Origin of the sequence: Brakhagea baltica (genome assembly GCF_052161605.1) — a bacterium.
GTDB lineage: Bacteria > Planctomycetota > Planctomycetia > Pirellulales > Pirellulaceae > JBKCUI01.
Window position 1 is genome coordinate 4,959,749 of the sequence record NZ_CP197409.1, and the last position, 230,686, is coordinate 5,190,434.

The 230,686-nt window shown below is 52.0% G+C and carries 179 protein-coding genes, 1 tRNA gene and 1 other RNA gene (2 of these 181 cut by a window edge); 106 read left to right on the top strand and 75 right to left on the bottom strand.

Features of this window, described 5'->3' with window-relative positions; all coding sequences use genetic code 11:
* Both SH449x_RS19075 and SH449x_RS19080 read right to left on the bottom strand, forming a co-directional pair.
* Positions 1–180, bottom strand: partial view of a DUF2237 family protein gene (locus tag SH449x_RS19075; RefSeq protein WP_482377667.1) — the 5' end (the start) only. Its footprint begins 189 nt before the window's first position; 180 of the gene's 369 nt are visible here — the first part of the coding sequence; its start codon is at positions 178–180; the stop codon falls past the left edge of the window.
* A 216-nt stretch (positions 181–396) separates the two neighbouring features.
* A complete protein-coding gene (locus SH449x_RS19080; RefSeq protein WP_482377668.1) occupies positions 397–1,053 on the bottom strand; it encodes a hypothetical protein in 657 nt (218 codons plus the stop codon).
* A gap of 217 nt (positions 1,054–1,270) precedes the next feature.
* Between SH449x_RS19080 and SH449x_RS19085 the strand changes: the two genes are divergently transcribed.
* The 8 genes from SH449x_RS19085 to SH449x_RS19120 all read left to right on the top strand — a co-directional run bounded on the left by SH449x_RS19085 (position 1,271) and on the right by SH449x_RS19120 (position 13,426).
* Positions 1,271–2,335 carry an AAA family ATPase gene (locus SH449x_RS19085; protein ID WP_482377669.1) on the top strand — a complete coding sequence of 355 codons (1,065 nt, stop codon included), beginning with the start codon at positions 1,271–1,273 and terminating at the stop codon, positions 2,333–2,335.
* A 23-nt stretch (positions 2,336–2,358) separates the two neighbouring features.
* A complete protein-coding gene (locus SH449x_RS19090; RefSeq protein ID WP_482377670.1) occupies positions 2,359–3,765 on the top strand; it encodes a DUF58 domain-containing protein in 1,407 nt (468 codons plus the stop codon).
* Positions 3,766–3,829: 64 nt separating this feature from the next.
* Positions 3,830–6,742 carry a VWA domain-containing protein gene (locus SH449x_RS19095; RefSeq protein WP_482377671.1) on the top strand — a complete coding sequence of 971 codons (2,913 nt, stop codon included), beginning with the start codon at positions 3,830–3,832 and terminating at the stop codon, positions 6,740–6,742.
* A 170-nt stretch (positions 6,743–6,912) separates the two neighbouring features.
* Complete coding sequence (locus SH449x_RS19100) at positions 6,913–7,737, top strand: efflux RND transporter periplasmic adaptor subunit (RefSeq protein WP_482377672.1); 825 nt, start codon at positions 6,913–6,915, stop codon at positions 7,735–7,737.
* A 105-nt stretch (positions 7,738–7,842) separates the two neighbouring features.
* On the top strand, positions 7,843–9,525 hold the full coding sequence (locus SH449x_RS19105) for an efflux RND transporter periplasmic adaptor subunit (RefSeq protein WP_482377673.1): 1,683 nt from the start codon (positions 7,843–7,845) through the stop codon (positions 9,523–9,525).
* A gap of 22 nt (positions 9,526–9,547) precedes the next feature.
* Entirely contained in the window at positions 9,548–11,698 is a 2,151-nt protein-coding gene (locus SH449x_RS19110) for an efflux RND transporter periplasmic adaptor subunit (protein WP_482377674.1), read from the top strand.
* A 115-nt stretch (positions 11,699–11,813) separates the two neighbouring features.
* Entirely contained in the window at positions 11,814–12,269 is a 456-nt protein-coding gene (locus SH449x_RS19115; protein WP_482377675.1) for a hypothetical protein, read from the top strand.
* Positions 12,270–12,658: 389 nt separating this feature from the next.
* Positions 12,659–13,426, top strand: a complete 768-nt coding sequence (locus SH449x_RS19120; protein ID WP_482377676.1) for a small multi-drug export protein — start codon at positions 12,659–12,661, stop codon at positions 13,424–13,426.
* Positions 13,427–13,487: 61 nt separating this feature from the next.
* On the opposite strand, the gene mgtE is transcribed toward SH449x_RS19120, so the two are convergent.
* The 4 genes from mgtE to SH449x_RS19140 all read right to left on the bottom strand — a co-directional run bounded on the left by mgtE (position 13,488) and on the right by SH449x_RS19140 (position 18,987).
* On the bottom strand, positions 13,488–14,837 hold the full coding sequence (gene mgtE / locus SH449x_RS19125; RefSeq protein ID WP_482377677.1) for a magnesium transporter: 1,350 nt from the start codon (positions 14,835–14,837) through the stop codon (positions 13,488–13,490).
* 121 nt (positions 14,838–14,958) lie between these two features.
* Positions 14,959–16,176: a M16 family metallopeptidase gene (locus SH449x_RS19130; RefSeq protein ID WP_482377678.1), complete on the bottom strand. Its 1,218-nt coding sequence runs from the start codon at positions 16,174–16,176 to the stop codon at positions 14,959–14,961.
* A complete protein-coding gene (locus SH449x_RS19135; RefSeq protein ID WP_482377679.1) occupies positions 16,163–17,407 on the bottom strand; it encodes a M16 family metallopeptidase in 1,245 nt (414 codons plus the stop codon). Before SH449x_RS19135 ends, SH449x_RS19130 begins: the two co-directional genes overlap by 14 nt.
* A gap of 431 nt (positions 17,408–17,838) precedes the next feature.
* Positions 17,839–18,987 (bottom strand): transposase, encoded by a 1,149-nt coding sequence (locus SH449x_RS19140; RefSeq protein ID WP_482377680.1) that lies wholly within the window; start codon positions 18,985–18,987, stop codon positions 17,839–17,841.
* A 209-nt stretch (positions 18,988–19,196) separates the two neighbouring features.
* On the opposite strand from SH449x_RS19140, the gene SH449x_RS19145 reads away from it, so the two are divergent.
* Positions 19,197–20,711, top strand: coding sequence for an outer membrane protein assembly factor BamB family protein (locus tag SH449x_RS19145; RefSeq protein ID WP_482377681.1), 1,515 nt, complete (start codon positions 19,197–19,199; stop codon positions 20,709–20,711).
* Positions 20,712–21,184: 473 nt separating this feature from the next.
* Entirely contained in the window at positions 21,185–21,547 is a 363-nt protein-coding gene (locus SH449x_RS19150; RefSeq protein WP_482377682.1) for a DUF2200 domain-containing protein, read from the top strand.
* Between the two features lie 43 nt (positions 21,548–21,590).
* Here the strand turns inward: SH449x_RS19150 and SH449x_RS19155 are convergent, their stop codons facing one another.
* From SH449x_RS19155 to SH449x_RS19185, 7 genes are all read right to left on the bottom strand, one after another.
* A complete protein-coding gene (locus tag SH449x_RS19155; protein ID WP_482377683.1) occupies positions 21,591–22,436 on the bottom strand; it encodes an amidohydrolase family protein in 846 nt (281 codons plus the stop codon).
* On the bottom strand, positions 22,436–22,879 hold the full coding sequence (locus SH449x_RS19160; RefSeq protein ID WP_482377684.1) for an RbsD/FucU family protein: 444 nt from the start codon (positions 22,877–22,879) through the stop codon (positions 22,436–22,438). Before SH449x_RS19160 ends, SH449x_RS19155 begins: the two co-directional genes overlap by 1 nt.
* A gap of 53 nt (positions 22,880–22,932) precedes the next feature.
* On the bottom strand, positions 22,933–23,694 hold the full coding sequence (locus SH449x_RS19165; RefSeq protein ID WP_482377685.1) for a rhomboid family intramembrane serine protease: 762 nt from the start codon (positions 23,692–23,694) through the stop codon (positions 22,933–22,935).
* An 11-nt stretch (positions 23,695–23,705) separates the two neighbouring features.
* Entirely contained in the window at positions 23,706–24,521 is an 816-nt protein-coding gene (locus SH449x_RS19170; RefSeq protein ID WP_482377686.1) for a sensor histidine kinase, read from the bottom strand.
* A 51-nt stretch (positions 24,522–24,572) separates the two neighbouring features.
* Positions 24,573–25,352, bottom strand: coding sequence for a PIG-L deacetylase family protein (locus SH449x_RS19175; protein ID WP_482377687.1), 780 nt, complete (start codon positions 25,350–25,352; stop codon positions 24,573–24,575).
* A gap of 103 nt (positions 25,353–25,455) precedes the next feature.
* A complete protein-coding gene (locus tag SH449x_RS19180) occupies positions 25,456–26,229 on the bottom strand; it encodes an NRDE family protein (RefSeq protein WP_482377688.1) in 774 nt (257 codons plus the stop codon).
* 323 nt (positions 26,230–26,552) lie between these two features.
* Positions 26,553–28,481 (bottom strand): hypothetical protein, encoded by a 1,929-nt coding sequence (locus SH449x_RS19185; protein ID WP_482377689.1) that lies wholly within the window; start codon positions 28,479–28,481, stop codon positions 26,553–26,555.
* A gap of 193 nt (positions 28,482–28,674) precedes the next feature.
* Here SH449x_RS19185 and SH449x_RS19190 point away from each other — a divergent pair, with 193 nt between their 5' ends.
* The 13 genes from SH449x_RS19190 to SH449x_RS19250 all read left to right on the top strand — a co-directional run bounded on the left by SH449x_RS19190 (position 28,675) and on the right by SH449x_RS19250 (position 43,210).
* Entirely contained in the window at positions 28,675–29,277 is a 603-nt protein-coding gene (locus tag SH449x_RS19190; protein ID WP_482377690.1) for a phosphoesterase, read from the top strand.
* A gap of 81 nt (positions 29,278–29,358) precedes the next feature.
* Positions 29,359–30,312 carry a DUF4159 domain-containing protein gene (locus SH449x_RS19195; protein ID WP_482377691.1) on the top strand — a complete coding sequence of 318 codons (954 nt, stop codon included), beginning with the start codon at positions 29,359–29,361 and terminating at the stop codon, positions 30,310–30,312.
* A 167-nt stretch (positions 30,313–30,479) separates the two neighbouring features.
* A complete protein-coding gene (locus tag SH449x_RS19200; protein WP_482377692.1) occupies positions 30,480–31,856 on the top strand; it encodes an SPFH domain-containing protein in 1,377 nt (458 codons plus the stop codon).
* 63 nt (positions 31,857–31,919) lie between these two features.
* Entirely contained in the window at positions 31,920–33,254 is a 1,335-nt protein-coding gene (locus tag SH449x_RS19205; protein WP_482377693.1) for a PQQ-binding-like beta-propeller repeat protein, read from the top strand.
* Between the two features lie 311 nt (positions 33,255–33,565).
* Positions 33,566–34,129 (top strand): lysophospholipid acyltransferase family protein, encoded by a 564-nt coding sequence (locus SH449x_RS19210; protein ID WP_482377694.1) that lies wholly within the window; start codon positions 33,566–33,568, stop codon positions 34,127–34,129.
* A gap of 135 nt (positions 34,130–34,264) precedes the next feature.
* Complete coding sequence (locus SH449x_RS19215; protein ID WP_482377695.1) at positions 34,265–35,290, top strand: 3-keto-disaccharide hydrolase; 1,026 nt, start codon at positions 34,265–34,267, stop codon at positions 35,288–35,290.
* 91 nt (positions 35,291–35,381) lie between these two features.
* Positions 35,382–37,631, top strand: coding sequence for a hypothetical protein (locus SH449x_RS19220; protein ID WP_482377696.1), 2,250 nt, complete (start codon positions 35,382–35,384; stop codon positions 37,629–37,631).
* A 21-nt stretch (positions 37,632–37,652) separates the two neighbouring features.
* Positions 37,653–38,591: an ABC transporter ATP-binding protein gene (locus SH449x_RS19225; RefSeq protein WP_482377697.1), complete on the top strand. Its 939-nt coding sequence runs from the start codon at positions 37,653–37,655 to the stop codon at positions 38,589–38,591.
* A 104-nt stretch (positions 38,592–38,695) separates the two neighbouring features.
* On the top strand, positions 38,696–39,739 hold the full coding sequence (locus SH449x_RS19230) for a methionyl-tRNA formyltransferase (RefSeq protein ID WP_482377698.1): 1,044 nt from the start codon (positions 38,696–38,698) through the stop codon (positions 39,737–39,739).
* Positions 39,736–40,521, top strand: coding sequence for a Nif3-like dinuclear metal center hexameric protein (locus SH449x_RS19235; protein WP_482377699.1), 786 nt, complete (start codon positions 39,736–39,738; stop codon positions 40,519–40,521). Before SH449x_RS19230 ends, SH449x_RS19235 begins: the two co-directional genes overlap by 4 nt.
* A 394-nt stretch (positions 40,522–40,915) precedes the next feature.
* Positions 40,916–41,494 carry an RNA polymerase sigma factor gene (locus SH449x_RS19240; RefSeq protein WP_482377700.1) on the top strand — a complete coding sequence of 193 codons (579 nt, stop codon included), beginning with the start codon at positions 40,916–40,918 and terminating at the stop codon, positions 41,492–41,494.
* A 63-nt stretch (positions 41,495–41,557) separates the two neighbouring features.
* Complete coding sequence (locus tag SH449x_RS19245; RefSeq protein WP_482377701.1) at positions 41,558–42,262, top strand: hypothetical protein; 705 nt, start codon at positions 41,558–41,560, stop codon at positions 42,260–42,262.
* A gap of 69 nt (positions 42,263–42,331) precedes the next feature.
* Positions 42,332–43,210 carry a PDZ domain-containing protein gene (locus SH449x_RS19250; protein ID WP_482377702.1) on the top strand — a complete coding sequence of 293 codons (879 nt, stop codon included), beginning with the start codon at positions 42,332–42,334 and terminating at the stop codon, positions 43,208–43,210.
* A gap of 10 nt (positions 43,211–43,220) precedes the next feature.
* On the opposite strand, the gene SH449x_RS19255 is transcribed toward SH449x_RS19250, so the two are convergent.
* Positions 43,221–44,732: a hypothetical protein gene (locus SH449x_RS19255; protein WP_482377703.1), complete on the bottom strand. Its 1,512-nt coding sequence runs from the start codon at positions 44,730–44,732 to the stop codon at positions 43,221–43,223.
* Positions 44,733–44,979: 247 nt separating this feature from the next.
* Between SH449x_RS19255 and SH449x_RS19260 the strand changes: the two genes are divergently transcribed.
* Positions 44,980–45,216 carry a DUF3311 domain-containing protein gene (locus SH449x_RS19260; protein WP_482377704.1) on the top strand — a complete coding sequence of 79 codons (237 nt, stop codon included), beginning with the start codon at positions 44,980–44,982 and terminating at the stop codon, positions 45,214–45,216.
* A 9-nt stretch (positions 45,217–45,225) separates the two neighbouring features.
* Positions 45,226–46,806, top strand: a complete 1,581-nt coding sequence (locus tag SH449x_RS19265; RefSeq protein ID WP_482377705.1) for a sodium:solute symporter family protein — start codon at positions 45,226–45,228, stop codon at positions 46,804–46,806.
* 48 nt (positions 46,807–46,854) lie between these two features.
* Here SH449x_RS19265 and SH449x_RS19270 read toward each other — a convergent pair whose 3' ends face one another.
* A complete protein-coding gene (locus SH449x_RS19270) occupies positions 46,855–47,436 on the bottom strand; it encodes a chalcone isomerase family protein (protein WP_482377706.1) in 582 nt (193 codons plus the stop codon).
* Between the two features lie 487 nt (positions 47,437–47,923).
* Here SH449x_RS19270 and SH449x_RS19275 point away from each other — a divergent pair, with 487 nt between their 5' ends.
* The 5 genes from SH449x_RS19275 (at position 47,924) to SH449x_RS19295 (ending at position 53,517) form a co-directional block, all read left to right on the top strand.
* Complete coding sequence (locus SH449x_RS19275) at positions 47,924–49,900, top strand: outer membrane protein assembly factor BamB family protein (protein WP_482377707.1); 1,977 nt, start codon at positions 47,924–47,926, stop codon at positions 49,898–49,900.
* A gap of 124 nt (positions 49,901–50,024) precedes the next feature.
* On the top strand, positions 50,025–51,179 hold the full coding sequence (locus SH449x_RS19280; RefSeq protein ID WP_482377708.1) for a hypothetical protein: 1,155 nt from the start codon (positions 50,025–50,027) through the stop codon (positions 51,177–51,179).
* A gap of 49 nt (positions 51,180–51,228) precedes the next feature.
* The gene (gene rdgB, locus SH449x_RS19285; protein ID WP_482377709.1) at positions 51,229–51,873 is read left to right on the top strand and encodes an RdgB/HAM1 family non-canonical purine NTP pyrophosphatase; all 645 of its coding nucleotides are present in this window, start codon (positions 51,229–51,231) and stop codon (positions 51,871–51,873) included.
* Positions 51,866–52,606 carry a sulfite exporter TauE/SafE family protein gene (locus SH449x_RS19290; protein ID WP_482377710.1) on the top strand — a complete coding sequence of 247 codons (741 nt, stop codon included), beginning with the start codon at positions 51,866–51,868 and terminating at the stop codon, positions 52,604–52,606. The genes rdgB and SH449x_RS19290 overlap by 8 nt, the downstream gene beginning before the upstream one ends.
* A 257-nt stretch (positions 52,607–52,863) precedes the next feature.
* Positions 52,864–53,517, top strand: coding sequence for a hypothetical protein (locus tag SH449x_RS19295; RefSeq protein WP_482377711.1), 654 nt, complete (start codon positions 52,864–52,866; stop codon positions 53,515–53,517).
* A gap of 162 nt (positions 53,518–53,679) precedes the next feature.
* Here the strand turns inward: SH449x_RS19295 and SH449x_RS19300 are convergent, their stop codons facing one another.
* The 4 genes from SH449x_RS19300 to SH449x_RS19315 all read right to left on the bottom strand — a co-directional run bounded on the left by SH449x_RS19300 (position 53,680) and on the right by SH449x_RS19315 (position 57,797).
* Entirely contained in the window at positions 53,680–54,663 is a 984-nt protein-coding gene (locus SH449x_RS19300; RefSeq protein ID WP_482377712.1) for a sugar phosphate isomerase/epimerase family protein, read from the bottom strand.
* 259 nt (positions 54,664–54,922) lie between these two features.
* Positions 54,923–55,633, bottom strand: coding sequence for a metallophosphoesterase (locus SH449x_RS19305; protein WP_482377713.1), 711 nt, complete (start codon positions 55,631–55,633; stop codon positions 54,923–54,925).
* A 30-nt stretch (positions 55,634–55,663) separates the two neighbouring features.
* Complete coding sequence (gene hemW / locus SH449x_RS19310; RefSeq protein ID WP_482377714.1) at positions 55,664–56,878, bottom strand: radical SAM family heme chaperone HemW; 1,215 nt, start codon at positions 56,876–56,878, stop codon at positions 55,664–55,666.
* A complete protein-coding gene (locus SH449x_RS19315) occupies positions 56,841–57,797 on the bottom strand; it encodes an endonuclease/exonuclease/phosphatase family protein (RefSeq protein WP_482377715.1) in 957 nt (318 codons plus the stop codon). Before SH449x_RS19315 ends, hemW begins: the two co-directional genes overlap by 38 nt.
* Positions 57,798–58,015: 218 nt before the next feature.
* On the opposite strand from SH449x_RS19315, the gene SH449x_RS19320 reads away from it, so the two are divergent.
* From SH449x_RS19320 to SH449x_RS19340, 5 genes are all read left to right on the top strand, one after another.
* A complete protein-coding gene (locus tag SH449x_RS19320) occupies positions 58,016–59,143 on the top strand; it encodes a dienelactone hydrolase family protein (protein WP_482377716.1) in 1,128 nt (375 codons plus the stop codon).
* A 155-nt stretch (positions 59,144–59,298) separates the two neighbouring features.
* Positions 59,299–60,435, top strand: coding sequence for a leucine-rich repeat domain-containing protein (locus SH449x_RS19325; RefSeq protein ID WP_482377717.1), 1,137 nt, complete (start codon positions 59,299–59,301; stop codon positions 60,433–60,435).
* A gap of 171 nt (positions 60,436–60,606) precedes the next feature.
* Positions 60,607–61,680, top strand: a complete 1,074-nt coding sequence (locus tag SH449x_RS19330; RefSeq protein WP_482377718.1) for a ThuA domain-containing protein — start codon at positions 60,607–60,609, stop codon at positions 61,678–61,680.
* A 60-nt stretch (positions 61,681–61,740) separates the two neighbouring features.
* Positions 61,741–64,143 (top strand): hypothetical protein, encoded by a 2,403-nt coding sequence (locus tag SH449x_RS19335; protein WP_482377719.1) that lies wholly within the window; start codon positions 61,741–61,743, stop codon positions 64,141–64,143.
* Positions 64,124–65,638: a PQQ-dependent sugar dehydrogenase family protein gene (locus SH449x_RS19340; RefSeq protein WP_482377720.1), complete on the top strand. Its 1,515-nt coding sequence runs from the start codon at positions 64,124–64,126 to the stop codon at positions 65,636–65,638. Before SH449x_RS19335 ends, SH449x_RS19340 begins: the two co-directional genes overlap by 20 nt.
* Before the next feature lie 225 nt (positions 65,639–65,863).
* Here SH449x_RS19340 and SH449x_RS19345 read toward each other — a convergent pair whose 3' ends face one another.
* From SH449x_RS19345 to SH449x_RS19355, 3 genes are all read right to left on the bottom strand, one after another.
* A complete protein-coding gene (locus tag SH449x_RS19345) occupies positions 65,864–66,037 on the bottom strand; it encodes a Uma2 family endonuclease (protein ID WP_482377721.1) in 174 nt (57 codons plus the stop codon).
* Positions 66,038–66,092: 55 nt separating this feature from the next.
* The gene (locus SH449x_RS19350; protein ID WP_482377722.1) at positions 66,093–69,731 is read right to left on the bottom strand and encodes a hypothetical protein; all 3,639 of its coding nucleotides are present in this window, start codon (positions 69,729–69,731) and stop codon (positions 66,093–66,095) included.
* Between the two features lie 335 nt (positions 69,732–70,066).
* Entirely contained in the window at positions 70,067–70,237 is a 171-nt protein-coding gene (locus tag SH449x_RS19355) for a hypothetical protein (RefSeq protein ID WP_482377723.1), read from the bottom strand.
* A gap of 183 nt (positions 70,238–70,420) precedes the next feature.
* Here SH449x_RS19355 and SH449x_RS19360 point away from each other — a divergent pair, with 183 nt between their 5' ends.
* From SH449x_RS19360 to SH449x_RS19370, 3 genes are all read left to right on the top strand, one after another.
* Complete coding sequence (locus SH449x_RS19360; protein ID WP_482377724.1) at positions 70,421–71,668, top strand: sialate O-acetylesterase; 1,248 nt, start codon at positions 70,421–70,423, stop codon at positions 71,666–71,668.
* Positions 71,669–71,694: 26 nt separating this feature from the next.
* Positions 71,695–74,106 carry a DUF6288 domain-containing protein gene (locus tag SH449x_RS19365; protein ID WP_482377725.1) on the top strand — a complete coding sequence of 804 codons (2,412 nt, stop codon included), beginning with the start codon at positions 71,695–71,697 and terminating at the stop codon, positions 74,104–74,106.
* A gap of 119 nt (positions 74,107–74,225) precedes the next feature.
* A complete protein-coding gene (locus SH449x_RS19370; protein ID WP_482377726.1) occupies positions 74,226–74,540 on the top strand; it encodes a hypothetical protein in 315 nt (104 codons plus the stop codon).
* A gap of 57 nt (positions 74,541–74,597) precedes the next feature.
* Here the strand turns inward: SH449x_RS19370 and SH449x_RS19375 are convergent, their stop codons facing one another.
* The gene (locus SH449x_RS19375) at positions 74,598–76,604 is read right to left on the bottom strand and encodes a hypothetical protein (RefSeq protein ID WP_482377727.1); all 2,007 of its coding nucleotides are present in this window, start codon (positions 76,602–76,604) and stop codon (positions 74,598–74,600) included.
* A gap of 102 nt (positions 76,605–76,706) precedes the next feature.
* On the opposite strand from SH449x_RS19375, the gene SH449x_RS19380 reads away from it, so the two are divergent.
* Entirely contained in the window at positions 76,707–77,711 is a 1,005-nt protein-coding gene (locus tag SH449x_RS19380) for a dihydrodipicolinate synthase family protein (protein WP_482377728.1), read from the top strand.
* A gap of 255 nt (positions 77,712–77,966) precedes the next feature.
* Here the strand turns inward: SH449x_RS19380 and SH449x_RS19385 are convergent, their stop codons facing one another.
* From SH449x_RS19385 to SH449x_RS19395, 3 genes are all read right to left on the bottom strand, one after another.
* The gene (locus SH449x_RS19385) at positions 77,967–79,025 is read right to left on the bottom strand and encodes a site-2 protease family protein (protein WP_482377729.1); all 1,059 of its coding nucleotides are present in this window, start codon (positions 79,023–79,025) and stop codon (positions 77,967–77,969) included.
* Positions 79,025–79,555, bottom strand: a complete 531-nt coding sequence (locus SH449x_RS19390; protein ID WP_482377730.1) for an adenine phosphoribosyltransferase — start codon at positions 79,553–79,555, stop codon at positions 79,025–79,027. The genes SH449x_RS19385 and SH449x_RS19390 overlap by 1 nt, the downstream gene beginning before the upstream one ends.
* 161 nt (positions 79,556–79,716) lie before the next feature.
* Entirely contained in the window at positions 79,717–80,868 is a 1,152-nt protein-coding gene (locus SH449x_RS19395) for an NAD(P)/FAD-dependent oxidoreductase (protein WP_482377731.1), read from the bottom strand.
* 193 nt (positions 80,869–81,061) lie between these two features.
* On the opposite strand from SH449x_RS19395, the gene SH449x_RS19400 reads away from it, so the two are divergent.
* Positions 81,062–81,607, top strand: a complete 546-nt coding sequence (locus SH449x_RS19400; RefSeq protein WP_482377732.1) for a thermonuclease family protein — start codon at positions 81,062–81,064, stop codon at positions 81,605–81,607.
* A gap of 39 nt (positions 81,608–81,646) precedes the next feature.
* Here the strand turns inward: SH449x_RS19400 and SH449x_RS19405 are convergent, their stop codons facing one another.
* Positions 81,647–82,831, bottom strand: a complete 1,185-nt coding sequence (locus SH449x_RS19405) for a GNAT family N-acetyltransferase (RefSeq protein WP_482377733.1) — start codon at positions 82,829–82,831, stop codon at positions 81,647–81,649.
* A 266-nt stretch (positions 82,832–83,097) separates the two neighbouring features.
* On the opposite strand from SH449x_RS19405, the gene SH449x_RS19410 reads away from it, so the two are divergent.
* The 5 genes from SH449x_RS19410 to SH449x_RS19430 all read left to right on the top strand — a co-directional run bounded on the left by SH449x_RS19410 (position 83,098) and on the right by SH449x_RS19430 (position 88,462).
* Positions 83,098–85,257 (top strand): alpha/beta fold hydrolase, encoded by a 2,160-nt coding sequence (locus SH449x_RS19410; protein WP_482377734.1) that lies wholly within the window; start codon positions 83,098–83,100, stop codon positions 85,255–85,257.
* A 63-nt stretch (positions 85,258–85,320) separates the two neighbouring features.
* Positions 85,321–86,133: an SDR family NAD(P)-dependent oxidoreductase gene (locus tag SH449x_RS19415; protein WP_482377735.1), complete on the top strand. Its 813-nt coding sequence runs from the start codon at positions 85,321–85,323 to the stop codon at positions 86,131–86,133.
* Between the two features lie 184 nt (positions 86,134–86,317).
* Entirely contained in the window at positions 86,318–87,316 is a 999-nt protein-coding gene (locus tag SH449x_RS19420; protein WP_482377736.1) for a DHH family phosphoesterase, read from the top strand.
* Positions 87,309–87,965 carry a hypothetical protein gene (locus SH449x_RS19425; RefSeq protein WP_482377737.1) on the top strand — a complete coding sequence of 219 codons (657 nt, stop codon included), beginning with the start codon at positions 87,309–87,311 and terminating at the stop codon, positions 87,963–87,965. Before SH449x_RS19420 ends, SH449x_RS19425 begins: the two co-directional genes overlap by 8 nt.
* Positions 87,962–88,462 (top strand): peptide chain release factor family protein, encoded by a 501-nt coding sequence (locus SH449x_RS19430; protein ID WP_482377738.1) that lies wholly within the window; start codon positions 87,962–87,964, stop codon positions 88,460–88,462. Before SH449x_RS19425 ends, SH449x_RS19430 begins: the two co-directional genes overlap by 4 nt.
* Positions 88,463–88,606: 144 nt before the next feature.
* Here the strand turns inward: SH449x_RS19430 and SH449x_RS19435 are convergent, their stop codons facing one another.
* On the bottom strand, positions 88,607–90,016 hold the full coding sequence (locus tag SH449x_RS19435) for a sigma-54-dependent transcriptional regulator (protein WP_482377739.1): 1,410 nt from the start codon (positions 90,014–90,016) through the stop codon (positions 88,607–88,609).
* Positions 90,013–91,230, bottom strand: coding sequence for a two-component system sensor histidine kinase NtrB (locus tag SH449x_RS19440; RefSeq protein WP_482377740.1), 1,218 nt, complete (start codon positions 91,228–91,230; stop codon positions 90,013–90,015). The genes SH449x_RS19435 and SH449x_RS19440 overlap by 4 nt, the downstream gene beginning before the upstream one ends.
* A gap of 396 nt (positions 91,231–91,626) precedes the next feature.
* On the opposite strand from SH449x_RS19440, the gene SH449x_RS19445 reads away from it, so the two are divergent.
* The 10 genes from SH449x_RS19445 to SH449x_RS19490 all read left to right on the top strand — a co-directional run bounded on the left by SH449x_RS19445 (position 91,627) and on the right by SH449x_RS19490 (position 100,631).
* The gene (locus SH449x_RS19445; protein WP_482377741.1) at positions 91,627–91,917 is read left to right on the top strand and encodes a hypothetical protein; all 291 of its coding nucleotides are present in this window, start codon (positions 91,627–91,629) and stop codon (positions 91,915–91,917) included.
* A 190-nt stretch (positions 91,918–92,107) separates the two neighbouring features.
* Positions 92,108–92,278, top strand: coding sequence for a hypothetical protein (locus tag SH449x_RS19450; RefSeq protein ID WP_482377742.1), 171 nt, complete (start codon positions 92,108–92,110; stop codon positions 92,276–92,278).
* 71 nt (positions 92,279–92,349) lie between these two features.
* Entirely contained in the window at positions 92,350–92,613 is a 264-nt protein-coding gene (locus tag SH449x_RS19455) for a Uma2 family endonuclease (protein ID WP_482377743.1), read from the top strand.
* Between the two features lie 5 nt (positions 92,614–92,618).
* Entirely contained in the window at positions 92,619–94,205 is a 1,587-nt protein-coding gene (locus SH449x_RS19460; protein WP_482377744.1) for a sulfatase family protein, read from the top strand.
* Between the two features lie 61 nt (positions 94,206–94,266).
* On the top strand, positions 94,267–95,670 hold the full coding sequence (locus tag SH449x_RS19465; protein WP_482377745.1) for a sulfatase family protein: 1,404 nt from the start codon (positions 94,267–94,269) through the stop codon (positions 95,668–95,670).
* An 870-nt stretch (positions 95,671–96,540) separates the two neighbouring features.
* On the top strand, positions 96,541–97,218 hold the full coding sequence (locus SH449x_RS19470; RefSeq protein WP_482377746.1) for a FadR/GntR family transcriptional regulator: 678 nt from the start codon (positions 96,541–96,543) through the stop codon (positions 97,216–97,218).
* Between the two features lie 52 nt (positions 97,219–97,270).
* Complete coding sequence (locus tag SH449x_RS19475; protein WP_482377747.1) at positions 97,271–98,200, top strand: DUF1588 domain-containing protein; 930 nt, start codon at positions 97,271–97,273, stop codon at positions 98,198–98,200.
* 152 nt (positions 98,201–98,352) lie between these two features.
* On the top strand, positions 98,353–98,763 hold the full coding sequence (locus tag SH449x_RS19480; protein WP_482377748.1) for a DUF1552 domain-containing protein: 411 nt from the start codon (positions 98,353–98,355) through the stop codon (positions 98,761–98,763).
* A 43-nt stretch (positions 98,764–98,806) separates the two neighbouring features.
* Positions 98,807–99,214: a DUF1585 domain-containing protein gene (locus SH449x_RS19485; protein ID WP_482377749.1), complete on the top strand. Its 408-nt coding sequence runs from the start codon at positions 98,807–98,809 to the stop codon at positions 99,212–99,214.
* Positions 99,215–99,248: 34 nt separating this feature from the next.
* Entirely contained in the window at positions 99,249–100,631 is a 1,383-nt protein-coding gene (locus tag SH449x_RS19490) for a DUF1552 domain-containing protein (RefSeq protein ID WP_482377750.1), read from the top strand.
* 247 nt (positions 100,632–100,878) lie between these two features.
* On the opposite strand, the gene SH449x_RS19495 is transcribed toward SH449x_RS19490, so the two are convergent.
* Complete coding sequence (locus SH449x_RS19495) at positions 100,879–102,063, bottom strand: XylR family transcriptional regulator (RefSeq protein ID WP_482377751.1); 1,185 nt, start codon at positions 102,061–102,063, stop codon at positions 100,879–100,881.
* A 262-nt stretch (positions 102,064–102,325) separates the two neighbouring features.
* Between SH449x_RS19495 and SH449x_RS19500 the strand changes: the two genes are divergently transcribed.
* The 17 genes from SH449x_RS19500 (at position 102,326) to SH449x_RS19580 (ending at position 126,700) form a co-directional block, all read left to right on the top strand.
* On the top strand, positions 102,326–103,198 hold the full coding sequence (locus SH449x_RS19500) for an NAD(P)-dependent oxidoreductase (RefSeq protein ID WP_482377752.1): 873 nt from the start codon (positions 102,326–102,328) through the stop codon (positions 103,196–103,198).
* Positions 103,186–104,469, top strand: a complete 1,284-nt coding sequence (locus SH449x_RS19505; protein WP_482377753.1) for an MFS transporter — start codon at positions 103,186–103,188, stop codon at positions 104,467–104,469. The genes SH449x_RS19500 and SH449x_RS19505 overlap by 13 nt, the downstream gene beginning before the upstream one ends.
* A gap of 33 nt (positions 104,470–104,502) precedes the next feature.
* Positions 104,503–105,603: a PVC-type heme-binding CxxCH protein gene (locus tag SH449x_RS19510; protein ID WP_482377754.1), complete on the top strand. Its 1,101-nt coding sequence runs from the start codon at positions 104,503–104,505 to the stop codon at positions 105,601–105,603.
* Positions 105,604–105,630: 27 nt separating this feature from the next.
* Positions 105,631–108,393, top strand: a complete 2,763-nt coding sequence (locus SH449x_RS19515; RefSeq protein ID WP_482377755.1) for a DUF6807 family protein — start codon at positions 105,631–105,633, stop codon at positions 108,391–108,393.
* 211 nt (positions 108,394–108,604) lie between these two features.
* A complete protein-coding gene (locus SH449x_RS19520; protein WP_482377756.1) occupies positions 108,605–109,186 on the top strand; it encodes a TetR/AcrR family transcriptional regulator in 582 nt (193 codons plus the stop codon).
* Between the two features lie 60 nt (positions 109,187–109,246).
* A complete protein-coding gene (locus SH449x_RS19525; RefSeq protein ID WP_482377757.1) occupies positions 109,247–110,326 on the top strand; it encodes a redoxin domain-containing protein in 1,080 nt (359 codons plus the stop codon).
* A 12-nt stretch (positions 110,327–110,338) separates the two neighbouring features.
* Positions 110,339–111,358 (top strand): redoxin domain-containing protein, encoded by a 1,020-nt coding sequence (locus SH449x_RS19530; RefSeq protein WP_482377758.1) that lies wholly within the window; start codon positions 110,339–110,341, stop codon positions 111,356–111,358.
* A gap of 257 nt (positions 111,359–111,615) precedes the next feature.
* The gene (locus tag SH449x_RS19535) at positions 111,616–112,956 is read left to right on the top strand and encodes a sulfatase family protein (protein WP_482377759.1); all 1,341 of its coding nucleotides are present in this window, start codon (positions 111,616–111,618) and stop codon (positions 112,954–112,956) included.
* Between the two features lie 74 nt (positions 112,957–113,030).
* A complete protein-coding gene (locus SH449x_RS19540) occupies positions 113,031–114,482 on the top strand; it encodes an arylsulfatase (protein ID WP_482377760.1) in 1,452 nt (483 codons plus the stop codon).
* Positions 114,483–114,550: 68 nt separating this feature from the next.
* Complete coding sequence (locus tag SH449x_RS19545) at positions 114,551–116,074, top strand: sulfatase family protein (protein WP_482377761.1); 1,524 nt, start codon at positions 114,551–114,553, stop codon at positions 116,072–116,074.
* Positions 116,075–116,080: 6 nt separating this feature from the next.
* Complete coding sequence (locus SH449x_RS19550) at positions 116,081–117,502, top strand: sulfatase (RefSeq protein WP_482377762.1); 1,422 nt, start codon at positions 116,081–116,083, stop codon at positions 117,500–117,502.
* 26 nt (positions 117,503–117,528) lie between these two features.
* A complete protein-coding gene (locus SH449x_RS19555; RefSeq protein ID WP_482377763.1) occupies positions 117,529–119,025 on the top strand; it encodes a sulfatase family protein in 1,497 nt (498 codons plus the stop codon).
* Positions 119,026–119,209: 184 nt separating this feature from the next.
* A complete protein-coding gene (locus tag SH449x_RS19560) occupies positions 119,210–120,709 on the top strand; it encodes a sulfatase (RefSeq protein WP_482377764.1) in 1,500 nt (499 codons plus the stop codon).
* 4 nt (positions 120,710–120,713) lie between these two features.
* Positions 120,714–122,357 (top strand): sulfatase family protein, encoded by a 1,644-nt coding sequence (locus SH449x_RS19565; RefSeq protein ID WP_482377765.1) that lies wholly within the window; start codon positions 120,714–120,716, stop codon positions 122,355–122,357.
* A 96-nt stretch (positions 122,358–122,453) separates the two neighbouring features.
* Positions 122,454–124,028 (top strand): sulfatase family protein, encoded by a 1,575-nt coding sequence (locus SH449x_RS19570; protein WP_482377766.1) that lies wholly within the window; start codon positions 122,454–122,456, stop codon positions 124,026–124,028.
* 142 nt (positions 124,029–124,170) lie between these two features.
* Complete coding sequence (locus tag SH449x_RS19575; RefSeq protein ID WP_482377767.1) at positions 124,171–125,430, top strand: M20 metallopeptidase family protein; 1,260 nt, start codon at positions 124,171–124,173, stop codon at positions 125,428–125,430.
* A gap of 76 nt (positions 125,431–125,506) precedes the next feature.
* Positions 125,507–126,700 carry a carboxylate-amine ligase gene (locus tag SH449x_RS19580; protein WP_482377768.1) on the top strand — a complete coding sequence of 398 codons (1,194 nt, stop codon included), beginning with the start codon at positions 125,507–125,509 and terminating at the stop codon, positions 126,698–126,700.
* A 121-nt stretch (positions 126,701–126,821) separates the two neighbouring features.
* On the opposite strand, the gene SH449x_RS19585 is transcribed toward SH449x_RS19580, so the two are convergent.
* A complete protein-coding gene (locus SH449x_RS19585; RefSeq protein ID WP_482377769.1) occupies positions 126,822–127,811 on the bottom strand; it encodes an Acg family FMN-binding oxidoreductase in 990 nt (329 codons plus the stop codon).
* A gap of 68 nt (positions 127,812–127,879) precedes the next feature.
* On the opposite strand from SH449x_RS19585, the gene SH449x_RS19590 reads away from it, so the two are divergent.
* The gene (locus tag SH449x_RS19590) at positions 127,880–128,197 is read left to right on the top strand and encodes a cupin domain-containing protein (protein ID WP_482377770.1); all 318 of its coding nucleotides are present in this window, start codon (positions 127,880–127,882) and stop codon (positions 128,195–128,197) included.
* A gap of 51 nt (positions 128,198–128,248) precedes the next feature.
* On the opposite strand, the gene SH449x_RS19595 is transcribed toward SH449x_RS19590, so the two are convergent.
* From SH449x_RS19595 to SH449x_RS19620, 6 genes are all read right to left on the bottom strand, one after another.
* Entirely contained in the window at positions 128,249–130,795 is a 2,547-nt protein-coding gene (locus tag SH449x_RS19595) for a hypothetical protein (protein ID WP_482377771.1), read from the bottom strand.
* A gap of 89 nt (positions 130,796–130,884) precedes the next feature.
* A complete protein-coding gene (locus tag SH449x_RS19600; RefSeq protein WP_482377772.1) occupies positions 130,885–131,967 on the bottom strand; it encodes a helix-turn-helix domain-containing protein in 1,083 nt (360 codons plus the stop codon).
* 40 nt (positions 131,968–132,007) lie between these two features.
* The gene (locus tag SH449x_RS19605) at positions 132,008–132,343 is read right to left on the bottom strand and encodes a type II toxin-antitoxin system RelE/ParE family toxin (RefSeq protein WP_482377773.1); all 336 of its coding nucleotides are present in this window, start codon (positions 132,341–132,343) and stop codon (positions 132,008–132,010) included.
* Positions 132,344–132,813: 470 nt separating this feature from the next.
* Positions 132,814–133,821 (bottom strand): hypothetical protein, encoded by a 1,008-nt coding sequence (locus SH449x_RS19610; protein WP_482377774.1) that lies wholly within the window; start codon positions 133,819–133,821, stop codon positions 132,814–132,816.
* Positions 133,821–135,569, bottom strand: coding sequence for an AAA family ATPase (locus tag SH449x_RS19615; protein ID WP_482377775.1), 1,749 nt, complete (start codon positions 135,567–135,569; stop codon positions 133,821–133,823). Before SH449x_RS19615 ends, SH449x_RS19610 begins: the two co-directional genes overlap by 1 nt.
* Positions 135,570–135,606: 37 nt before the next feature.
* The gene (locus tag SH449x_RS19620; RefSeq protein ID WP_482377776.1) at positions 135,607–136,932 is read right to left on the bottom strand and encodes an ATP-dependent nuclease; all 1,326 of its coding nucleotides are present in this window, start codon (positions 136,930–136,932) and stop codon (positions 135,607–135,609) included.
* Between the two features lie 177 nt (positions 136,933–137,109).
* Here SH449x_RS19620 and SH449x_RS19625 point away from each other — a divergent pair, with 177 nt between their 5' ends.
* Positions 137,110–138,744: a hypothetical protein gene (locus SH449x_RS19625; protein WP_482376664.1), complete on the top strand. Its 1,635-nt coding sequence runs from the start codon at positions 137,110–137,112 to the stop codon at positions 138,742–138,744.
* Here the strand turns inward: SH449x_RS19625 and SH449x_RS19630 are convergent.
* The 10 genes from SH449x_RS19630 to SH449x_RS19675 all read right to left on the bottom strand — a co-directional run bounded on the left by SH449x_RS19630 (position 138,727) and on the right by SH449x_RS19675 (position 153,020).
* Positions 138,727–139,440: an AAA family ATPase gene (locus tag SH449x_RS19630; RefSeq protein ID WP_482377777.1), complete on the bottom strand. Its 714-nt coding sequence runs from the start codon at positions 139,438–139,440 to the stop codon at positions 138,727–138,729. The two genes, SH449x_RS19625 and SH449x_RS19630, sit on opposite strands and share 18 nt — an antisense overlap.
* A 48-nt stretch (positions 139,441–139,488) precedes the next feature.
* Positions 139,489–140,373: a hypothetical protein gene (locus tag SH449x_RS19635; RefSeq protein ID WP_482377778.1), complete on the bottom strand. Its 885-nt coding sequence runs from the start codon at positions 140,371–140,373 to the stop codon at positions 139,489–139,491.
* Positions 140,370–141,428, bottom strand: coding sequence for a DUF3644 domain-containing protein (locus tag SH449x_RS19640; protein ID WP_482377779.1), 1,059 nt, complete (start codon positions 141,426–141,428; stop codon positions 140,370–140,372). Before SH449x_RS19640 ends, SH449x_RS19635 begins: the two co-directional genes overlap by 4 nt.
* Positions 141,429–141,431: 3 nt before the next feature.
* Entirely contained in the window at positions 141,432–142,619 is a 1,188-nt protein-coding gene (locus SH449x_RS19645) for a restriction endonuclease subunit S (protein ID WP_482377780.1), read from the bottom strand.
* On the bottom strand, positions 142,616–144,502 hold the full coding sequence (locus SH449x_RS19650) for a type I restriction-modification system subunit M (RefSeq protein WP_482377781.1): 1,887 nt from the start codon (positions 144,500–144,502) through the stop codon (positions 142,616–142,618). Before SH449x_RS19650 ends, SH449x_RS19645 begins: the two co-directional genes overlap by 4 nt.
* On the bottom strand, positions 144,499–145,722 hold the full coding sequence (locus tag SH449x_RS19655; protein WP_482377782.1) for a PDDEXK nuclease domain-containing protein: 1,224 nt from the start codon (positions 145,720–145,722) through the stop codon (positions 144,499–144,501). The genes SH449x_RS19650 and SH449x_RS19655 overlap by 4 nt, the downstream gene beginning before the upstream one ends.
* A complete protein-coding gene (locus tag SH449x_RS19660; protein ID WP_482377783.1) occupies positions 145,719–149,108 on the bottom strand; it encodes a DEAD/DEAH box helicase family protein in 3,390 nt (1,129 codons plus the stop codon). The genes SH449x_RS19655 and SH449x_RS19660 overlap by 4 nt, the downstream gene beginning before the upstream one ends.
* Positions 149,109–149,189: 81 nt before the next feature.
* Positions 149,190–150,791 (bottom strand): sigma-54 interaction domain-containing protein, encoded by a 1,602-nt coding sequence (locus SH449x_RS19665; protein ID WP_482377784.1) that lies wholly within the window; start codon positions 150,789–150,791, stop codon positions 149,190–149,192.
* Positions 150,792–150,936: 145 nt separating this feature from the next.
* Positions 150,937–151,295: a transfer-messenger RNA gene (ssrA, locus tag SH449x_RS19670) on the bottom strand.
* Between the two features lie 165 nt (positions 151,296–151,460).
* Entirely contained in the window at positions 151,461–153,020 is a 1,560-nt protein-coding gene (locus SH449x_RS19675; protein WP_482377785.1) for a BBP7 family outer membrane beta-barrel protein, read from the bottom strand.
* Between the two features lie 344 nt (positions 153,021–153,364).
* Here SH449x_RS19675 and SH449x_RS19680 point away from each other — a divergent pair, with 344 nt between their 5' ends.
* The 4 genes from SH449x_RS19680 (at position 153,365) to SH449x_RS19695 (ending at position 157,643) form a co-directional block, all read left to right on the top strand.
* The gene (locus tag SH449x_RS19680; RefSeq protein WP_482377786.1) at positions 153,365–153,961 is read left to right on the top strand and encodes a hypothetical protein; all 597 of its coding nucleotides are present in this window, start codon (positions 153,365–153,367) and stop codon (positions 153,959–153,961) included.
* A 129-nt stretch (positions 153,962–154,090) separates the two neighbouring features.
* On the top strand, positions 154,091–154,978 hold the full coding sequence (locus SH449x_RS19685) for a Spy/CpxP family protein refolding chaperone (protein ID WP_482377787.1): 888 nt from the start codon (positions 154,091–154,093) through the stop codon (positions 154,976–154,978).
* Between the two features lie 400 nt (positions 154,979–155,378).
* Entirely contained in the window at positions 155,379–156,218 is an 840-nt protein-coding gene (locus SH449x_RS19690; protein ID WP_482377788.1) for a serine/threonine-protein kinase, read from the top strand.
* Positions 156,219–156,404: 186 nt separating this feature from the next.
* Positions 156,405–157,643, top strand: coding sequence for a Glu/Leu/Phe/Val family dehydrogenase (locus SH449x_RS19695; RefSeq protein WP_482377789.1), 1,239 nt, complete (start codon positions 156,405–156,407; stop codon positions 157,641–157,643).
* 95 nt (positions 157,644–157,738) lie between these two features.
* On the opposite strand, the gene SH449x_RS19700 is transcribed toward SH449x_RS19695, so the two are convergent.
* Positions 157,739–158,680 carry a dihydrodipicolinate synthase family protein gene (locus SH449x_RS19700; protein ID WP_482377790.1) on the bottom strand — a complete coding sequence of 314 codons (942 nt, stop codon included), beginning with the start codon at positions 158,678–158,680 and terminating at the stop codon, positions 157,739–157,741.
* A gap of 431 nt (positions 158,681–159,111) precedes the next feature.
* On the opposite strand from SH449x_RS19700, the gene SH449x_RS19705 reads away from it, so the two are divergent.
* Positions 159,112–159,828 carry a GntR family transcriptional regulator gene (locus tag SH449x_RS19705; protein ID WP_482377791.1) on the top strand — a complete coding sequence of 239 codons (717 nt, stop codon included), beginning with the start codon at positions 159,112–159,114 and terminating at the stop codon, positions 159,826–159,828.
* Positions 159,829–159,906: 78 nt separating this feature from the next.
* The gene (locus SH449x_RS19710; RefSeq protein WP_482377792.1) at positions 159,907–161,481 is read left to right on the top strand and encodes a sulfatase family protein; all 1,575 of its coding nucleotides are present in this window, start codon (positions 159,907–159,909) and stop codon (positions 161,479–161,481) included.
* 20 nt (positions 161,482–161,501) lie between these two features.
* On the opposite strand, the gene SH449x_RS19715 is transcribed toward SH449x_RS19710, so the two are convergent.
* From SH449x_RS19715 to SH449x_RS19730, 4 genes are read right to left on the bottom strand one after another with little or no spacing between them, the layout of a single operon-like run.
* Positions 161,502–161,705 carry a hypothetical protein gene (locus tag SH449x_RS19715; protein WP_482377793.1) on the bottom strand — a complete coding sequence of 68 codons (204 nt, stop codon included), beginning with the start codon at positions 161,703–161,705 and terminating at the stop codon, positions 161,502–161,504.
* Between the two features lie 28 nt (positions 161,706–161,733).
* On the bottom strand, positions 161,734–162,591 hold the full coding sequence (locus tag SH449x_RS19720; protein WP_482377794.1) for a deoxyribonuclease IV: 858 nt from the start codon (positions 162,589–162,591) through the stop codon (positions 161,734–161,736).
* 34 nt (positions 162,592–162,625) lie between these two features.
* Positions 162,626–163,195 (bottom strand): tRNA 5-(aminomethyl)-2-thiouridylate-methyltransferase MnmM, encoded by a 570-nt coding sequence (mnmM, locus tag SH449x_RS19725; RefSeq protein ID WP_482377795.1) that lies wholly within the window; start codon positions 163,193–163,195, stop codon positions 162,626–162,628.
* A 20-nt stretch (positions 163,196–163,215) separates the two neighbouring features.
* Positions 163,216–164,199 (bottom strand): AAA family ATPase, encoded by a 984-nt coding sequence (locus SH449x_RS19730; RefSeq protein ID WP_482381841.1) that lies wholly within the window; start codon positions 164,197–164,199, stop codon positions 163,216–163,218.
* Between the two features lie 245 nt (positions 164,200–164,444).
* On the opposite strand from SH449x_RS19730, the gene SH449x_RS19735 reads away from it, so the two are divergent.
* Positions 164,445–164,981, top strand: a complete 537-nt coding sequence (locus SH449x_RS19735) for a DinB family protein (RefSeq protein ID WP_482377796.1) — start codon at positions 164,445–164,447, stop codon at positions 164,979–164,981.
* On the opposite strand, the gene SH449x_RS19740 is transcribed toward SH449x_RS19735, so the two are convergent.
* Together SH449x_RS19740 and lipA are read right to left on the bottom strand one after the other, a co-directional pair.
* Positions 164,964–165,653: a class I SAM-dependent methyltransferase gene (locus SH449x_RS19740; RefSeq protein WP_482377797.1), complete on the bottom strand. Its 690-nt coding sequence runs from the start codon at positions 165,651–165,653 to the stop codon at positions 164,964–164,966. The genes SH449x_RS19735 and SH449x_RS19740 overlap by 18 nt on opposite strands.
* 6 nt (positions 165,654–165,659) lie before the next feature.
* The gene (lipA, locus tag SH449x_RS19745) at positions 165,660–166,601 is read right to left on the bottom strand and encodes a lipoyl synthase (protein ID WP_482377798.1); all 942 of its coding nucleotides are present in this window, start codon (positions 166,599–166,601) and stop codon (positions 165,660–165,662) included.
* Between the two features lie 286 nt (positions 166,602–166,887).
* On the opposite strand from lipA, the gene SH449x_RS19750 reads away from it, so the two are divergent.
* The 3 genes from SH449x_RS19750 (at position 166,888) to SH449x_RS19760 (ending at position 169,273) form a co-directional block, all read left to right on the top strand.
* Positions 166,888–167,577: a type 2 periplasmic-binding domain-containing protein gene (locus SH449x_RS19750; protein WP_482377799.1), complete on the top strand. Its 690-nt coding sequence runs from the start codon at positions 166,888–166,890 to the stop codon at positions 167,575–167,577.
* A 62-nt stretch (positions 167,578–167,639) separates the two neighbouring features.
* Complete coding sequence (locus SH449x_RS19755) at positions 167,640–168,377, top strand: hypothetical protein (protein WP_482377800.1); 738 nt, start codon at positions 167,640–167,642, stop codon at positions 168,375–168,377.
* Between the two features lie 23 nt (positions 168,378–168,400).
* Positions 168,401–169,273, top strand: coding sequence for a hypothetical protein (locus SH449x_RS19760; protein ID WP_482377801.1), 873 nt, complete (start codon positions 168,401–168,403; stop codon positions 169,271–169,273).
* Between the two features lie 3 nt (positions 169,274–169,276).
* On the opposite strand, the gene SH449x_RS19765 is transcribed toward SH449x_RS19760, so the two are convergent.
* From SH449x_RS19765 to SH449x_RS19775, 3 genes are all read right to left on the bottom strand, one after another.
* Complete coding sequence (locus tag SH449x_RS19765; RefSeq protein WP_482377802.1) at positions 169,277–171,859, bottom strand: DEAD/DEAH box helicase; 2,583 nt, start codon at positions 171,857–171,859, stop codon at positions 169,277–169,279.
* Between the two features lie 549 nt (positions 171,860–172,408).
* Complete coding sequence (locus SH449x_RS19770) at positions 172,409–172,921, bottom strand: DUF1648 domain-containing protein (protein WP_482377803.1); 513 nt, start codon at positions 172,919–172,921, stop codon at positions 172,409–172,411.
* 2 nt (positions 172,922–172,923) lie between these two features.
* Complete coding sequence (locus SH449x_RS19775) at positions 172,924–173,508, bottom strand: RNA polymerase sigma factor (RefSeq protein WP_482377804.1); 585 nt, start codon at positions 173,506–173,508, stop codon at positions 172,924–172,926.
* Between the two features lie 89 nt (positions 173,509–173,597).
* Between SH449x_RS19775 and SH449x_RS19780 the strand changes: the two genes are divergently transcribed.
* Positions 173,598–178,070, top strand: coding sequence for a serine/threonine protein kinase (locus SH449x_RS19780; RefSeq protein WP_482377805.1), 4,473 nt, complete (start codon positions 173,598–173,600; stop codon positions 178,068–178,070).
* Between the two features lie 160 nt (positions 178,071–178,230).
* Positions 178,231–179,667, top strand: coding sequence for a transposase (locus SH449x_RS19785; protein WP_482377806.1), 1,437 nt, complete (start codon positions 178,231–178,233; stop codon positions 179,665–179,667).
* Positions 179,668–180,205: 538 nt separating this feature from the next.
* On the opposite strand, the gene zwf is transcribed toward SH449x_RS19785, so the two are convergent.
* Both zwf and SH449x_RS19795 read right to left on the bottom strand, forming a co-directional pair.
* The gene (gene zwf, locus SH449x_RS19790) at positions 180,206–181,654 is read right to left on the bottom strand and encodes a glucose-6-phosphate dehydrogenase (RefSeq protein ID WP_482377807.1); all 1,449 of its coding nucleotides are present in this window, start codon (positions 181,652–181,654) and stop codon (positions 180,206–180,208) included.
* A gap of 11 nt (positions 181,655–181,665) precedes the next feature.
* Entirely contained in the window at positions 181,666–184,143 is a 2,478-nt protein-coding gene (locus SH449x_RS19795) for a hypothetical protein (RefSeq protein WP_482377808.1), read from the bottom strand.
* A gap of 236 nt (positions 184,144–184,379) precedes the next feature.
* Here SH449x_RS19795 and topA point away from each other — a divergent pair, with 236 nt between their 5' ends.
* On the top strand, positions 184,380–187,121 hold the full coding sequence (topA, locus tag SH449x_RS19800; protein ID WP_482381842.1) for a type I DNA topoisomerase: 2,742 nt from the start codon (positions 184,380–184,382) through the stop codon (positions 187,119–187,121).
* 224 nt (positions 187,122–187,345) lie between these two features.
* Here topA and SH449x_RS19805 read toward each other — a convergent pair whose 3' ends face one another.
* From SH449x_RS19805 to SH449x_RS19825, 5 genes are all read right to left on the bottom strand, one after another.
* Entirely contained in the window at positions 187,346–187,675 is a 330-nt protein-coding gene (locus SH449x_RS19805) for a hypothetical protein (protein ID WP_482377809.1), read from the bottom strand.
* A 503-nt stretch (positions 187,676–188,178) separates the two neighbouring features.
* On the bottom strand, positions 188,179–190,422 hold the full coding sequence (locus SH449x_RS19810; RefSeq protein WP_482377810.1) for an esterase/lipase family protein: 2,244 nt from the start codon (positions 190,420–190,422) through the stop codon (positions 188,179–188,181).
* Between the two features lie 183 nt (positions 190,423–190,605).
* Complete coding sequence (locus SH449x_RS19815; RefSeq protein ID WP_482377811.1) at positions 190,606–191,064, bottom strand: ExbD/TolR family protein; 459 nt, start codon at positions 191,062–191,064, stop codon at positions 190,606–190,608.
* On the bottom strand, positions 191,061–191,483 hold the full coding sequence (locus SH449x_RS19820) for an ExbD/TolR family protein (protein ID WP_482377812.1): 423 nt from the start codon (positions 191,481–191,483) through the stop codon (positions 191,061–191,063). Before SH449x_RS19820 ends, SH449x_RS19815 begins: the two co-directional genes overlap by 4 nt.
* A 1-nt stretch (position 191,484) precedes the next feature.
* Positions 191,485–192,678: an LptF/LptG family permease gene (locus SH449x_RS19825; protein WP_482377813.1), complete on the bottom strand. Its 1,194-nt coding sequence runs from the start codon at positions 192,676–192,678 to the stop codon at positions 191,485–191,487.
* A gap of 777 nt (positions 192,679–193,455) precedes the next feature.
* Between SH449x_RS19825 and SH449x_RS19830 the strand changes: the two genes are divergently transcribed.
* From SH449x_RS19830 to SH449x_RS19870, 9 genes are all read left to right on the top strand, one after another.
* Positions 193,456–194,796, top strand: coding sequence for a hypothetical protein (locus tag SH449x_RS19830; RefSeq protein ID WP_482377814.1), 1,341 nt, complete (start codon positions 193,456–193,458; stop codon positions 194,794–194,796).
* 10 nt (positions 194,797–194,806) lie between these two features.
* Positions 194,807–195,481, top strand: a complete 675-nt coding sequence (locus tag SH449x_RS19835; RefSeq protein WP_482377815.1) for a FliH/SctL family protein — start codon at positions 194,807–194,809, stop codon at positions 195,479–195,481.
* Positions 195,481–196,893, top strand: a complete 1,413-nt coding sequence (locus tag SH449x_RS19840; protein ID WP_482377816.1) for a FliI/YscN family ATPase — start codon at positions 195,481–195,483, stop codon at positions 196,891–196,893. The genes SH449x_RS19835 and SH449x_RS19840 overlap by 1 nt, the downstream gene beginning before the upstream one ends.
* A 26-nt stretch (positions 196,894–196,919) precedes the next feature.
* Positions 196,920–197,399 carry a flagellar export protein FliJ gene (locus SH449x_RS19845; RefSeq protein ID WP_482377817.1) on the top strand — a complete coding sequence of 160 codons (480 nt, stop codon included), beginning with the start codon at positions 196,920–196,922 and terminating at the stop codon, positions 197,397–197,399.
* 31 nt (positions 197,400–197,430) lie between these two features.
* A complete protein-coding gene (locus SH449x_RS19850) occupies positions 197,431–198,084 on the top strand; it encodes a hypothetical protein (protein WP_482377818.1) in 654 nt (217 codons plus the stop codon).
* 62 nt (positions 198,085–198,146) lie between these two features.
* Positions 198,147–199,898 carry a flagellar hook-length control protein FliK gene (locus tag SH449x_RS19855; protein ID WP_482377819.1) on the top strand — a complete coding sequence of 584 codons (1,752 nt, stop codon included), beginning with the start codon at positions 198,147–198,149 and terminating at the stop codon, positions 199,896–199,898.
* Between the two features lie 59 nt (positions 199,899–199,957).
* A complete protein-coding gene (locus SH449x_RS19860) occupies positions 199,958–201,106 on the top strand; it encodes a DegT/DnrJ/EryC1/StrS family aminotransferase (RefSeq protein WP_482377820.1) in 1,149 nt (382 codons plus the stop codon).
* A gap of 12 nt (positions 201,107–201,118) precedes the next feature.
* Positions 201,119–201,862, top strand: a complete 744-nt coding sequence (surE, locus tag SH449x_RS19865) for a 5'/3'-nucleotidase SurE (RefSeq protein ID WP_482377821.1) — start codon at positions 201,119–201,121, stop codon at positions 201,860–201,862.
* A gap of 23 nt (positions 201,863–201,885) precedes the next feature.
* A complete protein-coding gene (locus SH449x_RS19870; protein ID WP_482377822.1) occupies positions 201,886–202,308 on the top strand; it encodes an acyl-CoA thioesterase in 423 nt (140 codons plus the stop codon).
* A gap of 37 nt (positions 202,309–202,345) precedes the next feature.
* Here SH449x_RS19870 and SH449x_RS19875 read toward each other — a convergent pair whose 3' ends face one another.
* Positions 202,346–203,758 (bottom strand): hypothetical protein, encoded by a 1,413-nt coding sequence (locus SH449x_RS19875; protein WP_482377823.1) that lies wholly within the window; start codon positions 203,756–203,758, stop codon positions 202,346–202,348.
* Between the two features lie 273 nt (positions 203,759–204,031).
* Here SH449x_RS19875 and SH449x_RS19880 point away from each other — a divergent pair, with 273 nt between their 5' ends.
* A complete protein-coding gene (locus tag SH449x_RS19880) occupies positions 204,032–204,463 on the top strand; it encodes a universal stress protein (protein WP_482377824.1) in 432 nt (143 codons plus the stop codon).
* A gap of 102 nt (positions 204,464–204,565) precedes the next feature.
* Here the strand turns inward: SH449x_RS19880 and SH449x_RS19885 are convergent, their stop codons facing one another.
* Entirely contained in the window at positions 204,566–205,138 is a 573-nt protein-coding gene (locus SH449x_RS19885) for a hypothetical protein (protein WP_482377825.1), read from the bottom strand.
* Between the two features lie 351 nt (positions 205,139–205,489).
* On the opposite strand from SH449x_RS19885, the gene SH449x_RS19890 reads away from it, so the two are divergent.
* Positions 205,490–206,626, top strand: a complete 1,137-nt coding sequence (locus tag SH449x_RS19890; protein ID WP_482377826.1) for a hypothetical protein — start codon at positions 205,490–205,492, stop codon at positions 206,624–206,626.
* A gap of 127 nt (positions 206,627–206,753) precedes the next feature.
* On the opposite strand, the gene SH449x_RS19895 is transcribed toward SH449x_RS19890, so the two are convergent.
* Entirely contained in the window at positions 206,754–207,341 is a 588-nt protein-coding gene (locus tag SH449x_RS19895) for a hypothetical protein (protein ID WP_482377827.1), read from the bottom strand.
* Positions 207,342–207,608: 267 nt separating this feature from the next.
* Here SH449x_RS19895 and SH449x_RS19900 point away from each other — a divergent pair, with 267 nt between their 5' ends.
* From SH449x_RS19900 to SH449x_RS19910, 3 genes are read left to right on the top strand one after another with little or no spacing between them, the layout of a single operon-like run.
* Positions 207,609–208,244: an RNA polymerase sigma factor gene (locus SH449x_RS19900; RefSeq protein WP_482377828.1), complete on the top strand. Its 636-nt coding sequence runs from the start codon at positions 207,609–207,611 to the stop codon at positions 208,242–208,244.
* 6 nt (positions 208,245–208,250) lie between these two features.
* The gene (locus SH449x_RS19905; protein ID WP_482377829.1) at positions 208,251–209,927 is read left to right on the top strand and encodes a serine/threonine-protein kinase; all 1,677 of its coding nucleotides are present in this window, start codon (positions 208,251–208,253) and stop codon (positions 209,925–209,927) included.
* 19 nt (positions 209,928–209,946) lie between these two features.
* Positions 209,947–211,428, top strand: a complete 1,482-nt coding sequence (locus SH449x_RS19910; protein WP_482377830.1) for a DUF1559 family PulG-like putative transporter — start codon at positions 209,947–209,949, stop codon at positions 211,426–211,428.
* 220 nt (positions 211,429–211,648) lie between these two features.
* On the opposite strand, the gene SH449x_RS19915 is transcribed toward SH449x_RS19910, so the two are convergent.
* Positions 211,649–213,247 (bottom strand): transposase, encoded by a 1,599-nt coding sequence (locus SH449x_RS19915; protein WP_482377831.1) that lies wholly within the window; start codon positions 213,245–213,247, stop codon positions 211,649–211,651.
* A gap of 245 nt (positions 213,248–213,492) precedes the next feature.
* Between SH449x_RS19915 and SH449x_RS19920 the strand changes: the two genes are divergently transcribed.
* A tRNA-Leu gene (locus SH449x_RS19920) sits at positions 213,493–213,574 on the top strand.
* A gap of 100 nt (positions 213,575–213,674) precedes the next feature.
* On the opposite strand, the gene SH449x_RS19925 is transcribed toward SH449x_RS19920, so the two are convergent.
* The 3 genes from SH449x_RS19925 to SH449x_RS19935 form a co-directional block, all read right to left on the bottom strand.
* Positions 213,675–216,503: a prenyltransferase/squalene oxidase repeat-containing protein gene (locus SH449x_RS19925; protein WP_482377832.1), complete on the bottom strand. Its 2,829-nt coding sequence runs from the start codon at positions 216,501–216,503 to the stop codon at positions 213,675–213,677.
* On the bottom strand, positions 216,500–216,919 hold the full coding sequence (locus SH449x_RS19930; protein WP_482377833.1) for an ExbD/TolR family protein: 420 nt from the start codon (positions 216,917–216,919) through the stop codon (positions 216,500–216,502). The genes SH449x_RS19925 and SH449x_RS19930 overlap by 4 nt, the downstream gene beginning before the upstream one ends.
* Before the next feature lie 110 nt (positions 216,920–217,029).
* Positions 217,030–218,487 carry a hypothetical protein gene (locus tag SH449x_RS19935; protein WP_482377834.1) on the bottom strand — a complete coding sequence of 486 codons (1,458 nt, stop codon included), beginning with the start codon at positions 218,485–218,487 and terminating at the stop codon, positions 217,030–217,032.
* A gap of 219 nt (positions 218,488–218,706) precedes the next feature.
* On the opposite strand from SH449x_RS19935, the gene SH449x_RS19940 reads away from it, so the two are divergent.
* On the top strand, positions 218,707–222,984 hold the full coding sequence (locus SH449x_RS19940; protein WP_482377835.1) for a DUF7133 domain-containing protein: 4,278 nt from the start codon (positions 218,707–218,709) through the stop codon (positions 222,982–222,984).
* A gap of 136 nt (positions 222,985–223,120) precedes the next feature.
* Here SH449x_RS19940 and SH449x_RS19945 read toward each other — a convergent pair whose 3' ends face one another.
* The 3 genes from SH449x_RS19945 to rpsT all read right to left on the bottom strand — a co-directional run bounded on the left by SH449x_RS19945 (position 223,121) and on the right by rpsT (position 226,911).
* Positions 223,121–224,506, bottom strand: a complete 1,386-nt coding sequence (locus tag SH449x_RS19945) for a hypothetical protein (protein WP_482377836.1) — start codon at positions 224,504–224,506, stop codon at positions 223,121–223,123.
* A gap of 406 nt (positions 224,507–224,912) precedes the next feature.
* On the bottom strand, positions 224,913–225,911 hold the full coding sequence (locus tag SH449x_RS19950) for an acyl-CoA desaturase (RefSeq protein ID WP_482377837.1): 999 nt from the start codon (positions 225,909–225,911) through the stop codon (positions 224,913–224,915).
* A gap of 727 nt (positions 225,912–226,638) precedes the next feature.
* Complete coding sequence (gene rpsT / locus SH449x_RS19955; protein WP_482377838.1) at positions 226,639–226,911, bottom strand: 30S ribosomal protein S20; 273 nt, start codon at positions 226,909–226,911, stop codon at positions 226,639–226,641.
* Positions 226,912–227,076: 165 nt separating this feature from the next.
* On the opposite strand from rpsT, the gene SH449x_RS19960 reads away from it, so the two are divergent.
* The 3 genes from SH449x_RS19960 to SH449x_RS19970 all read left to right on the top strand — a co-directional run bounded on the left by SH449x_RS19960 (position 227,077) and on the right by SH449x_RS19970 (position 229,950).
* Positions 227,077–227,274, top strand: coding sequence for a hypothetical protein (locus SH449x_RS19960; RefSeq protein ID WP_482377839.1), 198 nt, complete (start codon positions 227,077–227,079; stop codon positions 227,272–227,274).
* Positions 227,275–227,316: 42 nt separating this feature from the next.
* The gene (locus tag SH449x_RS19965; protein ID WP_482377840.1) at positions 227,317–228,570 is read left to right on the top strand and encodes a prolipoprotein diacylglyceryl transferase; all 1,254 of its coding nucleotides are present in this window, start codon (positions 227,317–227,319) and stop codon (positions 228,568–228,570) included.
* Positions 228,571–228,936: 366 nt separating this feature from the next.
* Positions 228,937–229,950, top strand: a complete 1,014-nt coding sequence (locus tag SH449x_RS19970) for a glutamine synthetase beta-grasp domain-containing protein (protein ID WP_482377841.1) — start codon at positions 228,937–228,939, stop codon at positions 229,948–229,950.
* A gap of 147 nt (positions 229,951–230,097) precedes the next feature.
* Here the strand turns inward: SH449x_RS19970 and SH449x_RS19975 are convergent, their stop codons facing one another.
* Positions 230,098–230,686 carry the 3' portion of an NUDIX hydrolase gene (locus tag SH449x_RS19975; protein ID WP_482377842.1) on the bottom strand. 5 nt of this gene lie beyond the right edge of the window, so the window shows 589 of its 594 coding nt (coding positions 6–594); the start codon falls outside the window, past its right edge — the gene reads right to left on this strand; the stop codon is at positions 230,098–230,100.

Here is a 230,686-nt window from a genome sequence, read left to right on the forward strand (position 1 = left end):
CAGGTCATTGCCTCGCGACTTGGAGAATTGCAAAAACTCGTCGGTCATGATACCGCAGACTAGATGCAGGCCTACGTCGTCGGCTCCCGATCGACAACAACCGTCTCGAAAAAAGCCTGTCATGGGATCTGTTGAGCAATCTTGAAGTGCTTGTCCCAGGACGTTTTTGTCGCTTGTCATACAACTCTTCTCCATAAGGGGCAACGTAGTTTCTCGGTGACTATGTGTTTCGCATTAGCGCGATTAAATTGGGAAACACAAAGGGCCGATGACTACCGCTATCGAAACCGCCATGTGTGTGTCGACGATTTCGAACCCTATCCTACCATTTTTCGAAACAAGGAAACTACAGGGGTGAAAATATCATGTTTCACCCCTGAGCTAGCTTATTTACAATTAAACAACTGGACGGAAAAGTCGAAACTCTTTACCAGTCGACTTAATGCCGGCCTTTAGCATTAAAAGCCCGATTTTCAACTTGTCTGGCTCTCGCATACGGAACTCTTCTACATGCGAGCTCACCGAGACCGGCTCGCCACGCACGAAAATCGAGCCGCCTATCATTCCTTTGCCCATCTCGGGACCGACCGTCCCTCCCACGACGATGTTTCCGTCTGTCATGCCCATCCCCAGCAGGCAACCTACATTTCCGCGAATCAAGATGTCGGCACCTTGCAACCCAAATCCGGCCCTGTTTCTCGCGTTTCCGTAAACGGTAATCAAACCGCCTCGTCCCATGGCACCCAAGTAATCACCGGCGTTTTGCTTAACCACAATGGAGCCGGAATGAAGCGAATGCCCTAAAAAATCTCCAGCACAACCATCTACTACAACGTCACCAACGCCGTAGGACATAAACGAAAAATCTCCGATCGAGCCAGCCAACGAAAGGGTCCCTGGAGAACGAACCCCAGCACCGACATAGTCTTCCCCGCTAAGACCTGCAATCTTGACTTCGAAGCCTTCCTCGCTTGGCTCTTCGAGGGAGTTCAGATAACTTACCAAGTTTCGCGATGCAGCTGTCTTAAGGTTGAATTCTATCGGGTGTGGCACAGCGCACTTCCTAAATCTTTGATCACCCCAGACCGTGTCAGGGGTGATCATGGAAAGTCATTGGAGAGGTTGAATTTCTCCATTTTAGCCCAGTTATTGAACCTGCCCAGTGAGAAGATCCCCCCAAATCGGTGGTAGATCGAGTAAGATGGGGCAATGTTACGCAAATTTTCTATGATCGCCCCCGATAATTCTTGTTCAAAAACCGAATTTGCCCATGACTGAGTTTTCTCCAGAATCGGAACCGGCTACTACCAATCAGAGTCCGGAATCCGAGCACCAAGCTCCGGTTGGCCAGCCTTCGCAATTCGCCCCTGCTGCCACTCCCCCGACACCGACTCGCGAGCTGTTTCAAAACGCAATCGCAGAGATCAACAAGATTTTCGTTGGCCAGGACGAGCTGATTTTGACATCGATGGTGGCGTTGTTTTCGGGAGGCCACGTTCTTATCGAGGGGGTGCCAGGACTGGGGAAGACGTTGTTCGTTCGAACACTCGGGCATGTCCTGGGATGTCAGTTTGGTCGGATCCAATTTACCGCCGACCTGATGCCGTCAGACATCACCGGGGCCCCCATTTTGGATTTGAAAACGCAAGACTTTCGTTTCCGGCCGGGCCCCGTGTTTACTCAGTTCCTTTTGGCGGACGAAATCAACCGATCACCAGCTAAGACGCATGCGGCATTGCTGGAGATTATGCAGGAGTATCGAGTGACCATCGATGGTGTTAGCCACGAGGTGCCTCGCCCGTTTTTGGTCATGGCGACACAAAATCCCGTGGAAAGTGAAGGCACGTACTCACTACCGGAGGCCCAGCTCGATCGATTTATGTTCAAAGCGATGGTCAACTATCCTGCGGAGTCGGATGAGGCTCGAGTTTTGGAGCTGCATTCGCGGCAAATCGATCTCGCCAAGGTGCTCCGCGATGAAGTCAAGCAGATTGCAGACGCAGACTTGATCCAGAGCACGATTCGGAACAACGCTTCGGTTTTGGTCGAGCCTAAGCTTTTGAACTACATCAACAAAATTGTCCGTGCCACTCGATCATGGCCAGCCTTTCACTTAGGAGCATCCCCTCGGGCAGGCATTGCACTCATGCAAGGTGCCAGAGCTCTGGCCGCGTTTCGAGGCCGAAACTTTGCAGTACCCGATGATGTCGCAGAGCTCGTTTTGCCCGCTCTTCGTCATCGCATCACGCTCACGGCGGAAAGTGAAGTCGAAGGATTGCTTGTCGACAATGAGCTACGCGCATTGCTCCGTAGTGTCGAGGTTCCACGCCTTTGATACGGACTTAACTCGACATGCTGATGGAAACCATCCTTGAAGCTTTACCATTTTGGGGCCCGTGGATCGCGGCGGGGCTCTGCGTCGCTGTTTTGTTTCTTTTGGCTGCAATTCGCCAGGTTTATCCGACGCAACAATGGTGGCTGCTTCTGGTACCGGCGATTGCCCTGCTGGTCATTGCCGTAAAGTTTACGTGGCTTATCTGGCCTGTTTTGGCGTTGGACGCTTTGGCATTGCTCGTCGTTACGTTTGATTTCTTTACAATCAGCAATGCAAACAGGATTCGAGTCGAAAGGCAAATGGTCCGAACGGCATCGCTAGGAGGTTCTCACCACGTGGAATTGATTCTGGAGAACAGAAATCGCATTGGTCAGAGACTGGCCGTCCGAGACGGAGTCCCTGCGAATCTAATGGCGACTCCTGACAAGCAATCGTGCTTTGTCGCTTCGCAACAAAGAATCGAATTGAGCTATCTGCTTAAACCAAACAAACGTGGCGCATTTGCTTTTGAATTCGTTTTTTTGCGATTGATTAGTTTGTTCGGATTCTGGTTTCGCGAAGTTAAAAAGCCGGCCCCCGCCATGCTGTCCGTCTATCCCGATATGAAACAACTATCGGAATATGCAGTGTTGGCCAGAACCAATAGGTTGAGTTTAATCGGGGTCCGGAAAACTCGCAGGCTGGGACAGGACAACAACTTTGAACGCCTGAGAGATTACACCCAAGACGATAATTACAAGCATATTGATTGGCGATCTACGGCGCGGCGAAACAAGCTGACGGTCAAGCAATTCCAAGCGGATCAAAGCCAGCGATTGATTTTTTTATTGGACTGTGGTCGGTTAATGACCAGTGAGTACCGTGGTTTGAGCCTACTTGATTACGCTCTCAACTCTATCTTGATGCTCAGTTATGTAGCGTTAGAACAAAAGGATTCTGTCGGGCTGTTGTGCTTCTCGGATCGCATCGAGTCTTACGTTCCGATTCACAGTGGACCTTCGCAGATGAATCGAATTCTACACGCGGGGTTCGATCGATTTCCATCGTTGCGTCAGACCAATTTTGACCAAGCATTCTTGCACCTGTCAAAAAACTGCCGAAAACGATCGCTGGTCGTTTTGGTGACCACGGTTATCGACGATGTTACGGCAGCTCAGATCACTGGATACCTTTCCAATCTTACGGGCAAGCATCTTCCATTGTTGTGTTTATTGAGAGACCGAGCAGTCTTTGACTACGCAGATAATCCGGATTTGGCGCCAGAGGTTTTGTATCGAAGTGCAGCAGCAGCTCAGATGTTGACCTGGAGAAATCAAGTTATCCAGAGAATGCACCAAGCAGGCGTTTTACAAGTCGATGCCTTTCCCGAGGAACTGACCACGCCACTTGTTAATGAATACCTAACCGTTAAGGCTAAGCACTTATTGTAGGTCGGTAAAAAAGGGTGCTTGATTAAACGACTTGGGAGCAACGCAAGGTCAAGGTGAACGAACTATGCTAGAAGCCTCATCCCATTTTCGATTTCTGTGGCTATTGGGTTTTGTATTGACCATTCCCATTATTACCTTCGTCGTTTTTCGCAAGAGGCTGTGGATTTCTGTTTGGTTAAGGATGCTGGTTTGTTCGTTGATTGTTCTGGCTTTAGTGGATTTGCTTTGGGTCCAGACGGTCAAGGATACCGACGTCATATTGCTGGTTGATCAGTCGGATAGTTTAGGCACGCTACCAAAACAGCAAGCGTGGGAATTCGCTCGGGTCGTCAGCAAGCAGCCTGCTTTAAAGAGTGGCAATCATCGCTTGGGCGCAGTACTGTTTGGCAAAGAGGCAGGGGTCGAGCAACCTCTCACGGAGAATTCGGAACTCAGTTCACAGCCAGAGATGAAGATCGATGGCGCGCGGTCGCAGATTGGTGACGCATTAAAGTTTGCGAGTGCTCTTTTCGATCGCCCCGCGCATAGAAGGATTATCTTGATAAGCGATGGAGCTTCGACGGACGATGGTTGGCTAGATGTGGTAAATAGTCTCTATCAGCGCGGTATCGAGATCGATGTGGTAGAGGTGGCGCCCAGCGAATCTCAGGACCTCGTCGTCGAGCGTATCGAAGCTCCCAATCGCTCAGCACCTAAGTCACCGATACCCTTGACGGTAAAGTTACAAACGTTGCGAGCCAATCCCAAGCTTTCGAACTCGGGCCGATTGCAGATTCGTCGTATCAGTGGGACTCAAATCACGCAGATTGCTGAGATTGCTTTGCCCGATTTTTCTGAGAGCGAAGTGTTGACGTTGCAAGACACCTCGGCACCGGCGGGTATGCATGTTTATGAGGCCCTGTTTACTCCTGATGATCCGGCGAGCGATCTGTTTTCGCAAAATAACAAAGCTTCCACGATGTGCGAGGTTGTAGACAAGAACAAGGTCTTAATCATCACGATGCAAGCGGAACTGGAGAGGCTGAAAAAGCGTCTAAGCCCGCTTACCGATATGGGCTTAAGTTTTGAGCTGCGAACGGAAACAGAGACCTTTCAATCGATCGCTGATTTAATTCAATTCGACGCCGTTTGGATAGCCAACACACCTCGTATTCAGCAATCTCAAGAGGATTTGCCTATCGTAAGATTTAGCGATGAGCAATTGACCCAATTAAACCAGTACGTCAACGCATTCGGAGGTGGGCTATTCATGACAGGTGGTCCAAATGCCTTCGGAGCCGGTGGCTGGATGAATTCCCCCATTGAGGAAGCGATGCCGGTCAAGTTCAAGGTAGATGATGATCGCGTCGTAGCTAGCAGCGCACTGGCCTTGGTCATCGACAAGTCGGGTTCGATGGCTGGCGACAAAATCCTCATGTGTCAGTCGGCGGCGATCTCGGCGGTATCGATGCTTAACGACAGTGATTACATCGGCATTTACCCGTTTGATTCTGGACTTAGCTATCCGATATCGCTGCGGAAGGTGGGAAGTGATCGCTCTTCCCTGAATCGCAAGATTAAGCGGATCGAGGCTAGCGGCGGAACCGACATGTCTGAAGCTTTGGATTTGGCTTACCGGGAGTTGTCTCGCAACAATGCTTCCGTTAAGCATGTGATATTGCTAACCGATGGTCAAACTTACGGTAAGGATTTTGCCAAGCAAGCGGCTGGCATGAAAGCCAAGGGGATTACCACAACTGCTGTTTCCGTAGGGGCGGATGCGGATCGTCAATTGCTCATGTCCATCGCTCAGCGCGGTGGCGGTCGGTTTTACCAAGTCGACCGCAGCAACATGATCCCCAAGATATTTATCAAGGAAGCGAGGTTGGTTTCGAAACCTCTCATCCAGGAGTTTGATGGCGGAGTCGCAACGTTTCGCAACAAGTCGCACGAGATTGTGCAAGGTCTCGGACAGAGGACAGACTCGATAACGGGGCTTGTTTTAACGACACTTCGGGACAGCGTGTTGGCGGAACAGTTGGTTCGTTCTAATCAACCAGAGAAACCTAACGATAGCGTGCTCGCGGTTTGGCAATACGGTTCGGGTAGAACGGCTGCATGGACGACAGATTTAGGAGAACGCTGGGCTTCTGCGTGGGCAGAATCGGGGGAGATGGATCGATTGTTACTGCAAACGGTGCGTTGGATCGGCCGAGCGAGTTCGACCAATAACCACTTTCTACAGGTGAATACAGCATCGAGTATCGCGAAGCTCAGATTTCAGTGGGACCCGGATCTAGTCGACGTTCCGTCGACACTCCCTGCCATAATTGTCGGAGCGGGAACGGCGGAATCCTATCGAATCACGCTGCAAAGAACCGGTCCACGAACGTTCGAAGCCACCCAAGATGGTCTTCCCGACGGTAACTACGTTATCGCAATCGAACTCAAGGATTCCACCGGAGTGTTCCGGCAGGGATTTACCGTTTCCGATTCGAGAGAGTTTCAGATTAGTCCGCAAGCACACCAGTCTCTATTAAGTGCAGCGAAGCTTGGGGAAGATTCTATTGTCGATTCTATGAGTAGATCTGAGGCAATGGATTATTTGAAGAACGCTGGACGCTGGGTTTCGATTTCCGGCCCATCTACTTCCTGGGAAGGCACACCTATTTCAGCAGTCACACGACCAACCTCGACGCCGGATCGCAATTCTTCCTCCACATGGCCAACAATGCTTTTGGTGGCAGCTGGCGTTTTCTTTGCGGAATTGGTTGTAAGAAAGTTCGGGTGGGATCGACTGTTGGACTTTGGACGAGCCAGATCAATAGCCGAACGTACGATGGGCAAACCCCACAAAGAACGGCGTTATGAAGGTACTCGCGGTTCCGTTGAGCGACCTGCCGATGCGTTGGTTTTAACAACTGATGAAGATCTTTCGTATACAGCACGTTTGTTGCGGACAAAGAAATCAAACGTCGAAAAGTCAAAGCAGCATTAATTGATAGACCGCAGAATCGTTAAGATCGTATCAGTCGCACTAGGCGTTATAGTCTTTTTTGCCATTCTACCAACTTAGATTTATCGTCTTCACAAGCTAAATCTATTATTGTCAGCCCGAAAACGAGTTAACTGCCGCAATTCGTTTTTTTTAAGTATGACAAAACAAAAATGAGATCTCCCCTTACTTATACCGCAGTTACGATGCTCGTCCTTGTGACGAACGCATTGGCTATTGCGCAGTCGAGTATTAAACGGAGCATGAGTTTTGATACACAAGGGGTTTTATCCCCGTATTTGGCCACGGATGTCGCTACAGCGGAAATCGGTGTTTTGCGAGAAGTCTTTGTGAGACCTGGTGATTCCGTGAAACAGGGAACTCCCCTAGGCCGCTTGGATTGGGATTTACAACTCGCGTCTCTGCAAGAGGTTGAGTTGGAAGCATCGGCGATGGGCGCGATTGAAGTCGCTCGTCACGAAGTTGATTTTCAACAAAAACGTCATGATTCGCTTCTGCCTAGAGTCGAAAAGGAGATGGCAAGTCCTCAAGAGCTAGAACGATATGCAATGGAGCTCCGCATTGCGAAAGCTCGCCTTCAATCGCAACTAGAGGCAAGAATTCAGACTCAAGCCAGACTATCCAAAGCTCGAATAGCATTCGACGAACGAACAATCAAATCTCCCCACGAGGGGATCGTTGTGGAGCAGGTAACAGAAGTTGGAGAGTACATCGCAGGCACCAATCCTGTGCTGTTTAAGATTGTAGATATCACAAAGCTTCGTGCGAGATTCTCCGTTCCCCAGGAGTTAGCTGATCGATTCCGCAACAAGGAAACGGCGGAAATTCGGCTGCCCAGCAACGCGGTGCTTGAAGGGGAGATTGAGTTTATTGCCCCATTTGAGAGTCCGGAGGGGGGGGAGATTGAGATAACGATTCTCGTCGATAACCCGGCTGGATTGGTTCGCTATTCCAAGTGTTCCCTCGTGCTCCCATAGGATGTGGCAAAGACAGTGAAAGCTAACTCCCAACCCCGACCGACAACGTCGCAGCAGAAAGTTCCGGGTGCTTCTGAAGCATCCAACGGGAAAGAACCATCGAATGTGGAGTTTGTTGTTGTTGACTCTCTGCAGCAGTTGATCAATTCCGGTTGGAGTTTAGATCAGGCGCTGGAATTAGTCTCGCTGCCCAGCTCGTCGCCAAATCAATCGAAAACCAAACCGTCCGCAGATGGTCGACCTGAGCGATCTCGACGCGACGATTACTTAGTCAACGATATCGGGATAGTTGAGAGTCTGGAGACATTGCTTCGTGACTCTGAAGAGTTGGAACGCAGTATAGACCTTAATAAGCAAAAAATATCCAGCTTGGCGGCCCAGTCAGGCGCTAAGGAAAACAGTTCAGGGCCAGCAAAACAGAACACAGCTAACGTTGATGAGTCGCGAGAACTAGTCAATTTTTTTTCTGCCTCCTTTCTGGCTCATTGGACCAACGAGCTGTCGAAATTCTTCGAGGCCGGAGTTACTATTGCAATCCTTAATAGCCGAGGAAGGGTTTGCCATGTGCAGTACTCTGGCTGGGATAGTGCACCGTTCCGTATCCATAGTGATCTACTAAACAATGCCGCTCGAGTGAACGCAGTTCGCAGTTCGATTTCCAAATCGACAGGACTGTTTTCCAAAGAGCCGACCAAAAAATCGAACCCGCCGGGAAGCTCGGGTGGTCGTGACCCTCGAAATTCTGTTTGCGTTCTTCTGAATCGACTCAGCAAGAATGTTGGTCACGAACTCGCTGTCTTCTCACAAAAACTCAGTAACTCGAATGGACGGGTCGTCGTTTTTGTTGATTCATCGACGCTTGAAGTAGAACACATTGAGACGACCATCCAGACCTTGGAATGGAAGAACCGCATCCATGAACTCGATGCGTGGTTTTTAATTCAACGGTTTCAATGGAGCGTTCGACTAAGTGGTGCGATCGATTGGGTTCTAGCTCACCCAAAATCCATTCTTGGGATCTGCGCATTACTACTAGGTTTGCTGTTTATACCAGTCCCCTATTTTCCATCCAGGACTTGTGTCATCGAGCCAGAATCACGACAGCACGTTGTCTGTCGTGTCGCTGGGCGAATTGCAAGTTGTGACGTTCGTCCGGGTGACGTTGTCGTCAAGGATCAGTTGCTTCTAAAGCTGGATGACGAGCAGGTTCAACACGATCTCGCTACCGCCGAAGCTGACTATCAGCAGGCTCGAAAAAAACTTGAGGCGGCGTTGGCAAATCGACAGCAAGGCGAAGCCAGCTTGGCCAAGATGGAGATTCTTAAGGCGGAATCTAGGTTAATGAGTCTGAGAAGTCAGCTCAGAGACTTGGAAGTACGCGCCAGTTCGGCGGGCGTGGTCATCCAGGGAGACTGGAAGAGTAGTATTGGTATGCCTGTCAGCTTGGGCCAGAATCTTTTTGAAATAGCTGAGTTGACCTCTATGGTCGCAGAGCTTCATCTTCATGCAGAAGACCTTGGGCAGATTCAGGTGGGTGACTTGGTTTCGATTCGGGCAGACTCGGCCGGCACGCAGCGATTTAATGGGAGCATTGGACGCATAGAGCCTCGTGCCTCAGTTTCGGACGAAGGTGTCTTTTTTGTAGCGGATGCTTCTATTCATGACCCAGAGCAACTGCTGCGGCCTGGAATGAAAGCAGCTGCAAGAGTCAACGCCGGATGGCGAAGAATCGGTTGGCTTCTATTCTCAAGACCATATCGTTGGCTTTCTAACCAATGGATTTGGTAGCCTACAAGCAGGAAGTTTTGGCATGGAGAATAAACTACTACGTTTAAAGCCTGAGATTCGCTTTCGTGCATCTTCGACACGGAATCGTTTCGTCGCTGAAGACCGGCCTAATCAAAAGTTCTGGCGATTGGGATCGCTGGAATACGAGGTCTGCGCCCTCCTAGAAACCCCCGTTTTGATGGAAGATGTGCAGAAACTTGCTCCGAGAACCAGCCTAACGCTTTCCCAGGCAGATCCAGATCGCGTTTCCAAGGCAATTGTCTGGCTTATGCAGTCTGGCATAATTGAGTCCGTCGAAAACACCCCCGGTAAAACGACTGCCGACATGCCGTCGGGGGCACCTCCGTTTAAAATGTTCGATCCTAGTTTCTTTCGCATCCATTTACTCAGCGGAGAAACACTAGAGAAAATCGCTAAGCCATTCCTTTGGCTGGTGTCTTATCCGATACTGATCGTAGCGGTATCCCTGTGGGTATGTGCATTGGTGGCGGGCTATCAGAACTGGGAAAAGCTGGCCGCACTCAGTGGTAACCTTTTTGTGCCTGGTAGCCAATGGTGGTTCCTTATTGCGTGGACGATTCTAAAATTCGTTCATGAATCGGGACATGCCTTAGCATGTTTGCGAGTCGGAACACGACCATCATCTGCGGGCATTGGTTTTATATTCTTTACTCCCTCGCCGTTCGTGAACGCTACGAGTTCATGGAATCTTGAGGATCGTTGGTCGCGAATCTTGATTAGCGCCGCTGGGATTCTATTCGAAGCGACGTTTGCATGTGCTGCTTTGCTGCTAGCTTGCTGGTCAAATTCACCAACGTTGCAGTATTTGTGCATCTCTATCGTGACACTCGGAACCATCTCCACTTTCGCGTTTAACGGAAATCCGTTGTTGCGGTTTGATGGTTACTATATTCTGATCGATCTGATTGGGCGTCCGAATCTTTGGCAGGACGCTAATCGACTGATGAAGCAATTCTTCAAAGGGCTTGTTACCAAATCATTGCCGATAAACCAGTGGACTCCTCTGGTGTTGGGGTACGGTATTACGAGTTTCGGTTATCGAATTCTTACCTTAACGACAATTGCATGGGGACTGTGGGTGGCATGGGATGGAGTCGGACTAATTGTTGCAAGCGCATTCGCTGTGCTTTGGTTCGTTGTTCCCAAGTTTACTAAACCAAAGCAGTCTCCTGCTGGGGGGACGGAAACAAAACCTTCCTTCTGGCAGGAAGTCTCTTTTCCCAAACTGCTGAAACTTTCGGCCTTTGCGGGAGCGGTTGCTGCGTTGGGGTTCTTGCCGTCGCCATTTCAGATCTACTGGCCTGGAACAGTTGACTTTGTCGATCCTGTCGAGTTGCGAACAGCCGTTTCTGGGAGAGTTGAAAGAGTCTTCTATCATGATGGCCAGGGAGTCAGGGAGGGGGACGAGTTGATGAGACTTTCTAACCCAGAACTAGAGTTCGAGTTTCAACAGATCGAGCTCGATTGGAAACTCACCCAGGAGAGATGCAATTTACTCAGGGCACAACGTCGCACTACGGAGCTGAAGTTCGCTGAGGAGGATCTCGAAGCGAGCCATGTCCGCTATCAAAGCTACAAGGACAAAATTTCCAAGCTATCCATCCGCGCCCCTCGGGACGGGGTGCTGATGTTGAGAGGCTCTACCAATCTGCCCGGCATGTTTATCGAGGAGGGGAGTGCTCTTGGTCTGGTTGTTGACCCATTTCGATTGGAGATTCGAGCCAGCGCACCTGCGGATCGTTGGGATACTCTCTCGCAATCGTCAGGAGGAAGAACCAAGATCCACCTATTCAATGGTGAAGTGTGGAAAGGAGAGCTGATCCAAGTCCTGCCGCGGACGACCGATTTCCTGGAATTTCCCGCGCTCGCGGGATTGTATGGCGGCGTTCTCACGGTAAAGACAAAGAAGTCAGAAAACGGATCGGAAGAGCATCGTACGCTTGAGCCCCGTTGCCAGATGAGAGTCACCTTAACTCCCAACTCCTTTGAACGCTCTATATGGGGCTCAAAGCACCGCCCCAACCTACCGTCGCCTGGAATCTTGTGCTCCGTTAAGCTGGTGAGCGAGAGCGAATCCGCTTGGGGTACAGCAATTCGTTGGTTTAAAGCCGCATTGCGCGTACGATTTACGGAGGAAAACGCGACCGTCTGAGATCTCAGATTTGTGGCGTTGCTGAATTGGGAGGGTTGAGCTTTGTTGCCGTCCTTGACCTGACTTGATATAGTAAGTGACCTTCCGTTAACTTCCTTCCTTTTAGGAGAATTGTATGAGAACACTATTTCTAGGTGTTGCTTCTTTCGCGCTGGCTTTTGCTGGCATCACTTTTGCCGCCGATGTGGTGGATCTCAAGGACGTCAAGTGCTTGGTAAACCCAAAGGCTGCTGCTAAGGCTGACAAGTCCAGTGAATGGAAAGATGGCAAAGTATTCTTTTGTTGCTCCAATTGCCTTGGCAAATTCGAGGGTGACAAAAAGGCTATGGCATCCAAGGCCAATCACCAATTGATCGCTTCGAAACAAGTCGAGCAAACCGCTTGCCCAATGTCCGGCGGCGCCATCAAGGATGACAAAAAGGTTGAGTTCAAGGGCGCTACCGTTAAGTTCTGCTGTGGCAATTGCCTTGCAGCGGCCGAAAAGATGAGCGATGAAGAAAAGCTCGAAGGCTTGTTCGGCGAAAAGGCTTATGAAAAGGCAAAGTACACGAAGGTTGAAAAGAAGGACTAGTTCACTGCGTACGATTTTCGTAGCAAGTAAGCATTGTTGTCCTACAAAACGCATGGGGCTCGAGGAACCGTATTTGGTGACTCGAGCCCCATTTTTTATGGACACTCCTAACTAATTTGCTGCTGCGAATCTCACAATTCCGATAAATAGGATAGATTAAGAAATCCTGCTCTAAATCGCGTTGGTTGCGAGGATTATTTGTGGCCATTTGCATCCAGAATGGTAGAGGATTCCTTGCTAAGATCTCGAACGGATCCTAGGCCAGTAACGTAAGACGCGAAGTCACGAAAAGCTTCCCTTAACGTTAGGAGTTGCGATTGGAAAACGTGAACAGGAAACCTTTCCAAGGACTCAATCCCCAAGCCATAATTGGCGTGGGTAGCAACTCCATGACTGAACCACAGAAAGAGACGGTCTACAATAACCATGGGGCTAGTCCCGAGAGCCAGGGGCAATGGACGAGCGAAGAGGATTTCAAACTTAAGTATCCTCTCGTTTGGTGGGGGACACTGGTCGGTCCATTGCTTTCCAGTTTCGCGATCTTGTTGCTCGTTGCGATCATCTACGGCTGGTCCAGTGCAGCGAATCTAGCCATAACCGCAGTCTTAACATTCTTTTTGCTGGGCAAATTTGTCATACTAGGTGGGCGAATCGAGACTGGCAGTGAGTGGGCCAAATTTTACTCCCCGGAGCAACTCGCCGGGATGGTTCTGTATCTAGATATCATGACGGTTTGCGTACTCGTTTTCCATCTCGGTTTCTTATTCAAACTGCCCATGCTGGGGAAGAAACTAGAAGTCCTGGTAGCTAATGGTCATGCTTTGTTGGAAGCGACTCCCTGGATGAAACGCGCCACATTTCTAGGTTTAATACTCTTTGTCATGACCCCATTGGCATCGACCGGCAGTGTTGGTGGCTCGATTCTCGGGCGTTTACTAGGGATGAGTCGACTTGGTACGTTCATCGGAGTCGTTCTAGGTAACATTTTGGGAATACTCGCCATGTATTTTGGTGGCGAACTGTTCATGAAGTTAGTCGGTAAAGACAATCCGATTGTGGCAATTATCGGAGTCGGCATCCTGATAGCAGCCCTTTATTATCTAAATCGTCGGTATCAGGCAATCGTTAAGCGGTCGAAACCGGCAGAAACACAGTAGGTCTCTCCCACCTTGCGGCAAGATGCGGTTTTTAGTCTATTTCCGGGTGTGTTGCGAATGGTCAACGTAGGATGAAGACAGCCACGTTCATGTAGATGACAATCCCCATAATATCCATGATGCCAGCAATGAATGGATTGGCCATCAAGGCAGGATCCAGCCCAAGTCGGCTGAACATGAGGGGGAGCATTGAGCCGGCCAGACAGCCTAGCAGTACCACCAACACAATTGTGAGTGGTATCACCAAGATCGCGGTCCACGTCGGCGCAAAAAAGAATCCAATGATGGCACCGATAATCGATAGAAACCCACCGAGGGTCAGCCCCATCGCCCCTTCTCGCAATAGAACTTTGGCCCAGTCGCGGTGCGTTAGTTCGCCGCTGGCTAATGCAGTGATCACCAAGGTGGCCGCTTGGTTACCGGAGTTTCCTCCCGTGCTAACGATTAATGGAATCAGCAACACGATCCACTGATACTTTTCCAAGCTATCTTCGTAATTTTTCAACGCGAACGCGGTAAACATCGCCGTCACGAACAGGATCGTAAGCCACATGCCCCGCTTCCAACTAAGCGATACCAAACCAATTCGCAAGTAATCTTCGCGCAACGGGGAGACACCGGCGAGCATCTGAGCATCTTCCTGGAGCTCTTCGCGGACGACATCGATAACGTCGTCGTGTGTGATAATCCCCACCAGCTTACGATTGGAATCCACGACCGGAATGGCGAGCAAGTCGAAGCGTTCGACTTTTTGTGCAACCGATTCTCGGTCCTCGTCCACCGTTGCGCTCAAGATGTCGGTCGCCATGAGCTCAGAAAGTCGCAGATTGGACTTCCCGAGCGCCGATATCAATTGGCGTCCGGAAACCACTCCCAGTAATCGATCATCGACATCCACTACATACAAGTAGTAAATTGTTTCTAAGTGTTCGGCTTGTCGGCTAAGTTCTTCAACCGCTTCTCGGACCGAAAGGTGTTGTCGCAGACAAGCCACCTCGGTGGTCATGATCGAGCCTGCTGTCCCCTCGGCGTAGGAATTGAGCCGCTGGACCTCTCGACGTTCATTGGTTGGCAAAAGCGCAAGCAACTCAGCAGCTCGGTCACTTTCAAGCTCTTGGAGCATATCGACTCGATCGTCTGCCGGAAACTCAGCGATAAGTCCCGCGATTTCCTGAGCGTTTTGCTCACTCAGGATTTCCATCTGACGATCGTGCTCGAAGTAAAGAAATATCTCGGCCGCCCGGCTGGGATCAACGTGACTCAGGACTCCCCATGCTTCATCGGAGGTAAGGCCCTCCATGAATTCTGCTGTTCTTGCCGGGTTCAGCGCTGTCCCGAATTGCTCTAGTTGCTCATGGTCTTTTTCAGCGAGCATTTCCCGAAGTTCTGGCAAAAACAAAGTATTGACCACGGTACTTGCTCAATTTCTCGAAGGGGGATCTAAGTTGCACAAAATTCAAATTGTTCAATCACAAAATTCTAGGGGAAATGGCCATTGCGCCAAACCTGAATCTGTAACAATTGGGACTGAGTTACTCGGGGTGAACCGTTACCGTGACTGTGGTCCGGTCTGCTAATTGTTCAAACGCTTCTTGAAGTTGCGTTTTCGTCACCCGCTTGTAGTGGGCCGCCACTTCTGCGACCGTTTCGTATTGCTCTCGTTTGAGCCAAGCGCCACCTACCGAAAACAATCGGTTGCTCGGTCGTTCGGAACTCAAGATCAGGCCTGAGCAAATTTTGTTCTTGGCAAGTTCGATTTCGCGATCCGTGATCGGTTGTTTTACGCCGCTTGCGAGGATGGACTGAATCGTTTCCCAGTTACTCTCGTGCTGCTCTGGAGCGCAGGTTGTGAAGATGGAAAACAATCCGCAATCGTCAAACTCCTGAGTGAAGACAACTGCCGATTCAGCGAGTCCATTATCGACGAGCTCCCAAAAAAGTCGGCTACCTGAGTCGTCTCCCAATATCGAGGCTAACACTCTCAAGACATGTCGCGACGAATCGCTGCTCGAGACGCCGGGCGCGTGTTGCAATGTGTATTGTTGCGTTGCAGGTGGGTGTATTAACTCGATCTCGGACTGCGATGCCTTTGGACGTTGCAGGGAGCGGGATGTATCCATCGAATGCCAATCTGCCGTCAGTCGTTTTGCTGATTCGACTAGCTTATCGAACTGCACGGCACCCGTTGCTACAAGTGTTAGATTGTTTGGGGCATAGCGAGCCTCGTGATAGGCTCGCATCGAAACAGGATCGAGAGCCAAAACGGTCTCCCGCGTACCTAGCACTCGCCGCGATAACGGATGTTCCCCAAAGAAAGCTTCCATGGCACGCTCGACTGCACCATAGGGGGGCTGGTCATCGTACATGGCGATCTCTTCGATGATGACTTGTTTCTCGGTTTCAAAGTCGTCGTCTCTGATGGCGGGACGCATGATGTCGCTTAAAAGTTCGAGCGCATGCTCCTGATTCTCGGGCAATACGCTCATGTAGTAAACGGTCTGCTCTTCGCTGGTGTAAGCGTTTGACTGTGAGCCGAGATCATCGAGTTCTTGATTGACATCTTCGGCTGTCCGCTTAGCTGTCCCCTTGAACACCATATGCTCCAAGAAATGGCTGACTCCTGCCATTGCCGGAGTCTCGTCCCGCGAGCCAGTCTTTACAAAATAGCCTATCGATTCACTAAAGGCAGCGGCGTTGATCTCCGCAATAATCTCCAAGCCATTGTCTAACTGAACGCTACGAAATTCCATTTGGCAGCTCCAAGGGTTCGGGACCAATTGTGACCATCGACCAGTTTGTAGGGGGATAGCGATCAAAGTGATCGAGCAAGCTCTCACAGGTCAGCTTTTCAACTTCTCGAAGCACCTCTGATCGCGTAGGTAGTCGTTTCAAGTAGACCCAGTCGTAAGCGATCTGAGAGCTTCTGGCGGAACTGCTCTCCTGGTCCATAACCAAGGAGGTACGAACGCGGGACTTAAGTCGAGACAGTTCGAGCGGGTCGATACCTTGGCGAAGCAAATTGATCGTCGAGATAGTGACATCGAGAGTTTCCTGCGCTCTTGCCGCAGTCGTCCCTGCATAGCACATGACGCTACCGCAGTCATGTAACGAATGGGAGGATGCCGAAACGGAATAGACTAAGCCTCGTTTCTCACGAACCTCTGAAAACAAACGCGAACTCATCCCATCGCTCAAAATTCCAACCAAGCCGCGGCTCTGATAGTACTCTGGGTGTTGATAAGAGACAGCATCGTAAGCTAGGGCGATGTGAGTTTGCTGACTGTCGTGCTCGACATGGACAACATTTGGCGTGGCTTTCACCCGTGGTTGATGAATGGCAGGATCCCCTGTCCAGTCACCTGCCATGCTCTCGACCAGTGCCTTAAGCTCATCCCACTTAAAATTGCCAGCTACGCTGAGCACCGCTCCTTTGGGGGAAAAGTGCTGGTTCCAATGCTCCCGGCAATCTTCAAGACTGATGGAGACCAACCCCTCTTCTGTACCGAGCGAGATTCTTCCATAGACCTCGCCGAATCGGGCCTTCTTAAGCTCCGTGAAGCATTTTTGCGAGGGATCGTCCTCTAGCGAAGCCAGCTCGAGCAAACTCGACTGCCGCGCCTCCTCCATTTCCGAATCAGGAAAATGCGGTTCCCTCAGAATCGAAAATGCAATTCGCAAGGTTGGCTCCAGGACACCTGCCATGCAAGCCATGCTAGTAGAAGAATGAAACGTGCTCACACTGCTCGAGCGATCAACTCCTAGGAAATCCAGTTCCTCAACGATAGCGTGGCTGTCTAGGTTTCCAGCACCTCGTTGCATCATTTCAAAAGCTAATCCTGCAAGCCCCTTGCGATCGGTGGGCTCATCTGCCGTTCCCACCGGAATAAGCAAGGTAAAGGCAACCGATTCCAACCAAGGCATAGGTTCCCCGAGTAGAACTAAGCCGTTGGGAAACTCATGTTGGAAAATGGATTGCTCCATACGCGATAAATCCTGTAAAACTAGCGGAATTGCAAGGGATTCGAGACCACGTCTTAGCGAGTCGTGGCAAAAGATAGGTTTCTTCGCCCTTCTGTGGCCAGCGGATCGCCCCCTTAATCGAAAAGTATGTGATGCCTAGTCCGAAAACGAAAGCCGAAATACCCAATAATTGGTGCCACCCAATTTTCGGTGCATTGTCTTTGCCTTGGGCAAGTCGTGCATTTTAGTATTTGATCTTTGACCATTCCCCATCAAACCGCTTTCAACCGCGGATTATGAGCGCAGTGTGCAAAGGGAAACCCGGAATAATAGAGAAATGGCGAGGGAAACCTAGGCTTAGGCCTCCGAGAAGTCACCGGAAACGCGTGAGAATCCAGACGGTTGGTTTCCGGGGAGTCTTTTTCGTGTGTTGAAGAGAGGCTGGAATTTACCTAGCTGAAACAAGCTGCGGCTCGCCGCTGGCCCCTGTGCCAACGCTTGCCTATCCGCTCCGCATCACCCGACATGGACTCCGTACCTCCGACGCAGCGGCTAAAGTACTTCTTGAAGTTCCACACCAAGTCCGAAAGCATCTCCGGCACCACGCCACATGCAATCAACGCGTCGCTCAGCGGCTTCGGCAACGCAACCGTACCCGCACTCGGCTTGTTCTCGGCTACCCAGCCAAGCAGTTTCTTGTAGCTGCTCCAGTCGATTCGAAGAAACCCCCTATCACTTGCTCGCAGGCCGTCACGATGCACTTGCGGGTCGCTTGACAACACTCCCGACCCTAAACATAGCGGAGCAAGCCAACTGTCTCGAGGCACCTGTTTGGTGGTCCCCTTCTTCTTGGCCTTGTGATCCTGGCGTTGCTCGGCCAGTGACTTGCCACGCTGAGCCACCGACTCTTCGTGCGTGATCGGTATTAAATCGAATGCCGCCGAAGGAATCTGCTTTCCCTTCTCCGCTTCGATGCGATCGTAAACCGACGTATGCACCGATTTCTCGAGACTCTCGGCCAAGGCAGCTCGAATCGGATTCAAGTCCACATACATGGCGCAAGCCAACAAACCCGCATCATCGACGATACGTTGCGCTTTGAAGCGTCCTTCCCAGAACCGGCCGGTGCAGTTATCCTGTCGGTTCGCAAAACGAGCAATCGGCTCGGCTAGAGCACGCATGAACCAAGAAATATCCGTCAACCTCGTCCGAATCTTGGCCAAGAGTTCCGGATCGGCAAGAACCCGTTGGACATCGGATTGCGATGGTTCGGCCAAGTGTTCTTCGAGTCTGCGTCCTGGGAAAACGCGAAGCCAGCGGATGGCGACTTCTTCGTCGGATAGGTTGGCTAGCACATCCGGTCGATTGCGTAAGATGACATGTAGGTGGTTAGAGAGAATCGCATAGGAGAGGATATCGATAGCGAAGACCGAGGCGAGTGCTTCGAATCTGCGACGAATCCATTCCCTGCGGTAGGAGTAATCGACCCCCGAATCGGCATCGAAACCGGCCAGAAAGGCACGGCGTACGCACCGCTGCACACAATGCACTACCGCGATCTCGTCATGCCTGAACTGTTCTGTGCGTAGTGGTCTACCCATGAATGGACTCCTCTAGTTAGTGGGACATTTTCCAAATGATACCGGGGGGTAAAAAACAGTCAAGTAAAAGATGGATGGCACCATATTATAGAAAAGGTTCGGATTGGTTGACCTGGCAACGCGGGAGAACTATAACGATTGTGTGTCTTCGTTTTGTTTTCGCAGGATTGATACTGCAGTGAAGATCCTGCCGCTTAAAGTGAAATCCTATGCTTTGCTCGCATATTGCCTGGTTCCGATTTGCTCTCGTTTCCGCAGTCTTGGGGGGATTGAACCCTTGGGCCTCCTCTCTTTGCGTCGGGAATGATGCTTCCCCGAACAACGCAGGCGTTAACGCGTCGAACAATTTCGTAAACACCTTAGAAACGGAGGTGCTGTCGGACTTCAGCGCTGAAGAAGGAAGCGAAAAGAACTTGCTCTGGAAAGCCAAATTGGGGCGAACGTCCTACGGAGGCCCAGTAATCGCCGGAGGCCGTATTTTCGTAGGCACCAATAACGCTTCTCCCCGAGATCCCGCAATCGAAGGGGATCGAGGCGTGGTCATGTGCTTTGACCAAAAATCTGGCGAGTTCCTGTGGCAATACACTCACGACAAGCTGCCTGGTGCTGAGATGGATTACCCTGAGCAAGGTGTTGTATCCAATTTGGCTGTCGAGGGTGATTATGCTTGGTATGTTAGCAATCGGTGCGAACTCGTTTGCCTCGATGTTCGGGGGGACTCAGAGAATCCAGGCCAAGGTAAGCTGGTTTGGTCCTTTGATATGATGAAGGAACTAAACGTGTTCCCATGCCAACTCGCCGTGAGCTCCCCCTTGATCGTAGGCGATCTGGTGTTTGCAGTTACAGGCAATGGTTGGAATATCGCTACCAATCCGTGGACATTTCCCGCTCCTGAAGCAGCTAGCTTTGTCGCCTTGAACAAGAAGACTGGCAAATTGGTTTGGCAAGATAACTCGCCGGGCAAAGAGGTTATGGAGGGACAATGGACCAGCCCCGTCTACGCCGATAACAATGGTAAGCCATTGGTTATTTTCCCGGGAGGTGATGGCTGGCTATATGCGTTCGACGCGATCAGTCCAGATAAACCTGTCTGGAAGTTTTTCTGCAATCCGCAAAGTTCTGTTTACGACCATTACAACAAACGCAAATCCGACCGATGTTATTTTATCGCTTCTCCCGTAGTTCACGATAACAAAGTTTTCATCGGGGTTGGAACCAATCCAGAGGACGGATCGGGCGTTGGGCATGTATGGTGCATCGATGTCACAAAACAAGGAGATGTGTCGCCTGTCAACGATAATTTTGATCCCGCAGCCCCAGAGAATAAGGACTCTGCGCTCGTCTGGCATTATGGTGGGAAGCTCCCAAAGAAGGGGCAACGAGAATACAAGGTCGGTCGAGTGCTTAGCAATATTACGGTCGCCGATGGGTTGGCATACGTCGCAGAACAGGAAGGTTACTTTCATTGCTTGGACGCAGAAACCGGCGAACCTCTTTGGATCCATGATATGCTGACGAGCACATGGGCCACCCCATACGTTGTGGCAGGCAAAGTGTTCGTTGGGACCGAAGATGGAGATCTCTTGGTCTTTGATCACGGTCGTGAAGCCTCCGAACCAGAGGATCTTTACATGGGCTCAGCTGTCAAGAAAGGAATCAACGTGACGGATGGTGTTATCTATGTTCTCACTGATTCGTTCCTGTATGCCTTTGGAAAGCAATAGGTTGTTGCGTCGGCCACGGTTTCGCTTCTGATTGAGCAGCTTAGCGATTGTGCATCGCTAGTTGCTTGTTTGGTCTGGCTGCAATTCTGGATAAAAGACTCCCTAATGTCCTCATCTCGCTTTCATTGAGGCAAGACGATATGGCTTGCCGGACCGGGTCGCTGGCCTTCCAAACAAGAATTGATCTGCCGTCAAATCATAGTTCGACAAGCAGTTGTCGGTTTCTCGATGGAGAGCAAAATAGGCGGCTCGCAAAGCTAGCGGTAGCTTTTCTGGTTCCATCAATGGCTCTAGGTTCACGGGTAGGGTTCAACAGAGGGGAGGGGCTGAGCGTATCGAAGGAGGAATCAGTCCCAAAGCGAATTGAGAGACTGAATGACTTGAGTATAGCAGGATTGGTTGACGCTAAGGTTACCGAGCCGATAATGTGGCAGGGGCGGAAACGGGATATCTGAAATGAGAGAGTCAGTTTGATGAATAGCAAGTTGAACCACGATGAAAGAATTGCTAGTATGACATTTTCCTCGGTCTACCCTCACTACGTAAACAAAGTGGAAAGGAAAGGTAGAACGGAAGGCGAGCTTCAACAAGTGGTAGCTTGGCTAACGGGCTTTAATGAAGAGGAACTCCAATCAGAAATCGATCAGCAATCTACATTTGAGGAATTTTTCTCGAGGGCCAGATTAAATCCTAATGCGAACTTGATCACCGGTACCATTTGCGGGTACCGAGTGGAAGTGATCGAAAATCCGTTGACGCAGAAGGTTCGATATCTTGATAAGCTGGTAGATGAGTTGGCTAAAGGCAGAAAGATGGATAAAATTCTTCGGAGTTAATCTTTTCTAGTTCTAGCACTCTTTGGTATGCGCTCGATTCCCATTAGGTTTCGAGCGACGCAAGTCGTTGTAAATAAATTCGAGACGCATTGCCGCCCCAGACTAGATTCCGATCTGATTCCGGCATGGGCGAAAGCCAGTCGGATACGATACCAACCCAATCGCTATACTGAGCCGCGAGCTGAATCACCGGCCAATCAGATCCGTACAGAATTCGGTCGGGGGTAAACTGCTCGCAAACAAACTCCCAATAGGGTTTTAGTTGATCGATGTTCCAGTTCGTGTGCTCTGCTTCGGTAACCATCCCCGAGAGCTTTACGCAAACGTTTGGTTGTTTTGCCAATTCCGTTATGCCTCGTTGCCAAGAATCAATTTCGCCATCGCGAATCGCTGGTTTAGCAATATGATCTAGAACAAACGGTTGTTCAGGAAAAGCCTCTACGAGTCGAATCGCATCAGGCAACTGATGTGCGTAGATCAGTAGATCGTATACCAATCCATGCTGATGAAGAGTCGAAATTCCTCGGCGAAACTCGAGGCCAGCCATAAAGTTGGGATCGGTTTCGTCCTGCACGACGTGTCTTACGCCCACCGCTTTGGGGAGTCTAGCAAAACTTCTCGTTTGGGCTTCGACCCCAGGATGCCGTAGATCGATCCAGCCAACGATGCCTTTGATAATGTCGTGCTCTTCTGCCAATCGCGACAGGAACAAGTTTTCGTTCAACCTTTGGCGAGCTTGGACTGCGATCGAACCATCGATTCCGTGCGGTTCGAGGACAATGCGTAAATCCTCGGGGCCGAAATCGCGATGGATCGCAGAACCGACCGGAATCCATGGATAATCCAGGCTGATGTAGTTCCAAAAGTGTTGGTGCGAATCGATCCGCATTACGTCCTAACCCCGACGCTGAGTAACAAATTGGCCCAAATTGCTTGGTCAGCCGTTTGGATCGTCAAGACATGGTCGTCCGACATGACCGCATCATAAAAATCCCATTTCATAATCGGCTCTAGGTCACGCTTGAAGGAGGCTTGCTTCATGATTTGCCTGTACTCTGCCCAGACCGGAGGATCCGTTTTCAATGCGTATTCGTCCGATGGATCGATGCCCATCGTGTGAATGTGATCAATCGGCAGGATTTCCAGCAGTGGTTTGAGAACCTGTGCAACCGTCGGAATGCCTGGTGTTAACTGCAAGCAAACGACATTGGCATTTCTTCCCTTTTTGGAAGAGGCAGGATAATTTCCGTCGGCGATCAAAATCTTGGCGTGGTGACCTGCGCGAGCAGCCGCGCTGAGGATCTCTGGGTGAAGAAGGGAGGATTTTAGCATGGTTGGTTTCGTTCGTTGATTAGTGACATGGTTTTAGCAGAAGGTCTTTTCCGTCACCACCAGAGTCGCGATTTTGGGTCTCGTTGGTATTGGCGGTATAAAAGGGAATCTGGTTCTTGTTTTAGTTGGGCTCTGGCCATCAGTCCGGCGACTGCTCCCGCGACAAATCCGCCGATGTGGGCTAGATACGCAACCCCGCCCGCCTTGGAGCCGAGCGAGCCCCAACCGCCGAGGAATTGCGTGATGCCCCACATTCCCAGGACGACGATCGCGGGGACTGTGATGATCTGAAAGAAAAAGATAACATTGATTCGATTGTGCGGGAACAACATTAGATACGCCCCCATTACGCCTGAGATAGCACCTGACGCACCGAGCATAGGAATGACGCTGCCTGGAGACACAACGATCTGTGCGATACTGCCCACCAAGCCCGATACCAAATAGAAAATCAGAAAGCGAAAGTGCCCGAATCGTTGCTCTACATTGTTACCAAAGATCCATAGATAGAGCATGTTGCCAACAATGTGCCCCAGACCGCCATGCATGAACATGGAGGATAAGAGTGTAAACCAAATGAACGATGGCCCGGGAGCTTGTGGGATGGTGACATAGTTGCCTTCTATGGCAATTGTTACAGGCTCAACCAGATCGATACCGGTGATTAATTCACGTGGAACTACGCTCCAGCCATATGTAATTTGGGGATAGAGCCACTGCAGGCAGAAGACGACAATGTTTATGGCTAGCAGGGTATGTGTTACGTAAGAGACGATCGTTACGTCGCGGTCGTCATCGCTAATCGGAAAGAACATCGTCGCAACTCCTAGCTTGCTAAGCGGATAGGAGTTGGGAATTCGAGCACAAATTGCGTTCCGCGACCGACTTCACTTTGGACTCCGATTCGACCACCGTGAGCCTCTACAATCTTTCTAGCTGTTGGTAACCCGAGGCCAGACCCGCCATGTTTGGTTGAGTAAAACGGTTCGAACATACGCATCGCAGTCACTTCATCCATACCGCATCCGGAGTCGATCATCTCGAGAGCAACCCCTCCAGGTATGGAAAAGGTTCGTACTAGTAACTCACCACCGTCAGGCATCGCTTCGATCGCATTCTTGACCAGATTGACCAAAGCGGCTTGCAGCGAGTCACTATGGAGCTTGATGTTCGGTAGATTGGGATCCAAGTAGATTTGGAGATGGATTTCGGACTTGTCAGCCTGAGCCCGAAACAGATTGATAACTCGCTCGATTTGCTCGTTCAGAGAACCAACCGTCATTTCCAAGTCTCGCATCCGGGCGAACCGCAGAAAGTCTCGCAGCAGGCCTTCGAGTCGATTGCATTGCTGCCGAATCATATCCACCTTGGTGATGGCCCGCCTCTGGCCAGGGAATGGCGACTCCTCTAGTTCCTCGCAAAGCAAATCGGCGTTCATATGAATAACCGACAGAGGGTTCTTTATCTCATGCGCGAGCGACCCCGCTAGCTCGGCGAGTTCGTTGTATTGGGTCCTTAGGTCTTCTAAGGCCTGCGATTCTTTTGATTTGGTTGGATCGTCGTACATACGTGGGTTGCTTAGCTGTCCCGATGGTTTTGACAGATGATTGTAGCGATCTTTCTCGCGAACGGCAGGAATCATTTTGGTTCCGGCGCTCTACGCGAAATGCTTATAAACACAGCAAACGAGGTCTCATCCCGAATTCGCCGCAGGAGTAAACTCGCGGAGTGCTTGCTGAAGAGGATCGAACCCTTCTGGCCCGAATCCCAAATGGTGATGTTTGGTCCAGCCCTCGGCGTACTTACACGGAAGCGTGTTCAGCGTGGCAACTTCTGCTGCCAGGTCCAGCATGGTTTGCAGGTATGAGTTCATCTTCTGGGAACTTTGGAGCCATTCCTGCTGCGACTTGTGACATTCCAGCATGGCTAGTTTTTGCGGGATTACGTTGTCAATGTCCACGCAGAACTCAGGCTGGTGGATCTTTCCATCGGGAGTTCTGTTGCCGTGCGGCTGTGCGTGGTAGATCGCAACATCTTGCTGGACAACGGGTGATGCAGGTAGGGTTTTAAAATTGGGAACGGAGCGGGAAAAGGCAGCCGTCACCGCCAGCCTGCATGTTTCCATGTGGTCTTCCATGTAGTCGAATCGTGCATGAGTCAGGATTACGCTGGGGTTTGCGACTCGTACAACAGAAGCGATTCTCTTCAAATTCTCCAGGTTGTAGAAAACCTCGAGATCGTTGCAAATTGGTGGATGGAACGTTGCGTCAAGGAGTTTGGCTGATTGGCGAGATTCTTCGAGCCTAATCGCGGCAGTCTCCTCTGGGCCCCATAGGGTCGATCCACAGCAACCGTTTGCGACATTGATGTAATGTACTGACCAGCCTAGTGCCTTTAACCGTAGCAATGTGCCTGCAGATACAAATTCTATATCGTCCGGGTGTGCAAAAATCGCAAGTACTGTTCGATTCATAGTTTCATTGGCAAATGAAAAGAGCGAGTGACTGCTACTCGCAGAACTCGCTCATGAAAGATACCAAAAATATGTTCTTGTCCGACGACTTTAGTCAAGCGAACTAGGCAACAACCTTCGACCTCGCGTCTCTTGCTCCGCGACTCAAAACATCACGCAATAGAGGAGAGTAATCCTCGTAGCGGGATTCGTCCGATGGTCCGTCCGAATACTGATAGATCGCGTCTCGAGGTTTCCCCCCTAGCGAGATCAACGTACTGGAGACAGTTCCATAGTCCGCACCTCTTAATACCATGTTGGCACGATTGGCGGGATTGGGAGCACGAGCAAACACTCGACTTGCAACGGCCAAGAACTTGACCGGCGAATCCAATGTTTGCAAGGTCAATAGTCGGCTAGCTAACTGAACCCTTTCATCACGAGGGTCGTTAAGATTGCGCCCTCCGATGATATTGAGTCCCGGACGCATATTGACGACTTCGTTTTCGGTTTCGTGATGAATCACAAAACCATAATCGCGATCAGCGATCACCATGTTGCAAGCTTCGAATTGATGCTTGCTCAACTCCTCCAAGGCTTTATCGAGACACTCACGCGCTGTCAGCCCCTTGAGTGATTCCTTGCATAGTAACCCGCGAGAGCGGTTGCTACCCAAAGGCTCAAGAACCCGTCGGTTGCAGAGACCAACTAAGACGCCGTGTTGATTGACTCCAAGCCAGGTTCCACCGCTGCGTTGGTCGGTGGGGCAAAGAATTCGGGGCTTGCCAGCTTGAATGCTGGGCCCTGAACTTCGTCGATCGTAAAACTCCTCTCTATTAGATGCTACAAGAATGGGACTCTCAGAAACTACGCAATATTGAATGGCCAGTAAGCACATCGCAAATGTCGCACTTTCTAGGGTTGGAGCTAGAGAATCGAATCACGGCTAATGGCATTTAATTGCGCATACAGGGCTCAATTACGTGATTCGCGACCGTCATTAATCTAAGCTGACCGGGACCTGTAGTCACCCCCTCTTTTGGGGGTGTGCTAGCATAAATTGTGGAATACTTGTTGTTTTCTCGTTGGCCTGTGGGGGATGAGTAGTTCAGGAAGGATAGGCTAAATGGTTTTGGGCCGCGATTCGACCGCAAAAGATCGAATCGCCACCCTGAAAGACAGCACTCTCGCAGTTTCCTGCTCGCCACGCAACCGAAACGCTTACTTCGTTTCCTCGGGTGCCAACACGAAGCTCTGAATCAGCCATCCCTCTTCACTTGACGTAGAGACAGTCCCGGCAGGCATAAAATAGGAGCGTATCTGGGAGAAGGGAGGGAGTGCTTTCCCATCGATTTTTTGCTGCTTGTCTTTGTTCTGTTTCTTTGGATCTAGAATTCGGTCAAGAATCGCGGCGGCGACGCTGCGAGAGGAGGTTAACTCTCCGCTGCGGAATAGCTCATACTGCATCTCGAACGACTTGTCGGTGCGATCGATTTGCATCAAGCTGTGCGAAGAGTCACCAAGCAGAGTTCGCATTTCTTTTGCGGCTCGTGCGACGTCTGGTTCTTCAAACAGAGATTGCTCGTTTTCTTTTACCCGATTGATGGTCTCGACTAGTAGTTCCGCATCTGATGCAAATAGGAAGTAGCCATCGACAACACTGATGGCCCATTGGTCGAGCAAGGGGTCGTCGGCGTCATCGTCATCAGTCACCGTATTGTTGTTCGCGGCCTTTTTCGTACCAGATGCAAAGTCTAGTTCGATCTCCACCTCGTCTTCATCGTTGATGAACGACCAAATTCGATATTTGGTATCTGGCACATCGAGTGGTTGACCGTTCGGTTCGTTACTGCCGTACCGCTCGATGATCTCTGCGAACTTCTCATCGGGATCGTTTAGTTTCACTGCGACCAGAGATCGTTTGCTGTCTGGGGTTATGGGCTCTGCGATCTCGGTGACGATAAAATATTGGCTGGTTAACAGCGGTAGAACTTCTTTGACAATGTCGATCCGAGGACCTTGGATGTCGGTTCGAATGCCTTCGATGACCGACTCGAAGGTTCCCTCTTGGTTCGCATAGCCATCCACGAGAAACTTGAATCGTGGGAAGGCCTCTTTCAAGTCCCACGAAAATGCCGTCACTGCAGCGCTGTCGTGGCTTAGCCAAGACGGCACGTCAAACGCCTCTACATTGGGAAAAGTTAATATTTTCACAGGTTCTTCGACAGGCTGCTCCAGCTTGATAAACCCATTATGGATCATGTCGTATTGGCTGGAGGAAAAGTCGACTTTCCCAACGACGCATCGGATGGCCCCAAAGCCTTGATCCGTCAGTAACTTTAAGACGTCAGGTTGGCTCTTTCTTGGGCGTCCACCAACCTCCCGAAGAAGCTTTACCATGCCTAGTGGGTTGACGAAGTACTCGACATCGGCATCCTCCATCTCGGGAAGCTTGAAAATGGCATCCTGAAAAGTCTTGGAATCCACCAAACTATCTTTTTTGTCGCCAGACTGTGCTTCGAGCAACTCCTTCATGGTTCGCTCATCATCCGATGCGATCAGTTGGCCCTTACTTATTGCGTAGTACGACTGCAACAAAACCTTTGGGTTTAGCGGAGACGCCCACTGGTAGCGTGTAACATCAGTATCAAGAATCTTTACCGTGCTCTCGGATGCTTCTCTGCTTTTGAGTTCTTTAGCGACTCGCTTCAAGAACTCCTCTGCCTGAAACTGCCTGCTCCCAATGTCGATAACGGCTGCAACGGAGTAAGGTTTGTCCCCCTCACGAGCAATCCATCCGATCGCCGTTTGTCCATCGGATATTGCATCGATATCTTCGACGTCGACACTGAGTTGCCAACCTGCATCGCTCAAGCGAGAGCGGATGTCATCCCGTTGCGAGTTCCAGAAGTTCTGAAGCTTTGAGTCGGTTGCCAGTTTTCCAAATTGCGTCTTGGCCCACGCATCCACGAATCGAGTCGTGTCTGGTAGACGAAGCAACGCTTGCGTGGTTGCAGGAAACATCTTGTGGGCTGGAACGGAAACCATTTCGTTGGAATCTCCAGCGTAGACCATCGAGGATGTGAGTCCGAGAGCAACTGCAACTGCGAGACGACGAACAGCGTGATAACGAGATCGGTAAACTCGCATTCTTGAGTTCCTCACCGATAACCTCCTGTAAACAAAATATGTGGAAAAGCGAATAGTCAGTCCGTATTACTCGTTGTATCGTATCGGAAAATCTCCCAGAATGGAAACCCGGGTTGGGGGGCCTTTCGTGGATAGTCCCCTAAATCCGAGCCTTTCAGCGCCCCCCTCCTCCTCGACCGAGTCCTTTGTATTCATGGCTAAAGACGAAGAAGTTCTGGTGGTTCCGTCCAAACTTTTGGATCAGATCGGCTTTTTTAGCGGTTTCCAGCCCAACGTCGACCGTTATCTCAATGCGTTGCTGGATCGGACCAACCAAACCTTCCTCCCACGAAGCATTGTGGAGGATGACCCCTCCTACAAGCAGCTGATTCCTTACGTTATCCTGGAGCACAGCGACGCCAATACCACCAAAATCTTTCAATACACGAGGGGTAAGGGGCAGGGGGAAGCTCGGTTGCATGCCCAGAAATCGATTGGCATCGGCGGTCACATATCGATCGAGGACGCTGACGGTGACGACTGGTACACAGCAGGAATGCAGCGAGAGCTGTCAGAAGAGGTGAAAATCGACTGCGGTGGCCAGCAGAAAATCGTCGGACTGATCTACGATGACACGAGCGACGTGGGACGCGTGCATTTGGGGGTTGTCCACATAATGCAGTTGCATTCGTGCAAAGTTAGTTCCGCCGAAATCGACTTGGAGTATGCTGGGTTCAAACCCATCGAGGAGATTCGCACCGAACTCGACCGCTACGAAACGTGGTCTCAGTTATGCGTGAAGCACCTTTATAGCTGAGTGCAAATGCTCCTGACTTCTCTCCCATGAGTATCGAACAAATTAATTCAAGGCTCCTAGAGTAAGGCTCCAGCGTAACCTATGAGTGGTATTCACAAGTCATATGTGAGTCGATCGCTCAAGTGTTGCATGGACATTTTGTTTGCAGTTCGCCTCCGAGGATGCCTCATTGCCTTGTTCTTGATTGTTCAGGTAGCAGCGCAACCCCCACAGCGTTTTCCTGGTGGGAGTTTCCGGGGAGGGATGCCGCGTGGCGGGGGAATGGACTTTTACGAGCCCACCTCAGACTTGGACCTGACGACGTTTTCTCCTGACAACTTTACGTTCGTTCGAATCATCTACGACAGCGTAGGAGGCCCTGGTGAAGCCTACTATCCAGGCGATGGGCAGTGGCGGCCGCGATGGGCAACCGACCATCCCGATGGAGCCAAGAACTTGACGCTCCGACTTAACCAACTCACAACCATCAAGGCGAATCAAGGTTCGCTGCTCATCCGATTAACCGACCCGAGATTGCAAGACTTTCCGTTCATCTTTATGAGCGATCCCGGCTGGCAAGTGCTGAGCCAAGAGGAGAGGACTGCGTTAAAGCGTTATCTCTCCAACGGTGGTTTCTTGTGGGTAGACGATTTTTGGGGCCAGGCCGAATGGGATAACTTTGAAAATAACATGCGACAAGTTGCACCGAATTGGAAATGGTTCAACATCACCTCGGATCATCCTATCATGTCAATTGTCTATCCTCTCAAGGAATGTCCACAGATACCTGCGTTGCAGCTCTACAGGCGGGGAGGAGAGACCTACGATCCCCCGTGGATTCACAAACAGCCAAACGGTGGTATTGCAGATGTTTCCCGGGTGAATTTTCGTGGCCTCAATGATGAATCGGGCAGGTTGGTGGCTGTCGCAACACACAACACCGATATTGCTGACGGTTGGGAGCGAGAGGGGGACGACGAGGAGTTCTTCCAAAGGTTTTCCATCAAAGCTTATGCTCTGGCCATTAACGTATTGACTTATGCGATGTCGAATTGAACTCCCGATTCAATGTCTCCCATACGCAGTTTTTGCAAATGCTGATAGAATGAAGCCGCTCTACTGCAATTTTTTGTGGTGGTGAATAGGGACTGATTGAGTGATCGCGTTCCCCTTAAGCACTAGCCAGCAATTGCTTCCGATTATCGCTTTACGAGGATTCGTCCGTGTTTCGTTTAGAAGTTATCGATTACATCGATCAGACCAATCAGTCTCTCATCGCGCGAGTGCCTGAGTCGGGGACAGCGGCAATCCAATTTGGAGCCCAGCTGATCGTTCAGCAGAATCAAGAAGCCATCTTTTTTCGCGATGGCCGAGCCATGGATGCCTTTGGCCCAGGTCGCCATACCTTGACCACTGCCAACTTGCCCATCATCGGCAAATTGCTCACGATACCATTCGAACGATCCCCATTTCAGGCATGCGTCTACTTCGTCGGCAAGCAGACGTTTATCGATCAGCGATGGGGTACGCGCACTCCCATTACCGTTCGCGATCCTCATTTCGGCATAGTTCGCTTAAAGGGTTACGGGAAATTTGCGTATCGAATCGTCGACGGTTCGCTGCTGCTAAATTCTATCGTCGGGACTCAGGGCAAGTTTACGACCGAGGAGGTTTTAAATTACTTACGCGATATCATTCTGGCCGGTCTTACAGATCTTATTGCGAGCTCTGGAATCGGTTTGCTCGATATGCCGGCCAGGATGGATGACATCAGCGCGGCGGCTCGGATTAAGCTTGGTGATCAGTTCAGCAAGCACGGTTTAGAGCTAACCGAGTTTTTTATCAGCAGCATCTCTGCTCCCGAAGAAGTGCAAAAGGCCATTGATGCCCGAACCAGCATGGCCGTTCTCGGCGATTTAAACTCATACACTGCTTATAGCACTGCCAATGCCCTTCGCGCGGCTGGTGAGTCGGGTATGAACAGTCCGCTCGGGCTCGGACTAGGCATGGCAATCCCACAGCTACTGCATCAGGCCCATTCAGGATTAGCACAGCAAAATGTAAGTAACGCGCCCTTGCCGATTGCCGGTGCTTCTGCGGGTGCTTCTCTCGCATCGCCTGCTCAAGTCTCGCCTGCTCAAGGTGGTACTGCGAGGCTGGATTTTTCTGCGGCTCGGGTACCCGAAAAAATCGATCTCGAAGCAGCATTGAGATCCCTGGGAGAAAGCTTGGGTTGGACCGTTCAGAATGCTGATCAGAACCTGATGCAAATCATGGTACCGCTGGCATCATCTCGTCGGCAACGCGTTTTCGTCGAACTCGATAGAAAAGATGACCACGGCCACCCCGTTGTTGGGATTTGGTCGGCATGCGGTGCGATAAACCCTGCCTCTGCAATGACGGTTTTGCGCAACAACGATTCCGTCGTCCACGGAGCGTTTGCAATGAAAAAGCTTGAGCAAGGCGAGTTGCTAGTCCTGAAGTCCAACGTGCTTGCCTCATTGACCAGTGCTCCGGAATTGGCCAAGCTCGTATCGTCGATCGCTTGGCAAGCCGATGAAGTGGAGCACCAGCTATCCGGTGGGCAGGATATACTTTAGATGGATTCCATCGAGCCCACGCATCGACTTGTAACTGTTAAGCTTTCCCCAAGGATACCGAAAATGAAGCGAACCACCTCTCCCACCCGTTGGTTGCATCGAGTTTTGCTAGGCAGCGCAGCGCTGCTGTCCAGTGCCCTGTTATTAGGGGATTGGCATTCAGGCAGCGTGGCCCGAGCGAGCTTCCCGGAAGATGCGGATTGGTTCCAATGGAGAGGTCCGGATCGAAACGGCATTTCCAAGGAGAAGGGGTTGTCGTCCAACTGGGGCGATCAGGGCCCACCGTTGCTTTATCAAGTTCGGGGGATGGGGGGAGGAATGGCGAGTGTTGCCATCTCGAATGGCAAGCTTTACTCGATCGGGGAAATCGATGGAAAGGTTCGATTAGTTTGTCGCAACTTAGAGGATGGTAGATCCCTTTGGGCAACACCGTTTGCCGATCCTGCGGGTTCCCCAAACGGAACCCCCACCATTGATCCATCCACAGGTCTCGTTTATGCCGTCTCGTTCGATGGCATACTGGTTTGTTGCAATGGCGAAACGGGAGCTACAGTTTGGTCCACCAGCTTTCAAAAGGACTTTGGCGGCAAGATGGAGTCGGTGTGGGGATTTAGCGAGTCCCCGTTGGTCGACGGAGACAAACTGATTTGCACTCCAGGTGCCGCGAATGCGATGGTGGTGGCACTCGACAAAAAGAATGGCAAGGTGATATGGCGGGGCCCTGCTCCCCGAGGGCAGCTCCGAGGTAACGATGGAGCGGGTTACTCATCCGTCGTCGTATCGGAGGCACGAGGTGTTCGGCAGTACATCCAGCTTATCGGGCATGGAATTGTTAGCTATGACGCAAAGAACGGGAATCTTCTGTGGAACTACGATCGCATCGCCAATGGTACCGCCAACATTCCGACCCCAATTGTGAAGGATAACTTTGTTTTTTGTTCCTCGGGCTACGACGATGGAGGAACTGCATTGCTAGAAATTATGAAGCAAGGGCGGCAGGTTGGAGTCAGAGAGGTCTACTACAAACGGAATACCGAGTTGCAGAACCATCACGGCGGGATGATTATGATCGGCGATTACGTGTACATGGGGCACGGGCACAATCAAGGTTTTCCAGCTTGTGTGAAGTGGAAGACCGGAGAGAACGTGTGGGGCAGGACTCGCGGGGCCGGTTCTGGTTCGGCAGCCATTACGGCCGCAGATGACAAGCTCTATTTCCGATACGAAGACGGAACGATGGCGTTGATCGCGGCAAAACCTGCCAAATACGATCTCCTGAGCCAGTTCAAGCTTCCTACCCGAGAAAGTCAGAGCTGGCCCCATCCCGTGATCAATAACGGGAGGCTCTACATCCGGGATCAGGACTATTTACAATGTTTTGATATCTCTGGCAGATAATTTCCGTATATCCGCTACAATCGGAATAGTTGTTCAGGACAGGGAATGAGTTAAGTTTATCACTTGCTTGTTGCGTCTAAAAAGCGAATACTAAGGTGAGCGATGCGAAGAGAAGCCTGGGGGTGCTTGGGCTCTCAGCCACCAGCCCGGCCTCTAGTTGAAGCCCTAAATCGATTAATTGGCAGATTTTGACAGCGATTCCAAACGAAAAAATTTTCAGAAGATCCAACCTACCTGCTGGGCCGTCGACCGAGCGGCCTTCGACGCTTTGCAAGCTGACGGGGCACACCATTGCTTTGGCAGCTAAATTAGTGAGTGGGTTTACCGTTCGTTGGCGAGGGGCAGAGCCATCGACGCGTCAGAGGGTTTATTTTGCCAACCACACCAGCCATTTGGATGCCGTCGTCCTTTGGTCCTGTTTACCAAAGGACCTGCGACAACTGACTCGCCCCGTCGCCGCTCAGGATTACTGGGGGACTTCGAAATTCCGCCGATTCTTGGCTCAGTCGTTTAATGCCATCTTGATTGACCGAAAGCAGATCAAGGTGCACCAGAGCCCGGTCGAGGTCATGCTCCGGGAGATAGGCGATCTTTACTCGTTGATTGTTTTCCCCGAAGGCAGCCGTGCTCAGACGGGCGAAATGGGAGAATTCAAGAGCGGTTTGTACTACCTGGCTAAAAAGCGTCCAGATTTGGAGCTGATCCCGGTTTATATGGACAATCTGAACCGGATTCTGCCTCGAGGCGAGGTGATGCCGGTTCCTCTGTTGAGTTCTATAACCATCGGAGATCCCATTTTTCTGGAGCCCGGTGAGCCCAAGTTGGAGTTCTTGGATCGAGCCGCCAAGTCGGTGAAAATCCTGAAAGAGCGGTAGATTGCAGCCAAAATCCTCTTTACCGTTTGACACTCCGCCCTACCCTTATTTTAATCAAATCGACTGACGAAGTCTCATCCTCGGAAAATTGCTTCGTCGCGACCGATCCGTTCCCCAGTTGGAGAATTTTTTCGTATGCGAAAAGTAATTGTCACTTTCGTACTTACCCCCTTGCTGCTTACCATTGGTGCTGCTTTCTCGACCCCGCAGGCTTTTGCTATCAAGCCTTTCAACGACGTGTTTAAGAAAAAGTACGTCGAAGAAAGCAAGAATGAGGAGTTCAAAACCCTCGTCAACGATAAGGCAAAATGCAATCTCTGCCACATTCAAGGCGAGAACAAAAAGATCCGTAACCCCTACGGTGAGGCATCACTCAAGGCTGGCTTGATCAAGAAAGAGTTTGAAGCGAAGCTCAAAGCAAACAAAGACCAGGCCGAAAAAGAGATCATGGAGATTCTCGAAAAAGTCGAAGCGATCACACCCGAGGGTGGCAAGGAGACTTTTGGCGATCGGATCAAAGCTGGTAAGCTGCCTGGCGGAAACGCAGACGGAAAGCCAGAAAAGGTGATCCCCGTTTCCGCACCATTCGTCGCAGCTAGTGACGAAGGCTTTGTATCGTTGTTCGATGGTAAGACGCTAAACGGTTGGAAAATCAACGAAAACGAATCCAGCTGGGAAATTGTCGATGGCACGATCGTCTGCAAAGGGGATCGCAGTCACTTGTTCTATGTTGGCGACGAGAAGCCTTTCAAGAATTTTCACTTCAAGGCCGAGGTCAAAACCGAGAATAACTCCAACTCGGGAATCTATTTCCACACCAAATTCCAAGAGTCCGGTTGGCCGAAGTATGGCTTTGAGTGCCAAGTTAACAATTCCTACAACAGCGATCCTCGACGGACCAGCAGTCTATACTCGGTAAAAGATGTTCTCGAACCGGCTGCAAAGGATGGCGTATGGTACACTCAAGAGATCATCGTCCAAGACAAGAAGGTAACTCTGATTGTGGACGGTAAAGTGATCGTCGAATACGAAGAACCAGCCGACCAGAAAGCTGGCAAGGATTTCACCAGAGTCCTTGACGAAGGGACGTTTGCGTTGCAAGCTCACGATCCAGGAAGCCGAGTTGCATTCAGAAATCTCCAAGTAAAGAGACTTGATTAGATTGGTTCGGAATTTGGACAGAAAATTAGTTCGGACACATTCAAACACCATCGCTTACTATGCGATGGTGTTTGTTTTTAGTGCTTGTTTTTTGAATTGCGGGACAGGGATTGCCGCCGTTTTCGCGAGCTATGATGATACAAGCTCTGGCGATTCGTCAGTAACCGCCGCTCGAGAGTCGCCATACACAGACTCATTAGGCACAGAGACACTCATCCAGGGGATCGAGTCGGGATTGGGGGGCACGTGGCGAGTCGGTTATACGACCCAGCATTGCATTTCCGTCAAAGGGAAATCCGGAACGCCGATCCGAGCTGAGATCCAGACGGTCGATGGTGATGGTGTCTTGGTGACCTATTCCGATACCGACTGGATAGCGACGCCAGTCGAAGGGCAAACGGCGACTATCGTCGTTTATGCGAAACATGGCAGACCAAACCGTTCGATAACGGTCAGGTTGTTCGATGGTCAGTCGGGTGAATTGCTAGAATCCAGGTCGCTTACGGAATCAGAACGAGGAACCGCGATTCCATCCGAGCAGCCGTGGGTTGTTGGTATCGGTAATTCCGATATGGGCCTGGATGTGGTGGCTGCACGTTCCCTCAAAGCCGTGCTACCAGACTACACTGCCACCGAGCTAACCGAGGCAGGACTTTTGCCTTCTCATCCCTTGGGATGGGCCGGGGTCGATTTGCTGATCATTTCCTCCAGTAATCCCCAACTGTTTGCTGAGCTTACCGAGACTCAGTCTAAGGCGATTCGAAACTGGATCCAGAACGATTCTGGGCGTTGTGTGCTAACGCTTGGTGTCAATGCAGAAGCTTTTTTTTCGAACCCTGACCTTGCGCAACTGGTCACGGGAACTTGGAAAGGTGTGGAGCCGAGAAGTGCTCCCGGGCCGCTCGAATCTTATCTCAACTCTGAGTCTCGTCTGGAAAGCCTCGGCAGCGCCGTGCTCCAGCTAAGCAATATCACCGCAGATTTGGAAGGGCAAGGCTCAGCACGAAATCGCTTTCCGCTTATTGCCAGATGGGCTTCTGGTTTAGGCAAAGTCAAGTTCTTTGCTGGAGAGATCGACAGCGATTCTATCAAGGATTGGGCAGGTAGGCCGCTTTTGTTAAAGCTACTGATGAGTGACCAATGGGAGTCAAAGCCGAGTGCCTCAGGAAATGTGCCCGAGGATTTAAGTGTTCAAGTACATGGATCGCTAGACCGTTTTCCGAAATTGCAGATCGGCAACTTGACCCAGATGTCGATTTTTGTCTTCGCATTATTGTTCCTGATTGGGCCTCTCGATTATTTCCTCGTTGTCAAGAAATGGCGATCACCCAGGGGAACGTGGCTGACGCTGATTCTCGCCGCATTGGGTGGGTGTGGATTGCTGGTGTATCTACAAGCTAGGTGGAAACCGACCGTATCGACTGTCAATCAAACCGAGATTGTCGATTGGGACCTCGGGACCAGTATGGTCCATGGAAGAGCGTTTGCCCATTTGTACGGTGGGAAACGGGGCATGTACGACATCCGTTGGGCACCGACACAGGACAGTCTCGTGGCTGGATTACAAGGAAACATCTCAAGTCGTATCGAATGGTTTGGCATGCCAGGTAAATCGATTGGTGGATTCCTCTCACCGATAGGCACGGACCGACTGCTACCCGAGTATCGCATCGCTCGTTCGGATGAACAATCGATCGAAATCAACGGCTTGGCTATACCTGAGGCGGGTACCAAGGCGATCATGAGTTCTTGGAGTGCGACTCTTGGTGAAACTTCCAAGTCGGATCTGCGGGCGATCTCCGGTGCAATCGACTTGTTAACAGGGACAGTTGTGAATCCGCTTCCGAACGACTTGATAGGAAGCATGCTGTTTTACCGGGGACGATTTTACTCTCTTCCGACACGATTCGCGGCTGGCGATTCTCTGCAACTCAGCGTCAATAATGTGCCCAAAGATATCGCAAGACGTTTGCAGCGGCGAGTCAGCGTGGACGGCAAAGACCAGGGAACACCTTGGAATTCAGCTGACCTTACAGACCTGAAACGAATTTCGGAAATTCTGTTTTTCCACAAAGCAGCGGGCGGCGGATCGTACACGATCGGACAAGAGAATCGCTACCTCGCATGGCTCGACCAAAGCGACTTGCTGAAAACCGATCGTGCTATTCTTTTTGGAGAACTTGAGAATCGTCAAGTGGACTGGTCGATTACTCGGAATGGAGCGGCTGTCGAGCTCGAGCCTGGTTTTTCAATTAGCTTCGCACGTATCATCCTGCCCGTTGTAAAAGCTGGTGGTTCGCTAAGCTCGGGAATTTCATCCAGTTCAACCAGTACACCCTAAGGCTAAATGTAGAGTTTCATCGTGATCAAGACGTCGCAATTGACGAAAAAGTATGACGACATGTACGCCATTCGAGATATCGATCTAGATCTCGGGCAAGGTGATTTGTTTGGTTTTATTGGACCTAACGGTGCAGGCAAGACCACCACGATGCGAATCATCGCCACGTTGTTAACACCCACTTTTGGTGAAGCCTATGTGTGTGGCCATTCTATCTATACGCACCCTAAAGAGATCCGACGGTTAGTGGGTTATATGCCCGACTTCTTCGGTGTCTATGACGACATGACCGTGATCGAATATCTCGAGTTCTTCGCCGCAGCTTATCGCATTGACGCGAGGGCACGACGAAAACGTTGCGACGAGATGCTGGAGATCGTTGACTTGGAGTTCAAGCGTGATGCTTACGCGAATACACTATCACGCGGGCAAACGCAGCGATTAGGCTTGGCCAGGGTATTGCTACACGATCCAGCGGTGCTTTTGCTGGACGAACCCTTGAGCGGCCTAGACCCACGTGCAAGAATTGAGATGCGAGCCTTGATGCGTCGACTGGGAGCGATGGGCAAGACCATTATTGTAAGTAGTCACATCCTGCCTGAATTGGCTGATGTTTGTAACAAAGTGGGAATCATTGACTCGGGAGTATTGATCGCCAACGATGATGTTCAGTCCATCATAAAAAAAGTTCGGCCTAGCACGGTATTGTTGATCGAGCCAGCCATCGCGGGGCAGTTAGAAGCGGCTGCAAAATCGATTGAGGGGATGGATTTGGTTGACTCGGTTTCAGACGAGAGTGGCGTGCTCAGGGTCATTCTCAAGGTTGGCATCGAGGACTACTCGCCAATCGCCACCTCATTGATCACCCAGGGGATAGGCTTGAAGAAGTTCGGGGAAGAGGAAATCAATCTCGAATCCGCGTTTATGGCATTTACCAAGGGAGCTGGGGCAAAGATCTAGACCTGGAATGCGAAGGAGTGCAGAGCATTTTTGTTTCGCTTTCTCGTTCCTGACTGCATTGGTACAGGAACGTGTTTTCTCTTTGGCTGTGAGGATGAGTACGGATGCGATTGGTATTAATGGGGACGGGGCCATTCGCGGTCCCATCGTTCGAAGCGTTAAGAGCGGACGGGCATGAAATCTGCTGCGTCATAACGCGTCCCGAAGTCATAACGAACGCCAAAAAGGGACCTCCTCCGAGCCCAGTTCGATTGTGGGCACTGGCGAACGGTTTGAAGCATGAATCCCCGGATTCTATCAATAGCGAGGAAGCCATTGCTTTCGTTCAACAATTCCAAGCCGATCTGTTGGTCGTGTGCGATTACGGGCAGATTCTTTCTAACGCGGCTTTGGGGACAGCGAAATGGGGCGGGATCAATCTGCATGGGTCATTGTTGCCCAGGCATCGCGGTGCGGCTCCCGTTCAATGGTCTATTCTGAGTGGTGACAGGCAAGCTGGTGTGACGGTGATTCACATGACTCCGGGGCTAGATGCGGGGCCTGTGATCCAGCAGGATGCAACGGAGATTGGCACGCATGAGAATGCAGGGGAGCTCGAGCAACGCTTAAGCCAGTTGGGAGTGGACACTATCAGGCGTAGTCTTCTGTTATTAGAACAGTCCGATGGCAAAACGGGTTCGCTACAAGACAAATCGAAAACGACCAAAGCTCCGCGACTCAAGAAATCCGATGGACAGATACGTTGCGACTACCCAGTACGTTTGCTTGATCGACAGCTCCGCGGACTGCAACCGTGGCCTGGCTGCTATGGAGAGTTCGAATCGGTAACAGGCAATCGTATTCGAGTGATTCTTCACGAGGGAGTTCCGGTCGTATGCAATGTCGATTCCTTACCGCTCGGGGGTTTGTTGCTCCAAGATCAATTGACGACTGTCGATTTAAGTGACGCACAAATACCATCGGTGCTAGGAGTTGTTTGTAAAGATGGCGTATTTCTTTTGAAAACGCTTCAGGTTGCGGGTAAGAAGAGTATGACTGCCGAAGAGTTCGCTCGCGGCTACAGCAAGAACGCACCCTACACGTTGGTTGCATCGGATTCGGGAGCTAGCTTGCTCGATGAAATGCTCACTCGGGAGGTTGTATCATGACGTCGCTGGCCGATGTAATGGAAGCGTATCAATCGATTGCACCGCTGGGTTTAGCGGAATCATGGGATAACGTTGGTTTGCTTTTGGGTGATCCAACTCGGCAAATTCGAACCTTGATGACTTGTTTAACGCTGACGGAAAGCGTGTTGGCGGAAGCGATTGAGGAGCAAGTCGATTTGGTCATTCCGCATCATCCCATTCCGTTCAAGCCTGTGAGCAGTATAACAACACAAACTCCGACTGGTTCCGTTTTGCTCAAAGCGGCGGAGAATCGAATTGCCATCTATTGTGCCCACACGGCTTGGGACAATGCGGAACGAGGCATCAATCAGCAGTTGGCGGACTTGCTCGGACTAAGTGCAGTCGCACCGTTGGTTCCAGCATCTCCCCCTCATGGGAGTTCCTTGGGATCGGGGCGTTTTGGCGAACTGTCTAGTGTAAGCAGTGTGCAGGAGCTTCGGAATTTGCTTGAAGAACGAATCGATGGCATCACGTTCCGTCACACCCACTCGGCTGGTCAGCTCGTCCGGCGGATAGGGATTGTTTGTGGTAGCGGTGGAAGCTGTTTGGACCGGGCTGTTAAGCAGGGATGTGATGGCTTCTTGACTGGCGAGGCCACCTATCATCAGTGTCTAGAGGCGGAGGCCAAAGGGATTTGTTTGATTCAAATCGGGCACCACGCGAGTGAGTTTTTTGCCATGCAGCGTCTTGCGAGAATGCTTGCAGCGGAGTTACCAGCAGTCCGTTCATTCTGTGCCACCCGCGAAACCTCACCGTTCTAGCGTTCGTTCGCGGTGGTCATTGCCAAATTCGGCTTCTCTTGCTGTTACGCGAAGTGCGGTGGGTAGTACACCCTTTGGTCCTCAGAGCGTGGTACCCGGACAAGTACTCCTGCCACTATTTCCTTCGGCTTGCTCTTTGTTCCGTAGGAACCGAATGTCGGTAGCAGTTCGATCGCCCCCTTCCTACGCTCTTCTTTTCGGCGGCGAAGCCGAACTCGAGATGCGACCAAAGCTCACGCGACGAAGGGATAACAAGCAGTGAATTCTGAGATCTCAGTTGCGGGTCGCTCAATATCCCCGAAAACTTTCGCCACTCGCCGCCGTAGTGTTATGGGGGGCTCAGATCGGATCCTCTTTTTAAAATTTCCGTCCTCTTATGCTCAGGGGGCAGGGAATGTCACGCGACTTTAGTTGCATCATGAGCGAATTGGCTTTGAGTTATTCCAAGGAAGAGAGCGTAATGTCGATCGATTGGGCTAAGGCGTTGGATAGTCACCGTCGGTGGCTTGAGACTGTCATTAGCTCACGCTTAGCGGATCGGCAAGCGGCCGAAGACGTGTTGCAAGAGGTGGCTTTGGCCGCCATCTCGCAGCGGAGTCGGCCTGTGGACCCGGATAAAGTTGCACCTTGGTTGTATCGCATAGCGCTTCGCAAAGTCATTAATCACCACCGAGTCACTGGTCGGCGACGTCGACTGATGGAGGGTGTGATGGCGACGGGGCCAGGGCCTGATGAGATGGTATCCCCATCGGCTGGAGAGTGGCTCCTGAAGGAAGAGAATGATCGAGCGGTCCAGCGTGCGATGAATCAGCTTCGTCCGCAGGATCGGCAATTATTGCTTCTCAAGTACACGGAGGGTTGGGGATATCAAGATTTGGCGGAGCATCTCGGTATATCCATCAAGACTGTGGAGTATCGACTGCTCAAGGCGAGGAAAGCACTAAGAGCGAAGCTTGCAGATTTTCATGATTAGTAGAGTTCTCAATCCGTTATTGCTTAACTCCATGAAGACAACCCATATAGGTTCAAGACTGAGATGATAGATCCCATTCGATTACAAGCTTTGATTGACGGAGAGTGCTCTGCCGCTGAGCGTCGTCAATTGTTGCAACAAATCGATTCCCAGCCAGACCAGTGGCGAGACATAGCGCTCGCTTTGTTGGAAGAGCAAGTGTTCGCGAAAGATATTCGGACGCTGCGAGGCAAGGCGATTCAAAATTCCACTGCAGAAATGCCCGTTGCTACACACTCCGTTTTTTTGGACCAGGAGATCAGCAAGCGTCCCGTGGCGCGAAAAGGCTGGCGGTTTGGTCCTGTGCTGGCGGCTTGTTTGGCCCTGTCGGTTGGCTTAACGATTGGTCGGTTTGTCTTGCGAGGAGACGGAGATTCGTTGCTTGGGAATTCAAACGGCAATCCCATGCTCGTTGATAATGCAACAGAAAAGTCGGGCGCTAAAGCTCAAGCGGAATTCAATCAGGATGAGTACGAGCGAAGCTTGCCCGTAGCGGATTTACGAAGCTCGAACAATCGCTATGAGATTCCGATTTACGATGTAAATCACGTCGATCCAACGCTCGTGCTTGCCAAACGAGCCTATGAAGTCGAAAGGGCCAAAGAGCAGTTACGTCGTCAAGGATATGACATCGACTTGCAACAAAACTATTTGACTGGGCAACTTAACGATGGGCGAAAGGTTATCGTTCCGATCCAAGAAGTAGGTTTGCGACCCTACGGTCAGTAAGAGGTTGTTTGAGAATTTTGGGTAGTTGATTCTTTATTGTTAGTAGGATTCTATTGAGGAGTGGAAGGTATGAAGAAGCATTTTCTTGGTTGGTCAGCACTTAGTTTGGCAATGGCGATTCCTGTATCCCCTATGGTCCATGCTCAAGATGAAGCAAAGGAAGAACCTAAGGTAACGAAATCTTCGACCTTTGTTTTTCAGGCAGCTGGCGATGACTTGAAGGACGTAGAAAAGAAGGTTCGCGAGGCGCTCGAGAAATCTGGCGTCGCCAAGGAAGTACAGGAAAAGATTTTGGCTGAGCTTGCTGAGAATGCGGGGCAGTTCAAAGTGCAGGCCAAAGAGATGCGCATCAAGGCGGATGCGATAAAGGACAAGGCGACGGCCATGACGATTCAGTTGGCAGGAGAGGCATTGAAAGATAACGGCGAGATGATGACTCGGGTGATGCGAGTCATGGGAGACCAGAAATTTCGGATCGGTGTACAGACATCCGTAACGTCTTCGGAGGATGAGGACATTCAGCCTGGTGTCGTCGTTGAAGCCGTCTTTCCTGAATCTCCTGCAAGCGAAGCAGGAATCAAAGAAGGTGATGTTTTGATCAAGATCAATGGTGAGGAACTGAGTTCCGTTGATCAGCTTACCAAGACCATTCAGGTAGCAGGTAAGGATGGCAAGCCGATCGCGCTCGTGGTGAAGCGAGGCGATGATTCCTTGGATATCGAGGTCAATCCATCCGAAATCAAGGAAACCGATAGGATTGTTGAACGCGTGCAGATGTTACGTGCACCGCAATCTGGCTGGGTTTTCTCCGACCTGGGCGTTCCCGGTCAAGTCACCGTGACAGGACAAGCTACCATGTCATCGACTCAAGATCTCAAGAAGGAACTCGAGGAACTGAGGAAAGATGTTCGCGAGATCAAGGAAATGTTGAAAGAGATGAAGAAATAGTAGTCTCGGGTTAACTGTACCACGTCAGGATTCCACAGGCCGTGTTGAGTTTTCGGACCAAGTCGGTAACCTCTGATCGCCGGAGCCAATCGCTTGCGATCAGAGGTTTTTCTTGAGCCTCTGCGGTACGTAAAAGGCTTGAGTTTCGGAACTGCTGAGAGGATTCGCGAAGCAGCTCATTAGAAATTAGCCAGTAACTAATGAGCTCGGGGCTACCACTCTCCGGGAAGGTGCCGGTCGCGAAACCGGCGGCTTTTTGGAGCATGCCGCCAATAAGCCTGGTTCTCCCCGCATGGATCTCCACGACATACTTGCTAAAACTGATAGGAAACTTTTTTGGGTTGAGTTCCATAGTTGCTAAAGCATGACCCGCAGAGCCTGGTACGGAACTGTGACCGACCATCGCGTATCTAGCAAAGTTGTCCGCGAAGCGTTGATTATCAATGGTCCCCGCTGTCACTAAACCGGAGCCGTGGGTGAGGGCTGATGTGGAGTTGAATTCACTCACGCCTTTCTGGTTTACCCTTCCGAGATTTGTCGCCGCCTTAGGTACAACCCTGGTTCGAGTAATCACATGAGGGAAGCCCGCGATTTCTAGCAGAGTTACACACACGGCAGAGCAAGTGTACTCCGCTGGGGAGCGTTTACTAAAATCGTCGATGGGATCGCGTCCTTGCCAGTCATAGGCTATCGCCGGCATATTGCGGATTGCTGACGACAGTTCCAATCTTATGTCACGCTCCTTTATTTGTTCGTCCATATTTGGGTGACGCAAGACCCTGGCATGATAGATCACCTTGGGCGATACAAAGGCTGCGAGTGGAACGAGTCGCATACCATACTTGTGGATCTCTAGAACCGATGGCACGAACTGGCCATGTTTTTCACTCCAGAGGTCGATGTATAGACCGCTATGGGTATAGACGGGTGTGTCCTCTCCAATCGCATCGATGGTTCCCTCGCCGGGCTTAGCAAGATCGGCGGCAATGTGATCTCCACTCAGCCACGTGATGCCCCGGTAGACCACGTTGCCATTAGGATCCCGAAGGTAGGGGAAATTGATGTACGATCTAGGCCAGGAATCAGTTGAGACGGCCCGAAAGTCCTTCATCTTTTCGTAAGGCCGAATCACGACCTTGGGTGGCAAAGCAGAGTCCAATGCTAAACGCTCGGCGATCTCCCGACCTCTTGTTCCAAGGTCATCTGAGCGTGAAAACGCGTGCCACCAATGCAAATCCTCATCCCGAACAAAATAATGCAAGCTCGATAGGGCTTCTAGTATCTGAAGCCTTCGTTCGTTTGGGAGGGCTCCTTTGAGTTCGCTTGCTAATCGATCAACGACCAGAGAGTACCAATGCGAATACAGAAACTTTTCATCATTCAAATCGCAGCGAGTCGTGCTTTCTGGTGCTATCGACGATTCATAGTTTTGTTGAATTCTGTTGGCCAACTCGAGATTCCCCGGATCGGCCAGAGAAGATTCCACCAGCTCTCGCAATGTCTCTGTACGGCAATGGGTCACGATCGATATGGCTCTTGAGTCTGGAATTACGGTTAGCCAGGCGTCGCCGCCAACAAACGAGGTTTAGGTCATCTTATCCCACTTCTTGAGCGAGCAAGTTATGGATAGGGAAAGCATCCTCGAGATCAACCTGCGGTGCAAGGGAGTTTCTCGATCTGCTAGAATAACTCGGGTGATCGTTTGTGGTGGCTGGGGGGATTATTCGTTTTGAAAAGGTTTTTAGCAGGGTGCATGTGACAGGACGTAAATGATGAGAAACGGGGTTTGGATTTTATTTGTCGTCCTATTCGTTCTCCATCACGATTTTTGGTGGTGGAATGACTCAACCATGGTGCTGGGAATTCTGCCGATTGGTCTGGCATGGCATGCTGGTTTCTCCATAGCCGCGTCTGTGTTTTGGGTTTTGGCGATCCGGTACGCTTGGCCATCAGAGGTGGAACGATGGGCCGAAGAAGCAGACAACTCTGACTCTCCGCGAACCTAACGAACCGCAATGGAACAAAGCACCTTTCTGATCATCATCGGCTATTTGATACTGCTGTTATTCCTAGGAACGGTCAGTCGATTTTTTTCCAAGGGAACAAAGTCGGATTTCTTTGTCGTAAGTCGAACCGTTGGACCATTTCTTTTATTGATGTCATTGTTCGGAACGACCATGACAGGGTTCGCCTTGGTTGGGTCGACGGGCAAGGCGTATTCGAGCGGAATCGGGGTCTATGGACTGATGGCTTCATGGTCTGGGTTGATGCATTGCGTCGTGTTTTTTCTGGTCGGCATTCGTTTATGGGCTATTGGTAAACGGCATGGATTTATGACGCAGGCGGAGTATTTTCGCGAGCGATTTGAGTCACCTGCTTTGGCTTATGTCCTATTTCCTATTCTGGTTCTCCTGGTCATTCCTTACATCCTGGTGGGCATCATTTCTGCAAGTAAGTTTTTGCAAGGAGCAACGGCAGGCTTAAGTCCAGCGTGGTTTCCTATGCCGGAGATCTTGCTCGCTGATGGCACATTACAGCCGCATCCGTTGGATGGGAGCATTCCTGCGCACTGGGGAGGGCTTTTGATTTGTCTTGTTGTTTTGTCGTATGTGTTCCTCGGTGGACTTCGCGGAGCTGTGTGGGCCAATACCTTTCAGACGCTTGTCTTTATGTGCAGCGGAGTCGTGGCGTTTTACTTGATCAGCCAGCGGCTCGGCGGATTGGTCGAGGCAGGGCGACTGGTGAGTGAAAGTGAGTTTGCTCGTTCGCGATTGGTAAGGGAGGGCTCAATAGGCCATTTGCAGTTTCTTACCTATTGCCTGATTCCATTATCGGTAGGGATGTTTCCTCACATATTCCAGCATTGGCTTACCGCAAGGGATGCCAAGAGTTTTCGATTGGTCATCGTGGCTCATCCAGTATTCATTCTGATTGTGTGGTTACCGTGCATTTTAGTGGGAACTTGGGCTGCGGGATATCTCGGTCCACTTGGCCCCAATCAGAATCCCAATATGGTTTTGGGACGGATGATAAATGAATTGGTTCAGTCACCGATTCTGTCAGGCATTGTGGCCGCTGGAGTTCTGGCAGCGATTATGTCCAGTCTGGACTCGCAGTTCGTTTGTCTAGGTACCATGTTTACAACGGATGTTGTGCTGAGGGTCAGCAAACGAGAGTTCACCGACCATCAACAGATCCTTATCGGTCGGATTTTTATATTGCTGGTCGTTGCCGTTTCGTATGGCCTAGCGATGTGGCTCAAAGATACCGCCCAAGTTTTCGATTTGGGAGTATGGTGTTTCACGGGTTTTGCGGCTCTATTCCCCTTAGTACTAGCCGCTGTGTTTTGGAAGCGAGCAACCAAGTTCGGTGCCATCAGCGCGGTCGTGGTTGCTGCGGTGGGGTGGTTGATCCTGTTTTGGCGAGACGTTATCGCCCCAAAAGCTCCAGGTCAAGAAGAGCTTTTGATATACGGTATGATGCCCGTCACCATCCTTTTCGCCCTCTCATCCGTCACCTTGTTAGTCGTATCGCTGTGCACAAGACCGCCACGAGAAACGACTGTAGCACGTTTCTTTCCGAAAGAGGAACACTAGCACGCCCTTCGTTCCTCAGAGCGTGCCACCCGGACCGATCTTTGTAGATTATCGGATTTGCTTAGGAGTCAGGAGCGCTTGCTTGAGGGAACTGTCAGCGGGTTTGTCCGAGAGCCAAATACCAAACAGTGCTTGTTTAAATTTGGGTCCATTAATATTCCCTTTGAACTTTCCATTCTTGCTGACCACGACTCCTTGATTGGGGAGATAGAGAATGTCAAAGACATCTCCCTTGGAGATTTCGTCCTTAAAGCATTCTCGAAACTGATCAATCTCTCGGCGAATCTCGCGAGAGTTGCCACCAGTAGCGTTCTTGAATCCGTCCTCGAGTGAGTCGAGCAGATTGCTCTGGCTGACCCAACCCGAAGTAATCTTGATGCGAATCGCCATGGGCTCATCGGCTGCGATGATCGCGCCGGCTTGGTTGCTGGTCTTCGTCAAATAGAGGCCGGCGGTATAGAGTTCCATGAACGCTTTGGTACGTGCACCGGAACCGTTCAGGACTAGGCGATGTTCACCAGCCTTGATCTCCGCCGGCAACGTTTCCGCTCCATGTAGTTCCGGGGCATTAGCCTGGAGCACAGCTTGAGAAATAAGAAAAGTCGCTGCTAGCACTAAATATCTCGACATGACCGTAATCCTCCGTCATCGATTTCGAAAGCTCGCTAAAGCCATTTCCGTACAGGCTACTGTGGGCCGTCGCACGTACATCTTCGGTTCCTTTTATCACTTTGCTTGTTGTGGGAAAAGACGGTTTTTGTGAACAATTCCCTTGGATGTCCACCGACTTCACCCTCCACAAACGCCGTTTGGGGAGGGGCAGCCCGCGAAAGCGTAGCTGGGGAGGGGTGCGACGCATCGGGCTGATTGACGGCGTCCTGCCCTCCCCGGCAATCTCGCTTCAGGCTCGATTGCCGACCCTCCCGGTCGCTTCGCTGGGAGGGTGAGGAACCATTTACGGTGGCGATAGCGAGAAGTGTCGTTTTTGTGAGCCAGAAACGGCTGGGGGCGTCTCACCGGAGAGACCTGTTGACCGTACAATGGTAGTTTGCTGTCGAAAAGTATCGCTCCTCTCGCGATAACGGCATTCCAGTCTGAATTCTATCGGGTAACTACTGTGCTGCGTTTTGCTCCTCCTATAACTCTCTCTTTCGCATTGGCCGTCCTCGTGCTCCTCACAAGTGCCACGCCCTGCACAGCGACGATTTTTCAAGATCGGACCTCGGAAACTTTACGATCCGCCACGGTCGACGGGAACCTAAACGAAGTCCGAGCGTGCATCGAGGAGCGAGTCGATGTCAACGAACCGAGTCGGTATGGCGTCACAGCCTTGGCACTGGCATGCGATCACGGGCATGAACAGATTGTCGAGCTATTGCTAGAGGCTGGGGCCAATCCTAATGTCAAGGATTCCTTCTACGGTTTCACACCCATCAGTTGGGCCATCATGCGTAAGAACGCGAAGATCGTGGAACTGCTCGTGCAAAAGGACCTCGAAGGTTTTGATACCGCGTTAGCGAGTGCGGTGGGGACAAAAAGTGTGGAGTTGATCGCTCCGTTTTTGGAAGTACGCAAGGCGACTCCAAAGGGGCTGGCTAATGCATATCGTGCCGCCAAGCGGCTAAAGAACGAGGCTCTTGCCCAAAGGATCGAACTATTCCTGGACGATGAAGCAAAGGCGCTCACTGAAAAATCAGAAGAGCCGAACAACACCCCTGTTCGATCCGAGATAACGCCAGCCGAAAACGAATCGCTCAAGGCTCGCTTAACCTTGACGCCCGATTTTCCTTTACAGGACTCCAATTGGCCTGCCTTTCGTGGAGTTTTGTCGCGAGGAGTTTCCGAGAACGCCGAGCTCCCCACGGAGTGGAGCGTCGCGGAGAACAAGAATATCGCATGGAAAGTTCCTATTCCTGGGCTCGCAACCTCCTCTCCGATCTGCTGGGACAACCACGTTATCGTTACCACCGCCGATCAGGAAGGAGATACGGCTGGATTTCGAACGGGAGCTTATGGCGACGTCGACTCGGTAAAGGGAGATGGAGTTTGCAGCTACCAAGTGATCTGCTTGGATCGCGATACAGGCCGAGTGGTTTGGCAACGTGAATGTGCTCGTGAAGTTCCCAAGGTGAAGCGTCACCTCAAGGCGAGCCATGCCAACCCAACGCCAGCCACCGACGGACAAGTGGTGGTCGCGTCCTTTGCCGGTGCTGGTATCTATTGTCTGGATGTGAAGACCGGTGAGTTGTTGTGGACCAAGGATCTGGGGAAGCTTGATTCTGGATGGTTCTATGACAAAAGCTACCAATGGGGATTTGGTAGCTCGCCCTGTATCTTTGAATCCAACGTGATTCTGCAATGCGATCACCAAGACGGCGCTTTCATTGCCGCTTTCGATCTGAAGACGGGTGAGGAACGGTGGCGAACGAATCGAGACGACATTCCGACTTGGAGCAGTCCCGTGGCGTTCGTATCCGAAGATGGCACTCCGATTGTCGTGGTCGCAGGGACTAAGGCTAGTGCTGGATACAACGCGCGTACAGGTGAGGAGCTCTGGACCCTGGGAGGCTTTTCCGAGATTGTCGTGCCCACGCCTCAAGTAACTCGCGATTTGATTCTGCTGACCAGCGGCTACCGACCCGTTACTCCCATCGTTACGTTATCTCATCAAGCGAAAGGCTTGCTCCAGCTGCCGAAAGAAAAGGAGCCGCAGGCCCCATTCTACTGGGCAACCATGCGAGGTGGTCCCTACATGCCGACTCCTCTGATCCGCAAAGACCGGCTCTACATCTTAGACAATAGCGGCATTGTGAGTTGTTTTCAACTCGACTCGGGTGAACGATTGTACAGGCAGCGGTTGCGTGGCGAGAAAGCAACCGCCTTCACTGCGTCCATTATCGCCAACGATCAGTACATGTTTTGCACGAGCGAGGAAGGAGCAACTTTTGTGGTCGCGTTCGACAACGAAGGGACCATTGTCGCACAAAATCACATCGACGAGTCGGTAATGGCAACGCCTGCTATCAGCGGGAATATGCTATTAATTCGAGGGGAGAAGAGCTTGTACGCTATCAAAACCGCTGGTGGTAACTAAGGTGAGGAATTGGCTGACCGCTCGGTTTGCAAAATTCTCACTTCGATTGGTGTTTGGTTGTTGGTCTTGACGAAGATAAAGGTGGGTTCGTCTGGCTTGAGCAGGGGCGTTCAAGCATATACCCATGGCTTCCCAAACCGACGCAAGCGCAATGCCAGCTATCTGCAAGTCAATTTGCTTTGCCAATCGTTTGCTGTTCGGGTTGGTTGCATTCACGTGGACAACACCGTGGGTTGCAGCTCAATTTCGACATGATCGTCATGCTGAGGCGGTACCTGTCGGTGACTCGACTCGAGACGCTCGCGACAAAGCTCTAAAGAGCATTCCTTTCGGACAGCTCACACCTCAGGCGAACTCCAAGCTTACAAGCGTTATCGAAGGTAGCAGCTACTTTCGCCGAATGCCAGCCCAGACGATCCAATGCGAACCCGAACTACTTATCTGTCTTGCGAGAAACCCTGAGGTGTTGGTTTCGATTTGGGACTCGATGGGGATTACTCGAGTCAGCTTGGACCGAACGGCGCAGTACCAACATGCGGGGAACGATGGTGCCGGAACAACGTGTAAGCTCGACCTCATTTATGGAAATGACTCGACCCACGTTTACTTTGTCGAGGGGGACTATAGCGGGCCGATGTGGCCAAAGCAATTGACCGGTCGCAGCATCATCGTCCTCCACCAAGCTCCGGCAAAAGAGGTTGGCGGTCTTCGCCGTCTAACCGTTTGGATGGATGTATTTCTCAAGGTCGACAATCTCGGGGCAGATCTTGTCGTTCGGACGCTCAGCCCATTGGTTAGCAAGACGGCCGATAGTAACTTCGTAGAATCCGTTGCTTTTGTGGAGCAGATTTCGCAAGCGGCGATGTTCAACCCCTCTGGCCTTCAGAACCTAATTGCGCAGCTCAACGTCAGTCAGCCCACCAAAGAACAGTTCCTCCAAGCTGCGAAAATCGCAGCTGCTCGTGCCAATAATGGGGTGAATGACATATCTCGGAATGACCCTCCAAAATCGGGACAAAGCAGCTATAGTGTAGCCACCGCGGCGAGTGGTCCAAGCAATGGATTACTGCCTTCGACTCAAGGTCTCTCCGAAAACGCTGCTGCACCTACCCGTAAAGAGGTAGACGCCCGTGAACAAGCAGGCGTTAGTCGGCAGTCCGGGCAAACAGGGCTGGGGGACTCGATTTCGACGCGGAAAGGTCATGCTTCAACGCAGACTCTGAAAGCCGATCCTGCCGATTCGCCGACCATCAGAAGGTTAAATTCTGATCGGAAGTAAAACGGCCTAATTCGTGCCAAGGAGTCTACAAACGAATTGGCATTCATTCATGAGCTACGATTTAAACGATCTGCTGAAAGACCGAACCCTATTTTTAGGTACGGGTAACAAGAAGAAGATAGTCGAGCTAGAACAGGCCCTCGAACCACGAGGCTACAAACTCAAGACACCCAGCGATCTCCCCAACCCAATCGACGTAGAGGAAACCGGATCAACCTTTCTTGAGAACGCTAAGTTAAAGGCGATAGCCCAAGCGAAGCATACCGGGCTATGGTCCATCGGCGAAGATAGCGGTCTGTGTGTAGTCGCTTTGGATGGGGCGCCTGGTATTTTTTCTGCACGCTATTCGGGAGCTAACGCAAACGATGCAACGAACAATGCATTGCTTCTGGAAAGAATGGCCGGTATCCCCCTCGCCGATCGGGATGCGTACTATATCTCAACGATTGCTCTAGCTGATCCGAGCGGAACCGTTCACATCGAGGTTAGTGGAGAATGCTGGGGGCGTATCCTAAACTTTCCGCGCGGAGAGGGTGGCTTTGGTTACGATCCTTTGTTCGAAATCCGCGAGCTTCATCGTACCTTTGCCGAATTGGGACTTAACGTCAAAAGAGCCATCAGCCATCGAGGTCGGTCTCTTCGGGCGTTTCTAGCTCGACTAGATAACTTGGCACAAGTTGGCGGCCATGACTGATTCTGTTTGGCACTGGATTTTGATGCTGATTGCTGCCTTGGGGATAGGCGTCACAAAGAGTGGACTCACCGGCGTCAGCATGGTGCACGTGTTGATCTTTGCGTCGATTTTTGATGCGAGAGAGTCGACGGGAATTGTTCTGCCGATGCTTATCTTCGGTGATGCCGCAGCGATGTTGGTTTACGGAAAGCATGCCAATTGGTTTTATATTCGAAAGATGCTGGGGCCCACGTTGGCTGGCATTGTGGTTGGTGCTGTTGCGATGCAGTTCTTGAGTGGGCAAGCCTATCGTCCCTTGTTGGGAGTTATTATTCTCGGCTTGGTCACCCTCCAAATCATTCGTATCCGTTACCCGCGAGCAACCGAAAGTATCCCTCACGCGATATGGTTCGCATGGTTTATGGGAATGCTTGGCGGAGCAATGACGATGTTGGCCAATGGCGCAGGGCCGGTCTTTGCGATTTATTTTCTCGCCGTCGGTTTGCCCAAGATGGAGTTGGTCGGAACGGGGGCCTGGTTCTTCCTGCTGATGAACTTGATCAAGGTCCCCTTTAGCTGGGGGCTGGGGCTTATAAAACCTGAGACTTTAATGCTGAACGCGATCTTGTGTCCGTTCATTTTAGTAGGCTTATGGCTTGGTGTGGCGACGGTAAGGCGAATACCGCAGAAACAGTTCGATCTTGTACTATTAGCCATGACCGCCATCATCGCGGCAGGTTTCTTGGTCCTGTAATGCGAGCGACAGGTGCGGTCCCGAATTGTTCATCTAGACCGGTAACGAGGTCGCTTTTGTCGTGCCTCCGCTCGATAAAGCCCGCGCACTTGAGTCCGTTTTCAACTTTTTCTGGGAAAGTTTTCTTAACTGGTTCTGCCAGTTTACCCAACCTAACATTTGAGCGTTGAATCACCGAAACGGATTCGTTATTCGATGGTCGAGGAAGCTCGGTCCATTAAAGAGTTCGTATCCAGTCAACGGTGGAGCAGGCAATCATGAAAAGCTATCAAAGCTCTTTCAAACTAGTATCATTTCGGACGTTGCGCAAGTTGTTGCGCCCGGCATTCCGAATGGCATGTCTCGGTGCGGTACTGTCCATGACAGGATGCGCGGGCATGAATGGATTGTCGCAGAGTTTAGGGATAAATTCTGCTAGTCGTGTTCCGCCACCTGCGACCGGTTCCTTTACCGTCCCAAACTCTTACACGAATGGGGCACCTGGGGCTGGCGGGGTATCGAATGCTGTTCCGCAGGGAGCTGCTAGCGAGAGTCCTTCGTTGGGAGCTTTGCAATCCAACAGCGTAGGGTCTGGAGTCGCGTATGGTGACCAAGTATTGTCGAGTGTCAATCGAATTCAATCGCGAATTCAGGACACATCGAATCAGGTTCGCGACGGAGTGGCTAGAACGGCTGACTCGTTTAATTCGCGCGTCGAGCAAGCCGGTGCTAGGGTAAACCGAATTGGTGAGGGAGTGGTCCAGGCAGGATCTATCATCACCGACTCTTTTGAAGAGGCGAGCAACATATCAACACCTTTCGTCCCGGCACCAGTTATGCCAGCACAGACACACACTAACAGCGGCGACTTTGGTACACCGGTTATGCAGGAATCTAATGCCACCTGGCGCGATCCGACAACGGTAAAGTGATGCTATCTCTTTTGTTTAGGTTTCGCTAGTTCTAGACGAGGTGACATCAAGAATGCGCTGCACATTGCGTTAATCGATGTTCCGTTGATCATTCAAACGGTGCTGATCTTCTTGTTAACCTAGGAAGCATGCCACCGTTTGCGTTATCGTTAAGCCATGAGACTATGGCTTCTTGGCAAGAGCCTCGCCGAGTAGCTTTTCCAGAAGCCGTTTGGTTGCGAGGCATCCGTCTGTCTCTGACAGTGGTTTCGCCGGCTGGCGTTCGGCAGCGGGACCGCCAGCTTGCCTAGGGCCTTCGTATTCGACTTCGATCCAGCCCTGGAAACCAGAATCATCGACTAGCTTCAGAAGTCTCCCGTAATCCGAGTAGCATTCGTCACCGTTGGCATCAAAGTCGAGCGACTTTGCACATACACATTTAGCGTATGGCAACATGGCTTCCACGCCGGCATAGCGATCATGAAATTCGCCAGTTTTACGGTTTTTCTGAAAGTTGCCGAAATCGGGTAACGTGCCGCAATGCGGATTAGCCACTCGGTTGACAACAGATGCCAACCAGGCGCCATCGGTCTGAAGTCCTTCACCATGATTTTCGATCATTACATCGAGTTTCATCGGAATACTGAACTTCAAGAGTTCCGTTAAGCCGTCGGCCAAAAATCCAGCTTGCTCATCCGCTGGTAATGAAGAGTCGCTGATCGGATTGACCCGCACGCCGATACACCCCAGCGTCGCTGCGGCGTGAAGCCATGGCTTATATTTTTCTACATTTGCCCGACGATCTGCTGCGGACTTCGCTCCGAGTGCATCATAGAGATCGATAAGGATTAAAACATTCTTGACACCTGCATCGGCCGCGCGACGATTTAGCTCGGCCAACGATTGCGGCTTCGAGTGATGTTCGCCGAGCAGAATCCCGCTGTAATCAACACCTTCAAAACCGAGCTCCCCAGCCATGGTTGGAAACTCGAGTGGGTCACGCCGCGTTACACCCTCAACACCTTGAAACGCACGATGGAATGTCCACTGACCGAGTGTCAATCGAAAACGGGCCTCACGGCTCACAGCGGCTCTCCCGAATGACGATGGCCATGCGAGCGCAGCGCATGCTGCCGTTGTGTTTTGCAAAAAGAGACGTCGGTTCATGTCTGTCGATCGCGAATGGGTATAGTCGAGGTCTAGAGTTGTTTTAGAGAGTCTCGCAGGCCAATTGAGGATTCCCCAACTGATATTGTAACCATCTGTTCTGTCGGTGAGAACAATAAGGCAGACGGTACATGTTTGGGCACTGGGTAATGTGAAATCCTTTTTCCTTGTTCTTCATGCCAAGCCTCCTTGAGAGTGAACTTGCCTGATTTGACACGATAGAAAATCTTGCGGTAAGCCGCTGGGACCGGTCTAAAGTCTACAATACGGTCCTGCTGGATAAATTAATCTCTAAAACTAGCCCGTGATTCACGAGCTTGTTTCCAATGTTGCAACAGGAGCAGTTCACAAACGTAACGCCAGATTCCTGCACCATTCCAAAGTTACGCACTCCCCGCTCATCGTGGATGTGTCCGAATGCATGAACCAACGGTTTGATTCTTTGCTTTACATGCCGAGTCAGCGAACCTGACCCCACGTGAATCAATTCTCGCGTATCGAAGTCATGAGTGACATCCAAAATGCCTTTCGGGGGGCCGTGTGTAATCAAGATATCCACGTTATCGGGAATCGATTGCCAAACGGCATCGAGATCTTCACGAGCACGCATGTAGGCCCAGTCATAGAACTCGGGCGTATAAGGCGTTCCAAAAATAACCAGCCCGTTCACGACCGTTTGTTCATGAATCAAAAACTGAACCTCGGGATATTCGGCTGGTGTAATGAGCCCTTGCTCTATAGCTGTAGAATGATTCCCCGGTGTAAATAACTTAATTGGAATATCGAGCGAAGTGTACCAGTGAAAGAAGCTTCTCGCCTCCGTCGCATTACGCCAGGGATCTCCGCTCCCAGACTCGTCACCGCAATGGATGACGACATCGACCCCTTTGGGCACGTTCAATTCCCGATGGCGATTGTGGGTATCTGAGATAAACCAACAGGAGAAAGTGTCTTTCGGGTTTTTGCTCATCGATCGATTGCCTTTCCACGGCGATAAAAACTACCAATAGTCGAGCCAAAGCGAGTCGCTGATGGGCAGCCCCTTTGGCGTTAGGCGAATACTGCCTTCGTGCCACTCCAGAAAACCCAAATCTACGTGTTTTGGAACCTGCGAAGTAATCTGAGCCACCGATTGAGGTTCACCCGAACTGGCAAAAGGACTCCATTCGATTCCTTTCAACTGCCGCATCCCGAATATAAACCGTTCGCGGGTTCGGGTCGACCAGTCCAAGCTTTGGCTCTCTGCGACCGGCGACTCTCCTGCCTCCATCCGTTGAAGATACCTCATAGTGCTGCGGTGGTTAACCGTGCGCGTTCCATCAACGTAGGCCGCAGCACCTGGACCGAAACCGAACCACGGTTCACCTTGCCAGTAGGTTTGGTTGTGCACGCACTCGCTTCCTGGTTTGGCAAAATTGGAAACTTCGTAGTGCAGCATTCCATTTCGCTTTAAAGTTTCGATTGCATACAGATACATTTCTAATTCGGTCTCCTCGGAGATCGCCACAAGCTCCCCTTTTTGCAACTGGGACCAGTAGCGAGCTCCCTTTTCGTAGGTTAACCCGTAGGCAGAGATGTGGGTTGTGCCGCGCGAGATCGCGTTATGCAGGTCAGACTCCCAAACCTGCATGTCTTCTCCTGGGACGCCAAAAATCAAGTCGACAGAAACCTCACGAAACCATTGCAAGGCTGTATCGATGGCGTTCGCGAGTTGATCGCCTGTGTGGTCCCGACCTAGTGTCTTCAATTTATTGGAATCAAAGGATTGGCCTCCCAAACTGATACGGTTGATCCCAGAATCACGTAATAGCTGACACAAGTCTCGATTGATATCCTGAGGATTGGCTTCCATGCTCCATTCCCCATCCGAGGAGAGGGGTAACCAGTGGCGGATCAGTTCTAGAAATCGCGACATGGACTCTCGCGGCAAAATGGTAGGTGTACCACCTCCGATAAAGATCGTCTCAACCGAGCGAGGTTGATCGAGAGACTGTAACTCGAGATCGATTGCACCAACGTAACGTTCAACCAAATCCAACCGGTCAGCAATGACTGTGAAGCTACAGTAGGGGCAACGAGAATGGCAAAATGGTACATGGATGTACGCTGCCTTAGGTTTTGCAAAGTGCTCCGCTGCACTACCGGGTGATTTCATGAATTCGATAGCCACTTCGTAATCAATCCGCGTACCATTCAAAGTTGGCAACCACAGCATTGTGATCGCTCAATGCCGTTGTGCGTTCATCCTGAAAGGTAAGAACGTCAATCGACTTGGGGACAAGCCGCTTGCTCGGCTGCGATGGATTGCTGTAGAAAATGTAGTCAATTCGTTTGCCGATTTCGGTCGACTCTTGGTGGGTTGTGCCTCCATGCTCATTCGCTCGCAAAGAAGCCCAAACATCCACTACACCACCGGTGCGGACATCGTTTAAAGCTCGCATCAACTGCGTGTATTGTGAATCGGAATCAGCTCGCTGCTCCTTTAATCCATTGGTGTTAAAGTCGCCAAGCAGGATCATGGGGCTAGCAGGATCGCTCGTCTTTTTGATAAACGATGCCAACTCGAGATATTGCTTAGGTCGCAGCTGGTCTGCACGTGCTTCCAAGTGCGTGACATAAACATCGATCGTATCCGATGCGTTATCTTTATTGATGGCGAGGCGTCCGTGGATAACACCTTTGGCCGCGAACCCATCCGCTCTAAGGCCGTAATCGGTCGGTTTGCTGAAGCTTTGGAAGACGGTCGTGTTTTGTGAAGTCATGGCAAAGCGAGAGAGCAACAAACATCCGCCATTAGCCATAAAGCCCTTTGGCTGCGGCGCAGTGAGTACACTCGCTTTGCCTTCCCAGGTCTTTTGCAACCCTTCGACGATCTGGTTGCGGTGGGTAGTATGAAAGGTCTCTTGCAAGCCGACTACATCATACTTCGCGACCTCCTCTGCAATTCTACCGGCGCGATACTCAGGTTCGGGACGCTTGTTAGCAACATCCGCGGGAGGGGGCAAAAACTGGACGTTATAGGTCATAACGCTTATCGCGATTGGCTCGCCGGCGTAGGTATAGCCGTATTCTGACATGCCATGTAGCAACGCCAGCACCATGAACAAGCAGCTAAGAAATCGGCTAGGGAACATCTCTTTGGAATTGTGTCGAGAATGAATCAGAGGCTCAAGTGGACCATTACAAAGTCCACACCGCTACCATCCTAGTCGAGATGCCCGCTATTAGAAAGCCAGGAGCATTTGCAAACGTAGATTGGCTCGTCCTCGCCACACAAGAGTCTTTGGAATCTATAAAATACTTTTTCCGAGCTGCCTTATTCTACTTCTTCCTTTAGTGTCTGACATCAACTATGAATCGCTTCTTCGCTGCTGGATTGCTTGCTGTTGTTCTGGCTAACCTAACGTTTGCCCAGTCAAGCGAACTAAGACTGCGTTCTGACCCGCCTGCTATCAACTCCTCCTGGGACGATCTGCTCGAGGGGATTAACACTGTTGAGGAATGGTATGATCGCCGCAATGTACTGAAGCTGCGATATCTGGATTTGATCCGTGACCAGTTCAAGCCGGCCAAAGTGGATCTGGACATCACCGTGCATGAGGAAGTCGAGATCGAAGGTCACTATCGCCGCCTCTACATCAGCTACCAAGTCGAAGCGGACGAGCGTGCTCATGCTTATCTCGGGATCCCGTTGGGACTCACTGGAAAAGCGCCTGCTGTCGTCGCCTTGCATGGCACGACGGCCGAGGGAAGCAAACAAACTGTTGGTATAAACGGCAATCCAGATAAAGCATTTCTCGACCATCTATGCCGTCGTGGCTATGTCGTCATTGCGCCAGAGCACTTTGTCTCTGGTGAACGTATTCCCGCAGAAGGAGCCTACGATACCAGCATGTTCTATAAGAAACACCCGGAAGGGACCGCAGTGGGAAAGTTTAACTTTGAGCACAGTATTGCCGTAGATGTCCTTCTCACTCGCGAGGAGGTTGATGCGGATAGCATCGGCGTTATGGGGCACTCGCTTGGTGGGCATGGGGCGTATTTCCTTGCTGCATATGATGATCGACTCAAAGCGTGCGTGTGCAACTGTGGAGCAGCTTTTCTGCGACACAACCCGCAAGTCGAAGCATGGGCTCGTGATCACTGGTATATCTATTTGAAGCCCATACGCCCGCTCCTACTCAAAGGAGAACTGCCCGACATTGATATGCACGAGATTATTGCTCTCATTGCCCCACGAGCATTTATGGACGTATCGGCATGGAACGACGGAATCCCACTTACCCAGCGACAGCGTGCGCTGATGCTCCTCAAAATCGCAGATGTTTATGAGCTCGTAGGCAAGCCTGAGAATTTTGGTTTCTATATCCACGGACGAGGACACTCTGCACCGCATGAGTCAAGAGAACTGATCTATGGTTTCCTCGATTCTCATCTCAAGCCGACAGAGTCCATCCAAACAAAACTGATCAAAGAGTAGGTGGACCGTGGCATGACTTTTTGAATTCTCGATGAATAAAAGGAACAGGTGCTGACGCTCTCGGCATCGTCGTCTAGCATTTCAGTCACTTAAGCAGTGATTCGGATCGATAACGGTCCTTCACGCCTCCAAAACGATAGACGGATTTTTTTGCGATGCGATTCTTACTTGTTTTTCTTCTGTTGGTTTTGCAAACCTTCTGTTCCCCGAGTGAATTATGTTGCGGACAAGATACTCCTTCGACCAAGCTAGTCGATGAATCCATCGCCAAGAGAATTGCCGATCTCGGGGGACGCGTCCATTCCGGAGGCGACGAACAACCGATTGCTCGAGTGTTTTTGGGACAAACCGCAACAAGCGACGCAGACCTAGTTTGGGTCGGCAAGCTGACGGAGCTACTCGAGCTGAGCCTAGCGGATACGAAGATCACCGACGATGGGCTGCGGCAGTTAACTTCCTTGAAAAAGCTGGAAGCGATCCACCTTGCCGATACGGCTGTCGGAGATCGCGGAGTTGAAACCATCGTTGGTTTGTCCCAATTGCAATTGCTTGGATTGAAAGGGACCCGTATCACCGATTCGGGGCTGCGACATGTTCGCCAATTCACAAAGCTTCGATGGCTTGGACTGCGAAATACAGAAGTCACCGATGATGGACTTCGCTATCTATCGGAGATGACACACCTACCAGGATTGTCGCTGAGTTACTGCCGAGTGACAGACCTAGGATTACAACGTCTCGCGCCGCTAGTAAATATGGAACGCTTGGTGCTCGATCACACGCGTATCACTGACCAGGGGCTGATTCACCTAAAGAAGATGGATAGCCTGCATACGCTCGATTTGAGCCATACTCAAATTGGTGACCTAGGCCTAGGGTACCTCGAGACGCTACCAAAACTGCGAATGCTGGAGTTGAGCGGTACCAAGGTTACGGACGTGGGAATGGTTTCTTTAGGCAAACTCATCGGCCTGAAAGAACCGCGTTCCGAAGAGCCCGCACCGATTGTAAGCGGTGCCATTGCTCCTGCGGGGTTACCTCCCCTGGCTGGCATTGCTCTAAATCACACTACCATTGGTGATGCTGGGATCAGTTCACTATTGAGCTTGCAAGGCTTAGAGCGATTGGAGTTGAGAGGCACTCTGGTTACAGATATTGGTGTGCGACTGTTGGGTGAGCTCGCAAATTTGCGATCATTGGATTTGCGAGATACGCACGTAACTCAGGCAGAGGTAGCCAACCTCCAAGCTCGCCGCCCTCAACTCAAGGTGCTTATTGACTCAGCGAAGTAGACTCACTTGGACAGATATGATAAGGAGTTGCTATGCGCGTTTCCGCGTTTTATAGTTCCTGGACGTCCAAGAACCCGTCGGGAATCTAGACTACAATATGGCAATGAGGTTCCGAATCACGGAATCGTCACCTGCCTTTTAACCCGTCCTATTCCAACGATTCAACCGACCATGACTGGAATTGCTGCTCGGTGCGATTGTCGCACCATGATCTTTGCGTGCTTATTCTCTACGTGCTTGGTCGGTTTAACAACGGATGTCATTTTCGCTCAAACTCCGACAGGTGAACCGTTGTGGCTTAATTACACGGGTGGAGACGGCCCCGGACGCGGTAAGCACATTGTGCTCATCGCTGCCGAACAAGAGTATCGCAGCGAACAATCGATGCCGATGTTGGCCAAAATTCTTAGCACGCACCACGGATTCGATTGCACCGTACTCTTTGGTGTGAATGAGCGAGGAGAGGTTGATCCGACGATGCCCGTCTACCCAGAAAGGGGCAAGGAATCGGAGTTCCGAGAGCAGCATATCCCTGGACTCGAACAATTGGCTTCTGCGGACTTGGTTATCTTCTTCACTCGGTTGTTGACCTTGCCGAAATCGGAGTTGGAACACATTGTTCAGTACATCGATTCAGGCAAACCAATCATCGCGTTGCGGACGGCGAACCACGGCTTCCGAAGTCAACTGCCTTATCAGATCGATGGCAAACAAGTCAGATGGGGAGAAGATATTCTCGGAGGAACGTTTTTGAATCACCATGGGCGTTGGCATGCGGACTCGACCAGAGGCTTCTTCGACAAAGATCACGGCGATCATCCTATCTTGACCGGAGTGAGCGACATCTGGGGAGATTCCGATGTCTATCGAACCTACAAAGAGGGAGCGAGTCTTCCGCCGGAATGCACCCCTGTCGTTTGGGGACAGCCTCTCGTGGGTCGCAAACCGGATGATCTGCCCAATACAGAGTTAGAGCCACTTCCGGTAGCTTGGGTCAAGCCATGGACGACTAGCAGCGGTCTATCCGCAAGAGTGTTTCATTGCACCATGGGCAGCGGTATCGATTTGAAGAATCCAGGACTCAGACGGCTCATCGTCAATGCCACGTATTGGGGGCTGGAGATGGAGCAAGCCATTTCTCCCGCAAGCAGCGTGGAAATTGTCGGTGAGTATCAACCCCTCGAGAGTGGCTTCGATTACGATGCCCTAGGTGTCAAACCCCGACCTGTCTCCTACTACCAATAATCGTCTCACGATAAGCGATTCCTCATTTCCGACGGCATGACAAACCTCATAGAATCTTATATGACAAGACTCATTGTATTCATTGCGTGCCTGCTGATCAGCTCGTCGGTGGTCGCGGGTGATCCAGCTATCCCTAGACATCATCCGTTAAACCAATCCCAAGCCGGTAGTTTGCTACTGACGGAATTGCGATGTGCCACATGTCATACCGGTGTTGTTGCCAACCCACTGCTTGAGAAGACAGCTCCCGATTTGTCAGAGGTCGGCAACCGTGTTTCAACGGATTACTTAAGACGATTTCTCGAGTCTCCTCATACTGCACAACCCGGTACTAGCATGCCCGACATGCTGGCCTCGCAGTCAGAATCGGAGAAGAGCAAGATTGCTGAGGCACTAACCCACTTCCTCGTTGCGCAGGGCGGAGTGCCATGGGATACAGAGCCAATAGAATCATTCGACCGCAAACAAGGTAAAGAATTGTTTCATTCGATTGGATGCGTCGCATGTCATGGACCGCAGGAACCGTTTTCTGGTAGCTCACCCGCTGTTCGTCCTGGATACGAAGATGACGATGATGACGATGACATCAGCCAGACCCGAGCAATAGCACCAGTGGTCATGCCAGATACTATTTCGCTCGAACATGTGCATGAAAAATATAGCCTGAGATCCTTGGCCGATTTTCTTTTTCATCCGCTAACCGTTCGCAGCTCAGGCAGGATGCCTGATATGAAATTAACCCCTGCGGAATCGCTCGCCATTGCAGGCTATCTCATCGGAGATGCCTCACCAACCAAAGCGAAATTGAAACCAGATGATGTGTTGGTAGAGTCCGGAAAGAAGTATTTTCAAACGTTGAACTGTGCTAGTTGCCACCCTCTTAAGGGGATGGACGCTGCACTTCAAAAGAGTTCGTTGAAAACAGCCAATCTGGAGCAGGGTTGTTTGTCTAAAGAAGAACATCCCAAAGAAAAAGGTAATGGCCCCAGATTTACACTCAGTACCGAGCAAGAATCCGCGATCGTCGCAGCGCTTCGCGAGGAGCCAAGTAAAGATTCCGATCAAGTTGTCATGGCGAAAACATTAACAGCCTTTCGCTGCATCAATTGCCATGTTCGCGATGATTATGGTGGGGTACACGACGCACACAATTTCTTCTTTAAAGGTAGCGAACTGAATCTGGGAGATGATGGCCGCATTCCACCTCCACTCACCTTGATGGGGGCCAAGCTACAACCGAATTGGTTGAAAAAGGTGCTGTTTGACGGTGAAAGTGTTCGCTACTACATGGCAACGCGCATGCCGCAGTATGGCGCAGACAACCTCCAGCATCTACCTGAGCTTTTCTCTCGTTTGGATCAGTTGGATGGTCCCGAGATGAAAATTCCCAGTCCAGAGAGTCGCGACGAAAGTGAGCGTGAGCGAGAGAAAACCTTGCGACCCGCAGGACGTGAGCTGTTGGGAGATAAAGGGGCGAACTGTGTCGCTTGTCATCAATTCAATGGCAAAGCCGCCAATGTCAATCAGGGCATCGATTTGTTAACCAGCTACGAAAGATTACAGCCTGCATGGTTCTATCATTATCTTCTCAATCCAGGTGGCTTTCGCCCGAGGACCGTGATGCCAACCGCGTGGCCGGATGGCAAGTCGAACTTTAAAACGATTCTCGAGGGTGATACCGATCAGCAGATCGAAGCCATTTGGTACTATCTTTCACTAGGGACTTCTGCTGCCGATCCCTCGGGTGTGCGTACCGTCAATACGAAACTTGAAGTGGCAGACAAAGCCATCGTTTATCGAGGGCGGAGTCGAGTGGCTGGTTATCGGGGAATCGCGGTTGGTTTGCCTGGAGGTGTGAACTATGCGTTCAACGCGGAGACAGGAACCCTTTCTGCTGTATGGATGGGTGACTTTGTCAACGTCAACTGGAGCGGGCAAGGGGCCGGGGATTTCAACCCTGCTCGCGAACCGATCGTGCTAGCTCAAGATGTCTCGTTTACCGCACTGCCCAACGAGAATGCACCTTGGCCTTTACTACCTGTAATGACCAAAGAGGCACCTGTGAATCCCGATCCTCTTTATCCCAAGAACTTGGGATATCAATTCCAAGGTTACTTCCTTGATGAGCAATCGATTCCCACCTTGATGTACCGCATAGGAACCATTGCGATCCAGGATCGATCTATTGTAATCAATGATGAAAGTCAGCGACGACTCCAGCGCGTTTTACAAATGGAGGCCCCAAGCCCTCAAGCAATCTGGTATAGAGCGTTGACCGGCGACATTGTTCAAGAAAGCGACTCCGTTTATCGAAGCGGTCGCCTCAGGTTATCCATTCCATCGACCGAAGTCCGTTTGCGAGCTCTACCCGATGAGCAGCAAGGAGTCGAGTTGTTGTTAAGACTGCAAATCCCGCAAGGTGAATCCACAATGGAGCTTCAGTATGATGTACTCAACAAATAGTCCATTGCGCATGGCGCTACTGCTCATCTCGATCTTGTGCTTCGTATCGGAAGCCGTTCTTGGCGAAGATGTCGGTCAGCGTTGGGGGACCGAGGAGCGAGAGCGGGAGTATTACCCAATCGTGAGTATCCCGTTACCTAAAGATACGGTGATCGAAGCTGGAGCTTTCGCAGTGCTTCCAGATGGCCGCATTGCTGTTGGTACTCGACATGGAGATATTTTTATCATCGATGGTATCGATGCCCCGAAGCCGAATCCCACGTTTCATCGTTTTGCCTCAGGACTCGACGAGATCTTTGGTTTAACCTGGAAAGATAGTGCATTCCGGGTAACACAGAGTTGCGAACTAACGCGTGTGAGCGATTCGAATGGTGATGGAGTAGCAGATCGATTTGAGACGATCTCTGACGCTTGGGGGTATGCGAATTATCATGAGTACGCGTTTGGATCCAAGCTGGATTCGAAGGGAAATCAATTCGTAGCGCTAGGGCTTTCCGCTTCGTATTATTCTCATGCATTGAATCGCGGATTCATCATGAAAGTTAACACTGATGGAAAAACCGAGGCCTTTGCCAGCGGACTGCGAAGTCCGGGCGGTATTGGTTTTGATGAGCACGGTTCCCTGTTTTACATTGAGAGTCAGGGGCCATGGAATTGCGCGTGCAGCTTGAAAGCTGTACCCCCTAAAAGCTTTCATGGTCACCCGGCTAGTTTTAACTGGTATCAGTACTCACCCGAGTTAGGACCGGAACCTGAAATGCCAAACTCGGGGAGCCGCATTCACATCGAGAAAAATCGGGTCACGCAACTGGTACCTTATGCAGTCGTCTTTCCCTATATACGCATGGGACGTTCGATCACAGGGTTTAACATCGATCAAACCGGGGGCAAGTTTGGACCGTTTGAGAATCAGATCTTCCTGGGAGACTACACGCAATCGATTATCATGCGGGCCACGACGGAGGAAGTGAACGGCGTTTGGCAGGGGGCATGTTATCCATTCCGCGAAGGGCTTTCGACAGGCATTCTCAATGTAGAGTTCACGCCGGAAGGGAATTTGCTGTGTGGAGGAACGAATCGAGGATGGCCGGTTCGGGGTATTAAGCCATTCGCTCTCGAGCGACTTGAGTGGAGCGGCAAGATGCCGTTTGAGATCCTGCGAGTCACGATTGAACCTGATGGATTCAAAGTTACGTTTACCAAGCCAGTCGAGTTGACAACAGGATCAGCAACAAGCTCTTATTCCGTTTCGGCTTTTACTCATCCCTATCACGCAGGCTATGGCGGACCGGAAATTGAACAGTATTCACCGGCAGTCACATCGGTGGAATTGTCCGGCGATGGTCTATCTGCAAAAATCGCAGTCGAGAAATTGAAGATGGGATTTGTATACGAGCTTGATCTAGTGGGATTGCGCTCGCGCGATGGTGAGGAGTTACTTCATCGCAACGCGTTTTACACGGTAAACGAAATTCCCAAAAGCAATGGGAATTAAACCAGCCAACAAGCGAATCTCCGTCGAGATTTCTGGCCTGTTCTGCTTTGGTTTTCGTAGTGGCCGAGGCAACGAGGCCTAACTGCATGGTACGAATATGGCACGAATCACATCGTCGTTTGAGCAGGCGGTCTCCCATGGTAAAGGACTCTTTGCATCGTCCACTACAAAACCCTCGGATCGTTTTCGCGGCTAAGCTCGTTAAAGACAACCTTGTCGTAGACTTCAGCCGCGACCAATTCGCAGCTTCAGATCGCTAGGATAAACTCTGCACTGCTTCTTTTTGAGCTGTTCCCTTAGATGAGAGCCAGCGTTAAGGACAATCAGATTGTGGTTGGCCGATGCACCTGCCATGGCGAACATTTCGCCACGAAAGTACTCCGAACGCAGTAGTAGCACCTATAGCAAGATAGCATTCAACTCAGGGGCGTAGAGATCGCAGAGTAACGACCCGCTAGTGACTGGGTCGCTCGGCGATGACGATCGGTTCTTTGTTGCCTTGTTGGCACGCTTGAGAGACTCCGTTTCGTTCGATCCATAAGGCTTCCCAATCGGCCCAAGCGGAATGGGTCGAGGAAAAGATGACTCGCTCGCGAGTGGTTGGATGCAAACCGGCCTCAGCAGCTTGGACTTCGGGGACTGGTAGTAGATCTCCGTCGGCCTTTAAGTCAGTAACAATCTCGACGTCAAAAGCATTAGAAGGCCAAATCAATAACCCAGCCGAGTCAATATCGTACGGGTATCTTTTCGTTAAAGCACTCTCCATTTGTTCGCGCACAAGATCGATTCCACTCTTTCGATAGAACCCTTCGATTGCGTTACAAAAAGAATTCCATTGCTCATCGCTTGCGGATGTTAACCATCCGCTTTGTGCAATACTGGCTACGATCCATCCGCTTTGCTCCTGAACCCAAATTTGGAGCACTGATGCCTCTAGCTCTGGGCACTCCAATTCGACCACAAAGCTATTGGAGAACGCTTCCACGTGGGAGCATTTGACTGGGAACGCTTTCCAAACCGAACATTTATCGAGAAGCGATATTAGCTCGCGTTCCACAAACGCTTGGATGGCAGCCTCGACATGATGGAGTTGGTCGCGAATCGCACGTCGGCTGGTAAATCGACTAAGCGAGGCACTTTGATGCTCCAGCCTGCGCAGCTTTCGAAACAGTTTTGGTAGTGTTCCGGAATGAAACCCTGGTCGCAACAATCGAGCTATCGTCTCACCATGGCTTCCCACCGAAACGGGCATCAATCGGTTCTTGCGATTGGCTTGGTACAGTCGCCAGTTTTCCTTGAGCTCCCAAACCGCGAACCCGAAAAAGCCCGGTAAAAAGAAGATGTTGAACCAGGTAATGGATCTTGCCAAAGGGGTCCCCATGTACTGTCCTAAAAACAGAACCATATTTCCCTCCAGCATGATCAATGCTGGCAAGAAAATTTTGTGCGCAACTGTTACGACCGGAAAATGCTTGACGGGATGAAAGGTCGGCTCAATCAACAAATTGACATAAATGCGAATCAAGAATGACACGAATGACCATATCACGCCCAATATGGCTTTGACAAGGATCGATATCGCACTCTCCTCACTATGAAAACGAAGCCATTCGTCGACTGCATATAGCACTCGCTCCAGCGTGCTCAGCAAAAAACGAAAGAAATCTACCACCCATCCGATTAAAGCAAATACCAGCCTCGATTGCACCTGATGCACGGACTGAACAATCCAATCGCGAGTTACCTCTTGCGCATCGCGTCCCATTCGAGAATTGACTAGCAAACTCAAAATCAAGTAAAGAGTACCGACCCAAATCCAGTCCAGCGGTTTCCCACTTACGAGAATGGGAAGTAATCGTCCAAGAAACAAAGACAGAATACCAGGTACGATCACAAACCCACTAAAGTAAACCAGTGGTAATGCCTCCCAAAGGCTCTTGAAAATGGGCAGTTGAAAAAACTGTAAGGGTGCGTCGATTAGAAACCGTTTAATCCACTTCCAAGTCGATTTGAGAAGTCCCAGTGAAAGCTTGCGAAACGATGGTGCATGAATAAGTGCCATCAACAAGAACCCCAGCGTTAGAACCAACCAAATGGTGTCGGTCTGCCGCGTCAAAATCTGATTGACTGCTTGATCGGTCGTTTGGGGAGGAACCAAGACGATCGATGCCGTGTCTTCTGTGCTCGAGTTCGAATCAGTCGGGTCAGCATCCGTCTGCTCCGCGCGATCGCCAACTTTCGTCAGCAACATCGGCGAGGTTGCGGCGTCAGCATCTGAGAGGAAGTCCCCCAAGCTTGATGCATCTGCATTCTCAGGATCGGATGATGAACTCGAGGTCGATTCGAAAGGCAACTCGTAGTCCGATCGTTGAGCGTGCGAGCCTTTTCGAAACATGTGGAAGATGTGCATGGCACCCTCTACGATAACCACGGCCCCTCCGAATGGGATGATTAGGTAGAGGGTGGCGAACCGACCAAGCCGTGTTCCAAAGAAGAAGGAACTGACCACTTGCAACCAACGTAAGTAAAAATCTCCTTTGCGATATACTCCGTCCAAAGAGAGATCGAGCTGATCATCCACTCGCAGCAACTGGTCTCCGTGCCATACCTCGCGTAGGTTCTGAAGATCGGGCAATTTCAGGTCATTCTTGCTGATTACATCGCGAAGATATCCCATGGTCAAATAACCTCTAGCGACAATACAGTCGATCGATTCCTCGATGACTTTGTCAAAGGCAACTTGTTCCGGGACGCTCTGTGGAAAAAGATTCACATTGTGGAGCGCTTGTTTGAGAACGGGTCGCATTCGCTCTCGCATCTGTGACTCCGAAAGGTGGGCCGCCTGTTCGATCAATTCGGTGAGCCGATCGCGTTCGGTACCACTTAGCCGAACGTGTGACAGTCTTGATGCGGCACTGGCTAGGTGTTTTGCCATGGCAACTTCACGAACACTGCTTAGCGGGTGCCTTATCGGGCGTTTCCCGCGACTAACCAGCCACTTTACCAAATCTACTTTGTAGGTAAGTCGTTCGTGATCCAAGCAGACTTTTTGGAGGTCGTAAAGCAATCGCTTTTCTTTATTCCAAAACCCATGTACCGAGTTTTCTGCCAATGTCCAAAGGGCCGCCTGCCAATTGTCGGTATCTTGTTCGGGAAATGTAATCGCCGCTTGGAGTCGAGTGACAAGTCCACCTACATCTTCACGAGCCTTTGCCTCTGCCGATGCTCGCTTTGTTTCTGACGTTGCGCACTGGGCAGCGCGGATAGCGCACGTGATCGAATAGACTGTGTTACCACGTTCGTTGGAACGATCTCGCGCTCGCAACAGTCGCAGATAGTTTCGTTCGGATTGCAAGACTCCAGCCGCCAACGACCAACTGCGGCGTGTGCTTTTGAGTCTATCCTCATCGCTCTCGGAGTGAGACTTCAGCTCTGGTTTCGGCGCGCCCTCGAGCCAGGTTGCTTGGAAAATTTGGTCAACATTTATTCCATGCGATAAAATCGCCTCCGCGTGGGGGATTCGTTGCAACGATGGAAACCATGTCGGTAACAAGTCGGGCTCAAAGCAACGGAGCTCGCAATAGATCGCAACCAGCTCTCGCCAGACTTCATCGCGGGCGTTGGGGGACATCAATCGATGTTCGGATCGCAATACGTAGTGTGCTTCGTCAAACTCGACCTGGCCAATTGCTGCTATCTTACTGCGGAGCAACTCCTGGTTTCCTGGAGTTAAAAGGGCTCGCATTTCACGATCTAGCCTAGCGTGAAATAAGTAGCGCCAAACTTTGAGTTTTAGATCTTGTAACGGCCAGTGATCCATCTCCCCGGCATGCGGTTCGCAGATCAAAAGGCAGATATTCGGTAGATGGGCGAACGTCGTTAATCCTAACTCATCAGGGTGTGTCAGCTTGCGAACGTCCTCTGCGCTGACGACTTGACTGTCGGTATGGGGAAGCTCGAGGGCAAGATTGGCTAGCCCGTGACGATCGCGAATCACACGCCGGATGACTCGTTCCTCCACAAGGAAGGCAGAGGGCTCGGCAGCAGTCAGGGCTCGCCGAAGTTCGTCGATTCTTGAGACATCTTCTGTCATAAAATGGAGATTCCGATCCTAAGCAACGAGCTCCATCGTCTGGAGGTTTATGCGTCTAAATTAAACGGGCACCGCATTTGATGCCAGCCGTATTTTGTAATGGGCACGAGCAACAGATGCCGCAGGTTATGCGAGACTTCTTGCTTAACGCCACCTACTGGTTACCAGGCTCCGCCTGGAAACCCAATGTCTTTCAGGCTCCGCCTGATTTTTTGCGGGCGATTCATAGATGCCTTAACGGCATCACTAACGAGGCAGAGCCTCCGAGGCAGTTCGTTCCGAGGCAGAGCCTTGGAACGAGTTGTTCACTGGTGGCGTTCAGCGAGAAGTGTCGGTTATGCCCGCTGCGTCTTGGTGAATGCCAGCCAAACGACTAAAGACTTAGCTCCAACCATGGCTGCGATCACCAGCGAATACGAAAAAGCCTGCCAAGCAAAACGGTAATCACCGCTCTCAGGCCTTTTATCCGATACGCATTTCTCGAAATGATCAATGGCCGTTGCCATACTAACTGTTTGCGCATAAACATTGGCTCCTTGGGAGCGGTAAATAAAAATTTCATTGTGGATTTGACCGAAAAACCAACTGGCTCAAGGATGCTTTGTGGATGCACGTGACGCGCTCGCACAAGTATACTAGATGCCGACATGTACAAGCCTGCCCCCCACCAAAAACGGAGCCACCCAGGAATGAGATTGTTCTCAAGACTGTTTTCTTTGCTCATTCCCCTACTCTGCACTCCTTACGTCTGCGCACAATCCAAGCCGGTCAAAGTCTTTATCCTTGCGGGCCAGTCCAACATGGAGGGGCATGCCAAGATTGATACGTTCGATTACATCGGTGATGATCCTGCCACGGCACCACTACTTACACAGATGCGCGGCGCTGACGGAATGCCGAAGGTCGCCGAAGGAGCCTGGATCTCGTATTGGACCGGTGCAGACGAAAACAACTACCAAGTCAAAGGAAAGCTGACGGCTGGCTTCGGTTCCGTTTGGGGAAAACCACCGGGTGAAACAGGTGACAAGATTGGGCCCGAGTTCACATTTGGCCTAACCATGGACGAAGCCTTCGAGGAGCCCGTGCTTCTCATCAAAACGGCTTGGGGAGGCAAGAGTCTTCACACCGATTACCGCTCTCCGAGCGCAGGACCTTATCAACTCAGCACCTTCCAGGAACAGAACTATCCCAAGCAGGAGGGGCACGGAATTCCGAAAGACTTCGAAGATTGGAAAAGAGAGAAAGTAAAGGCAACGGGCGTTTATTACCGTCTGATGATCGAGCATGTGAAACAGGTGCTGACGGATATAAAGCAAGTTATACCCAGCTACGATGCTGAGCAAGGTTATGAGCTTGCTGGTTTCGTCTGGTTCCAAGGGTTCAATGATATGGTCGATGGACATGTTTATCCGAATCACAATCAACCCGACCGCTTTGATCTCTACTCGGAGTTGCTCGCTCATTTTATTCGCGATGTAAGAAGTGATCTGAACGCCCCCAAGCTTCCTTTTGTGATCGGCGTTATGGGGGTCGGCGGACTCAAGGACGACTCGCCTAGCATGATGGCCTTTCGCAAAGCGATGGCAGCTCCGGCCTCGATGTCGGAGTTTCAAGGCAACGTGATCGCTATTGAGACTGCTCCGTTTTGGTCAGAAGAATTGGGAGCGATCGACGAGAAACGAGCTCAAGTAAGGCAGATGCGCTACTATCTTGACTCGAAACACAAGGATCACGTCAACGCAGATGGGCTGATGACGCAAGAAGAGAAAAATGAGTACATCAGGAAGTATGAATCCGAACTGATTTCGCCTGCCGAGATCGCGTTGTGGCAACGTGGTGCCTCGAACGCGGGATACCACTATCTAGGTTGCGCGAAGACCTTTGCCTTGATCGGTAAAGCCTTCGCAGAAGCCAATCTTAAGATGCTTTCGGAATAGCCAACTATCCCCTTTCAATAAGAACCATGAAGACTCAGTACATAATATTTTTGGTAGCCCTCTGGTGCGGTTTTGGCGCTAGCGTGGCTATTGCACAGCGTGATAAGCAACTTGTCATCCCTGATTTTACCAAAGGCGATGTCATCCCCGTGAATGCAAAGCATGATTGGAATCTGGGGCCGACCGGTTTGCGCGGATGGATGTTCTGCGACAAACTCGTGACAACCGACGCTCGTCAGATCATCGTTACCTCCGTGGCGAAAGGATCGCCGGCGGATGGCATTCTCACTGAGGGTGATGTCATTCTGGGGGTCGCCGGTAAAGCCTTTTCCTACGACCCTCGCACCGAGTTTGGTCGTGCGGTGACCCAGGCGGAAACGGAGGCGGGTGGTGGCAAGATCGCACTCACTCGGTGGCGCAATGGAGTTACCGAACAAGTCGAATTGCTATTGCCAGTTCTGGGAACGTTTAGCTCCACAGCCCCCTACCATTGTTCAAAGTCGCAGCAGATCCTTAAGAGTGGTCTGAAGGCACTCGCGGAGCGAATGTCTTTGCCCGGTTACTCAAAGTCGGAGAACGCTATTCCTCGCTCGTTGAATGCTCTCGCGTTATTGGCAGGGGGAGACGCAACGCATTTGCCATTGATCCAACGCGAAGCGAAGTGGGCAGCCAACTTTTCTTCGAATGATTTCCGTACATGGTACTATGGATATGTCATGATCTTTCTCGCCGAGTACGTCAGTGTCACCGGTGATGACTCCGTTTTACCAGGATTGCGACGTTTGGCGTTGGATGCCGCGAGTGGCCAAAGTGCTGTTGGTTCGTGGGGGCATACGTTCGCCCTGCCTGATGGACGGCTTAAAGGTTACGGCATGATGAATTCCCCAGGCCTCGTGCTCACCATAGGCATGGTGCTGGCTCGCGATGCGGGAGTAGATGATCCAGAAGTTTCGCATGCGATAGAGCTCAGTGCGAAGCTATTGCGATTCTATACCGGCAAGGGTGCGGTTCCTTACGGCGATCATCCAGCTTGGATAGAGACTCACGAAGACAATGGCAAGTGTGGTATGGCCGCGATCCTATTTAATCTGCTCGGTGAAGTAGATAGTGCAAACTACTTCACACGCATGGCGGTTGCATCGCACAGTGGCGAACGGGATTGTGGGCACACGGGAAACTACTTCAACATGTTATGGTCGTTACCCGCCATTGCACAGGCTGGCGAGCAAGCTACAGGAGCTTGGACGGAGGAGTTCGGTGCGTGGTATCATGATTTGGCACGGCGATGGGATGGTTCTTTTGCTCACCAAGGGCCGCCGGAGCCAGACCATGATAGCTACCACGGTTGGGATGCTACAGGTGCCTATCTGTTGGCATATGCATTGCCGTTAAAGAAGACCGCATTGACAGGCAGGAAGGCCAGCATCGTTCCTGAATTATCAGTAGAGAGTTGTAAAAACCTTATTGCTGACGGTAGAGGTTGGGACAACAAAGATCGGAGAGGCTTCTATGATGGACTAGACGATACCGAACTCCTTGTACGTTTGGGCTCATGGTCTCCGACGGTGCGACAGCGTGCAGCGGAAGCGATCAAGCGGCGCAAGGAACCTCCTGTGGCAGAGATCATCGCGATGCTAGACTCGGAATCAGAGGATGTTCGCATAGGAGGTTGTACGGCTCTCGAGGAGCTACGTGGCAGAGCTGCACCGGCAGTACCGAAGCTACTATCTTTGCTCAAAGACGAAACCATGTGGGTTCGCGTACGAGCAGCTTCGGCGCTAGCGGTTATTGGAAAGCCAGCTTTGCCTGCGTTGCCAGATATGTTGGAGATCATCGCTCGTGGCCCGTCGCCCGAAGATCCTCGCGGCATGGAGCAAAGGTTCCTTACCAAGGCGATTTTTAGCGACATGTTGAATTCTGCAAATTCCCTGGAGGGAGTAGATAGTGACAAGCTTCGCACAGCGATTGCTATGGGATTGCAGAATCAAGATGGTCACGCAAGAAGTCAAATAAGCTCGGTCTACCAGCGACTTAGCTACAGCGATCTCCAACCTATTTTGCCAGCTATCGTGGCGGCGATTGAGAAACCTGCACCGAGTGGAGAGATGTTTGCTGATGGGGTACGACTCAATGGATTAAAGGTCCTAGCAGCACATCATATCGAAGAGGGAATACAAGCTTGTGCGGACTATTTGCGAAGCCAGAATCCTTGGGCCAGTGAGCATCGTACACCGGAGATATTGGAGGTGCTAAAAGCCTACGGAGCTCAAGCTCAGCGAGTGCTCCCGCATTTGAAAGAGACCGCAGCGATGTGGGACGAAGGCGAAGTTGATTTTCCTAAGCGACTAAGCAAACAAAAGGCGAGTGCAGTCAAGGAAGCCATCAAATTCATTGAGGCTTCAGTAGATCGGCCAGAATTAAAACGACTCGGGCGTTAGTCTTGCGAAATTTTGTCGTGGCATTGCTGGCCTGCTATACTGGGAATCGCTTTGCTAGCTGGGAATTGCTTTGCTAGGAAGTAATCTTTCTCAATTCTCAACAAACGATCGCATTGGCTATGGAGCTTAAATTTACGATTGGAGAGCCTGACTACATCGCGTTTTCCGAACAGTACTATCGCGACTCACCGGCCCATCAACGCCAGCGAAAGCAAGTTCGTTGGCTTTTTCCTTTTTTGCTTCTTCCGATCTACCTGCTTTTTACGCTTCAATTCGGATTCTCATGGCCCGTTCTGTTTCTGTTCACGGGTGCAAGTGCGATTTGGGGCGTCGTGGGCCCAAGTGGATTTCCTGTCCGTATTGAGGAGGTAGGTACTACTGTCGCCAACGAGGCCTACAGAACCATTAGTCAGCTAATCGAGCGAAATCGCTGAAACCAGTATCCCTTGTGGTAACTGCGAACAAAGTGGCAATTCCCCGGGCTGGGAGACTTAACGGACTAGCTGATAAACGATCAAATCAAAATTGTCCTGCGAAACTGGTAGGCGTTGTAATTTACCTCGCCGCTCGAGCTCTTCCATTTCTGCTCTAACCAGCTTGTACTGCTCGTATGTAAGCGTCGAAGAGTCTTCTTCGCCGCTCAATGATGCCACTAACGCAACGTGAGTCGAGCCGGAGAGCTCAATTAGCTGTTCGATTGAGCCGCTGGTCAGTTCGGCCTGTGATTCGATCGTTCGGCATCGAAGGGGTATATCCAAATCATCCCTTGTCCCCAACAACAAAATGATTGCGTCGTCGGCCAATGCACCACCATAAAACTGCCGTCTCAATTCCAGCGGGTATCGAATACGAACCTCGGAGGTTTGGTCGCTCGGATACTCACGCCAGCTTTCGGAAACCAAGAACTCCACGGGAGCCAACAACCGATTTTCCATCAGTGGCCAGTACGAGGCATTAACAAGTCCAATTACCATCATGCCCCCCCAACCCACGATACCAATGAATCGGTGTTGATTTACTAGCAACCAGGCGATCCCATGCGCAGCCACAGGAATGAATAGTCCTAGGACTGGAATCCAGCATCGATCCGGACAAGCCAGCAATATCCCTAGCAAAACAAAAAGGCTTATACCGACAGCGAAAAGCTGCAAGCTCTTTCTGGATGGCTTGACATGCAGCCCAATAACGATGCACGCAGTCCAAGGGATGGCGAACAAGGATGAAATCCCGGCAAAGCGGAGTATCGTGCCAAACCCCGCTTGCTCCACATTAGGCGATTCCATGCTTAACGCAGACAGCCAACCCCAAAGAGCCAGGCTTACAAGTGTGATCAGAGGCCAAGCAAGCCCACGTCGTCTTGTTTGGTACCTCATAAACATAGTCACAATCACTGCGATTGGACCCAAGGCGGTAAACTCCGGTCGTCCAGCCCTCGCCAGCTCGAGTAGCGAGGGTGTTGTCAAAAGCAAGAACAGCAGCAGCATGGCAGGTGCTCTTCCATACAAACCACTGACCAAGTGAGCAAAAAGCAGCAGCCCAGCTAGTCCCACCATTACAGCAACCAACTTACTTGCGATGAACGCTGTGTAGCTTGCGGGCACAGTATTTGTGTCTAACTGTCCTGAGCCATCGATAGGAACTGCTTCGCGAACAGTCGAGCGAATGTTGGTCCCCATAACTCCGAGCGTTGTGTAGGCGATAGGGTCCCATCTCCAGGCCTTTAGCGGCCTTTCCGCAAGTGACGTTATTGCTGTGGGGTCGGTGTTTGCCCCAGGCGCAGAATATTGTCCGTACTTTTGCGCTGTGTATACCCAACGCTCTTCACGTACCCTTAGGTCGACACTTGGGACCATCGCTCCGACAATATAGACAGCAACAAGGTAGAAGCTGCCGATCATAGAGAGTCCATATAAACGCCTTTTCCACGCGACCGCTAAAGTGCGATCACCATCGGTTGCATTCGTCGTATCGGCCTCCATTCCGATGCTGGATGGTTTGGATTCGCGAGACTTGGACCTGGCCGCCAAAAAATTAGTTGCGAGATAAATCGCAAGCAAAGCACCAATCATCAAACCAAAGGTTGCGACCGTTGTCAGTTTGCCCAGAAATGTCAATTGGAGCAGCAGCGCTCCTTGGAGGAGGGCGTATCCAAGGACCAAGCTCATCGACCAGTACGCTAGGCTCCGTGGTGTTAAGCCGAACAATCGATTCGCAAAGGGACGAAAGCACGCAAAGCCCAGCAGACTGAGCGTTCCGCACCAGACCGTTGCGATCAGAATGGCCGAGCCTCTAATCGGCCAGAAATCCAATGGGACATCAGCAGTCCATTGCAGGAGCAGAGCCTCGGGATTAGCGAGGTAAACCAGTGCAAAATCAAATCGGGAGAGGGCGAAAACCTCGCCGTTGGGATCTCGTGCCGGCAAGCATGGGTAGAGGAGGACGACGGCAGATAGGCCGAGCCACAAGGCATTTCCCAAAATCGATGCGGCTCGGCTCATGAATGGCGGATCTTTAGGGGTTGGGGGGACAAAGGCAGGTGGTTTTACCCGAAAAATTGGTAAACGATACCCACTTTGCGTATCGTGTGGTATTTTGGAAGCATGAACAAAGCACCTCTCTCCGGAATTTTTACCCCCAACATTACCCCCCTTGATGTCCACGGTCGACTCGATGAGGACAAGCTGCGTGGCTATGTAGATTGGCTCATCGACAAAGGAGTTCACGGCCTCTATCCGAATGGTAGCACCGGCGAGTTCGTTCGCTTCACTCCAGAAGAGCGAAAACGCGTCATCCAAGTTGTCGCGGATCAAACGCGAGGTCGAGTCCCCATTCTAGCAGGGGCCGCCGAAGCGAACGTGGATGAAACCGTACGGGCTTGCGATACCTACGGAGAGCTAGGCTGCCGGGCGGTTGCGATTGTGGCACCCTTCTACTATCGATTGGCACCGGACGGGGTGTACGCGTACTTCAAAGAGATCGCTGATCGAGTCAGCGTCGACGTGACACTTTACAACATTCCACTATTCGCGTCCCCTATCGACGTTGCGACGGTGAAGCGGTTGGCACAGGATTGTCCAAGAGTGGTGGGGATCAAAGACAGCTCCGGTGACATTCCGCACATGATGCGGATGATTTCCGAGGTTAGACCCATGCGGAACGATTTCTTTTTCATGACGGGTTGGGATGCGGCTCTTGTTCCAATGCTGATGATAGGTGCCGACGGTGGGACCAACGCGACCAGCGGTGTGGTTCCGGAGTTGACGCGAGCTTTGTATGAGGCTTGTCGGGTTAAGGATTGGGACTTGGCCATGGTTCTGCAATACCAACTGCTACCCCTTTTCGATGCCATGCTCGGAACAGCTGAGTTCCCAGAAGGATTCCGTAGGGGGGCCAAGATCCGAGGTTGGAACCTGGGTGAATCAAGAACGCCGTTAACTCCGCAACAGGCCACCGCAGCCGATAGAGCACAAGCTCGTATCAGCGAACTATTGTCCAGCTTTGACTTCATGCGAGAACCTAAATCTTCGCCGGCAACTCCCGTCGTCGACGACTCGGTGATCTCCAAGATCGTTACCGAAGTACTGCAGCAGCTAAAGGCGAATTGACTGCCGCGTTTAGGGCCGCCCATAATAGGCTTTTTCAAGGGATAGCGGCCTGAGCGGCGTTGCTCCAATCTCAACGCAGGGCGTTGAATCGTTTAACCGCATGGGCATCGCCCTGCGTTTAGGTCGCCAGGGGCAGCCGATAAAAGCACCCTCAGCGAATAGTTACCTGAACAATCCGTCGAGATCCGGGTCGGAACGCTCACCGCAGCCCGTTGGGCATGCGGTTAAACGACTGCCTGCACCGATGACGGTTTCTCACAGGAGCTGTATCGGTCTCAACGGCAAACAGAAAACGGGAATGAGCAGTGCCATCGCCCCCAGTAGAATTCGTCCCCACCCCAGCTGCACATCGTCGTTACGGCTAGGCGGATGCCCAATCCCCATGAGAGGTATCAAAATGAGCATGAGAATGAACACGGGCTCACCGTATTTGATGCTCGAGAAGACGACGTAGACGACACACGCCAAATAAATACCGAGCGATACGATGGCCGATTTTCTACCGAGCAAGCCAAACAAAACGTGACCGCCATCGAGCTGGCTGATCGGGATCATGTTCAACCCTGTAACCAGCAACCCGACCCACGCAGCCATCAGCAATGGATTCATCGAGGTGTTGGGAACCCAATCAATCGAAACAGGGCTAGTTGGATTTGCCAACATATTTAAGAGGCTGATCCCGAGTGGTTGCCCAAACTGAATCGTCGAACCTGTCGTCGCAGGATAATTTTCGCTTAGCAAACCGAACCACGCTATCGGGATCGCGAAGACCAAGCCCGCTAGCGGCCCAGCAATTCCAATGTCGAATATTTGTTTGCGGTCAGCTTTGAATCCGTCCATCAAAATCACCGCCCCGCACGTTCCCGTCGGCCCGATAGGAAATGGGATAAAGAGAGGCAGCGTGGACGGGATTCGGTAAAGTTTTGTTACGAAATAATGCCCCAGCTCGTGTGCCCCCAATATTGCAGCGAGCGATAGGGAAAACACCAAGCCACTTTCCCAATTTGCGAGGACATGCTGGCGTATGGTGAACATCGAGCCTTCATAAAGAGAAAGCTCCCAAACGTTCATTGGATTCCAAGCCGCAATACCAGCCCATGTCATCGACACCATGGTGGCGACGAACAGGAATATAGGCATCGTCCAGCGTCTTGGTCGTCGCAAAGGAGGAGTCGGGTGCGAAGCTGTCATTGCGTCGTTATCGTCCGCATTGAAGGACTGATCGCGGCCAACGGAATAATCCTGAGTGACCGGAGAACCAACCTCGGATTCCGTCGCGTTCTGGCTCGTTGTAGGGGGTCGATTCTCTGACACTAGTATTTCAGCAAGCTTTCGACTTGATAGGGCACCAGCTTGTCACGTCCCTTGAGGAACGACAATTCGATACAGAACAAGCACCCGACGATATCGATATTGTAGTGTGCAAGCAATGAGCAACAGGCACCCACCGTACCACCAGTCGCCAAAAGATCATCGACAACCAATACCTTTTGCCCGGCGCATACCGCATCTTTGTGGATTTCCAGCGTATCCTGTCCGTATTCCAGATCATAGCTAAACGCATGGGTATCATGAGGTAATTTGCCAGGCTTTCGCACCGGCACAAAGGCTGCGTTCAGCTCGAGAGCTAGAGGAGCGGCAAAGATGAATCCTCGAGCTTCGGCTGCCACGAGTGTATCGATCTTTTGGCCGCGAAACGGGTCCGCCATCCGGGCAATCGTTTCTCGAAAGGCAACAGGATGGTTAAGGAGCGGCGTGATATCCTTGAACATGATGCCCGGTTTGGGAAAATCCGGCACGTCTCGAATAAAGGAATACAAATCAAGTTCAGGGGATCGTGTCATGACACAGCTCTTCGAGTCAGGCAATCAGGTAAATGCGTCGAGGCTTCAAAGCTAGGCAGCGTCGAGGTCTCCACGGCAGGGGATGGTGACACGGTCGTTTGCTAACAGCCGACACCGGTACGAATCCCCAAAAACGAGCCCGAATTGTAGCGACAATTCCGCTAAGCCGATAGCGTGCCGAATTTGCGACAAACGTGGAAAGGACTCAACTCCATGCTGGTCGCCTCACCGCAGATCCATTGCCGCATTAACAATGCCGTCCCCGTCGACCAATGCAATCCATGTCGGAAATGCCCAGCTGCGACAGTCATGTCAGGCATGTTCGGGACTGGTCCCAGATAAGGATACGAGTCAAACGAGCCAGGTCGCAATCCCGCCCAACTAGAGACGATGGGCATATCTTTGAGGGGAGGGAAGAGGCTCACCGCCCAAGTTTTTAGTTCCGCTATCATCCCCTCGGTTGTCTCGGCCACGTATCCGACCTCCTCTTCGCAGGAGCCCGCCAGTAAGTGACCGTCTTCTCTGGGGACCAGATAACGATGCCCCTCGTTAATCACGCAAGGGAAAGGTTTTCGTTCGAACTTGTACAGCAACATTTGGCCGCGAACCGGCATGATACCGGTCTCGATGCCAAGCTTGGAAAGCAACTTCACGGTCCACGCTCCTGCGGTCAAGCATACGTGTTTGGCACGATAGTCGCCGGTTTCACAAACTAATTTCCAGTCGCCATCTCGGACTATATCCGAGACCGGACTGGTTTCCACGATCGCGACTTGCTTGCCGAGACAAGCAGCTCGGAGTGCCTGGATATGTCGTGGATTCCTAACGCAGCAGTCGTTTGGCAGCCACCAGAATTGGTCTCTAGAGTTGCGAGACTCAGGGGCTCCATTGCTCGTTAATCCCGGAAATTCCGTGGATACAAAGTCGGGGTCGAGCAATTCATGGGGGATACCGTGCTCGTCCCACCAAAACCGATTTGCAGCGAGCGTGGCCTTTTCACCGGCAGAACGGGCAACATACAGCCCTCCCGATCTTCGATACTCATTGTCGATTCCAGTCTGCTCCAGCAATTTTGAAGCCCAAGACTCATGCAGTGGGTGCGATAATGCTCTCAACTGTTCGAGCGGATCTAAAGGCGTTATCGTCGCCCCCGAGGGCAAAATTCCTGCACCTGCCCACGAGGAGCCTCGACCGATCTGATTGGCTTCAATAACGAAGACAGACAATCCGGCCTGAGCGCATTCCCAAGCGATGGAGAGCCCGATAACTCCCCCCCCAACCAATATTAAATCGTAAGTCTTCCGCTGGCTCATATTCGCCTACCAAGATCGACGCAAACAAATAATTGTTTCAGAATGAGGAAAGAAGAAAACCTCAATCCACAATTTAGCCGGTTCTTCGGATGAGACTCGCTCCGCTGTGCAGACGAGGTGACGCACTGCCGGTAAAATAAGGACTTTTGTCGCCCTGTCACTGCACGTTGTAACTGTACTTGGAGAATCAAAAATGACACGTTCTTTTCAGTCCCTTACTCTCATTGCTGGCGTACTGTTATTCGGCTTGCAAATATCCTCCTTTGCGTGGGGCCAAAGCACTTCCTCATCAAAAGCTAAGTCCTCCCCCAAAGAAGAGCAAACACTGATCGGAAAAGTCAAACGGGTTATCGACGGCGACACGATTATCGTTGTCGATGATTCAGGAAAAGAAAATGAAGTGCAGCTCGATGGAATCGATGCTCCCGAGATCAAGCAAGATTTTGGCAAGGATTCGACCAAGTTGCTAGAAAAGCTGGTCGAGAGCAAAAAAGTGTCGGTGAAGTGGACTTCTAAAGACAATTACGATCGGATCCTCGGCAAGATTTATGTCGAAGAGACCTTTGTCAATCTCGAGATGCTCAAAAAGGGAGCTGCTTGGCATTACAAACAATACAACAAAGACGAAGAATTGGCAAAGGCTGAAGAAGACGCAAAGGACAAGAAGCTAGGTCTATGGAAGGATAAATCTCCTGAGGCACCGTGGGAGTACCGCAAGAAGAATCGATCGAGGGATTAGGGCGAAAACCCGCCGATGGGTAGCGGCAGCCCCTTTCCTTCAAGTAGCATCCTCGTTCTTGTCGGCTTTCGTCTCATCCGAGTCATTCGACGCAGCGCTTTTTGGGGGGGATTTGCGAATCGAATCGGCCCAACCTTTCAGATTTCTCGCAGCGTAATAAGCTGCGTTGAGGGCGCGAGAGGACCATCGTGGGTTGGAGATGATCCAACGTTCTTGAGCAATCGGCCTGGCACCCAGCCTCGCTTTGTAAGCTTCATCACCCCTCATTAGATCGATTCCGATGCATCCGATTCTTGCCGCGTATTCGATGCCAAGCAGGTTAGTAAACCAACCCAAGCGCCGGTCCGCATACTGCGGCTTCATTCCTGTAACGTAGACAGAGAGGACGCCGTCCCTGATAAATCCTATCATCCCAGCTCCTGATGAGCCTGCTACCATAGCCCGCACAATCACGACGGAGCGGTTCAAACGAGTAGCGGGCTCACTGCACCAATGGGACTCCACGGCATTGCAGAGAAAATCATGGAACTCTTCCTCGGCAAAACAGCCGAGTTCGCCCGCCGTTTCCCAACGAGATTGGTGTGCTCGCTCGACATCTCTCAAAAACAACAATGCCTCTGGTTTTGATTGAGCTACTTGAAAGGAACAATCTTCAGCAAGCTGCTTTTTCGCTTGACGATACATCTTGCGAACCCGTTTGCTGACCGACGCCAAATAGCCGTCGAAGCCATCGACGAGCGGAATCATCCAATTGCTGGGGCTTGGACGGCGTTCCCAGTGAACATGCGGATTGTCTGCGAGGCGGCTAGCAAAGCTACCCATTCCAAGGTCGTCAGCTCGCACACCATCCAGATCCAAGTGGTCCCATCGCTCGAGTTGCGATCGGGTTCCCAGGAGATGGTTTGCAAAGGCCACTCCTATGTCATCGGCGAGCTCAGGGTGGCTCAGGATTCCCATTCGGTCAGAACAGGCACGGCCACTACCCAAAAAGCACAGCGTATCTCCCTGAAACAGGCAGCTCTTGCGCAGAAGCGGTAGGATACCCACGGTTCGCCCATTTTTCTTTGCGACGAAGATCCTTAGGTCATTGGTAAAGCCATAGGAGTTCCACCACGAACGCAACCACCGATAGCCGCGAGTCAGAACTCCGTCATCGAGTTCATCCCAGCTCTTCTCCAGCTCTGACCATTGCGACTGTTGCGTCACAAGCTGTATTTGCATCATAAGGCACTAGACTTCGAAGAGTTGAGTTGGCGGATTCCTTCGCCGTCCGTGCGGCGTGGCTAAGCCCGAGATATCCAGCATGACACGTGGCCTTGAAACCACCGAGAAACGTAGGTTCCAGAGATCCTGACGGGAAATCGGATGGGAGAAAATTTGGCATCGGGCTGAGTCGACTTCGTTACAGCCGGGTTAAACGCTATAATCGATTGTCGGCAAAGCGATTGCCAGCGACTGATTGCCTTGTAAGAACGGCACCGAGCTAGCGGATGCACGAGCGACAATCACCCAGCCCTGACAATCCCCCTACTGCGATAATCACCCCGGAACGGATCACGATTGCCAAGATGCTAAAGCGACCTACTTATCTGTTACGCGCAGGACTGTTGATCGCGTTGTTCGGTTGGCTTGGTGCTGTTGCCGTGCAAGCCCAAGATGCAGGAGGTCAGCGGTCTGGTGGCCAACAATCCGCCGTCCAACAATCCGCCGTCCAACAATCCGGCGACCAGGGCGCTGGTAAGCTAGGCGGGGACGGATCAGAAAACCGAATTTGGGTTGGCTGGATCGAGTCTCCCGAGTCCCAACTGCGTTGGATTATCCGCCTGACAAAAGACACCTCCGACTGGCAAGGTGCCATAACGCTGCCCGACCGAACGACGCCACCTATCCCACTTTCCAAGCTTGTCGTGTCGGATACCGCGCTGAGTTTTAGCTGGTCCCCTAGCAAAGGCGCTCCCGAGGCTTCTTTCGTGGGTAACGTAGAGCAGCCGACCATGATCAAGGGGCTGATTCTCCAGGGAGAGGAATCGATCTTTGCGCAGCTCAAAAAAGTCGAAAAGCTGGACCAGGAGTCAGGCGATACACTGGGCGCTGATAGCGTATGGACCGATCAACCGAGTAGCCGAGCGAAATTGCTGCCATACGATCTTCGTATGCGTATCTATTCTAGCGGCCCCTTCTTTGACGGAACCGATCGCGTTTTGCTCGACTCACGCACCAGCAACGTAATCGGTGCCCCGGTCAAGCTCACGCAATCAGAAGGGGAGCTTTGGAGTTTCCAAATCCCCTCGCTCAAGGTTGAGTATCGGGCTGAACTCGACTCCGGCGGCGATACTCTTAGCGGCGTACTCATCGGAAGTGCCACTTCGAAACCTTTACAGCTGTTCAAATGGCAATCTGAAGTCAAAAAATCGGAGCCGTCTCCTAAGACTCCCGCCAAAAAGGAAATGGCGAGCAAAACTGGAACGGTCGAGACAAAAACGAAAGAGGAAGTTGCCAAGGCAGATTCGGTAAAGATAATACTCGATGAGCCCAGCGAATCCGTTCGACTAACAGCCGCGGGCGACGACGAGTTCGTATTGACAGTCGGTTCGGCCGTGGGAAGAAGTCGTGGTGCTCAAGTGGGGCACCAACTCGGCTGCACCCTGCGACTTCCCTTTATAGAACCGGGGCAGAAGGTTCCGTTGGCCGTTATTGTTTCGACCTTCGACGCACAAGACCGAGACGGGACGATTGGCAATGCCAAGATTTACCAACAGTTGGCCCAGGTATTGGCTGACCGAGGGATAGCAACACTTCGCTTTGATGATCGCGGGGTCGGAAAGAGTACAATTGCAGGTCCCAGCTATAACCTTCAGGAAGCGATGTCTGACGTCAAAGCCGTTCTTGACTATGGAAGAGGTTTGGCCGAAGTGGATCCTGGCAAAGTGGGAATCATCGGGCATGGTTTTGGTGCGAGTTTAGCAACCAAGCTTGCAGCCAGTGATCCGACCATGGCATTTCTGGTTTGTTTGGCACCACCTGGTTTGGACGGCAGCAAGTTACTGCTGGCTGAATCGGAGAAGATTGCAGAGCTTGAGGAACTTGATCCCGAAAGCCGTGAATTCTATTCGCAGTTGCAGAAAGAGGTTCATGCGTTAGCTCTCAAGCCAACCACGAATGAAACTCAAATGCAGATTGAGTTCAACGATTTGTTGGATAGATATTGGCCACGAATGGAAAAGATTATTTCCAACTCCACTGATTCCGAGGAGGTGAAAGAGCAGATTGCAACTGGGGAGCTCAAGATTTCTGTCGAGGAAAAGTTAAGACAGGATCTAGGAACCATGAGAAATTCGTTCAACCGAGACTTCCTGCGAGCTGATCCCTCTACCAGTTGGATGATTTTTCAAACTCCAACTCTAGCCTTGTGGGGCAGCAAGGATGTACAGGTTAATCCCGAAGTCAACCTTGATATCCTCAAGCAAGCGATGCGTAGGAATTCGAGAAGCCGAACGCAGTGGTTGGTGCTTCCGGGGCTCAACCATCTGTTACAAGAGTGTGAGACAGGACACCCGGCAGAGTACGTGCTGCTCGATCGCGGGATATCCGACGCGGCGTTGGACGCGATTACGAAGTGGCTCGTCGAGCAGCGACTCGCCTCACGCTGATCGGGCTCACCTTTGGTCTTTGCGTAACGTGCGAACGAAAACTCACCACGAAAACTATTACAGATGAAAATCGATCTCAAAGGACGTGTCGCGGTCGTGACGGGGGGAACCCAAGGTGTCGGGGCCGCGATAGCCCACAGTTTGGCCCAAGCCGGTGCGGACTTGATTCTTCACGGTTTAGAAGAGAACGAGCATGCAGCGAAGACCGCAGCAAGATGTTTAGAGTGCGGAAGCAACGTGCGTACGTTGTACTTAGATCTGACACGGCCAATCTCCGAAGTCGTGGGTGCATTCGAGGATTTTTGCTTTCGGGACAATGGCCAGGTTCCATCGCTGCTCGTAAACAATGCCGGTGTGTTTATCGATTCTCCCTTTTTGCACATGGAAGAGTCCCTATTTCAGAAAACCTTTCACATCAATGTCACCGTCGGTTATTTTTTAACCCAATTATTCGCTCGCCGCTGGGTCGCTGACAAGCTTTCTGGTCGGGTTTTGTTCACTGGTTCGATCAATGGTTTATTGGCGGAGACCGATCACACGGCCTACGATGCTTCGAAGGCTGCGGTCGCCGGGATGGTGCGATCGTTATGTGTGGCGCTCGCACCCCACAATATTAGGGTCAATTCCATGGCACCGGGTTTGGTACGCACCCCTCTCACCAATCAGGTACTCGAGCGGGATGGGGAGGCCCTGCGTTGGATGCAACTGCATACTCCCAATGGGTTGGTTCCGGACGCTGAGGCTTGTGGACCGATGGCGGCATTTTTATTAAGTGATCTTGCAGGGCATATTCACGGTCAGACGGTGTATGTCGACGGTGGAATGAGCACCTGGCAGCAACCCGAACTGCCAGCGGAATTGCGTCCTAGACTGTGACGTCCTGCTGTCTCGCGGAATCCAAGTGAGCGAAACTCGCGGGTAGTGTTTTGTAAGACCTGACTCGCTAAGGAATAACGCGAACGAAATCCCGTGCTATACTGGCGGCTTAGTCGAACGCGACGAAATCGCGAAGTAGCGGCAAATTTGTATTTAACCCAATTGATTAGAACTGAAACTTCCCATGAGTTTGGACTGGCAAGCGCTTGCAAAAATTATCAACTCCCACCAGCGTTTCGTATTGACGAGCCACATACGCCCCGATTGTGACGCTCTGGGGAGTGAATTGGGAATGGCCGGGATCTTAGAGGCTCTCGGTAAGCAAGTAACCATCATCAATGGCCATCCAACGCCACCGAGCTTGGAGTTTCTCGACCCCAGCGGCAAGATCCTCGTCGTGGACAACACGATCGCTCCCGACGAAATCACAGGAGACTGTTTGATCGTGCTCGACACCAGTGCCTGGGCTCAGTTGGGGCCGATGGCTGAGGCCTTGAGGAAGTTTGGTGGAACGAAAATTGTTATCGATCACCACGTTGGTGAAGACGACTTAGGGACGCAGTTCTTTAAGGACACCAGTGCCGAGGCGACAGGGCATCTGGTTGCAAAATTGGCAAAGCACATGAATGTGCCCATTAGCAGAAATATGGCTAACGCCTTGTATGCAGCCATTGCAACCGACACAGGCTGGTTCCGGTTTCAGTCTACGACGTCGGAGACCTACCGCGTGATCGGGGACTTAGTCGATGCAGGTGCCTCGCCTAGCAGCATCTATGGGGATCTTTACGAGCGGGATACGATTGGTCGAGTTCGGCTCCGTGGCAGAATCCTGGCGCGTGCCCAGGTCGAATGCAATGGCCAATTAGTCCACACTTTTGTTCGCAAGGAAGACTTTGTCGAATCGGGAGCTCACCCTAGCGACACCGAGGATGCAATTAATCTTACCCTTGCAATCGAGGGGACCAAAGTCGCCGTGATTCTGATCGAGCAAATGCGCGGCGGCTTCAAGGTCAGCTTCCGATCTCGATGTCATGTCGATTGTAACGAATTGGCTCGCATGTTCGGCGGTGGAGGGCATCGCGCCGCCGCGGGTGCCTTTGTTGAGGCGGAGTTCGTCGAGATTCAGGCCAAGGTGCTTCAGGCTGCTCGAAACGCTCTAGCCACGAAACCGGTTCATGCTTGATTATTTACGATTAGCAATTGCAGTCATTCCGCTGGGGCTCTACTTTGCTGTGATCGGGATGTTCCGGATCAGAAGGACTCCCACCGTCATCAGCCGCCCATTGGACGTATTGCTGCTGGGAATGGCCTGCCTCGGCCTAGTCGCGGTCGGCCCATTGGAGTTATTCTTTCCGAGAGCCGCCTACTCCGTGGTGGGAAACTGGATCTGGTTGGTTTTGCTTTCACTGTACGCGCTGCTGGTGTTGCTCACAGCCTTTCACATTCCTCCTGGGATCGTGATTTATGGAGCTTCCAAAGAGCTGGTTCGCGGTGCGATGGAGACGTGGTTTGCTGAGAAAGAGGAAAAACTCGAGTGGCTTGGAGATTCCTTTCGCTGTGCTTCTACCAACATTCAAGGACAGATTGAGGAGGCCGGCTGGAGTAGCGTCACGCAAGTCAAATCGGTTGGCAAGCAGCAAAACCTATTGCAGTGGATAGAACTCGATCGGGCTCTACATATACGCCTGGCCGCCCTCCGCCCGTCTGGCATGCGTGCCGGAGCAGCTTGGTTCGGAGTAGGGGTTCTCCTTTTGCTCATCGGGTTTGGATTTTTGGCTTTAGATGTTGCCAGGCTCAATGAGACGCTTGCCCAGTTCTTCGACGCACGATGACGCATCCTGCCTTCTTGCCCGAAGAGCTCATCTTAAGGGAATGCAAGACCGCTTTTCGGAGAGCTTCTGGACCTGGTGGGCAGAATCGGAACAAGGTGGAGACGGGAGTCGCTTTGATTCATGTCCCGACAAGTGTTGAATCGCAAGCGACTGAGTTTCGAACGCAAGGAGAGAACAGAAAGCTCGCCCTGAAGCGTTTACGAATACTTTTAGCCATCAGAGTTCGAAGCCAATCCTCGGAAGAGGGAGGAGTATGCGTTCGTAGGTATGTTGCTAAAGAGCGGCTAGCCATCTCGGAATCGAATTGGGACTGGCCCGCAGTGTTGGCGGAGTTGCTAAACCGGATTTCCGAGCACGCTTGGCAGATCGCCCCCGTGGCGGCAGAGTTTGGAACAACCTCAACTCAGATTTTGAAAGGCTTGGCCCGTGAATCCCAAGCCTTGCGCAGTCTCAACGAAAATCGCCAAGCGGTCGGGCTGCCTGAATTAAAGATCTGAGGTGTCGTCGCCGGAGGTGGATCCCGCGAACCCCGACGCGTTGTATTCGGGTTTCTCCCGTAGTGGACGAGGCAACGAGTCCCGGCTGTTGTAGTGGACGAGGCAACGAGTCCTATTGCACGCGAACCGTCTACTCAAGTCGGATTAATTCCGATAGTCCCCCGGAGTAATGCCGTAGTTCCTAAGTAACTTGTGCAACCCTTGGCGCGAAATATCCGCCTGCCGGGCAGCCTTGGACACATTTCCGCCATGGTTTCGCATCAAGTCGAGCAAATACTGATGCTCGGCGGCTTTCAAAGCCTCTTCACGTGAGGGAACCGACCCAGAACTCAGTGACCTTGACGTCACAGTTGCGAAATTCCCTTGGGAGTGATTCTGTACGCCTTGAACGCTTTCAGGCAAATCGGATGGCTCAATTTGTTGTCCACGACATAATGCCACGCTTCTTTCCACTGCATTTCGTAGTTCGCGAATGTTGCCCGGCCACGAATAAGCCCGTAAAAGCTCAATCGCTTTGGCCGAGAAAGCGAGCTGGGAACTTCGGTCGCGCGTAAACAAATGCAGAAAATGCTCAGCCAGTTGAATGCAATCGTCGCCACGCTCTCGCAACGGTGGTAATCGAATATGAATCACCCCCAACCGATAATATAGGTCCTGGCGAAACCGCCCATGAGCCACCTCCGCTTGCAGATCACGATTGGTCGCACAAACAAACCGAGTGTTCACTCGAACGCTAGTGTGGGTCCCGACCGGAGTAAAGGTCTGTTCCTGAACCACTCGCAAAAGCTTGGCCTGCATGGGTAGAGGTAATTCTCCCAATTCATCAAAGAATGCCGTCCCTCCGTCACATTGTGCCAGCAAGCCAGATTGATCGGTAACGGCACCGGTAAACGAGCCTTTTTTGTGGCCGAAGAGCATCGATTCGAACAACGTGTCTGGGATGGCGGTGCAATCGATCACTTGAAAAGTACCCGATACCCTCGGGCTGTGCTGGTGGATGGCCTTGGCGACGACTTCCTTACCTGTGCCACTCTCACCTGTTATCAGGATGTTCGAATTCGTCGCTGCGATGCGATCGATGATCTCGAGAACCTCCATCATAGCCGGACTGTTTGCAACAATGGTAGGAAACTTGGCTTGTAATTCAGAGCGAGGTGGAGTCGGGTTGGAGGCTGCAGCACGTGTGCTCGGTGCATTTCTGAGTGCTCGCTCAACACTTTCCAAGAGTGTTTCGAATTTAACCGGCTTGAGCAGGTAGTCGGTAATTCCCAAGCGGATACTTTCGATCGCGCTCGGCAGACTTGGTACACCGGTAATCACAATCAGAGGACTATGGTCTGGACGCCGCGAATGTTCGGTGAGAAGTTCCAGTTTGAGATTCCCAGGCATGTTTAGATCCGAGAGAACCAGATCGAATTTCTCTTGTTTCAATTTGCTGATTGCAGAGTCCGCGTCCTCCACGCACACGCATTCGTAGCCATGGCTGCGTAGCAGTTCGCCCGTGGTACGCAAATAGAGTGGTTCATCATCAGCAATGAGGATACGCGGACTCATTCCGAGACCTCCTCCAGATCGAGAGGCAACACCACGAGGAACGTGCTCCCCTGCCCAAGGCTGGTCTGAACCTCAATTCTTCCTCCAAACGACTCAACTAAATTTCGTGTTACCGAGAGACCGAGCCCCATCCCTTCACGCTGCTTCTTTTTGGTTGTGAAAAAAGGTTCAAAGATATGCGGCAGCACTTTGTCCGAGATGCCGGTGCCGTGATCGATCACGCGAACGCAAATCGAGTCGACTGAGGTCGATTCCCTGATCGCTCCTGGTTGCAACTCATCTAAGTCACAGACGCGAACGAGCACTTTCTGCCCAGCGGTAGAAGCTTGAATCGCATTTCGGATAAGATTGAAAAATATCTGTTTCAGTTCGCCCTCGGGAAGTCTAACGTGAGTGGGACCTGTCGCGGACTCAATCTCAATTTTCACTTGTTGCTCCTTAGCAATCGGTTCCAGCAAGTACGCCACGTCGTTCAACATCTTCTCGACGACCAAATCGGTTGCCGTCGCGGGAGCACGCTTATAGAGTTGATACATTCGGTGAACAAAAGAACTGATGCGATCAATCTCGCTGTCGATCAGTTCCAGTAGCTCGTAATGCTTATGTTCGGGCTGGAGTCCTTGTTTGATCAAGGTGAAACCGTTTCGGATTCCGGCGAGAGGATTGTTAATTTCGTGTGCGATTCCGGCTGCCAATTCTCCCATAGCAGCTAGCTTTTCGATATGACGGCGGTGTTTTTCTAGCTGAGTGATGCGTTTCGTACGATCATCGACCAATTGTTCTAGATGTTCGGTATAGAGTCGTAATTGCTCTTCCAATCGATGGCGATCGGTGATGTCGCGAACACTCGTACGGAACCCCAGGTGATCCTCCTTGTCATCGTAAATAGGCTGCCACGAGACGGCCATCCACCGACGCTCTCCGTCGCGAGTCACCACTTGAAATTCAAGATCGTTAAACGATTTTAAAGCCATGGCATCGGAAAGCATTTGTCGAATCTTGGGCTTATCTTCCTCAGCTACTATTGGAATTGGATAATCCTGCATTGCGAAACAGCTATCAACACTGAACCCGGTCAATCGTTTGACCGACTCGTTGACCCAAACCAGCTTTCCGCAGGGATCGTGCCACGATTCCCAATCGTAGGTGTAATTCGCTACATTGCGGAAGAACGCTCCATTAGTCGGATCATCAGAGAGGAAGGCAAACGACACAGCAACTCACACCCTGCAAACGAAGGAAAGGATTCGATTGTAACCGGCGTACTAGACCATCATACCACAGTTATTGAGATCCCATTTCGTCTCCGAAAATGCACATGTCAACAGTTGTTGTCACTAGTCGTTTCCGCTGTCGCTGAGGCGTGACACCTCTCGGTGACACCCTTACGAGGCGCTTTCGTACCAATCCTTAGATCCGTAGCTTCATTGCTCGAATGAATATTGGCATGTAACCAAATTTCGCGACACAAAAACCAGTATCGACATTCGGTTGGCACGGGTTGTGCATTGGGATTAGATCATGGGAATAAAAAACCATGGCGCCAGACTCGAATCCTCTCGACAGCAGCGCGTTTTCACCTAATTTGATTTATGGAGTTAATATAAGCCATGCGTAACCTTTTCGGTGCCTCTGCAATTCTCGCTTCCTTGGTTATCCTTGCCCCTCAAGCTGAGGCTGGCATGCGAGGGACAAACCACAACCGCTTCGCAACGTCAAAGGCTTCAACGAGCCGAGTCGTATACGTGATGCCTGCTGCACAAGCGGCCTGTGTTGAAAACACGGCAGTTGCCAGTGTACAGGTGCAATCGCAACCAGTTGCACAGCCTGTAAGCGTAACCGCCCCAACCAGCCTTCGCAGCCCCGCTGCAAACGGCAGCTTCATCCGAGTCCGTAGATAATTTAAGTCTCGGTTTTCGGAATCGCATAGACCAAGTGGCGTTTGGTGGCTCTGAATTCACCAGCGTCCGAAAAAGAAATCAAAGAGGCCGGAGTATCATACTCCGGCCTCTTTTTATTGGGGTGTTGCAGCAACTGGGAATTCAAATCTGTGCTGATTCCATTCGTCTGCGATCCCGGAAAGAGAGCGATATGCAAACGATTATCGGTAGTGCTACAGCGGAATTAAAACACCAGCGCGGTGCCTACACGCCCCTAGTGGTAACAGCCGATTTTGGTAGGGACGAAATGATCCTGCTGACTACCGGCACCTATTCACTGAACGCAAACCGAAACTACAATAGAGCTATCCAGATTCCATGAACCGCTATTTTTAGGTAGGTCGATTATGAGCATCGCGCTGGCGACAACCTGGGAGGAACGACTGCACGATCTTGGCAACATTCCTGCCTCGCGTGTGCGAACCGATCCCGCGCCCGGGGACGGCCACAGTCGAAGATGTGACTCGCTTACGCCGGGAGTATCTTCACGCAGGAGTTGAATTACTTTGGATGGTCGATCATCGGACCCGAACCGTTACCGTGTTTCGTTCTGCACAGGATGCTACTGTTTATGCTGATGACGATATCATTGACGGTGGTAACGTACTTCCAGGCTGGCAAGTCAACATCGGGGAACTATTCAGTTTTGAGGATTGAAGCTGATGAAAACCATTTTGTTGTTGTGTAGCCTCCTAGTTGGGGGGCAGTGCTTAGTGTTAAGGGCGGATGCGCCGGCCCTCAAAGCTACCGATCCAAACAGAGCAGTATCGGAAACTACCACTCGAAACCGACCGAATGTCATCCTCGTGCTGGCCGATGACATGGGTTATGGGGATGTGGCTGCTTACAACCCGGCCAGTAAGATTCCTACACCGCATATCGATCGGATGGCCCGCGAAGGGATGCGATTCACCGACGGGCATACTTCTTCGGGTGTCTGCACGCCGACGCGGTACAGTTTGCTCACCGGGCGATATCATTGGCGAACACGGTTGCAAAGCGGAGTGCTAGGTGGGTTCTCGCGGCCGTTGATCTCGGCTGAACGCCTGACGCTGGGCCAATTGTTTCGGCAAAATGGCTACCATACCGCCTGCATCGGCAAATGGCATCTGGGAATGGATTGGCCGCTCAAAGATGGCGAAGTCGCCGATGACCAAGGGGATTTCAGCAAGCCGTTTAAAGATATGGCGCGAGTCGACTACACGGCTCCGATTCTCCAAGGTCCGGTGGATCGCGGTTTCGATCATTTCTACGGCATCAGTGCTTCACTCGACATGTTCCCCTACGTCTGGATCAACGATCGATTGCCGACCGAAGTCGCAACCGAAACCAAAGCCTTTCATCGCCCTGGGCCAGCCGGCAAAGACTTCGAAGCGATTGATGTACAAACCCGGATCATCGATCACACAATCGACTACATAGGTCGTCGTGTCGGAACTCCTGAACAGGATCGAACGCCATTCTTTGCTTATGTCCCGCTCGCCGCTCCGCACACGCCTATCGTGCCAACGCCCCAGTGGCAAGGCACCAGCGGTATTAATCCCTATGCTGATTTCGTCCGCCAGATTGATGCAGACATGGGTCGGTTGCTCGAAGCCGTCGATCAACTCGGCCTGACGAACGACACCATCGTTATCTTTACCACCGATAACGGTTGCTCGCCCGCCGCCAATATCGAGGAACTACTTGAGGCGGGGCACAACCCCAGTTACATCTACCGTGGACACAAAGCCGACTTGTACGAAGGGGGACATCGCGTGCCGTTTATCGTACGTTGGCCGGGCAGAATCCAAGCTGGTACGGTGTCGCACCAGCTTGTTGGCCAGTTAGATTTTCTAGCAACCTTTGCGGAGTTGCTCGAGATGACCTTGCCAGAGGATGCAGGTGAAGACAGCGTTAGTTTCTTGCCAGCATTGCTAGGTACCGCTGAAGGGCCGATTCGTACCAGCTTAATCAGTCAATCGATCAATGGCAGTTTTGCGATTCGCGATGGTCAATGGAAACTCGCGCTCTGCCCAGGTTCAGGCGGTTGGAGCTTTCCACGACCGGGGCACAAGGAACAAGACAGCCTGCCCGCATTCCAGCTTTATGATCTGTCTGTCGATCCATCAGAGCAAACGAACCTAGTGGATCGCCATCCCGATCGCGTCACCAAAATGAAAGCCGACATGGAACAAGCCATCTCTCGTGGTCGCACGACGTCAGGTCCTGATCAGAAGAACGACGCTGAAGTTGTTATGATAAAGTAGGCCCTACTCCCGGCCACAACTTCAACGCCAACTCTCCACCGCGAACTTAAGGTATTCCTCCATGAAGCTTACTGCTTTTTTCCTTTTTGCTTTGCTCGCGGCTATGCTGAGCCCAATAGCACAATCCGCCGAATCTCCACCAAACGTGGTGATTATTTTCTGTGACGATCTGGGCTGGGGAGATCTCGGCAGTTTTGGCAATCCGACGATCCGCACCCCGCACTTGGACCGTATGGCCAGTGAAGGTCAAAAGTGGACTCAGTTCTATGTTGCAGCGCCGGTATGCACACCCAGCCGGGCGGCGTTGATGACCGGTCGTTATCCGATTCGCAACGGCATGACGAGCAACAAACGCGGCGTATTGTTTCCCGACTCCGGCGGCGGTTTACCTCCTGAGGAAGTAACGCTGGCCGAACTGCTGAAGCAGAAAAATTATGCGACCGGCATCTTCGGTAAATGGCATCTTGGTCACCTCCCGCAGTACCTCCCGACAGCCCAGGGTTTTGACACCTACTTTGGCATCCCGTACTCCAACGACATGGACAAGGTCAGCGGTCCAAACTATTTGGCTGAGGTTGTCAAAGACCCAAACTATTACCCAAATGTGGCGGATTTCAATGTGCCCTTGATGCGGGATGAGCAGATCATTGAGCGGCCTGCGGATCAGAATACGATCACGCGACGGTATACCGAAGAGGCAATCCGGTTTATCCGTGACAAGCGAGAAGAATCCTTTTTTGTATACCTTCCGCATTCGCTGCCTCACATTCCGCTCTTCGTGTCCGAAGACTTTCGCGGCAAGTCAACTCGCGGCTTGTACGGTGACGTGGTGGAAGAGATCGACTGGAGCGTCGGGCAGATTCTCGATACGCTGCGGGAATTAAAGCTCGACCAAAAAACGCTCGTGATTTTCACTAGCGATAATGGTCCGTGGTTGACGTTTCAAACTCACGGCGGTTCTGCCGGTCCGTTGCGAGCGGGCAAGGGGACGACCTTCGAAGGAGGACAGCGGGTGCCGACGATTTTTTGGTGGCCAGGTACGATCAAACCGTCAGTCGTGTCCGGACTCGGCTCGACGCTTGATCTGATGGCGACGCTCGCGAGCTTGACCGGCACGAATCCGCCCGACGACCGCAAGCTCGATTCCTACGATTTGTCGCAGGTTCTGATGGGGACAGGCGAAAGTCCTCGCAAAGAGATGTTTTACTGGACCCGTGCCGAATTGAATGCCGTGCGATCCGGTCCGTGGAAGCTTTATGTCAAACAGCAGGAACCGATCAATTACGGTAGGGAAGTGATATTGAAAAAGCCACAGCTATACCATGTGGAACGGGATATTTCCGAAGTTTACGACGTCGCCGACCAACACCCCGATGTCGTCGAGCGGTTGTCGGCGATGCTGAAAGCTCACGAAGCGGACATCGAACCGCACCAGGACATGCTGGCAATTCCGCTTGCTCGATAACCCATAGGTTTGTTGGAGTATTTGCTCACGTCGGATTTCCAGTCCTTCTTCATTTATTGTTCGATTAGCAAAGATTAGTATTCCCAGGCCAGGATGGAAAAGTTTTGGAACATTTACGCTAATCTCGCACCAATCCCATGGCGTGAGAGTGAGGCCTGAGCCCATTTATGTGTTCCTTTTGCAATGGGAAAATCAGCGTGCTGAACAACTTGGTGAAAGGCTGGTCGAAGCAATTGGCGACTGGATTGGAACGACCTCGATTACGTTGGAAGAATAGTTCGCCGTTGTCTTACTTTCGCTCACAGGGGGCAGGGTGGGATGTCAAAAATTCGGTATTGCATTGGATTTGGCAGTCGTGAGTTCTTGTTCTTCAAGCGTCGGTTCACGATGGAGATTGCCAACCCCAATGGGGTTTGATGTTTGACCGCGATGCGGTCTTGAGGCTGTCGCTATCGGATTCAATCTTGCGCTAAGAAAAACGTGGCAATACCGAGTTATTGCCATCCCAGGGGCAGGTTGGCTTCGTCGAGGCCTCTTTGATCGGCTTCATCAATGCGTCACTATTTCGTTTTGGCCGACACTGGAGGGAAACCGATGCCAAGACCACCACGCGGCGATGAAGCTGGCGGGCTGTACTACGATTTAAGACCGGCACTTCTTTGGTATCTACCGCTATGTCGAACGCAACGCATTTCGAGCGGGACTTGGAAAGCAAGAGCTCGATGCGGTGCGATTATCCGCGCAGCGTGGTCGCCCACTGGAGAAGCAGCCTTTCGGAAACAAAATGCCTGGAGTAAAAACTCTTGACGAATTACGATTGTAAGATAATCTTAACACACAGTGTTTGGCCGCCACGTTCGTTCGAGGATCATGATGCAAACGATTACCCGCCCCAAGTTGCGCGAGCAGGTCTCAGAGCAGATCAAGCAATACATCATCGAGCGAAAACTGATGCCGGGGGATCGTTTGCCTACCGAGAATCAGCTTGCTGAGACATTCGGGATCAGCCGGATGAGCTTGCGTGAAGCGACCAAAACCCTTGAGTTTCTCGGCATCATCGAGTCCAAGACGGGCGTCGGGCTAACCGTCGGTCGAATTAACATGGAGCGCATGACGAAGCATCTTGGTTTCCACTCAGGCCTGCTCGACGCCGATCCGCAGCAATTGATCGACAGTCGGGTGATCATCGAAATCGGTGTGTTGCCACATGTCGTTCGTCGGATGCTTGACGATCCATCGATCGAGGCAAGCCTGCGAGAAATTGTTGATCAGTTCCAGACGGCAAAAGATTTGAAATCGCTGCTTGAGATCGATATTCGGTTCCATCGTTCGTTGATCGAGGCCAGTGGTTTGCAGCCGCTCGTTGCGTTCAACGAGTTGCTTACCATTTTCTTTCAGCGTTTTCGCGAAGCGATCGGAAAGGTCGAGTACCGCAAAGTCGGCTACGAGAACCATAAGCGTCTCGTTAACCTCCTTGCCGCTGGAAAAGTCGAAGCAGCATCAACCGAGCTGAAGCGTCAGATCGAAGACAATAAGAAGCGACTTTAAGCATGTACGACGGACTTCCAGTCCGTCGGTGCCTGTCGTTTCGACGGACAAAATGTCCGTCGTACTGCAAGACGAAGTCGACCGGATGTTGACAGACGACAGAGTCAATGGCTTCATTGAAGATTTCTCTCGTCAATGGTTGCAACTGCACAAGCTCGGGATGTTTGCCCCAGACAAAGGACTCTATCCCAAGTACGACGCCTGGCTGGAAACAAGCCTCCGCGACGAACCGATCGAGTTCTTCCGCGAACTGTTCACCAACAACCTGCCGATCGAGCAGTTTCTCGATGCCAACTGGACGATGGCCAACGCCCGCATTTGTGATTTCTACGGCCTGCCGGAACCGAAGTCTGGCGGCTTCCAGCGTGTCTCGCTCCGGCCCGAGGATCATCGCGGCGGGCTGCTGACGATGGCTTCGGTACTCGGGTTGACTTCCGACGGCACCCGCCATCGCCCGGTGCATCGCGGTGTTTGGCTTAGCGAAACGATCTTTAACAAAACACCTCCACCGCCACCGGCTAACGTCGACCCGATCGAACCGGTGCCGCCCGAAGGGGACAAAGTCACGATTCGACAACGCTTAGATGTTCATGCTCAAAACGCCAGTTGCGCGGCCTGCCATCGCAACATCGATCCACTCGGGTTTGCCTTCGATCAATACGACGCGATCGGCCAGTGGCGGACACGCGAACGGGTGGAAGGTGGCAAGGGTCAAGATCCCTTGGTCGACGCTTCGGGTGTGATGCCTGATGGTCGTAAGTTTCAAGATGCCAATCATTTCAAACAATTGCTGCTCGAAGACCGCGACAAGTTTTTGCGAGCCTTCATTGAGCATCTCAGCACCTATGCCCTGCGCCGCGTGCTGACCGTGGATGACGCGGATGATATTGAGGCGATCGTCGCAGAGGCGAAGAAAAACCAGTATGGCGTTCGTGACATTGTGAAAGCGGTGGCCTTATCACCACTTATGAGCAAACGATGAAATTTATAATCGCAACTTCAGTCATCCAACTGTCGAAAGATGTAGGTCGAAAAATGGATTCCTAAATCTTTCGACCCACATTTTTCGACAGCCAAAGTTAGCCATTTACGACTCTCTTCCCCAAGACTCCAAATAAGATTGAGTAATACAACATGAACTTCCTCTCCCAATCCTGGCTTCTCAACCGTCGACATGCATTGCGTGCGATGGGCACTTGCATCTCTCTACCCATGCTCGAATGCATGACGCCGCTGCGGGCCGCGGAAGCGGGTGAATCGCCGCGACGCAGCGCTTTCATCTATCTGGCAAACGGCACCCATTCGCCCAATTTCCAGATCACGACGCCGGGCAAGGACTACCAGTTCTCCCGATCGCTGAAGCCGCTGGAAAAATTCCGTGACGTGATCACGCCGATCAACGGCTTGCATCACCCCGGCGGCCTCGGCCAGGCCCACAGTTGCGCCAGTGTCTGGCTGACCGGCGGAAAGCTCGGCCCTTCGGACCGCAATACCATCTCGGTGGATCAGAAGATGGCCGAAGTTACCGCGGAGCACACGCGATAACGTCCCGGAACTGGAAGATCAAAAGCAAGAGATTCGGGAAGGTTTGACGCTTCGCCAGCGCACCGAGTTGCATAAAACGGACCCGAATTGCGCCAACTGTCACAAGGTCCTCGATCCGATCGGTTTCGGTTTGGAAAACTTTGACGCGATCGGACGCTGGCGCGACCAGGATGAAGGCTCTAAGATCGACTCTGCCGGAGAGCTTCCCAGCGGTGAGGCCTTCTCAACGCCCGCAGACTTAAAACGCATCCTGGCCAAGCGGGAAGCGGATCTCGCACGGAACCTTACCGAACGGTTGATGGCCTTTGTTTTGGGGCGTCAACTAGAAGGCTACGATGAGATCGTGATTGATCAACTGATGGTCAAGATCGCAGAGGATGATTTCCGCGTCCGGACAATCATCACAGAAGTCACCACCAGTTACTTATTTACGCACCAGCGAGTTCGATGACACGTACAAACAAGTCCACCTGAAAGGCCCTCCCATGAGCAAAAATCTGTTTATCAGTCGACGCAACTGTTTGAAAGGTGCGGGCGCTGCTCTCGCGCTGCCGCTGTTGGATGTCATGGGCTGGGTGGAGGCCAGTGAAAACAAGTCGCTCAAGCTGCCAGTGCGACTCGGTTTCATGTACATGCCGCATGGGGTGATCATGAGTGAGTTTTGGCCTACGGACGCAGAGAGTTTTCTAACATCGCCGCCACCCGCACTTGAGTCCCTACGTCCGATACTTGATCAATGCCTGATGATGAAAGGGATCTCGGGTGTTGATAATGGTCCATTCAAGAATGCACCGCACGCTCTCGAGTTATCGACCTGGCTTACCGCAGCCTTACCCAATGCGGACAAGCGTGACCGAATCAGCATCTCTATTTCTGCTGACCAGATTGCCGCCAATGCTTTGGGAGTCCACACCGCGCTTCCGTCTTTGGAATTGGCGACGATGCCTCAAACCTGGAAAGAGAATCAGGCTGGTTTGAACGAGGCCTATTATTCGCATTGCAGTTTCCGTTCCCCGACTCAAGCAGTCCCGGCCGAGATCAATCCTCGCACCGTTTTGAACCGTTTGTTTAACAAGCAGGAGCAAGGCGAGGTTGCCACACCATCGCAGATGAGCCCCTTGGATCGTAACCTGTTGGATCGAGTGTTGGCAGGGGCAAGAGATCTGCGGCGCACATTGCCACCAACCGATCAACGAAAGCTGGACGAGTATCTGGACAGCGTCCGGTCAGTGGAACGACGCATTGCAGCGATCGAAATTCGCCAAAAGGAGGCGGCGATGGAAAAGGCGGGCGTCCGCTCTAGCCGCCGCAACGAGTCGGACTCACCGCCGATCGAGATCAAGATCCCAGAAGGGGACCGGCGCAGCGAGTACATGCAGGTGATGTGTGACCTCAACGTGTTAGCCTTCCAGACCGACACGACTCGCGTTTGCACCTACATCGGCTCGACGCCCAATGGTGTGACTTATCCTGAATTGGGATTCACGCGCCAGCATCACTCGCTGACTCACCACAATAACGATTCGGACATGGTCGCCAAAGTGGCTGCCATCACGAAGTTCAACATTGATCAGTTTGCCTACATGGTGAACAAGATGGCAAGCCTTCGCGAGGGGGACGGCACGCTGCTAGACAACTGCATCATGATGTGGGGATCGGGGCTCGAAGACGGCGACCGGCACTCCCGTAAGAACCTGCCATTCATCATCGCGGGCAAGGGAGGCGGTTCCATCAAGACAGGGCGATTCCTGCCCGACATCCAGGGCAACCAAGGCGATCTGCTCACCACGTTGCTCTCGTGCGCCGGGGTGCCCGTGGACCGTCCGGTCGGCATCGCGACCAAGCAGATCGATGAAATCAAGGCGTAGATGCCATGAGCTTTCGAAAAATGTGAGGCGAAAGACTCAATCTCTATTTTTCGACCCACATATTTCGACAGTAACTTCCTAACGCATTGTCCTCAGGATTTGCAATTAACGAGCCTGATTTCTAAATCTGCTGGCCTCCCCGAATCTGCTGGAAATCCAAAACCTCCGCAACAACCATATTGCCCTCCAAGAAACAAATTCAGCATGTTAAGCCTGATGATCCAAGCAAAGCTCAAGGGCTAGCCATTCAACTGACTCTGCCGCGGCGAAACTCGGCGGGTGGTTGGCCAACGATGGAGCTGAAAACTCGAGTCAGGTACTGCACGTTCTTGAATCCTGCTCGCATTGCGACTTGCTTGATCGGCAGATCCGTGTCGGCAAGAAGTGCTCGGGCCGTGTCGATCTGTACTTTGCGAATCTCCTGGTGCAACGATCGCCCCAGTACGTTTCGACAGCGTGACTCGAGTGATGATCTTGAAATATCGACATGCTGAACGACGTCGTCAGGACTGAGGGGGCGGCAGGCGTGCTCTCGTATGAAACGAACCGCTCGTACCAGATCTTCATCATGTGTTGCTAAGACGTCGGTAGAGCGGCGAACGATGACACCTGCGGGTTTGATTTCGGGAATACGCTTTGGCGCCCGCTTGCCGTCCATCAATCGATCCAACAATGCCGCTGCTTGGTATCCCGTCTCGTCGCTATTGACGTCGATGCTCGATAATGATGGTAGCGACAGATCACACAGGTACTCATCATTGTCGACACCCAACACCGCCACTTGGTCGGGCACAGTGATCTGACTCCGACGGCACGCGTCCAGAAGTTGCAAACCGCGATCGTCATTCGCTGCCAGGATGCCAATCGGTTTAGGAAGCTCCGCAACCCAACTTGCAATCCATGCCTGCTGCTGCTCCCAACTACGCGGCCGCTGACGTTTAACGTCTTGCAACACCTGGCAGTGATACCCAGCCTGTTCGATACATTGCTGAAAGCAATCGCCACGCAGGTCGAGTTTGGGGTGAAGCTTGCGCTGATATCCGCAGAAAGCAAAATGATGGAAGCCGCGTTCAAGCAGGTGTTCGGCGGCCAACTTTGCAATGGCTAAATTGTCCGAACCGATAAAGGGAAACGGAAGATCTGTCATGGTCCCTCGCATGTTGACCACTGGCACGCCAGCCCGCTGTACGGCTCGGGCCACGAGTCGACTATCGATGCGAGCCAAGATTCCATCGCCTTGCCAACTGGGCAACCAAGCCGGGGCGGGGTCGCCGAGTCCTTGTGGCTGAAAGAACGTCGACCACTGACCATGTTCGCGATTGTAACGAGCGATACCACGCAGCAAGCCGCGTCCGTAGGCGCGAGATGTCTCAATCAAGATGGCCACATGTTTCATACCGGGCATTTCAAAGTCGTTTCGAAGTAATCTCATGTAATAGGATTCGCCAGAATCCCACTACGTCGTGTACATTCTCATCTGCCGATCGCGTAAGAACCAAGCCCTTAATCCAAAAAGTATAAAGCTTTTGTTATATTGTGCAAAAAGGCAAAGGGAGGATTTGTCTTCGGTATCAGTTACCATACGTCGTGGATTTCGCCAGAAATCCCTCTGTCGCGGACCTCGTTGGCTCAGCAGGATCTCTGGCGAAATCCATTACGACGTGCGGAGGGTTTGAACAATCGTAAGACAGGAAATGGAAAACAAACGTATTGGCGTGATTGGCCTCGGGCTGATGGGGACCGCTATGTCTGAGCGGTTGCTCGAACATGGCTTTGATGTCCGCGCTTGGAATCGAACCAGGGAAAAAGCGGATCCACTGATCGCACTCGGCGCTCGTTGGTCCGACAATCCGCTGGCCGATTGCGATCGTGTCATCATCAGTCTCTACACGAGCGACGTGGTCGAATCGGTCCTTGGGCAACTACTGGATGATTCGGTTGCCAAGCGGGGCACCGAAGAGCTGCGTGGAAAGATCTTGATCGACACGACCACGGGGGCCCCGGAACAGAGTGCTGCGATGTGTGCTCATTTGGCATCGCTGGGAATCGAGTACCTAGATGCACCCATCTCGGGTTCGAGTGAACAGACGCGGCGAGGCGAAGCGACGGTGATGGTCGGCGGCGAGCGAGAAGCGTTCGAATCATGCAACGATTTGTGGCCAATGCTCGGTGCAAACATTTACCACGTCGGGGCAATCGGTAGCGCGGCGAAAATGAAGTTGATTAGTAACCTGGTGTTGGGGTTGAACCGCGTTGCGCTGGCAGAAGCTTTGGTGTTCGCTCAAGGGATCGGTGTTGATCCGGCGTCGGCACTCGAAGTCCTTCGCGGCAGCATGGCGTACTCGCGCGTGATGGATGTCAAAGGTCAGAAGATGCTTCAAGAAGATTTCAGCGTGCAGGCAAGACTCGCTCAGCATTTGAAAGATGTTCGCTTGATTCTGGCCAGCGGTATGAAGTTACCTTTGTCCGAAACGCATCGCCAACTGCTGGAACAAGCCGAAGCGATGGGACTGGGCGAAGCGGACAACTGTGCCATCATTAAAGCGATTCAACAATGTCAACAGTAATTGACCTGGATCGGCAATCGAACGAAGATTCGCTGTCGCCACGCAGTCGGATGTTGGTGTTGGTCGTAGCTTTCGCGGCTCTGGTATTTGACGGCGTAGAACTCGGCTTGATGCCAGTCGCTTCCCTGTCGGTGTCGCAAAGTCTGCTCGGTGACGACTACACACCGACCCTCGGCGGCGACTGGTTCGCACGCTTCACTGCTTCGCTGATGCTCGGTGCAGCCATTGGCGGCATCGCGTTAGGCAGCCTCGGTGATCGCATCGGTCGCTCTCGAGCGATGGGAATCAGCATTCTGTTCTACTCGGTCTTTGCCGCGATGGGTGCGTTGGTACAGACTCAGGAGCAAATGCTTGTGCTACGTTTCTTAGTCGGCCTGGGAGTGGGAGGTTTGTGGCCTAACGGCATCGCGCTGGTTGCGGAATGCTGGCCAGGTGCAAAACGTCCGCTCGTTTCCGGCGCGATGATGGCGGGGCTTAACACGGGCATCTTGTTGTTGTCGCAACTAGCCCGCGTTTGGCCAGTAACGGCTGATTCATGGCGGTGGATTTTTTATCTGGCCGGGGCACCAGCGTTCTTGGGATTGTTCGTGCTCGTGGCCCTGCCTGAGTCACCTCGTTGGCTGGCAACCGCAGGAGTCACGAAAGCTCGATCGACTCCACTGCGAGAACTGTTTTCACCAGGTTTGATTCGTATCACGTTGGTGGGGATTGCCGTCAGCGCCATTCCGATGATCGGGGCGTGGTCGGCGAGCAAGTGGATGATTCCTTGGGCTGATCAAGTAGCGGGAAAAGAGTACGGTGGATACAAAGCGATCACGCAGGGTTATTGGGCACTGGGTGCGGTGATCGGCAGCTTTGCCGGGGCACAACTGGCTGCGTGGCTGGGACGCCGTCTTAGCTATGCATTGATCAGCTTCGGGGCAGTCACGTTGACGTGGGCGATGTTTCTGTTGACCGCGCCACTGCGTCCAGAGTTTCATGCGATCGTGTTCGCTCAGGGGCTGGTCTCGACATTGTTCTTTGGTTGGCTGGCGCTCTACTTGCCCGAGTTGTTTCCCACTCATGTACGAGCGACAGGCAGCGGGCTAGCTTACAACTCGGGGCGATTCGCCACGGCCGCCGGTGTGCTGCTGGCCGGTTTTCTCTTTTCCGCATTCGGCGGCGACTACTCGCGCGTCGGCGCAATATGCGCACTGGTATACGTCCTTGGCTTTGTGGTCATCTGGTTCGCGCCAGATACGTCGGAGGGGAGCCATGAACTTGGAGCGTAAGGTACAAAGAACGTTTTGTGTGAAAGGTTATCGATGAAAGTCTATCTCACCTGTTTGATTGCCTGTGCTTGGTTCAGCTTCGCAGTGTTGGGGCACGGGTTGGCCTGGGGGCAGGTCGACAAGTCGGCCGACCGAGAGGCGCTGCCGAAAGTGCCAGCGGAGTTCGAAGTCACGCTGTTTGCCAGCGAACCTCTGGTCAGGCAACCTTGCTCGATGGCATTCGACGAGCGCGGACGCCTGTTCGTCGGGATGGGGCCGCAGTATCGCAATCCGAAACCGGACACTCCTGGCGATAGCGTCGTGCTGTTTCTCGATACCAATGGCGACGGCAAGGCGGATAAGACCAAAGTGTTCGCCACCGGATTCAACGCCATCCAAGGACTGGCATGGCACGGTCGCGACTTGTGGATCGCGAACTCCCCCGATTTTACCATCGTTCGCGATCTTGACGGCGATGACGAGGCCGATGAGTACATCAAGGTCTATACCGATCTGGGCAATTTGGAGCACGGATTACATGGACTGAACTGGGCTCCTGATGGCAAGCTCTACATGAGCAAAGGAAACTCGAAGGGACTCAACAAACCGGGTCGCTATGCACCAAAACCGTTTCGAGATTTGGCGGGAGTGACCGCGCCGGCCGATGTGCCCGACTTCCCGACTCCAGAAAAGTTCAGCAAAGACAATTACCGCCGGGCGTATCACGATCCCGACGATGATTGGGGACTCGAAGGCGGTGTGCTTAGGTGCGATCACGGTGGAAAAAATCTGGAGATCGTTTCCCGCGGCATGCGCAATCCGTGGGACATCACGTTTGACAGCGGCTTCAATTGGCTCGGCAGCGACAACGACCAGGTGGGCGGCGATCAGGTGATTATGCCCTTTTATGGCGCTCACTTTGGTTGGAATCATCCCTGGAGCAGCCACTGGGGAACCGATCCGCACGCGCCGACGGCACCAGTTAGCGGGCCGCTGTATGAAGGCTCCGGGACAGGGATCGTCTACTGCGAGTCTCCTCAGCTCCCTCCGGCCTATCGGCACGTTTTCTTTATCAACGATTGGCTGCGTAAGACCACTTTCAAATGGACGCCGCAATGGGATGGAGCTTTGATGACGCCGGAAGGTGGGACCTAGGAACCGTTCATTCAAGGGGGCAAATCGTTGTTTCGTCCGACCGATCTCGAAGTCGGGCCTGATGGCGCTTTATGGATTCTTGGTTGGAGCAGTGGTTACGGAGCGGAATGGCAGGATGGCCAGTTGACCAATGAGGGCCGAATTTTTCATGTGAGTTGGAAGGAGGCGAAACCATCGGAGTGGAATTCGGCAAGACGCGCCCAACCCCTTGCGAAATGGACCGTCGCCGAATTGATAGAAGATTTCCAAGGCCCGCTTCCTGTATGGCGGATCAACGCCGCCGATGAGTTGGTCCGACGCGGTGATCGCATGAAGGCCGATTTGATCGCCGCCCTGCAATCGAAGAAGCTCACAACCATGCAGGAAACTTGGACTGCCTGGACGCTGGGGCGACTCGCTCCCCAGGATGCATCGATTGCTGAGTACTTCACGCATCTGCTGTCGGAGCAATCCACCGTTTCGCTCAATCTGCGCATCCAGGCGATTCGCATTCTGGCCTATCGCGTTCGCGAACAGGGCGTAGCGAAAGCGTTGCCAAAAAACGTGGTGGAGACGTTGAACCATGAGAACCCTCGCCTGCGTTTCGCTGCAGTGGACGCGGTGGTTCAGGCTCGGCAACAGAATCTCGTTTCGGCCTTGCTCAACGTTTTGGCGAAGGAAACGGATCGGGTCATCTATTACGCCGCCTGGCAAGGGCTGCGCGAATTGCAAAGCTCCGCCGACTTAGAGAAACTGCTCGAAGACCCACGAGTAGGCGTTCGCAAGGGTGTCCTGCTGGCGCTCCTGGAATCGAACGCCTTGAAACAAGATCGGCTCGAAACGCTGGCCAAAGATAGCGATGCCGGCACGCGAGAGATCGCTTCACTGCGTTTGAATCATGCCACCGGAATCAGCGGCGGAAAACGCCCCGAACCAACCCGGCTATCCGCCGCGAACACCCCCCCACAGATCGATTCGCCAACGGGAGCGGCACTGGCACGGAATCTGAAAGCTCGCAGCGGTGCGCTGTACAAAGTCGTGCCAGGCGGTTTTGCGGTCAAGACTCCCGTTTATGTCGATCGCGGCTTCCGTCTGAGCAGCGTGCCATCGGAACTCGAAGGCGCCGATCTGATTCAAACCGCCAACGAAGACGACAACTCGCGCGGCGACCAGTGGCTCAGCGCCGAAGCGCTCGTACCAGTGCGCGTGTGGGTCGGGATCGACGCTCGGCAGAAGGCCGTTCCGAACTGGGTGCAGAAGAACTTTGTGAAGCAACCATTCACTGCAGCGATCGACGAGGGTACGAAGTTTGTTTTCTACCAGCGAACGTTCGCTTCGGGCCCCATCCAACTTGGCGGTAACACCGATGATGGCCGCGTGGGCGGCAAGGGAAACTACATCGTTGCAATCAGCCCGTTGCCGCTGGAAAAACAGCCGACGAAAGCAACCGTCGAAGCATCGCTGGCCCTGCTGGATCGCGGAAACCGAGAGCGCGGCGAGTTGCTGTTTCGGCACTCGCAGGGTGCGGGATGTGCGAAGTGTCATAGCCTCGATCAAGCCACCAATGGTTTCGGCCCGAATCTAAGTAGCATTGGATTGCGAGCCAATGTGCGGCACATTGTGGAGTCGATTGTCGAGCCCAGCGCGGTCATCACCGAAGGTTTCAAACAAATGAACGTGATCACCGATGAAGGAAACGTCTATTCCGGTGTGCTGCTGGAAGAAAGCGGCTTGTCGCTGTCGCTAGGTCAGTCCAATGGCGAGCGAGTTGACATTCCGAAAGACTCGATCGAAGAACGAAAGTCGAGTCCGGTTTCCGCAATGCCGGATACGTCAGAGTATCTGACGCCGCAGCAGGTGGCTGACTTGACGACGTTTCTGATGTCGATGCAAACACCGCTCGCGGCCGACGGCTCGGGCACTCCGGCGGCGGCATCCAACTCGCAGTCGGCATCAAGTGGTTTTGGCGTCGATCAGCAGAAGGATCGTCTGCGTATCTCGCTCGATGGCAGAGAAATCGTCGATTTCGTCTTTCGCGACGACAATATCCTGCGTCCCTACTTCGCCAATGCCCGACTGGCGGATGGTCGGCAAGTCACTCGCAATCATCCACCCGTGAAGGGAGTTGATGCGCTCGACCACGACACCATGCATCCGGGGATCTGGCTCGGGTTCGGCGATATCAGCGGCCAGGATTTCTGGCGCAACAAAGCGGCCATGGAACATGTGCGGTTCGTATCGGAGCCCCAGATAGCAGACGATCGCCTGACATTTTCTAACGAGTGCCGTTTGAAAACCGGAAGCGGCCAGACGATCGGCTCACTAACAAACGCTTTCACGCTGCTGCGTCGCCCCAGTGGTTGGTTGTTGGTCTGGGACGCCACGTTTCATGCCGATCAAGGCCCGCTCGTTTTCGGCGATCAGGAAGAGATGGGATTCGGGGCTCGCGTGGCCACGCCGTTTACCGAAAAGAACGGCGGCGTGATTCGCAGTTCCAGCGGCAAGCAAAACGCGAATGAGACTTGGGGCCAGCCTGCGAAGTGGTGTGATTACTCAGGCAGCGGCCCGCAAGCCGGTGGCGTCATGCTGATGGCTGGCGAAAAGAACTTTCGCGAAAGTTGGTGGCACAACCGCGACTATGGGGTCTTCGTAGCCAATCCTTTTGGTCGGGAAGCAATGAAGCAGGGAGCAAAGAGCTCCGTAGAAATCGCTAAAGGCCAATCGCTTCAACTCCGTTTCGGAGCGTTAGTACACGACGGTCAGCAAATCGACTTAGCAGGTGAATACAAGGTTTTTCTTGAAATCCCGTAGAGCATGTTCGATTCTTGTACCAAGAACATCTTCAAAGGATCTTGGGTTGGTTTCAGCCAGCTTTCGGATAGATCTTATGGTGTGATATGTAAACATCAGCGTTCCCGATGGTCAGAGCACGACGACCGATATCTCCCCTCCAGAACGTCGGTGTCTGGCAGGCCGAGTAATTGCACTTGACTTCTGAACCGATTGGTCCAATAACTAGTACATGATAGGTAGACCAAAGAATTTTGATCAGCATGCCGCCTTGCGATCAGCCATGGAGTTATTCTGGCAGCGTGGTTACGCGGCCACGTCTCTCGATGACCTGCTGGGTGTTATGTCGCTTTCGAAAAGCAGTTTTTATGCTGAGTTTAAGAGCAAGGACGCACTATACCGCGAGTGCTTGAAGGAGTATCAGCAAATGATCGTCGAGCACCTGGAGCAAATACGTCTTGCCTCGGGTTCGATACGCGATTTTTTGGAGACGGTTTTCGACGAGGTGCTCGACGACGCGCAATCAGGGGACCCGAAAGGTTGCTTGATTGTGAATTCCGCTGTGGAATTCGGCCAACATAAGACACAGTTTTCCGAGGAAGTGCGTCACGCACTGGCTGCGGTTCAAGCAGCGTTCGAGAAGGTTCTAAAGTCTGGGACGAGCAAAGGACAGCTTGAACCTACGAACTCGCCGAAAGTGACCGCTAAGTACCTTACGACCTGCATCAGCGGGATCAGGTCGATGATCAAAGGTGGAATGACTGCTAGGGATGCCAAGTTGGTTATCAGCAAGATTATCGATTCGCTCGAATAATAGTTGATAAAGTGATGTTTCTTTCCGTTTGAAGTTAATGATTCCCTGTGAGAGCTAAAGATGAGATGGACTTGGTTCAAAAATAGCGTCGGGTCAGTTGCTTTGGCGATTTTTTGTCTGGTTCCGACCATCGTCTTATCTCAAACTAACGAGTCCGAACCGATCGTTCCGCAAAACCTCTTAAAGCTAATCCATACGCCAGAAGTACAAAAGGAACTTGAGCTGGACGGCGATGAACGATTGAGGCCTATTCTCATAGAGATAGATCGCGACTGGTGGCCCACACGTGTTCTGCCGGAAGCGAAGCAAGTGGAGACGATCCGAGCACTTGAAGCGAAGTTACTTGCTGCACTTAAGCCACTACTGACGCCCACAAAACTGCGACGCCTTCGTGAGATTGAAGCGCAATCACAGGGAACCCGGGCACTCCTTCGTCCGGAGCTCGCCAAGGCCATCGGGCTTGATGAAAAGCAGTTGCTTACCATTCGAACAGCGTTTGCCGAAACGGACGTGCTTGCACGAAAGCTCGCGGCGAAGCAAGGAAGCGATCCCACTTTGGAAAAGCAAGTCCAAACGGTTCGAGATAAGGAGCAGCGTACGATCAATGATCTGCTTACTGCTGCGAACCGACAGTCACTTCGCAAATTGATCGGCGAGCCGTTCGACACCATGTCCTTAAAGCGGATCTACCCCTTGGCACCCGAACTAGTGGACTCTGGTGAGTGGGCCGGCAGTGGTCGTGCCTCCATGGAGTCCGAGCGAGGCAAGGTGATATTGATCCATTTTTATGCGTTTCAATGCCATAACTGTGTTGCAAACTTCGATCATTACAATCGCTGGCAGGAGTCTTTGTTCGAGAAGGGAGTCAGCGTGATTGGCATCCAAACACCAGAGACGAAAGCAGAAGGGGACCCAACGCTTGTGAAGAAAGCAGCCATTCAGAAAGGTTTTCAGTTCCCCGTTTTAATCGACTTAGAAAAGGCCAATTGGGACGCTTGGGGAAACACGATGTGGCCAACGGTCTATGTCGTCGACAAAAACGGATACATTCGATCTTGGTGGCAAGGCGAGTTGAATTGGCAGGGGGCCACAGGCGATAAAACGATTGAAAAACTTATTGACGAACTCTTGGCAGAATAAGGACAAAGTGAAATGAAACGTTTAGCTATGTACGGAGTCATGTTGACGGCGTTCTTGATTCAGGGCGCTTGGAATCAAGCTCAAGAGCCCCAGATTGCAGGTGATCCGAAGGACACCCAACCGTTGCAAGTCGGTGCGGTGGTTCCCGATGTGGAAATCACAGGAATGGACGGTAGATCCGTCAAGCTTTCGTCTCTGTATCGTGATAAGCCGTTGGTGCTAGTCTTTTTTCGGGGCGGTTGGTGTCCCATCTGCACTAGGCACACCCAAGAGCTAATCAAGATTTATCCGGAGATTCAGAAGCACGGCGCAGAGATGATCGGTATCAGCCCCGACAACCCCGCGAACTCCAAGAGCAACCATGAAAAGAATAGCGTGCCGTTTGCGTTCTACTCCGATGCACAAGTCGTGACGAGTTCCGCTTTTGGTCTGACGTTTCGTGTCGATGACCAGACGGTTGTGAAGTACAAGGGGTTCGGAATTGATCTAGAGAAAGCGTCGGGATTTCAGCATCATGCACTCCCGATCCCCGCGATCTTTATTGTGGATCAACAGGGCCGTGTCGTTTTCGCACATAGCAACCCCGACTATCGCGAACGACTCGATCCACGGAAAATCCTTGTCGCATTGGAGGAACTGCCCGGTGATACCCAAGATGACTCACAAAAGTTACCTGCTGAGCCAAAAGCCAACCAAGAAAAGTTGACGATTCTGTGGACCAGCGGAGACCCCGAGGTCGCTCATCGCATGGTTTTGATGTACGCAAAAGCTGCCAAGAGCAATCAATGGTTTGATGATGTTCGTTTAATCATTTGGGGTCCGAGTGCGCGATTGGTCGCTGCCGACAAAGAGATTCAAGCGAAGCTAAAAGAGATGAAGCAGATTGGCATGGTCGTTGAGGCATGCGTGGTATGCGCTGACTCTTATGGGGTCTCGGATCGCTTGCGTGAATTGGGGATTGAGGTTAAGCCGATGGGGAAACCTCTTTCCAATACTATACGCGAAAAAGACTCACATATTATAACGTTCTAAGATCACCCTGCGCAGCGAAAAGTGACATCTTCGCGATCATAAATCCCCAAACCATCTCAGCCACTGGCGCTCGCTTTCTCCAAGCAAATTTTCGTGTCGTCAGGGTAGCCCTAAATGGTCAGTACGATTCAAGTACGTGAGAAGGCCAAGCGGCATGATTTGGCACCTCAGCGGCCCAGCGACCTATAGAGTCTGCTATACTTGATCGTTTGATCACCTGGGAACGCACACGCCCCGTGGATACAAACCTAATTCTTATGAAATACTTCCTCTCTCTGCTGATAGCACTCTGCAGCCAGGGTTGTGCTCCGGCCATGGCGGCTCAGAGGCCGAACATCGTACTGATCTTTACTGATGATCACGGGTACGGAGATGTCTCGACGTATCATGAGTCTGATGTTCGCACACCGCACATCGACAGCATCGCAGCTGAAGGAATATTATTTACCGCGATGCGAGCCAACTGCACGGTTTGTTCGCCATCGCGAGCGGCTTTACTCACAGGGCGTTACGCCGATCGTGTCGGCGTGCCGGGAGTCATTCGCACGCACTCAGAGAACTCGTGGGGATATTTTGACCCAACGGTTCCGACGATTGCGGATGAGTTGCGTACCGCTGGCTATCACACGGCGATCGTCGGCAAATGGCATCTGGGACTCGAATCGCCGAACACGCCAAATGAGCGAGGCTTCGATTGGTTTCACGGCTTCCTCGGTGACATGATGGACAGCTATACAACTCATCTGCGGCACGATAACAACTACATGCGCCGCAATACCAATGTCATCGAACCCATCGGTCATGCGACCGATCTATTTTCGGATTGGGCCGTTGACTATCTGGACGAGCGAGCGAAGAAGCCCGAGCAGCCATTCTTTTTATACCTTGCCTACAACGCGCCGCATTTCCCGATCGAACCGCCCGCTAACTGGCTTGCCAAAGTCCAATCGCGAGCCCCGCAACTTGCTGAAAAGCGAGCGAAGAACGTGGCCTTCGTCGAGCATCTGGACGACGGTATTGGTCGAGTGCTTCGGAAATTGCAAGAGACCGGGCTGGATCAAAGCACTCTGGTTGTGTTTACGGCAGACAACGGCGGTTCCTTGCCACATGCTCAAAACAACGATCCATGGCGGGATGGCAAGCAGAGTCATTACGACGGTGGCTTGCGAGTCCCGTTCATGGCCCGCTGGCCAGGACACATTACACCCGGATCAAATTGTGATTACCAGGGATTGAACTTCGATCTATTTCCGACCTTTATTGAACTGGCTGGAGGAAAAACCGCCACCGATCTTGACGCTGTGAGCCTCGTCCCGTTGTTCAGCGGTAAAGCGATCGATACCCCGCGCGACCTTTATTTCACTCGTCGTGAAGGAGGTCCGGCCTATGGGGGCAAGAGCTACGAAGCCATGATCCGTGGAGATTGGAAGCTGTTGCAAAACGACCCATATAGCCCACTCGAGCTCTACAACTTGAAAGACGATCCGCACGAGGAACACAATCTGGCTGCGACGAACAAAAAGACATTCAACGAACTGGCGGCAGCTTTGAGGCTTCACATTCAACGGGGCGGAGCCACACCCTGGCAGAAACCTTGACAAATATCTAACGACTGGATTCGAGCGAAAGCCACCGCTTTGTGCATCACTCAAAACCTCATCGGGAACATCCTATGAAACACTTCCATCCGCACTTCATGCGAGTTCACTGCACGAAAATTAGATTCTTTTCGCTAGCCGTCATGCTGATGATGGTCGGACTTTTCTGCGACCGCATCGCTGCTGCCGAACGGCCAAATCTGATCTGGATCATGGCAGATGACCTCGGCTATGCCGAAGTTGGATGCTACGGCCAGCAGGTCATCACGACGCCCCATATTGATCGCATGGCAAGGGAAGGTATGCGGTTCACGCATTTTTACGCTGGGGCAACCGTGTGCGCGCCATCCCGCAGCGCATTGATGACAGGATTGCACCACGGACATACTCGAGTGCGAGGAAATGCGGGCCGGACCAATCCCGCTGCACAGGCCCTCCAGCCAGGCGATGTCACCGTGGCCGGTGTGTTGCAGAATGCGGGCTATAAAACAGGGTTGATTGGTAAGTGGGGCTTGGGGAACGTTGGTGCCGCCGAAAGTGGACTGCCTCGCAAACACGGCTTTGATTACTTCTTCGGTTACTTGAGCCAACATCATGCTCATAATCACTTCCCTGATTTTTTGTGGCGTAACGAAGAGCGAGTCAAGCTGCCTAACGTCGTGACCCCTGTTGGCGAAGAAGGTGGAGGCTACGCGACCGAAGCCTTTCAATACGCTGACGATCTCTTTGCAGATGATGCGATTAGATTTGTATCGGAAAACAAATCGAGTCCTTTCTTTCTTTATTGGAGCATGATCGTTCCACACGCCAACAATGAACGCAGCCGAGTTCTCGGTGATGGTGCCCATGTGCCTAATTACGGCCCCTACGCTGACAAAGATTGGCCGAACCCGGACAAGGGGCAAGCCGCCATGATTACGCGATTGGACAGCTACGTGGGTCGAATGCTCGATCATTTGCAGGAATTGGGAATCGCTGAAAACACTTTAGTCATCTTCACCAGCGACAACGGGCCTCACAACGAAAGCAAACACGATCTCACCCGCTTCAATCCTGCTGGCCCCTATTCTGGTATTAAACGCAGCCTGACCGATGGCGGCATTCGAGTTCCCTTCATCGCATGGTGGCCTGGAAAAATTCAAGAGGGTGCGGAATCTGCTCATGTCGGCTATTTTCCGGATTGGATGCCAACGGCCTCCGAGCTTGCTGGTGCGACGATCCCTGAGATGACGGACGGAATCAGCCTTGTGCCGGTACTGATGGGTAATCTCGAAGCACAGAAGCGGCACGAGTTTCTCTACTGGGAGTTCCACGAGGGCGGATTCAAGCAAGCCGCATTGTACGACGGGCGTTGGAAAGGAATCCGTAGCGGCGGGCCGGATGTTCCCATTAAATTGTTCGACCAACACACGGATGCCGCAGAGCAACAGAACATCGTAAAGCAGTATCCAGAGATCGCAAGAAAGATTGAAGCGTATTTAGAGACGGCTCGCTCGCCACTGCCTGAGTGGGAGCCTAAATGGTAAACCGATAATAATAAATCGTAGTCGCAGTATGGTCGCCCTTTAGCTAACCCCTTGCAATGGCCTCCCCCATGAAGAACCTTTTCGCTCTCGTTTTCCTGCTCTCGATGGTTGTCAAAGTCCATGCCTTTGAGCGACCGAATGTGATTGTCATCCTGGCGGACGATCTTGGTTATGGTGATGTATCATGCTATGGAGCTAAAGACATCGCGACACCCGCAATCGATCAACTCGCCAGCGAAGGTCGGCGATTCACCAGCGGCTATTGCTCCGCATCGACTTGCACGCCGACGCGATGGTCCTTCCTGACCGGTACGTATGCCTTTCGTAAGCCGGGTACCGGCATCGCCCCCCCCAATGGCCCCGCGCTCATCAAACCCGGCACAGAAACACTTCCAGGCATTTTAAAGCGAGCTGGTTACACGACGGCGGTCATTGGCAAGTGGCATCTCGGCCTGGGAGAAGTGGCTCCCGACTGGAACGGCGAGCTCAAACCAGGTCCGCTCGACATCGGTTTCGATCATTGCTTTCTGCTACCGACCACAAACGATCGCGTGCCTCAAGTCTATGTTGAAGACCGTCGAGTCAAAAATCTTGATCCAGCCGATCCGTTATGGGTGGGAAGCGAAAAACCTTCCGACGATCATCCGACCGGGATCAGCCATCGAGACACGCTTAAGATGGATTGGTCGCATGGTCATAATCAGACCATTCACAATGGTATCAGCCGCATTGGCTTTTACACCGGAGGCATGAAGGCAAGATTCCGCGACGAAGATCTGGCTGATGCTTGGGTTGACCAGTCGACTCGCTGGATAGAAGCGAACAAAGATCGTCCGTTCTTCCTCTTCTTTGCGTCGCAGGATATCCACGTTCCTCGGATCGCACATGAACGCTTTCAAGGCAAGTCAAAGCTCGGTCCTCGCGGTGACTGCATCGTGCAGTTGGACTGGTGCGTTAGCGAGCTAACAAAAACACTCGATCGACTTGGTCTTACAGACAACACGCTGATTGTGTTCTGCTCCGATAACGGTCCCGTACTCGACGACGGTTACAAAGACGATGCGGTCGAGAAGTTAGGTACACATCAACCGGCAGGTCCCTATCGCGGTGGCAAGTACAGCGTCTGGGAAGGCGGCACGCGCACGCCGTTCATCACCCGCTGGCCTGGTCGGATTCCGCCGAGTGTCTCTGACGAAGTGGTTTGTACAATCGATCTGGCGGCAAGTTTGGCGGAACTAACCGGTCAGAGTCTCGCGAATGACGTTTGTCTGGACAGCCAGAATTTACTAGGTGCTTTTCTGGGGGAGTCGGGAGCCAAAGGGCGAGATCATCTGTTGCAGCAAAATAATGATGGCAGCAACCTTGGATTGCGTGCAGGTGATTGGAAGCTGGTGCGAATGAATCAGCGAAGGAAGTCGCAAGCGACGGTTGCCGTGAATCCTCCGGCCGATCCAACGATTCCATTTACGCTTTATCATTTACCGACCGATCCAGGCGAACGTACTGATGTTTCCGAGAAGTATCCTGAGGAATTCAAACGCTTGCGTGAACTGATGGATCGCCTGGTCACCAACGGAAGGTCACGAGAGTAAAGAACTATGATCATTTCTTCGTTGCTGAGTGTCTTTTGCCTGCTGTTTGCCTCCGAGCGACCGAACGTGCTGTTCATTTCGATCGATGATCTGCGTACGGACCTCGGTGCCTATGGTGCTGCTCACGCTAAAACACCAGAACTCGATGCATTCGCGAGTACGGCTCGAGTCTTTACTCATCATTACGTTCAAGTGCCGACTTGCGGTGCGTCTCGATGCGCATTGTGGCGAGGCCGATATCCAACGGAACCTGCTCACGTCGGCAATAATGCCATCAAGCAAACGCATCTCGAATGGGGCGCGCAGAGTTTGCCGGCTGTGTTTCGGGGGGCGGGTTACCAAACGCTGGCGGTCGGTAAGCTCACACATTATCCTGGCGGTCTGACAGGAAAGAATTGGGCCGTTGGACCCGAAGAGTTACCGGGAGCCTGGGATCGAACCTGGATTCCCGATGGTCCCTGGAAATCGCCTGAAGCGATCATGCATGGGTATGCTGGCGGTGTAGCAAGAACACCAGGGAAATCGCCACCTTGGGAATCGCAGGACGGTCCTGACCATTTGTATCCAGATGCTTGGGTAGCTGATGATGCCATTAAGACACTGCGCGAGCTTTCGTCAAACGACAAGTCATGGTTTCTCGCCATTGGTTTCTTCAAGCCGCATTTGCCATTTGCTGCACCGAAGAAATGGCACGACTTGCATGCGGCTGGTGTTCCCGATTTGAAACCCGAGGCGGCATTAAGACCAACCTGGCCTTCGGGATGGCATCCTAGCGGTGAGTTTCGTGGCAACTACGGTCATGAATCAGGTCGCGATCCAAATACCGATACAGAGTACGCACGTCAGTTGCGTCGGGCCTACGCGGCAAGCGTGAGCTATATGGACGCTCAAGTAGGCCGCGTGCTCGACGAATTGCGACAGCTTGAGCTTGAAAACGATACGATTGTTGTCGTATGGAGCGATCATGGGTTTTTGCTCGGAGAACACGCGATCTGGGGGAAGCACTGTCTTTACGAACACGCATTGAGATCGCCGTTGATGATTCGACATCCAGGTATAACTCAACCAGGTGAGTCGAGTCACGCCATTGTCGAGACCGTCGACATTTTTCCCACGCTGGCTGAATTGTGCGAACTGTCCTTACCAAGTAACTTGGACGGTCACAGCCTGCGACCACAGTTGATGGATCCGATTGTACCCAGCTCAAAATCAGCAAATGGCTTCTGGAGTGGTGGTCAGCGTACCGTGCGTACTGATCGTTGGCGGCTGATCGCGTCCCCCCAGAAAGGCTTAGACGAACCAATTATCGAGTTGTTTGACTACGAAACGGATCCCGACGAGACTCGCAATCACGCGGAGGCTAATCCCGATGTCGTTGCGGAGCTCGTGAAGGTCGCTTTTCGTTCTGCAAAAGGGGACCAACAGTGACGACGACCAATTATCAGGATACCACAATGAATCGCTGCCAGATTCTAACACTTTCGGTTGTTATCCTTAACGTCCTCATTGGGCTAACTTGCAGTACATGCTTTGCCGCCGATGATCGTCCCAACATCGTGCTTATCGTTGCCGACGATATGGGCTACGCAGACATGGGAACCCAGGGTGCAATGGGTTTCAAGACGCCGCACTTGGATCGCATGGCGGCGGAGGGGACTCGTTTCACTCATTTTTATGTGCCCCAATCTGTCTGCACCGCTTCGAGAGCAGGCTTTCTTTCTGGTTGCTATCCGAATCGCATTGGATTGCAGGGGGCCTTGAATCACACCAGCCGAGGCGGTATTCATGAGGACGAGTGGCTGCTCCCCGAGATGCTTAAGGAAAAAGGCTACGCCACGGCGGGCATAGGTAAGTGGCACTTAGGTACGCGGATGAAATTTCACCCCATGCGCCATGGCTTCGATGAATGGCTGGGTATTCCTTACTCGAACGATAACACGAAGTATCACCCATCGCTTGCAGCCGAAATGCCACCTCTGCCATTTTATGATGGCGAACAAATCATTGAGCTGGATCCGGACCAATCGCAGTTCACGCGGCGATTCACCGACCGAGCCGTGCAGTTCATCGAGAGGAGTCGTGACAAACCCTTCTTTCTGTATATTCCTCACGTCATGCCGCACGTGCCGATCTTTGCATCGGAGCAGTTCCTGGGGCGTTCGCAGCTTGGACTCTTTGGGGATGTTATGGAAGAACTGGATTGGTCGGTCGGCGAGGTGCTCGCTACGCTCGAGCGACTGAAAATAGCCGAAAACACGCTGGTCATCTTCTTCTCGGACAACGGGCCATTCCTTTCCTACGGTGAGCATGCGGGGAGTGCCGCTCCGCTCAGGGAAGGTAAGCTCACAACTTTCGAGGGCGGGGTTCGCGTCCCCTGCATCATGTGGTGGCCAGGAAAAGTGACTGCCGGTCGAGTCGCTACTGAGCCGTTGATGGCTATCGATTTGCTGCCAACTTTGACGGAATTGGTGGGAGGCATGCCCGCTACCAAGAAAATCGACGGTCGATCGTTTAAGCCGCTACTGTTAGACGAGAAGGGTGCTACCGGTCCGCATGAAGCCTTGTTCTTCTACTCGGGCACTGCGCTTCAGGCAGTGCGCAGCGGCAAGTGGAAGTTGCATTTCGCACATCCCTACATCACGCCCGCTGGTGAGCCGGGAAAGGGAGGAAAGCCGTCCAATTTCGGTAAGCTCGCTCCCACCAGTATCACGCAGTCTGGCGTCGAAGGCATTGCCACGCGTCACGGCTATCGCATCGAGCAGCTTGAACTATCACTTTATAATTTGGAAGCTGATCCTGGTGAAAACACGAACATCGCCGCGCAGCACGCTGACGTTGTGCAGAGGCTCAGCAAATTAGCTGACCTCATGCGTGCCGATCTCGGCGACTCGCTTACGGAAACACAAGGTAGCGGACTTCGCGAACCTGGAAACGACGATACGGCCCAATGAGATCATGCAGGGCAAGCGGCACGAGTCATTGGGCTGTCGTGGGATTCGCCAGAATTCCATTTATACGTTTGAAGATCTGATGGCTTCCATTATGTCGGGGCGTTCTCATCTGCCGATCGCCCGTGCCAGATGATCGCCATTCACTCCCCGAATGGCCACCATCCCTTAACCCTTATCGATCCCCATGATTAAATTCATCCTGGTTTCTACCCTAAGCTTGTTCGCGTTTTTCTACAGCAAATTAGACGCTGCTGACCATGCACGCCCTAACATCGTCTTTATTCTCGCTGACGATTTAGGTCAGCGCGATTTGGGTTGTTATGGCAGTGCGTTTTACGACACGCCACACTTGGACCAATTAGCAAAGGACGGCGCACTGTTTACGGATGCCTATGCAGCTTGCCCGGTCTGCTCGCCGACTCGAGCTAGCATCCTTTCGGGACAGTGGCCGCAGCGGACTGGCATTACAGACTATATCGGCGCACCGATGACACCTGAACAATGGAAACGAAACACAAAGTCGTTACCCGCGCCTTACAGCGATCGTCTCGCTCTGGACACACCCACCCTGGCCAAAGCGATGAAGGGCGCGGGCTACGCGACGTTCTTTGCCGGCAAGTGGCATCTTGGGCCGGAAGGTTGGTGGCCAGAGAATCAAGGCTTCGACATCAACATGGGCGGCATCGATCGCGGTGGACCGTACGGAGGTAACAAATACTTTTCGCCCTATGGCAATCCACGCTTATCGGATGGACCAGAAGGTGAGCATCTACCCGACCGCCTCGCAACAGAAACAAACAAGTTCATCGAAGCTAATAAAGATAATCCCTTCTTCGCGTACCTTTCTTTCTATTCCGTTCACACACCTCTAATAGGCCGCGACGATTTGATTCGAAAATACGAAGAGAAACGCGAGCGGCTTGGTTTGCAGGAAGCATGGGGTACCGAAGACCCTCGCGATGTCCGCTTGGTGCAGGATCACGCCGTCTATGCGGCGATGGTTGAAGCGATGGATTTGGCCGTTGGCAAAGTTCTGGCCAAACTCGACGAACTCGGGCTGCGCGACAATACGCTGGTCATCTTCACCAGTGATAACGGCGGACTGTCGACGAGCGAAGGCTGGCCTACTTCTAACCTGCCACTGCGTGGCGGTAAGGGTTGGATGTACGAAGGTGGCATTCGCGAACCTCTGCTCGTACGCTGGCCGCAGATCGTGCAAGATGGTAGCGTCATGAGCACGCCAGTTAGCAGTCCAGATTTTTTTCCGACGCTTCTCGAAGCCTCTGGCACCAAGCCGCAACCCAACCAGACGATCGATGGGTTGAGCCTGATACCTGTATTCAAGGGAAACACGCTGCCCGAACGTGCTCTCTTCTGGCACTATCCGCATTATGGCAATCAAGGCGGTGCCCCCAGTGCCGCCATTCGCCGAGGCGATTGGAAGTTGATCGAGTGGCAGGAAGATGGCCGCACAGAACTTTTTAATTTGGCGAATGACCTGGGTGAACAAAACGATCTTGCGGCAAGCGAACCGCAACGTGCGACGCAACTGCATGAAGAATTGCAGGCATGGCAAAAGCTAGTTGGTGCGAAGTTCCCGATTGCCAATCCGAATTACGATTCCACCAAACCCAACGGTCGTGAAGCAAAGCGACCCGGTAAACAAACAGGGACAAAGAGGTAAAATCATGCATCGACACATAGGATCGCCTTTCACTCCGCGAAAGCCAATCAGCTCGGTAACCCTCATCGTCCTGTGGATGCTCTACGTCACTACGACTGCCGCCGCAGCCGATCGGCCGAACATTTTGTTTTGCTTTGCTGATGACTGGGGCCGTCATGCGAGCGCGTATGGAAAGCTCGACGGTTCGGGCAGTATCAACGACGTCGTTCAAACCCCGAACTTCGATCGTGTTGCCGGAGAGGGGGTTTTGTTTCGAAGCGCGTTTGTGTCCGCACCAAGCTGTACACCTTGCCGGAGTGCTCTGCTCTCGGGGCAGCATTTTTGGCGTACGGGTCGAGCGGCGATTCTACAAGGGGCAGTTTGGGATGGATCGAATCCCGCCTATCCATTGTTGCTGCGCGAGGCGGGCTATCACATTGGTGAAACCTATAAAGTGTGGAGTCCCGGCACTCCCAATGACGCGCCTTATGGTGCGGGTCGTCATGCTTACGAAAAAGCGGGTGGTAAATTCAACCAGTTCTCGCAAAACGTTACCGCCATGGTGAAGCAAGGAAGGACGATCGATGAAGCCAAAGAGGCTTTGTACGATGAGGTTCGTGGTAACTTTGAGGCCTTCATTGCCGATCGAAAACCGGGGCAACCGTTCTGTTATTGGTTCGGTCCGACGAATGTGCATCGCACATGGATCAAGGGATCGGGCAAGGAATTTTGGGGTATCGATCCCGATTCTTTGAAAGGCAAGCTACCACCGTTTCTGCCAGACGTTCCCGAAGTGCGAGAGGATCTAGCGGATTACTTCGGCGAAATTCAATCGTTCGACGCGGCGCTTGGAATTCTACTCAGCAAGCTTGAGGCTATCGGCGAACTCGACAACACGCTTGTCGTTGTCAGCGGCGATCACGGTGCGCCTGGCTTTCCGCACGGCAAGTGCAACCTGTACGATTTTGGTTCAGGCGTACCATTGGCGATTCGTGGAGCTGGTACCGTAGGGGGCCGAGTCGTCGATGACTTGATCACCTTGCCCGACCTAGCACCGACGTTTCTTGAACTTGGCGGCGTGAAAATCCCCGATGCGATGACCGGTCGCAGTTTAACAACGCTTCTTACCTCCACGAAAACCGGACAAATCGATCCCACCCGAGAAGCTGTGTTTATCGGCCGCGAGCGGCATGTCGAAAACGCTCGCGCAGATTACGCCCCGTATCCTCAGCGGGCGATTCGCACTCATGACTATCTCTACATCGTCAACTTTCGACCAGACCGCTGGCCGCTGGGTGATCCGTATCGACTCGACGGCGACAACCCGCCTAGCGAAGTTGAGCTGACCGAAGCGACGCGATCGACGTTACCGGACGAGGACGCTGGACCAACGAAAGCATGGCTCGTCGGCGTACGCAACGAACCCCAATGGAAAAACCACTTCGAATGGGTCTACGGCAAACGGCCCCGCGAAGAGTTGTATGATCTACGTACAGACCCGCATCAAACAAAAAACATCGCCGACGATCCTGCCTACGCGAAACAACGCGGTGAGTTGGAAGAGCGACTCATGAACGAACTTCGACGCACCGGGGATCCACGCCTAGTAGACGATGGCAAGTTTTTCGAAACACCACCGATGTCTGGTCCAGTCGCTACAGAAAAATAATCGTCCGAAAAGATAGTGATGGTTACCTTGCGCGTTGGTCACCTCTCGCTCCGCGAAAAACGACTAACCAATCCTCACACCAATTGGAAACCTAACATGATTCGACTCCTCTCAGTTCCCTTCCTTCTCTTGCTTGTGGTCTGTCATGCTTGTACAGCACAAGCGAATCCACCCAACATTCTATTTGCCATCGCCGACGACTGGGGGTTGCATGCGGGGGCGTATGGTACACCATGGGTTACGACGCCTGCCTTTGACCGAATTGCGAGGGAAGGACTCCTGTTCCGCAACGCTTATACGCCCATGGCAAAGTGCGCACCATCGCGGGCGATCCTGCTGACAGGACGCCATCTGTGGCAGAACGAAGAAGCGGGAAATCACATGGCGGTGTTTCCTCCCAAGCTTAAGAGTTGGCCCGAAGTGTTGATGGAAAAGGGCTGGCACATGGGAATCACTGGCAAAGGCTGGGGACCGGGCATCGCCAATGATACCGACGGCAAGCCACGTCTCATCACCGGCCAACGCTTTGACAAACGCAAGACCGAGCCTCCCACTAAGGCCATGAGCAATCTCGACTACGCCGCGAACTTTACCGACTTCCTCGATGCCACTCCAGAGAATTCCCCTTGGTGTTTCTGGTATGGTTGCTTCGAGCCACATCGCGCGTATGAGTTCCAAGCTGGCGTCAACAAAGGGGGCAAGAAGCTGACTGATATCGATCGAGTTCCTGCGTATTGGCCTGATGACGAGATCGTCCGTCACGACATGCTCGATTATGCATTTGAAGTCGAGCACGCAGACCGCCATCTCGGGCTTATGGTTGCCGAATTGGAAAAACGCGGGCTACTCGATAACACGCTCATCATTGTCACCAGCGACCATGGCATGCCCTTTCCTCGCGTCAAAGGCTACGCCTATCACGACTCTAACCATGTTCCACTCGCTATTCGTTTTCCTGCTGGCATGAAGTCTACGGGCCGTGTCATCGACGACTTCGTGGATTTCACCGACCTCGCGCCGACGCTGCTCGATTACGCAGGTATCTCGGGACCGGATAGTGGCATGATGCCCATCACCGGCCAGAGCTGGCGGCCTATCCTCGAAAGCGATCTCGCCGGACAGGTCCTAGCCGAGCGCGACCATGTGTTGATCGGTAAGGAACGGACCGATGTCGGGCGACCGCACAACTGGGGCTATCCCATTCGGGGCATCGTCACCGCACAGCATCTGTATCTACGCAATTACGAACCGACACGTTGGCCCGCTGGTAATCCCGAAACCGGTTACCTCGACACCGATGGCAGTCCGACCAAGTCGCTTATCCTCGAACGCGGTCGCAAGGACCGGAACGACTTGTTCTGGCGTCTCAATTTCGGAATGCGTCCCGCTGACGAACTGTACGACCTGCGCGTCGACCGCGACTGTGCTCGCAACCTCGCTACGGACCACTCGCAGGCAGATCTAGTGGCAACGCTTCGCCAACGGATGGAAGACTTGCTCAAAACTCAGGGGGACCCTCGCATGTTCGGGCACGGCCACATCTTCGATGACTACAAACCGACGGCAGGTGACGGCTTCTACGAAAAATTCCAGTCCGGCGAAAAGGTCGATGCAGGTTGGGTCAACCCCACCGATTTCGAAAAGATCCCCATCACCCCGGGTGTAAGATGAATAACCATCGTAGACCGCTGCTCTCTTGGGCAAGACGCCAGCAACCAAGCCTATACGCAAACGGTTACGTTCTAGTATGCATTCGCCAACACCGTTAAACTACGGTGCTAGAAAGTGACATTTCCCACACCAGTATCATTGAATGCACCAGTTTCCATCCGGGCAGAAGACGAATTCAGAAGTTCCTCAAGCGATCAATGCGGTCGGTGCTTCGTTGCTGCCGATGATGCGAAAAATCCGACGGCAGATGCACGCCCACCCCGAACTATCGATGCAGGAACTAGAGACAACTCGCTTTCTGCAACAGAAACTGGAATCGCTAGGGTTTCAACCGAAATCGACACCGCGGGCTGTTGGTTTGACCTTTGACTGGGAGACAGGACCGGGAGCAGATCGGCGGATTGGTTTGCGAGCCGATATCGACGCTCTTCCGATTCAAACCGTTTCGACCACCGATTACGCAAGTCAGGTTTCTGGCGTTATGCATGCGTGTGGCCACGACGCCCACTCTGCGATGCTGATCGGTGCTTCTTGTATTCTCAAGTCGCTTCACGAACAGGGTTTGTTCGATGAACCGGTCGCTATCCGTGGGATTTTGCAACCCGCAGAAGAGACTAGCGAGGGAGCATCTTACATGCTCGAAAACGGCGCTGCTGATGATCTGGCTGCGGCGATGGCGTTACACGTCGACCCGAATCTGCAGAGCGGGTATGTGGCGAGCCGCTGTGGTCCGTTCACTGCGGGCTGCGACGCCATCGAAGTCACCGTGCGCGGTCGCTCGGGTCATAGCGCTCGCCCCTACCAAGCGATCGATGCCTTGCACGCCGCCAGCAGTTGGTTGCAACAGGCCTATGCACGTTTGCCGCGAATTCATGACTGCCGTGAACCATCCGTTTTCGCACTGGGGACTTTCCATGCGGGGGTAGCTTCGAACGTCGTCGCTGACACGGCCGTGCTAACCGGTACGCTTCGCACCGTTAGTGACTCGGTGCGACTCCAACTCTTGGATGCACTCAACTCCGTGTCGACCAGCATCGAAGCTGGGTTCGGTTGTCGAATCGATCTTAAGGTAAGTGCATTTACACCGAGTATGCAAAACGACCCGAGGATCACAGAAACCGCGATGCGGGCCGCTCGGCAATTGTTGGGGGATAACGCGGTAGAAACCATCCCGCTGCCTAGTATGGGGGCGGAGGACTTTGCCTTCTTTTGTCGCAAGATTCCTTGTTGCATGTTTCGACTGGGGACTGCTGGCCAACGGCATGCTGCCACCAGCGACCATAGCAGCCCGCTTCATTCTCCCGACTTCGATATCGACGAAGATGCGTTGGTCGTTGGTGCCAAGCTGTTGGCTACTTGCGCGATCGAATTCTCGTACAATAAGGAATTGTTCGACGAGTGAGCAGCAGTTCGAATGGCGACTATGTCTGCGAAGGGAAGTTAGGAACGGCTAGGCTGTGCATCCCGGAGCAGTGCGGATGCGAACGAGACAGCACGGTCAACAGGATTCACTTCCACGGCGGGATTTACCGGGAACCTTATTGTTAGGAACAACGTTTGTGAGCTACACCTTTCGGATACCAACCATCGGCGTTGAAGAGGAGTATCAGCTAGTCGACGGCGAAACAGGTGTTCTGAAGCCGACCGGAAACGCAGTGTTAAAACAGGCCATTGGTATCGAGCACTCGACCATTCAAAACGAGTTGCATTTAGAGCAAATTGAGATGGCATCCGAGGTCCTGAACTCAACTCAGGCTGTTCGCAATTGCCTTATCGAATCGCGAACCGCTCTCATGCATGCTGCCCGCCAGAACGAGTCCGTTTTGGTAGCAGCGGGCACCAATCCGATGACTCTGCCCGAACACGGACAGATCACCCCCAAACCTCGATATTTGGAGGTGGCGCAGCAGTATCAGTTACTCGCCAGAGACTTGTTGATATTTGGATGCCATGTGCACGTCCACATGCCGGACAAAGAGGTAGGCGTCCAAGTCATGAATTTTACGCGAGGTTGGTTACCTCTTCTGCAAGCCATGTCCGCGAACTCTCCATTCTGGCAAGGCGAAGACACGGGTTACGCCAGCTATCGACGCGAGATGTGGGTCCAGTGGCCGATGAGCGGCATTCCAGGGTGGTTCGATGATTTGACGGACTATCAGCAGTGCATTCAAGGGCTCGTGCAAGCGGAAGCGATCGACGACGAAACCAAGATCTACTGGGACTTGCGGTTGCCAGCCCGCGTTCCGACCATCGAATTTCGTGTCTTCGATGTCCAGACAGAGATTGAAGATTGTGTCGCCCTAGTCGCGATCACTCGCGCGTTGGTCATGCGTTGCGAGGCAGGACTGAGGGCGGGTGAGAGACCGCCACGTATCCGCCGCGAGTTGTTACGTTCGGCGATTTGGCGGGCAGCTCGTTATGGTTTGTCGGAGCGGCTCATCGATCCGCAAGCCAGTTCGCTCATTGACGCCTTCGAGCACCTCCAGCAACTGCTTCAATTCATCAAGGAACCACTCGCTGAACTGGGGGACACGGAGTTGGTCGCCGCCTACGTACAACGACTTCGCGAACAGGGCACGCCAGCTGACCGGCAGCGTCGGGCCTACCTGAGCAGCGAAAGCAGACTGCGAAGTGTCATCGATTACATGGTAGCACGCACCCTGCCAAGATAAGTTTAAAATCAGCGGTAAGAAATTAGATTGATGACTGAGAAGAGATGATGAAGACGTAAATGTGAGCTGATTCTACGTCGAGGAGTATCCTGATGCTAAATCCGGTCCTTGTTCAGCCATCTTACTCAACCAATACTTCTGCAAGACTTCTTCTTGGAGTCCGGTGCTTTTCAGCTTCGGCAAAACCCAATCGAAACGGAAGCTGTGGGAACAAATGAGGATCAGGTTGCAGTTTAGCCACTTCCTGCTTGGTCTCTTCCACTTGCACAATCTGACTCATTGGCTGGCACCAGATACCGAAGGACGCCACCATCAAAGAGAGTCGTTGATAAATTTGTCCAACTCTAATCTGCGTTGCTCGGCTATTGTCGTTGGAACTGATGAGCCCTAACACTGGCGAAGACATTAAAACGGCTGAATCCTTCTTTGCCGTTGAAGCACCCATGTTGATGTGTGTTACTGCCAACTTACCAATCTTGGACATCAACCACGAAGTCCCAAAGACTCCCTGCCCAATCCAGTAACCGAGTTCCTCGCGGAATGCTGGGTCAGCAAACTCGATAGCGTCGGCATGCACTACAAGCGCATCGACTTTCTGCTTGATCAAATGGTCGCTGGTCAGTTGGACGTGAATATTCGGCTCGGTACAGCATCCATAGAGTAGTTCCAAGACATCTTCCGGGATTGGGCGACCATCATATTCACCGTGGTTAGTATGTCGGACGGGAATCATCGGGAACAACCTGCTATCTCGTTCAGTAACAGCAGCCATGAATTCAACCGACGCAGCGTGCAATGGGGTGGATGAATCTGGCAAATACTCGACTTTGTGCCGTAACCCAAAGTGGTCAGCAGCGACAAGTAAATTTTCCACGCAGCATCCCACACTGATGTGCAGTTCTCGCTGATCTTTATCGCAAACTCTCAGCCATCTTGTTTCGTCCAAGAAGAGGTCAATGCGGTTGCCGTCAATTCGGAACTTCCAAGGTTGCGTGTTGTGGCTCGATGGTGCCAAGACGGCATACTGAAGCAGAAATCGCAGCCGGTCGGAAATCGAACCATTGACCGGGAAGAGGTGTTCGTCAAGCTTCCAAGGATCGGTGTTTGTCATAATATGTTTCTCACATGTTCCGAAGCGTGACAGACAATCGCTACAATGGATCAAAAGGACCAGGGCCAATGAATCATCCAAATTATGTCATCAAGCAACTCGCCGACGAACTCACTTTTCCAGAATCAGGAAAGCAGAGTGTCGTACTACTGGACAACTCTAAAACCAAAGCAATTCTATTCACTTTTGCCGCTGGTAGTGGGCTTGCCGAGCATTTAGCACCGTTTGACGCCACGATTCAAATCATATCAGGAGCGGCGGCTCTGACCGTTGGCAACGAGTCTTTTGAGGGAAAGCCTGGAACGTGGATTCAGATGGTCGCCAAGACACCCCACAGCATCAAAGCGGAATCGCCAGTGGTCATGCTACTGACTTTGGTGAAGTAGCATCACCTTTTTCCAGGTTGAGCCTTCTCGGCTTGGTTCGGACTGATGCCACTAGTTGCTGCTATCGGTTCGCCGAAAGTATCGATCTAGCGTCTCTCGCAGTGGCGTGCCTTCACTTGAACAAAGTTTCCATGCTAGCAGATAACCGAGCTTCTGCCGATTACTGAGCTTCCAGTTCAAAGGAATGGACTGATTTGCGTCCACGAAGGTAATCGTTTGCATGATGACCGGTGGTTCAATACCGGTCTTGCTGATACCATCATCTATCGTTCCCTTCGGCACAATGGTTTGCGAGGGAATCGAAGGGGCTTCAATGGAGGCTTCGAACTTGTTCAACATCTCTTCCCAGTTTTTACGAATGTCCTGTGCTGAAAGTCTACGTTTATCAAATGCGAGTTGTTCGACCGAATTTTGCTGCGAGGCCTGATCCCATGAGGATTTCATCGCCCGAGGAATGTGCTCAGTCTCAAGCTCGGCATCGCCATCTGGATCCTTAGACAGGGTGAGAAACAGAGCTGCTAAATCGGCTTCAAGATTGCCACGCTCGATTTGCGATGCGTTACGAACATTCATCATGGTCTCCCCAGGACCTGCCAACCAGCGGAGAGAGCCTAAAAATCCATCCGATTTACCGGGCTTGTTTATATCCTCGATGGCCGATGGTTCAATTCTGAGTAGCAAGATGCGATCAAACGAACGATTCGCTCTCCCCTCTGCGGCCCACCGTCTCAGAATAAACTCGATCCAATTCACAGCCGTGACGATCCCCTCGTTATCGACATATCCACCATCGCACAACGCAACGTGATTTCCAACGTCACTGGCATTGCTCGGCTTGGTGAAAGGAGAGATATAGGGAAACGTCGCCGATGTCCGCGCTGCGGTAGCTGGTAAAACATCAAAGGCCTGGTTGCGTGAGTCCAATAACTCGCGGTAATTCAGTGGTCTGGCTGTAAGCCCAACACTGGACGCCCTCCATGGGGTCGGAACCGTATCAAACAAAACCCGACGACCCGTCACAGCATCGGTCGAGTTAAACACCACAATGGGTACTGCGCCTGATATTGTGCGGTCTCCCCATTGCCCCATTGTCATCGATTGCACATCGGCAGGAAGTCTTGCTCCGAGACTATCCTCCAAGCGTTGTCCTCTACCCACGCCCCCCAACCCAACCAGACCGTAAAGATCATCTACGGTGGCACCGAAGGCAATGGATTCCAGTGCTGAGCGCGCTGACAATTCCAGCGCGGGACTTTGGCTTTTGAGGTCGCGATGAACTTGTTCGGTAGATGGTGATGCCGCACCGACAAGATATCGATCTAGAAGTTCGTTTTCGTATCGGGACCCAACGAACAGTAATGCCCCCACGCTGCCACCGGAGACCCCACTCACAATGCAAAGTGAGTCTCGGAATTCAACATATTCATCGGACAACTGGTCCAACACGCATGATGCCCAGGCTGCCGCGTGGATCCCACCCCCCGGACAAGTTACAATAACGAGGGTTTTGCCTTTTGGATTTTCATAGTGTGCCAACTGGTTCATACGGTTTTGAATGGCACTCCATGCGTCATCGTCCATGGACGCGGTTTCGCGAGCGATGAATTGACGACGTTCTTCGAGGCTACCATTGTTCTCAAGTAATTCCGTTTCACCTCGGCGAATTTCCTGAATTCGTTCGACATAGCGATTCAGGGATTTATCGGGAAAGGTGCTGAGTGATCGAGTAGAGCCTTGAAAGGAGAATAGGATCGTAAATACGAACGCAAGAAAGAAAAGTGGTGGTAATCGCCAACGATCGAGCCAGTTCGCTAGCCCCGCCAGAATCATGAAAAACAACCAGAGAAAAAGGACCAGCATGTAGGGGGCCGACGTGAGCCAGTACTCGTTTGTTTCTAGCCTGTGAGCGACTTGGTGATGAACCATCGCCAGCAGCACGAGATAGAACAAGAACTGAAGATCCGTATTCCCAAGTCGTATTTTTGCCATAGCGCGTTCGATCTCGCGAGAAAATCTGCTGACCAATGCAAAACCTCGGACCGAGTGCGCTTCGAAGGGAAACGTATTAGCGGAATCCGAATGGCTTCCGAATACCCAGCACTTGATCCGTCCGAGGATCCACAAGCCCGCGACTCCGACGATAATACTAAGGCTAACGGTGAGAAGTGATTTACAGACATGGCTGAATCGCTCACCTGCAAACTCACTTCCAAATTTCAAGGCAATGAACAAGGGAGCCAATGCGGCGATGGATGCAACAACGACCACTCGTATTCGTCCCCACGGTTTCTCATTGTCGCCGAAGAGTATTGAAGAGATTTTGCCACCGGGGTTTCGGAAAGCGAGAACACGTAGAATGGCAACCGCGAAGAAGAAAGCGACGACATTAGCGATGGTGAGGTAGGCAAGTTGCCAGTAACTATCGAGGAGTAAACCATTGACGACGAGTGATTCCATTTGAGGAATCACGCCAAGAATCGGCCATAGCAGCAGCGCTACAAACAGCATGAGCCCATAGCGTTTCTTAATCCATCGCTCTGGCCAGAGAACGTCTTGGGACGTGGACGCACTTGTTTCGGTTGTATTACAGTCTGACATAGTCTGGTTTGTACTCCTTTGGCATTGGTTGCCATAAGTAATAAACAGCGGGGTGAACTAATCGACAAACAAGCCGCGAGTGAATTCCATTAGGCCCACTGAAAAGTGGATTTCAACTGGTTCAGATGGCTAAATGAAATTGTTTGTTCGTATTGGAGTCTCCCGACAACCACACCTGGATCAATATCAATCTCTGTCGCAAACTGCTTAACCGCGTGTTCAGTTCGCAAGGTTTTCAGCCGACTGTCATACTGAGTTGGAATAAGAGTCCGTCTGGCAAAATCATTGGCGGCTTTCTCGCGAGGGTCATCGGAATAGCTCACATCCACATAGGCCTCTTTCTTGCTATCTAGCAGAATGTGCCCCGCTTCGTGAAAAAACGTGAACCAAAACAGGTCGCTCTTCCTGCCCCGCAAATTCATGGCAATCATGGCCTTGTGCGGCGTCAACCATTTCGTGGCGCCACTAACCTTAGCGCCTGGTATTTCTGGAATGAGACAGAGCGCAACGCCAGCACTTTTACAAAGCGATTGCATTTTGGGAACGAAGTCCCGAGGAGATGTTACAGTAAGACTGCGGATCTCCGCGACGGCTGATTGAAAGAGTGACTTGTCAAAGGGAGCGACCTCTACTTGTTCCGCCTCGATTTCCGCCATTTGTAGCCATGCGGCAAGTCGCCCGTCTAGGGTGGATACATGCTCGGATTTCCGAAAGGCAAACTGTTCGCGGCTCCATCCTTCATGCCAAGCTTTCACGGAAGCGACGCGAAAAAAAGTCAGTGTTCTTTCCAGCAATACGACCTTATCCCTACACTCTTCGATAAATCCACGTTCGATCAACGTCTTGGTGGGAATTTGCTTAAGCCATTCAATATCTTTCGCCAGTTGCTCGTGTGCCGCGTGCCTCGCTAATTGTTCTCGGTACTCTGCTTCGAGGTTGTTCCAGATTCGAGCTGGCACATTTGTAACGCGTTCCAGCAGCATGGCAGTTTGATGACTCAGTGGGGCCTTGCCCTGAATGATCTGATTCAGAGTTTTGGTTGCCAAACCGGTCCGGTCAGCAAGTTCCCGTTGGTCAATTCCAAGGCTTTCAATTGTTTCTCGCAGCGTTTCGCCCGGGGGAACGGCAAAATCGGGTTCGTAGGCAAACGTTTTCTTTTTCGCGCCAGTCATAAATTCACTTTTTGTGTTGACATCTGGTTTTCCGGTTAATTCAGTGGTAGTCCCCGACACCGTCGATGCAAATAGCCATTACCTCGGCCCAATTCAGACCACCATCTTTCCTTGTCGGAAGTGGATCGTGATTCGGATAAAACACCAAGCGATCGGGGTGCGCGAGATCGACCGCCAACTTGCGTTTCAAGTTCCCCGTCAATTCATGGCAACGGGCCCCTGGTAAATGCCGCATATCTTCGAGCGTTTCAGCGGCGGCTAGTTCGTTCAGTCGCTGCTTCAGCTTATCCGCGTTTGGCTTTCCCAGCTTTCCACGCAATTCCTTTTCCGAATTGCAAAGTTTGGCCAGTTTCTTCGTGCGAAAGCTAATATCCAAATCGACACCTCTTTCGAAATAGTTTACGCAACAGGTTAACAAAAAACAACACCATGTTTAGTTCAGCGAGTCTTGTCCAATCCACCTCACAGTCGCAACCATCCACCCCAAGTTTTCGTAAAATCGGTCATCTTCACCAGTTGATTGCGAACTTCGGCGGGCAAGCTAGTCGGTAGAGCATTGAAATACCAAGACGATCGATATAGCGAGCGGTCGGCAAGGCGCGGCATTCGCTAGCGGACAGTGTATTCTTCGATTTGACGCCGATGTCGTCGGGTACAAGTTGAAACGCAAAGAATGTCCGAGTCTTGCCGTTATGGAAAACCGTGTACTGCACTCCTGGGCCAGATTCGTTGATGACGATTACGGCTCCGCACTTTTCAGGCGGGGACTACAATCGAACAACTTGGCCTCGTTCAAATTCTGCGTTCTCTGACATGACTGCCTTTTTATTCCGTTCTCGTCGGTGTTCAACTGACCGCCTTGATTTGTATTGCTCTTGGTTTATTGAGTGCATTGTCATCCGCATACTTCATAAACCAATCAGTAAGGCGTTCTCTCCTGAGCAACTTCCATTCAGTAGGAGCCGCATTTGGTTCGTTGCCACGCGCCACGTGACTCATGCTGACACCCCACCGTGCAGCCTTTCTTTTTTGACCGCTAGACTCTCGCGTGTAATGCCCGGCCACTAGAATCCGGTCCAATAATTTCGGCCAAAAGTAGAGTTCAACGGTGCATATTCGGCACAGAAGAGGTTGAATTCTTCTGGTCATGTGGTTTGCGACGTTTTGCCTTCGAATAGCTCTTTCGTTGGTGTCGTTAACATCTGGATCTTCCGAATGCAGTTCGAAATGTATCGGGCCGAAAGCAGGATCGCGATTGAGTGCCATAGTAAGTAGTTGCAGTGCAAAGTCCTGTTCGTTTCCGAAACCGTACGGATTAACAATAGCCACCCACTGGGAATGAAGACACAGCTTTCGCAACAAATCGACCTGCTCCGCAATTACCATTTTCGGTGACGCATCAGAGTCGATTCCCCGCCAGAAACCGGCCTCTGTAACTTCGTCCAAGGAGCGAACGACCGTAAACTCATTCGCTGACGAGTTTTTTGTGCTAGGCACTGAGACAATTCTCTCAATTGGCTCAACTGAGCTCGCAGCAATCGCCTCGCGACACCATTGTGCGTCGTCGTCATGGGGCCATTCTCGGCAATCTGGGCGTAAAACTAGCATCCGCTGTATACCCGTCATTAGCTCGCGGCATGCCTTCTTTGCTCGATGGTCACTGATTTGGCCAACGTACGCTTCAATGTGTGATGACCACGAACCGCTGAAAAGGTCAGAAACCACGACGGGCCACGCAGAAGTTCTTGGGAACATCGCAGATCTCAATTCCCGTAGCTGATCTTGCCACGCGTCTTTGTCTTCGTGAGCATTCTCGTCGAATACAGAGGGTGTAAATGCAAACTCGGTAAGCATCAGGCATCCTCCCCCGTTGTGAATCTCTCGTAGAAATCGATATCGAAGAAGTCATCTGGCCATGGCTGAATGAATTCCCCTTTTACATCGACTTCGATTTGAAGAGCTTGAGAAGTACCTTCCGTTTGCTTCAAATAGTAGATCGCAATGTCATCAGTCCGTAGCGTCCTGTGAGGAGGTGCCTTGTCCTTTTCCGTTTCTCGGATGCGTCGCAATAAACGCAAAATCAAGTGCTCACTATGCGTCTCAATGATGACGCGATGTTTTTTCTTGTGAATTGATTCAATAAAGAGGTCGGCAACTTCGGCCTGTAGGCGAGGATGGATATGCAATTCTGGTTGCTCAATCGCCAAAAGTCGAGCTGCATCGTCCAATGCGGTAACGATCACCGGGACGACTTGGGAAATGCCGATACCAACTTCATGAGGATGCAACTCAATTCCAGCATCGCTGACGACAACGATACGTGACACTGTTTCCGTTTGTGACAGATCCAATGACCAGTCTGCTTCGACTTCGTCAAAAGCGCGGCCCGAAATCATCTTTCGGATCAAGGGATGGCTGTAGTCAAAGCTGGCGGAGTTTCGTCGTTGAATGGCACATCCAGATCGCAGCTTGTTTTCATCACCAAGCCAACTACCGACTTCCTCAACCAATTCGTCACTTGCTGCATTCAAGACATCCCAAGCACCCAAACCGGATGCCCATCGGGCCGGATCATGAAATCTTGGCGGTGCGTAGTTTCTGGGCGGAGTTTCACGCAGTGGCCCGAGGTACCGAAAATCTTTCAGGCATTCTCGGATAAGTTTGCATGGTCCAATAATGTATTGGCTTAATGCAATAACAATTTCTTGGGAGAGGTTTATGTGAAACGCATGTCGGAAATCATGTTCCGGGTCACCGTTTGGAGAAATTGCGGCAGGGGAAAAGAACAGTACGTCATCAAGGGGTGGCAATGCATCTTCAAGATCATCTAAATCAATTTGGTATTTCTGAAATGACAACAGGTCATCGCAGTTGTCGAGCAAAATTTGTAACAGCGAACTGTCATCGAGTGGCAGCTTCCCGCGCTCGAGGTAATGTTCACTAGCTCGCCGCAAACACTGGTGGTTCAAAGTAGACCCTTCTTTTTGAGATTCCGTGTCGCTGGTGGAGAAACGTGCTACCACACCGCGATTCTGTTCGTTTGCTTCAAGCACAATAAATGGTTCATCGTTGAAGAAAATCGTATTCTTCGAAACAAAGGGGCGGTTGAGCGTTTTGCTCCAGCCAATTTCCAATTCCACGGAAGTCGACTTTATGTCCGTGAAAAGGGAAGCAAAACGAAAGTCCGACAACCAAGTGATGTCTTCAAATGAGCTCTGAAGGTCATCGCGGTATCGCCCAATGTCAGCAAGCGTGCGCGCGATTAGTCCGTCAATATCCGGGTAGAACGATTTGAGATCATGCTCAGTGATTTGTACGTCGATTCGCAAGCAAATTAGTGTGTCTGGGTTAAAGCAACTCTCATCTTCATCGCGATGCACAAGGCGTTTGTAACCTCCAAGATCGATGTACTTGCCGCCTGCAATCGTTTCGTCAGCATCGAGATTGTGCCGTTCGAAAACTTCACGACCGTAATGAAGAGCATGAAGAATCGTGCTTTTCCCCGCACTGTTTGCACCAAAGAGCAGTGTAATGGGCCGAAATTCGAGCTTCACTGGATCTCGAATGCCTTTGAAATTTTGAATCGTTATGCCGGTAATCATGATCGTACGGTTTTGTTTGATCTTATCTGTTGTTGCACTACTTGAGCAGGCTGTTGAGTCGCGTGAATGCTTGCTCAAACCGGTCCAGAGTAGCTGTTGGTATTGCCTTCTTTAAACTCGATAAGTGTTCGTGAAAGTAGCGGGCTGGGCGATAGTGATTGAATGGATGGCCATTTTTCGTGGGGTTGGTATCAAAGAACTCGTTCAATCGAACAACGATTCGTGGATGTTTACTCGTCAACCCTTTTAAGGTCGGATTCTTACTCAGATTGGCCCCATACTCTCCCGTAACGAGCTTAAGATAGAAACTAACATCGAACATGTCTTCCACATCGGCCTCTTCCGTGCCCGTGAAGTCGGCAAACGTCAGGACGTGGCTTCTTTCAAGTAACCTCCGCGTAAACAATGCTTCAATTCGTTGCTGATCCTTCTTCTGAAAATCAATCAGCGTTGCGATTTTCAGACCTTCTTGAGATCCAAGCAAAGCTGCGAAGGTCGGCACCTTCTCCGCTCCGCCAACAGGCGTGATGGTCCAGCGATCATCTAAAGACGTCCGGTTTTGCTCATCAAGCAAACTACTGATCGCCTGCAAGTAGAGCAAGTCTGAAACACCTTCAACGATCAAGCAGTTCGGTCCAACAAAAAGAGATTGAGCAATGTCATATCCCAACGCACCTTGCAAGGGAAACAAACTGCTTTCACCCGCTTCAAGAACATCTTTGAATACTTTTGTACCGGCGCGTCCTAGAGGGAGCGGGCTCGTTGCATCGATGCTTCGATCTTCAACGATTCGGATTCGATCAAACGCTTTGGCATCGATCATGAAAGGTGAATGAGTCGTGTAGAGAACCTGATGATGATCCTTGAGCTCAGCCTCGATATAGGCCAACAAATCGCCTTGTGCTTTCGCATGAAGAAACAATCCAGGTTCGTCCAGCAGGAGAATCAACGGTTCCTTTTGTTTCTTCTGAGCCCCAAACCATGCAAGGAAAGAGAAGAACCAAAGAAAACCCTTTGACCGACTACCAAGCTGGGTACTTACGCGATGCACTGTGTCATCAACACGTCCCCATAAGTTCGTGCCGGATCGCATTTCGAGAGGATCGCCCGGACGAGCGGCCCGCACGTCGAACTTGACCTGAAGATGCTTATTTTGCGACCAGAACTTAAGAATTTTTTTTGAGAGCGAATTAGAGGCCCCTTCCAGTTTGGCAATCAATTCTTCTGTACGTTCTGGATTTAAGAGTTCGTCGAGATTCAGTCTCGCAAGATCGATCAAACCCAACATGGGTCGATCAGAATCGTGCAAGTTGTTTTCTTTCTCACGTTGCTTCAGAGTTTCTATGTTGACGTGTCCTACCATTTGATAGTATTCGTCGAAATAGAGAAATTTAGGCCAAAATGGTTTTACACATGTTTTCCAAGCGTGCAGCATCAAACGGGTGCATTCCCATTCTGCGTAAGCATTTGCTAGCAAATCACAGTGGTTTTTGCCTTAGCAGTTTGTCGGTATCCTCATAGTTTTAGAACTTATGATCGCATGGAGGCGAATGCAATGGGGACATCGCGAATGGGTAGCAAAGACGGCGAACTTATTGAGTCAGTTGGGCAAATGGTTGGAAAGTTTACCGGCCAACTGTATTCGAAGTTGGGAGGATGGGAGAACCAGTTGATGCAGTCCCCTGACTCCTTGGAAGCTGTTGAGCGAGAGATCCAAGAAGCTTTCTTGTACGGCGCTGGCATGGTGACCTCTGGTCTAATAGCTGTCGTCCTCCTATCAAAAGATCTGGAACGAAAGAGCGAAGAGACAAGGCGAGGGTTCGACTATCCTTTAGCACGAGGACGCAATCGGAACATTCGAATTCGGCTGCTCGGTGGTTTCTTCATGTGGATCAGTTCGTTGTATTGTGAACCCAAAAAGGGAGTCTTCCGAAGGACTAACCCAGAAGTGTCTGGTCTTTATATCGAGTTGGCACAGTTTGGATTCGGTAAAGGTGTTACGCCAGCGGTTCAGAGCACCGTAGCCCGACAAGCCGCTTTAAGCCCTTCCTTTAAGTTCGCAGTCAACGAACTTGCTAGAAATGGTTTGAAACTGGATACCAAAACGGTTCGTCGAATTACCAATCAATGCGGAGAAAACTTGCTTCAATTGCGAAAGCAACGAATCCTTGACTGGCGAATGGGCAAAATGACTCGGGGGGATTCTTTGGCTGGAAAGCGAGTGAGCGTTCAAATCGATGGGGGGCGAACACGTCTGCGTGAAGCGTTGAAGAATGCGGTACGCATTCAGGATAACCCCGACTCTGATGGATTATTGCAGCAAGACGCAGCAGCCAGATCCAAGCCCGTTTCGAAGTCAAGTTATGCTCCACAGTGGCGAGAACCGAAGCTTTGTACGATCTTTGTCCATGACGAAAACGGTCGTATGGAGAAACACTCGCAAGCAACGATCGACGGAACGTTTGAGGGTCCCGATGCGATAGCTGAGCTTGTTGCGATGCACCTTCATCGCATGGGGGCCGCCCAGGCACTGAGCATTACATTCGTTTCCGATGGCGCAACGTGGATTTGGGAGCGGATTGATGCGATCGTATCCAAAGCAGGTATCCCGGCAGAAGTGAAGATTCACCAAGTGCTTGACTGTTGTCATGGAGTTCACCACATTTCTCTTGCGCTGGCTTGTCTTGGGCTTAATGAAGCGGAACGCATGCCACTATACCGAGTGATGCGCACGATGCTTCGCAATGGGCAATGGCAGCAGGTAGTCGATGACCTGAGCGATTTGGCGGAAGACAAAAAGTGGCCATCATCGATCGCGACGGAGATCGAATACCTTCGAAAGCATGGCGAAGCGGGCCGATTAAGTTATGTTTACTTTCGCAAGATTGGAATTCCCCTAGGCAGTGGCTCGATTGAGAGCAGTATTCGCCGGGTTGTCAATAATCGGATGAAGGGTAACGGAATGTTCTGGCGAGCCGACAATGCGGAAACGATGCTTCAGCTTCGATGCCAAGTGACAAGCGAACGTTGGGATGAGAGTGTTGCTGCAATGCGAAATATGAATCGGAAAACCAACCATCACGACTGGCGATGGATACCAAATCCAATGAATTTAAAAGTTGAAGCGAACAAGCAAGATGATCCAAAAATCAAGAAATCACAGGGAAAAATGTGACGCAAATTGGGAATGCACCCGCATCAAACCCCGCTCAGATTCGATCTCTTCCAGAAAGACTCGCAACTTTTTCGCCGCGTCGGACTCAGCGAGTAGGTCAGCAGCATGAATCGCCCTAGCTCTGTCGTCAGCGTCCTCAATCGCGTTCGCTTGGGTCGTGGTTCGTTGATGATTCTGGTATCTCTGTTCGCCGTCCTCCTCAAGAAACTCCGTGAGTGACGCGATAGACTTGCATTCTCCAACATCCGTTACGACGTCGTTTGGAATTTTGAAAAGCTTAAGTAGACCTTTGACTGCGGCCACTTCATCAAGATTCAGCGATACATGAAGCTTGTTGTCATACCCTTTTGAGAGGGTTATTGATCGTCCTTTGAGAACGCCGGAACCATATTTAGCTTCCAGTTTCTTGGCCTCCTCATCACCGAGATCGTAAGTGGCCTTCACGACAATTGCATGGTCTTCTCCGTCGTCCTCTACCGAACTACGGTATTCTTCCACGTCGGTGCGTGGATACTCGTCGGTAATGTCAAATGACCCATGCTCTGGAACTACCGGATTCAGTTTGTAAAGTGCTTGAAGCAAGGCCGTCTTGCCGGATTCATTCTTTCCGACGAGACAGGTAACATCACTTACTTCGAATTCACCAGAATCACGAATGGATCGGAATTCCTTGATCTCGACCTTTTTCAGTTTCATGTTGATTTCCTTCTTGGATTGGGTTTGTTCTTTCTCGCTTCTCGGTTATTAATTTGTGTCAGCTGACTTTGCCCTGATGTAAGCTTGGCAGCTATCTTTCAACGGGCAGTCGGGATGTTCCTCTAGGTCGAACCATTGATACGACTTACACACGCCGCCGTTTGAGTCGACAGCTTCGCTCGGACGTACGACTCGTTGGTAAAAGCGACCACCAAAAACACCGCACATCAAGTCCACGGGCTTATCGTCCAACGTGCGGTTGAGTTCGCTAAAAACAAGTCCGAGAAGGTTGTTGATCTTGTCGAAATAGTTTTTCAGATCCGCGAACACGTCCTCGATAACCAAGCTCCTACCGGGTGTCCCAAGACCATCGTGCATGTAAAAGACATTTCCAGTCTTGTCGTCGCGATGACAAAAGCCGACATTCGAGTGCGTAAGTTCATCTCGAAGTTTCAGTAGATCGAAATACCACTCTTTCGTATTTGCTATTGCGTCGCGAATTGCTATTGGCACCCTGTGGTCAATATCACCATCAAATGCCTTTTGGAATGTCTTCCGTGTTGAATCTGCAATGCCCCTGTGATTTGGAAACACGCCACATAATACAGCACGGCAACAATCAAGCACCGAGTATTGTTCACAGAACACTGATTCGATGATTGCGGCAAGCTCTTGTGAGTTGTGAGCGGGAGAGTAGCCGTGCTCCTTCAATTGTGCGGCATCAACATCTAGGTTGGGTGTGAGTCGCTTTGCAAGCTGGAACAGGTATCCCGCTTTACTAAAGTGGCCGACAATTCCTCGAAGCCGCTTCTGCGTCATTCGGTCGAACGTGTACGTCGTCGCCCAAAACTGAGTGAATCGCTCGACCTCTCCCCAATGCTGAGGCGAGAAGTGGAGCAAATTTGAGGTTGGGCGTTTGTTATCGTCGCTCATGCCTGCCCTTTCTTGATCTTGTCGTATTGGCCCGGTTTCTTGAGTTCGTTCTTTAGAAACGCAACCCACTGTTCCGTGAAAACGTAATCTTTGTGAGCCGCATCGTAATGACAGAAGCGAGTATCCGTCTTTTCCGGGTGCTTATCGCCTAACTTCGGGCGTATCTTGTAGAACTGGCAGGCATTTGCGTGGTGGTAGCTGGCAACGAACCGCTTGTCTCGTCCACACACCTGTTGAACAACAGGCTCGACCTTCTTGCAGACATCACTGGCCTTGAGGCATCCTGCGTTTGCAACCTGAGTCACAGCGGGCTTAATCAGTGCTGTTATCTTCTCGTACTGCTGCATCTGATCAGGCTTCGACGGGTCATACTTGACGAATTCGATTGCCACGTCGCCCTGCTGGGCATGATTCGCGATCTTGGGGATCAGGAACACGCGGTAACTGAATTGCATGTCCTGTGAGACCTCGCCACTCAGCGAAGAGCGAAAGCGGGTCAGATAGTCGGAGAGAGCTTTCTGAAGTGGCTTTCGAAGAGTCTGAATCGCTTTGTCCTGATCAGCATTCCGCAGGTGTGAGAACTGAAGTGCGAGAGCAAGGCTTTCGTTCATCGCGTGCTTGGCACCGAACTCTTTCACCAGCATGTCTTCAAAGTTGAACAGGCACGCTTGGCATTCGCCGAAGATGTGGTGATCGAGTTCCGGCATGGACCGATGTTCTATCTTGTTGCGTAGCCCAACCATGAATCGCAGATTCTCACGTACCGCTGAGGCTGTTCCTCCGAAGTGCTCGTCGAGACAGTGAGAGAGTTCCCACGCCTTGAAGTCACCATCGATCTTGACGTAGCGACCTTTCTCGTTCTTGTGGAACGGCTTCTTCCTGTTGCGGAGGAAGATCGCATGGAACAAGCTTGTCCACGCGATGCACATCAAGACGATAAATCCACCTGAGCGAAACTTGGTCGCAGGCTTGTTGTAGACCTCGACTGCAAGCATGGCTGAGTCGGTCGCCTTCTCAAGGTGAATTCGAACGTCTTTAGGCAATCCACGCGGCATAGGTTACAACTCCCCCTTGAATGCACGTTGGACGAGGGAGTTGAAGAGAGTATTTGCCTCAACCGATGCGGTCGCGTGCTTCTTTCGGAGTGTGCGAATTGCTGAAAGCTGATTTGCAAAGGACTGTTGCTGCTCCAATGATGGGATATGGATAGTGAGCTTCCGCTGAGCCGTAATCGGAACCTGATTTCGTGTGGTTTGCGACATCTGCTTAGTGAGTTGTTGCTGAAAATATGAACCACGAAGAGCAGCGAAAAGAAACTCCGCATTCAACAGAGAGGGATTAGGCCGGTAGCACGTCAAGGATGTTCCAATCAATGCTTCTTCAAAGTTGCCATCGTACAGTGCAACCGGTCCTACCGTGGCATTGTGTGCGAGAAGCACATCGCCGCGTTCGATCCAGCCAAAAGGCAACGTGCGTGCCTTCTCTTCATTCAACCGAGGCACGTCCTCTGTGCTTAGCGTTCCATCAGTTTTGACATGCTTCGCGGAAAGGAAGGGAATTCCCTCAGTTCCGAATTCATGTTTTCGAGGATAGCTCCCACCAAAATTGCCGTCTTTATGCACGAGCAAGACGTTTGAATCGATCAATTCCGCTACTGTTCGAGGTTGGACATGACAATCGCGGGACAACTGATGGAACAGCGAGTCCGACAGCAGGTCAAAATTGAAGATCCCGTCCTGCCGTTTGCGGCGGATGGCGTCGGCTTTGTCGAGGATGTCGGCGATCCGCTTCTGCTCCGACAGCGGCGGCAGCGGGATCTCTACGGATTCCAACTTACCCTTGGTGATGTGCTGTAGGCCAACCCCACCGTGTGCGTGGCTGATGATCTCGTTGAGACGACTATTGATGGCATATCGGAAATAGCGTTTCTCAACGCGTTTCTTGTCGATCAGAACATTGAAAATGTGTTGATTGAGAACGCCGCGTCCCCGATTCCAAAAGAACGCTCCAAAGGATGTTCCCGGCGTTCCAGACCATGAAAAAAGCAGATCGCCGTTATTCACTTCATGCTTCTTGCTGTAGTCACCTTCGAAGTAATTGAATTCCTTTGTCTCGTCATTCAGATTCTGAATACGGATGATTGGTAGCCCCAACGTTGTCCACTCGGTTGGCTTAAATGCCCGACCGTTGACAAGCTCACACAACTCTCCGATTGTCGCTTTCGCAGATTCTGTTGTCGCACTCATCCCAGCATCGCCTCCAGTTCTTGCAAGTCAAAAGCGATTTCTGCTTCGAGCTTCTTTAGTCGCTTGAGGATGACCTTGGGGGAGTCGTACTGTTCTTCTTCGTGAACGATCTCCTTGTAGCGGTTGATAGACAGGTCGTATTCATTGGCTTCGATGTCCGACTTGGTGACGAAGAAGGCGTTGGCAGTGCGGTCGGAGAAGAGCCCCTCACCCCCAGCCCCTCTCCCCGAAGCGGGGCGAGGGGAGCGAGAGTTTTCGGTCGCCCCTTTTTCCGAAGTGGAGCGGGGGGCGCGAGAGTCATTGGTCGCCTTTTTTTCCGAAGCAGGACGAGGAGAACCGGAGTTTTGTTTGAGCCATTTGGGCCATGCTTTGCGCAGGAGATCCAAGTCCTGCCAATCGTCGTCGGCTCCGATCTTGTCCCGTTTGTCGTCTAGGGTCTTACCGTCTGCCTGCACGTCAAAGAAGAAAACGTTGTCAGTCTGACCTCCCTTGGTGAAGAGCAGAATCGCGGTGCTGACACCAGCGTATGGTTTGAATACACCAGAGGGCAGTTTGATGATGGCTTCGAGTTGATTCTCTTCAACCAACATCTGCCGGAGTTCTTTGTGGGCCTTGGACGAACCGAACGTGACACCATCGGGAACGATAATGGCACAGCGTCCCCCCAGCTTGAGCATTCGCAGTATCAGGACAATGAACAACAGCTCGGTCTTCTTCGTCTTGACCTTGCCCGTGAGAGTCTTGTGGACATCTTCTTCGTCCAGCGAACCCTTGAACGGTGGATTGGCGAGGATCAAATCAAAGGCATCTTCCGCCCAGCGACGGGTTTCTTTGCGGTCGGTAAAGTTGGTGCTGAGCGTGTCTTGGTAATTGATGTCAGGTGAGTCGATCTCGTGCAACATCATGTTCATCGCGGCGATGCGAAGCATGGTCACATCGAAATCAAAGCCATGGAACATTTCACTCTTGATGTGCTTCCATTGATCGGGAGTGATGAGGTCGCCGGTGTAGGTGACGCTAAGCCCCTCACGCGAAGAAGAACCGGATGCTAACGCATTCCGGCTGATATTGTTGGCTTGGCGAGGGGAGCCAGAATCTGAGGCAGATTCAGGTTCGTGTGTGATGATGCCATCTGGCGAGGTATGCCGTTTGCGGAGTCCTTCCATGAACTGCACCAAAAAGCCCCCTGTACCGCAGGCGGGATCGCCCACTGTCCACGACAAGGCTTCTTGTTCGTTTCCTTCGAGAACCAGATCGACCATCAAGTCGATGATGTGTCGCGGCGTGCGAAACTGGCCGTTGATGCCGGCGGTGGTCAGTTTGCTCAGCAGGTACTCGTACAGATCGCCTTTGGTATCGCCCTGCGTGAGTGGTAACGCCTCAATCATGTTGATCGCTGACATCAACAGCGATGGCTTGTTGATCATCAGCGTGGCATCTTTCATGTACTGATTGAAGGTGTTCTTTACCTGCCCCTCACCCCCGGCCCCTCTCCCCGAAGCGGGGCGAGGGGAGCCAGTACCTGAGGCTAACGCCTTGCGGCTAATGTCTTTCGTTGCAAGTTCTTCTGCTTGCCCCATGACACGAAAATGCGGAAAGACTTCATCACGTACAATCTTCAGGATCTTATCTGCGTCCGCCTCTTGCTTCAGATGACTCCAGCGCAAGTGTTGTTTGCCGCGTGGAAAGTAGACACCCGGAAACGGTTTGCCAGGATTTTTGCGGGCCCATTTCTTCTCCTCAGTGCTCTCACGCATGTCGAGCAGACGGGCAAACATCAGGAACGAAATCTGTTCGATGACGGTTAGCGGATTGGTAATTCCGCCCGTCCAGAATTCTTCCCAGAGCTTATCGATCTTGCTGCGTAGTTGGCCTGTGATCATTGTGATTGCGATTCCATTTCGTGGGATGATTCCTGTTCGGCTTCCAGTCGGCGGCGTTCGGCTTCGATTTGTTGTTTCAGAATTTCCTCAGTTGGCAACTGTAATTGGTACTGCGAGACAAACAGCGAGTTGTCCATGGCGGCTAGAGCGTACTGGACAAGGGCATGATCTTTTGCGGTACAGAGCAAAATGCCAATAGGTGGATTGTCACCTTGCTCGCGCACGTTTTTGTCAAACCAACTGACGTAAGTGTTTAATTGGCCTATGTTCTCGTGGGTGAACTCTTCCAGTTTCAAATCCACCAACACATGACACTTCAGGATCCGATGATAAAAAACCAGATCGACGAAATAGTACTTGTCGCCGATTAGAATTCGCCGCTGGCGAGCTTCGAAGCAGAAGCCTTGCCCAAGCTCAAGCAGAAACTCCTGAAGTTTGTCGAGTAGCTGGTCTTCGAGATGCGATTCGCTCATGACTTCCATCGGCTTGAGCCTGAGGAACTCGAAGACGTAAGGATCGCGAATTACCAGTCTGGGAGACACCGTATCGGCAGTCACTGCGCTTTGTTCTCGCAACTTCTGTTTGTCGAGTGAGAGCTTACTTCGCTCATAAAGGAGACTGTTAATTTGTCGCTTCAGATCGTTTACGGACCAGCTTCCTCGGATGCATTCCGCTTCATAGAACGCTCGCTTGTCTGCCTCGTCGCACCGTAGTAACTCACGGAAGTGCGTGAAAGAGAGCGACGAAACAAGTTCTTTTCCGGAAATAGGACTCTCCGTCTTCCGCATTGACGATTTCGATCCTAAGTCATTTATATCCAGTGACTTACGAAATTCGGGATTCGCGGAGTCCCGAATCGCTTGGGACAACAAATTGCTGAATTCGGGACTCAACGCGTCCCGAATCTGCGGGTAGAGTTGGTAGAACAATCGGTAGCGGCGTAATTCCCGTACGTCTGAACGACTCACATTGGCGGCTTTCAACTCTTGTGCAAGCAACTCAAGTAGTCGTTCACCATAGGCGGCTCGATCGTTTCCATGCTGTTCGTATTCTTGGATTCTAAAGCCGATCAACCAATTTCGCAAAGTCAATGAGACATTCACCGCACGCGCTGCTTGTTCGCTCAAATGTTTATCAATCGTATTGATTGATTGCACTAGCTCCGAGAAATCACTCGATAGATGTGTCGTAGTTTGAGCAATATCTTTGGCATTGGTCATTTGGAATCTTTGATGGCGTGGAATGAATTAATGATCTCAAAAAGCTCATCGGCCAACGATTCGTCAAACAACCCGTCCAAACTATCGCTGTGCAGCGTAGTAAACGGTGGTTCGTATAGGTCGTCCGTTTTGATCGAGCCAAACTTGGCAATGTGGTTCTGGAGCAGGTCCAGAAACTTGATTTGATGTGACGCCAGATTTGGATGGGCTTGAACGAACGCGGTGAATCGTTCACGGACGACATCTGCATCCATTCCAATGATTTCACGGATCGCTTGATCCAGCGATTCCGCTTGTTGGAAATACTCCATCAGGTTGTGCAGATCGAGCCCCGGTTCCTGTGTTAGCACCAAAGAGCATAGATCCTCCAGATCGTTTTCCGTGACCGGTTCACCGAGTCGAATTTTGCGCAATGTCTCGTTCTGATCGATGATTGCTTGCAGGACTTTATTCACTCGGTTGCGATAAGCAACCATGTCCAGATCGTCGAGCTTGTCTAATCGTACCTTGTGCTTATTGCGTTCAACACCGGTTTCGTCTTCTTTGACATCAATAATGATGGGATCTGCAAAGGGATCTTCTTCCTTACGGCGAAACTGGACAATTCCCCGCAAATGATCACGGATCTCTTCCAGTTTTCCGACGGTGATTTCGTCCCAGAACTCTTGGCTCTTCACACGTTCGATTACCGGCAGCTTGGCTTTGACTTGCGACAAGTTGATTCGCAGACTACTGATCAGATTGACAACTTCATCTCGCAGATCATCGAACTTGTTACCGCCGCGAATCAGTTCCATCTGTAACCGAGCGATCAAGCGATCAAATTTGTATGCTTCGTCGAACTTGGCAATGTCAACCCACTGCATCAACGGAGCGATGTTTTGCTGCAAGGTCGCTTTGGTGGCGGCATTAAACTCACGGACCGTTTCCTCTGACGATACTGAAAGGACTTGCTGCCATTTCTCTTTGATAGGGATACTGCCCTTAGGAAGATCTGCTATCTGTTTGCTCAGTAAGCCGGTAGCAATTTCGAATCCAGCCGAGTGTTGCTTTTCCAACGCGGCTTCTGCCAGTTCCATGCGAGCTTCGAATACTCGTTCGCAAAGCGATTTCTGACGAGCTGGTTCAGCCGGTTTGTAATCGGTTTCGAATCGCTCGAAGTTGCCCCAATGATCAAAGATCTGGAAGTGTGATTTATCCAAGCCGTCACCAAATAGATCGGGACACAGGCGAGTCCCGCGACCGATCATTTGCCAAAACTTCACGTAAGAGTAAACCGGTTTGGCAAACACGAGATTGACACACTCGGGGACATCGACACCGGTGTCGAGCATATCGACGGAGATCGCAATCGTGAGATCTGGATTGCTGCCACCTCCTTTAAAATCGTCAATCATCGACTCAGCGCGAGGGTCATCGCTAACAACCGTTTGGCAGAACTTGCCTCCATACTGTGGATACATTTCGTTGAACAATTCTTCCATCAAGCGAGCGTGTTTGATGCTCCGCGCAAAGATGATCGTTTTGCCGATGCGGCTGCCAACTCGGATACCATGATCCATCAGGTTGCGTAGGATGTGCCGGTTCGTATCTTTGTTGTAGACGATCTTGTCAACTTCGCCTTGCTCGAACTCAATCGCTTGTGGTAACTCTTCGTCTTCCTCCAATTGACGACGCTGCTCGGGAGTCATCTGCGAATACTTGATCCCAGCACGCAAAAATGGTGTTGTGTGCGTATCGACTTCGAATGGGACAAGATGCTTTTGAGCAACCGCTGTGGCGTAGTCATAGTTCGATGTTGGATCGCCCTCATCGCATTCAAAAATCGTAAAGGTATTCCGCGATACGAAATCAACAGGAGTGGCTGTTAAGCCCAGTTGGTAGCAGTCGAAATACTCAAACAACTGCCGATAGCGGTTGTAAAGGCTTCGGTGCGATTCGTCAGCGATGATCAGGTCAAAGAATCCAACGTCAAAGGATTCGTAGACTTTCATCATGGCCGGATAGGTCGAAAGAAAGATCCGGTCTTTGTTGTTGCCTGCTGAAGCTCCAGTGACATAAGTGCGAGGTAAGGATGGCAAAAACTCGTTGAACGCATTGTTTGCTTGCCGTCGCAACTCACGACGATCACATAGAAACAGAATGCGTTTCGCCCAGTTCGCTTTGATCATCGCATCACAGAGTGAAATGGCAACTCGAGTTTTGCCCGTGCCTGTCGCTTGGACGATCAATGCCCTGCGTTTCTTCTCAGCAAACTTTTCGACCACGCGCCGCACCGCTTCGATCTGGTACATGCGACCAGCGATGTCAGGATTCGCACAGACTTCACTGACTGGCTTTTTTGCGGTTCGCTGGAAATGAACGTGTTGCAAACTGTCCTTGGAATAAAATCCGTAGATCTTGCGCGGCGGCTCTCCTGCCGCATCATTCCAAATCCACAAATCATACCCGTTGGTATAGAACATCACGGGACGTTGACCGTGTTCCTTTTCCAAACCATCTGCGTATTGTTCCGCTTGTTTGCGACCTAGTTGTGGATCGACCGCCGTCTTCTTGGCTTCGACCACACCTAGAGGCTTGCCGTTATCATCGTCCAAAACGTAATCCGCTTTACCTTCACCCGATTTGCCAACTTGATATTTGACCGGAGCTTCTTTAATGACTTCGGCAGTGTTCGTATTGCCCTTGCCAACGTCCCAACCTTCGTCGGCCAACATCTGATCGATCAGATACTGGCGAGTTTCTTCTTCGTTAAAGGCCATCGGATCGACGGATCGCAACTGCTGTGTCGCTTGAAGCGCGGTTTCCATTGCAGCTTTGCGCTGGTCGGCAGTCGATTCCGCTTGTTCAGCTCGGTAGCGTTCCGTGGCGAGGTCGGAAAGAAGCTTTTGCATCTGAGCTTCTTGAGCCGCAACACGTTCAAGGATTGCCCGCTTTTCACGACGCTGCTTGAAACCCTCAACGCCTCCCTCTGGTGGTTCAGCGTAATCGGGACAATCCTTTACGTTGCCACCGGCGTAGCTCACATATAGCCAACGAGCGATGTTGTAGGCTTCGCGAGTCAGTCGCAATGCTATGGTCGTATCGCCTTTGTTTCCGTGAGCGGCTTTGTTCCCTTCCATGCGGAGAGCATGCAACTTGGAAAGGATGACTTCGGGAGTCACATCCTTAAAAGGCTGGTTATTCAGGAGATCGATCAAGTCTGCCCGATAGGGCTGAGGCAATCGTTGGTCATGATGAATCCACCGGGCGACTTGTTCGCAGAAAACGCGAAGCTTGGTGATTGCTCCAACAGGATCAGCATGAGCGTACGCTTCCGCAAAGCCACCGAGCCCAGCCAGCTCAGGCCACTTCGGTCGAAGGAACTCGAAGTTTTGTGATTTCATTAGTAGGTAGCGTCCCATGTCCATGCCGCACCAATTAAGCACGCAGTGTGCCAATCGCGGTTCAGCTCGTTGGTTTGATTATCACTCATTGCCCCAATCACCAGTGATATCGAGTCGTTTGAGTTGCGCGTCAAGGGTCTGGTAATTCTTCATTCCGAGGAGCCTAGCAGCCTTGGCCTTCACTCCACCGGCTTCATCCATTGCACGTCGTAAGTACCTGCCTCGTATATCGTTAAGGTGGTCTTCCAGATCAAACTCATCTCCCAGTGGTCGGTCTAGCAATCCCCGTGATGAGCCGCCCACATCTGGCATTTCTGCGATGCAGGCCGCGATTTCCTTCCGCCCAATAATATTTCCGTCAGTTAATGTGGCTGCTTGCGCAAGTACGTGGTAAAGCTGACGAACGTTGCCCTTCCAAGGCTGTGTTTTCACAAATGAAATTGCGGAAGCAGAAAGGGATTTATGCTCATAGCCGGGCTGATCGGCTTCGAATTGACGGTTGAGAAGCCCCATGATTCGTTCCGCGATTCTAGGAATGTCAACCTTGCGATCTCGAAGGGGAGGTAGGTTGATCGAGATTCCTGCCAATCGATAGTAAAGGTCTTCGCGAAATTCACCGTTTTTGATCGCTGTAAACAGATCTTTATTGGTGGCAGCGATGATCCGAACATCTACCTTTCGATCTTTGTCATCACCTAACCGTTGAATATAGCGCACCGAAGCGCCTTCGCCTGTAACCGGCTGTAGCACCCGAAGCAGTTTCGCCTGTGTTTCCAAGTCGCATTCGCCGATCTCATCGAGGAATACAGTGCCACCATCGGCAACTTCGAACAAGCCCTTCCGCTCTGCATCCGCACCTGTGAACGCACCTTTCACATGGCCAAACAATTCGGACTCCAAGAGCGATTTGGCGAGTGCGGCACAGTTCACGGAGCGAAGCGGCTTGTCACGACGATTGCTTGATTTATGGATCGCTTGAGCAAACATTTCCTTGCCTGTGCCACTTTCGCCGACGAGCAACACAGACACCGTTCGGATCGCTGCTCTCTGGGCACGGCCAACAGCCTCTCGTATCGCGCGACTTTCTCCAGCAATATCTTCGAACCCTTCGATTTCAGCTGGCGCTTTCGCTGCTAGATGAGCCAAGTGAATATCTGGATCACGTAATACCTCTGGAATCACGTCGATCAGATCGAATGGGACATCAGTGATCCATGAATCGCCACCAAAGGTTTCGTAGAAGGTCGCTGGAAAACGCGTCTTGCCGAGCAATAACCAAACTGCGGTCATCGCTGGCGTGCCGGGGCTAAGGTGAAGGCAGAGATCGGTTTCGGCCCACTCTTTGGACTCTTTGATCGATTCCAGCTCGCGATTGGCGATATCAAGTATTGCGGAATAGTCCGTGGGCTTTCCTAGCGGAACTTCCCGAACGATGGGTTTGCCACCAACCCACTTTGCGAACCAATCGTTGAATTCGCTGGGGTAGTTGGTAAGCAACCGGACTTCATCGAACTTTTGAGTCGTTAATAGCGTCTTTGTCGGCCCCAAACTCTCGGATTTAGCCGTCTTTGCCTTGAGAAAGGCCAATAGCTTCTCGCTTCGTGCCTGCGAACTATTCGCAGCCAACGCGTGCAAATCGGAATGACCGATCCATTGAACGAGTGTTTTTTTTCGTATGGGCATGTCGAAAAATTTCTTTGTAAAGGGCAACTCCCTTAATCTAGTTTATGAGCTTGTACATAGCAACATAGCTAGGAAACTTTGCATTGTACGGAAGCGGTTGAGGGCGTAAAAAAAGCTGGCCTGCGGTTTTAGTGCAAGCCAGCCTTAATGGAGGCGGCGGGGATTGAACCCGCGTCCCGCGATACTTCTGATAGGGCCTCTACATGCTTAGCCAACTTTTAGTTGTCTCGCCCACTGCGTTCGTTGTCGACCTCGGTGCAGCGCGCCAGCCTCGAGCTTTTTTAACATCGCCGGTGCGAGACACGCGACGATGCGATTCGGAATTGCGACGATCACTCTAACGCCTCCGACGGGCATCAGGTAATCGGGTTGCCTATATTAGGCAGCCAATGCGAGGTTTTCCTCTGCAGTTATTGTTGTGATCGGCTTTTTACGTGGCTAGCCGACCAACCACGACATGCCACCTCTATCGTCAATTTACCCGGTCGATTCCAGATCGCCCCCGGTATCCGTCTCGAAAGCCAGCTACCCCTCATCGGAGAAACCAACTTTCGAACATTCCATTATCTGATGAGTCGCGAGTTTGGGCAATGCTTAAAATCAACCAAAATCAAAACGACCTGCAAAATCAGCTCGTGGTCAGCAAACCTGCCCGTCAACAACCCAGCCCTAGTACTTCCACTGCAAACCGTAACTCAAGCTATGCAACGAGTAGTTGCTGGTGGCTTCCAAGAAGCGTGGAGCAGCCAGCCCGCTCGGTGGGTTGTTCAAGTTGGCAATCAAATCTGGATCCAATTGCTCTCCCACCCTCGCCACTTTGGGCAATCCGAGATAGGTGTAAGTCAATGTGGCATCGAGTCGTCGGCTGAATCGATATCCGAGAGTCAAAGCCACTTCCGGAGAGACGACGAATCGGTTGCTTCGGTACGAGCCGTTGTTCGTGCTTCGTGCCAGGAGCCCGTCGGTCGATTCTGCTATGCTCGGCGGTTGCCCCAGAACGGTGATGCGTTGAAAGCCGTTGATATCGATTTCTCTCTCCACGTTCCCCATCCCGAGCTTGACCAAGGTGTTGAGGCTCCAGCAACCGCTCCGCATGGTCGAGTCCAGCCCGAGTGCGAAACCATGAAAGCGATTGGACGTATGAAACCGATCCTGGAGATCGAGCGTTGTATCAAAAGGAGCGGGCGAGTTAGAAGATGTAATCGAAAGTCCCTCGTCGAGTCGCATCTGTTGGTATCCAATCAGGAAATCCAACGCGCCCGAGCAATCTCGTCCGATGCAGTTTCGGAACAACAAGTCTCCACCGTAAACTCGACTGTTAATGGACGCGTCGATCGTCCCCACGCTCCCAGCAGGATAGTTCACGACAATCGTGGCCGGGGTTGCCGCGTCTGGATTAAAGAAGGGGCGAACAACAACGGGCTCGTTCGTACCAGCGTTCGTGTATCCATTATCGATCTCCGAAGCACGGAACATTCGGAACAGTATTCCTTGGTGTCCGTTGCAGTCTAAACTGAAGTCAGCGGACACTCGAATCCCTTGTGAGGAATCGTTGAGAACCTCGCCTCCTCCGAAGAGGTTTCGAGTCCCCGGGCGCCCGATCTGTCCGACTGTGGCGATAGATTCCGTCGAGGGGCCAGCGGTGACGAGGGGTTGAAGATTATAGCCCTTGCCCCAAAAAGTAGCTCCCTCGACACGTACCTTAGTGCGGTTGAGAATGCTGCCGAAGATGCCTGTATCGATATAGACTTGGGTGCCTGGTCCGCATCCGTCATCGCAGCTTCCCGGCATTGAGGAGTCCCCCCATGAGTCATGTTCGTACATGGGAGTCGGTTCGCCGGCCACGTCCATCGATCCGCGAGTTGGTGAAGAGGATTCGTCGGAGTCGAAACGAGCCGACGCCTTGACGACGGCACCGTCCCCTGTCCGAAGTGGGCGGTTCGTTGAACCAGTGGCCTGACCGCTGTACTGCTGTGTAGTAAGTGTCACCCGCTCACGTGATGAAGCTACTGAAGGGCTTCGCTTGGTTGGCTCCGCCTCGCGAACCAGATTGGACTTGGTGCTGGTCGGATTCGATGTAGGATTCGATGTCGGTGCGGCAGTTCGCTTGGCAATTCGAACCGGTTCGGGGTTGATTCGCTCTTGGGCGACGACGGGGCCGCTGGCAAATGCCATGCACGAGGCGATGAGGGCGGATAAGGTTTTTCGGTTGATTCGTTTTGTTGGCATTTCGCCCCCCGTGGAGAATGTTAAACCTTGTCGATTAGGTTGGTCTCTGCGGGTTGGATCGGAATTTTCGGAAGCGAAGATTAAGTAAACCTGGTAGATTTTGACGGCTGGTGTTCGAGTTGAGATTGCTTGCAATAGGACAGGGAATTTAGGGACTGCGAAATCTATTATGTCTCGAGAGGCTAGACGGTAGCTACCTGGCTGGTGCTGCCGATGCTAGGGGAGGAAGTGCGGGCTGCCCTGGTGAGATGGAGATCATAGGGTAGCCCCCGCATGGAACAGTCGGGCGATCCCGCAGGTTGCTCGTAAGTTTGGTTCTTGGCTAAAAGGTAAAGGGATTTGCCATGCGTTGGATTATTGGGTTTGTTGCGACCGCGGTTGTTTCAACGACAGCAGGTGAGGTCTTTGCGCAGAGCCCCAGTCATAGTGTCCTTTACGCTCGCAACAAAACTTGGCCACAGCCCTTTCGAGCCGCAGACGCCCAATCGGTGATAGCTCCCTTTGAGATCATGCGGACCAACGGATGGCGCGAGCACAACACCTTGGGGAGTCTTCTATTCTCCACCGAGCAGGAGCTGAGCGAAGCGGGAACCCTAAAAATCCAGTGGATTGTCACCCAGGCTCCACCTAGCCACCGGGTCATTTATGTCAAAACCGGGGCAACCGATCAGATTACCGCAGCACGAGTCGAGAGCGTCGAGATCGCGGTCTCTAAACTGGTGCCGACGGGCCCACTCCCGCAAATTTTGGTGACAGACATCGAGCCGCCGACATCGTCAGGATCCTATCAAACCCTTGTTCACCGCGCCCTCATTCGCAGCACCCCCACCCCCCGAGTCCCCCCATTTGGTGGTGGTATCAACACGCCAGCCCAGCAGACCGTGACTCCTGTCGCACAGCAGGCAGTTAGCGGCGGTGGCGGTGGGAGTGGCGGGCGATAGACCGATCGGTATGCGTCCTAAAATTCTCGAGAAATTCGAAACGATTACCACTTGACCGTGTTTAATGGAGCGAAGGCCAAAATCTAACGGCCCCTCTCTTATCACTTTAATGTCAGTTTCGAGGTCAAAATGCGAATTTCTAAGGCCATTACCGGTTTGTTTGTATGTGGATTAGCCGTTTCTGTAGCAGTCCCGGTCTTCGGTCAAGATGGTGGTCGGCGTCAGCGCGGGGGCCAACAGGGTGGCCAACAGGGGGGTGGTCAACAAGGGGGCGGTCCTGGTGGTGGAAACCGTCAAGGCGGCATGGGAATGATGGGTGGCCAAGGTCTAGCGGGGCTGTTGGCAATGGAGCAGGTGCAAACTCACCTAAAACTGGACGCTGCCCAAAAGGGGGAGCTCAAAACGCTTCAGGAATCAGTTGAATCGGAGCTACGCGATATCTTCACCGACTTGCGAGAGTCCGGCGGCGACTTTGCCTCGATGCGAGAAAAGATTCAGGAAAAGTCCCAGGGAATCATGGGTAAGCTGGATTCCAAGATTGAGGATATTTTGGATCCGGATCAATTCGACCGATTGCTCGGGCTATTTGCTCAGCGTGGACTGTCACAAGCCTTAACCCACAAGGCGATTGGGGAAAGGCTTGAGCTGAGTGCGGATACTGTTAAAAAGGTCCGTGAGGTCGATGCAGAATCTATGACTGCTATGCGAGACTTGTTCCCTGGACCGGGTGCAGGTGGCCAAGGCGGAGGACGTCAGGGGGGCGGTTTTGGTAACTTCGACCGTGAAGAGATGCGGAAGCGAATGGAAGAAATGCAGGAGAAAATGCAGGAAGCTCGCAAAGAAGCTGAGGAAAAGATGCTTGCTCTCCTCTCTGCCGATCAGAAGGAAAAGCTGGAAGAGCTCAAGGGGGAAAAATTCGAATTCCCTGAGGTTCGGGGCATGGGTTTTGGCGGCCAAGGTGGCTTTGGCGGCGGCCAAGGTGCGGGCGGTGGACGCCGAGGTGGTGGCGGAAACTAGTAACCGCACCGCAGAGGTGAACAAACCGACCTTCCGGCAAATTGTTTTGAGCCGTCCTTTACGGGCGGCTTTTTTCGTTTAATGACCTAAGATCCCATGTTGCTTTGATTTCAGAAGGTGTGGTACAACGCATCGGGTCGAACAGGGATCGAGTGAGTGATATGTTCTGATTCGCAGGGCGAATTTTCCTCTTTATCTAATCTGAGGAGTGGCTCTGCCGATAAACACAGTTGGAGAATCTCGCAAAGGATTTCCGAAGAGTCCGATTTCCTGGGCGAAATTTCCGCTCCGCACGCTAGATTGAAATAGACTAGGGAGGGGGTATCAACGCAGGTCTCGCGATGTCAGCGAAACTAGTCCGCGTTGTCAACATCTTATGATTGCACTGAGCTTCAGCGCGATGCCAAAGCCGCAAAACGAAACGAATGTGATTCGTGCGAGACAGCGTCTTGGCAAATATCGAATCGAGCGTCGCATTGCTCAAGGGGGGTTTGCGCATGTCTATCAAGCTCTCGATACGATCGAAGGTGTTCGAGTTGCCCTCAAAATGCCTCACCAGTTCAACGTAACGGCATCCATGCTCGATACGTTCCAGCGCGAAGCGCGCTTAGTCGCAAAGCTGGACCATCCGAATATTTTGCCCCTCAAGGATGCGAGCTTTATTGACGGCAGGTTTGTCATCGCATGCAAACTCGGTGCAAAGACTCTGGCTGACCGATTGAGAAATCGAATCTCGTTTGATACCGCAATACAGTACATGGACCAAATGATAGATGCGGTAGCCTATGCACACCGCAATAAAATTATTCATTGCGATATCAAGCCCGATAATATGATCCTGTTGCCGGACGGCAGGCTGCTATTGAGCGACTTTGGTATCGCCAAGGTGGCCCAGCATACCATTGTAAAGACCATGATAGGTTCGGGCTCGGGGACGGTTGGGTATATGGCTCCCGAGCAAGCCATGGGCCGACCGAGTGCACGGTCCGATGTATTTGCCCTGGGACTCATCATGTACAAAATCCTGACGGGGCACTTGCCAGAGTGGCCGTTCGACTGGCCGCAACCTGGGATTGCGACTCTTCGCAGGAAAGCCCACCCAGCCTTGATCGTTGTCGTTAGAAAGTGCTTGGAACCTAGACCATCGCATAGGTACCGAGATGCTAACGAGCTCCAGCGGGCCTTCCGTTTCGTCAAATCTAGATCACTCCTGTTTGCTAAAAAGAAATCAGGCCGCTGATTTGAGATTCTAGTCGCCTCAGACGGCTTTTCTAACCAGACAAAATGCTATACTTCTTGCGAATACCATACAGCGAGGGTTGTGTAGGTTCGCTTACACCATTGCTGTCTGGGCGGTGTCAGCAAGTCAGATCATCATTGGATCGACCGGTAAACTCTCCCCATATCTTTCAGAAAGTCAGCTCTGATGCGAGCAAGTGAAGCGACCAACATCTATTTTGAACGAGCCGCCAACCGACTGAAGACCCCTGACTGGATGAGGCAGTTGCTGATAACCCCCAAACGCGAGGTCACGGTACAAGTGTCGTTTGAACGGGACAACGGACAGATCGAAACGGTGTTGGGATACCGTGTTCAGCACGACAACTCGAGAGGCCCCATGAAGGGCGGTTTCCGCTACCACCCAGGGGTCAACTTGGATGAGGTTCGTGCTCTTGCATCGCTCATGACATGGAAAACCGCTATCGTCGATCTTCCTTACGGCGGAGCCAAGGGGGGGGTCGCCATCGATCCTAAGACTCTTTCTAGAAAAGAAAAGGAGCGTCTGACTCGTGCTTTCGTTGACGAAATTCACGATATCGTTGGACCCGATACCGACATCCCTGCTCCGGACATGGGGACCAATTTTGAAGTCATGTCCTGGTTTCGTAACCAATGGGAAAAGTACCACGGATTCAATCCAGCCGTAATCACCGGTAAACCGGTCGAGGAATACGGGGCCAAAGGACGCGAGGAAGCTACCGGCCGAGGCGTTGGCACGCTGGCAGTTAAACTAATGAAGCGACTCAAAGTGAATCCATCCGATTGTCGTGTCGCGATTCAAGGTTTCGGGAACGTAGGATCTCATGCCGCGAAGTTTCTCTTCGAGTCAGATTTTCCGGTCGTTGCCATCGGGGATTTGAGTGGAACGTACTACAACCCCAAGGGATTAAACATCGCGGAGATGTTTAGCTATGCGATCAAGAACGGCAATCAGCTAAACGGCTACAACGGTGCCGAAAAGATACCATGTGAGGAGATTTTGGAACTAGATGTGGAGCTGTTGATTCCTGCGGCTCTCGGCGACGTGATTACCAAGGACAACGCAGATCGAATTAAAGCGAAAACGATTATCGAAGCGGCTAACGGCCCAGTCGATCCCGAAGCGGACGACATTCTGGATGCGAAACGAGTTCTGATTCTTCCTGATATCCTCGCCAATGCAGGCGGGGTAACCGTCAGCTACTTCGAGTGGGTGCAGAACCGGCAGCACTATCGTTGGAGTTTGGATCGCGTCCGACAAGAGCTAGACAAAACGATGGCCGATGCCTTTGAAAATGTCTGGCAGTTCTCGGCCAACAATGATGTTTCGCTGAGAACCGCAGCGTTTATGCTCGCGATCACTCGTGTGCAACGCGCCACCGAGCTAGCCGGCAAGTACTCCTAGCCCTCCCCATGTAGTGGATCTTGTTAAAGCTCCATAGCCCGCCTGGAAGTTTAACAACTTCCACAACGAACGATTAGTTAATGGCCAGCAGCGGATTATTTGCCGGACCAGTTTTGCCACCAGGTTCTGAACTGTTGCCACTGTTGATCCAGAAAGCCGAGCTGGCTGTCGCTCAATCGGTCCGACTCCATAAGCTGTAACTCGTACTCTGGATTCCCTTCGAGAACCATCAGTCGCTTGTAGTAAAGCACGAGATCGGGACCTTCGTCGAAAGTCGACAAGACGCGGAGTGCGTCGCTCAATTCCTGGGCCCAAGCCTTTGCTTGCGAATCTCCTGCGACTGCTTTCGTGCACAGATCGACTAAGCGGAGCACCTCTTTAGGCAATGCGTTGCCAACACCGGTAATCGCACCAGCGGCACCGCAGTAAAGGAAGCCGTGCACGACCTGGGTATCCACACCTACCATCAAAGACAGTTCAGGGTCGCCGCTAGTGATGTGTTCGGCCGCATAGTTTAAAGAGTCCGCACCCCCGAACTCTTTGAAACCGACTAGGTTCTTGTGCTTCTCTCTAAGTTTGAAGAATAAATCAGCCCTGGTCTGGTAGCCGTAGTAAGGGCTGTTGTAGATGACGGAGGGAAGGGTGTCCCCTGCTGCGAGCACCTTACAGAAGTGGTCATACTGTGCTGCGGCAGAGATTCCTCGAGACAGAACCCGGGGGATCACCATTAGGCCGGCGGCACCAACTCGCTTAGCATGCTCCGCATGAGCGGCAGCAATCGATGTGTTTTGGGCTCCCGTCCCGACGACGACTGGCACCCCTGCATCGACGAGTCTTTTGACCCCTTCTTGTCGCTCCCCGTCTGTCAAGAGCGGCCAATCTCCCATTGATCCGCAGTAAATAACCGCTTTCATGCCACTAGCAATAAGCTCTTTCCCCTTCTTTACCAACGCATCGAAATCAGGCTTGCGCTGAGCATTGCACGGGGTCATAAGGGCGGGCATACATCCGGTGAAAAAATGATCCGGTTTGGTCATGGCTTAGGTATTTCTTTTAAGACGAAAACTAATCTAGGAGCGGGAGAACAGTTTTTGGCCGAAGATGGTCTGTACTTCCTTAATCTACGTTTCGAGTCTAATCGACGCTTCACAATTGGAAAGGCCAATCCTGCCAGCGAATCAATCACTCGGCGCACAATTCCCCTTGGATTTTAACAGGGTTTTTCAATCTTTTCTCTGCTAGTGCGCCAATTCGGCTCACTCGTCTTGCGGCTGCAATGACACTGATCCACAGGGTGAAAGTCAATAAGCAAGAAAAGACGAACACAAACCACTAGACAGAGAGAACATTAAGCGCAATAGTAAGTGGGTCGGTGCAGGTTGCTTAGGAATAGGATCGATACTGGTCGATTCATAACGGTGTCTGCAGCGTGGCACACGCTTGTACATTACTAGCTAGCGATTTTCCCATGACCAATCCCGGTTCAACTCGACCCGCGAAGCCAGCATCTGGCTCTCGAGAACTCTTTAAGAACAAAGCTTACGAGATCCTTCGCAACCGGTTGAACAGCGGCCAATACAAACCAGGCATGCACTTGTCGGAAAGGCAGCTGGCAGAAGACCTCGGGATGAGCAAAACGCCAGTTAAAGCAGCCCTCGAGCGTCTGGAGATGGAGCGTTTTATTATTGTCTCCCCCCAATCGGGGATTGTTGTGAGGCGACTAACCATTGAGGAGATGACCGAGATTTATGAGATTCGGGTGGCACTAGAAGGCTTCGTGCTTCGTTCCATCGTTGGACGCTTGACCGTGAATCAATGGGAGCAATGGGAACGCAATCTGGCTGAGTACGCGACGCTTGATAGCTCTGATGCCATGCGGCATCGGGCCGTGGAATTGGATGCAGAGTTTCACTTGTTGCCATGTGAGTTTCTCGGAAATCGATTGATCATTGATACCATGCAACAGTTTTCGTCGCGTATGGTACACGTCATCAGTTGCGTATTTTCACAAGTCCCCACGCGGATCAGCGAAAGTATCAAAGAGCATCGACAGATCATCGAGGCGGTGCGCCAAGGGGATGGTGATCGGGCTCGCTATTTGAGCGAACTCCATCTGCGCATCGGGTATGATATACTTATTGAAGCGTTGCGGAATCCAACCAACGAACAAGCGGCTTGCCTGTAAGCTTTTCGGCAGCGTCTTTTCGCTAAGAAGTCTTCATGGCAGCGGCTTCCCCACCACTGCTCTTCAAGGAGACCTGCCATGTTACCGTCTATCGCTATCCTTCGTTTGAGAAATCAAAATGACCTTGGGCGCAACGGTGTGTTCGGCGATTTTCTCTTTCAGTTCTCTCGTATAGCTATAGTCAAGATTTTAGTTGCTTCGCTGTTAGTCTGCGGACCGAGTGGCACGGCACAAGAGTCAGAACGTTCGACACCAAACATCATCATTATCTTTATCGATGATCTCGGGTATGCAGATATCGGTCCATTTGGAGCGACTGCTTACGAGACCCCTAATCTAGATCGCATGGCGAGCAATGGACGTCGCTTTACCGACTTTATCGTTTCTTCGGCTGTTTGCTCCGCGTCCCGAGCTGCATTGTTGACCGGTTGTATCCATGAACGGGTCGGGTTTCGCGGAGCGCTAGGCCCAAATCAGAAGTCGGGGATTGCCGCCAGAGAAACCACGCTTGCTGAAGTCTGCCGTTCAAAAGGATACGCAACAGCTTGCTTCGGCAAGTGGCATCTCGGACACCACCCAAAATTTTTGCCAACCAATCACGGCTTCGATCAATACTATGGGCTGCCTTACTCCAACGACATGTGGCCGTATCATCCCAATGCAATTGCTGCAAAGCTGCGCGACCCGAGCGCGCCGCCTCCCTACCCACCTTTGCCCATGGTCGAGGATTTAAAAGTCGTTAATCCTGAGGTAACGCCCGATGATCAACGTTTGATGACTCGTCAATATACCGAAAGAGCTGTCTCGTTTGTCGAAGCCAATGCCGAGCGACCATTCTTGCTGTACATGCCTCATTCGATGGTTCATGTCCCGCTTTTCAGCTCCCCTGAATTCGAAGGCAAACATCCTGGTGGTCCCTACGCTGATGCGGTTCGAGAAGTGGATTGGTCTGTGGGGCAAGTACTTAACACGCTGGATCGATTGAAGCTTACGGACAAGACCCTCGTGATATTCACTTCCGATAATGGACCATGGCTCAGCTACGGCGAGCATGCTGGCTCGGCAGGGGAGTTTCGCGAAGGCAAAGGGACATCCTGGGAAGGAGGCGTACGCGTCCCAACCATCATGCAGTATCCCGGTATCATTCCGGCCGGTTCGGTATGCGATCGACTTGCTTCCACCATCGATATCCTGCCCACCGTTGCGGATCTTATCGGGGCGGAGCGACCCGTTTTACCGATCGATGGCAAGAACATCTTTGCACTAATGACAACCGATGCAGCTTCGCCTCATGAATCGATACCTTACTACTACGCTGATGGCCAATTGCAAGCCATTCGCAACGAGCGATGGAAGCTTGTTTTTCCTCATCAGTACCGCAGCATCGCTAATCAACCAGTCACTGCCGATGGTATGCCCGTTAGCTACAAGAACATAAAGCTTGAACAGCTTGAACTGTACGATCTCGACGGCGATCCAGGCGAAACACTCAACGTGGCATCCGCATACCCGAACCAAGTTGCTGAGCTTAGCCGATTAGCTGATGATTGGCGAATCGAATTGGGGGATTCGCTCACAGGAATCAAGGGATCTGCGATTCGTCCCATGGATCAACTTTTCCCTGACGATAAGCTGTTGGGCGAGAACCAATAGTAGACATCCCTTTAAAATATTCACACCGCCAGAGAGAAGGAGCAGGGGCAGCAATTCAGTAAAGTACCTCCCCCCCCTTTTTCGTCCGCTAACACTTCCTGCGAGCAATCGGTCTCCAGTACAAATGGACTCATGGCTTCGTCCACTACAAGGATGGGACTCATGGCTTCGTCCACTACAAGGATGGGACTCATGGCTTCGTCCACTACAAGGATGGGACTCATGGCTTCGTCCACTACAAGGATGGGAGAATTAGCTTATCAACTCTCGTACGTGACGGAGATTGATAGCGTCCCAGTCTTCTCCGGATTCATCCTGCCCCTTTTCGGTTTCGAGATACATCGGGCTCTTCTTGAGTACCTTGTGGTTGATGATTCTCGCAAAACCCTCACTGCCAATCGAACCGTGGCCGATGTGCTCATGGCGATCGACGCGGCTGCCGCAGCCTTTCTTGCTATCGTTTATGTGCAACGCTCGAATGGCATCAAGCACACCAAGCTTCTTTGCTTCCTTTTCCCATGCCTTAAACCCTTCCTCGGTGGACATGTCATAACCTGCGGCGTGGGCGTGGCAAGTGTCAAAACATACTCCCACCTGCATCTGCTCGCCGGTTCTCTCAAGCAACCATCCCAGTTGCTCCATTTTCCAACCTAGATTGGAGCCTTGCCCTGCGGTGTTCTCGAGAAGCAACCAAGCTCGCTTCGGAGCAACCCGCTCATGGATCTCGCAAATCCCCTTGGCAATACGTTCTAACCCCTCCTCCTCGCTGGAATCGACAAAGGCTCCGGGGTGCATCACGACGCCATCCAAATGCAACTGCTCCGCTCGCTGCCATTCCACGACCATGCCATCGATCGATTTGCGATAAAGCTCTTCTTTAGGGGATGCGAGATTGATCAAATACGAGGCGTGAGAAAGCGGACGAGCTACCCCGGTCGTTTTCAAGGCTTGATCAAAGAGCTCGATATCCTTTTCGGTAAGCGGTTTGGCGGCCCATTGATTGTTGTTCTTTGTGAATAACTGAACCACATCCATGCCGTACTCGTTGGCGGATTCCACCGCCTTAAAGTAACCTCCCGCAATGCTCATGTGAGCGCCAATTTTGACCATGATCTTTTGCAAACCCTGCTAAACTACGTGAATACTATTTGGAAACGATGAGCCACAAAACGGGACTCTTGGGATTGCTCTCATCAGTAAATCGGGTGATGGCAGAAACATCGGAGAGGGAATCGACCCACTGACAAACTGCTTGATGCTCCTCGGAACCTCCTGCATGCCCCGGATAGGAAAGCAAACTCAGCATACCACCTGATGCTAACCTGGAATAAGTCTTCTCCAATGCTTCAATCGTTGTGGTCTTGGTCGTGATAATCGACTTGTCTCCCAAAGGCAGATACCCCAAGTTGAACATGGCGACATCCAAGCTCGGCACATCTTCTTGTTCAAGAATCCGGTCGAGTGTTGAATGACATGCACAATGCCATCGAACGGGACTCGCTAAGCCTTGCTGTTCGAGTTTATGCTTGGCAATTGCAATCGCGTCGGGCTGAATGTCGATCGCGATAACGATTCCCTCTTGTCCAACCAGTTCCGCCAAGAATTGCGTGTCAAACCCGTTGCCTGCGGTACCATCCAGAGCGAAGCGCGCTGGTTGCCCCGAGGATTGAAAGTGGGAACGAATGAGGGCTTGCCCTTCGAGTGTAAAGTGCATGATATCTGGTGTGGAGTCGACTACTGGACCGGTGGGACTGCGGCATCAATGCCACCATACTTAGGAACAGATGGCTCCTTGATTTCTTTCAGCAGTCGCTGAATCACCTTGTCAGTGGTCATGCCTTCTGCCTGGGCCTGGAAATTGGTGCTCAATCGGTGACGAAGAACGGGGATTGCGATCTTTCGTACATCTTCGATTCCGACACTGAAGCGACCATCCATAGCAGCCATCGCCTTGCCAGCTTGGATCAAAAATTGACCTGCTCGTGGACCAGCCCCAAAATCGAGCAGCTCTTTGACGACTTCGGGTGAATCGGGTTCCGACGGTCGCGTGGCGCGTACTAACGCGACGACGTACTTGATAACAAACGGGCTGACCGCAACGCTCCCCACCAGCTTTTGAATGTTCATGATCGCGCGTGCCGAAAGGACTTTGTTGATCTCTGGCTTTTCACTGCGAGTGGTGGTGAGCAGAATCTTCTCTTCTTCCTCGGCAGTTGGATAGCCGATCTTGATGTTGAACATAAACCGGTCGAGCTGGGCTTCGGGGAGCGGATAAGTTCCCTCCTGTTCGATCGGGTTCTGTGTCGCAATCGTGAAGAAAGGCTCTGGGAGTTGATAGGTTTGGCGACCGACGGTCACATCTCGCTCTTGCATCGCTTGGAGCAGAGCGGCTTGGGTTTTTGGTGGCGTTCGATTGATTTCGTCCGCGAGCAGAATGTTCGTGAAGATCGGTCCCTCGACAAAGCGGAATTCTCGTTTGCCGTTGGCATCTTCCTCGAGAACGTTGGTCCCGGTAATGTCCGAAGGCATCAAGTCGGGGGTAAACTGAATCCGTTTAAAGTTGACATCGAGGATCTTTGCCAACGAAGAGACCATCAGCGTCTTGGCCAGGCCAGGGACCCCTTCGAGGAGGCAATGACCTCTGGTGAAAATGGCTGCGAATAGTTGTTCGACCACTTCATCTTGTCCGACGATGGCTTTGGAAAGCTCGAGCTTCATTTGATCTCGATGTTCGCGAAACTCGCGTAGGAGGTCGCCGATGCTCTTAGCTGGTTTGCCGGTGGGTGCGTTGGACACGAATCATTCCATGATGGTTGGGGAAACGGGATCGCCGGATCTATTGAGGCATTTTCCCAGTGAATCGGCATCCTCACAAGGTGACGGTTGACCGTTTCTTAAGATTCCGGTCTATTCCTGGTCGTATAGGGTAGCAACTCGTCACTATTTCAACGTGTCCAATAAAAATGACTGAATTACCGATTCCCTCTCCTTCAGAAATCCTCGCCATGAGAGATGCCGTGGCAGGCCAAATGACGTTCTCGCGATCCTACACGCTGAATTTACTGGAGGCGATACCGGACGAATTGTGGAACGTGATTCCCAACGGTGCAACCAGCCACATCGCATGGCAAGTAGGGCATTTAGCCGTGTCGCAATACGGTCTTATGCTGTTTCGTCAGAGAGGACGGGCCGAGGGGGACATGCAACTCATGCCTGGCTGGCTACGAAAAAAGTTTAGCCGTGGCACCATTCCTGCCACCGACCCGACAGAGAATCCCCCCAAAGCAGAGCTGCTGGCATCACTTGCTGCGATTCACGAAGCCAGCATGGCCGCGATCGGCACGTTTTCCGCCGACCAGTTGGCCGAGCCGACTGAGATGCCCTTTGCGGTTTATCCTATCAAGCTTGGGGCGTTGCTGTTTTGTCCGCTTCACGAGTCGATCCATAGCGGTCAAATTGGTTTGTTGCGCCGCCTGCATGGGCTAGCTTCGATTCGCTAGCCGACACTCGAAGATGCGAATCTCCTTTTCACCGTCTTGCAGATCGACGAAGTGTTCTCTCAATTGCCAACCGGCTGACTGGATCCACTTCTTGAATCGCTCTCCGGTGTGTCGCTGAGGCTCGCTGAAGTAGGCGACACCGTCGTGGTCTAAGTGCCGCCGGACGCAAGGTTCCAAGATTGGGAACAGCTTGGGATCGTACACAATGTCAGAGCCGACGATGATCGGGAATTTTCCCAGCCCCGAGTCTCGATCTCTCCAATCGAGGCAACGAATTTGGACTCGTTCTCGAACGTGGTGGGAATTATAGCGGCAGACAAGCATCGCAACGGTTGCCGCATCGGTGATGAAGACTTCAGCCCCTCGCATGGCCGCCGAGATTCCCGCCCGTCCACTTCCGCCTCCCAGTTCTAGTACACGAGAGCCCCGTAGCGAGTCTGCAATTCTTTCCAGAAAATGATCCATGCCCACCGCCGCCCGCCAGGCAGCAGCCCAAAAAGGATCTAATTCAAACGATCCATCTTGACCTTGCTCTAAGGCTTGTAGCAGCAAACGGTCGGGATCGGTAACTTTGATCCAAGGAACCGTTTGGCCGGCGATCACGGTCTCTGATTCCACGATGTGAACGTGCCGTTGGATACGAGCAAGCAATGCTCGCTGATTTCGGTTCATTCTCCTTTAGTCGTCCGCCATCTCTTTGGCGTGATAGGAGCTTCGGACGAAGGGGCCTGACGCAACCTTGCGAAACCCCATGCTGATTGCGATATCGCGGAGCTCTGCAAACTCATCGGGATGAACATACCGTTGCACCGGGAGATACTTGGGACCTGGTTGCAGGTATTGACCGAGGGTCAAGAAATCGCAATCGTACCGACGCAGGTCGGCCAAGCAATCCAACAGTTCTTCGCGAGTCTCGCCCAGACCGAGCATCAACCCGCTCTTAGTTTTGATCGATGGGTTTTTGCCTTTGATGTAGGTCAACATTTCGAGCGTCCAGTTGTAGTCGCTCTTGGGACCGCGAACTCGTCGGTACAGTCGGGGCACGGTCTCCATGTTGTGATTAAAAACTTCGGGGGCCGACTCAATGACGCGATCGAGTCCCTGTTTGTGATTGATAAAGTCAGGCGTGAGGACCTCGACTGTAGCACCGGTTTTTTCGCGGACTGCGATGACGCATTGGTAGAAATGCTCGCCACCACCGTCGGGTAAGTCGTCGCGAGTGACTGAGGTGATGACGACGTGTTTAAGCCCGAGCCGGTGGGCCGCTTCAGCAACACGAGCGGGCTCGTCTAGCTCGAGTGCGTCCGGCCGGCCTCGTTTGACAGCACAAAAACCGCACGGCCGCGTGCAGACGTTCCCGAGGATCATGAACGTAGCGGTCTTCTGCGAATAGCACTCCATCCGGTTGGGGCACTTGGCATTTTCGCAGACCGTTTCTAGCCTCAATTCGTCCAAAAGCCCTGAAGTGAAGCGGTTTTCGTTCCCTTTGGGAACTTCGCGTTTGAGCCAGGCTGGCAACCTGCGACTGGGTTCAAAAACGGGGACCGTACCGCATCCGAGCGACTCCGCAGATTCGTTTTCTGATGCCGACTGGCCCAAGCTTATGACGGGAAGTTCCATGAATACTGGATTTGTGAAGGAACGGTGGTTTAGGAACGGATGCCTCTCAGCCTCACCGGGCCGATTTCAGCCATCCGCAGGTTGGATATCCTAGCTGACTGACCCTGTAACCTTAGTTTTAACAGCCAAGGGCCAATTTTCTAGTTCTGAAATCGGACGGTGACAACCAAATTCGCTCATTTCCTTGATATAAGCAGGTTAGTTGATCTGGCGGTCACGAAAAATAATTCGCTATAAGCTTGGTAGTACTAGTGTGGGCCGGCGTTTACAGAGACAGGAAGTCTAAATGAACCGAAATCCAAAATCGGGCCGTTCAGGTCAGAGTCGTTACTGGATGGGACCTGGATTGCTTTCGGTGTTTCTTGTAATGCTTGCGACTAGCACGGGATGCGTTAGCCTCCTTTCTAACGTTCTTTACGTCATCAAAGGGAAGGATCTGCCAGCCGAGTTTGCCGATCTTAAGGGCAAGAAAGTTGCCGTTTTGGTCAGTAACAACGAGATTCACACTTGGGATGCCACGAGTGTTATCCTGGCGAAACACATCAACATGCACCTCGCGGCCAAAGTCAAAAAGATCAATCTGATCAGCCAAGACTTGGTGGAAGGGGTTTGCCAAGACCAGACTCTCGGTCGCATGGACATGGAGCAAGTCGCTTCCAAATTGGGTGCTGACTACATCATTGATGCGAACATCTCCGACTTGAAACTTCGCGAGGGGCAAACGCTGTTTCGCGGACGTAGCACCTCTTCGGTTATCGTGTATAAGAAGGGCGAGACAGGGCCCGTCTTCCGCAAGTCGTTCCCAGAGTTTGTCTATCCTACCACGGGGGCTCCTGTAACAGAGCTCGACGAATCTGCTTTTCAGCGGGCCTACTTGACGTTGGTCGCTGGGCGAATTGCAAGAGTTTTCTATCCCTATGATCCGTCCGAGGATGTCGCGATCGACGCGGCCATAACCTCGGCGTTCAATTTCTAGACTTAGACGCTCGATGGAGGAATACCTGCATGGTTCTTCGCATGATAATGGTATCAATGATTATGACTGCTGGCATTTGGAACAACGGTGCAAACGTGTCAGGACAAGTGGTCACGCAAACTGGCTTTAAACCTAATACGGGCAAGGCAGCGTGTATGCGAATCGACGTGGATATCTACGCCAAAATTACGGCACCACCACTTGAGCAGTACAAAACTTACTTTACCGAATCGCTAACGATCGAGACGGATCAAACCAACTCACTCGTCAAAGTACTCGATCGAGTGAATCGCACTCTGACCGTTGCTGACATGACGAGGCGAGTCTGCTTCGTTGTAGAGCTCGATTCGCTCGATGCCATGATGGTCGAGTTGAACGCGTTAACCGTCAACAGTACCAAGAAGCCCGAGAGTAAACAGGACGTACAAGTTATATCCCAAGACAACATTCGCATCGAGAACGAACAAGTCATCTACGAAGCGAAGCTGGCAAAAGGCCCGTTCAACGAGATGACTCTGCGCTATCTCGAACACGTGGATTGGTCGACCAAAATCGCTGCGGTGTTCCCTCCGAAGCGACCGCCACAAATCCGATTGGCCCTCAACGACTATCTGATCGAGCAACAATCACTCCCGATCGAGCTCAAGCGAAAGATCAAGGCCGCTAAGTCGTCCGATGAGATCGTTGCGAAGCTGGTCATTCCTACAACACCGAGCTCCGCAGATGAAACAACGGTCGAGAGAATTCTCGCTTCGGTACGGGAGCTAAAGGTCGTCGCTGCACAAGACTATTTCAAGTAGTTCGTACGAGGTTGACGCAACTGATGAAGAGTCGCAACCCGAGCAAGAATCTCGACACTTTGATCGTTGCGTCTTCACAATGGCCACGAACTCGACGGCACTTTCTGCGGAATGTCGCATCGCTCGGCCTAGCAGCAAGTCTCGCCGTAAACGCAACCAAGAAAACAGCCGCCTCACCGCATAATCGCGCCACTTGGAACACGTCCTCTAGCTACACTCCCTTTTCTCTCTACTCGACTCTCGAGCCAACACGATTAACCTCGATGGCCAAGAAGTTGGATGGCTTTCGCGAAGAAGTGGAGAATGTACTTGGACTGTCGTTTGCTGTCGATGAAATTCGAATTGTTGTTCTTAGGGATAAGCTCGAATACGACGCCTACCTCGACGAGCATTTCCCCAAGCTTCCTAAACGCCGCGCTTTGTTCGTGCAGCATCGAGGGCCCGGGTTGATCCTGACGTACTCGCACGGAGACTGGCTGGTTGATGCGAGACATGAGTGTGTTCATGCACTTTTGCATACTTGTCGATCCAAGCTTCCGAGCTGGATGGATGAGGGGCTCGCCGAGTATTTTGAGACGAATTCATCCGATCGACTCGCGCATCAGGAGCACATTCAAGGTGTCTTGGCACAGATTCGCTATGGCCAAGTGCCCGCGATCGATGACCTAGAGCAATGGCATATCGAAACGCCCCTCGAGTCTAAGCAATACCGAGATGCCTGGAGCGTGGTAGCGTTCTTGCTCCACCACAGCCCCGAAAGCAGGCTTGCATTTCAGCAATACCTGAAAGATTTGCAGGCTGGGACCGCCGCAGGTTACCTCAGTCGGCGGTTGTCCAAAGACCTCAGGCAGGACTGGCGAAAAGAGTACCTGAGGTTTTACCAACGCAGGAGCTAACCGTTATTTGGAAAAGGATTCGCTGAATCCACGACCTTTTCGTTCGGGACGCTTTCTAGAGGAACGCGGCCTCGACTCATGCGAATCCCCTTCGTCTTGGAAGTCGCCACCGCGAGCATTCGGATGATCTTTCCACTTTGAGATTCGTAACTGCCGTCCGACGACCCACGCTCTGCCAAGCACCTTGAAAACGTCTCTCGGCATCCCGGAGGGTAGGTAGACTGTGCTGAATTCGTTCTGGATATTGATTTGTCCAATGCGATTGGAATCGAGACCGATTTCGTTTGCGATGGCTCCCACCAAGTTGCCGGGCTTCACGCCGTGAGCGCGTCCCACCTCAACTCGAAATAGCTCCATGTATTCGCCAGTAACCTCGAGCGGCTCTCGTTCTCGTCTCTCTCGCGATCTGCGTGGGCCTCGATCGTTCTCGGAGAAAGGACGTCGGTTATCGAACGAATCCTCTCGGCGCCCTCTGCCACGTCGGTCTGATTCGAACGGATCTGGCTCTAACAAAAAGGGGCGACCGTCGAACTGCATCGAAGCCAGCACCGTTGCCACGTCGACCGGATTGGCTTCGCTGTCGAGAATGCATTGCTCAATGATGCACTTCAACGCACTTTGCGTTGTCGACAGCGCCGTGTGGGATGCCGATTGCAATTGCTCGAGCTTGTTGAGCACCTGGCTCTTGAAGCGAACTTTTCTCTCTTGATTGATCTGCTCGACCGTTGGCATGTCCATCATATCAACCGTCGCGTTCAGGTTTCGATAAATCTCACGCAGAAAACCTCGTTGCTTTGGCGTCACAAACAGGATCGCTTCTCCTTTGCGGCCCGCCCGACCGGTACGTCCAATTCGATGAACATAGGCCTCGGTGTCAAAGGGTAGGTCATAGTTGATGACGTGTGTGATTCGCGGGACATCGAGCCCTCGGGCTGCAACGTCTGTTGCAACGAGAACTTGAATCGAGCCACGCTTGAGCTGCTCAATGCACTTCTCGCGGGCCGCTTGCGCCATGTCTCCATTGATGGCCGCCGCACGAATTCCACTGTCCACTAGTTGTTCGGTGATCTCAAGAGTCGCTGCTCGCGTTTTTACAAACACGATGACGCCATCAGTCTCTTCTAGCTCGAGCACTCGTTGCAAGCACTTGGACTTGGTCCGTCCCTCAACAACGATCGCTCGTTGGCGAATGGTTGTGGCGGTTCTGTTTTCCTGCGAAAACGAAACAACGTGCGGATCCTTTAAGTACTGGTCTGCGATTTCCCGGATGGCAGAAGGCATAGTTGCTGAGAACAGTGCGAACTGCATGTTCTCAGGGGTTTGCTGTAGAACCCACCTAACGTCATCGACGAATCCCATGCGCAACATCTCATCAGCTTCGTCAAGAACGAACGCATGGCAGCTCGAGAGATCCATACGGCCTTCGCGCATGTGATCCATCACCCGTCCAGGTGTTCCGACGACGATTTGAGCTCCGCGACGGAGTTGCTGAATCTGGTCCGAGTAGCCACTGCCTCCGTAGACCGCTGCCACATTCAAACCTCTGCGAGACTTGCCATAGCTCTCAAAGGATGCTGCAACCTGCATCGCAAGCTCACGGGTTGGAGTCAGCACGAGCACTTGTGTCTTTTTCAGGTCGACGTCAACTCGTTGCAGGAGAGGCAATGCAAACGCTGCCGTCTTGCCGGAACCGGTGTTGGACTGCCCCAGGACGTCTCGTCCCTCGAGCAAGGCTGGAATCGTCGAAGCTTGAATAGGCGTGGGATTTAAATAGCCTGCTTCGCTCAAAGTCTCACAAACCGACTCCCAAATCCCTAAGTTCTGAAAGGAATTGGCCGTCGCAGGATCTTGGACCGACTCTTCTGCGACCGGCTCTACTACGATTGGTTTTGCTTTGACAGTCTGTGCTTCGACAGGTTGTACTTTAACAGGTTGTGTTTTGACCTTAGCTGCTTTGACGGCAACGGCTTCGACTGCAACCGATTCCGCTTCTGCGGTTTCAGCTACTGCAGTTTCAGCGACGGCGGTTTGTTCTACCGGTGATTCAACGGCTACTTGTTCGACGATTGTTTGCTCAATGGCTACTTGCTCAATAGCCATTGGCTCACGAACGGCTAACGTCTCAACCGCGGCCTGCTCAACCGCGGCTGGCTCAACTGCGGCTGGCTCAACTGCGACTGGCTCGGGAGTAGCTGGCTCGGAAGTGGTCGCTTCGACATCAGCCACGAGAACCGTAATCACTGGCTCGACCTGCACGACTCTGGGCTCTTCAGCCACCGGTGCCGCCGGGGTCGTTACTAACTCTGCGGCGGTCGATACCGTCGCTTCTGCGATGGCAACCCCCGAAACCGAATCGTGCAGTGCCTGCCTTTGTGCGAGCTTATCACGATGAAGATCACCGTTTAGCTTGGCCTTTTCTTGTCGACGCTTCTCGCGTTTAAGCTTCTTCTTTAGCTCGCGTTCGATGATGTACGCTGGCTTCTCAGCAGTTCCTTCGTCGTTCGACTCTTGGAAGTAAGAATTAACAATATCAGACGCATCCTTATCAACTTCTGGCGTATACGCCCCTTCAACCATTGACCCCATGGGTAACTACTTATCTCTTCTCTTGTACTAAAAAACGGTAACCAACTCAGTTTTGAGGAGAAGAAACGAAGACGGCGCGGCAAGCCACACCCACCCGACCAAACCCACCAGTATAGTCCACCCATTTTGGGTAGCCCCGGTCGGGTTCGTGCTAGCGAACCGATCAAGTTGAAAACCGAACTTTTAGAACTGTCTCTTCCCTCTAAGCACAAGAAGGGAAGGTCCAAAACGCTACGCGGTTGCTGAGAGATTCCAATCAAAACTCGCCAGGCTACCGACAACGATCACCGACAACAATCTATAACTGCTGTGCCCGCGAATCACCCAAGAGCAGAATGCGACCAATACTTCTTTGCTATTTCCCTTTCGAATCTAAACGAGAAGAAAATTATGCAAAGGGGCAAACTGCTTGATATTCCCAAGAATTCTCCGATTCGCTCCGATTTGAGGACACCTCGCGCTGAACGCCGCCAACTTAACCCTCCCCAAACGCCGTTTTGGCCAGAAGCAGCCCGTGATAGCGTCGCTGGGGAGGGGAGACGTATAGTTTTACCGTGGCAATCGAAATCGGACTTGCATTAACACCACAATCGCAAGCATTGCGAGCATGTAAAGTGAGAATCCGCTCCAGAACAGCACCCCGTCCAATGGGGCTTGGTCCCGATTCGCTACAAAAGTCGAATACGAAATCATCATCACGAACAGAGCGGTGGCGAGTGCAATGCCGTTCATTATCATTCGTGTATACGCCAACGATTCCCCCCGTCTGGCTCCTGCTAACCAATAATTGCGATTGGGTATGTTGATCAGGCCGCTTGGGAATAACGATATCACCATCCCCATCAAAACCATAAACCAAGACAATCCAATCTCAAGCCCCGCCAGCAACATCGTTGCTTGTTCCTTGGGCTTGAAGTTACCCGGTTGGCCCTTGGCATCGAAATGGGTTGCCACTTGTTCGGGTAATTGCTCGTAGTAATGCCAATGCAGCGTTAGCCCGATCATGTTCACCACGACCAGCGTTGCCAGAAAACACCAACCCAGGGCACGCGTGGTCAACATGATTAGTCCACTTCCCCAAGTTGTTGCCTGAGTCGTCGTAACACACGCGAACGATGCTGCCTAACCGTGGCTTTGCTCATTTGCAACTCCTCCGCCACTTGATCGACTCCGATCCCATCGACCGTCGTTCTCCAAAACGCTTGCCACGATCTGGCTTCGAATTCACTACGAACCTGCTTCATCGCTCGGTGGACTAAAGATCGATACTCGATCTGTTCGGACTCGTCTCCCCCATCGAGCGTCTCGGGTACGTTTTCGGAATAAATCATGGCAGTGCTCCCTCCGCGTGCCTCGGGAGCTTTTGAGTGCCGTCGAAATGCATCGATCATCTTGTGCCGAGCCAGCGACCATAGCCACGCTCGAAAGCTACCACTCGTTCCAGTCGGTTGATATCGTTCGATCGATCGGGAGACAGCAAAGAAAATCTCCTGCGTGAGATCTGGAATGTCCTGAACCATGACCCCTTGTCGCCGCAGCCAAAAGTGAACGAGTGGCCCGTACAAGCTCACCAGCTCGGTCCATGCAGCCCCATCCTCCTGGCGGATGCGAGCGATCAGGCTCTGGTTGGTCGTGCTCGATGGGGACATGAAAGAGGTCCTAGAGATGCTGTCACACACGTTTCGATTTCATTATTGTCGGATTTTCCTGTTAACATAGAGCATCTGAGGAAAGAAAAATGACAGAGAAACGTTGCCCACCCGCTGAACAAATCAAAGCCTATCTGGCAGGACTGCTCGAACCAGAGGGCTACGACGCTCTCTCCCAACACCTTCTCGATTGCCAAGATTGCGAGCAAACCATCATTTCCCTCGAAGCGGAACCCGATACGCTGGTCGAGATTCTCAAGCAGCCTCATGCCGCAAATCTGCCCGAGATCCATCTCTCCGCCTCGTTGCCTCAACCTCAGCCTCAATCACCGGAGGATTCGGCATCTGCCCACCCTCGAAACGGTCTTCCCAAACAACTCGGCCAATACGAACTGCTCTCTTTGCTCGGAAGCGGCGGAATGGGAGCCGTTTACCTGGCTCGCCATCAAAGCCTTGATAAGCAAGTCGCGTTGAAGCTGCTCCCTGCACTTCCCTCCCAAAACGCCGAGTTCGTAGCCCGCTTTCAACGAGAGATGCGAGCCGCTGGCAAGCTCGACGCACCGGCAATCGTTCGAACCACGGACGCTGGCCAGCAAGACGGTATTCATTACATGGTGATGGATGTGATCGACGGTCTCAATTTGAGTCATATCGCGAAAGCAGAGGGTAAACTCGCGATCGGTGACGCTTGCGAACTCATCAAGCAAGCTGCCATCGGCCTCGCCCATGCGCATGAGAAAGGAATCGTGCACCGCGATGTGAAACCCTCGAACTTGATGCTCGATGGCCAAGGTCAAGTCCGCATTCTCGACTTTGGGCTCGCTCAGATGAGCTTTTGGGAATCGGGAACCGCCGAGATCACCACGGTGGGACAGTTGATGGGAACCCTCGACTACATGGCGCCCGAACAAGCGGAACTGGGCGGAGCGGTCGATTACCGCGCGGATTTGTACTCCCTCGGAGCCACGTTGTTCCGATTGCTTACGGGGCGAGCCCCACTCGCTGCGGCCCCCAATCTGACACCTCTCGAAAAACTACGGTTGCTGGCCACGCACAAACCTCCTCGCTTGCGATCATTGCGCCCCGATGCACCGAATGAGCTAGGGGATATCGTGGATGGGATGCTGTCACGAGAGCCCTCGCAACGGCCAGCCAGTGCCATTCATGCAGCAGAGTTATTGGAACCCTATACAGTCGACGCGGATCTCGTGAGCCTGCTTCAGCGAGCGAAAGACAATCCGATTCAAGAGGATTCTGCATTTGCCTGGAGTCCCCTGTGGCACCAGGATCATTCTGGGAACCCGTCGAGCCCTCAGAGCGAAACGAAAGCCGGCCGATCGCGATTCGGTGGGTGGGGGAAATGGATCGCGGCAGCATGTTTCGGTGGTTTAGTTTTCGGAGGGATTCTTTTTATTCTTGAAACTAGCAGAGGGCAATTGGTCATCGATTCCGAAGCGAACGTCCAAGTCCGCTTGGTGAGCGTCGACGATTCTGGGAGCAAGACCGATATCGACGATTTGCAAATTATGCCGGGCACCAAGGCAACTCGATTGCGAAGTGGAAAGTACGAGATCATTCTCGAGGGGGCTAGCGATTCGTTTGTGGTTCACAACGGATCGTTTTCGATTCGAAACGGCGAGGTGGTGGTCGCGACGGTAACGAAGAAAGATTCTGCGGCTGCAGGCGACAAGCCAACGGTGGAAGCTGTCCCTCCCTCTCCATCCGATCCTCGTCTCGATGGGATCGTCTATGAGGGAAAGTCTTTGCGAAAGTTGCTAGAAACAATTCGTTACGAACGCAGTATCTCGGAACTGGAGAAAGCCATATCCGCATTTGATGGGATTGCTGACCCTTCTGTCGATGATTTAGTCTCTCCTCCCATGACAGATCTAATGCTAAGAGAACCCACGCTTTTCAGCTATTCCGCCTATATGCTTTATCGGTGTAATCCTGATCGATTTGTAGAACGTCTGGCTGACGCTCTTGATAGCAATCCTGAAATTGTCGAGACGTCTGACATTCTACGTTCATTACCAACAGCGATATATTTTCCTCGTTCCATGGTCAAACAGCCATTCGAAAGGCTTTATCCGTATTTAGAACGATCTATTCAATCTACAGACCCATACCAACGGCTTAGTGTAGCCTTTCAATTACGAGATCTGGTTTACGACTCGGGGCAAAACATAGTTCCGAAGGAATTTCAAGCGAAGATCCTTAGCATTTTAAGTAATTCTGAAGGACTAAACAACGAGAGTTTTTGGTTTCGCGTGGCAAACCCGTTGGGTGAGACATTTAGCTCCCCCACTCCCTTTGGCGAATTGCTCGTGAGCGAAGTAACGCAACGTGCTCTCGCGACTCTCTCTGCGTCCGAGTTTTCGAAAGAAGAGGTTGCGTTGGCGCTTTTGATCTTGAGAAAGATGATCGAAGACGGACACAGCCTTTCTGCCGAACAAACATTGACGCTTGCTGATAGCATTACTCCTCTACTCCGGATTTCAACCCAGACCCTTCCAGTCGTTGATGTCTACTCGTTTCCAAACAATTGTTTATTGCCCAAATGGATTGAGGGAGTCCTATCCGCTTCCGATATCGTCGCTCATACTAAATTGGACGGACAGAAACAAAGGAATGTTCGCGTTGATCACACGATTTTAACGCTCAATTTGATCGACTCCGCCAAGATGCAAGAGCAGATGAAGCCCCAATTGACCAGATTGATGGAAGAACTTAATGCAACCCGACTCTTCGATCCAAGGCTCGGTAGCAAGGTTAAACAGAGAGCCGGCATGCGATGGGAAATGATTGCAGCCGACAATCCTGATGAAAATCAACTTCTTCAACTGCGGCAACTAGTTTATGGCCAGGTAGCTACCATGCTCGGTCAGGATAAAACAGAAATATTCGCTCGATTTGAAACCAAGCAAAAAGTGGATTTGGATTACGAGATTCAAAAGTGCGTCGAGCGCTTTCGATTTGGAGATTCAGGCTGGCTAGACGAATTGAAATCGCTCTACGAGAAAAATTCAGACTTGCAGATTTCTGAACTGCTCGAGGAAATACTAATCAAAAATGGAAACCGTGCCTATCTCGAGAGTGGACCCGGTTATTCCCATATCGAATTCCTGGCGAAAGTGACAGGCAATCAATTTCCTGCGAGTTTGGCGAGGGTCGCCAATGAGTTGAATTCCGATGCAAGGGAAGTCCTGTTTGATACGTTTAACTACTCGATTTCAACGGAGTTTCGTTGGGACGATCCTGCGTCGATGGAAGTGCTTCTGAAGTGGTCTGACGAGCAACTTATTCATCGGGACGATATCCTCTCGACTCCAGAATTACGAGCGCTGACTGATATGCTATTTTCCATCGTTTTGGCTAAACCCCACGTTACCCCGGAGTGTCAACAAATGGTTCTTGATAGGCTAGAGACCTATCGAGGCTTGACTGTCGAAAAATTCTGGTTGTTGGCTGCTGCCAATGAAGACTTCTTTCGTATAAAGCCCAATACGTCAGGACGAATTTTCAAGAATAATATACCTATGAGGTTAGCCATACTTCGCAAGGCAGTGTCTTTGCTAGCCGCAGAGGGAATGAGCGAGTCGCTTCGCTGTCACGCTTGGGCCGTAATCTCAAACTACGCTGAGTACACTAAGCAGTTGTCACCAAAGGACCGTGAGGAGTTGTCACAACTAATTCTCTCCACATTGACTAGGGCATCAAATAATCCCGACGACTGTTTCCGATTGGTACCGATCGATGAAGCATTCCGTAGATTTTCGCAAGCCTACTTTGGTCCCGCTAAAACAGGGACGGCTTCCCTGCGGCCAATGGGAAGAGCGGTGCAAGATTTGAAACAGGGAGACACGTCAAATCTCCTTGTTGATGCATACGCCAACGAACTGATGTTGGTTCTGGCCTTTCTTCTGAGACAAACCTCAGATGAAGACTATTCGTTATCGAAGGAGTTCAACGAGTTGATTCTGAGCCTTCATGAGTTCTGCGATCATCGTGGCATGGATGTCAATCATGGCGCGACATGGGTTGCAAACGAGCAAAGTCGTCGTCGCAATGACGCATTTTTTTTCAACAACGATGAAGAGACAAATCGAGCGGTAATCAGTCACCTCGTATACGTACAAACCGGAGTACTGCTAGGTAAGAACTTTGATGAGTTAGTCAATCGACCGACAGTGCTTTATCAGCAAGAAATGCAACGCAAAGCACGCTTCATCCAACCGGGTGATACCCTATCGATTCATTACAGGAGAGCCTCACGCGGGACAGTGCAGCCACCGGTTATCCAAGCGGGAACGCGCACGCCTGTTGTTGGATTTCCGTACGTCGTGGACCGTGAAGGGATGATTGACGTGCAGGATATAGGCAAAATCGACACGACCGATTGCGACCTGGACATGCTGAAAACGAAGATCGAGGAAAAGATTAGGGAGTTAAAGGGAACTGCTTTTGAAGTATCTCTTGTTAGCTTGTCCTTTCTGCTGCGGCACTACGAACCGCTCGAGCTGAGAAACGTCACCGGTGGGCAAACGAACGCCAAGCAATAAGGCGATCGAAAAAATCGTTTAACCGCATGGGCAACGCCCAACGCCGTAGCGGATTTTTTTTCTGGAAAAACTGGGGTTTTCTTGACAATGCATAGATGAGAAAAGCTGGACCCCCCCATTAATCAATCTGACAACACATCAGCTTGAAAGGAGTCCAGCTATGTCAATTGGTGTTCGAAAATCGTCAGTGGATCGCAGTTCTGCTTCTAACTCGACGGAAGAGGTTGGTCGCAATCAGACCGACCAAGTCAACCTACTTAAGGATAGTCTAGAATGGATTCTTGTACCAGAGATGTTCCAGGGCATGCAACGCCATGGAAATAGCCGCTGGAATCCTGTTCATTTTGTCGGACTGGTAGTGTTAGCTTCTGTATGTGAGGGAAAGCAATTGACCGAAGCATTTAAGAAAGCTAAGTCGGTCGCGTTAGATTTCTTTGGATCTTTGGCCATCCATACGTATCAAGGAATGATGCGAGCTCTTGTCAGTAATCACAAGGAATTAGTTTCAAGATTGTGGAGTCGACTACAGACACTCATGGAACAAACCGCACCAGCATGCTTTCGTATTGGTCGCTGGTGCCCACTGGCGGTAGATGGTTCACGATTCTCGACGCGTCGATCACGTGGCAATGAACACGCCTTTTCTGCCAAGAACTATGGTAAGGGGCGTGCTGCGAAGTCGCGTCAGCATTGGAAGAACAAGAACAAGCGAAGTAAGAAACTTGCCACACTTAAACCGCAAATTTGGCTTACGTTGATTTGGCATATGGGTCTTAAATTACCGTGGTGCTGGAAAAAAGGCGCATCCAATTCCAGTGAAAGACATCACATGATGGACATGCTGAAATCTATGAATTTCCCAGAAAATACACTGTTTTGCTGTGATGCGGGATTTGTTGGGTACGAGTTGTGGAGTGCGATCATCAATTCCGGCAATAGCTTCTTGCTCAGAGTTGGCGGTAATGTCCGACTGCTTAAAAAACTTGCGAAGATCAGTGGTAGAACGGACATGGTGTGGGTTTGGCCACGCGAGGCGATGAAACGCAATCAGCCAGCTATCGCGTTGCGTTTGATCACCATCCATGATGGTCGAGGTACCATGTACTTGGTGACTAACGTTTTAAACGAACGACAGTTGTCTATGAAAATGATTCGACAGCTATATCCACTTCGTTGGGGGATTGAACTGCACTTCCGAGCCACGAAGCAAACCTTCGAACGAGGAACGCTCCGAAGTCTCAATTCCGACAACTGTCTGGTGGAACTAGACTGGTCACTCATCGCATTAACGATGGTTCAGTTGATTGCCATTCGCGAGCAAGTGAAGCTAGACATTCCTCCGGAACACACAAGTATAGCTCGAGCACTTAAAGCAGTGCGTTTCGCATTGTTCACAAGACACTCGAAATCAGCGAGCCTCACTCCGTTCAACGACGAACTGAGCAACGCCGTATTGGATGGTTACATTCGTAAGGGATCAAAACAGGGACGCTACCGACCCAACAAGAAGAAAAAACCAAGCGCGACGAAACCGGTCCTCACCTACGCAACAACGGAGCAAAAACACAGATATGCAGAGCTCAGCCAAGCAGCCTAAAAATCCGCTACGGCGTTGGGCAACGCCCTGCGATGAGGCTTCCAGGGGCGGTCCATGACAAAACTCCCAATGATAGTCATCTGAGCAATGCGGAGCGTTCCGGGTTAGAACGCTTTAGCGCAGCCCGTTGGGCATGCGGTTAAACGACGGGCAACGCCCTGCGTTGGGGCTTCAAAGGGCGGTCTATAACAACAGTCTCAGTGGATGGGTACCTGACCGGCGCGGAGCGTACCGGGTTAGAACGCTTTAACGCAGCCCGTTGGGCATGCGGTTAAACGATGGGCAACGCCCTGCGTTGGGGCTTCAAAGGGCGGTCTATAACAACAGTCTCAGTGGATGGGTACCTGAGCGGCGCGGAGCGTACCGGGTTAGAAAGCTTTAACGCAGCCCGTTGGGCATGCGGTTAAACGATTTGGATCGCCCTGCGTTGAGGCTCGCTTTGCTGCGGTGCTGGCCGAATCGGAGCAAGCCGAGCGGGATTGCGTGTTGGATAGTGAGATTACCGGCTAAGCTGATGGGCGATTGATTCGTTGACGCCCTATATGATTGGACAAACGTCAAACCAAGCTCGCCCTTGTTCGTGCATCCATTCGGCACTTTGCACCGGGCCCCATAATCCGGCTTCATAGGGGTGTAAGGTCGGCGCAGCGGGGCTCTTCCATGCTGCAATAATGGGGTCGATTATCCTCCAAGCTTGTTCGACTTCGTCACTCCGGGCGAAAAGACCTGGATCGCCTAGCAACGCATCCAACAACAATCGCTGATAGGCGTCAGGCAGTTCTTTGCCGCTAGAATCAAAACGGAAATCAAGCTCGCTCAATCGAAGCTTCATGTCGGAGTCTGGCACTTTGGACTGAAAGTGCAATTGCATGCCTTCAGCAGGTTGGATCTGAATCACCAAGCGATTGGCATCGGGTCTACAGGATTTCTCATTTCCAAATAGCATATGAGGCGGTTCGCGAAACTGAATCACGATTTGCGTGGTGCGACACGACATACCTTTGCCGCTCCGCAGATAAAACGGAACCCCTCTCCATCTCCAGTTGTCCAAATAGAACTTGAGGGCCGCAAAGGTCTCCGTTTGGCTATCGTCGGGAATTCCCTCTTCGTCTTGATACCCAAAGTATTGTCCGCGAACTCCGTTCTGCGCAAAGTCGCTACCCTTGTAGGGTCGGATGGCTTGAAGAACCTTGACCTTTTCGTCCCGGACAAACTCGCCCGTGTAACGTACGGGAGCTTCCATGGCAGTCATCATCATCAATTGGAAGATGTGGTTCTGAAACATGTCTCGCAAAATGCCCGACTTGTCATAGTACCCACCGCGACGCCCTACCTTGACCTCTTCAGCGACTGTGATCTGAACGTGATCGATGTAGTTCCTATTCCACAACGGTTCGAATATTGTGTTGCTAAACCGCAGCGCGAGCATGTTTTGCACGGTCTCTTTGCCGAGGTAATGATCAATGCGATAGATCTGATCCTCTCGGAACGTTTGATGAATCTCTACATTGAGCCTTTGGGCCGATTGCAGATCGGTCCCGAAGGGCTTTTCGATAACGACACGACGTGCACCGCGATCATCAACATTCAAGCCCGCTTTGCCGAGTTGCGAAATCGCATGTGCGTATAGCTGGGGCATCGTCGAAAGATAGTAGACACGATCGGTCTCTAATCCCGATTCCACCTCGTTAAGGAATTGTGCGAGCTGGTGAAAGTCCCGTTCGTTTTCAATATCGCCTGCATGATAGAAGACTTGCTCCGCAAACCCTTGCCAAGCGTTGTGATCAAAGTCCTCTTTGACATACTTTTCTGTCGTCTGAGCAAGCTGTTCTCGCCACTGTTCCGACGTAAAAGGACTACGCGATACGCCGACGATTCGCGTCGGCTTGGGCAATCTACCTCGACAATACTGGCGATAAAGTGCGGGGATGAGCTTTCGGCTAGTTAGATCGCCGGAAGCTCCAAAAATCACCATGGTATGAGACATTGTTTTACCGTTTAGTAGAGGCGAAAACCAAGGCGTTTCTCAATGGAATCAAAAAGCGAGGTTCTTGCTTGCTGGATGTTGCGTACCTCCAGACTATCTACGTTCTGGTTTGGATTCTGCATGAACGTGTTTAATAGCACTTCGGTAGAAGGATAAAGTTCAATAACCTTAACCACGTAAAACACTGATCGTCTTCGATCAGGAACGGCGACCGCTTGTCCCGGCTTGGTAGAGAATACCCCGTCCATGAATTGACCGTCCACAGGCTGCAACGGATCGACGCGGCTAATCCCGTCCCCTTGATATTGAGGACTTAATCGCATCAGCATCGGGTGCAAACGATCCATTGCAGTGAACGGAACGGGTTCTACAACAAGCTTCTTTTCTTCGTCGGTCGTCAGTGCATCTTCGAGCGATCCGGTGCTCGCACGAGTAGCTAGCTCCTTCGCTTTGCTCTCGGCGAGCTTGATGGCTTGTTGAAGCTTCCAGACCTCCGTCACTTGCTCACGTGCTGCTTCAAAGGATGGCACAACCGGCCCCTCGACCTTTGTCTTCCAGAATGCAAAACGATTCCCTCCAGGAGCATCCGATGCGGAGGTAAGGGGTACAAACTCAGCACCGGGGCCTTGAGTTGCGTTGATATACAAGGAGACAGGGATGGGCTGCCCTCGCATGCCTTGGCTGACAGATGATTGGCCAATGGGAGTCAATTGAACGGTGTCGGAATCGACCAATCCCGTGGTGCCGTAGTCGAGCCCTAGTTCGTCTGCGAGTTTCTTCAAGTCCGGTCGAACGGGCATTTCGAACCCTCGGAGCCGCTCCTCTTGCGCTCGTTGATATCCCTCTAGATCGTTGTTGTAGAGAGTCATAACATCGATCACTTCTTGCATTTTTTCATCGATAATGCTGAGCGCCTTGGGAGTAGCCAATTCGCGAGCAAGCTCGTCTCTAACTTCATCAAAAGTCTTGGTTCGCATAGGAACAGCGACCGCTTCGGCTTCTTTCTCTTCTGTTTGTGGGACATCGGCATCGCCGATCTGCAAGCCTTGCTCGACTTGCGTGCCCTGCTCAACAGGGGTCGAAACCGCTTCCTGTTCGAGGCTGGCCTCTCCTTGAGTTGCATTCCCTGAGGCAGCCTCTGCGGTAACCTCTTGAACGGTCGCAACAGGGGGGGCGTCGGTAGCAGTTGTGGCGGATTCCTGGCGAAGCGGGTTTCCCAGTTCCGTTTGTGTATCACCTTCTTGATAGGAGACCAAACGCACGGCGTTGTCGCGTACTGGGGATTGTCGTACTGGCGCACGGGATTGCTTGTCTTCTCCGCCGTTTCCGTCCCCTCCTGTGACAGGTGGTTCGGTTGCTGGCGGTTCGGTTGCCGGCGGTTCGGTTGCTGGTGGATCGACGGTGGGGGGGGGAGCGACTGACTCGGTAGCGGGAGGCGTTTCTACTAGTGGTTCCGTAGCCTGGGTAGTGGCTTCTGAGATGGGTTCGTTGGTGGTAGCTGGTTCGGTAGCTGGTGTTTGTGGTAGCTCGATTGGCTCTTGGTATTGCTTTTCAGCGACACGCTTTTCATATGCGGCACGTAATACTTCTTCTGAAATTTTAGCCATTTCCGCTTGGACGACTGCCTCGGTGTCGATGGTCACGAACTCGATGTCCGCTTTCGGGGCCGTCATGAATGCGGGGGCTGATTCGAGCAGATTGGCATTCCGAATGATTTCCTTACCTTCGGCGTATAGATCCTTTAGCTCTTTATCCGTGGGTGATACGGTAACTCCGTCCAAGAAATCTTTGACGTAGACCGGATAGGCCTGGATCTTTGCTGTCCGATTTAATTGTAGGAACTCACGCCAACTTCTCGAGGGAGACAGCAATATGGGCTCCGCAATCAGCCGGGAATCTCTCAGGTCCTGGAACACCAGACCAGCATTTGTGAGACGCAGCATATGCTGATAAGCGAGCTCATCCTTCATGATCCGGTTAAACATCGACATCGACATTCGTCGGTCGGTCGAGCGCTTCATAAGGGTGACGATCGTTTCTCCACTCAATTTCCCGTTTACAAATTTTTCTAAAAAAACTTTTACGGAATTATCGTCGAACTGAATACCAAGGTTCTCGGCCTCGGTTATCAGCATTCTTCGGAATGCAGCAGATCTGAGATCCAAGCCTGGCGTGATCCCGAGACTCTGCATGTCGGGCCGAAAATCCGGAACTTGGGGTATTCCACCCTTTTGGATCACCTCTCTGGCCAATTCGCTCAAAAAGCGATTGGCAACTTGCAGGTCTAATTCATCTTTTTGTGCCTGTTCATAGCGAATTGCCCCACCTCGCCAGGAGGCGATCACCGGATTGGGGCCTCCCCCGCCGCCGGATCGCCCCTGCATACTCTCGAACATTGGTGCGATAACAAAGGCAAACATGGCCAGGAGGACAGCCGCGGCCATCAAAATGCGTTGGTTCTTTCGAAAAATTTCAAACGGACTTGCCATACCGGGGTATATCCTACTGGTCGCTACGAAAAATCGATTATCCCTAAAGGAATCTTGGGTTGATGGATTGTAGGGTTTCCAGGTTCTGATGCAATTGCACCCACGGCAAATGAGCCGGGGGGGCTTGACAAGTGCTACGAACTCAGGCCAAAACCCCTTTTGTAGGGGCTGACAAACGCTACGTCACTCGTCAGCTATATTCTTTGTTTGAAACCACAACAATAGCATCGTTAAGTATGGGCGAGAAGAAATCCCTGGTCATCGTCGAGTCTCCAGCCAAAGCAAAGACGATTGCGAAATATCTGGGTAGTGGTTTCCAGGTCGAGGCGTCCATCGGTCACATCCGAGATCTCCCCGGCGGGGCGAAAGAGGTCCCCGCTGAATATAAAGGTAAACCCTGGGCCTCCCTAGGCGTCAACGTCGACGAAGGCTTTGAGCCCCTCTATGTGATCCCCTCGGACAAGAAAAAACACATAACTTTTCTGAAATCCGCACTGAAAGATGCGAAAGATCTCTACCTGGCGACGGACGAAGACCGCGAGGGAGAGGCTATTTCGTGGCACCTGAAAGAAGTGCTGAAGCCGAAAGTCCCGGTTCACCGCATGGTGTTCCATGAAATCACCAAAGAAGCGATTCAGACCGCGCTGCAGTCGACTCGCGCCATCGATGATGGCCTGGTTAAAGCCCAGGAAACCAGACGGATTCTGGACCGTCTTTATGGCTACGACGTTTCTCCGCTACTGTGGAAAAAAGTTCGCCCCGGACTGTCGGCAGGTCGTGTCCAAAGCGTTGCCGTACGCTTGATTGTTCAGCGAGAACGGGAGCGAATTGCGTTTCGATCCGCCACCTATTTCGACCTCGAAGCCATGCTTAGGACCAATCAAGGGGAGTCATTCGTCGCGACTTTGGTCAGCGTCAACGAACGCAAGATCCCTGCAGGCAAGGATTTCGATCCCGCAACGGGGCGGCTCAAGGACGAGCGGATGCTCCTCCTCGACGAAGCCCAAGCGACCTCGCTCAGAGATCGACTCCAAAAAGCTAGCTTTCAAGTTCTCAGTGTTGAGGTAAAGCCGTACACCGAGCGTCCCAAGGCCCCCTTCACCACGAGCACCATGCAGCAGGAAGCCAACCGTAAACTCGGCCTTACTGCCAAGGATACGATGCGGCTCGCCCAAAGCCTCTACGAAAACGGTTACATCACCTACATGCGTACCGACTCGACGACCTTGTCTAAAGAAGCAGTCAACGCTGCACGGGATCTGGTGCGATCGCAATACGGAGAGGCGTTCCTCTACGCTTCGGAACGCACCTACGCCACCAAAGTCAAAAACGCTCAGGAAGCTCACGAGGCGATTCGCCCTGCCGGTCATCCGTTCAAATTACCGGAAGCTCTACGTGGTGAACTCAGCTACGACCAATTCCGCTTGTTCGATCTGATCTGGAAACGCACGATCGCCTCGCAAATGGCCGACGCACGAAAGCGAAGAGTCGTGGCAACAATCCAAGCAGATGATGCCATTTTTCAAGCCACTGGAACCACGATCGAGTTCGAGGGCTTTCTGCGTGCCTACGTCGAGGGGAGCGATGACCCCGCTGCGGAGTTAGCCGAAAAAGAACGCTTGTTGCCAGCCATGAAGTCGGACGATCAACTCGATCTCAAGCAATTGGACTTCTTGTCACACACCACCCAACCGCCAGCGCGATTTACCGAAGCCTCACTTACCCAGGGACTCGAAGAGCGAGGCATTGGGCGACCTAGTACATACGCATCGATTATCGATACGATTCTTCGGCGCGACTACGTGTTCAAAAAGGGTAACGCATTGGTCCCGAGCTGGACTGCGTTTGCGGTGATTCGTTTGATGGAGGAGCATTTCGCATCGCTGGTCGACTATCAATTCACCGCTGAGATGGAAGATTACCTCGATCAAATCAGCCGGAATGAGCGTGAGAACTTGGCCTATCTGCAAGAGTTCTACTTTGGCAATGACGCGGTCGAAGAGAATTTGGCACCAGGTGGTGTCGGATTAAAGCCATTGTTGGAGCAAAAGGTAGCTGAGATCGATCCTCGGATCGCATGTTCTTATCCTTTGATTGATACCGATAAAACGGTCGCGACACGTACTGATCCTATCATGGTTCGCGTGGGGCGTTACGGCCCTTATATCGAGCGTGGAGAGCAACGCGCCAGCATTCCCGACAGCATGGCACCTGACGAGCTGACGGTTGCTGTGGCAGAGGAGCTGCTGCAAAAGCAACAGATTAGCGAAGAGCCACTCGGTTATCATCCAGAGAATCAAAAGCCCATTTACATCAAGCAAGGTCGCTTTGGTCCGTATGTCCAGATGGGCTTGCCTGACGACGAAGAGAAGAAGAACGCTTCCCTTCTTCGGGGCATGGCTCCCGAGTCGCTCGATTTGGCGACTGCGGTGCAGTTGCTTTCTCTGCCGAGAACGCTCGGGGTTCATCCGGAATCGGGAGAGCCTATCGTTGCCACGCAAGGCCGCTTCGGTCCGTTCCTTAAGCACGGAACCGAATCGAGATCGCTCCCACCGGAGGTTAGTTTGCTAACCGTCTCTTTAGAAGAGGCGATTACGATCCTGGCCCAACCCAAAGCGGCAGGCAGAGGTCGAGGCGTTGCAGCAGCACCATTAAAAACGTTCGAGGAATCGCCGGTAACGGGCAAGAAGATCGAACTGCGAGATGGCCGGTACGGCTTGTATGTCACCGATGGTGAAACCAATGCATCGCTGCCGAAGGATGCGAGTGGTGAGGACTTGACGATGGAGCAAGCGCTCGAATTGCTCGCTGCTCGCGCGGCAGCTGGACCTTCGAAGAAAAAGAAGGCAAAGGCGGCTAAGAAGGCAACCAAAAAGGCCACGAAAGCAGCCAAGAAGTCTGCTCCGAAAAAGACCGCGACCAAAAAGGCTGCCGCGAAAAAGAAGACAGCGAAAAAGACGGACGCCGATGAGGAGTGATCCGGCTTGACTACGCCAAGCACCGTCTTCGGTGCATCACATCGTTTAACCGCGTGCCCAACGGGCCGCGCTGGAGCGTTCTAACCCGGACGGCATTGCGCTGTTCAGGTGACTTTCACTGGGAGTGTTGTTACCGGCTGCTCCTGAAAGCGTTAACGCAGGGTGATGCCCATGCGGTTAAACGACTCAGGATGTCGGTGCAATAGCTTGCTTGTAGTTTTGAGTTACTCTGGAGGTCGCGTCAGCGGGAACATGCGATCGAATCGATGCCCACCATGGAAGATCCCAATACAGACACCTGCTGCTAGGCCCAACGCACCCATGATCCACCACTCTTTTGCATGGGGAGAACGAAGGAATTCATCCCAAAAGATAACGATTCCTAGCATGCTCGCTAGAAAATACATACCACATGCCCACCAGCAAATCGGTTCGCCAAATACCTGCTTACGAACATCACCTCTGGCGATCAAGAAATGAATCAGTTTTGCTACCGCAAACAACCCTATAGTGACAAAAGCGATATCTGCGATCACCGAAAATAGACTGCTCATAGTTTCCAATCGACGGCAATTTAAAGTAGGTCTGAACAGTAATTAAAGCCAAAAATCGAGCGAGTTAATCTCTAGTCATTATCATTTTCAGGACTGTCTGAAGCTGCGAGAGCGTTAGCAAAATCTCGCCGTTAGTTTCTGCGTATCAAGTCGTTTTGTGTTTACATCATCACAAGGAATAATGGAATTGTGCAGATTTGTTCTTGAGAGTCAACGATTTTGCTTGTTGTGGGGTAAGCCAGAATCGAAATGATCGGCTCGTAGAGAGTGTTTACTGCCCGAAGCTGTCCGTCTTCAAAAGCAAGAGGAAGAAAAAACGCGGAGGCGCAGAGTTTGGAGCCGATAGCGACCTTTGCGCTCTCCGCGACTCTGCGTTTTAATCACTTGCTTAAGATACCTATGGCATTTTACTAAGGCCAGCAGCACCTACCGTCCTTTACGTGGGGGACTAACGCATTATCGCCGTATGGTTGCACCGACTGGCTCTTTTTGACGGGCCGATATCACCGCGGGATGGGGCTCGTGGCTTCGCCAAGGCTTTGGTCTGAGACTGACCAGAAGAGACGTTGACTCGGCAGCGGTTGAGCGGGCGGAAAAGTCGGTGCTCGTACGTTAGGGGCGTGGTTGAGAAGCTGCGAATGTGCCCAGTTCTGAGATTGTGGAATATCAGTAGATCCAACGATAGGGACTATATTGCTGGCAACCGAAACTCGATTCCCTCGAGGTAACTTAAGAATGGATGTTAAATGCGGATACTGACTCAACTCCCTGAGGTGACTGACCAAGATACGTCGGACCTCGAGAATGGCGCGTGGTTGGCGGTGAATGTCTTGGTGCTTGGATTCGACCATGATTTCACTTTCCACATCCGGCATCATGGCACTCTCCACCGTAACCAAACCATCGCTAGGTACGGGCTCGCCAAACCAACTTGATTTGGAAACGACTCCGATAATGTTGTGATAGTGAACCCAAGGGGCGCGCGGCGAGCGAAGCATGGCTGGAAAGATCGGTGACTCGGGACTGAGCGAATCGATGCTCGTCGTGGTCGTTAAGAGTTCCGTGCTAATAAAGACGCCCGGGTTTTGCCTAACAACAGAATTGGCAATATCCGTGATGCTATTAGGAAGCTTGATAAGCTTTCGACCGAGCCATCGAGTGGTATTGTTGGCATATTCGCTACCACGGTGTGGTGTTCCAATCGTAACAACACGCTTGATCGATGGATTGGGGCGAAAGAACAAAACATTCTGCAGCCTTTGGATCTCAGCTTCATCACCCTTCACCTCTTCAAAGGGCTTGTCGCTAAGTGCCGACCATAATTCGTTACCACTGTCGATAGTCTGCATTCGCGAAAGCAGGCCCCCCATACTGTGTCCTACCATGACAATGTTGTCCATGACAGGATACCTGTTGTTGGGATCGAGGGTCTGTTTCAATTGATGAAGATCGCTTCGTAGCTGCGTAGCGCTGACCCAAAAGGGTTGTCCTGTTGGATATTGATAGAACCAGAATTGGTAATTCTTTCTCAGCTCGTCAAAGGACCTGAGATCATTGAACATAGGCATCCATGTCATGGGGCTAGACCACAGTCCGTGAACCATGAGAACTGGGACTCGATTGGGATCAAAGGGTTCCAGCATATAGATACCCCGGAGTTTGTCGGTTTTGCTCGGATCTAGTAGCCCAAGCGTGCTGTTTGTTTGCTCACGAAACTTGGGGTTGTCGAGGAAGTAGGCCAGAGGGGTACTGAGATCGGTTTGCAAAGGAACTAATCGCGAGTTCAAGTTGATATCGGTAGAGTCGAGCGGATCATAAAGCTCCAGCACGCAGGGGTAGCGATGATTGCTCCCCCCACCAGTGAGAACGGTTGCGTCTGTAACGCGCACAAGGGCCGTCACTGGAAACGACAACCCCTCGGGGTAATATCTCTCGGTCGGATTAGCACCCGAGTGTGGTTTACGAACGGCGATCATGGGGACACCAATCCCGTAGGTTACATTGTTCGCCTCGAGACCTTGGACCTTGTAGTCACTGCAAAATTTGAGCTCGTGGAAATCCTCGTCTTGCCATGCTCCGCGAGCGATGACGTCGACATCATAGTCTTGTTTCGCGGTATGAATCCTGTAGACCCGACCCGGCCGAAAATCGCCTTGTGTGCTGAGAAGTCTCAGAAGTGCTTCGAGCGAAACGTTGTAGACATCACAGGCCCCACGGAACTGCGGGTCGTAGGGGTTTCTTGAGATGTCGAGGTCAGGGCAGAAGAGATAAAGATAGGCGTTGGTGACGGCGATGTTGTAAGCATCCAGAGCTTCTCCTCGCTTGCCCGACGTTTCCGCTCGACGACCTATGATATAAGCCAGTTCCGAGGTGGCATAAATCTTCTCGGCACCTTTTTCGTCGATCGCGATTTCCTGCAGTTTGGTTAGGCACTCCGCGGGATTCTTCGTTGACAAATCGGCTAACGCGTAGTGCCGGAGCAGAGTCATCGTTCGCGGGGTAACCTGAGGACCTGACCTAGAGGTTAACTGGAGCGTGTCGGTTAACGGATTGGACGGGATGGGCCTGACCAAGGCATACTTCGGTGCGGCACAACCGATCGTTATGCAAAAAAATGCGACCAGGACGAATAGCCAGCCCGCACCATGATTGCGAGATCGACCATAGCATCTCATACCAGCCACCGCTCTCGCAGTGACTCGTTCGATCGGCTCGATCGAGGCAAAAGATGAAAAGGGATCTGGCATCGGGATTCATATGGCAAAGTAGAAACGATCAGCAAACTGGGTAGTACAGAAAAACAGCACATAGAAGCAACAGCAGTTGCGATGCTAGCATTGCAGCAGAGGCGGCCTAGCCTGACGAAAGTTAAGTGGTCCGTTGGGGCGAGTGAGTTGTCGACCGCAAAGTTTGCCCGTGAGTTTTCTGCCTTACTTGGCGACTAGGAACACAGCCAGGGAACCGCGACGGCGAACGAGGTCGTAAACTCGTAGTGCCTCGCCTGCTTGAACGTCTCGATCTGGATCGATGATGATGGGGACGTCGTTTCGGACCTTGATCAGGGCTTCGACACGATCGATCAATTGCTCAACGGAGGAGATGTCTTGGTTTTGCAGCTTGTACGCAACCCCGCCCGCTTCGGACGTATTGATTTTGATGACTACATCATTGAAGTCGCTCATGGTCGGAGGAGGAGGTTCGTCAGAATTGGAGCCGGCCGCACTAAGATCCGGAGGGGTGGCGGCAGCACTCGGCAACTGTTTTTCTAGCTTTTGAAATGATGATGTTGTCAAAAAGAAGATGAGCAATAGAAACACGACATCGATCATGGGAGTCATCATCGAATCGACGTTGGGGCGTTCCGAAGAGTGGCCGTATACCGTTCTCATCGAGAATCCTCATCGTAAACGGCGAAGACAACATCGTTGTTTCCCAGAACGCTGCAAATCTTGAGCAGCGCACCGATCGCGTCATAGGGAGCCTTTCGATCCGTGCGAATCCGAACGCGAACAAAGCGTTTCTCTTCTGTGTTCTTTTCCTGCAAAGCTCTGCGTACTTGATCCAAAACATAATCCTGAGCACCCAGGCGATACTCTCCCGCCTCCGTAACTTGGACCGTGAAAATAGATCGCTCTGGGACCTCCACCAAGCCCGTCGTTGCCACGGGGAGAGCAAGCGGTAGGAAATTCTCTTGTTTCGCTAGGTGGCTACTCACCAAAAAAAATATGATCAGCAGAAAGGTCACATCAATCATGGGGGTCATGCTGATGCTTACCCGTTTTGTTCCTCGGTAAGTTGGAACCTTCATGTTAACGCTTCTCGACTCGACGCATGAGCCACGCCCCAATCGCGACAAGAACGGCGTTCGCGAGCCACATGCTGGCTGGGGGCCAGGCACCCTTCTTGCACATCTCTAGTGACAAACCGAGAATCGGATAGTAGATCAATAGGATTGGGATAAAGCATAGGCCAAACGTCCACCAATAGTCAGCGTTCTTGAGAAGGATTGCCATGGGAACACCCATCCAAACGAATGCCAAACATCCAAAACCGAGTGCCCAGCGTCGCATCGGTTCTGATTTCAAGCGAGCCATCTTTACCTCGTTGGCCCGCAATTCGGATTTGGTTTCTTGCAGTTGTGGAGCTTGCAAAGAAACATAACGCCCAGTTCCGAGATGAAAGGACATTTCCGTTGCCAGGTGTTCTCTCCGCCTTTCGTTGAGCTCCACCAGTCGTTTTAGTTCCTCAGGAATCTCCATCATAGAGTAAGTCGACGGGCTCGTGTCGATGCCACTGCTCTTCGAGGCTTGGATGAGTGGTAATTCGAACGTTTCGGCAAAGGTGTGCCATTTACGTCCCGTACCGAGTTCGAACATTGCGTCCACCAACTCAATCGTGAGAATATCGCGATTAGGATCGACCGATATTTTGGCACGCTCTGCATGGATTGTCGACAACTGGTTCGAGGCAGAGGAAAACATCCAGATCGTAGGTTTGAGCAGCCAACGGTCTTCGATATCCTGGACGTGGATAACCAGCCCTTTCTCGGAATTGTAGTGTTTCTGGGATTCGAGTCGCTTGTACATGACCTGTTCCAAGCTTCGAAGTCCGACTTGCTGAATCCCTTTCCTGGCCCACGAGAACCCTTGATCCTGAACCCATACAGCAGGAAAGCTAATCAGTAGTCCCACGACCCAAATGGGCCGAAAAACTCTCATGGGGGATACGCCGGCAGACTTGATGGCAACAATCTCGTTTTCAGCCGAGATCCTGCCGTAGATGCAGCAAACCGCGAAAAGAAGGGTCGCCGGCAAACAAAACTGCAGGGCCATGATCAGGATGTAGGGGAGCAGTTTGACGATCGATAGATAAGAGATCCCTTGGCCCACCATTTCCTTGCCGATCAGAATCAGGCTGATCAATGTGGTCATGACGGTCAAAGCGACCGCGAAGACTTTCATGACGTCGCACAAGACGTATCGAGTAAATTTGCCGGGAATCATCTAGAGAGCTTAGCAATTCCCGCTTCGGAAACCGACCCCAGTTTTGGAGAGGTGGCCGGTTGTTACAGAGCGATTGGGGTTGGCAATTACCAGTACAGGTTACCCATGCTGAAACTAGAAAAACAAAAACACCGCAGTCGTGTCAAAACCTGCCGAAGGTCCTCTCCCTCCTCCAGCAACTCCCGAAACAACTGCGGTGTAATGTTTGTAAAAGGACAAGCTATCAACACTCACACACACACGGTCGACATCCATCCCTTATGCTTGCAAATAGTTGCATGTTCCGTGCCGTGGGGGAAATGCTTTCAAGACGGCTTAATTCCAAGATCGTTCTGGAGTCGTTAATGGCTATTTGGACGCCACAGAAAGGCACTTCAGCCACGCTTATGGCCTATAAATTCTTTTTGTTTTGCGGCCAGTTGCTCACCGGCCTAAGAGGCAGGTCATTCCGTGGAAGATTGTTGCTTGCAAACGAGGCTAGCTGTTTTGGTGGTTGCCTGATTATTGGGCAGGTTGTTTTTTGGCAGACGACGTGGTCCGCATCTGCCTGGCCTCACGAAACATTGGAATCCCGTCAGGGACGGGCGGGGGTACATCCCAAGGAATGATGTCCCAAGGAATGATGAAGGGCGTGGAGCACGAACACGCTCTTCGTTTCTCAGAGAGTGCAGAGTGCCACCAGGACCGCAGTTCGATCTGGACTCCAGCGGATGCATTTTGTAAGAACCAGGGGTAGTTTGCCTCTGTCCACCATGTTATCCAGGTTCTTCAAGCTTCATGTCCTCCGTCGACCAACGAATCCGCCAAGTCGCCATAGTCATGCAGTCGCTTGATTCGTCGACCGCGAAGAGCCTTCTCTCTCAGCTTCCGCCTGATCTGGCCAAGTCGGTCAAGCAGATGATGACCAAACTCGGGACGGTACCGAGCCGCGAGCGATCTCTCGCATTTGAAAGTTTAGAGGGACTGCTCGGTGCCATGATGGGAGAGGAAGAAGCAGAGCTGGCACCGGCGGAATCCCCCGCCTCGGCCGTGCTCGCCAATTCCCGCTCATCAGTAGACCGTGTCGAGCTTAGCTCCGCCGGTTCGCCCCACTCGCAACAGCACTTATCGCACGCGGGGGATTCCCAACAAAAGAACGAAGCCGAAACTCCGTGGTTGTCCTGGGATCCGGCAACGCTAGCGACCTATCTGGCCAATGAACGTCCTGCTGTTATCGCGACGGTCATCAACCAATTTTCCCCCGAGCGAGCCAAGTCACTTTTAGATCATTTGCCTATTCAGGTTGCCAGTTCCACTCTGGTCGCACTGCCCCATTTAGCCTTGTCGGACCCAACCATTCTCCATGACATATTGGCCGAGGTAGACCGGAAGCTTCCTAAATCCCAGCCTGTTCTCAAGACCGTTACCGTTGCTGGCATTTCCAAGCTGGAAGCCATTATCGCGCAATTCGGTGAAACACAACGCGTGGCATGGCTCGAATCGATCGCGACTGAGAACCAAGAGGTCGCCATGCAGCTTGGATGGATGCCAAAGCAGGTACCGAAGCCCAGCACAAATCCCAACCTGAGGATCCCGTCCATGTCGGAATCCTCTCCCGTTCCCTCGGTCGCTCCCATCCCAAAAGATGGCCCAGGGACAAATGAAATGGCATCGCCCCTGGAGAACGAACAGACTTCTCTGGGGTCACCGCGAGCTCCGGTCATGGGCCAGCCCTCTTCGGCCGAAGTGGATATCTTCGAGGAGACGGTTGCTATTCCGATCGAACGTTATCGGACAGCGATCGTCACTCCCACCGTGACCGATGCCGATAGGATCTCCAAGCAGATTGAGCGGATTCGGTCTCTTGCCTTGAACGATCTGGTCACCTTGCTTCATTCCAGCGATCGCAATGACGTCATCACGATGCTCAAAGGGGCGGACGAGTCGACTCGAAAGCGCGCCGAACAAATCGTTGCACCGCAAGATCTAAAGCGATTTCTGCAATTGCTAAAAGGACCGACTCCTAGTTCTGACGAGGTCCTAAAGTCGGTTGAGTCCATTGTGAAGCAACTCGACAAACTTATCGCTTCGGGCAGGATCGCACCGCTCGCTACCTCGTCCATTTTCGTTGCAGCTTAAGGAATAATCTATGGCCGTGGTATTCAAATCAAGAGCCGTGATTCCAGGTGCTAACACGACGCAGGCGGAGGTTTTCAATTGGGAGGATGTTACCACCCGCGCGAAAGAGTACCTCGACACGGTCCGGCAACAAGCGCAGCAGTTGCTCCAAGAAAGCCAAGCGGAATGCGATCGCATTCGAAACCAAGCTAAGCAAGAGGGACTGTCGGGTAGCCAATCTCAAATTCAGGCTATGGCACAACAAAAAGCCCAGGAGATCGCGGCCGATACTCTGCGTCAAACGACCGATGGTGTTCAGCATTTTTGTGAAGAGTTAGAAGCCGCTACAACGCAGTGGCTCCGCCAATGGCAGCATGAGACGATCACGCTCGCCATTGCTATTGCTGAGAAAATTCTCGTTCGTCAAATGGAAACTGATGCAACCATCCTTCTCGATTGGATTCAAGATTCGGTCAGAATGGTCTCCGGGCAAAGAAACATTACACTCCGATTGCACCCAGAAGATGCAGAGCGACTGTCGGATACCCTGACCCAAATGATTGAAGCCTGTGGTCCCAATGGACAGATCAAGGTTACTGAGGATATCGAGGTCGGTCGGTTTGGCGTCATCCTGCAAACCGATGATACGACCATCGATCGGACTATGAAAACTCAACTCCGAAGATTGATGGAGGAGCTGCAGTAATGCGAGACTCCTTTCCACCACTTATCGATCGTAAACACTGGAGCCAAACAATACGACGCGTTGTTCCTTTTGGTGTGACGGGCAAAGTGCGGAGTATTCGCGGTACGACCATTGTCGTCGATGGATTGCCTGTCCCGGTCGGGGCCTTGGTCCACGTGCATCGACGTCAGCAAGAATCGATGCAAGCCGAGGTGATTGGGTTCGACAACGGCAAGACTCTTCTTGCTCCGCTCGACAACTGGGATGGCGTTAGCCCGGGTGACCGCGTCGAGCTTTCACAAACCTATCGTTCCGTCACGGTCAGCCCGAACATTATCGGGCGAGTCTTGGATGCAACTGGTCAACCGATGGACGATCTCGGCCCGCTCGGGTTCGGTCGCAAGATGCCTTGTGATGCACCGCCTGTTCCCGCTTTACAACGGCCGCCAATCGATAAAATTCTGCCAACCCAAGTCCGCGCGATTGACATGTTCTTGACGTTGGGCTGCGGGCAGCGGATGGGGATCTTTGCAGGCTCGGGGGTTGGGAAGAGTACGATCCTGGGGATGTTGGCACGAGGAACGCAGGCCGATCATGTGGTCATCGCCTTGATCGGAGAGCGGGGCCGCGAAGTCCGCGAGTTTCTCGATCGCGATCTTGGTGAAGAAGGCCGTGCCAAAAGTGTTACCGTAGTTGCGACCAGCGATCAACCAGCACCAAAACGTATCTTGGCCGCCAAGACGGCAACTGCCATCGCGGAGTCTCTGAGAGATGAAGGCAAAAACGTATTGCTCCTCATGGATTCCGTTACTCGCTTCGCGATGGCGCAGCGTGAAGTCGGTTTAGCAGCCGGCGAGGTACCGACCACACGAGGATACCCACCGAGCGTGTTTGCTATGTTGCCGCAGTTAGTGGAGCGGTCCGGTATCAGCCAACGAGGCAGCATTACCGCCTTGTACACCGTTCTGGTCGAGGGGGATGACACCAACGAGCCGATCAGCGATACCCTGCGTGGTTTGCTGGACGGTCACATTCATCTTTCGCGAAGTATAGCTGCCAGAGGACGCTATCCGGCCATCGACATCTTACCCAGTTTGAGTCGTCTCCAATCCCACTTGATTACTCCAGAGCATCGGGCCGCCGCAGATCAGATTCGTTCTCTGATGGCCATTTACAAAGAGAATGAAGATCTCATCAACATCGGTGCCTACACGCGAGGAAGCAATGCTCAGATCGACCGAGCCATCCAGATGAGAACGCTCATCGAAACCTATTTGGCCCAGGGACAACGCGAGCTTGTCTCTTGGGAACAGTCCCTCGCTGGCCTGTTGGCATTGGCGACACAGGCCGCTCAACAGCCGGCACCACCGGCTGCAAACGGAGCCAGCGCTGTTGCCCCTCAAACCTCCCCGCCTTTGGGGCGAGCCGCTTAGTAACCGCCTTTCAGGAATGAAGAATCATGGCAAAGTTTCGATTAGCGACGTTACTACGCCTTAGGGAGCGAGAGCGAGATAACGCGTCGAAAGACGTTCAAGATGCCGTGCGTGCCATCGAGAAGATCGAGGTCGCCAAGCAGGATTTATTGGTACAAAACGAACAGATGAACGCGATTCGCAAGCAATCAAGTCATGGCAACGTGGAAATGAGGCAATTGCTGGACGCCCAAAGATTCCAAATGCTAATTTTGGGTCAGGTGCAACAATTGGATCAAACTTTGGGAGAGTTGAACCAAGAATTGCAACGCCGGGAGCTCAGACTGCTTCGATGCCAGCAGAACGTCAAGTCTCTCGAAAAGCTCAAAGAACATCGTCAAATCGAGGAAGAGATGCTGCTCTGGAGCAAACAACAAGAGCGGACCGACGAGTGGGCCAGTGTTCGGTTTGCGGCCACCATTCAATCCGATGATTCTTGCCAGCCCAATGAGACAGGGCCGACCTAGAGCCTAAACGTTCATCCGAAAAGGGGAGTTGATGATGCAAAAAATATTGCAAGCATTCCTGTGGCTATGTACCGCACTGCTGCTGGGTCAGTTCGCCATTTTGACGATGGCCTCTGCAAAGGGGCACTTCAACAAGGACACGGTAACCTACATCGTTGCTTTGCTTAGTGGTATTGATATCAAAAGCCAGCGGATTGGGGCTGCGATTCGCGACGCCAAGGCGGCCCCGGTCCCCACCGAAGAGCAAGTCCTGGAGGCCAATAGTAAACTGTCGTTGGACACAGACAATAAGATGGCTAGCTTAATTAGGTTGGAACGGGATCTTCAAGAACGCGCTCGAATGTTGGACAAAGAGAAGGAGCGTTTGGATGGGCTAGTAGCCGAGTACAAGCGAGCCGTCAAGGAGAATGAAGAGACTACGGAATCAGAAAGCCTTCGAAAGGTTTCTGAGATTATTCAGGCGTTGGATCCCTCAGAAGCGAAAGTTCAGCTAACAAAGATGCTCGAAAGAGACAAGAAAGACGATGTTATCTCGATCTTGACCGGCATGGATGCCGAAAAACAAAAGAAGATCCTGGCAGAATTTACCGATGACAAAGACCGCGAGGATCTGGCTAAGATTCTTGAAGAAATTCGAGCTCGTGGTAGTACGCTTCCCGTTCCGGCCCCGGCTTCTGGACCATAAATGTCCTCGTGAAGCTGGAGTGAGAGCACGGTGGGCGTGCCATGCTTGCTCCGGGGGAAACGATGACAACCGACAGCCGAATCAATCCAAGTCAATCCTTCATTGCCGCGAGAAGGTTGCTTCGATCCAACTCCGATCGGCCAGGGTTAGGGTTCCCTGAGGAGTTGCTAAACCTAGCAATGGTCTCAGATTCGAGGACGTCAGAGGTTGCGGCCATGCCTCCCTCAGCCTCGCCCGCCACCCCTGAGCCATCACGAACCGAGAACTCGCGTGATGCGACTGCCGACAATGAGCGAGAGCCAGAAGCGGAGCAACAACCGCTCGTCCCGCTAACGGTCGCCTTGCCTCAGCAAGCCATTCCGATGGAGAACGTACCAACAAACCTTCGAAGACAAGGTACCGCAGGCGATCCATCTGAACGTAGTCCGAATGCGCCCGAGAGTTTAGCTGGCGAGATTCAACGCATCCCCAACGAACAACTCACTTCCGCCAACTCGGCACCGAACAGAACGCCAACTTCCTCGCGTGAGGCTGTTGAGACGGCCTCCGCGTCAACTCCTCGTGAGACATGGAACAGTGACTTCCGAGACACTCCAGCAGCACCTATGTCTAGGCTCGCAGAAGAAGTAATCCAGAGGCCCAGGGATGAGCTACAAAATACCGAGACCATGTTCAGGCCTGCTTCGGAGTTAGCGAATAATCTAAAGCCCGAAGCCAATGCGCAGGCTGTATCCACGAGCAACGTAGCTGTTGAGAGACGCGACAATCGGTCGGAGATTTCACCGGCTCAAGAAGCGATCGCCCTTGCTGCCGAATCCCCCGTCCTCAAGACAGAAGTAGCAGACAAATCGGGCGACAATAGCCAGAACACCCGAGAGCAACAGCCAGCCCAGAACAGTCGCTCTCGACGCCTCAGCAGGCAGGAACGAATTCGAGACGAGCGTTCGCAGGATGGAATAGTCGATCGAACAAACGCTAACAGGAGCGGTAGAGAGGAGCCCAGCGAATCCTCGTCCTCGCTTCCATCCGTCCGAGATGGTTCATCGCCGACCGTTAGCTCGCAGCAAGCGTCTGTTGTCAGCTCATCAACCCCATCGAGTTTTTCGGAGGCCGCATTTACGGTCGCGGGGCAGTCCTCCGCCCCTGCTCCATCTGGAGCCGCTGTTAGCAATGGAGCTGGCTCTGATGCCCTTCGTGCCTCTGTTGCGGGAGCTGCGGTCAGCGTTTCAGATTCGCTCGGAACGGACCAAGCTAACTCACAACCAGTCGGTTTTCATACCGGCAGGGGAGAAACCCGTTACGCCAACGGGCAGACTTTTGGTCGCACCGAGGGGGCAACTGGCAGCGATACCCTTTCCCGATATCAGCAAAACAAGCTCGTGCAGCGAGTTCTCAAAGGTCTGGAGCAATTGAGCTCGGGTGGCGGGCAGGTTAAGCTACGGCTTCATCCACCGGAGTTGGGGACGCTTCAGATGACCTTGAAGATCGAAGCAAACGTGATGTCCGTTCGACTGGAGGTAGAAAACAGCCTAGCCAAGGATGCGCTCTTCAACAATCTTCAGAGCTTGCGGGATCGATTGAGCGAACAAGGAATGACGATCGATCGATTCGACGTCGAGGTGACTACCGATTCCCAATCAGGAGCTAGCAGCGCGTTTAGCCAAGCAGAGTCAAATGGCCAATCGCGTCGTGAAAGGCCGGAAAGTCGATTCGCCATCTATAACGACAATCTCTTGCCTCCGGAAAACGCGGAGGACGGCAAGCCGGCTATGACATGGTTTAGGACTACGGGCCAGCTGGACTTATCGGTATAACTTAAGCACCATCGGGAGGGAGAAAACGCTCTCCTATTCGGTCCTTGAGCTATGCATGAATGACTCCGCAACCTAAGAATTCTTCCTCAACCAATCGAGCGATCTCTCGATCCCTGGCCCAAACTCTCGACGATGGGACGTGGCGTTCTTACGAGGGCCCGAAAACGGAGCAGCTCAAGAAGTGGATTTCTGAATCCCACAATGCCGAACACGTTCGCTTGTGTAGTTCCGGTACCTTTGCGGTCGAACTCGCTCTTCGCGGATTCAAGCTAAAAGCGGACGACGAGGTGATCCTGTCGTCCTATGACTACCCGGGTAACTTTCGAAGCATTGAGGATTGCGGTGCGAAAATTGTTCTTTGCGAACCTGCCGCCAACAAAGGATGGGTTCTAACTACAGACGTTCTCAATGCTGTTGCGACTCCTCAATGCCGAGGACTGGTGGTAAGTCATCTCCACGGACAATTGGCACCTATGAAGTCGATCATGAATTGGGCTTCGGAGCGAGGAATATGGGTCGTTGAGGATGCTTGCCAAGTGCACGGGGCAACCGTCGATGGTAAGCCTGCTGGCTCGTGGGGGCACATGGGGGTTTTTAGTTTCGGCGGCAGCAAATTGGTCTCCGCCGGACGTGGTGGAGTGGTGATTACGAACGATTCCTTGTTTGCACAACGCATGGGTGTTTATTGCGATCGAGGCAATAATGCTTTTCCTTTTTCGGAAGTTCAAGCCGCGTTGGTCTTACCGCAATACGAAGGGCTTGCGAACGATCATAAGGCACGACTCGGTGCCGCTGAGCGAATACTACACAGAGCATCTTCATGTCCGTGGCTTCAAATCCCCGAACCGTATTGCTCACCGGATCGCGAAGGGAATTCTCCAGCTTTCTACAAGCTGGGGCTTTTGATCAAGGGCCTAGAGCATGCCAGCTCAGATGTTGCACAGGCTGAGATCTCAAATGGGTTGCGCGATCGAATGTTGCGAGCCATGCTAGAAAAAGGTCTCGAGGTAGGGCCTGGATTTCGAGGGTTTGCATCGAGGTCACCAAAACGATATCGAGCGATCGGGCCGCTTCATCAATGTGAGGATCTCGCGGCCAGAACGATTCTATTGCATCACAGCATGCTAGTGGATCCAGAATCGGGCGAAGACAACAGTGGTCGCGTTATCGAGTTTCTGAATCACCTCACCCCCGAATCGCTTTCCTAAGGAGTTAGGACATTGAGGCTATTGATTACCAACGACGATGGTTACGACGCAGACGGTTTGCAGAACCTTATTGAGATATTGTCGGTAGAGCATGATTGCTTTGTCGTAGCGCCCGATCAAGGCCGGAGTTGCTGCGGCCATTCGGTCACCAATGCTTCCGAGTTGGAGGTGACTCGAAAACAGGACAATCACTGGACTGTGAGCGGCACCCCAGCGGACTGCGTTCGCATAGGTCTCGTCGTTCTTGGATTAAAGCCTGACTGGGTTCTGTCGGGAGTCAACCATGGTGGCAACTTAGGCATCGATACGTTGTACAGCGGAACCGTCGCGGCTGCGAGGGAAGCTACCATCCTGGGGTTTAAATCGATTGCTTTGTCTCAGTATATGCGTCGAGATATCAGCAAGAATTGGAGAACAACGGCGCATCGTGCGGAACGTGTGCTAGGCCATCTTTGGGAAAAGCCCTTGGCGGAGGGATTCTTCTGGAACCTAAATCTTCCTGCTCTGGAGCCTGAGGATCCGAGCGAAATACCTATCGCCTACTGCCCGCTTGAACTCGGTCCCCTCCCGATCTCCTATCAGGCTGACAATCCGACGGATGATGCCAGGAGTCTTATTGAAACCACTAAGCATTTGTATCAGAGCAACTACCAAGCACGACCGCGTCAAGAAGGCTCAGACGTGCATTTGTGCTTTTCCGGACATGCGGTCATTACGCGTTTGCAAGCGTTCGGATTCTGTCCAGAAGGTTGTTAGGGTACAAGACTCAGGAGTACTTTATGCCAGCGATCTATGAACACTATTGCAACGTAAAGCCGACGAATATCGATCAACTTGGGCATGTCAACAACCTCGTTTATCTCAGCTGGATGATCGATGCCGCTGTCGCGCACTCTAAGGTGCAAGGTTGGTCACAAAAGGAGTATCAACAGATCGGCTTTGGATGGGTCGTTCGATCGCACAACATTGAATACTTGCAGCCGGCCTTCCTGGAGAACGAGATTGTCGTCAGGACTTGGGTTTCGGACTTTCGTCGTATACGGTCCACTCGTCAGTACAGAATCGTGCGGCGAGGCGACGGAGTGCTTTTAGCAACCGCCAGTACCGATTGGGTTTGGGTCTCCTACACTACTTGGCAACCAGGCCGCATCCCTGAACAAGTTGTAAAGTCATTCGAGGTGGTTTCCGACAGTATGCCCTAAGAGATGAACGGCTGGCACAATATCGTTTTAGCAAGGCTTAGGGGTCGATGTAGCATATAGGCCAGTTCGACACCGGAGCTAGCTGTTTGGCTTGCCAGCGAGATTTGACAAAGACCATCGCTTGCGAAAAGGGAACTTGATGGAGCCTTAAGTCTTGAGGCAGTCGCCACTCTTTTTCCACCCGCCAATCACGCCCTTTCTTGCCTGAGAGTTGAGTATCATCGTAAGGCTGTGCAAAAATGAGTTCCTCGGGATCAAGATCTCGCAGCTCATTTCGTTTTCTGTAAAGGACCGGGCGGCAACCTGCTGCTTCAAGCCATCTTTTTGAAACCATCAATCCGTAGGGTTCCCAATCCCAACGAGCCAGATGGGACTCAAAGGATCGGGCTGCAAGCAGCTCAGAGATTTCGCGCGCGGTAAACGAAATCGTCGGTACAGCTCCGGTTTTCAGATGCGAGGTAGCGACAATCCGCTTGGTCTCAAGAATACGTTGCAAGGATTGAAATGCCGTGGGAGATTGTTGCCATGGCTGAATCAGAAACTCGTCATAAAACTGGGCAGCGGATTGATCTGGCCACGCCCCCTGTCTCGCGCGCGTACAGTGAATTAGGTAGTTTCCAGTGGACGACACGAGATGCTCATAAGACAGGATCGGTGCGACCGTGTACGGTGGAGACCGCTTGCAGAGACACGAGACATTTTCGTTGCGGGGCCTTTCGGTGTTGGAGGTACAGATGCTCCAACCTACTGCCCCACGCCCCATTCGGTCTCGAATCCAATCCAATTTTCTGGTGGCGGAGCGGGAAATCGGTTGAACAGGCACCGAATGAACAGCAGGCACCGAGTAGGCCGGCACCGAGTAGGCCAGAAAAAGGGAGCCAACCGGGAATTCCTTGGCATCGAGTCTCAGATCGACCAGTTTCGCGATCTTGCCTGTGGGGTTTATGTCCAGTACGAACAGATAGCTTGAGAGGGCAAAGACGAACCGATCTAGAAACGGCAGTGCATTCAGTTTCGCGAGGTTTGTATCGGCATAGCGATGCACGATCAAGTGATTCACGCTCTGTATAGTTGTTGAGTCGGATTGCTTTGGCGAATCAAAAGATTTGGTGGTGGATGTCGAAACGGGAATGGAAGTGACCTCGATATACGCTGACTTGGTGCGAGAGCATGCGTTACGGATAGCACTCGCGTAGGGGGTGTCCATCGCGAAAAGCACCGCTGCGTTTTCACGTCTCGCAAACGACAGTGCCGACAGCAGTGCATTCTGCCAGGACTCCGTCGCGAATGCAGTCTGAGAAAGATGGGAGGAAACAATGCCAACAATGGGTCGTTTTAGTTGATCCAGTCCTTGGTTGCTGACTTTGACGCTACCCAGCCAATTTTCAATCTGTACGGCCCAGGGGATGTCCACTGTTCCGAGGTCACAGAGCTCGGCATCTCGGGTCATAGACCTTTGGTGGGGGGAAGAAGGAAATACCTTATCTCTTTTCGACATGGGACGCATGTTGGGGCGTTTCAGCCTGGAATGTCTCGGTACAGTCGGGTAGCAACGGCAAAGTAGCGTTGATCAGATTGTAATTCATCTACGTCGCGTAGGGGCACCGGCATGGACAAGGAATGGTGTATAATCAGGCTGTCCCCGAACGGATTGGGTTTGCAAATCCAATCCTCGGGTCAGAGTAAAAGATAGATGATTTCACAACTAAGAAAGGGTGTACAAGTGGCTTGGCAAACTAGTGGAAAGATTGTTGTACCGTTCGATTTCTCCGCTCCTTCGCATACGGCGATCGACAAGGCGATCGAGATTGCTCAATCTGCGGACAAGGTGCACGTTCTCCACGTTCTCGCGCCTTTTGTGCCTCTGGCACCTGAGGGAATCCCCATCGAATGGGTGGACGAAGAGAAACGCGTGGCTCATGCACTGGAAATCCTTCAAAAGGAACTCAGTGAGAAACGCTATGAGGGGGTAACCCACGAAGTGTTGGTGGGAGATGCGGGGACAGTGGTTGCAGAGCGGGCAGAATCGCTACCTGCCGAGCTGATCGTCATTCCATCGCACGGCAGGAGTGGCTTGACCAGGATGTTGCTGGGTAGCGTGGCCGAGAGGGTCCTGCGGCTAGCAAAATGCCCAGTGTTGGTGCTCAAGCTTTAGTCCTGCCAATATACCTACCCAGGCTGGAGATACACCCAGCTACCAATCGGCACGATCCCTTCAGTTCGTTAGCCGACGCTCGTGTCGGCAGCATCCAGATAATTAACGGCGGGTAGGTTGCCCAGTTCCGTTGGCGTGATAGGGCCGAGTCGTTCCGGGAATCGCTCGTTTGGTTTGGTCCATCGAGCGATCTGGGATTGGTGCAGGAATAGGTTCAAATTGCCCACGAGGGATCACCATCGGCTGCATTTGAGGTCTTGGTTGGGAGATGACCGGTTGCTCATCCTGTAACAGAATGGAATAGTTGGGGATTGCAGAGGAATGCGAGGCAGAAAAGTCGTGACTGTGTGTTGAGTGCGGATAAGCTGACGCATAACCATTTGAGTGTTGGGTGTAGCTCGGTTCAGGTCTTTGGAAACGACTGGGTGGTGGAGCGGTAGGCTCACCGTAGAATGTTGAGAACCCCGCAGTTGCCACTCTGGAGCGACCTTGTCCGCACTGCTGGTCTGGGCAGGAATGGTAGCCATCGCTGAACCCGATCCCATGGAAACGGCCAAAGTAGTTTAGCAAGGACGATTTGCCTTGATTTGGCAACTGACCGTAGGAGACATTCGATGCACCCAAGATCATAATCAATCCGCAAGATGCGATGCACAGACGGCTTTTCAATCTCATTATTCGCAACTCCTTTGCCTTTGACCTGATTAGCGGTACCACTGATAAAAGATCGGAGCGAAGAGCCGCCTAGCACCGATTAACCCACTTTTTCCCTACAAACATGCGTTTCTGACTGTCGCTTGTACCGTTCGGGCAATTTGAAAGGTCAAGCTCGATGGACCTCAATATGGGCGTCAAATTTATTGCTATCAAAATTTTTGACTGACATTTTCGTCAGGGTTTACCTAAACCGACTCAACTTCACGAACCGGCAGTTCCGATACTAGCAGCACAACCCGATTTTTTAGCGTTCGCTCAGACAAACTGAGAGGATCGCGCTCAGCCAAAGGGAACGGTGGAAGCGAAATTATGACCGTGTTGCAACGTACGATACGAATGTTTGTTCTGACCGCAATGGCATTTGCCGGTCAGTTGGGCCTGTCTCAAAATGGATACCATCCCGGTGCAATGGAGGTGGCATTCGATCCAGACTGGCAATTGTTTGCTCCTGTCCAACTACAGGACATGGAGGATATTCCAGCCAGAAAGCGAGCCAACACTGGCTTCTATGTCACGTACGATCGCATGCATATGCTCGTAACGAGACCGGAAGCCGTGCAAGGCAATAACGCACTCGATAAGGCTTGGGGAGATCGTTACGATTTCGGATGGTCACGTGAAAAGGGTGGCTGGAATTTTTCGTATATGAATATTCAAGGGCCAAACAAGTTCAATCGCTACGATCAGCGATGGGCGAGTTACCCGTTACCTGAAATTGACGGGGACGATGGGGACCTAATCCTTCAAGCTCCCGAGACGCTCCTTCAGCAATACCGGACCTTCGAGATGCTGGATAGTGTGAACGCCGGGCGGCTCAGAGGTTTCGAAGCCAACAAAACTTGGCGGTTTGAACCCTACCGTTACGGTGGCATTCTCGAACCGATGGTCGGAATCCGATACGCTGGATTCCAGGACTTGTCGATCAGCGATTCTTATTTTGTAAGCGTGGGTAACGTCACCAATCAATTTGGAACCGACATTTCCCAGGAAACGCTAACACGAGAGATAGCCAGGACTGACAACAACATGTTGCTTGGCCAGATTGGTTTCCGGTACACGAAGCCTGTGAGAAGGTGGGTGTTCTCGAACGATGCACGAGTCTTCGCTGGGCATGTCTTTCAAAATCAAGAAAATGTCACAGATGTCTTCAACAACTATTATGGGGCGACCATCGCAGCGGGGGACGATCCTATCCAAGAGTTAGACCGTGATGGTACGACTTTCTCAAGTCGCCGGGACAACGCGACGACGGTTGGTTTCGATATTCGTGCCGAGGCAGCCTACCGAGCCTTCAAGGGTGTAGATCTGCGAGCTGGGTTCCAGATGTTGTACTTTGGCAGAGGTATATGGCGAGGGGCTGCACCTGGCACCGGTGGCAATCAGTTCGCCAACAACCAGCACTTGATCATGCCAGGCTTCACCGCCGGTATCACTTGGAATCGCTAAGATCCTAAGATAGAACACGCAAGTAGAACCAAAAGCTGAGTGGCTCATCGCCTCTCAGCTTTTTTTATGCGCGGACCGTAGTCAGCAATCCTCTTCTAACTCCCGGTTCCGATGAGGTTGTTGGCAACTACGGAAGTTTGTTCACCAATACGACGACATAGGATGTTCGATCTGCCGTCGATGCTCCCAAAACGCAGGGTGTTCCGAGCCCGATGCTTTGGGTTGTTTTGACTACGGTTGAAGTAATGACCGGCCTTTCATTCTCATCCTTACCTTCGTCCTGCAATCGAGACGCTTCGAATTGGATCTTAGCAATAACTCGCGTGTCGTCCTCGGTCAGTGATATTAACAACGACGATCCGACCTGAACATCTCTGTATTGAAACTGAACCCCGGCAGGCGTGGTAGCTTTCCCGGCTACCACGGACGCAACGCGACCAATCTTTACAGAAGATTCGGTAGTATTCGAAACTGATAATCGAATCGTCTCTATGGGAACCAGTTTATCTTCGCGAATAACCTTTAGGATATCAGACTCTGTCGCATCCTCGGGGATGTTGCGGGCAATTTGGTATTCCGATAAGGTCACCATGAAACGCCCCAAGGTGGATTCTGTAGGCTTCAGTGCCAGTGAATCGTTCGCATCAACTTGCGTGCCAGCGAAAAACGATCCAGCGGTAAACATGGCGAACAACACGCCGAGTAAGGTTTTCATGTGCAGCGATCCTTAGAGAGGGGTTTAAGTGTGACTTTTATCCCCTTCAAACTAACCCATCACGCGTCGAATAGCAATCAGCCGCACATCACACACCCTGTTTTGACCAGAGTTGGGGCGCGAGTCGCTAATAACCTCCGAAATGGATCAATTTGCGTTTTTCTGAGAATTTAGCCCAAACCGTGTAATGGTTTACGGTTTTGCCGTGTGTTAACTTTTGGTTGTAGCATCGAGTGCCCCTCAGCAAAAGTCATACTGGTTGTTAGCGTGAATTCCATCCTCAGCGATACTCGAAATAGCTTGTTGCTACGATTGCACAATCAGAGCGATATCGCAGCCTGGGATCAATTCGTTGCCATCTATGAGCCGCTGATTTTCCGACTAGCCCGCTCCAAAGGATTTCAAGAAGCAGATGCGCGTGACATTGTCCAAGAGGTCTTTATCGCCGTTGCGAGAGCCATCCATCGCTGGGAGCCCGAACCATCCAAAGGTCGCTTTCGCGATTGGCTCTTTCGTATAGCCCGAAACATGATGATCAATTTTCTTACGAGGCGAAAACACCAGCCACTTCCTACGGTTGCGAATTGGTCGGAACTATTCGACCTCTATCCCAACACGACCAATAACGATCCAGAAGCCACCAATGAATTCGAACTGGAGTACCGTCGACAATTGTTTTGGATCGCTGCAGACCGTGTGCGAGAACAGGTCAAAGCCAACACTTGGCAAGCCTTTCACTTAACGACGATCGAGAATCAATCTACGGCCAAAGCGGCAAGACAACTTGGGATGAAGGAAGGCAGTGTGCTGGTCGCTAAGTGCCGCGTCTTAACTCGATTGCGAGCTGAAGTCGCTAGCCTCGAGGAGCAAATCAATAGCGACTCTCACCGAGGAGATTCGTAATCCATTATGAAGCCTATTTGCAATCACATCACGGATCAAAAGCTTCGCATTCTTTTGCTGGAACACGAAGAGTCCCTGGAATCCACGCAAATCGCGATGCATGTGGAAACGTGCGAGGATTGTTTAATGCGTCTGACGGAACTTGCCAAGCTGTCATCTTTGGAGCCGGAACTGTCGCACCTTATGGCTGGCTATTCGTCGGCGAGTCCTTCGCCTCCAGCTAGTGGCTCTCCATCCAGGACTCATGACGTGGAAATCGATTCGAGCATGGATAGCGACATTCTAGATCCACCTTCCCATCCTGAAATGCTGGGGCGGCTAGGGCGCTATGAGATCGAACGAAAGATCGGTTCCGGTGGAATGGGAGTCGTGTTCAAAGCGACCGACACCGAACTCAATCGCCCCGTGGCTGTGAAAGTTCTTTTGCCCCATCTCGCGCGAAACGGTGCTGCTCGCCAAAGATTTAGTCGTGAGTCTCGCGCCGCGGCTGCCGTGGTCCATGAGCACGTCGTCGCGATCCACAATGTAGATTCGAATGCTAAGCTACCTTACCTAGTCATGCAATTCGTGTCCGGTGAGTCGCTACAAGCGCGCGTCGATCGAGAAGGCCCGCTTGATGCAGACCGAATCCTACGAATCGGGATTCAAGCCGCCCTGGGGTTGGCAGCCGCTCACGAGCAAGGAATCGTACATCGCGATATCAAGCCAGCCAACATTCTTCTCGAAGACGGGGTGGATCGACTGCTCATCACCGACTTTGGGTTAGCAAGAACCGTGGATGATGCCAGCTTGACCCATACAGGAGTCGTAGCAGGTACTCCGAACTATATGTCCCCTGAACAAGCGAACGGCGATGCGGTAGACTCTCGGAGCGATCTCTTTAGTCTCGGTTCGGTGCTGTATTTTGTTGCGACAGGACATCCTCCGTTTCGGGCAGAGCGAGCTATGGGAGTGCTTCATCGAATATGTAATCAGCCTCATCGTCCCGTCTGGCAAATCAATCATGCGATTCCAGATTCACTTTCCAAGTCGATTGACCGGTTGCTGGAAAAGGATCCCGCCAAACGATTTTCCAGTGCGACTGATGTCGCCGATGCGTTAACTCGCATCTTAAAACAGATGCATAACAGGAGCCCAAGCATAATGGAACGCATGCGATCATGGCAAACGAGACACCAATCCGCCTCGTGGGCTATTGCTGTCCTGGCTCTACTGGTTGTAGGCATATCGATTTTCTATCCAGCGATAGAAAGATATTGGCAATCCGGTTCGCTTTCGGAGTTACAAGAGCAAGTCGTTGTACCCGAACATAGTGAGCTGCCGTCGCAAGAATCAGGATCTGTGGAGTCCCTTGATAATCTCTTCAGTATCGATGAGACAATGCAAGCGCAGGCAGGTAACCGAGAATCGACAAAATCGAAGGAAACGATAGACGATCTTTTCGGGAGTAGCGAACCAACACCTGCGCTGAATCATACCCCTTCACCTTCGGGGGCAGTTATGGAATGGAATCGTGAGGAAGTCGAGTTTCAAGCCGAGCTAAATTCGATTTCGACGAAGCTAAACTCCTTGGAACGTTCTGCTCCCGATATCGAACCAGATGCGTTCGAAACGTTTCGGCAGGAGGTTTCTGCCATTGAACGAGCACTTCAAAGTATCGATCCCGTTAAGAATCAAAACTAGTCTTTTTAAAGGAAACCCGATGATGAGATGGACGAAAAAGTTTGCAGGGCTTTCGAGCCTTGGTGTGGTGTGGCTGACGATGGCTACGTGCGGAATCGGCCAGGAAACCGGGACCAAGAAATATGTATTTACACAAGAAACGATCCCTTTCGGTGTCGACGAGCAAGTAAAGAAGCGAAGCTTGGACGACATAAGAAGCCAGCTCAAAGCGAGCAGCTCGAAACCCACCGCTGCGGATCCGCAAAGCTCTGGCGGGGCTATGGGAGGAATGGGAGGCGGCTATGGTGGCATGGGAGAGGGAGGCTATGGTGGCATGGGGGCCGTTCCCACGGAGAAGCAGTTGCTTGCTCAATTGATTCAGCGTTTAAGGCAGCGGCTCAACACTCCGTCCGATGATCGAGAAAAAACGACCAAGCAGTTGCGAGCGGCATTGCAGCAATACTTTGATGCCGACATGGCAGAGCGCGTGAAAGAGTTTGACAAAGTCAAAGCTCGCGTACAGGAGATGGAGGATAAGTTGCAAAAGCGACTGGATAGCGAGGTCGACATCATCGAGTTGCAGCTCAAACAGATGCTGCACAAAGCAGACGGACTGGACTTTAATATCTCAGGTAGTGGCATGGGTAGGGATGGTGGTTACGGTAGCGGACCGGGTGGCGGTATGGGTATGGGACCGGGTGGCGGTATGGGGCCGGATGGTAGTTATGGAAGTGGCTATGGTGGTGAGGATGGCGGTTATGGAGGTGGCATGGGCGGATACGGCGGCATGGGGATGGGAGGCCCAAGTGCTTCGGCTGCTGACTTTTTTATCGGCTATGACGTTATGTTCGGCCTCACTCGGGTGCAGCGACTAGACTTAAACGAGCTAACCGATGACGATCCACTCAAGCAATACATGGAGTTTGCTAAAGCTGCCGTAAAGGCAAAGCCAGAAACGGACAAGGAGAAATTGAAGCAAATACTGCTCGCCTTTCATAATTTTGAGAGCTTTTTCAAGCATCTACCTAGAAGCGAGAATCGCATGACGGCCGGCGCTCCCCCGCACAGTTGGCGAGTTGCAATCCTTCCCTTGCTGGGCTATGTCGACCTCTACAATGAGTACCAATTCGATCAACCATGGGATAGTGAACAAAATCTGAAGGTAGCTGCCAAGATGCCAGATATTTATAGGTCGACGGCGACGGGATCGCGAGATACCACACCATTCAAGATGCTAGTCGGAGGAGGTGCGTTGGATTCGGGCGTCGCCCCGCCGAGTTTCAGAAATATAACTGACGGAATCTCGAACACCATTGCGTTGATGGCATTCGAGGACGAAGTGGTCTGGACCAAGCCAGAAGATGTCAACTACGGTTCAGTCATGTTCGAGGGGTTACCATCGCGTGCGGCTTCGAAGTTGATCGGTATGGCCGACGGGTTCGTAAGAGAGGAGCCCGACATTAATCCTGCCATGATCACCCGTGCAGGGGGAGAAGTCATAGAGCCAGCACCGAATCGTTAGGTATCACGAAAAAGTAGGTTGGACACTCTTGACGCGCCCGACATTATCTGGGTTTGCGATGAGAGGCGAAATCGGTTGCGTTAAAAATTTTTGCGGTGAAAACCGTCATTCATCGGCAATCGATTTTATTTACTCCGTTTGAAGCTTACAGGATGAGCTGAATTGATGGAATCAACGGTTTAACGCTCTCTTCAAGACATATTTAGTCCCCATTTTGCCTTTAGCTCGGGATTACTTGTGCCTGTCTTCTAATTTTGCGCAGGGCGACGCCGCGGAGAATGTTCCAGGCTGTCAGTTTCAGCATCACGCATAGTTTCACCGCGCGTATGCCTCGCACACGAAGCCGCTCGAGGCCGAGACGGCGTTTTAAGCCGCTGTTAGTTGACTCGATTCCAGATCGCCAACGGTAGCTTTCTCGGAACGCCTCGCTCTGCTCCTGTCGACGACGCTGTGCGGCGCGCGGGGCTTCTATGTCGAATTGAACGCGGCCATTGGCTTGGCCTGTTTCTTTATCCTTTTGGACTCGACAACGTTCAACTAGCGGACAGCCTCGACACAGCACAGGATCCATTTGAGCCCACACCATTTCGTTTTTTTCGTTGTATTTCGTTGACTTCGGTGCATGTCCTGCTGGGCAAGCTTTAACTTCGTTGGTGTCTGTTAAAACGAACTGGTCGTAACCAATCTCATCTGGATCGAATGCTTTTCCACCTGGAACGGGTGACGTCAGCGTCACACCTTTGGATTCAGCAATCGTTACGTTCGTATCGCTGCCATAACTCGCATCAGCGGTCAACTCTTCCGGGAGAATGCCCCGTTTCTTAAGATCATCAAGCCTACCTGCAACGGCATTTGCATCATGACAAACTGCCGTTTCAACTGTTGCCGATGTGATCAGATTTGGTAGCCCTTGATCGTTGAAGGTTTCGCAGATTTGAGCATGATAACCTGGGCCTTTGTTGCCATCGTAAGTCGCATCGACATCGGATGGATTCTGGATGATATTGCCACCAGTTTTCGTACGAACCTCAACTAATTCTTCGCGAACTTCACACTGTTGATCGAAAATCGTTCTAAGATCTGTAAACGTTTTCCATTCTTGAATCGCAGGTGTTTCTGAGAACAGCGACAACACGCTGGCCATGTCTTCTGCAACTTGTTGCAATGCCAGACGGCGTTTCTCCGTAGTGTTGGCGTCGCTGAAAATGCCGCTGTCGGATTGCTTGCAGTAGCGTTTTCGTATCTCTTCAGGGACACGTTCTAACTGATCAACACTGTGTCTGGACAGTTGATGGAAGAACCGCTTCAGGGCAACTCCCATCATTCGACTTCGGCCCAGAACGGCCATGTCGCTTAGTATATGTGTCGAATCCAAACGCTGTTTCTTAATTTTCACTTCCATCGAAGTGAGCAGTGTGTCCGTCACACGCGCAAAGATATCTTCACTAACTTGCTCGTCGCTCTGTAATTTCTGTAGATAACGTTCAATCGTTCGCTGGGCGATGTCGAAACCAGGCTCCAAATTCAATGCGTACTGAATGTCGGATCGAAACAAGATGGCTTCGTGAGTCTGCGGAACGGTCCAGCCATAAAGCTCACGAATCAACAACAAGCCAATGATTGAGTAAAGTTCAACCGACGGCCTCCCCTCGGAGTCACTCATCTTGGAAGCAACTTGCGCGACGGGCATCTGTTCCAGAAGGACCTGTCGAAACAAAGATTGCCAACCGTTTTCAATTTGCTTCCAGCCAGTCTGACTGATCACCCCTTCGAACGGGTCAAACAAACGCCGTTCCGAAGGATTTCTGATGGTTTTCATCGCCGCTCCCTCAAAAAATTACCATCAGCAAACTCTAGCGCCCTAATCCTTAAACTGCTAGATCAAATACCGTCTGTGTGCGGACTTTTGTCGGGCGCGTCACTCTTGTCCGGCCTTTAAAGGCCTTTGATGGCGATAATTCCAAGCCCGGAAAATCGGAATTCCTGGGGCGTGGCCCGGCCTAATTTCCGTGTAGTTGTTAGGCTTGCCAGATGGACAATAGAGGTTACACTTTAGGGGTCGATGGTCGCTTGGTGGAATTGGCAGACACGCCAGACTTAGGATCTGGTGCCGCAAGGCGTCGGGGTTCGACTCCCCGAGTGACCACTTATTTCTTCTCGGTTTTCACGCTGAAAACTGCATTTTCTTAGGGTTTTGGAGAGCAGTAACTCCTCCGAGCAACCACTCGTTTTTCTAGTCCTTACCTTCACTCTGCCGTCGCTTCGTAGAGTGGCAGGTGGCGGTAGTAGACTTCCAGCGATAGCAAATTGAGCGTGGTTACGTACAGACGCCCACCGAACGCTCCCCAAGCATCAGGGACTTCGCCGCCGGGATCCCATGAGCCGAGGTACTCCCCGGATTCGACCTGAGTGCGAATCAACATGGGATAAAGTGCCCCGTACCATCTCTTCCAGCTTTCTCCCCCAGCATGAAAAATCACTTGCGTGGCATAGTACCAGTAATAAGTGTCTCGCAACGGGCTTTGTCGACTGCCCTCGGCAGGTAATCGCTCTAGCAGCCAAGCAACTCCTTTTTGCATTTGCTCGTTGTCGCGACGCCAACCGGTGTACAGCCGGATCAGTAGCCCCACACTCGTCATGACCGGTGTGGGGATGCGTCCATGCTCTGTCGATGGTGTGTTGGCCATCCAGTTATAACGATAAAGATAGGGAGCCTCCCTCGCCTGCGAATTGTTGATCCACTTATTGAGCCCCGCGTAAGTCTTTTGCGGGACGTTCAAGCCCGACAGTTCGGCACTCTTCAATGCCATCATGACCCAGCCGGTGACGCTGGTGTCGGAACCGATTCTTGGGGTGTAACGCCAACCTCCTCCCTCGGGATCCTGCGAATCGACTAGAAAATCTATGGCACGCTGGGCCGCATTTTTCACCGACTCATCTTGGGTCATGCCGTACGCTTCGCACAACGCTAACGCAGCCATCGAATGGCTGTACAACCAAGCATTCGTATTGGAAACGTTGTCGGTTCGAACGTACAAATCTCCGTTTGGCCGCTGTTGTTTCATCAACCAACCAAGTGCCCCCTTGCAAACACTTTCGTATTTGAACTGTTGATGCGTGTATCCTGCTCCCTGAAAAGAGAGCAAGGCGAGAGCAGTCGCGGCGGTCGGGCTACGCATGCGGACCGGCTCATCGAAGTCCTCCAAATGCCACGAACCATCAGGCCGTTGATACTTGGCTAAGAACTGCAATCCTCGTTCGATGGCCAACTCCGTTTGCGGTCCGAGTGGGCCGAGTTGCGATGTCGCTTCTCCCTCGCGTTCCTCCATCCTCTTGAGCCGCTGCGAAAACGCGGGCGTCGGGATGGGGACGCTCGAAGAGAGAGATTGTGGACCCGCAAGATCGGGACGCTTCAAGCGGTCTGGAACATAGTCGGATACCTTGAGTTCGGGCAAGGCGGCTTCCACCGGACGTATTCCGAGCCCTCGGGTGGGCAATTCAGGGCGAGGCCCTGTCATGTCGGAAAGCTCAAACGCCGGCATCGCAATCGAAGGGGATGCTCTGGAGGAGCTCGATCCGCTACCTCGTAGATCACCTCCGTCTGCAAGTGTTCGCTGTAAAGCGGCATCCGCCATAGCTGGGTTTACGTTGCTAGAAGATTCATTACCCACTGTCACCCCGATCGCAGCTCCAATCCCAATGTCGTCCAGTGGAACCGCCGAGGTTGCGATAGGTCCGTTTTGGTTTGCTGCCATCGAAGAGGAGCTACGTGGTTGAGTCGAGCCGCCTCCACCGGCCGCTGAGCCACCTGTTCCAGGCAACGGCTCGGCGCGTGTCAAGAAGTCAAATCGCTCATCTATTCGCATTCCGCTTGCCGCTTGAGTTCTGCCAATGCTCCCACTCGGGCTCGCACGTGGCTGCAAATCCATCTGCGGTCCAAGAACACTGCTGATCGATGCGGAACTGTTCGCGCTGACTACGTCGCCGCGTGATTCGGAGCTACTAGCATCGGTATTAACAGCCCCCGCAATATCATCTCGTGGGTTGAATCGACTGGACGGACTCACTAGCTGCGGGACCGGTACGGCTTCACCAGCCCCGGGCAGAGCGTTGGCCAAGGACTCAGTAGGATTCCGTGGCTGACGGTTCTGATTTGGCGATGAGGAAACGGCTTGCTGTGAGTTGGCTAGCGCCGATTCGAGTTGTTGATTGATATCGGAACGGGCTGCCGGAGGAGTCATCTCGCTGACTCTAGCGGCACGATTCGCGACGGAAGACATCTCTGGCTTTGATTCAGGCAGACGCAGTGCGTCGCGCGGAGTGTCGCCCCGCTGTGATTCGTCGAGTCGAGAATCGTTGGCAGCCAAGTCTCCGAGATTCGTTCGCTCGAACTGAGGCAATTGCGGAAGCTCGATCGAACTCTGCGAAACATCCTGCATCACCGAAACTTTGGGGCGATCAAGCTTCATGGCGCTAGAAGCGATCGTGGGCTGAGGTACACTTTCTTGGGGACGTTCGAGAAGAAATGATCGCTCTGCAATCTTGGTGTCCAGATCGAGTTTCGAGTCCACCAGCTTAACCTCGGCCGCAATATTCTCTCGCACGCTCGAATTTTCTACTTCTTTCGGCTTCTCGCGAGGCTCTTGAGGTGTTTTCAAATACTCTCGCTTGGCCGCGTCCGCGGAAGGAACGGAGGCTTGCAAGTACTGTGGAGTACTCTTGTCCTTTCGCGTTGGCTCCGGCTTGACCTGGAGTTGGTCATTATCCCAAAAGCCCCCGAATAGAACGAGATTTACGGCAGCAAAAGCCAAAATCAAGTGAAGTGAAACGCTTAGCAAAAATCCGATTTGAATCGAACGCTCCACCGATTCGTTCGAAAAGACGTGCGTCAACATCGAAACCGCAATGAGAACCGTAGGGACTCCTAGAACATAGGTCCAAGCGTTTTTCAAGGGATCTGGCGAATCGAAACTCAGGAGCCTCAAAACGAGAAAAAGCACGAGAGCACCCAATAAAGTAAAGGCCAAGTCCAATGGCCAAAGCATATTCCCTTTCTTCTCGGCAGGGCTCATCATTCGGTGTCTGGCTCCGTCGAAATTTTGTAGGATGGCACTTTGAGCTTGGCGCAAAGATCCATGAGTGTCACGGCTGCTTGCAAACGCACATTCTTGTCACCTCGAATCACGACCACTTGCTGGATGGGATTGTCTGCTACCGCTTGGCGAACGACCCGCTCGACTCCCGCCAAGTCCATCGCGGTTCCTTGAACGATGTAGGTTCCCGCTTCGTCCACGTTAACGATTAGCTCGTTAGGCTCGAGCGTCATCGGGAGCGCGTTCGCTGCGGATGGCAATTGAACCGGTAGCTCGCGATCCTCCTGGGCGAATCGGGTCGCAACTAAAAAGAAGATCAGCAAGAGAAAAACAATGTCGATCAATGGAGTCAAGTTGAGTGACTCGAGCGCTTTGCTTTTGCGAATCGTGATCGTCATTGGTACGCACGGCTTAGGAGAAACCAGAACAGTGGACCGAGCAAGCGATCCAGCATCACTCCCAAAAGTATATCAGTTCGCCGCTCCTGAGTACTCCCGAATTTTCTAATTCAAAGTCGGAAATCATCCTCCGAGGCTTCATACACGGGCAAGTAACGATAGTAGACCTCCAGGGTCAAGCAACTCATCGTGGTCGTATAGAGCCGACCTGCCTCCATGTTAAAGGTATTGCCATCAAAGTACCAACTACCAGCCATGGGGCCCGTCAGCGTTTGTGAATGAATAAGTAATTCCCTCATGACAGCATTCCAATTCTTCCAGCGATCTCCTCCCACATGAAACATGAACTGAGTCGCATAGTAGTTATAATAGACATCATTTACCGAAGGCGCTTGCTTGGCAATCCATTCATTGGCTTTGCGAATTACTGGGTCCGTTATCGAATACCCGCGAAACAATCGTATGAGGTTCCCAATCGCGGTCATGGAAGCGGTGGCTGGTCCGCGACGGTAACCGAACTGATAGCCATTCGTGACCGCTTGCCCCTCAACAAACTTGTCACTGTCGCGCAAGACTTCAACGGGTACGTATAGTTTGGCGGCGGAAGCACTTTTTAATGCCATGATTTGCCAGCCGACAATCGACAAATCTCCAGGCTGCCGTGGGTGGTAGCTCCAACCGCCGTCACGTTTGTATTGAGCCTCGACAATAAAATTGATGGCAGCCTGACAAGGATCCTTTAAGGAGGAGTCTTGGCTCATCTGATAGGCTTCGGTGAGGGCGAGGGTTGCGATGCCATGCTCATACATCTCCGCCCCCGACAATTCACTGAGCCAGTAACCCTGGCTATTATAGATTCTCTCCGGATCCCCTTTGTACTTCATCGCATTGACGAGATAGTACACGCCGTTCCGCACGTTCTCGTTGTATTCCCCTTGGGTCAGTGTATGCCCCGCACCGAGGAAGCAAAGCAGTGACAACCCAGTCGCGGCAATTTTGTGATCGTCGAGCGATGTACTAACATCCGCGCATTCTGGGCAGAGCGTTAATCCCATCGACCACGAGCCGTTTCGCTCTTGGTTTCGAGCCAGAAACGCTAGTGCCAGATCGACGGCAGCCTCACTCTGAGCTGTGGCTCCGTTTTTAACGCCTACGATTTTTCGATTTTCTGGCCTACGAGCATCGATGGCGGTCGAAACGAAACCGTTCGCGCCAGTACGATTGTTGACCCCAGCACTCTGAGCGATTTCACTTATCTTGGTTGTCGGAGGCGAAATGTTCCCCTCGGCATCCTCGACTAGGGGCACATCCATACTGTCCTGGAACAGGCTGGTAGTCATATCGTTCGGGCCAAGCCCCTCTTTTTCGTCAGAGGGCTCCGAGAATTCGACCTCTGGCAACATCGTCAGCGAGGTGTCTTCGCCGGACTCCATAGACGAGATGATCGATCGCTCACCAAGACCTGGAATATTGATCGTGCTGATTGCTAGCACCAACAACAGCAATAGATGAATCGCCGTACTGCAAAGTGTTGAGATCCATTTCTTTTTCGAACTCGATTCAAACACGCTAGGTCCGAAGGGTGGCAGTGGAGGTCCATACTAGAGTTTCAGTATAAGTTGGATACCTCTCAAGTAGCAATTTTAAGTCTCCGCCGCCACTTGGGAATGAGCGATATTTGCTGATGGCTGAAAAAAATGCCCCTCGGCACCGGTCACAGATGAGCAGATTTGATTAGACTGGGGGCTGACTTGGCAACTCTCTCCCCCCAGCATTTCTGCTAATCCATGAGAACTTTGATGATCCTTCTTAGTCGGCACCGATCCGTCCAACTGCCGTTCCAACTGTTGCTCACGCTCCTTTTGGTGTTGGCTACAATATCGGGCCGCATCCCTGTCAGCAGTGCAGACGAACCTGGTGCTAGTATCGCTTCGGATTCTGCAGCAAAGCCGAAACCCATTCGGGCCTTGCTGATCGCGGGAGGCTGCTGCCATGATTACGCGAAACAACAAGAAGCGATCTCCAAAGGGATTCAGGCGCGGGCCAATGTACGTGTCGACGTTTACTGGACTGACAACTCAACGACGACGCCGGTCCTCCCGCTCTATCTGAATTTAAACTGGGCCGACGAATACGATGTGATCATTCACGATGAATGCGCTGCTGACATCAAGGATGAAGCGATCATAAACCGCATTGTCCAAGTACACCAGAAGATACCTGCCGTACACCTGCACTGTGCGATGCATAGCTTTAGGCTCGGCAATGATACTTGGTTCCGGCATCTTGGGCTACAGTCGACAGGGCACGGCCCCCAAGAGCCAATCGATATTAAGTTTACCGATACCAAACATCCGATCGTCGAAACCTTATCAGACTGGACTACCATCCGCGAGGAGCTCTACAACAACGTAAAGCTCTTCGGTGCGCAGCCCATCGCAACCGGCAAACAAGTCATCAAACGACGGGGCGAATCGATCGTTGACGAAGCTATCGTAGCCTGGGTCAACGAATCGAGTGGAGCGAAAAGCTTCAGCACAACAATCGGTCATAACACCGAGACCGTAGAGGATCCGCGATATCTGGAGTTGGTGACTCGCGGACTGCTCTGGGCCTGTGACAAACTAACCCCGGAGTACTTGGTCCCTTACGACGGCGCGAACGATGTGACCTTCATCGACAAGAACAAATTTTCGGCCGATACGGGGAACGGTATTGGCAAGGCGCCTGAAAACGCGACGCTCGTTAAGGTTACGGCATCGTCAACTCAGACCGGGAACGCAGCCCATCACGTTGTCGATGGCAAACGGGATACGCGATGGTGTGCAGATGGTCCCAACTTTCCTGCTTGGGTACAACTAGAGTTTCCGAAACCGATCACCTTCAGCACCATTCGAATCGATTGGGAGACCCCCGGAAACGTCTATCGGTACCAAGTCGAAGGCTCAAACGATGCAAAGTCGTGGACGACGCTCATCGATCGCAAGGACAATAAAGAGCAACGAATCGGCAAGGAAACAATTGCCAACGAAGAGCCATTCCGCTTTTTGAGAGTTCAGGGGCTCGGCAGCTCGGCTGGCTGGTGTAGCATCTGGGAGATTCGCGTTGAGTCTAAGGATATTCAGCAAATGTGGCCAGCATCGGCAAAAGATGCGAGATTTGTACCGCTGGCATCGGCTGCTTACGAGAAGAGTGGTAACGAGCCGCCTCGAATCGTAAAGCTAACTCCCGAGGAGGAGCAAGCGATTCTCCGCGATGTCAAAGTAGCAGATGGCTTCGAAGCCACTGTCTTCGCGTCTCCACCTGCCGTGAACTACCCGGTCTTTGTCGCATCAACCGTGGATGGAACCGTGTTCGTCAGCTCAGATGGAAACGGTTCGCTCGGCAGAGATCCGATGCGAGGTCGCGTGCTAAGACTCAGGGATTTGGATCAAGATGGTCGGGCGGACGAAGTGAAAGTCTTTTGTCATGTCGATGCACCGAGGGGACTTGTTTGGGATGGAGATCGCCTCTACTTGATGCATCCTCCTCACTTGAGTGCCTTTATCGATCACGATGGTGATGGCGTTGCGGATGAGCAAAAGATTTTGGTCAAAAACCTGGCTTTTGGATACGACAAACGACCAGCAGACCATACGACCAACGGTGTTAGCCTCGGGCTGGATGGCTGGTTGTACATTGCCGGTGGTGACTTTGGTTTTATCGATGCCGAGGGAACCGATGGACGACGACTAACCCATCGCGGTGGTGGTGTCATTCGCGTTCGCACCGACGGTACTGGGCTCGAACTTTACTCCACGGGAACTCGCAATATTCTCGAGGTCGCTATCAGTCCAGAAATGGAAATCTTTGCCCGAGACAATACCAACGACGGAGATGGTTGGGATGTGCGTATGCATCACTTTACGGGGAATGAGGATCATGGGTATCCACGACTATACAAGAACTTTGCAGACGAATGCGTCCCCCCGCTAGCGGATTACGGTGGTGGTTCAGGGTGCGGAGCTGTCTATGTCGATGAACCAGGGTTTGGCAAGTGGAATCATGCTCCGTTTACAGCAGATTGGGGAACCGGTGCATTGTATCATCACAGTGTTGCTCCACGCGGTGCGACATACGAAGAGTCAGAAGCTCCCAAGCCATTCGTTCAATTGACCAGACCAACAGACGCAGATGTCGATGGAAACAGCAACTTGTACTGTGCGAGTTGGCGAGGTGCGACTTTTAGCTGGGCTGGGCCAGACGTCGGATACTTGGTTCGCGTCAAACCCAAAGATTTCCAACCGGAGCCTCAAATTGATTACGTTAAGGCCTCAGCAGAACAGCTGGTCAAGGAGCTTGCGTCTCCGAGTTATCGTCGCCGTCTGGAAGCAACCCGAGAATTATCGCGACGTGGCGATGCGCGATCCAATCAATTGGTTAGCGAGGTCCCAAATCATCGCACGCCGCTTCGTAACCTGCTTGAGCAATTGCAAACCACCGAAAACTCTGCCGTCATCATCGAAGCCTTGGCTCACGAAGATGCGCTGGTAGTCCATACCGCAGCTCGGGTCGCAGCCAATCGCGGCATGGTCGAAGAAACCTTGCAAGCACTCCATCAACAGCGAGAGCCAAGTCTCGGCTTGATGCGCGCACTCGCCATGATGCATGATGCTCGCGTTGTTGAAGCGTTAATTGAGCGATCCAAGCATGAGCTGAGCTTGGAGACTCAGAACCTTGAGACCCAGAACAAATTGTTCGGCGCTTTATGCCGCCTAGTTCACAAAGAAGCCGAATGGAACGGCGACTCCTGGGGGACTCGCCCCGATTTCCGTGGGCCGTACTATCAACTGGTTGAGTGGAGCGAAAGCTCTAAGATTCTCACTTACTTGAATTCGATTTTTGCAATCGCGACGCCGGAACAAACCGCCAGCTTGGTAGAGATTATGCGAAAGAATCGGGTGTCGGTCGACCAAGGTCTAGCCACGATGATTCAGAACAGTCGACAAGATCGGAAGCTGCTCGACAGTACGCTGGCTCAGCTCGCAACGACTTCTGTCGATGAACCAGCCGCTTTGCCGCTGTTGGTCTATGCGTCCGGATTGAATGACTTGTCGTTGAGCGAGCTGGGACATTGCGTTCAAGCTCTATCGAAGAGCCGCGATTCTGCGGCATTCGAACCTTTGTTGGTTAGCCTGAGCAAGTGGCAGGCTCGATTGGCGACCGAACCAGCTAGCGATGAAAAGTGGAAGGCTGCGGTGAGAGCATCGTTCACAAAGGCGGCTGCTCTCGGAGCGGAGGTCAGCAAGCTCGTCGCGTTATCGGAGGACAACACAAGTCCCCTTCAAGATGCCGCAATCCTCGGAGTCCTGATCGTAGCTTCTAACCCAGGCTCCAGCCCTGAGACTGCTGCTTTAACACGCTCTGCCATCGATTCCGTTTGGAAGGACAACTTCAACAGAATTGCATGGATGGAGAAGGCGGCAGCCTGGAGTTTGCGAGGGCTCGACGAAGAGATCTTGGACGCGTTGTCGGATTCCGACGAAGCGGTTCGAGGCACCGCTGAGAAAGTCGCGAGACGATTGCGGCTCAAACCGCGTGAAAAAGACACGACGCCTCGCTTGTCAACTTTAACCGCACAGGAAGCCGTCGATCAAGTGAAAGAGCTGTCGGGAGATATATCGCTTGGGCACCGTGTCTTTGCCCGGGCAACGTGTGGTAACTGCCATACCGTTCAGCAGAACGAAACCCAAAAGGGACCTTATCTGGGCAATATTGCTAAGACATACAAACGAAACGAGTTGGCCGTTGCGATTCTGGATCCCAGCAATACGATCGCCCAGGGATTCATTACCAACATTATTCTGACCGAGGACGATGAAACGGTAACTGGCTTCGTGATCAGCGAGTTGGCAGATCAAGTGACGATTCGAGATCAGCAGGGCAAAGATCATGTGATCAGGAAATCAGAGATCGCCACGAGAAAGACGTCTACGATTTCCTCGATGCCTAACGGACTCATGAACGAGTACACGGTCAAGGAGTTGGCGTCACTACTGGACTATCTGGAATCACTTGCTAAGTAAACGAGCAAGATCGCTCCAGCGTAAGCGCGGAAATGCAACAAGCCTCATGAGAAACATGAGGCTTGCTGCGAATGCGATATTCGCACGCGATCGTAGATCTACGCAAACAACTGTCGGTGACTCTGAGACTAGCCAACTACCAAGTGTACTCTGCACCCACGGTGAAGCCTTGGTAGACCGCGATCGACTTGTTGTTGATGAAGGGGGTCCGAACCGATGTTGGCAGGAACAAGGCTGGGGGATCCCCGTTGAAGTTCTCCGCCGCAAACGCGAGGCCATCGACGTACATGATCTGATAGGACGATCTAAGAGCCCAAGAGTACGTAACTCTGTAGTAAGCTTGCAACGAACTTTGAACGATGTATGCCGTTCTACCTTGGCCCGTCAAAGATTCTTGAAAGTTCGTAAAGGTATCGGTTGCAGGTGTCCAGTCGAGTGCAGACTTGACACCCGAGTTGTTGTGGAAGATGCCCGCTTTCAACTCGCTACCAATTTTGACACCCGGAAACAAGTTGTACCACAAGTCGCCACCCAGTTGGAAACCAAACAAATTGTTCGAGGTTCTAACGTAATAGTCGAGGGACCGATCTGGGCCATTGAGTGGGCCGCGAGCAGAGAAGTTTGCGACTTCGTCTAGATCGAAGTAACGAAACCCGCCCAGGAAGCTGCCTTGCCAGAAACCGTGCGGTTCGGCCCAGCGACGTCGGAAGTTGATCTCTGCATTGTTTAAGGTCGACTGATATCTCAAGCTGTGTACAGCAGAAGCGTCTGACTGGGGAAAGCCTCCCGGCGGTACCGCACCGAAATCGCTCAGAAAGGAAAAGTACTGAGACTGGTTGTTGTCTTCAGTCGAAGCGGTTCGGTCCCAATCGTTTAGCCCGAAGAATCCAAACTCAAGACTCGAGCCAGGACCCGTTGCCACGTTGATTTGAGCCGACAAGCCTGCTCTGAATTTGTCTAAATCTACAGCGTCAGTCGACAAGGCAACCGGCCCTCCATTGCCATCGCGTGACACTACGAAATCCGATGGGCCCTTGGTTCTTCGGAGAAAAATCGCTTCAGCAGACGCATCGTACCAGCGTTGTGTTGCAATTCCACCCTCGCCGTAAGGTCGCAAAATCCCCCGGAATGCGCCCAAGTTACCGAACATGTTTCGGCGGAATCCGGTGTAGGACCGACCAAACAAGTCGCAGCGTTCTTCCCCGAGTCGTGCTCGAAGTCCACCGCCACCTAGCAGTCCACACCTCGGGTCACAGTTCCCGTAGCACATGCCACCGTTGACGGAGCAAGCACACTCTGGATCGTAGTAGCCCATCCCCGGATCGACCATCGGCATGTTGGGATCGGCCATCTGGCCCATCTCATCGCCGGGCATCGAAGCGTATGCGACAGGAGAGGCATGAGTTGCCGCTGCGCTGGGGTGCGGGCTGCCCGGCATCATCTGTGCACTCAAATGCTCGCCCGAAACGGCAACAGCCAGTCCGGCGAGTAAGCGTATCTTCCAGCCTTTAAGCAACTTCATCGAATATTCTCCAACGCAAAATGCGATTGCACTATACCAACCACCAATGCCCGACTACCTATCGTTAGGCGTCAGCAGGTGGGCTACTCGCGCACACCATGGAATGATCAGGAAATTCGGAGCGATCCCAACAGAGATGCGACTCCCCAAATCTGATACCACCCGCTTTATCGGCACGACCGGAATTGAAAGTTCGGCCAAAGGTGCATTTTCTCGATACAGCCGACAAAATTTACCGAAAAACGGCATGGGAGAAATGCTGGCATAGTCGACTCTGAGAAGCTCGGAAAGCGAAGCGAACTTTGCGGCCTTGAGAAACGTAAAGGCCAAAAAAGAAAGGGCGGCACGTGTTCCGTGTCGCCCCGGGGAAGTCGCTTAAATCGCGAATTATTCGCGTATGCTAGAGCTAGGCCGCTCTGCGTTCCTCTCGCTCTTTCTTCTTTTGCTCGACTGCTGCCAAGTCTACAACGTGCTTGGCCAATCCTGATGCTCGCAACAAGCGGATGATCTGATAAGTCGCATCGAATTCCCACCACTTGTGGCCGTGTTGCGCCAAACGAGGATGAGCATGGTGATTGTTGTGCCAGCCTTCGCCGTAAGCGATGATTGCAACCCACCACAGATTGCGGCTATCATCCTTAGTCTCGTAGTTCTTGTAGCCAAACATGTGAGACGCAGAGTTTACGAACCAAGTTGTATGCAACACAGCGACCATCCGGACACAGACGACCCAAACCAGCCAAGAGAGTGCCAATTCGCCACCACCGATCGCATAACCGGTCGCAACAATCGCTCCAGCAAAGGCAATATGAATCGCCAAGAACCATTTTTCAAGGAACATCAAGAATGGTCTTCTCAACAAGTCAGGCACCCATTTCTTAGCATATCCTTGGGGGTCACCACCGTGGGTGGAAAAGGCCAGCCAAAACATGTGAGCCCACCATGGACCATCGTGAGGCGAATGAGGATCGCCTGGTTGATCAGAGTAAGCATGGTGTTTACGGTGATTCGCGGTCCAGCTAATCGGCCCACCCTCTCCGGCCAACGTTCCTAGAAAAGCAAACGAGTTGTAAAGCCATTTGGGAACTTGCAAGCCGGTATGCGTTAACAATCTGTGGAAGCCAAGGCAAATTCCCAAGCTGCCTGTGACCCAGTGCATAAAAATCGCGAGAAACAGGCCGGACCAAGTAAAGGTCCAGGGGGCGGCCAAGGCCCCAATGTGCAAGGCCACCAGCCAAGCGGCAGGTCCCCACTCAATGTAGTACGCCGAAGGAACCGGGGACTGCTTCCCCCCCCCTTTGAGTGTCTTGGAACTGCTAGCTATCTCCTCCACCTGAGGTTGAACAGGGTTGTTCAGGGTGGCGGGATGGTGATGACGAGTGGATTCAGTGGGATTAGAGCCCATTTGGATACGCCCTGTGGTAATCGAATAAACTGGAAAGGGACTCGGCGAAAGGAGCTAGCATTGCGAGACAAACCTCACGCCTCGGCGTGGTGAGATGAGCACATCTGAACCCATCTACGATACGAATCATACAGGGCGTGACCATCGCAGATGTCCGAGCAAGATTTGGGATTTGTCAAAGCTATGTAAAACCCTCTCATGGCAAGCTCTTTTGGGGGGGGCAATTTCAGGGATTGGGGCTCAGAGTTTCTAGACGCCGGATATAGTGCCCAGGCCCCAAACTTGCTGCATGTGCGACATATCCCCAGCGTTTCATTAAGCGGTCGCTTATGCGACTGGAAACAACCTGGCAGACAATAGCCCGGCACCCCCGGCTCCTGGCAATCGCCTCGAGGAAATCGACGGAGGAGCGAACCGTGCGGTACTCGGTTTCAGGCCCAGTCCTTAGGTAATTCACAGTAGTGTAACCGGGAGATCGACGAGGAAACGAAAAGTAGACCACGCATGAATTCCGTTCGCCCACAGGAAATCGCTCGTTCCAGAAAACATCCAGGTAGCTAGCGATGTGAGGCCAGATGCGTTTTTTTATACGAATCCGGTTGGCATCGAGGCAGAATCGACCGTACCTAATCTTGGATACGAATTGCTCTTGCTCTGCTGTCAACGAAAATACCCCACTCAGGCTCGAGCGGGGTATGAATATTTCCGATTTGGTCCGCACGCGAAATTACGCAGCGGTAGAAGCCTTTTTCAGCATCGCATTGATACGGCTTTTCGTCCGGGCCGCTTTGTTCACGTGGATGACTTTTTTGGCAGCGGTTTGATCGAGCAGCTTGCACAGGTTCGAAAACTGCACCTTTGCATCCTCGAAATTTTTGGCTGCTACGGTATCCCTAAGTTTTTTGATGGCGGTCTTCAAACGAGACTTTGCAGCACGATTGCGCGCTCTACGATCTAGAGATTGACGAAGTCTTTTCTTGGCGCTCTTCAGGTTTGGCACAGGACTCTCCGGCGGCTCACTTCCGCAAAATCGAAATAACTAATTCAAAAACCCATCGGGTCGGGTATCATGGCAGGGAAACTTCATTTTGTCAACTTGTAGTTTGCAGAAATGGGAATTAGGTTAAATGAAGTTCTTGCACGCACTTAACGATTGGGTATCGCCGTGAATCTACATGCATTGTTTCCTTATCTTTGGTTAGCGATCTTGGTTGGCTCCTACCTAGCTGCCATCGTCGTGGCCATCATGGGGCGTCCCAAGAAACCAAAGGCCCCCAAAGCGGGCGCGACCCCGGACATGGCAACCTTGGCTCCGGAAGGTCTGGATTTTGGTGACGAGCTGGCTCAGATGGAGAAAAAGTAAGTCGCTCTTTTCTTAAGTCCGCTCATGCTCTAATTTTAGGCTATGAGACAGACTCTATTTTATTGGCCCCATGAGACCGCCGGCCTGCCTTGGTTCGGGGCCCTGAGCTGGGCAACCTTAATTCTGGTTGTGGTTGCGATCATCCAGATAGCGTTTTCCAGAGACGCAAAAGCTCGGGAAGCAACCATTCAGGGTAACTTATTGACCTGGGGGGTGGCGTTTCTCGCCATCGCTTTGCTGCTACCACGCATCGAGTTTTATATTGATGACGAACCAGTCGGACTCCCTATCCGCGGGTACGGCGTTTTCCTAATGATCGGTGTCATCGCCGGTTCCTTTGTTGCGATGAAGCGCGCCGAAGGCCGAGGCATTACGAGAGAGGCCTTTCTCTCCCTGGCGACCTGGACGGTCGCGGCAGGAATTATCGGCGCGAGACTCTTCTACGTCATTCAATACTGGAACGAATTGCCGGGCGAGACCCTTGGTGCAAGGTTGTGGACTGTCCTGCAGGTCACCGAGGGGGGGCTCGTCGTTTATGGTGGCGTAATCGGTGGGCTGATTGTGCTCGTCGCGTGGACCCTACTTTACAAGCTACCAGTGCTGCTGGTCGCCGATGCAGTCACCCCAGCATTTTTCTTGGGGCTGATGTTTGGCAGGCTCGGGTGCCTTATGAACGGGTGCTGCTATGGCGGCGTTTGCGAGATGCCTCTTCCAACCGTTCAGTTTCCGAGTGGCTCCGCTGTTTACATGGATCAACTCGAGTCTGGTCGTATGTTGGGACTAATTACCGAAAATGGTGAAGTCAAAGAGGTGCTAAGCCAATCGTGGGCCGATCAGAATGGCGTGGCACCGAATTCTTCCTTTGGGGGAGTCCAGGCACGGTTGGTCGTCGGACCCACCGTCGATCAGCCTCTGAAGCCGCCCGTGTTCGATGCGATCGTGATGCTCAACGGCAAACCAAAACTGGTTGAGGCGAATGAGCTACCCTCGCGCGCGATTCCCGTTCACCCCTCCCAAATTTATGCCTCGCTGGGCGGTTTGGTATTGTTTCTCTGGACGATGAGTATCTCCGGGTTCGTCAAGCGGCCGGGCCAACTCTTCGCAATTGGCCTAATTGCCTACGGTTTTGTCCGAATCCTAGAAGAGTTAATTCGAGTGGATGAAGGGGGGCAGTTCGGAACCTCCCTCAGTATTGCCACGTGGATTAGCATGGGTGGTATTCTCGTCGGTATTGCTCTACTTTTCGCTTCAAGCAGCACAACGCACATAAGCCCCGCTTCTCAAGAGAGTCCCTAAATTAAATAGGCTTTCAATATCGCTTGCCCAAGCGGCCTCGTGACTGTAAGGTATTGCCACGGTCGAGCAAAGCTAGCAGCAGTTGCGAGAATCGCATAGGCGGCTCATCTCATGAGGCAGGATTGACTCGCGAGATTTGCAAGAGAAGCGAAATACTGAAATGGGTAGAGCAGTAGTTGGTTTCTCTTTAATGCGAGATGGGACGATATGGTTGGTGACCAAAGTATCGCGTTCATCTGCACTTTCAATGAATGGCTAGGTTCCGGGGTTCAAATGTGTGTTTGAGTACCGTTGGCTCTTTGGAGGGATTCCGTGGTCACTCGACTTGTTTTGTCGATAGGTCTTTTGAAAGAGAGAAGTAGCTAAATGTCTTCCGAAAAGAAATTTAAGCTCGAGTATGTTTGGCTTGACGGCTATTTGCCTGAGCCCAACCTTCGCAGCAAGACGAAGGTTGTTGATACCGCACCAACCAGCGTCGATGATCTCGCTCTGTGGGGATTCGACGGCAGTTCTACCCAACAAGCTGAAGGCAAGAGCTCCGACTGCGTTCTTAAGCCAGTTGCTCTTTACCCAGATAGCACTCGCAAGAACGGTTTCTTGGTCATGTGCGAGGTCATGCTCCCAAATGGTGAGCCTCACCCATCGAACTTCCGATGCACAGTGGACGAAGCCGACGACCTCTGGATCGGCTTTGAACAAGAGTATTTCTTCTACGTTGACGGTCGTCCGCTTGGTTTCCCAGAAGACGGCTACCCTGGTCCTCAGGGGCCCTACTACACCGGCATCGGCTACAAAAACGTTGGCGACCTTGCCCGCATCATTGTTGAGGAACATATCGACATTTGCCTAGACTCAGGCATCACCCTCGAGGGTATCAATGCCGAAGTTGCTAAGGGGCAATGGGAATTCCAAATTTTCGGAAAGGGTTCCAAGAAGGTTTGCGACGACATGTGGATCGCGCGCTACTTGCTGATCCGGTTGGCGGAGAAGTACGGCGTCGACATCGAGTTCTATTGCAAACCGGTCAAGGGAGACTGGAACGGTTCTGGTATGCACACGAACTTCTCGACCAAGAAGCTGCGTGAAGAAGGTGGCAAAGAGTACTTCGAGAAACTTATGGCTGCATTTGACAAGTACCGTGATGAACACATTGCTGCTTACGGCCCTGACAATCATTTGCGTCTAACCGGCCTGCACGAAACTCAATCGATCGATAAGTTCAATTACGGTGTTGCTGACCGCGGTGCATCGATCCGAATCCCGCACAGCTTCATCAACAATGGCTACAAGGGCTATTTAGAAGATCGCCGACCAAACTCGCAAGCTGATCCATACAAGATCATTTCGCGAATCCTCAAGACAATCAAGTCCGTTGGCTAATCGTGTTAAAGCCATAAGCTAATCGGACCGAGAGCGAGTCTCTCGAACCAGACTAAAGAGGAGCTATCCAGGCTCCTCTTTTTCTTTTGGTCTTAAACGTTTCGGCCTGGGTAATCCGTTTCCATTAAAAGACTCATCAATGGAAACTCACTGAAATTTCTTTTCAGCCAAGCACCACGCTCGAAATTCGCCAAGGATCATAGCGGTCGCTCCCCAGACAAAGTGCCCTTGGATCATGAAGCCGGGAGCTTCGAATGAGCCTATAGCTCGCTGCACTATACCGATTTGTATGGAATCTGGTCTTAATAGCTCCCCGATCGGGAGCATGATGACCTCAGCCACCTCATCGGGGTTCGGATAAAAACGGGGAGGCTCCAGGAACATGCCCGCTACCGGCGTCACCCAATGCCTGCTCGCGTAGACATAGAGCGGACTCAAGTCCCTTAGTTTTTCCAGGTTGCCGGTCGAGCATCCCAGCTCTTCTTCGAACTCGCGTGTGGCGGTTTTCCATGCAATCTCATTGCCCTCTGCTCGACCACCAGGCAAAGAAACTTGGCCCGCATGATCTGCCAAGCGACTCGATCGCAGAGTTAGCGGAATGCTCCATCCGAACTGATCGCACGGAACCACGCCAACTAGCACCGCTGCTCGATGACAGAAGCGAGGAAAGGGGCCTTTATGGCGACCGTAGGAATAGCGAGGGGCCAATCGAGAAAGAGCTTGTGGTGATTGTGTC

Bases quoted from the DNA above. Each gene is read 5' to 3' on its own strand.
- SH449x_RS19740 (WP_482377797.1), bottom strand. From the start codon at position 165,653: ATGAACCGAAATCAGCGAGCATTGCTTGCTCGTATCCAACGGCACGTT.
- topA (WP_482381842.1), top strand. From the start codon at position 184,380: ATGGGCGAGAAGAAATCCCTGGTCATCGTCGAGTCTCCAGCCAAAGCA.
- SH449x_RS19270 (WP_482377706.1), bottom strand. From the start codon at position 47,436: ATGTCGAGATATTTAGTGCTAGCAGCGACTTTTCTTATTTCTCAAGCT.
- SH449x_RS19700 (WP_482377790.1), bottom strand. From the start codon at position 158,680: ATGACCAAACCGGATCATTTTTTCACCGGATGTATGCCCGCCCTTATG.
- SH449x_RS19405 (WP_482377733.1), bottom strand. From the start codon at position 82,831: ATGATGCAAATACAGCTTGTGACGCAACAGTCGCAATGGTCAGAGCTG.
- SH449x_RS19415 (WP_482377735.1), top strand. From the start codon at position 85,321: ATGAAAATCGATCTCAAAGGACGTGTCGCGGTCGTGACGGGGGGAACC.
- SH449x_RS19215 (WP_482377695.1), top strand. From the start codon at position 34,265: ATGCGAAAAGTAATTGTCACTTTCGTACTTACCCCCTTGCTGCTTACC.
- SH449x_RS19360 (WP_482377724.1), top strand. From the start codon at position 70,421: ATGAGATTGTTCTCAAGACTGTTTTCTTTGCTCATTCCCCTACTCTGC.
- SH449x_RS19380 (WP_482377728.1), top strand. From the start codon at position 76,707: ATGAACAAAGCACCTCTCTCCGGAATTTTTACCCCCAACATTACCCCC.
- SH449x_RS19520 (WP_482377756.1), top strand. From the start codon at position 108,605: ATGATAGGTAGACCAAAGAATTTTGATCAGCATGCCGCCTTGCGATCA.
- SH449x_RS19180 (WP_482377688.1), bottom strand. From the start codon at position 26,229: ATGTGCTTACTGGCCATTCAATATTGCGTAGTTTCTGAGAGTCCCATT.
- SH449x_RS19565 (WP_482377765.1), top strand. From the start codon at position 120,714: ATGCATCGACACATAGGATCGCCTTTCACTCCGCGAAAGCCAATCAGC.
- SH449x_RS19585 (WP_482377769.1), bottom strand. From the start codon at position 127,811: ATGACAAACACCGATCCTTGGAAGCTTGACGAACACCTCTTCCCGGTC.
- SH449x_RS19375 (WP_482377727.1), bottom strand. From the start codon at position 76,604: ATGAGCCGAGCCGCATCGATTTTGGGAAATGCCTTGTGGCTCGGCCTA.
- SH449x_RS19295 (WP_482377711.1), top strand. From the start codon at position 52,864: ATGAAAAGCTATCAAAGCTCTTTCAAACTAGTATCATTTCGGACGTTG.
- SH449x_RS19625 (WP_482376664.1), top strand. From the start codon at position 137,110: ATGGAGGCGAATGCAATGGGGACATCGCGAATGGGTAGCAAAGACGGC.
- SH449x_RS19660 (WP_482377783.1), bottom strand. From the start codon at position 149,108: ATGAAATCACAAAACTTCGAGTTCCTTCGACCGAAGTGGCCTGAGCTG.
- SH449x_RS19430 (WP_482377738.1), top strand. From the start codon at position 87,962: ATGACGCATCCTGCCTTCTTGCCCGAAGAGCTCATCTTAAGGGAATGC.
- SH449x_RS19780 (WP_482377805.1), top strand. From the start codon at position 173,598: ATGACAGAGAAACGTTGCCCACCCGCTGAACAAATCAAAGCCTATCTG.
- SH449x_RS19525 (WP_482377757.1), top strand. From the start codon at position 109,247: ATGAGATGGACTTGGTTCAAAAATAGCGTCGGGTCAGTTGCTTTGGCG.
- SH449x_RS19640 (WP_482377779.1), bottom strand. From the start codon at position 141,428: ATGCCGCGTGGATTGCCTAAAGACGTTCGAATTCACCTTGAGAAGGCG.
- SH449x_RS19665 (WP_482377784.1), bottom strand. From the start codon at position 150,791: ATGCCCATACGAAAAAAAACACTCGTTCAATGGATCGGTCATTCCGAT.
- SH449x_RS19350 (WP_482377722.1), bottom strand. From the start codon at position 69,731: ATGACAGAAGATGTCTCAAGAATCGACGAACTTCGGCGAGCCCTGACT.
- SH449x_RS19555 (WP_482377763.1), top strand. From the start codon at position 117,529: ATGAATCGCTGCCAGATTCTAACACTTTCGGTTGTTATCCTTAACGTC.
- SH449x_RS19505 (WP_482377753.1), top strand. From the start codon at position 103,186: ATGTCAACAGTAATTGACCTGGATCGGCAATCGAACGAAGATTCGCTG.
- SH449x_RS19925 (WP_482377832.1), bottom strand. From the start codon at position 216,503: ATGATGAGCCCTGCCGAGAAGAAAGGGAATATGCTTTGGCCATTGGAC.
- SH449x_RS19475 (WP_482377747.1), top strand. From the start codon at position 97,271: ATGTCCGTCGTACTGCAAGACGAAGTCGACCGGATGTTGACAGACGAC.
- SH449x_RS19165 (WP_482377685.1), bottom strand. From the start codon at position 23,694: ATGTTCTTTCCGATTAGCGATGACGACCGCGACGTAACGATCGTCTCT.
- SH449x_RS19330 (WP_482377718.1), top strand. From the start codon at position 60,607: ATGACTGGAATTGCTGCTCGGTGCGATTGTCGCACCATGATCTTTGCG.
- SH449x_RS19905 (WP_482377829.1), top strand. From the start codon at position 208,251: ATGAAGCCTATTTGCAATCACATCACGGATCAAAAGCTTCGCATTCTT.
- SH449x_RS19395 (WP_482377731.1), bottom strand. From the start codon at position 80,868: ATGAGCCAGCGGAAGACTTACGATTTAATATTGGTTGGGGGGGGAGTT.
- SH449x_RS19875 (WP_482377823.1), bottom strand. From the start codon at position 203,758: ATGACCCGAGATGCCGAGCTCTGTGACCTCGGAACAGTGGACATCCCC.
- SH449x_RS19965 (WP_482377840.1), top strand. From the start codon at position 227,317: ATGAGACAGACTCTATTTTATTGGCCCCATGAGACCGCCGGCCTGCCT.
- SH449x_RS19840 (WP_482377816.1), top strand. From the start codon at position 195,481: ATGCGAGACTCCTTTCCACCACTTATCGATCGTAAACACTGGAGCCAA.
- SH449x_RS19300 (WP_482377712.1), bottom strand. From the start codon at position 54,663: ATGAACCGACGTCTCTTTTTGCAAAACACAACGGCAGCATGCGCTGCG.
- SH449x_RS19400 (WP_482377732.1), top strand. From the start codon at position 81,062: ATGACACGTTCTTTTCAGTCCCTTACTCTCATTGCTGGCGTACTGTTA.
- SH449x_RS19155 (WP_482377683.1), bottom strand. From the start codon at position 22,436: ATGCGGATCGATTCGCACCAACACTTTTGGAACTACATCAGCCTGGAT.
- SH449x_RS19195 (WP_482377691.1), top strand. From the start codon at position 29,359: ATGAGTGGTATTCACAAGTCATATGTGAGTCGATCGCTCAAGTGTTGC.
- SH449x_RS19510 (WP_482377754.1), top strand. From the start codon at position 104,503: ATGAAAGTCTATCTCACCTGTTTGATTGCCTGTGCTTGGTTCAGCTTC.
- SH449x_RS19810 (WP_482377810.1), bottom strand. From the start codon at position 190,422: ATGCCAGATCCCTTTTCATCTTTTGCCTCGATCGAGCCGATCGAACGA.
- SH449x_RS19500 (WP_482377752.1), top strand. From the start codon at position 102,326: ATGGAAAACAAACGTATTGGCGTGATTGGCCTCGGGCTGATGGGGACC.
- SH449x_RS19785 (WP_482377806.1), top strand. From the start codon at position 178,231: ATGTCAATTGGTGTTCGAAAATCGTCAGTGGATCGCAGTTCTGCTTCT.
- SH449x_RS19820 (WP_482377812.1), bottom strand. From the start codon at position 191,483: ATGAAGGTTCCAACTTACCGAGGAACAAAACGGGTAAGCATCAGCATG.
- SH449x_RS19335 (WP_482377719.1), top strand. From the start codon at position 61,741: ATGACAAGACTCATTGTATTCATTGCGTGCCTGCTGATCAGCTCGTCG.
- SH449x_RS19805 (WP_482377809.1), bottom strand. From the start codon at position 187,675: ATGAGCAGTCTATTTTCGGTGATCGCAGATATCGCTTTTGTCACTATA.
- SH449x_RS19560 (WP_482377764.1), top strand. From the start codon at position 119,210: ATGATTAAATTCATCCTGGTTTCTACCCTAAGCTTGTTCGCGTTTTTC.
- SH449x_RS19860 (WP_482377820.1), top strand. From the start codon at position 199,958: ATGACTCCGCAACCTAAGAATTCTTCCTCAACCAATCGAGCGATCTCT.
- SH449x_RS19750 (WP_482377799.1), top strand. From the start codon at position 166,888: ATGAACCGAAATCCAAAATCGGGCCGTTCAGGTCAGAGTCGTTACTGG.
- SH449x_RS19130 (WP_482377678.1), bottom strand. From the start codon at position 16,176: ATGGAATTTCGTAGCGTTCAGTTAGACAATGGCTTGGAGATTATTGCG.
- mnmM (WP_482377795.1), bottom strand. From the start codon at position 163,195: ATGCACTTTACACTCGAAGGGCAAGCCCTCATTCGTTCCCACTTTCAA.
- SH449x_RS19280 (WP_482377708.1), top strand. From the start codon at position 50,025: ATGGCTTCCCAAACCGACGCAAGCGCAATGCCAGCTATCTGCAAGTCA.
- SH449x_RS19495 (WP_482377751.1), bottom strand. From the start codon at position 102,063: ATGAGATTACTTCGAAACGACTTTGAAATGCCCGGTATGAAACATGTG.
- SH449x_RS19885 (WP_482377825.1), bottom strand. From the start codon at position 205,138: ATGAGATTGAAAAGCCGTCTGTGCATCGCATCTTGCGGATTGATTATG.
- SH449x_RS19715 (WP_482377793.1), bottom strand. From the start codon at position 161,705: ATGAGTCCCATCCTTGTAGTGGACGAAGCCATGAGTCCCATCCTTGTA.
- SH449x_RS19710 (WP_482377792.1), top strand. From the start codon at position 159,907: ATGTTACCGTCTATCGCTATCCTTCGTTTGAGAAATCAAAATGACCTT.
- SH449x_RS19895 (WP_482377827.1), bottom strand. From the start codon at position 207,341: ATGAAAACCTTACTCGGCGTGTTGTTCGCCATGTTTACCGCTGGATCG.
- zwf (WP_482377807.1), bottom strand. From the start codon at position 181,654: ATGTCTCATACCATGGTGATTTTTGGAGCTTCCGGCGATCTAACTAGC.
- SH449x_RS19590 (WP_482377770.1), top strand. From the start codon at position 127,880: ATGAATCATCCAAATTATGTCATCAAGCAACTCGCCGACGAACTCACT.
- SH449x_RS19950 (WP_482377837.1), bottom strand. From the start codon at position 225,911: ATGGGCTCTAATCCCACTGAATCCACTCGTCATCACCATCCCGCCACC.
- SH449x_RS19610 (WP_482377774.1), bottom strand. From the start codon at position 133,821: ATGCTTACCGAGTTTGCATTTACACCCTCTGTATTCGACGAGAATGCT.
- SH449x_RS19170 (WP_482377686.1), bottom strand. From the start codon at position 24,521: ATGATTCCTGCCGTTCGCGAGAAAGATCGCTACAATCATCTGTCAAAA.
- SH449x_RS19160 (WP_482377684.1), bottom strand. From the start codon at position 22,879: ATGCTAAAATCCTCCCTTCTTCACCCAGAGATCCTCAGCGCGGCTGCT.
- SH449x_RS19570 (WP_482377766.1), top strand. From the start codon at position 122,454: ATGATTCGACTCCTCTCAGTTCCCTTCCTTCTCTTGCTTGTGGTCTGT.
- SH449x_RS19655 (WP_482377782.1), bottom strand. From the start codon at position 145,722: ATGACCAATGCCAAAGATATTGCTCAAACTACGACACATCTATCGAGT.
- SH449x_RS19320 (WP_482377716.1), top strand. From the start codon at position 58,016: ATGAATCGCTTCTTCGCTGCTGGATTGCTTGCTGTTGTTCTGGCTAAC.
- SH449x_RS19645 (WP_482377780.1), bottom strand. From the start codon at position 142,619: ATGAGTGCGACAACAGAATCTGCGAAAGCGACAATCGGAGAGTTGTGT.
- SH449x_RS19450 (WP_482377742.1), top strand. From the start codon at position 92,108: ATGCAAACGATTATCGGTAGTGCTACAGCGGAATTAAAACACCAGCGC.
- SH449x_RS19705 (WP_482377791.1), top strand. From the start codon at position 159,112: ATGACCAATCCCGGTTCAACTCGACCCGCGAAGCCAGCATCTGGCTCT.
- SH449x_RS19390 (WP_482377730.1), bottom strand. From the start codon at position 79,555: ATGACACGATCCCCTGAACTTGATTTGTATTCCTTTATTCGAGACGTG.
- SH449x_RS19085 (WP_482377669.1), top strand. From the start codon at position 1,271: ATGACTGAGTTTTCTCCAGAATCGGAACCGGCTACTACCAATCAGAGT.
- SH449x_RS19145 (WP_482377681.1), top strand. From the start codon at position 19,197: ATGCTTTGCTCGCATATTGCCTGGTTCCGATTTGCTCTCGTTTCCGCA.
- SH449x_RS19630 (WP_482377777.1), bottom strand. From the start codon at position 139,440: ATGAAACTGAAAAAGGTCGAGATCAAGGAATTCCGATCCATTCGTGAT.
- SH449x_RS19435 (WP_482377739.1), bottom strand. From the start codon at position 90,016: ATGAGTCCGCGTATCCTCATTGCTGATGATGAACCACTCTATTTGCGT.
- SH449x_RS19685 (WP_482377787.1), top strand. From the start codon at position 154,091: ATGCGAATTTCTAAGGCCATTACCGGTTTGTTTGTATGTGGATTAGCC.
- SH449x_RS19650 (WP_482377781.1), bottom strand. From the start codon at position 144,502: ATGATCACAGGCCAACTACGCAGCAAGATCGATAAGCTCTGGGAAGAA.
- SH449x_RS19635 (WP_482377778.1), bottom strand. From the start codon at position 140,373: ATGAGCGACGATAACAAACGCCCAACCTCAAATTTGCTCCACTTCTCG.
- SH449x_RS19595 (WP_482377771.1), bottom strand. From the start codon at position 130,795: ATGTCAGACTGTAATACAACCGAAACAAGTGCGTCCACGTCCCAAGAC.
- SH449x_RS19930 (WP_482377833.1), bottom strand. From the start codon at position 216,919: ATGACGATCACGATTCGCAAAAGCAAAGCGCTCGAGTCACTCAACTTG.
- SH449x_RS19175 (WP_482377687.1), bottom strand. From the start codon at position 25,352: ATGAATCGAACAGTACTTGCGATTTTTGCACACCCGGACGATATAGAA.
- SH449x_RS19240 (WP_482377700.1), top strand. From the start codon at position 40,916: ATGTCACGCGACTTTAGTTGCATCATGAGCGAATTGGCTTTGAGTTAT.
- SH449x_RS19305 (WP_482377713.1), bottom strand. From the start codon at position 55,633: ATGAGCAAAAACCCGAAAGACACTTTCTCCTGTTGGTTTATCTCAGAT.
- SH449x_RS19150 (WP_482377682.1), top strand. From the start codon at position 21,185: ATGAATAGCAAGTTGAACCACGATGAAAGAATTGCTAGTATGACATTT.
- SH449x_RS19465 (WP_482377745.1), top strand. From the start codon at position 94,267: ATGAAGCTTACTGCTTTTTTCCTTTTTGCTTTGCTCGCGGCTATGCTG.
- SH449x_RS19355 (WP_482377723.1), bottom strand. From the start codon at position 70,237: ATGGCAACGGCCATTGATCATTTCGAGAAATGCGTATCGGATAAAAGG.
- SH449x_RS19795 (WP_482377808.1), bottom strand. From the start codon at position 184,143: ATGGCAAGTCCGTTTGAAATTTTTCGAAAGAACCAACGCATTTTGATG.
- SH449x_RS19675 (WP_482377785.1), bottom strand. From the start codon at position 153,020: ATGCCAACAAAACGAATCAACCGAAAAACCTTATCCGCCCTCATCGCC.
- SH449x_RS19470 (WP_482377746.1), top strand. From the start codon at position 96,541: ATGATGCAAACGATTACCCGCCCCAAGTTGCGCGAGCAGGTCTCAGAG.
- SH449x_RS19695 (WP_482377789.1), top strand. From the start codon at position 156,405: ATGCGAGCAAGTGAAGCGACCAACATCTATTTTGAACGAGCCGCCAAC.
- SH449x_RS19615 (WP_482377775.1), bottom strand. From the start codon at position 135,569: ATGATTACCGGCATAACGATTCAAAATTTCAAAGGCATTCGAGATCCA.
- SH449x_RS19940 (WP_482377835.1), top strand. From the start codon at position 218,707: ATGAGAACTTTGATGATCCTTCTTAGTCGGCACCGATCCGTCCAACTG.
- SH449x_RS19815 (WP_482377811.1), bottom strand. From the start codon at position 191,064: ATGAGAACGGTATACGGCCACTCTTCGGAACGCCCCAACGTCGATTCG.
- SH449x_RS19315 (WP_482377715.1), bottom strand. From the start codon at position 57,797: ATGTTCCCTAGCCGATTTCTTAGCTGCTTGTTCATGGTGCTGGCGTTG.
- SH449x_RS19445 (WP_482377741.1), top strand. From the start codon at position 91,627: ATGCGTAACCTTTTCGGTGCCTCTGCAATTCTCGCTTCCTTGGTTATC.
- SH449x_RS19260 (WP_482377704.1), top strand. From the start codon at position 44,980: ATGATGAGAAACGGGGTTTGGATTTTATTTGTCGTCCTATTCGTTCTC.
- SH449x_RS19460 (WP_482377744.1), top strand. From the start codon at position 92,619: ATGAAAACCATTTTGTTGTTGTGTAGCCTCCTAGTTGGGGGGCAGTGC.
- SH449x_RS19365 (WP_482377725.1), top strand. From the start codon at position 71,695: ATGAAGACTCAGTACATAATATTTTTGGTAGCCCTCTGGTGCGGTTTT.
- SH449x_RS19265 (WP_482377705.1), top strand. From the start codon at position 45,226: ATGGAACAAAGCACCTTTCTGATCATCATCGGCTATTTGATACTGCTG.
- SH449x_RS19530 (WP_482377758.1), top strand. From the start codon at position 110,339: ATGAAACGTTTAGCTATGTACGGAGTCATGTTGACGGCGTTCTTGATT.
- SH449x_RS19250 (WP_482377702.1), top strand. From the start codon at position 42,332: ATGAAGAAGCATTTTCTTGGTTGGTCAGCACTTAGTTTGGCAATGGCG.
- SH449x_RS19600 (WP_482377772.1), bottom strand. From the start codon at position 131,967: ATGACTGGCGCGAAAAAGAAAACGTTTGCCTACGAACCCGATTTTGCC.
- SH449x_RS19730 (WP_482381841.1), bottom strand. From the start codon at position 164,199: ATGAAGCTCGAGCTTTCCAAAGCCATCGTCGGACAAGATGAAGTGGTC.
- SH449x_RS19370 (WP_482377726.1), top strand. From the start codon at position 74,226: ATGGAGCTTAAATTTACGATTGGAGAGCCTGACTACATCGCGTTTTCC.
- SH449x_RS19915 (WP_482377831.1), bottom strand. From the start codon at position 213,247: ATGAAAACCATCAGAAATCCTTCGGAACGGCGTTTGTTTGACCCGTTC.
- SH449x_RS19845 (WP_482377817.1), top strand. From the start codon at position 196,920: ATGGCAAAGTTTCGATTAGCGACGTTACTACGCCTTAGGGAGCGAGAG.
- SH449x_RS19835 (WP_482377815.1), top strand. From the start codon at position 194,807: ATGGCCGTGGTATTCAAATCAAGAGCCGTGATTCCAGGTGCTAACACG.
- SH449x_RS19910 (WP_482377830.1), top strand. From the start codon at position 209,947: ATGATGAGATGGACGAAAAAGTTTGCAGGGCTTTCGAGCCTTGGTGTG.
- SH449x_RS19425 (WP_482377737.1), top strand. From the start codon at position 87,309: ATGCTTGATTATTTACGATTAGCAATTGCAGTCATTCCGCTGGGGCTC.
- SH449x_RS19720 (WP_482377794.1), bottom strand. From the start codon at position 162,591: ATGGTCAAAATTGGCGCTCACATGAGCATTGCGGGAGGTTACTTTAAG.
- SH449x_RS19325 (WP_482377717.1), top strand. From the start codon at position 59,299: ATGCGATTCTTACTTGTTTTTCTTCTGTTGGTTTTGCAAACCTTCTGT.
- SH449x_RS19690 (WP_482377788.1), top strand. From the start codon at position 155,379: ATGCCAAAGCCGCAAAACGAAACGAATGTGATTCGTGCGAGACAGCGT.
- SH449x_RS19115 (WP_482377675.1), top strand. From the start codon at position 11,814: ATGAGAACACTATTTCTAGGTGTTGCTTCTTTCGCGCTGGCTTTTGCT.
- SH449x_RS19185 (WP_482377689.1), bottom strand. From the start codon at position 28,481: ATGCGAGTTTACCGATCTCGTTATCACGCTGTTCGTCGTCTCGCAGTT.
- SH449x_RS19140 (WP_482377680.1), bottom strand. From the start codon at position 18,987: ATGGGTAGACCACTACGCACAGAACAGTTCAGGCATGACGAGATCGCG.
- hemW (WP_482377714.1), bottom strand. From the start codon at position 56,878: ATGCTGTGGTTGCCAACTTTGAATGGTACGCGGATTGATTACGAAGTG.
- SH449x_RS19775 (WP_482377804.1), bottom strand. From the start codon at position 173,508: ATGTCCCCATCGAGCACGACCAACCAGAGCCTGATCGCTCGCATCCGC.
- SH449x_RS19135 (WP_482377679.1), bottom strand. From the start codon at position 17,407: ATGGAGCAATCCATTTTCCAACATGAGTTTCCCAACGGCTTAGTTCTA.
- SH449x_RS19970 (WP_482377841.1), top strand. From the start codon at position 228,937: ATGTCTTCCGAAAAGAAATTTAAGCTCGAGTATGTTTGGCTTGACGGC.
- SH449x_RS19575 (WP_482377767.1), top strand. From the start codon at position 124,171: ATGCACCAGTTTCCATCCGGGCAGAAGACGAATTCAGAAGTTCCTCAA.
- SH449x_RS19545 (WP_482377761.1), top strand. From the start codon at position 114,551: ATGAAGAACCTTTTCGCTCTCGTTTTCCTGCTCTCGATGGTTGTCAAA.
- SH449x_RS19290 (WP_482377710.1), top strand. From the start codon at position 51,866: ATGACTGATTCTGTTTGGCACTGGATTTTGATGCTGATTGCTGCCTTG.
- SH449x_RS19680 (WP_482377786.1), top strand. From the start codon at position 153,365: ATGCGTTGGATTATTGGGTTTGTTGCGACCGCGGTTGTTTCAACGACA.
- SH449x_RS19890 (WP_482377826.1), top strand. From the start codon at position 205,490: ATGACCGTGTTGCAACGTACGATACGAATGTTTGTTCTGACCGCAATG.
- SH449x_RS19855 (WP_482377819.1), top strand. From the start codon at position 198,147: ATGACAACCGACAGCCGAATCAATCCAAGTCAATCCTTCATTGCCGCG.
- SH449x_RS19490 (WP_482377750.1), top strand. From the start codon at position 99,249: ATGAGCAAAAATCTGTTTATCAGTCGACGCAACTGTTTGAAAGGTGCG.
- SH449x_RS19870 (WP_482377822.1), top strand. From the start codon at position 201,886: ATGCCAGCGATCTATGAACACTATTGCAACGTAAAGCCGACGAATATC.
- SH449x_RS19540 (WP_482377760.1), top strand. From the start codon at position 113,031: ATGAAACACTTCCATCCGCACTTCATGCGAGTTCACTGCACGAAAATT.
- SH449x_RS19110 (WP_482377674.1), top strand. From the start codon at position 9,548: ATGGAGAATAAACTACTACGTTTAAAGCCTGAGATTCGCTTTCGTGCA.
- SH449x_RS19755 (WP_482377800.1), top strand. From the start codon at position 167,640: ATGACTGCTGGCATTTGGAACAACGGTGCAAACGTGTCAGGACAAGTG.
- SH449x_RS19340 (WP_482377720.1), top strand. From the start codon at position 64,124: ATGATGTACTCAACAAATAGTCCATTGCGCATGGCGCTACTGCTCATC.
- SH449x_RS19945 (WP_482377836.1), bottom strand. From the start codon at position 224,506: ATGAAGTTGCTTAAAGGCTGGAAGATACGCTTACTCGCCGGACTGGCT.
- SH449x_RS19535 (WP_482377759.1), top strand. From the start codon at position 111,616: ATGAAATACTTCCTCTCTCTGCTGATAGCACTCTGCAGCCAGGGTTGT.
- SH449x_RS19760 (WP_482377801.1), top strand. From the start codon at position 168,401: ATGAAGAGTCGCAACCCGAGCAAGAATCTCGACACTTTGATCGTTGCG.
- SH449x_RS19095 (WP_482377671.1), top strand. From the start codon at position 3,830: ATGCTAGAAGCCTCATCCCATTTTCGATTTCTGTGGCTATTGGGTTTT.
- SH449x_RS19550 (WP_482377762.1), top strand. From the start codon at position 116,081: ATGATCATTTCTTCGTTGCTGAGTGTCTTTTGCCTGCTGTTTGCCTCC.
- SH449x_RS19770 (WP_482377803.1), bottom strand. From the start codon at position 172,921: ATGTTGACCACGCGTGCCCTGGGTTGGTGTTTTCTGGCAACGCTGGTC.
- SH449x_RS19580 (WP_482377768.1), top strand. From the start codon at position 125,507: ATGCGAACGAGACAGCACGGTCAACAGGATTCACTTCCACGGCGGGAT.
- SH449x_RS19235 (WP_482377699.1), top strand. From the start codon at position 39,736: ATGACGTCGCTGGCCGATGTAATGGAAGCGTATCAATCGATTGCACCG.
- SH449x_RS19190 (WP_482377690.1), top strand. From the start codon at position 28,675: ATGGCTAAAGACGAAGAAGTTCTGGTGGTTCCGTCCAAACTTTTGGAT.
- SH449x_RS19850 (WP_482377818.1), top strand. From the start codon at position 197,431: ATGATGCAAAAAATATTGCAAGCATTCCTGTGGCTATGTACCGCACTG.
- lipA (WP_482377798.1), bottom strand. From the start codon at position 166,601: ATGGAACTTCCCGTCATAAGCTTGGGCCAGTCGGCATCAGAAAACGAA.
- SH449x_RS19410 (WP_482377734.1), top strand. From the start codon at position 83,098: ATGCACGAGCGACAATCACCCAGCCCTGACAATCCCCCTACTGCGATA.
- SH449x_RS19480 (WP_482377748.1), top strand. From the start codon at position 98,353: ATGAACTTCCTCTCCCAATCCTGGCTTCTCAACCGTCGACATGCATTG.
- SH449x_RS19765 (WP_482377802.1), bottom strand. From the start codon at position 171,859: ATGGGGTCAATGGTTGAAGGGGCGTATACGCCAGAAGTTGATAAGGAT.
- SH449x_RS19420 (WP_482377736.1), top strand. From the start codon at position 86,318: ATGAGTTTGGACTGGCAAGCGCTTGCAAAAATTATCAACTCCCACCAG.
- rdgB (WP_482377709.1), top strand. From the start codon at position 51,229: ATGAGCTACGATTTAAACGATCTGCTGAAAGACCGAACCCTATTTTTA.
- SH449x_RS19830 (WP_482377814.1), top strand. From the start codon at position 193,456: ATGTCCTCCGTCGACCAACGAATCCGCCAAGTCGCCATAGTCATGCAG.
- SH449x_RS19205 (WP_482377693.1), top strand. From the start codon at position 31,920: ATGAAGCGAACCACCTCTCCCACCCGTTGGTTGCATCGAGTTTTGCTA.
- SH449x_RS19620 (WP_482377776.1), bottom strand. From the start codon at position 136,932: ATGGTAGGACACGTCAACATAGAAACTCTGAAGCAACGTGAGAAAGAA.
- SH449x_RS19735 (WP_482377796.1), top strand. From the start codon at position 164,445: ATGACTGAATTACCGATTCCCTCTCCTTCAGAAATCCTCGCCATGAGA.
- SH449x_RS19245 (WP_482377701.1), top strand. From the start codon at position 41,558: ATGATAGATCCCATTCGATTACAAGCTTTGATTGACGGAGAGTGCTCT.
- SH449x_RS19100 (WP_482377672.1), top strand. From the start codon at position 6,913: ATGAGATCTCCCCTTACTTATACCGCAGTTACGATGCTCGTCCTTGTG.
- SH449x_RS19090 (WP_482377670.1), top strand. From the start codon at position 2,359: ATGGAAACCATCCTTGAAGCTTTACCATTTTGGGGCCCGTGGATCGCG.
- SH449x_RS19230 (WP_482377698.1), top strand. From the start codon at position 38,696: ATGCGATTGGTATTAATGGGGACGGGGCCATTCGCGGTCCCATCGTTC.
- SH449x_RS19120 (WP_482377676.1), top strand. From the start codon at position 12,659: ATGACTGAACCACAGAAAGAGACGGTCTACAATAACCATGGGGCTAGT.
- SH449x_RS19825 (WP_482377813.1), bottom strand. From the start codon at position 192,678: ATGATTCCCGGCAAATTTACTCGATACGTCTTGTGCGACGTCATGAAA.